This is a genomic window from Roseovarius sp. MBR-154 (genome assembly GCF_053628595.1).
In genome coordinates this window covers 111,522-333,602 of record NZ_JBRJGR010000002.1, presented here as the reverse complement: position 1 = coordinate 333,602, position 222,081 = coordinate 111,522, and the positions used below count along the sequence as shown (strand labels likewise).

Here is a 222,081-nt window from a genome sequence, read left to right as displayed (position 1 = left end):
GGTCGTCGCGGTAGATCACGCAGGACTGGATCATCTTTGCATCCGCCGGGCTGATCCGGGCGGCATCGGGCGTGGGCTTGCTGTCGGCATCCGGCAGCGGCGGGATGCGCACGCTCTGCCCCTCTTCGAGACGGGTCGCGGACTTCACGCGCCCGCCCTCGACCCGCACCTCGCCCTTGCGGCACATCTTTTCGATTTGCCCTTGCGTCAGATGCGGAAATTGCCGCCGCAGCCAGCGGTCAAGGCGCTGATCGCCGTCGCCGGGTTTGACGACCCGTGTCTGAACGCCGCTCATGTCGTCATCCCCCGCGCCAGCCAGACGCCAAGCACCAGTGCCATGAGCGAGAGCAGCACCGACAGCCCCACATAGACCCCCGCCGCCACCATCTGCCCGCGTTCATAAAGCGTGAACGCTTCAAGCGAGAAGGCCGAGAAGGTGGTGAAGCCACCCAGGATCCCCGTCATCAGGAACGGGTTGAGGTGGTCGAAGCCGCGATGAAACGAAAGCACCATGATCACCCCCATCAGGAAAGAGCCCAGGACATTGACAGTCAGCACGCCCAGCGGAACGCCGGGCCCCGCAACGCGCAGCATCGCGAGCCCCACGCCAAAGCGCAGGCAGGCCCCGATCGCACCGCCAAGGGCCACCTGAAGGAAGGTCAGCATCATGGCGGCGTCTGTCGCGCGCAAGGGGGGCATTGTCAAGCGTCCGTCGCCGTAGGGGCGGGGGTGGCCTAACCTAGGTGCCCCATTTGCCCATCACCTTGCCCGCGATGAAGGTGGTCAGCGCACGCGGGGTGAGGCGCGGAGAGGCAGTGAAGAGCTTGTTCATCGCGCCGGTCACGAGAATGCGGCGGCGCTGCATCATGGCGTGCCAGCCGGCACGCGCCACCGCATCGGCGCGTGCCGGGCGGCCCAGTTTCAAGAGCCCGATGCCGCGCATGCCCGCGGCGTCGAAAAACGCGGTCTGCGTGGCCCCGGGACAGAGCACCGTGACGCTGACCGGGCTGCCGCGCAGTTCCTCGGAGACCGCCTCGGACAATGAGAGCACATAGGCCTTGGTCGCGTGATAGACCGACATGTTGGGGCCGGGCATGAAGGCCGCCGCCGAAGCGAGGTTCAGAATGCGCCCGCCGCCCTGCGACTGCATATGCGGGATGGCCAGTTTCATCAGGTAGGTGAGCGCCGTCATGTTGACGCTGATGGTGCTCAGGTCGCGGGCCCAGCCCTCGGCGCTGCCGAAGGCACCGTGACGGCCAAGCCCTGCGTTGTTCACCAGCACGTCGATATGCCGGTCGCGGCTCGCCTCCTGCCAGAGCGTTTCTACCTGCGCCAGATCGGCCAGATCGGCGGGCAGGACGAGGATTTCCCCCGCCTCGTCGCGCAACGCATCGGCCAGCGCCGCCAGCTTGTTCTCGGAGCGGGCGGTCAGGATCAGGTTGCGGCCCTCGGCGGCGGCGATGCGCGCGAACTCCGCGCCCAGCCCCTCGGAGGCCCCGGTGATGAGGGTCCAGTTCTTCATTGCGCCAGCCTGCCCGTCGACGGGGGCAGGCGTCAAGAGCGGCTTAGCCCTCACCCTTGAGGGCCGCGACGCCGGGCAGATCCTTGCCTTCCATCCATTCGAGGAACGCGCCGCCTGCGGTGGAGATATAGGTGAAATCCTCTGCCGCGCCCGCCTTGTTCAGCGCGGCGACGGTATCTCCGCCGCCCGCGACCGAAATGAGCTGACCGGCGCGGCTGCGCTCGGCGGCATGGCGTGCGGCGGCATTGGTGGCGGCATCGAACGGCGCGATCTCGAACGCTCCGAGCGGCCCGTTCCAGATCAGCGTTTTCGCGGTGTCGATTGCCGCACCGATCCGCGCCACGGCCTGCGGTCCGGCATCGAGGATCATCGCATCCGCCGGGCAGGCATGCGCGCCCACCACCTCATGCGCGGCCCCTTCGGCAAACTCGCGCGCCACGACCACGTCGGCGGGCAGCAGGATCTCGCAACCCGCCGCCCCCGCCTTGAGCATGATCTCGCGGGCGGTCTGGGCCATGTCGTGCTCGCACAGCGACTTGCCCACGTCGAGGCCCATGGCGGCGAGAAAGGTATTGGCCATACCACCGCCGATGACGAGAGTATCAACCTTTCCCACGAGGTTGCCCAAGAGGTCGAGCTTGGTCGAGACCTTGGCTCCGCCGACCACCGCCATCACAGGCCGCGCGGGGTTTCCGAGGGCCGCCTCGAGCGCCTGCAATTCAGCCTGCATCAGGCGGCCCGCGCAGGCGGGCAGCAGATGGGCGAGCGCGGTGGTCGAGGCATGCGCGCGGTGCGCCGCCGAAAAAGCGTCGTTGCAATAGACATCGCCAAGCGCCGCGAGACGCTGCGACAGCTCAGGATCGTTGCCCTCTTCGCCGGGGTGAAAGCGGATGTTTTCCAACAGCAGAACATCGGCGGCGCGCGCCTCTTCGGTCAGGTTCTCGGCGCCCTCCAGCGTTTCGATCAGCCGCACCTTGCGGCCCAATGCCTGTTCCAGCGCGGGCACCGTGACGCGCAGCGACATGTCGGGCACCACCTTGCCCTTGGGTCGCCCGAAATGCGCGATCAGCATCGGTTTGCCGCCCTTGTCGAGGATATCGGTGATCGTGGGCACGATCCGTTCGATCCGGGTGGCATCGGTCACCACGCCCTTGTCCACCGGCACGTTGATATCGACGCGCACCAGAACGCGCTTGCCCGCAAGGTCGATGTCGTCAAGGGTTTTCCAGCTCATGGCGCGGCGGCCTCCCTGTTGATCGCAGTGTCGCGACCCTATTGGCGCGCAGGCCGGGCCACGTCAACCTGCCTGCTTGGCAAGCGCGCGCGTTCGTCTTAGGTATCGGGAAGATTTCAAACAAGGAGCGCCCGATGGCCGAGATCAAGGACCCCGAGAACACCATTCTGATAGAGCTCAAGGACGGCACCGTCGCGATCGAGTTGTTGCCCGATATCGCCCCCGATCATTGCGCCCGGATGAAAGAGTTGGCGCGCGCCGGGCAGTATGACAACGTGGCCTTTCACCGCGTGATCGACGGCTTCATGGCGCAGACCGGCGACGTGCAGCATGCGAACATGGAAAAGGACTACAACCCGCGCATGGCCGGGACCGGCGCCAGCGACCTGCCCGATCTCAAGGCCGAATTCTCCAAGATCCCGCACGATCGCGGCACATTGGGTGCGGCGCGCAGCCAGAATCCGAATTCGGCCAACAGCCAGTTCTTCATCAGCTTCAAGGACAACCATTTCCTCAACGGACAATATACGGTCTATGGCCGGGTGATTTCCGGCATGGAGCATGTCGATGCGATCACCAAGGGTGAGCCGCCCGCGAACCCCGACCGGATGATCAGCGTCAAGGTGGCCGCCGATGCATAAACTAGCCTTTGCCTTTTCCCTGCTGGCCAGCCCTGCCTTGGCGACCGGTTTGCAGATCAATATCGCTGGCGAGGCCAACGGCACCGTCACCATTGATCTTTACGAGGATATTGCGCCCAAACACGTGGAGCAGATCACCGCACTGGCCGAAGAAGGCGCCTATGATGGCGTCGTCTTTCACCGGGTGATCGAGGGCTTCATGGCGCAGACCGGTGATGTGCAGTTCGGTAAAATGGATGACGGTGACATGAGCCGCGCGGGCATGGGCGGCAGTGACCGGCCCGATCTGCCCGCCGAATTCTCCGACGAGCGGTTCCTGCGCGGGGTCGTGGGAATGGCGCGCAGCCAGAATCCGGATAGCGCAAACTCGCAGTTCTTCATCATGTTCGACGCGGGTGAGTTCCTGAACGGGCAATATACCGTCGTCGGCAAGGTCACCGATGGCATGGACGTGGTTGACGCGATCAAGCGTGGGCGCGGCAATAACGGGGCCGTGGTCGGCCAGCCGGACGTGATGCAAGAGGTCACGGTCATCGAGTAACGCGTATGGCCGGGACCGGATACGAGCCGCTCGATACCCTCAAGCCCTGGGGGGACGGGATATGGCTGATCGACGGCCCGGCCATCCGCTTTTACGGGATGCCGTTTTCCACGCGCGCTACCGTGGTGCAGCTCAAGAACGGAAATCTCTGGGTGCACTCGCCGACACGGCTGACCGAGGGGCTGCGCGCCGGATTGGACGCGCTTGGACCGGTGCGCCATCTGGTCGCCCCGAACGCGTTTCATTTCGCGCATATCGCGGACTGGCAGGCGGCCTGGCCCAAGGCGAAAAGCTGGGCCGCGCCGGGTGCGGTCGAGCGCGCCGCGAAGAACGGCCTGAGCCTCAGCTTTGACCGCGAGCTGCGCGCAGGTGAGGCCGAAGGGCCGTGGGCGGGGCAGATCGAGCAGTTGATCGTCGCGGGCAGCAAGGTGCTGCGCGAGGCGGTGTTTTTTCACAACGAGAGCCGCACGCTGATCCTCACGGATCTGATCGAGAATTTCGAAACCGCCAAGCTGCCGGTCTGGATGCGGCCGCTGATCTGGATTGCGGGTATTGATGACAGCGATGGCAAGATGCCGCCGGACATGCGGTTCAGCTTTCGCGACAAGCGGGCACTTGCCGACAGTATAGAGGCGCTGATCGCCTGGGCACCGGAGCGCATCATCCTTGCGCATGGCCGCTGTTACGAGAAGAACGGCGTGACGGAACTGGAGCGCGCCTTTCGCCGCCTGTTGCGTGACCGGATGTGGGACCGCGAACTGACTCGGGCCAAGAAGAAAAAGGCGGGCAAGGGCTGACATCCCCTCACAATCGCGTGGGGGTGGCTGGCCCGAATCCCGGGCAGGCGGCATGATCGCCGTATCGCTCACCGCTGCCCGAGGTGCCCCCCATGACCCGATTTGTTGGATTTCTGACAACCCTTCTGCTGATCGCCGGTCTGGCGCATGCCAACCCGAGTCAATGGCGGCATGAATGGCCGGAGACGAATTTCCAGAAAACCAGCATAGGCGACTGGTCCGAGATCATGTCGGGCGGGCCGCCCAAGGACGGCATTCCGGCGATTGATGACCCGAAATTCCTGCGGGCGGGCGACGAGCGCCGCATCTCCGGCACCGAGCCCGTGATCACCGTCGAAATCGACGGCCAGACCCCACGCGCCTATCCGATCCGCTATCTGACATGGCATGAGATCGTGAATGACCAGATCGGCGGCATTCCGGTGGCGGTGACCTTCTGTCCGCTGTGCAATTCCGGCATCACCTTTGACCGGCGGGTGCAGGGCAAGGTGCTGAGTTTTGGCGTCTCGGGCAAGCTGCGCCATTCCGACATGGTGATGTATGACCGCGAAACGCAGAGCTGGTGGCAGCAGGCCATCGGTGAGGGGATTGTGGGGCAGATGACCGGGGTGGAGTTGCGGCAATTGCCAAGCTGGATGGAAAGCTGGGATCAGTTCCGCGCCCGCAATCCGCAGGGGCTGGTGATGGCGGAGCCCGACTACAACCGCTCTTACGGGCGCAATCCCTATCAGGGCTATGACAGTTCCGCGCGTCCGTTCCTCTATAATGGCGAGAACCCGCCGCATGGCATCCCGCCGCTGGAACGCGTGGTGCGCGTGGGCGACCGTGCATGGCCACTGACCCGCATCCGCTACGCGGACGGCGTGCAAGAGGCCGGCGTTTCGATTTCATGGGAAAAGGGGCAGGCCTCGGCGCTCGATCACGGCACCATCGCCAAGGGCCGCGATGTGGGCACGGTGCGGGTGCGCGACGGGCTGGGGCGCGACGTGCCGCATGACGTGATGTTCGCCTTCGCCTTTCACGCCTTCTGGCCGGATGGCACGTGGATGGTGCGGTAAGCCATGTGTCAGCGTCATCCTCGGGCTTGACCCGAGGAGCTCCCGGTAGACAGGTCCTCGGGTCAAGCCGGAGCATGACTGTGGGCAAAGCGGGACGCTTCGCTTGACTTCCTCGGCCCACACCGCCATATGCCTCTCAACCGACATTTCCTGCCGCGTGAGCAGCACGGCCCCTGAACCGGGGCGCACCATATGAAATGTCGCGGATATGTTCCCAAAATCACGCGTGGGGCCAAACACCTGTCGGAAGGCGGGGGCACTCGGCCCTTTGTCTTGGCCCGTCAGGTGCAACCACGATGACCGGGCGGCAATCTTTGCCGCTTGTATCGGGCTTTGGGCAGATGTCCTGGCCCCCGAAAGGATACGATTTGAACCTCTTTGACGAAATGGGCCTGCCCCAATCGCTTACCCGCAAGCTGGCCGCGACCGGCATCACCGAACCCACCCCGATCCAGACCCATGCGATTCCCTATGCGCTCAACGGTCATGACGTGCTTGGCCTCGCGCAGACCGGCACCGGCAAGACCATGGCCTTTGGCCTGCCGCTCATTACCGCGCTGATGGAGCAGCCGGGCAAGCCCGCGCCCAAGACGATCCGCAGCCTGATCCTTGCCCCGACGCGGGAACTCGCCGGGCAGATCCGCGACGCGCTTCTGCCGCTGGTCAAGGACAGCCCGATCAAGATCAACCTCGTGGTCGGCGGCGCGTCAATCACCCCGCAGATCAAGCGGCTGGATCAGGGCACCGACATTCTGGTGGCGACACCGGGCCGGTTGCTCGATCTCATCGACCGCCGCGCCGTGCGGCTTGATACGGCGCGGTTCCTCGTGCTGGACGAGGCCGATCAGATGCTTGATCTGGGCTTTATCCACGCGCTGCGCCGGATTGCCGGATTGCTGGCCGCCGAGCGTCAGACCATGCTCTTCTCGGCGACCATGCCCAAGCAGATGGAAGAGATCGCGGGCAGCTATCTGACCCATCCCAAGCGGGTGCAGGTCAGCCCCCCGGGCAAGGCCGCCGACAAAGTCACGCAGGAGGTGCATTTTATCGCCAAGGCTGCCAAGCCCGATCTGCTGATCGAGCTTCTGGGCAAGCACAAGGACGAGCTGGCGCTGGTCTTTGGCCGCACCAAGCACGGTTCGGACAAGCTGGCGCGCAAGCTGGAGCAGGCCGGATTTTCCGTCGCCGCGATCCATGGCAACAAGAGCCAGGGCCAGCGGGAACGCGCCTTGAAGGCGTTCCGGGACGGGCAGGTCAAGGTGCTGGTGGCCACCGATGTGGCAGCGCGCGGCCTTGATATTCCGGATGTGAAGCACGTCTACAATTTCGAGTTGCCGAACGTGCCCGACAACTATGTCCACCGCATCGGGCGCACTGCGCGTGCGGGCAAGGACGGGGCGGCGATTGCGTTTTGCGCACCGGACGAGATGGGTGAGTTGAAGGATATCCAGAAGGTGCTGGGCACCACGATCCCGGTGGCCTCGGGCCGCCCGTGGGAGGTGTTGCCCGATCCCAAGGAGAAGAAACCTCAGGGCCGTGGCGGCCCGCGTCGTCGCGGTGGCGGCGGCGGCTTTGGCGGCGGCGCCAGCCAGGGCAAGCCCGGTGGCGGTCGGCGTCGCAGTGGCGGCAGTGGCCGGCCACGGTCGAACGCGGCCTGAGAGCTCTCGCGCAGCGGAACACAGACGTGATCCGCCTCACATCACCCGACAGGACGGCCCCGGCTGATACCGCGCGGGGCCGTTACGGTTTGCGCCGCTTGGGCGGGTTGCTGCCGCCAAACCCCGGCCGCGATTTCGAGGGCGCGCCCTTGGGCTTGGGTTTGCCCGGCTTGCCGGGTTTTCCCGGGGTGCCCGGCGGGGTGAACCGCTTGGAGGTATCACTGGCCGGGTTGCGCTTGGGCTTGGTGGGTGCCGCAGGGGCCTCGGGGCGCGGCGCAGGCTTGGCCTTGGGCTTGTCGAACGGCTTGCCCCCCGGCTTGCCGGGCTTCTTGTCATAGGCGGGTTTGCCCGGTTTCTTGTCGGCCCATGGCTTTTTCTCCGCCGGTTTCGGCGCATCTGACCGGGGCTTGCGCGCGGGCGTCACAGCGCCGCTTTCAACGGCCTTTTCCAGACGATCCGGCTTAGGGGCCGGTCGTGCGCGCGGTTTGGTCGCTGGTCGGGCAGCGTCCTTGTCGCGCGGGGCGCGGTCGGGGCGAAGAGCGCGAGGCGCGCGCGTGTCCCGGTCTTCGCGCGGGGCACGCGGGGCAGGGCCGAGATCGGGCGCACCGTCGATCTCGCGCGCCTTGATCCCCTCGTCGAGCGCGCCATCCGCGCCGAGGGCTGACTGAAAACCGGGCACCGCCGCGTCGCTGAGCTCGACAAAGGTTTCCTTGTCCTGCACCCGGATTGCGCCGATGGCGGATTTGTCGAGATTGCCGGCCCGGCACAGGAGCGGCAGCAGCCAGCGCGCCTCGGCCCGGTCGCCGGTCCCGACCGAGAGGGCGAACCACGTACTCGGCCCGAACGGCGTGCGCTCGCGGGCGGGCGGGGCGGCATCGGGCGCGCTGAGGTCTTCGGGCGCGGACCAGCGCGACTGATAGAGCCGCAGATAGGCGGCGGCGATCTCTTGCGGGCTGTGCAGCGTGAGGAGTTCGTCGGCAAAAGCTGTTTCGGTCTCGGACGGGGCCTCGGACCAGACCGGATCGGCCAGCAGCCGCGCGCGGTCCTGCGCCTCGATATCCTGCGCCGTGGGGGGCGTGGTCCACTCCGCGGTGATCTTGGCGAACTTGAGCAGGCGTTCGGCCTTTTTCACCGCCTTCACCGGCACGATCAGCGCCGAGACTCCCTTGCGCCCGGCGCGCCCCGTGCGGCCCGAGCGGTGCAGCAGCCCCTCGGAATTCGTCGGCAGTTCGGCATGCACGACCAGATCGAGATTGGGCAGGTCGATGCCGCGCGCGGCGACATCGGTGGCGACGCAGACCTTGGCGCGCCCGTCGCGCATCGCCTGAAGCGCATGGGTGCGCTCGGATTGGCTGAGCTCGCCCGAGAGCGACACCACGGCAAAGCCGCGATTGGCGAGGCGTGCGGTCAACCGTGCCACCATCGCGCGGGTATTGGCAAAGACGATGGCGTTCTGCGCGTCGTGATAACGCAGCAGATTGATCACCGCGCCCTCGGCATTCTGCGGCGCCACGCGCAGCGCCTGATAGGCGATGTCGCTGTGCTGCTTGCCGCCGCCCAGAGTGGTCACGCGCGTCGCATCCCGCTGGAATTTCTCCGCCAGCTTGGCGATCATCGGCGGCACGGTGGCCGAGAACATCAGCGTGCGTCGGCCCTCGGGGGCTGCGGCCAGCATGAATTCGAGATCCTCGCGAAACCCGAGGTCGAGCATTTCGTCGGCCTCGTCCAGCACGACGGCGCGCAGGCTGCCCATGTCGAGCGCGCCGCGATTGATGTGATCACAGAGCCGCCCCGGCGTGCCCACCACGATATGCGCGCCGCGCTCCAGCGCGCGGCGCTCGTCGCGGGCATCCATGCCACCTACGCAGGACACGAGCCGCGCGCCGGTCTCGGCATAGAGCCAGCTCAGCTCGCGCATGACCTGCAGCGCCAGTTCCCGTGTGGGCGCCACGATCAGCGCCAGAGGGGCGGCGGCGGGGGGCAGCCGGGGCTCATCCCCCATCAGCGTCGAAGCGATGGCGAGGCCGAAGCCCACCGTCTTGCCCGAGCCGGTCTGCGCCGAGACCAGAAGGTCGGCCTGCCCAAGGGCTGCATCGGTCACGGCCTCCTGAACGGGGGTGAGCGTGTCATAGCCGCGAGCGGCGAGTGCGGAAGAAAGTGTCTGGGGGATCATCAGAGAAATCGGCCTTGAGCATGAGTCGTGCGCCCGTGGCGCAAGCCGCGACGCATAACTGAGCCGCGCGCCAATGTATATCGCAAATCGCCCCCCTTGTAGACCCCGCGCGAATGCGCCACGGTATGCACAATCCCGAAATGCGAACAGGAGTGCAGAGCATGCCCGTCAAGAACCGTTTTGCCGAATTGCACGGTGACATCACCGAATGGCGACGCGATATCCACGCCCATCCCGAGATCCTTTACGAGACGCACCGCACCAGTGCGCTAGTGGCTGAGAAGCTGGAGGCGTTCGGCTGTGATGAGGTCGTGACCGGCATCGGGCGCACCGGCGTGGTCGGCGTGATCAAGGGCAAATCCACCGGTTCGGGCAAGGTAATCGGGCTGCGCGCCGACATGGACGCGCTGCCGATCCACGAGGCCACCGGGGTGGAGTATGCCAGCAAGACCCCCGGCGCGATGCATGCCTGCGGCCATGACGGGCACACCGCGATGCTGCTTGGTGCCGCGCGCTATCTGGCCGAGACGCGCAATTTCGACGGCACCGTCGTGGTGATCTTCCAGCCCGCCGAAGAGGGCGGGGCCGGCGGCAAGGCGATGTGCGACGAAGGGCTGATGGAGCGCTTCGGCATCCAGGAGGTTTACGGCATGCACAACTGGCCGGGTCGTCCGGTCGGCAGCTTTGCCATCCGTCCCGGCGCGTTCTTCGCCGCGACCGACCAGTTCGATATCGAGATCACCGGCAAGGGCGGTCACGCTGCCAAGCCGCAGGAGACGGTCGACCCGACGGTGATGGCCGCGCATATGGTGACGATGTTGCAGACCATTGCCAGCCGCAATGCCGACCCGGTCGATCAGGTCGTGGTCTCGGTGACTTCGTTCCAGACCTCGTCGAACGCATTTAACGTGATCCCGCAATCGGTGCATCTGCGTGGCACCGTGCGTACCATGAGCACCGAGATGCGTGATCTTGCGGAGAGCCGTCTGCGCGCGATTTCCGAGCATGTGGCGGCAGCCTTTGGCGGGCAGGCCGAGGTAACCTATCATCGCGGCTACCCGGTGATGGTCAACCACGAGGAACAGACGGAGTTTGCCGCCTCGGTCGCGGCCAAGGTGAGCGGCGACTGCGTCGAGGCGCCTCTGGTGATGGGCGGCGAGGACTTCGCCTTCATGCTGGAAGAACGCCCCGGCGCCTATATCCTTGTCGGCAATGGCGACACGGCGATGGTGCACAACCCCGACTACAACTTCAACGACGAGGCAATCCCGGCCGGATGCAGCTGGTGGGCGGGTATCGTCGAAGAGCGGATGCCGGCGTGAGCGGCGTGCCGTCGGATTTGAGTATTTGGAGAACGGTGAAAGAGGGGCGGGGGATCATCCGGAGCCATTTCCGAGTTGTAGGACACGGGCGGCAGGAAACTGTCGCCCGTTTTCCGTTTCAGCCCGTCATCGACCCTGAAGTTTCGCCCACATTGGCGTGCCGTGGAACAGCCACGGTTGGTAGAGAATTCGGGCGAGGTCGGGCAGGTGAGGACGGTCGTCCCGTCGGCGGTCTTGCTTTTTCTGCCTCGCTCCACCCGGCGCTTCCGCCTCTTTGGTGCTGCCTGCTTCCTGCTCCGAGTCCTTCGGTTTCGACAGTTGATGGACACCCATCCGCATCGCGGGGGTAGTCCGGATGACCCTATTGGTCCGCCTTTTCGGAACAAAGATCGCCTTGTCTGTCCCCGGCACCGCGAGACGCCTCAACTGCTCGCCATTCTCTGCCGCATCAGCATTCTCTTCCCCTGCGCCGGACGCTGCACCATCTGGCGATGATGCCTCCTCTTCCAGAGGCTGCCTGTAAGGCCTCCAGTCGAAGAAGTTGTAGTGCACGCGCCATATGTTCATCAGGGCGATCAGGACGCGCGGATTGTAGGCGGCGCCGTTGATGTATTTTGCGCCTACACGAGAACTGCGGCCACCCGCCCGCTGGATGATACTGACCCGCTCGCGGATGGCGTTCATAAAGGTGGAGGTTGGCTGGATCGTTGCGTGGATGACCCTTCGGGTGATGGCAGCGCCAAGTTCTGCATCGTCGATCTCGTCGTCGATGCCGAGCCGTCGATAGGCGTTGCGATAGCGCGGCGACAGGATCGGGAAGCCCACGGTCTTGTCGATCTCGTTGGCTGTCTGGATGGGGCTGTTGACCCACAAGCGCGGAAACGCGGCGGAGGCAAGATTAGGCCCCACCAACGAGCTTTTCGACTGGTCCTTCGGGTCATCCACTTGAGGCAGGCGAGGGACGCCGCTTTCGTGTAGGTATCGCGGGTCATAACCCCATCGAAGGCGTTTCGGCTGTCGCGCTCGTGCTTCACGAAGTTGAACCAGTGATCGCGCAGGTGTTCGATCTCGTTTGCCCGAGTGCTGGCGGCCTGCGTCGCCATGTGGGCCTCTGGCGAGAGTGCCTCTCCTGCAGCATCGAATGCTTTGGCGGTCCGCCACACAAAGTGGTGCAGGCGCATCTCGGCGGCGGTGAAGAGCGCCGGCTCGTCGAACCGCGCTGTCGGCCGCTGGAAGTGGAGCAGTGGCGCGGTGAAGGTGCCTTTCGAGTTCCGGTATCGCTTTCGGAGAGCCGAGTCCCGAGCGACGCCAAAATAGGCGTCCTCGATGACCTCCAGCGGGTCGATGGTCGGATCGAAATCCACATCGCAGCGGAAGACATAGCCTGACCGAATGTCGGCGCTAACCGAGCAGTTCAGCTGCGTAATCTTGCGGTCGATCTTCGTCTGCCAGTTCACGCCGACGACGATGTCGTCGTGGGCGATGCGGGTATGGGTGTATGGCTTGCCTTCCTTGATGCGCTGCCGTTCGACGCGCTTTCGCCATTCCGCGAGTTGCGCCTGTTCGTAGGCCAGGAGGGTCCGTTCAAGCCAGAATATGCGATCGTAGAGCCTCGACATTCCTGGTTCGGTTTCGCCTCTCGGCGTACGCAGGATGCGGCGTATGTCGTGAAGACCGGTCCCATTGGCCAGCAGTGACAATATCTCGATGTTCTCGTCGCGCTTCTTCTGGCGCCGATGCTCGCTCGAGACCGTGAAGCGGGCGCTAGGCAGTCCCTTGCAGGGCTTGTGGATCACTCTGACGGAGCGCGCACGGGGCACAGAACCCTTCTTGTGGCCGACCTTTCGCGACGGTTTGCCGTTTGCCCCGTTGAAGATGAACTCCTCAGGCTTTTCGAGGTAGGCAGTGCCACAGTTGCCGCAGAAGGGACCCTCCAACGCGCCGTTCTGGACCCATAGTCGATGTCGCTCTTCCTCATAGGCCTCATTCGATATCAGCCGGGTCCGAACCCCGCATTCCGAGTTGCCTCGGAGGCGCTGACAGACCAAGACTCGATCGTCATTCCACGCCCGCGGATCGCCGGCGAACTCGAACGCATCGGTCTCTCGATGCAGGTTATCGCCACTCTCGGCCTCGATCTTGTAACGACCGACGCCACGCGCGATCGCGGGATCGGCCATGGCAGCTTTCAGCCGCCTCTCGGCCGCACCACGCCCTACGAAGGCGTGCTTTGTTGGAGCCGGTTCGACCCCGTAGTTCCCGCAGTCGGGATCACCGCAGCAGTTGAAGTTTGTATCGCCCGAGACGCGGGGGTATATTTGCGCAAGCGTAAGGTTTTCTAGGCTCTTCACCTTGTTCGGTCCTTTCGTCCGTTTCTGTGTCAAGAGCTTGCACACCTCCAAGATTGGCCAGTCTGGCCAATGACGAAATCAGACGGACGCCAGAGCGCCACGCCGCGGGAAGTTCGAACTTCCCGCCATTCCGGCCCTGATGGCGGAAAAATTAGACGAATTTAAGACGAGAAAACAAAAGCCTGCCGACCTCTCGGTCGGCAGGCAAGTAGGGCGTGTGTCCTACGGTGCGGAATGGCTCCGGATCATCCCGCCCCTCTTTCCATCAGCTCGATGTGGGCACGCAGGTATTGGTCGCGCGATCCCAGGTTGAGCCCAGGGCGCAGGAAGACGCCTGTTTTTCCTTGCCGTAACTGCAGGCCGCCATGGCCAGCGACGGCATGGCGACGAGGGCGAGGGCGGCAAGTCCGAATTTCAGCTTCATGATATGTCTCCCTGTTAAACAGGGTTTAGTATATCACGATTGCCCGAAAACCCGTCCAAATATCGTGTCCACATGCTTGGTGTGATAACCCAAGTCGAATTTTTCATCAATTTCGGCGGGGCTGAGTGCTGCCGTGACCTCCGCGTCATTCAGCAACTCGGTCCTGAAATCGCAGCCCGTCTCCCAAACCTTGAGCGCGTTGCGCTGTACGAGGCGATAGGCATCCTCGCGGCTGACACCGGCCTGCGTGAGGGCCAGAAGCACCCGCTGCGACATCACGAGGCCGGGGAATTTGTTCATGTTGGCCAGCATGTTGTCGGGGTAGACGATCAGCTTGTCGATGACATTGGTCAGCCGTGCGAGGGCGAAATCGAGGGTGATCGTGGCGTCGGGGCCGATATTACGCTCGACCGAGGAATGCGAGATGTCGCGCTCATGCCAGAGGGCCACGTTTTCCATCGCGGGCACGACTGTCATGCGCACGAGGCGCGCAAGACCCGTCAGGTTTTCGGTCAGCACCGGGTTCTTCTTGTGCGGCATCGCCGAAGAGCCCTTTTGCCCCATCGAGAAGAATTCGGCCGCCTCCAGCACCTCGGTGCGCTGCATGTGGCGGATTTCGGTGGCGACGTTCTCGATGCTGCTCGCCACGACGCCAAGCGCAGCAAAGAAGGCCGCGTGCCGGTCACGCGGGATGACCTGCGTACTGATCGGCTCGGGCGCGAGGCCAAGCTGCGCGCAGACATGTTCCTCGACGCGCGGATCGACATTGGCGAAGGTGCCGACCGCGCCGGAGATGGCCCCGGTTGCGATCTCGTCGCGGGCGGTGCGCAGGCGGGTCAGGTTGCGGTCCATCTCGGCGTAGAAGCGTGCGAAGGTCAGCCCCATGGTGGTGGGCTCGGCATGGATGCCGTGGCTGCGCCCGATGCGGATCGTGTCCTTGTGCTCAAAGGCGCGGCGCTTCAATGCCGCGAGCAACCCCTCCATATCCGCGATCAGGATATCTGCGGCGCGGGTCAGCTGGATGTTGAAACAGGTGTCGAGCACATCCGAGGAGGTCATGCCCTGATGCACGAAGCGCGCCTCGTCGGCACCCACATGCTCGGCCAGATGGGTGAGAAAGGCGATCACGTCATGCTTGGTCTCGGCCTCGATCTCGTCGATGCGGGCGACGTCGAACTCCACGTCCCGCGCTTTCCAGACGGCTTGGGCATTTTCGCGCGGGATCACGCCCAGATCGGCCATGGCGTCGCAGGCATGCGCCTCGATCTCGAACCAGATGCGGAATTTGGTGGCAGGTTCCCAGATGGCGACCATATCGGGGCGGGAATAGCGGGGAATCATCGGCGGTCCTTGCAGATTGGTATGGAAAGCGGTTGAGCGCGCTTGTAGTGGCTAAGGCACAGCACGGCAAGGCGGGGTGAGGGCGGCGTATGCGGCCAAGGCGATTGCAGGATTTCGAAGGTGCGTGGCGCTTCAGGCGCGAGGTGGCCGAGGCGGATGGGCGCAGGGCCACCGTGACGGGCCGCGCGGTCTGGGTGCGCGACGGCGCGGGGCTGGCCTATACCGAGACCGGCGAGATGCGGATCGCAGGCCATGTGCCGATGCAGGTGGAGCGGCGGTATTCTTGGGACAGCGATCTGGCGGTGTCCTTTGAAGATGGTCGGTTTTTCCATCACGTGCCGCCCGAGGGCGGCGAGACCGCGCATTGGTGCGACCCGGATCAATATGACGGCACCTATGATTTTGGCAATTGGCCGGAGTTCACCGTGACATGGCGGGTGCGTGGCCCGCGCAAGGATTACCGCATGGTGACACGCTACAGACCGGCGGGAGAATGACAGAGATATTGCAACAACGCCTGCCCTATGACGTGGAGGCCAAGCGCCCGCTGCCGGGCATCGCGCCGCTCGATATGGCGGAGTGGCTCCTGGTGGACGAGGCATTCGGCGCGCAGATGGCAGAGCGCGCCCGGCTGCTGCGCGAGCGGCGCGACGATGTGCTCGCAGTGACCGAAGAGGCGAGCCCCGCGATGGCCGAGCTTTTGCAATATGTGCTGGACTGGCTGGCGGAGAACGGCGCGGGCTACGTCATTTCCGCAAAAGTGGTGCGGCGCCCCGATGGTGTGTCCGTGCCGATCGACCGCGATGATCCGATGGGCACGCTGGGGCATCTGGTGCAGGAGGATCTCTGCCTGCTGGAAAAGCGCGGCGAGGAACATGTGCTGACGGCGGCGGTGCTGTGCTTTCCGGCAAGCTGGCGGCTGGCCGAGAAGATCGGCCGACCCCTGACAGCGATCCATGTGCCGGTGCCGTCCTATGACGACAGAATTGCGCGACGGGTGCAACGGCTGTTTGACGGGGTGCGGCCGGGCCGCCCGCTGTGGCGGTTCAACGCGCTCTCCTATGCCGAGGCGACCCTGCATCAACCGCGCCGCCGGGCACAGCCGCGCGAGGCGGCGACGCTGCCCTACCTGCGCTCGGAGCGGCAATGCGTGCTGCGTCTGCCCGAGACACGCGCCTGCGTGTTCTCGATCCACAGCTACGTGATCGCGCGCTGAGGCCGGGGGCATGTGACGCGGTGCCGTTGGACAGGCCACGCGCCTAGCTGAACAGCAGCGGCTGCGCCTCGCGCAGGGTCGTGTAGGTCAGGAGCGCGGCCCCCACGGGGGGCGCATGAAGGAACAGCGTCAGGCCGAAGGTGATTATCGTCAGCCGCATGGGCACCGAGGCGGGGCGCGGAAAGGACCGCACCTCGTCAGGGTTCACGGCGCCCTCGGCCCAATTCTCCGCGTCGCGCGCGCGGCGGGTCTTGCGACGCGTGGCTTTGGGGGTCTTTGGCGCGGTCGCTGTCAACAGGTCGAAGGTGTGGTCGATCAGCGCCGAGCCGACGGGCTGCCCTGCAGGGCCGTTCAATTGCGCATCGAAGGGCAGGTATTCGCGCACCCGCTCGACCGCGCGGCGCAGCAGCGTCTCATAGGCCGCCGGGTCGAGCGCGGCGCGCGCCCTGCGCCCCGGCGGGCCGACAGCGATCACCAGATAATGCGGTCGCTGCGCCTTTTGTGCGGGCAGCCAGCCAAGCGCGATGCGCACGCTTTCGCGGTCGATGATCGCCACATCCTCGCCATCCCATGTCAGGCGGCGGACCTGGGTGGCCAGCGCATGCGAGGCGATGTCGAACTCCTCCACGATATCCGGAAAATCCATATCCGGAGGCGTGTGATATTCCAGGGCGGTGATCCCGCCGAAATTCTGTCTGCTCATGTCATGCCTCGATGGGTCTGGGTCAAGGTGAACCGCACATACTTGGCACTCGTCACTATCGCGCCACGCGAACAAGGTGCGCAGAGCGGGGCCGTCATGATCCGCTTCCGTCTATCCGCGCCGCCATCAGCGCGATCGCCTGTTGATAGACCGTGGCCGCGTTCCATTGCTCGATTACGGCGAAATTGGGCTGGCCCTCGGCATATCCCACGCCGGGACGCCAGCCTTTTTGACGCAGGAAATGGGCGGTCGAAGCCATCGCATCGGTCAGGTTGTAGAGATCGACCCGCCCGTCGCCATTGCCGTCCACACCATAGGTCAACGCGTTGCCCGGCAGGAATTGCGTATGACCCAGTTCACCATGCCGCGCACCCTTTGTCTGGCCTGTGATCGACCCGCGATCCACCAGTTTGAGCGCACCTATGGCATGCGGGCGAAAGAACTCCGAGCGGCGGCAATCATAGGTCAGCGTGACGATGGCCGAAACCACCGAGGTGTCGCCCATGAAGCCACCAAACGCGGTTTCCATGCCGTGAATCGCAATAAGGATTCCGGCAGGAACGCCATATTGCCGCTCCAATGCGTCATAGAACGCGGCGTCGCGGACGCGCCGCTTGCGGCCCTGCGCCACTATGGTGTCGGCGCCGCGCACCTGCATGAATTTCTCGAGGTTGTAGCGAAAGCTCTTCTGATTGCGATCCGCCGCGATGGTGCGGGCCGCGTAGCGCGCGCTATCCAGGGCCTGAAGCCCGTGCGCGCCCACACCCTCGGCCGCAGCCTCCTGGGCGAATGCCGCCTTCCAGCTCTCGAACCCTTGGGCGGTATCGCCGCAGGACGCGGCCAGCGCGGCCGACCCTCCCATCAGCCAGAGCCCGAGCCCCAACATCCGCGCGACGCCGCGAATCGCGACAGGTTTCCTCATCGCACCTCTCCCGACCAGAGTGCCCATTTGGGCGAGTCTATCAAGCTTGACAGACTGCTCCAAGTGCGACGCGGACAGGGCGGGTGTCATATCCCGAGGCCTCGCACCAGATCGACGGCCTGTGCCATCGCACCGCTGGCCTGCAACGACATGAACAGGCCCGTGAGCGCCGCCGTCTGCGAAGCCAGCCGTAGGTTCTCGCCGCGTAACAAGTTGAAGACCACGAGGGCCGCGGCAACCGGCAGGGCGAAGAAGCCCAGCGTGAAGGTCATCATCCAGACGCTGAGCCGCAACGGTGCGGTCTCTTCGCGGATACCCTCTGACGGGTCGGGCAGATCCTCCGGCTCGGGATCGCAGAAGGCCGCGCGCAGGCTGCGCAGACGCTCGGCATCCTCGGCACTGTGATTCCTGCCATGCGGAATACGGCCCTGAAGACCGGTATAGGCATCCTCGACATTGGGCAGACGGTCGCGTCCCCGCCGGAAGCGGGTCCGGACGCGGTCGGATTCCTGTGGCGGTGTGACGGCGGCGCGGAATTCCGCCCGGGTCAACAACGCCCCCGGTTCGATCCATTGCACGAAATCCGGGGCCAGCGGCACGTGCAGTGCCGCCAGCGCATAGGCCATGATCGCCTGATAGGGTTCCGCATCGGCCCAGGGCGGACCGAATTCGCGCAGCAGCGTTACTTCGATGTAATGATCGGCCGGCACGTCCAGCCGGTCGACAAGCCGTTTGCGCTCGATCTGGATACGCAGATCGAATTGATCCGTCCGAAGGATGGCGGCATCCTCTGACAGACATTTCTGCATTGTCACCTCTTCGCCAAGCTGGTCCAGAGTGTGGGCGATCCGCTTGCTGATCGCGACGATATCGAGTGCTCTCATACCGAGAAATACTAGCCCTGCCGTAACCTTTTGAGTCGCATGGGTCATGGGACGGGTCCATTCCTTTGTTCACAGCCTTAAGTTGACCCGAGAAAGCGGAACCAGTTTGTTTCAAATGAGGATACATTTAGGCAATGCTCACGATTTCGTGTTTTTGGTTCCGGAACGGCAACGATGGGACGGGCATGAAAAACGGCGCACCGAGCGGGGCGCCTTGCATGGCATCGCCCAGCGAAAAGCGGTCAGCTTGTCGATCAAACCTCGGGTGATCAGGGCGGAGAGGCACACGCCCGGCAGAGTATCTGGATGCAGATACACCCCAAAGCGCGGGATACCGTCACCGCTGGCACTTCGTTTGGCGTGGCCAACCAGCTTGCCATTAATGCGGGCAATCAGCGTTGCGGTGTCTTGGCTTCGGAAAGGTAGCGCCATAGGCTTTCACGAGACTTTGTGCGACCGTGCCGGTGCCCACGATCAAGAGATGACTGTTGTCCGACCTCGGGATTTTCGCCGAAGACGGTCTCGGATTTCGCCCCGTAGCCCAGCCTTTCGATAAAGGCGCCGCGGTTCGGACCGGCACCGCCGCCGGGCAGGCGGTCGACCCACGGCCCGGCCGCGTTCACGACCATCTTAGCGGATACCGATGCGCGTCCCTCAGCCTCCGGTGCGCGCTCTGCGAGCGCGATGGTCCAGTTGCCGCCCTCTTGCGTCAACCCGGTCACCGCCGTGTAGGTGCGCAGAGTGGCACCGCGTCGCTCGGCATCGAGCGCGGTATCGACGCAGATACGCTCGGGCCAGGCATACATGTATTCCTCGAACACCCCGACGCCGCGCAGGGGGCCACCAAGTCCGGCCGCCAGTGCGCTCTCGCTGGCGGCCCGGTCATGCGAGATGCGGCGATACGCCAGCGGCACCTTCCATCCGCCGAGCGCCTCCACCAGCCGAAAGCCGATATCCACCAGCCAGGGTGGATATCGGTCGCCCCGACGGAACGGGTAATGAAACCTGTGTTTGCTGAGATGGCCCGGCATCTCGCGCGCCAGTTCGGCGCGGCACCGCATGACGGAGCGGGCGTAAAGAAGGCGCTGTATCATGTCGATAGGGCGAAACGGCATCTGCCAGAGCGGATACCGCACCGCGAGATAGCCAAGCCCGGAATAGAGCATCCGACTGGAGCGGGAGGAGGTTCCCGCGCCAATGTCTGCACGGTCGATCAACAATGTCCGGAACCCGCGCCCGGCCAGTTCACGCGCCGTCGCGCATCCGACCGCCCCGGCCCCGATAACGACGACATCGAAAGATGCGCCATCCGATGCGCTGATATGTGACCGCATCACCTTGGCTCATCTCGTTCAGGGGGTCTGGTGCCGGGGCCTTGAAAGCCAAGCCGCGCGTGGAACCTTGCAAGTTCGCTCTTCGTCGGGGCATGTCCGCAAAAGGTCTTCACGTAACCCGGCACCCGCGCCATCCGCACCGCCTGGCTTTCCTGAACCTGCATCGAGATATAGCCGATCTGGGTCAGATATACGGTGCGTGCCCGGACATCGGCGTCTTCGAGCGAAAAGCCGAAGCGCTCGAACATCCTCCGGATCGCTACCAGACGCCGCTCGTCTGCCGCATTGACGCGGGCCATGACGTCACCCGACTGATGTGCCCAGCCCCGCACCGCGAAATCGAGTTGCGGCTCGAACAGACCCTCGTCGTGGAACACCACGATGAGATTGAGAACGGCCTCGGCGATCGTTTCGGCGTAGGCATCGGTCGCATTGACGAAGGCTCCGGTGTTCTGGGTGTCCCAAGCTTCGAGCAGCGCATCCAGCAGCGCGTTCCGGTCCTTGAAGAACCAGTAGAAGCTGGTGCGCGAGATGTTCAGCCTGGTCGCCAAGGGCTGGATTTTCACAGCATCGAGACCGGTTTCGAGAAAGGCCTGCTTGGCCGCCGCAAGCCAGACCTCGCGGGATCCGCGCCAGCCCGAGCTCTTCTCGGGATCATCCGTAATGGGGTGCTTCATTTTCATGCGACCGACAGTATGACTGCTCTCCCACAAGTTCAAGAAAAAATATACATCAGTGAACCCAAACTTGACAGTTATGAACATTATATGGAATCTTCCGCTCAAATCACGGAGGATTCCATGTCTACTGACCCGCTCCTGCAGCCCTATCAGCTCAAGAACCTGACGCTGAAAAACCGGCTGATGATCACCAGCCACGAGCCCGCCTATCCCGAGGACGGAATGCCGAAGGATCGCTATCGCGCCTACCACGTGGAGCGGGCGCGGGCCGGTGTGGCACTCACCATGACCGCAGGTTCGGCCTCGGTCGCGCGCGACAGCCCGCCGGTCTTCAACAACATCCTGGCGTGGAAGGACGAGGTTGTCGGCTGGATGAAACAGCTCACCGACGAATGTCACGACCACGATTGCGCGGTGATGATCCAGCTCACCCATCTTGGTCGCCGCACCCGCTGGGACAAGGCGGATTGGCTGCCGGTTGTGTCCCCGGGCCATGAACGCGAGGCATCGCATCGGGCGTTTCCAAAAAAGGCCGAGGACTGGGACATTACCCGCATCATCGAGGATTACGCCGATGCGGCTGAACGAATGAAAGCAGCGGGTCTCGACGGGATCGAATTACAGGCTTACGGCCACTTGATGGATCAGTTCTGGTCGCCTCTGACCAACGATCTGGATGGGAACTATGGCGGCAGCCTGGACAATCGGCTGCGATTCACCTTTGAGACGCTGGCGGCCATCCGCGAGCGTGTTGGTCCCGACTTCATCGTGGGCGTGCGCTACACGGGCGACGAGGATCTGCCCGGCGGGCTCACCAAGGACGATGGGCTGGAAATCTCGCACCGGCTGAAGGACTGCGGCATGGTGGATTTCCTCAACGTGGTCAAAGGGCATATCGACACCGATGCCGGATTGACCGATCTTATCCCGGTCCAGGGCATGCGCAGCGCCCCGCATCTGGACTTTGCCGGAGAGATCCGCGCGGCTACAAAGTTCCCGACGTTCCACGCGGCCAAGATCCAGGACGTGGCGACCGCGCGGCACGCCATCGCCAGCGGCAAGCTCGACATGGTGGGCATGACCCGCGCGCACATGGCCGACCCGCATATCGTCGCCAAGATCATGCGCGGCGAGGAGGAACGTATCCGCCCTTGTGTCGGCGCCAACTACTGCCTCGACCGGATCTACCAGGGCGGCATGGCGCTTTGCCTGCACAATCCGGCTACGGGCCGTGAACTGGAACAGCCGCATGTGGTGCCCGAGGCCGAAACGCGTCGGTGCATCGTCATCATCGGTGCCGGGCCTGCCGGGCTGGAGGCCGCGCGCGTAGCATCCGAACGCGGTCACGAGGTGATCGTCCACGAGGCGGCGAATGATCCGGGTGGGCAGGTGCGCCTGACGGCGCAGACCGAACGCCGGAGGGAAATGATACAGCTCATCCAGTGGCGGCTCAACGAATGCGAGCGAATGGGTGTAACCTTTCATTTCAACTCGTTTGCCGACGACGACACCGTGCTCGGGCATGATCCGGACGTGGTCATCGTCGCCACTGGCGGGCTGCCCCATACCGAAGTCCTGAGCGCGGGCGACGATCTTGTCGTGTCGGCGTGGGACATCTTGTCGGGCGACGCGCAACCGGGCGAGAACGTGCTGATCTACGACGACGCAGGTGATTACGCCGCGCTGCAAGCCGCCGAGAAGATCGCGGCCACCGGTGCGCGCGTCGAGATCATGACCCGCGACCGTAGCTTCGCCCCCGAAGTCATGGCAATGTCGCTTACCCCGTCGATGCGCGAGTTGCAGGAGCGTGATGTGACCTTCACGGTGACTTGGAAACTCGACAGCGTGCGTCGAGAGGGTAACGAACTTCTCGCCACGATCGGCAGCGATTATGGTGGGGTTACCCGCACCCGCGAGGTCGATCAGGTGGTTGTCAACCACGGCACGCGGCCTCTGGACGACATCTATTTCAATCTGCGCCCCGGATCGTCCAACCTGGGCGAGGTGGATTACGAGGCGCTTGTCGACGGCCGTCCGCAGGAAGTGGCCCGCAACGGGGGCGGCAGCTATCAGCTCTTCCGCATCGGTGACGCGGTGGCCGCCCGGAACACTCATGCGGCCATCTACGACGCGCTGCGTCTCTGCAAGGTGCTCTGACATGCGATCATCCAAGACAATCCATGTGATTTCCGCCCATGCCGAGGGTGAGGTGGGCGATGTCATCGTCGGCGGTGTCCTGCCCCCGCCCGGTGACACGATATGGGAACAAAGCCGCTGGATCGCCCGCGACCAGACCCTGCGCAACTTCGTGTTGAACGAACCGCGCGGCGGTGTGTTTCGTCACGTGAACCTTCTGGTGCCGCCCAAACACCCCGAGGCGCAAGCGGCCTGGATCATCATGGAGCCCGAGGACACGCCACCCATGTCCGGCTCGAACTCGATCTGTGTGGCTACCGTGCTGCTCGACGGCGGGCTCGTGCCGATGTCGGAGCCCGAGACGCATCTTGTGCTCGAAGCGCCTGGCGGTCTGGTCCGGGTGCGGGCGGAATGCCGCGACGGCAAAGCCGAGCGCATCTTTGTGCGCAATGTCCCGTCCTTCGCTGCGCAGTTGGACGTCAAGCTGACGGTCGAGGGCCTCGGCGAGCTGATCGTCGACACCGCCTATGGCGGCGACAGTTTCGTGATTGTCGATGCGGAAAAGCTGGGCTTCAATCTGACGCAGGACGAGGCCCATGCCATCGCCAAACTCGGCGTGCAGATCACCAACGCGGCCAATACGCAGCTTGGTTTTCACCATCCTGAGAATCCGGACTGGCGGCACATCTCCTTCTGCCTGTTCGCCGGCCCGCTCCGCGATGGGCCTGAGGGAATGGAAACCGGCGCAGCCGTGGCCATCCAGCCGGGTAAGGTCGACCGCTCGCCAACCGGCACCGCGCTTTCAGCTCGCATGGCGGTGCTGCATGCCCGTGGCGTGATGAAACAAGGCGACAGGATGACCGCCCGCTCGCTCATCGGCTCCACGTTTTCTGGACAGATTCTCGGTGAAACCACGGTCGGCGGAACGCCAGCCATCCATCCCGCGATTTCGGGCCGCGGCTGGATCACCGGGATGCATCAACACATGCTCGACCCCTCCGACCCCTGGCCCGAGGGCTATCGCCTGTCCGATACCTGGGGCGCCCGCTGATCACCAGGGACGCCCTGCGCTCCGGTACGGCCCGCTCTTCGGCTTCTGGCTCCGGCGTGCAGCAACCAAATCGTGGGCCCGATCTGGACCGGTACAGCACGAGGATGATTGGCAAAGGACACGCGAGAGAAAAATCGGATTACCGGGTCACCGAACCATCACAACTGCGGCAGCTGACAAACTGACGGTATCCGTCTGAAGCCAAGCCAACTCAGCGCGGCTCGCCGCAGGCTATCCGGCCCGCCCGGTTTTACCGGAGGCGCGGGACAAGGAGGTCAAGGGCGATGCTCGCAAGCTCCGCGCTAGCCCCCGTTGCCCAACCCGCCCAAATGGGCAAAACTCAAACCCGGAGTCTCGCTCACGCTGGATAAAAGTTGGGGGCAACGTCACGTGCTGACTGGCTAGCTGTAATTTCAAGCGATGTGCCGTAGCTGACACAGCGCTATTTATCAGAGCTTGGGCGGTGTTCTTTTACGCCGAAAAAGCGAACAGAACAAAAACAGAATGTTTAGACAAATGTTTAGACGCGCCGTGTCGCGTTTTTAAAAATCATCTAAGTTGTTGATTTTAAATGGAGGCGAGTACCGGAATCGAACCGGTGTACACGGATTTGCAATCCGCTGCGTCACCACTCCGCCAACTCGCCCTTCCAAGTGGTGAGCGTGAGGTATCCGATCCCGTTCCGCTGTGCAAGTGGGCAAAGCGGCGTTTTGACCATCGGGCGACGGCCCATAGGCGTTGCTGCCCGCCGCGTTCTGTGTCAGAACCCCTGTCACAAGCCTTAGAACGCAAGAGTTTCGCTCATGACCGACTATGCCGCCCGGCGCACCGTGATGGTGGATACGCAGGTTCGTCCCTCCGATGTGACCAAATTCCCGATCATCGACGCAATGCTCAGCGTCCCGCGCGAGGCCTTTGTGCCGCAGCGTCTGCGCGAGGCGGCCTATATGGGCGAGAACCTCGATCTGGGCGAGGGGCGCGTGATGCTTGATCCGCGCACACTGTCCAAGATGCTCGACGCGCTGGAGATCGAGGGCGATGATCTGGTGCTCGATATCGGTCCGGCCTATGGCTATTCCTCTGCCGTCATCGCGCGCATGGCCGAAGCCGTCGTCGCGGTGGAGCGCGATGCCGCGGTCGTCGAGGAGGCACAGCGCACGCTCGTCGAGCAAGGCGCCGACAATGTGATCATGCAGCAGGGAGAACTGATTGATGGCGCGCCGGATCACGGCCCCTATGACGTGATCCTCCTTCAGGGCGCCGTGGAGCATCTGCCAGAGGCGATCCTCGGGCAACTCAAGGAAGGCGGGCGCATCGCCTGTCTCTTCATGGAGGGCACGCTTGGCGTGGTGCGGATCGGTTACAAGATCGACGGCCATGTGAACTGGCGCTACGCGTTCAACGCGGCGGCCCCTGTTCTGCCGGGCTTCGAGCGACATGCGGCCTTCACGCTTTGACAGGGATTTATGCGCGGCGCAGGAAGGGCATGTTTATGATGCGAATGGGAAAGCCGGGATCTCTCGGTGTGGCGGTCGCTTTGGTGGCGATGCTCGCCGCGCCGATGAGTGCGCGGGCCGAGACGCTGGCCGATGCGCTTGAGAGCGCCTATGTGAACAGCGGACTTCTGGACCAGAATCGCGCCCTTTTGCGGTCCACCGACGAGAATGTCGCGCAGGCGATTGCCGCATTGCGCCCGATCATCGACTGGACGGCGGACATCACCCGCGACTTCAGCAGGATCCGGAGTTTTGCCCGGACCCGCAAGAGCGGCACGACTTCGGCCAATATCGGGATCACCGGGCGGTTGTTGCTCTATGATTTCGGGCGCAGCGATCTTTTGGTCGAAGCGGCGAAGGAGACGGTGCTGGCCACGCGGCAAACCCTGGTGAGCGTGGAGCAGTTGGTGCTGCTCACGGCCGTGCAGGCCTATATGAACGTGATCCGCAATCAGGAATTCGTGGCGCTGCGGCAGAACAACCTGCGGCTCCTGCGCGAGGAATTGCGCGCGGCGCAGGATCGGTTCGAGGTCGGTGAGGTGACGCGTACCGATGTGGCGCAGGCCGAATCTGCGGTGGCGCTTGCGCAAAGCGGTCTGGCGGCGGCGCAGGGCGATCTGACCCGCGCCATCGAGGAATTCCGTGAGGCGGTCGGGCGGGATCCCGGCGCCTTGCAGACACCGGGCGACCTGCCGGGACTGTCGGGCGACGTGAGCGCCGCGAAATCGGTCGCGGTGCGGAAGCATCCCGATATCCTTGAGGCCCAGCGCAATGTCGCGGCGGCGGAGTTGAACATCAGCGCAGCCAAGGCGGCGATGCGCCCGTCTGTCAATCTCACGACCCGGCTGGGCGTGGGCGAGAATCTCGACGATTCGGATTTTACGCGCAGTGGCAGTGTCGGGGTCGAGGTAACCGGGCCGATCTATCAGGGCGGGCGGCTGGCCTCCGAAGTGCGACAGGCCATGGCGCAGCGCGACGCGCAGCGCGCGCAACTGCATCTGGTGGGGCTGCAGGTCAAACAGGACGTGGGCGACGCCTATGCCAATCTGCGCGCCGCCCGCGCGAGCCGCGATGCCAGCCGCGAGGCGGTGCGCGCGGCAGAGGTGGCCTTTGAGGGCACGCGCGAGGAGGCCAAGCTGGGCGCGCGCACGACGCTGGATGTTCTGGACGCCGAACAGGATCTGCTTGACGCGCAGGCCAATCTCATCTCGGCCAATGCGGATGTGGTGATCGCGGCCTATTCGGTGCTGGCGGCGATCGGTGAGTTGACGGCGCGCGAGCTCAATCTGAGCGTGCCGACCTATGACGCGTCGGCCTATTACGATCTGGTCAAGACCGCGCCTGTGCCGATCAGCCCGCAGGGCCAGAAACTCGACAAGGTGCTGCGCGCGCTCGGAAAGAACTGAAAACTTTTCGAAGCGGTTGTGCCAGACACCTCTCGCGGGTAAACTCGACCAAGGCAAGAATGGTGGCAGAGCATGTCCGACCCCGTGAAGACTGTGGATATTGAGGACGTGCTGTCCTCGATCCGGCGCCTTGTGTCGAACGGTCCGGTTGTGTCCGGGCAGAAAGACGGGGGCAAGTCGGACAAGCTGGTCCTGACCCCATCATTGCGGGTGGACGAGGAACGCGCACCGGCTGCGTCGGCCGCGGATGAGATTGCGCCGGAGGAGGAACCCGGGGAGGACCAGGCGGTACAGCCAGACCCGGACCCGGAGCATTCAGAGCAGCATGACAGGGCAGAGCCCGAGGAATCGTCGGTACTCGAGCACGGACCGAGCGAGGCGCGGGAGAGCGTTGAGCGTGATGCCGATAAGTGGGAGTTTGAGACTGCATCGGAGATGGATCCGGCAGAGCCGGAGAACGAGCAGGCAAAGACCGACGAACGCGATCGGTCGGCAGCGGATGACGCGGAGATCGAGCGTTTTCTGGGCGAGGTGACCACGGCGCTTGGCGCGCAGGCGGCCGAGTTTGAGGCGGAGGTCGCACAGCGTGATGACCAGTGGGAGCCGGATGGCGCCTCTGACGACGCTTATGCCGGTGGACCTGTGGTTTCTGTCGAGTGGCAGGATGCGACCGATGACGACGAATCGGACGACGGGTATTCGCCGTCTGCGGACCCGGATATGGAGCCTGCCGACGAGGCGGCGTCCTATGCGTTCGCGCGAAGCTGGGAGAGCGAAGACGATGCGGGCCAACGCGCTGCTCCGGGCACGACCTTCGACTTTGACGATGCCGTGATCGACGAGGACACCTTGCGCGACATGGTGGCCGAGATCGTGCGCCAGGAATTGCAGGGCACGCTCGGGGAGCGCATTACCCGCAACGTGCGCAAGCTGGTGCGGCGAGAGATCCACCGCGCCTTGACCAGTCAGGATTTCGAATAGACATCAGGGCCTAATCCGTCTTGTGTCGGGCGGGTGCGGGCCCCGCCCGTCCCTGTTCACTCCCACTCCATCTGCTCAAAGACCCGGCCCGCGTTCTTTGTGGCTAATTCCTCGAACGTGTCGAGATGGCGGTAGGGGGACTGATCGACGTAATAGGCGTCGCTGAGATCACCGCCCGCGTCGATATGCTCGGCGATGCGCGCGCGCAGGTATTCGAGGTAGCCCTTGGTATAACGGCGCACCTGATCCATGTTGGTGGGGTGGCCGTGACCGGGGATCACATAAGTGGCGCCCAGTGCCTCGAATTCGGCATCCCATGTCTCCAGCCAGTCGCGGGTGATCGTCTCGGGGAAGATCGGCAGCATGCGTTCGTGAAAAGCCATGTCGCCGGAGATCACGAGGCTTTGCTTGGGCAGCCAGATCACGATATCGCCGGGGCTGTGGGCGGGCCCCAAATGCCGCGCCTCGATGCGGAAATCGCCCATGTCGAGCGTGAAGTCGTCCGAAAAGGTTTCGGTCGGCGGCACTACCTCGGTGCCCTCGGCGCGCTCCTTGGTGATGCGGCGCGCGGTTTCAAGATCGGTTCCGCCATATTGTTCGGTCTCGTGCAGCGCGGCCTCATGCGCGATCACCGGCACGCCTTGGTCCACCCAATAGGAATTGCCCAGCATGGCATGGCCCTGACCGTTCTCGTTGAACACATGGGTCACGGGCTGATCAGTGATCGCCTTGATCTCCGCATGCAACGCTTCGGCGAGCCCGTAGGAGGCTCCGCCATTTATCACCACGACGCCCGCGCCGGTGATGATGAAGCTGAGGTTGTTGTTATGGCCCGCGTTTTCATAGGTGGGCGGCGCGGTGGCCCCGATCGCGGACCAGACGCCGGGGATGAACTCCACCGGCTTGGAATAGAGCAACGATCCGGGATATTGATCCGCGATATCCTCGCTGGCGAGCGCGGAGGTGGCGGCGAGAAGGGCGGTTATCAGGAGGGTTCGCATCGGATCACACCTCCGCCACGAAGCGATAGGCGTCGCCGTTGCGCTCCACCCGGCCAAGCCCGCCCTCGGGCAGGTGAAAGCCCACCATCGCCATCTTGTCGTTGGCCAGCTGGTCGAGCAGGCGCAGCCGTGTGGCAATGCCCTGTTCGGCATCCTGATCAGAGCCGCTGGCCCAATCGGGGCGCGCAAGGGCAAGATGGTCGTTGGCAATCGCGTCACCCACCACCATCACGGCCTCTGACCCCTGACGTAGCTCAAACGCCATATGGCCGGGCGTGTGGCCGGGGGTGTCATGCGCCATGATGCCGGGCAGCACCTCTTGCCCGCCGACGAGGAATTCGATCCGGTCCTCTATCGCGGCCAGACGGCGTGCCGCGCCCACGGCAAAGCTCGCGCGCGCCGTGCCGATGCTGTCCACGGTGGCGGGGTCGGTCCAGTAGTCCCATTCGGCCTGTCCGATCATGTGGGCGGCGTTGGTGAAAACGGGGTCGTCGAAATCGTCGAGCACGCCCCAGAGATGGTCGGGATGGGCGTGGGTGAAAATGACATGGGTCACGTCATCCGGTGTCAGATCCACGGCGTCGAGCGCGTCGAGCAACTCCCCGGCACTTGGCATGAAGGCAGGGCCGGAGCCCGCGTCGAACAGCACCGTGTGCGTGCCGTCGCGGTAGAGGGTAAGGTTGCAGGGCGGCTCTATCGTGTCGCCGGTGATGCCGAATTCGGCCAGCACCGGCGCGGCCTTGGCCGAGTCGAGATCGCCCAGCAGGAAATCGCGCGGCAGCACGAGATGCCCGTCGCTGAGCGTGGTGATCGTGGCCTGCCCAAGGGTCGTTTCGGTCGCGGCGTAGCCCGCGCGCGGCAGGCCGAAAATCGCGCCCGCACCCATGGCCGCGAGCATCTGACGTCTGGTGAATGTCATGGCATTTTCCCTTGAAATTCTAATTTGTGAATATGATGCGACGAGCGCAGCGCAAACACAAGAGGCTATGGAGGCGCGTGGCGGTCAGCCCAACCGCAGGGACGGGGCGGGCCGGGGGATTGAGCCCAAGGTGAGGCGCATGGTCGCTGGCATGTCATCTGAATTGGCATTTACAATACGTATTACGAGATTTAGACTCCCCATTGACAGTAACATTGCCCCTTTGGGGCTTTGCCACGCAGCATAAAAGGACCCGCCCATGGCCGAGTCGCGCGCATCCAAGGCCTATGCCTCCTCGCCCTGCATGGCGCATGAGCTGGACCCGACCTATCTCGATCCACCGGAGCAGGTGGCGGACGTGATGCGCTGGCGGCGGGCCATGCGCGCGGAGTTGCGCGGCGCACGCGCCGCGATCGGCGTCGCCGCGCGGCAGGGGCTGGAGGCTGCGTTGTCCGAACATCTGCGCTTGCTGATCGAGACGCGGTTCGACGGCGCGCGCGGGCAGGTGCTGTCGGCCTATTGGCCGATCAAGGGAGAGCTCGATCTGCGGCCTTTGATGGCGTCGCTGCATCGCGCGGGCGTGACCATTGCCCTGCCGTTGGTGGAGCAGAAATCGGCCCCTCTCGCCTTTCGGCGCTGGACTCCCGAGACCAAGATGATCCGGGGCGACTGGAACATTCCCGTGCCCCCCCCCGAGGCCGACCGGCTGACGCCCGACATCATGCTGGCCCCGGTGATCGGCTGGACCGAGGAAAGGTACCGCCTCGGCTATGGCGGCGGCTATTTCGACCGGACGCTGGCGGTCTGCGATCCGCGCCCCGCGACCATCGGGATCGGGCTGACACAGGCGCGCCTTGCGACGATTCATCCACAACCGCATGACATTCCGCTCGATCTTATTGTGACCGAGGCGGGGGTGATGGCAGACAGGGGCGCGCAATGAGCAGCACCGCCGCACAGATGCGCGCCTGGCGCGGTCCCGCGATCCTGAGCTACGGATTTCGACCTTTCTTCCTTGGTGCTGGCCTATGGGCGGCTATCCTGATGGCGCTCTGGGTGCCGATGCTGGCCGGGGCGCTCAGCCTGCCCGCGGCCTTCGATCCGGTCAGCTGGCACGCGCATGAATTCCTGTTCGGCTATCTGGGTGCCGTGATCGCGGGCTTTCTGCTGACGGCGGTGCCGAACTGGACCGGGCGCCTGCCGATCCTCGGCTGGCCTCTGGGCGGGCTGATGGCGCTCTGGCTCCTGGGCCGGGTTGCGGTGACGGTCGGGGATGGCTGGCTGCCGACGGGCGCCGTGACGCTGGCCGATCTGGCGCTGCCGCTGGTTCTGGCCGGGGTCCTCGCGCGCGAAATCGTGGCCGGTCGGAACTGGCGCAACCTGATCGTGCTGGCGATGCTTGGGGTGTTTGCCCTTGGCAACGCGCTCTTTCACTGGGAGGCGGCGGCGGGCGACTATGCCGCGCAGGGATACGGCCTGCGGCTGGGGCTGGCTGCGGTCGTGCTGATGATTGCCGTGATCGGCGGGCGCATCGTGCCCTCCTTCACCCGCAACTGGCTGGTGCGGCGCGGGGCCGGACGGCTGCCGACACCGCCGATGCAGCGCTTTGACAAGCTGGCGATTCTGGCCTTGCTGGCGGGCTGCCTGTTCTGGGTGCTGGCCCCGATGGCCTGGGCCACGGGTTCGGCGCTGATCCTGGCGGGCGGACTGCACGCGGTGCGGATGGCCCGTTGGGCGGGCAATCGCACGCTGGCCGAGCCGCTGGTCTGGGTGTTGCATCTGGCCTATGCGTTTGTGCCGCTGGGGGCCGTGGCCCTCGGGCTCGAGGCGCTGCGCCCCGGTCTGCTCGGCGCGGCGGCGGCGCAGCATCTGTGGATGGCGGGGGCCACGGGGTTGATGACGCTGGCGGTGATGACACGGGCGAGCCTTGGCCATACCGGCCATGCGCTTACCGCCGGGGCGGGGACGACCGCGCTCTACCTGCTGGTGCTGGTGGCGGTGATCGCGCGGGCCACGGCGGGGCTCTGGCCGGGTCACGCAAGCGTGCTGCACATGGTCTCGGGGGGCGCGTGGATCGCGGGTTTTGCGGGCTTTGCCCTGCTTTATGGCCCGCTGCTGATGCGACAGCGTCCGGCCAGAACTAAACAAGACTGATCGGAGCGCCTCATGACCCGATCCGACACCCTCCGGCGTGGGTTGGCCTGATGGGCTGGACCGAGTTCATCGCCGCGTTCGCCGTGTTCTTCCTGAGCCATTCGGTGCCGGTGCGACCGGCCGTCAAGGCGCGGTTCGTGGCGCATGTGGGGCAACGCGGCTTCACGCTTGGCTATTCGGTTCTGTCATTGGCGGTGCTGGTCTGGGTGATCGGGGCCGCGGGGCGCGCGCCCTTCGTGCCGGTCTGGGACTGGGCCCCGTGGCAGCCGCATGTGACGCTGACGCTGATGTTGGCGGCCTGCCTGATCCTTGGCCTCGCCGTTGCCCGGCCCAATCCGTTCTCTTTCGGTGGCGCGCGCAACGATCGGTTTGACGCGGCAAGGCCGGGGCTCGTGCGTTACATGCGGCATCCGCTTCTGGTGGCGATGGCGCTCTGGGCTGTCGGTCACCTGATCCCGAACGGCGATCTGGCGCATGTGATCCTATTTGGCAGTTTCGCCGCCTTCGCCTTGGCGGGTGGCACGCTGGTCGACCGGCGCAGACGGCGCGAGATGGGCGCAGACTGGCACCGCGTGCGAGAGGCCGTGACCGCCGCGCCGCTCTGGCCGCGCCCGGCCAACTGGGTCGGCGCGCTCCTGCGGCTTGGGCTGGGGGCAGGGCTTTACGCGGCGCTCATTGTCGCGCATCCGGTGGTTCTAGGGGTCTCACCGCTCGGCTAAGCGCGCGCCCGGGCTGGACGCGCGCGCGCCGCGGCGCTAAGCCCCTGCTGACAAAGGCGGCAAGAGGATCGAGTGATGACGGCAAGCGACAAGACCGCGCAAGAGCGACTGCGCGCCACGGCCTCGCGCGTGCTGCGGCTCGAGGCGGACGCGCTCGGCGTCATGGCCGAGACCCCGCCCGAAGGCTTTGCCCGCGCGGCCGAGATGATGCTGGGCGCGGGCGGGCGTGTGGTGGTATCGGGCATGGGCAAGTCCGGGCACGTGGCCCGGAAGATTGCAGCGACGCTGGCCTCGACCGGGACGCCCGCGCTCTATCTGCATCCGGGCGAGGCGAGCCATGGCGATCTCGGCATGGTGACAGGGGGCGATGTCTGCCTGCTCTTGTCGAATTCCGGCGAGACGCGGGAATTGTCCGACCTGATCCAATATGCCCGCCGCTTCGGCCTCCCGATGGTCGCGATCACCCGGGTCGCGGGCAGCACGCTGGCACGGCAGGCCGATGTGGCGCTCATCCTGCCGGACATGCCCGAGGCCTGCGCCATCGGCATGGCCCCCACCACCTCGACGACCTGCGCGCTGGCGCTTGGCGATGCGCTCGCGGTGGCGCTGATGGAACGGCGCGGTTTTGCGGCGGATGCGTTCCACGTCTTTCACCCGGGCGGCAAGCTCGGGGCGCAGTTTCTGCGGGTGCGCGATGTCATGCATACCGGCACCGCCCTGCCGGTGGTGGAGCCCGCCACGCCGATGGGTGAGACCCTGATCGAGATGAGCGCCAAGGGCTTCGGCATCGTGGCGGTGGCCGAGAACGGGCAGTTGCGCGGAGTCATCACCGATGGCGATCTGCGGCGCAATCTTGACGGGCTGATGGGCCGTGATGCAGGCACTGTCGCCACCGCCGATCCGCGCACCGCGCAGCCCGAAATGCTGGTGTCAGAAGCCCTGGGCGTTATGAACCGGCACAAGATCGGCGCGCTGCTGGTCGTCGAGGAGGACGGGATGCTGTGCGGGCTGGTGCATATCCACGACTGCCTGCGCGCCGGGGTGGCCTGACTCGGCCAGCCCGACACCACTCGTATGCAATAAACCCACCGGGCCCCTTGCCGCGCGCCGCACCTATGCACACTTGCGACTGCGGGGCGACACACCGCCCCGGGGAGAGAAGCATTTTGGACTATCTCTATCTGCTGGCCGGGCTGGTCGGTCTGTTCATCGGCGGCGAGGCCCTTGTGCGCGGCAGCGTGGGCATCGCCCGACGCCTGTCGATCCCGCCTCTGCTGATCGGGTTGACGGTGGTGGGCTTTGGCACCTCGACGCCGGAATTGCTGGTTTCGGTGGATGCGGCGTGGCGCGGAGTGCCGGATATCGCGCTCGGAAATGTGCTGGGCTCGAACATCGCCAATATCCTGCTGATCGTCGGGGTCTCGGCACTGGTCTGGCCGATCAGGGTGACGGGCAGGGCGGTGCGACGCGACCTTGCCGTGATGCTGGCGGCGGCCTTGGCCTTGGTGCCGATCTTTGCTCTCGGGCAGGTTGGGCGGCCAGCCGGTTTCATCCTGCTCGCTGGTCTGGCGGCCTATCTGGTCTGGGCATACCGCCACCCGGGCGAGGCGGTGCCTGATTTGCCGGGCACCATGCCCTCGGGGCTGATGTCGGCGCTGACGGTTCTGGGGGGGCTGGTGGCGCTGATGCTGGGCGCGCGGTTTCTTGTGGATGGCGCGGTTTCCATCGCGCGGGGCTATGGCATCTCGGAGGCCTTCATCGGGCTGACCATCGTCGCCGTCGGCACCTCGCTGCCGGAACTCGCCACATCGCTGATTGCGGCGCTGCGGCGGCAGTCGGAGATTGCCATCGGCAATATCGTGGGGTCCAACATCTTCAATATCCTCGGGATTCTCGGGGCGACGGCGGTGTTCGCGCCGATCCCTGTGGCCGGGCGTTTTCTGGCGTTCGACCTGCCGGTGATGATCGCGGCGTCGCTGTTGCTGGCTGGCCTGTTGCTGATGCGACCGGTCATCGGACGCGCGGTCGGTGCGATGATGCTGGCGGGCTATGGCGCCTATGTGTGGCTGGCGCAGGGCTGAGTGCTCAGACCTGCCCGCCCGCGATCTCGATGGCCTGACCGTTGACGCTTTCCGAGCCCGGCCCGCAAAGCCAAAGCACGGCGCGGGCGACCTCTTCGGGGGCGATCAGGCGGTTGTGGCGGTTTGCGCTGACCATCATGGCGCGCGCCTCGTCCGCCGAGACGCCTGCGCGTTCGGAGATCGCAGCGACGTTGCGGCTGACGATCTCCGTGTCGACATAGCCCGGGCAGATCGCGTTGAAGGTCAGCGGCGTGCCCAGATAATCCTCGCTCAGCGCCCGGATCAGGCCGATCATGCCGTGTTTGCTGGCGCTGTAGGCCGCGGCGCCCTTTAGCCCCCTGAGACCGGCAATCGAGGAAATCGCGATCACCCGACCCCACTCGGTCTGGCGCATGTCGGTCAGGCAAGCGCGCACCGTGTAGAACGCCCCGTCGAGATTGGTGGCCATCATCTGCCGCCAGAACTCCGCGTCGGTCTTGTGCAACGCGCGGCCCTCGGCGATGCCCGCGTTGGGAATGCAGATCTGCACCGGCCCGCGCAGCGCCACGGCGCGCGCCACGCCGTCCACCACCTGCGCCTCGTCGGTCACGTCCATCGCCAGCGGATGGAGGCCGTCGCCTGCCACCTCCTCCAGAACCTCGGCGCGCCGCCCGGTGACCGTGACCTCGGCCCCGTCGTACGCAAGTGCGCGGGCAATCGCCAGTCCGATGCCGCTGCCGCCGCCGGTGACCAGCGCGTGTTTACCACCAAGTGCCATGTTGCCTCCCTCAGTTCTGACGCTAGTGTAACCCCGTCCCGCAAGGTGGCAACCGCAGAGGAAAGGACGTCGCACGAATGCTCAGATGGATCGATATGCCGCCGGTCTGGCTCGTGGGGTTTCTCGTTCTGGCATGGCTGCAGGCGGCGCAGTATCCCATGGGCCTGGGCTTTGGCGAAACATGGGCGGATCTGCTTGGCGGGCTTCTGGTCGGGGGCGGGCTGCTGCTCATCGTGATGGCGGCCATGGAATTCCGGCGCTACAAGACCACCATCGTGCCGCATGAGACGCCCGAGCGTCTGATCCAGTCCGGAATCTTCAAACGCTCGCGCAATCCGATCTATCTGGGCGACGTGCTGATTCTTGCAGGATTGATCCTGAGATGGGACGCGGTTTTGTCCTTGCCACTGATTCCCGTCTTCGTCTGGGTGATTGAAAAACGCTTCATCATTCCCGAAGAGAACCGGATGCGGCGAAAATTCCGCATGGATTTCGCCCGATATTGCGAAAAAACCCGGCGTTGGCTGTAAGAACCGCGACAAACTTGATAGTGCCACTCATGAAATAATGTGAAATAACGACCTTCGGGATATTGAAACCGGCGCGACGCGCAAGCGGAGCCAGAAAAACACGTGATCTGCCAAGGGGGACACAGATTTGAAGATCGGAACGCCAAAGGAAGTGCTCGAGGGCGAGAACCGGGTGGCGATGACGCCCGACTCGGCCCTGCAATTGCAAAAACTCGGCTATGACTGCGCCATCGAGGCCGGGGCCGGGGCTGCCGCAGGCTTTTCAGACGCTGCCTACAAGGAGGCCGGCGTAGAGGTGATCAAGAGTGCAGCACAGCTCTACAAGGCCGCCGATGTTGTGGCCAAGGTGCGCCCGCCCACCGAGACCGAGGCCAAGCGGCTGCGCGAGGGGCAACTGCTGATCTCCTTCTTCTGGCCCGCGCAGAATGAAGAGCAGATGAAGATGATCGCCGACAAGGGCGCGTCGGTCATCGCGATGGACATGGTGCCGCGCATCTCCCGCGCGCAGAAGATGGACGCGCTCAGTTCCATGGCCAATATCGCGGGCTATCGCGCCGTGATCGAGGCCGGTAACAACTTTGGCCGCTTCTTCACCGGGCAGATCACGGCGGCGGGCAAGGTGCCCCCTGCGAAAGTGCTGATCGTGGGCGCGGGTGTGGCCGGGCTTGCCGCCATCGGCACCTCCACTAGCCTCGGTGCGATCACCTATGCCTTCGACGTGCGCCCCGAAGTGGCCGAGCAGGTCGAATCGATGGGCGCCGAATTTGTCTATCTCGATTTCGAGGAAGAGCAGCAGGACGGTTCGGCCTCGGGTGGCTATGCGTCGGTCTCCAGCCCGGAATTCCGCGAGGCGCAGCTGGCGAAGTTCCGTGAACTGGCCCCCGAGGTGGATATCGTCATCACCACGGCCCTCATCCCCAACCGTGAAGCGCCCGAGCTCTGGACCGAGGACATGGTCAAGGCGATGAAGCCCGGCTCGGTGATCGTCGATCTGGCCGCTGAAAAGGGCGGCAACTGCAAGCTGACGGTGATGGATGAGAAAATTGTCACCGAGAACGGCGTGACTATCATCGGCTATACCGACTTTCCCAGCCGGATGGCGACGCAATCCTCGACGCTCTACGCCACCAACATCCGCCACATGATGACAGACCTCACGCCCGAGAAGGACGGTCAGGTCAATCACAACATGGAGGATGATGTGATCCGGGGCGCGACGGTGACCCATGCGGGCGAGGTGACCTTCCCGCCACCACCGCCCAAGGTCGCGGCGATTGCCGCGCAAAAGCCCAAGGAAAAGGCCAAGGAGCTGACGCCGGAAGAGCGCCGCGCGCAGGAAGTCGCGGCCTTCAAGGCGCAGACCAAGAACCAGGTCACGCTGCTCACGGTCGGGGCGGTGCTGCTGCTGGCCGTGGGTCTGGTGGCTCCTGCCAGCTTCATGCAGCATTTCATCGTCTTCGTGCTGTCGGTCTTTGTCGGCTTCCAGGTGATCTGGGGCGTCAGCCACAGCCTGCACACGCCGCTGATGGCGGTGACGAACGCGATCTCGTCGATCATCATCCTGGGCGCGCTGATGCAGATTGGATCAAGCTCGATCCTGATCACCATCCTCGCTGCCGCAGCGGTGTTCATGGCCTCGATCAACATCATCGGCGGCTTCCTCGTGACACGGCGCATGCTCGCCATGTTCCAGAAATCCTGATCGGAGGCGACAATGGATTACGGATTTACCATTGCGGCCTACGTGGTCGCGGCGATTCTCTTCATTCTCAGCCTCGGCGGTCTGAGCGGTCAGGAAAGCGCCAAGCGCGCGGTCTGGTACGGCATCACCGGCATGGCCATTGCGGTCGTCGCCACGCTGATCGGGCCGGGGCAGGGGCTGTGGCTCTTGTCGCTGATCCTGATCGCGGGTGGCGGCCTGATCGGCTATCAACTGGCCACGCGGGTGCAGATGACGCAGATGCCCGAACTGGTTGCAATCATGCACAGCCTTGTCGGCCTTGCGGCGGTCTTCGTGGGCTTTAACGCCGATATCGAGCTGACACGAGTCGCGGCGGCATTCACCGCCGAGGGCTTCCCCTTCCCGCGCCCCGAGACGGCGGTGGCGGAGGCCACGGCCTTTGCCAAGACTTTTACCGGCTTTGCGGCCATCGTAGCCAAGAAGACGGCCGTCGAGGTCAGCATCCTGCGGGTCGAGCTGGTGCTCGGCGTGTGGATCGGGGCAGTGACGTTCACCGGTTCGGTGATCGCCTATGGCAAGCTGGCGGGCAGGGTCGATTCGGCGGCCAAGAAGCTGCCGGGCGGGCATCTGCTCAACGCCACTGCGGCGGGCCTGTCGCTGCTCTTTGCCGCGATGTATCTGAACGGTGCGGGGATCTGGGCGCTGGTGGCGCTGACGATTCTGGCGCTCTTCATCGGCTATCACCTGATCATGGGGATCGGCGGTGCCGACATGCCCGTGGTGGTCTCGATGCTCAACAGCTACTCGGGCTGGGCGGCGGCGGCGATCGGCTTCAGCCTCGGCAATGACCTGTTGATCGTGGTTGGCGCTCTGGTCGGCTCCTCCGGTGCGATCCTGTCCTACATCATGTGCAAGGCGATGAACCGTCAGTTCGTCAGCGTGATCTTGGGCGGCTTTGGTGGACCGCAGGGCCCGGCGGCGGAGATGGAGGGCGAACAGGTCGCCATCGACGCCGACGGCGTGGCCAACGCGCTCAACGAGGCCGACAGTGTCATCATCGTGCCGGGCTACGGCATGGCGGTGGCGCAGGCGCAGGGCGCGGTCAGCGAACTGACCAACAAGCTGCGGGCGCGCGGCAAGACGGTGCGCTTTGCCATTCATCCGGTCGCGGGCCGTCTGCCGGGGCACATGAACGTGCTCTTGGCCGAGGCCAAGGTGCCTTATGACATCGTCATGGAAATGGACGAGATCAACGAGGATTTCCCCGACACGGATGTGGTGATCGTCATCGGCTCGAACGACATCGTGAACCCTGCGGCGCAAGACGATCCCAACTCGCCCATCGCCGGCATGCCGGTGCTGGAAGTGTGGAAGGCCAAGCAGGTTTTTGTCTCCAAGCGTGGGCAGGGCACCGGCTATTCCGGCATCGAGAACCCGCTGTTCTTCAAGGAAAACACGCGGATGTTCTATGGCGACGCCAAGGACAGTATCTCGGGCCTCTTGAGCAAGGTGGAGTGAGCCTGAGCGCAGATGCAAACGGGGGCGTGGCCGTAAGGCTGCGCCCCTTTTGCGTGGGTTTCGCCTTTGGCGGCTGGCGGATTTGGAGTATTTTCACCAAGAAGAAGCCCAAGCGATGTGCAGTATACGATTGTGTCCCGCTAAATCATTGGGGATGAAGGATAAAATACTTTCCCGAACGGCCCGGGCGCGGTAAGCAGCGGCAAGGATCAGGAGACCGGCGCATGCCCCCAATCGAAGATCACCCGCTGCGCTATGACTTGGCGAACGAGTTGCACGCGCGCCCCTTTCCGTCGCTCAAGGCGCCATGTACGGCGGTGTTTCTGGCGATCAAGCAAGCCAGCGATGCCGCCAAGCGCGACCGCGCGGCAGATCTGGCGCATCTGACGGCGCTGCTCGATCGCTACGGGGCCAAGCACCCGCAGCCCGGTGCCACGCATTACTTCGGCGAGATCGGACGGCACAGTCTGAAATGGGAAAGCCATACCGAGATGGTGACCTACACGGTCTTTACCGAAGGGGTCAGTTCGCGCCCCTTCGATCCGGCGGATTTCGAGGTATTCCCGGACGAGTGGCTCGCCAAGGCGCCGGGGCTGCGGATCACCTCGGCAATGATCCGGGTGGTACCATGGCAGAGCAAGGACGCCACCCGCGCCGATATTGACCATTGGTTCGTCGAGGAAAGCGTGGCCATGGCGCGGGTGCTTGATGATGCGGCGGTGATGGCAGGCGATTTCCGGGTCGATCCGGCGGGGCATCTGCGGTTTTCCCTGCATGTGGCGCCCGCGACCGGCGCTCGCCGGATCGGGCGGGTTGTGCAGCGGATCTGCGAGATCGAGACATACAAGGCGATGTCGATGCTGGGCTTTGCCCGGGTGCGCGAGATGGGCCGCCAGATGGGCGAGACCGACAGCCAGTTGAGCCGCCTGATCGACGACATGACCGGTGGCACGCAGCCCGCCGAAGAGACCTTGCAGAGCCTTTTGCGCGTCTCGGCAGAGCTGGAATCGCTGGTCGCGCAATCCTCGTTCCGGTTCGGCGCGACGGCAGCCTATGAGCAGATCGTCAACCAGCGGATCGCGGTGCTGCGCGAGGAGCGGTTCGAGGGTCGCCAGACCTTTGCCGAGTTCATGATGCGGCGCTATGACCCGGCGATGCGCACCGTGCGCGCCACCAAGGACCGGCTGTCGGCAATGGCGGACCGGGCGATGCGGGCGGGCGAGTTGTTGCAGACGCGCGTCGATGTGGAGCGCAGTGCGCAGAACCAGGCGCTATTGGAGAGTATGGACAAGCGCGCCGATCTGCAACTGCGCCTGCAGCGCACCGTCGAGGGGCTGTCGGTGGTGGCGATCAGCTATTACGCGGTCTCGCTTGCGGGTTATCTGCTCTATCCCGTTGCCGAGGCGACGGACGTGAGCAAGGGCATGGTGACCGCCGCAGTGACCCTGCCGGTTGTGGGCGTGGTCTGGTGGATGGTGCAGCGCATCCGCAACAAGATCCACTGAGCGCGCCGCCGCGTCACCGGGCATTCCGCTCTGGCCATTGCGCCGCGCCTGCGATATCCGGACCGGGTTGCAACACCCCCGGAGGACACGCCTATGTCCGAGACCGTCCCGTTCGAGAAACCCGGCCCCGTCGAGGCCGACCTGCGCCATGCCATCGCGCCCACCGAAGAGATCATCGCGGAGGCCCGCAAGGGCCGGATGTTCATCCTTGTCGATCACGAGGATCGCGAGAACGAGGGCGATCTGGTCATTGCCGCGGAGTTCGCCACGCCGGAGGCCGTGAACTTCATGGCCCTACATGGGCGCGGCCTCATTTGTCTGCCGATGACCGCCGAGCGGATCGACCGGCTGGGCCTGCCGATGATGGCGGTCAACAATTCCTCGCGGCACGAGACCGCCTTTACCGTCTCGATCGAGGCGCGCGAGGGGGTGAGCACCGGGATTTCCGCGCAGGACCGCGCGCTGACCATCGCCACCGCGATCAACGAGCAGAACACCATGGCGGCGATTGCCACGCCGGGCCATGTCTTTCCTTTGCGCGCGCGGCGCGGCGGGGTGCTGGTGCGCGCGGGGCATACCGAGGCTGCGGTCGATATCGCGCGGCTGGCGGGGTTGAACCCATCGGGCGTGATCTGTGAGATCATGAAAGAGGACGGGAGCATGGCGCGGCTGCCCGATCTTATCGAGTTTGCGTACAAGCATAACATGAAGATCGGCACGATTTCCGATCTCATCGCCTATCGCCACAAGCATGACAACCTGATTACCGAAATCCGCCGGGAATCCGTCACCTCCAGCCATGGCGGCGACTGGGACATGCGCATCTTCGCCGATCAGATCACCGGGACCGAGCATGTGGTACTGACCAAGGGCGACGTGACCGACGGCCGCCCGGTTCTGGCGCGCACCCATGCGCTCAACGCGCTGGAGGATGCGCTCGGTATCGGGCTTGGCAAACGCAGCGAGGGCCCCACCGGCAAGCTGCCCCGCGCGATGGAGATCATCGCGCGCGAGGGTCGCGGCGCGGTGTTTCTGTTCCGTCAGCCGCGCCCGAAGCTGGCGGGCGAGATGGAGGATGAAGACGCGCCGCGCACCATCAAGCATACCGGGCTTGGTGCGCAGATCATGTCGACCATGGGCGTTCACGAGCTGATCCTGCTGACCGACAGCCCGAGGACCCGCTATCTGGGCCTTGACGCCTACGGGATTTCGATCACCGGCACCCGTCCCCTGACCGAGGAGTGAGACCATGGCCGAGCATGACTACACCCTGCCGCGCGCGAAGTTCGACAAGCCGGTGAAGCTGCTGATCGTGGTGGCGCCGTTCTATTGCGATATCGCCGATAACCTGATCAAGGGCGCTGTGGCCGAGATCGAGGCCACGGGCGGCAGCCACGAGATCGCCGAGGTGCCGGGCGCGCTGGAACTGCCCACCGCCATCGGTATCGCCGAGCGGATGTCCAACTTTGACGGCTACGTGGCGCTTGGCTGCGTGATCCGGGGCGAGACGACGCATTACGAGACCGTCTGCAATGACAGTTCGCGCGGGCTGACCTTGCTGGGCCTTCAGGGGCTGTGCATCGGTAACGGCATCCTCACGGTTGAAACCCGCGCGCAGGCCGAGGTGCGCGCCGATCCCGAAGCCATGAACAAGGGCGCGGGGGCTGCGGCTGCGGCCTTGCATCTGGTGGCGTTGGCCCGTAAATGGGGCGGCCCGCGCAAAGGCGTGGGGTTCAAGCCCGCGACCGAGGGAATCCGCCTCGCGGGCGATGCGAAGGACACGCCCAAGGTATGAGCACCGACCCCGCCCTTTCCGGCAACCGCCGACGCCAGATGAAATCCGCCGCGCGCATGTATGCCGTGCAGGCACTCTTTCAGATGGAGCATTCGCAGCAAAGCTCGACCGTGGTGCGGCAGGAATTTCTGGAGCACCGTTTCGGAGCCGAGTTCGACGAGGGTGTCAACATGGCCGAGGGCGATGTCGATCTCTTCTGCAAGCTCATTGACGACGCGGTGAACTGGCAGGCGAAGATCGACCAGATGACCGACCGGGCGCTGGTCGCCAAATGGCCGATCGCGCGGATTGATCCAACGCTGCGCGCGCTGTTTCGCGCGGCCGGGGCCGAGATGATCCAGTCCGACACACCGCCCCGCGTGGTGATCATGGAATTCGTGGATGTGGCCAAGGCGTTCTATCCCGAGGGCAAGGAATCGAAATTCGTCAACGCCGTGCTCGACCACATGGCGCGTGAGGCCAGGCCCGAAGCGTTCTGAGCGTCAGCGCAGGCGCAGCACCGGCGCCGGGCCAATCGGGATCGGGCCAAGCAGGATGCGCCCGCCCCGAAAGCTCAGCGGAACATCCAGCGTCTCGCGATTGCCGTTCATCCGGGCCAACAGCTCCAGCCCGTTCTCCACCGTCTGCGCCAAGCTTTCGGGTAGGGCTCCCGCCGATTGCGCAAGCGCGATCATGTCGCGCCAGTTGCGCGCCTTGAGGGTGATTTCCCCTTCGGGGATACCCTCGGCTGTCACGTCGACCTCACCCGCTGCCTGAAGATGCAACTTCCCCCATTTGCCATCGACCAGCGCGACCTTGATATGGATAGGCTGTGGGCGCGCGACCTCGATCGCGGTGCGGTCCCATACCTTGTCGAAGGTGACAGTCAGATCGGCGCTGAGATTGGATATCTGCGCAGGGAGGCTGCCATCCGGGTCGAGCAGGTCACGCCAGGGTGGTGCGAGCGTCAGCCCTTCGGCGGCGAGACCAAGGCGGTAGTCGCGCTCTGCCTGACGTTCGGCGGCAAGGGTCAGCGCGGTCAGCGCGGTCGTCTCCTCGGGGCGGGCCTCGGGGGTGATTTGCAGAAATTCGGCTGTCAGCGTGGTGCTTTCCGGCGCAAGCCGCGTGCCGGGGGCGATGCGCAGGCTGGCCCGCATGTCGCGTGCCTCGACGCGGAATTTCTCTTGTGGGGTGGCGATGAACTGCGTTTGGGGCCAGACCGCAATCACGTGATTGGGCTGATAACTGAGCGCGCTCAACTGGAAATATGGGGCCTCCCAGGCCAGCCCTGTCGCGGGATCGGCCAGCATCAGGTCGGTAAAGCCGGTGTCAAACCGGTTCGGAAAGCCCTGCACGTCGAGATCGGAGGTTTCGGCGACCCAGCCGTCGGCGCGGCGGCTCTCGAACCAATGGGCAAAGCCCTGTTCCAACCCGCGCTGCCCGACAAACCAGTAGCCCGACCAGCCCAGTGCCGCGATCACGATGACGGCCAGCAGAAATCGCATGCGCACGCCCCTTTCATGCCTGTTCGGAAACGTGTTTATAGGGGGCCATGCGCGAGGAACAGGGATAATCAATATGTGGGTGTTCGGCTATGGATCGCTGGTGTGGAACCCGGGCTTTGATGTCGCGGAACGCGTGATCGCGCGGCTGCCCGAATTTCACCGCAGCTTTTGCATGCGCTCTGTCCATCACCGTGGAACGGATGACAATCCCGGCCTCGTTCTGGCGCTTGATGCCGCGCCCGGCGCGCTCTGTCACGGGGTTGCCTTGCGCGCCAAGCCAGAGGAGGCCGATACTGTGCTCGCCTATCTGCGCGAGCGGGAACTGATTTCCTCGGCCTATCTGGAAAAGCGGCTGGAGATCGGGCTTGACGACGGTCGGCAGGTCGAGGCCGTGACCTATGTGGTCGATGCCGAACACGTGCAGTATTGCGGCGGACTCGACCTTGAAGAGCAGGCACAGATCATCGCCCGCGCCGTGGGCGGTCGCGGGCCGAATACCGAGTATCTCTTCAACACCACCGCGCATCTCAAACAGCTTGGCATCCACGACAAGGAGCTGGATTGGTTGGTCCGTCGGGTGCGGCATCTGTGTGGATAAGTCCTTGGCTTGACCGGCCAAGACGCGTAGGGTTGGCCCCATAAATCAACGTGTCGGGAGCGTCCAGATGGACCAGCCGGACCGCGAGGTCGAGCCGCAATTCTCATATCCCTATCGCCAGATCGTGCTGATGGTGATCGTTCTGGTGCTGACCGGGCTCGGCTCTTTCGTGGCATTGCCGCGCGTGCTTCCGGTGTTCGAGGCCAATCCCTGGCTCAACGGGTTCATCTTCTGCGTCTTCGTGATCGGCGTGATCGCGACCTTCTGGCAGGTGTTTCAACTGATCGGCTCGGCCCGCTGGATCGAGGGATTTGCCGCGCAGACGCCGGGCCACGAGATGACGCGCGCGCCCTCGATGCTTGCCCCACTTGCGACGATGCTGCGCTCGCGCGGCAAGCGCATGCAGATCGCCTCGACCTCGGCGCGCTCGATCCTCGACTCGGTCGCGCAACGCATCGACGAGGCGCGCGAGATCACCCGCTATATCGTCAGCTTGCTGATCTTCCTCGGGCTTCTGGGTACGTTCTATGGCCTTGCCACGACCGTGCCCGCAGTTGTGGACACGATCCGCAGCCTTGCCCCGCAGGAGGGCGAGGAGGGGATCGCCGTTTTCAACCGGCTGATGACCGGGCTCGAGGCGCAACTTGGCGGCATGGGCGTTGCCTTTGCTTCGTCGCTTCTGGGGCTGGCCGGATCGCTGGTGGTGGGCCTGCTGGAGCTGTTTGCCAGCCACGGCCAGAACCGGTTCTACCGCGAGTTGGAAGAATGGATGTCGACCATCACCCGCGTCGGCTTTGCCAGCGGTGACGGTGAGGGCGGCGGCGAGCAGGACGCGGTGGCGCATGTACTTGACCACATGGCCGAGCAGATGGACGCGTTGCAGAACATGCTCAGCCAGTCGGATATGAGCCGCGCCATGGTCGATCAGAAGCTGGGCGTTCTGGCGGATTCCATCGAACGCCTCACCCACCGGATGAGCGATCAGAACCCAGTGCAGGTTGCGCTGATGCGGATGGCCGAAGGGCAGGAGCGTCTGATCGAGACGTTGGAGAGCCGCGAGGTGGCCCCCAATGAGGGGCTCGATGCCGAAAGCCGCATGCGCCTGCGTTCGATCGACGTGCAGATGCTGCGCATCCTCGAGGAAATCAGCGCCGGGCGGCAGGAGACCATGACCGAGTTGCGCACCGATCTGGCCGCGCTGACCCGGTTGCTGGGGCAGGCACGCGAGGCGACACCGCGCCGTGTGCGCCCCCTGCGCCCCGGAACGGATAGCGACGGGGAGGGCTGAGCATGGCGCTCTCGCGGCGCACAGGGGCGCGGTTCCAAGGCGCGATCTGGCCGGGGTTCGTGGATGCAATGACCGGCCTCTTGCTAGTGCTGATGTTCGTGCTGACGATCTTCATGGTCGTGCAGTTCGTGCTGAGCGAGGAAATCAGCGGGCAGGAAACCAAGCTCGATGCGCTCTCCGCCGAAGTGTCGGCGCTTTCGCGCGCGCTCGGGCTGGAGCAGGACCGCAGCGCCACGCTGCAGGACCGGGTGGGTGCGCTCACCGTGACCCTGGGTGATGCCCGGGAGCGGCAGGAACAACAGGCCGCGTTGATCCAGGGTCTGCGCGCCCAGAATGCGGAGCAGGCCGAGGCCTTGCAGACCGCGCAGGGCCGCATCGCCAGTTTCGAAGAGCAGGTGGCGGGCCTGTTATCGGACCGTGAGACAGCGCAGGACCGAATCGCCGATCTGGAGGACCGCCGCGACGAATTGCTCAGCGAAACCGAACAGCTCGATCTCGCCCTTGCCAGCCTGCGCGATGAGGTTGACGCCCAGGCCGAGGCCGCGCGCCTTGCCGCGTCGCGGCGCGAGGCGCTCGATGCACTGGTCGCGGATCTGCGTGCGCGAAATGCTGAAGCGGATGAGGCCCAAGCCGCGCTCAGTGCCGAGGTGGCAACGCTCGAGGACGAGTTGAGCGAGGAAGAACAGGCGCGCCTCGCAGAGGCCGCCGCCGCCGAGGCCCTGCGCGAGCGGCTGCAGGCGTCGCAGGCGGAACTCACGTCGATGAGCCTCGCGCTGGAGGAGCAGCGCCAGCGGGCCGAAGAAACCCTCACCCTGCTGGCCGCCGCCGAGACCGCCCGCGAGGATCTCAACAGCCAGTTGGCGCAGGCGCTCTTGCAGGCCGAACAGGGCACCGAGGCGCGCGAGGCCGAGATTACCCGGCTGGAGGCGGCGCTCGACGCTGCCCAAAGCGGCGAGGTGGAGGCAATCGGTACGCTGGAGGACACCCGTGCGTCGCTTGCCGAGGCGCAGGCGCGGATCCGCAAGCTGGAGGGGCAACTGGCGCAGGCGGTGGCCGAGAAGCAGGCCGTGGAGAGCGAGGCGCAGGCGACCGAAGAGGAGGTGCGGGCGCAGCTTGTGCAGGCACTTGCGGCACAGCGCGCCGTCGAGGCGCAGGCCCAAGAGCAGATGAGTGCCTCCGAGGAGCGTGCCGCCTTGCTGTCGGAGGCGCGCGACCGTCTGGCCGAGGCGCGCGACGCGCTCACAGAGGAGGAGGCGGCGGTGAGCGCGGCACAGCGAGAGCAGGCGCTGCTCAATCAGCAGGTGGCGGCGCTGCGCGATCAGCTGTCGCAGTTGCAGGGGCTGCTGGATGAGGCCCGCGAAAGCGAAGCCGAGGCCGAGGTGCAGTTGCAGTCGCTCGGTAATGAACTCAACACCGCACTGGCCCGCGTGGCGGCCGAGGAACGGCGTCGGCGTCAGGCCGAGGAAGAGCGCGCACGGCTTTTGGGGGCTGAGCGCGAGCGGTTGGCGGCGGAGAAGGAGGATCTGGAGAAATACCGGTCGGAATTCTTTGGTCGGCTGCGGGATGTGCTGGGCGATGAGGAGGGCGTGCAGATTGTGGGTGATCGGTTCGTGTTTTCCTCCGAGGTGCTCTTTGCGCCGGGCGAGGCCAATCTTTCGCGCGCAGGCGAACTCGAGATTGCCAAGGTCGCGGACATTTTGCGCGGCGTGATCGACGAGATTCCGGAAGGCATCGAATGGGTGCTGCAGGTGGACGGCCATACCGACGACGTGCCCATCGTGGAGGGCGCGCGCTTTGCCGACAACTGGGCGCTCAGTCAGGCGAGGGCGCTGTCGGTGGTGCGCTATCTCACCAATGTCCTGGGCTTCCCGGCAGAGCGGCTCTCGGCCAATGGTTACGGCGAGTATCAGCCGGTCAATCCGGCCGACACCCCCGAGGCGCGCGCGCAAAATAGGCGGATCGAGATGAAGCTGACCACGCGGTAGCGCGTCAGGGCGTCACAATGATATCGGCATGTCGCGCGGCGATCAGGATGTCCCCGCGCATCAACCGCGCATAGCCGCGATAGGCCCCGGCGGGCCATCCGGGTGCCGGTGGCTTGCGCCCGAAGGCGCGAAAGAGCTGCGCCTTGGGGGCGTCGAGCGAGATGTCATGGCGGAAAATCTCGCCCGCGGGGCCCTGGGCGGTCAAGATCAGCCGATCTCCCGGTTTCGCGTGGAAGACATGGCCATAGAGCACAAGCGGTTGATCGCCTGTCGTCTCCTCCACGCGCGCGGCACCGGACTGCACCGCGTCGAGACTGGGCACGGCGGTGGAGAATCCTGCGGTAAAGACGCCTGAGGGGGTGTAGTCCGGCGCGTCCTGCCAGAGGCTATCCGCGGTCTCTTGTCCGCATTGCGTGACATCATCGGGATGGAACGGATCGACGACTTCACCATCCTTCAGCACGCCGAGATGGACATGCGGGGCATTCGTCAGCCCGCTCAAGCCGACCTGTCCAAGAACATCGCCGGTCACCACATTGTCGCCCTCGCGGACACGGATCGACCCTCGCTTGAGGTGGCAATAGAGCGTCTGCCAGCCATCACCGTGATCGACGCGGACCGCATTGCCGCATTCACGACCGCGGATCGACTCGCGTGTCGCTGCGGTCACCGGAGTATCGGCCATGCCGTCGCGGGTGGCGGCAACGCTGCCGGGAGCGGCGGCCAGAACATCGACGCCGGTCTGCATAGCCTCGAAAGACGGGAGCATGAAATCGGTGCCGCGATGGTCGTCGCGGCTTTTGAGGCCACACATGTAATCGCGCTGACCGGGACCGGGATCGGTATCGACGTAATCCTCGATATAGCAGGTCTGACCAAGGACGCAGTCGATGGGCAGGGCAAGTCTGGGTGCATCGGCGGCGGCCATTGGGGCGGCCGCCAGTGTCAGTATCGCAGCATGGGCTAACGCCCGCCGCATCATTCCGCCGTGAGTAAGGGCGGCTTTTTCTTGCCGGTCAGGCGGCGTGCGGCGGGACCTTCGATCTCCAGATCGATCTTGCCGTCCTTGACGCTGACCTTGACGACGCCGCCCTTGGACAGCCGCCCAAAGAGCAACTCTTCTGCCAGTGGCTTCTTGATATGCTCCTGAATGACGCGTCCCAATGGGCGCGCGCCCATCTTGTCATCATAGCCCTTGTCGGCAAGCCATTCGGCAGCCGGTTCGGTCAGTTCGATGGTCACGTCGCGATCCATGAGTTGCGCCTCAAGCTGAAGGACGAACTTTTCGACCACCTTGAGGATCACCGATTTCGGCAGCGGGCCGAAGGAGATGACCGCATCCAGACGGTTGCGGAATTCGGGCGTGAAGGTCCGCTCGATTGCGGCTGTATCCTCGCCCTCGCGCCGGTCGCGGCCAAAGCCGATGGCGGATTTCGCCAGTTCCGTGGCGCCCGCGTTCGAGGTCATGATCAGCACCACGTTGCGGAAATCCACGCTGCGCCCGTTGTGATCGGTGAGCGTGCCGTGGTCCATCACCTGCAAAAGGATGTTGAACACGTCCGGATGCGCCTTTTCGATCTCGTCAAGGAGCAGCACGCAATGCGGATGCTGATCTACGCCATCGGTCAAGAGCCCGCCCTGATCAAAACCGACATAGCCGGGAGGCGCGCCGATCAGGCGCGAGACCGCGTGTTTCTCCATGTATTCCGACATGTCAAAGCGCAGCAGTTCCACGCCGAGGGAATCGGCGAGTTGCTTGGCCACTTCTGTCTTGCCGACACCGGTCGGCCCAGCAAAGAGATAGTTGCCGATCGGCTTTTCCGGTTCGCGCAGTCCTGCGCGGGCGAGTTTGATCGCGGAGCTGAGCGCCACGATGGCGTCGTCCTGACCGAACACCGTCCGCTTGAGCGCGCCTTCGAGATCCTTGAGCACCTCGGCGTCGTTCTTGGACACGTTCTTGGGAGGAATGCGGGCGATTTTTGCCACGACATCCTCGATCTCCTTCACGCCGATCGACTTGCGCCGCTTGGAGGCAGCGACAAGGTGCTGCGCCGCACCGGCCTCGTCGATCACGTCGATGGCCTTGTCGGGCAGCTTGCGGTCGTTGATATAGCGCGCTGAGAGGTCGACGGCGGTGCGGATCGCGTCATTGGTATACTTGACGCTGTGGTGATCCTCGAAATAAGGCTTGAGCCCCTTGAGGATCTTGACCGTATCCTCGACTGTCGGTTCCGCGACGTCGATTTTCTGGAACCGGCGCGACAGGGCGCGGTCCTTCTCGAAATGCTGACGGTATTCCTTGTAGGTGGTCGAGCCCATGCAGCGCAGCTTGCCGCCCTGAAGCGCGGGTTTGAGCAGGTTGGAGGCATCCATCGCGCCGCCGGAGGTGGCCCCCGCACCTATTACTGTGTGTATCTCGTCGATAAAGAGTATCGCGTCGGGATGTTTCTCGAGTTCCGTGACCACGGCCTTGAGCCGCTCCTCGAAGTCGCCGCGATACCGCGTGCCCGCGAGGAGCGCGCCCATGTCGAGTGAGTAGATGGTCGTCCGCGAGAGCACCTTGGGTGTGGCCCCCTTGACGATCTTGAGCGCGAGGCCCTCGGCAATGGCGGTCTTGCCCACGCCGGGATCGCCCACCAAGATCGGGTTGTTCTTGCGCCGACGGCAGAGCACCTGAATGCAACGCTCCACCTCCGAGTCGCGCCCGATGAGTGGATCAACTTCGCCGATGCGCGCCTTCTCGTTCAGGTCGACACAATACTTCGCGAGTGCCGAATCACCAGCCTCGACCGCGTCGCTTTCAGCCTGCTTGGCGCTGCCGTCATCATCGAGATCGGTCGCTCCGGTCACGGGGCGCGATTCGCCATATGCCGGGTCCTTGGCCACGCCATGGGCGATGAAATTCACCGCGTCGTAGCGCGTCATGTCCTGTTCCTGAAGGAAATAGGCCGCGTTCGATTCGCGTTCTGCAAATATAGCGACGAGCACATTCGCGCCTGTCACCTCGGTCCGGCCCGAGGATTGCACATGGATCGCGGCCCGCTGGATCACCCGCTGGAACGCGGCGGTCGGCACCGCCTCGGACCCGTCGATATCGGTCACCAGATTGGCGAGATCATCGTCGATGAATTCGACCAGGGTGGTGCGCAGCTCCTCGGTGTCGACGCTGCAGGCCTTCATCACCCGCGCGGCGTCGGGCTCGTCCACGAGGGCGAGCAGCAGATGTTCGAGCGTGGCGAATTCGTGCCGCCGTGCATTGGCCAGCGCCAAGGCCGCATGGATTGCCTGTTCGAGTGTGTTCGAGAATGAAGGCACGGTCGTGCTCCTTCTGATCTTGGCCGGGGCGGGGCGCCCACAACCTTGGCCTCATAGTCTTAAAGTTTGGTCGATACCGGCCATGCTTCAAGGATTTTTTCGTAAAACCGGATCAATTTTCGTAACCCCGGTCGCGATTTCGATCACATCCGCCTCAGAACCGGTCCTTTCTCGCGCGGATCTCTGCAAAGACATCGCCCGGTTCGTCCCCGACCATCCCCAGATGCGCCTGAATGGCCGGGTCGGACGCGCGCAGGAAGGGGTTGGTCGCCAGTTCCTCCTCCAGCGTCGAGGGAACCGTGGGTTTGCCCGCTGCGCGTGCCGCGTCGATCTCCTTGATCCTTGATTTAAGTCTTGGATTGTCCGGATCAACGGTCACGGCGAATTTTGCGTTGGTCTGCGTGTATTCATGCCCCGAGTATATCATGGTTTCGGGCGGAAGTGCGGCAAGTTTCGTAAGGCTTTCGTGCATTTGAGGCATAGTTCCCTCAAACACCCGGCCACAGCCCAGGGCCATCAGGCTGTCGGCGGTAAAGGCCGCGCGGCTCGCGGGGAAGTGAAAGGCGACATGCCCGACGGTGTGGCCCGAGACGTCGATCACGCGGCCCTCTTCTGCGCCGATGCGCACGGTATCTCCGTCGTTCAGCGCCACATCGAGCGGTGGCAGGCGGTGGGCGTCGGCTGCGGCCCCGGTCACGCGCGCGGGCGCGGCGGCGAGAAGCTCGGTCAGGCCCTGCACGTGATCCGCATGATGATGCGTCAACAGCACGTCCGAAAGCGTCCAGCCCTGTGCCTGCAACGCGGCGATAATCGGCCCCGCTTCGGGCACGTCCACGGCCGCCGTTGCACCCGTCTCGGGATCATGCGCGAGATAGGCGTAATTGTCCGACAGGCAGGGGATGGTAACGATTTGCAAAGTCATGGTATTTTCCCGGTAGCCAGTTGGTGCTAGGCTCCAGCTTGACCGATAACGGGATGCTCTGCAATGCATCTGGACGTGCAGGACCTTCGAAATTTCTATTACCGCAGCCCCTTGGGGCGTGCGGTGCAAAAGACGTTGCGCGCGCAGATCGCCACGTTCTGGCCCGAGGCGCATGGGCAGACCGTCGCGGGGTTCGGCTTTGCGGTGCCGTTTCTGCGTCCATATCTCGCGGATGCGCGGCGCGTGGTCGGCCTGATGCCTGCGCCGCAAGGGGTGATCGGCTGGCCGCAGGGCATGCCCAATATTTCGGTGTTGTGCGAAGAGACGATGTGGCCGATGGAAACCGGCCATGTCGACAAGCTTCTGGTCGTGCACGGGCTCGAAACTTCCGAACAGCCCGGCGCATTGCTCGAGGAATGCTGGCGCGTACTGGGGCCCGGAGGCTCGGCGCTTTTCCTGGTGCCGAACCGGGCCGGGCTTTGGTCGCGCTCGGATCGCACGCCGTTCGGCTTTGGGCGGCCTTATAGCCAGACGCAGCTTGAAAACCAATTGAAACTGCACGAATTTTTGCCCGAGCGGCATGCCACGACCCTCTATCAGCCGCCCTCGGACAAGCCGTTCTGGCGCAAGACGGCGGGGATGTGGGAGAAAGTGGGCATGCGGTTGTCGATGGTTGCGGCGGGCGGTGTTCTGATGGTCGAGGCGACCAAGCGTGTGCAGGCCCCGAGCGGGCCGGGGCTGCGTGACAAGGTGCGCAAGCCGCTTGGCGTCTTGTCCCCGCAACCCGAAGCCAAGCCGGTCTGATGCGGCTCAGCCCTTGCGGCGGATGCCGATCTTGCGCCCAATGCCCTCGGGGCGGAGCATCGCGGCATGCGCCTCTGCCATCGCCTCGACGCGGCTCCGGACATCTTCGGGCATGGGGGCCACGCGCGGCCCGTCGAGATCAATGTGCAGCGTCAGCCCCTCGCCGGTGGCCGCGAGCCAGCCATCCTCGTGATAAAGCTGCTGGAAGGAATGAAACCGCTTTTCGTCATGGTCGATCAGATGAAAGCTGCTGCGCACCCGGTCGCCCAGCTTGACCTCGCGCAGGTAGCGGATGTGGAACTCCGCGCTGAAGGTGGTTAGGTTGCGCGTGGCGACGTAGGACGGCCCGAATCCCAACTCGGCAAAGGCCTCGTCGGCGCAACGGTCGAACAGCACAGTGTAATAGCCCATGTTCAGATGCCCGTTGAAGTCGATCCAGCCTTCTTCGATCGCGTGATAGCTGGAGAGAAAGGGCTGGGGGTCGGGCATTGGAGAAACCTCTCAAAGCGATTACGCGGGCGTTTTTGCGGCATTCATGCCAGAATGGCAATGGCGGGGATGACGCGCACCGCGCGGTTTCGTGATTTGGATCTCCGCCAGCCGACCCCAAATCAAGCTGGAACGCATGTCAGGAGCTGAGCATGGTCAACATCACACGGCGACGCGGTGTCATCGCGGTGGCTGTTCTCGGTCTGGGGGCGCTGGCCGCTCTTGGGGTGCCGCGCCTTGTCGGAGGGTTCGAGGAACTGGCCACGGCCCCGGTCTATGCGCCCGAGGGCGTGGCGATCCGGGGCACCGATCCTGTGGCCTATTTCACCGAAGGTCGCGCGGTGCCCGGCACGCAGGCGCATAGCCTCGACTGGAACGGCGCGACATGGCATTTCGAAAGCGCCGAGAATCGCGCAGCCTTTGCCGAAGAGCCTGCACGCTATGCCCCGCAATATGGCGGGTTCTGTGCCTGGGCCGTGGCCGAGAAGGGCAAGCTATATTCGACGCAACCCGGCAACTGGAAGATCGTCGATGGCAAGCTCTACCTGAATTACAACGACGACATTCAGAGCCTCTGGCAAGAGGATATCCCGGGCTTTATCGCGCGTGGCGATCAACGCTGGCCGGAAATCCTGCGGGGCGGCGTGTGATCAAACCATCATTTCCTTGGTCGCGGTCAGGGTGATGTCGGGGTAATCCCGTTCCACCCGGTCGATATCCCATTGCATCCGCGTGAGGTAGACCACGTCACCGTCATTGTCATGGGCGATGTGCTGCTTGTTGGCGGCGGTGAACTTTTCGACCGCCTGCTTGTCGCCCTGCACCCAGCGGGCGGAGGTGAACTGGCTACCCTCGAAGCGGACGGGCAACCCGTATTCCAGCTCGATCCGGCTGCCCAGAACCTCGAATTGCAGCGCGCCCACGACGCCCACGATAAAGCCCGAGCCGAAGGCGGGCTTGAACACCTTGGCGGCGCCTTCCTCGGCGAATTGCATCAGCGCCTTTTCGAGATGCTTGGCCTTCATCGGATCGCCCGCGCGGGCCTGTTGCAGCAGTTCCGGCGCGAAGGAGGGGATGCCTGTCACTTTCAGGGTCTCGCCTTCGGTCAGGGTGTCGCCGATGCGCAACTGCCCGTGGTTGGGGATGCCGATGATGTCACCGGCCCAGGCCTCTTCGGCGAGTTCACGGTCGGAGGCGAGGAAGAGCACCGGGGCCGAGACCGTCATCGGTTTCTTGGAGCGCACATGGGTAAGTTTCATGCCGCGTTTGAAATGCCCCGAGGCGAGGCGGACGAAGGCCACGCGGTCGCGGTGCTTGGGGTCCATGTTGGCCTGCACCTTGAAGACAAAGCCGGTGACCGGTGTCTCCTCTGGCGCAATCGCGCGGGGGGTGGCCTTTTGCACCTGCGGTTCGGGGCCGTAGGTGCCGATGCCGTCCATCAACTCCTTGACCCCGAAGGAGTTGATCGCGGAGCCGAACCAAATGGGCGTCATATGCCCTTCAAGCACCGATTGCGGGTTGAGCTCTGGCAGCAGTTCGCGCGCCATCTCGACGTCTTCGCGGAGCTTGGCGACGAGATTGGCAGGCACGTGCTCGTCGAGTTGTGGATCGTCCAACCCATTGATCTTGATGGATTCCGCCACCTTGTTGCGGTCGGCGCGGTCCATCAGTTCGAGGCGATTGTTGAGCATATCGTAACAGCCGACGAAATCGCGGCCCTGGCCGATGGGCCAACTGGCCGGGGTCACGTCGATGGCGAGATTTTCCTGAATTTCATCAATGATATCAAACGTGTCGCGGCTCTCGCGGTCCATCTTGTTGCAGAAGGTCAGGATCGGCAGATCGCGCAGGCGGCAGACCTCGAAGAGCTTGCGGGTCTGGCTCTCGACGCCCTTGGCACCGTCGATCACCATCACGGCGGCATCGACCGCCGTCAGCGTCCGGTACGTGTCCTCGGAGAAATCCGAGTGCCCGGGCGTGTCCACCAGATTGAACCGGAAGGTCTTGAAATCAAACGACATTGCCGAGGCGGAGACGGAAATGCCCCGGTCCTTTTCCATCTGCATGAAATCCGAGCGGGTGCGCCGCGCCTCGCCCTTGGCGCGGACCTGTCCGGCCATCTGGATGGCCCCGCCGTAGAGCAGGAATTTCTCCGTCAGCGTGGTCTTGCCGGCATCGGGATGCGAGATGATGGCAAAGGTGCGCCGCCGGGCAATCTCGGCGGGCAGATCGGGGCGGTTTGTGCGGATGTCCAACATGGCTCGCCGTATAGAGGGGCGGCGTGAGGGGCGCAAGCGAGGGGTGGATCTGGGCGGTCTGTATCGCGTCGGTATTCTGTCGGTTTTGCGTCGGTGGCTTATCCGCGACCCGGAGCGGTCCTATGGGGCCCGCCCGACCCGCTCATTCGAGGCGGCGCGCCTCGTCGATCAGCATCACCGGAATGCCGTTGCGGATCGGAAAGGCCAGACCGGCGGCGCGGCTGATCAGTTCCTGCCGCTCGGCATCATAGTCGAGCGTGCGATGCGTCTGCGGGCAGATCAGCCCGTCAAGCATGCGCCGGTCAAAGGCGGGCCTGTTCTGGGCGTCGCTCATTGCATGATCCCCTCGTCATCGCCGCCGCGCAGCGTGTATTCGATCAGCGTCACCAGCGTCTCGCGCCGGGTGCTCAGGGACGGTGCCTCGAGAAGCGCCTGCTTGTCCTCGGGCTCGAAGCCGAGCAGCATCGACAGCGAATTGATCAGGAGTTCGTCCTCCGCCTCCTTGAGTGACTCCCAGTCGGTCTGCAACTCGCGCGCGCGGAAGTAGCGCGACAGCAGGTTCATGAACCGCTCGCGGTCAAAGCCCGGATCGCTGTCGGTCGGTCCCATGTCGCGCTCGAAGCCCGACCACGACACCTTGGCCCGCCGGTAGGGGGTGAAGCCCTCGACCTCCTCTATCATCCGGTAGCGGGAGAGCCCGGTGAGCGTGATCATGTAGCGCCCGTCCTCGGTTTCGGAGAACTGCGTCACGCGGCCCACGCAGCCGATGGTCTGCAGCCCGGTGCCACCATTTCGGCCCGGCACCTTGTTGGGCTGCACCATCCCGATCAGCCGTCCGGGTGTCTTGAGCGTGTCCTCGAGCATCGCCAGATAGCGCGGCTCGAACAAATGCAGCGGCAAGCGCGAGCGCGGCAGCAGGAGCGCGCCGGGCAGGGGGAAAATCGGAATGATCTCAGGCAGATCGACGTTATGTGTCATGCCGGATACCTAGCCCGCTGCAAGGCTCAGGCAAATATCATCGAGCTCAATTTTCGCCGCCCGCTGAGCAGCACCGGATCGTTGGGCTTGAGCGCCTCGAAAATGGTGAAAAGCTGCGCCTTGGCGGCCCCGTCATTCCACTCGCGATCGCGGCGGAACAGTTCCAGCAATTCGTCCACGGCCTCCTGCGCCTCGCCCTTGGCATAGAGCGCCTGCGCGAGGTCGAAGCGGGCCTGATGATCGTCCGGGTCGGCCTCCACGGCAGCACGCAACTCGCTGACAGGCCCGGCATTTTCGGCCTGCCGCGCGAGGGCAAGCTGGGCATGCGCGGCCTCGATCTCGGGTGTCTTGCTGATCTCGACCGGGGCACCGTTCAGGATCGCCTCGGCCTGACCCAGATCACCTGCCGCGATCTGCGCGCGCGCCATTCCGGCATAGGCGCGGGCGTTCTGCCCGTCCTCCTGCAGGATCGCGGCATAGGTCTGCGCGGCATCGGTCACTGCGCCCTGGTCCAGCATCTCGTCGGCGGCATCGAGCGCCTCATCGAGACCGCCACCCTCGGGCGCACCGCCTGCGGCTTCGATCACCCGGTTCACGAAGGCGTCGATCTCGGAAGGCGGCACGGCACCCTGAAAGCCGTCGATCGGCTGGCCCTGCCAGAACGCATAGACCGTGGGCAGCGACTGGATCCGCAATTGCCCCACGATCATCTGGTTTTCGTCGGCATTGACCTTGGCCATGGTCACCGCGCCGCCCGCGCGCGTCACCGCCGCCTCGAGCGCCGGGCCGAGCGTCTTGCAGGGGCCGCACCACGGCGCCCAGAAATCGACGATCACCGGCACGCGTTGCGACGCCTCGACCACCTGAACCATGAAATCGGCCTCGGACACGTCCTTGATCAGGTCGCCCGCGGCAGGTTTCGTTTGTCCTTGGCCCAGTTCCAGCATGTCTCACCATCCTTCTTCAGTGTGTTGGCCCCTATATGAGGGGCCAACGCGCGGAGTCAAAGGTCGAATTGCGCAAACACCGGCGCGTGATCCGACGGTTTCTCCCAGCCGCGCGCATCGCGCAGGATGCGGCTGCCATGGGCGGCGGCGCGGATGTCACCGCTGGCCCAGATATGATCCAGCCTGCGGCCCTTGTCGGCGGCATCCCAGTCGCGGGCGCGATACGACCACCAGCTGTAAAGCTGACCCTCGGGGATATCGGCGCGGGTCACGTCATGCCAGCCGCCGGCCTCCATCGCATTGCCCAGATGCTCGACCTCGACCGGCGTGTGGCTGACGATCTTCAAGAGCTGCTTGTGCGACCACACATCATCCTCGCGCGGGGCGATGTTGAGATCGCCCACCAGGATCGCCCTTTCGGGGCGGCTGTCGCGGAACCAGTCGCGCATCCCGGTCAGGTAATCGAGCTTCTGGCCGAATTTCTCGTTTGTCTCGCGGTCGGGAATGTCGCCGCCCGCAGGCACGTAGAAATTGTGGATGGTGACGCCGTTCTCCAGCCGCGCCGCCACGTGACGGGCATGGCCCAAAGACGCAAAATCCATGTCGCCCGCATCCTCGATCGGCAATTTCGACAGGATCGCCACGCCGTTATAGCCCTTCTGCCCGCGCGCGACCATGTGGCTGTAGCCCAGCGCCTGAAACTGCTCCAGCGGGATCTTGTCGACCGGGCTTTTGCATTCCTGAAGACACAGGATATCGGGGGCCTCGTCCCGCATCAGCCGCGCCACCAGCCCCTCGCGCAGGCGGACCGAATTGATGTTCCATGTGGCGAGGGTAAAGCTCATGCGGGATCTCCTGTCTGCGTTCGCGCGGAGCCTAAAGCGATGCGCGCCGCGTTTCCAGACGCGATTGTGCGGGCCGGGGTTCTTCTGGCCACAAATATCCCGGGGGACTCGCCGCGTGCGGCGAGGGGGGCGGCGCCCCCGAGTGACCGGCCATATAGAAAAAAGCCCCGGCGAGGTGCCGGGGCCAGTCCAACAGGGAGGTTCATGTATAACCATACATGAGGTCAATATTAGCAGACTAATCCTGATCCTCAGATAAGACTTTGATCGAAGTCAAGCGAGCGTGTCCTTTAGACCACAAGGCGATATCCGCCCGACTCTGTCACCAGCAGACGCGCATTGCCGGGATCGGGCTCGATCTTCTGGCGCAGCCGGTAGATGTGGGTTTCCAGCGTGTGGGTCGTCACCCCGGCATTATAGCCCCAGACCTCGTGCAGCAGGATGTCGCGCGGCACCACGCCCTCGGTCGAGCGGTAGAGGAACTTGAGGATGTTGGTTTCCTTCTCGGTGAGCCGCACCTTGCGCTCATCCTCGGTGATCAGCATCTTCATCGCCGGTTTGAACGTGTAGGGCCCAAGCTGGAATACCGCGTCCTCGGACTGTTCGTGCTGGCGCAGTTGCGCGCGGATGCGCGCCAGCAGCACCGGGAACTTGAACGGTTTGGTGATATAGTCATTGGCCCCCGCATCGAGCCCCAGGATGGTATCGGCGTCGCCGTCATGGCCGGTGAGCATCAAGATCGGCGACTTGACCCCCTGCTTGCGCATCAGCCGGCACAGCTCGCGCCCGTCGGTGTCGGGCAGGCCGACATCGAGAATGACGAGATCGTAGATCATGTCCTTGATCTTGTGCATCGCATCCGCGCCGGTGCCAGCCTCGAACACGTCGAAATCCTCGGTCATGACGAGCTGTTCGCTGAGCGCCTCGCGCAGATCGTCATCGTCGTCCACCAGCAGAATTTTCTTGACCTGTGCCATGTCGTTTTCCTCTTCCTTTGCCGGAACATGCGCCACAAGCGGGCCTGCGACAAGATGTGCAACACGCGCCTCACGCCCACGTGTTACCCTGCGAGCGTTTTCTTTCATTTCGTTACGAAACACCCTACATGACGGATGGACGCAACCGGAGAGACCCGCATGAGCCTTTCGCCCGACATTACCGAGATCATCGCCCGTGCCCGCTCCGACCTGCGGATGGGCGTGCCGGTGGTGCTCTGCGCGGCGGATGGTACAGCCGCCCTGGTGATGGCCGCCGAGACGCTTGACGCGCAGCGGCTGGCGGATCTGCGCGCGCTTGGGCAGGTGCCGGTGCTGGCGATCACCGCGCGCCGCGCCGCCACGCTCAAGGCGCGCGCCTATGACGGCGATCTGGCGCGGGTGGTGCTGCCGCCCGATGCGCGGCTGTCGTGGGTGCTGGCGGTGGCCGATCCGGCCGACGATCTCAAGACCCCGATGAAGGGCCCGCTGGAGACCCAACGCGGCGGCGATGCCGGGCTGCACCGGCTGGCGCTTGGCCTCGTGAAATCCGCGCGTCTGCTGCCTGCCGCGGTGGTGCTGACGCTGAGCGATGGCGCGGGCTTCGCCACGCGTCACGGGCTGACCCGCGTGCCGCTCGATCAGGCCACGCCGCAGCTGATGCGCACCAGCCCGCTGCATCCGGTGGTCAGCGCGCGCCTGCCGCTCGAGGTGTCCGAGGCGGGGCGGCTGCACATCTTTCGCCCCGAGGATGGCGGCGAGGAGCATTACGCCATCGAGATCGGCCAGCCCGACCGCGACGCGCCGGTTCTGGCCCGGCTGCATTCGGCCTGTTTCACCGGCGACCTGATGGGCAGTCTGAAATGCGATTGCGGCCCGCAGCTGCGCGGCGCGCTCACGCAGATGGGCGCGCAAGGCGCGGGCGTGCTGCTCTATCTCAATCAGGAGGGGCGCGGCATCGGCCTGGCCAACAAGATGCGCGCCTACAGCTTGCAGGATCAGGGCTTTGACACGGTCGAGGCCAATCACCGGCTGGGCTTTGAGGATGACGAGCGCGATTTCCGCATCGGTGCGCGCATCCTGACGCTGATGGGGTTTTCGGCGGTGCGACTGCTGACCAACAACCCGGCCAAGATCACGATGATGGAGCAGAACGACATCAAGGTCGTCGAACGGGTGCCGCTGAAGCTGGGCGAGAATGCCCATAACCATGCCTATCTGGCGACCAAGGCGTCGAAATCCGGGCATCTGCTCTGAGCCGCGGAACAGTCCGTGCTAGCCAAGCATGATCCCCACGACCACCATCATCAGCCCTAATATCGACAGGAATAGCGCCCCGGTGTTGAGCGGCATGACCCGCTGGATGGTGGCGCGCAACTCGGTGTCGGATTGACCGGCGCGGCGCGCCTTCCAGACGGTGAGGATGCACAAGATAAGCCCAACCAGACCGGCGAGCGACACGGCGGCTCCGAGCCAGATCACGATCTCCATGGCGGTCATTCTCCCTCGTCAGCGCAGGTTCGCCCCGCGCCTAAGCGAAACCGGCGCATCCTGCAAGAGGGGGGTGAGATGCCGCTTGCAAGCGCGCGCCCGCGCCGCTAGTCATGCGCCCTGTCCAGAGCGGAGGCACCCCCATGAACGACATGACGTCCGAGGCGAATTATCGCGTCACCGCCGATGAGCTGCGCCAGTTCATCGAACGGTTCGAGCGGTTGGAAGCCGAGAAGAAGGACATCGCCGACCAGCAGAAAGAGGTGATGGCCGAGGCGAAGGCGCGCGGCTATGACACCAAGGTCATGCGCAAGGTGATCGCCCTGCGCAAGCGCGACAAGGACGACATCGCCGAGGAAGAGGCGGTGCTGGAGATGTACAAGGAAGCGCTCGGGATGGCGTGACGGGGCGCTTGGCGCGGGCCGCTGAGTGCCCGCGCGAGCTAGCCCGCGCGCCGAATGCCCATGATCCGCGCCCGCGCCCGCGGATCGCTGTCGAACAGCGCGGCCAGCTGTTCGGTCATCGCGCCCGCCAGCTGATCGGCATCGGTGATCGTCACCGCGCGATCATAATAGCGGGTGACGTCATGGCCGATGCCGATGGCCAGCAGTTCCACCTGTTTGCGGCGTTCGACCATGGCGATCACGTCGCGCAGGTGTTTCTCAAGGTAATTGGCGGGGTTCACGCTCAGCGTGCTGTCATCGACCGGGGCCCCGTCGGAAATCACCATCAGGATCTTGCGCGCCTCCTTGCGGGCCACAATGCGCCGGTGTGCCCATTCCAGCGCCTCGCCGTCGATGTTTTCCTTCAAGAGGCCCTCTTTCATCATCAGGCCGAGATTGTCGCGCGTCCGGCGCATCGGCGCGTCGGCGGATTTGTAGACGATATGGCGCAGATCATTCAGGCGGCCCGGTAGCTGCGGGCGGCCCTCGGCCAGCCATTTCTCGCGGCTCTGCCCGCCTTTCCAGGCGCGGGTGGTGAAACCCAGCACTTCGACCTTGACCGAGCACCGCTCCAGCGTGCGCGCGAGAACATCGGCACAGATGGCGGCGATGGAGATCGGGCGCCCGCGCATCGAGCCGGAATTGTCGAGGAGCAGCGTCACCACGGTATCGCGGAACTCGGTGTCCTTTTCCACCTTGAAGCTGAGCGGCGTGGTGGGGTTGGCGACCACCCGGGCCAGACGCCCGGCATCGAGAATGCCCTCTTCGCGGTCGAATTCCCAACTGCGGCTCTGCTGCGCCTGAAGGCGGCGTTGCAGCTTGTTGGCGAGGCGCGACACCGCCCCTTTCAGCGGCTCAAGCTGCTGATCGAGATAGGCGCGCAGGCGTTCGAGCTCCACCGGGTCGGCCAGATCCTCGGCACGGATTTCCTCGTCATTCTCGGTGTTGTAGACGATGTAACTGGGGTCGGCGTCGGAAATCGGCTGCGGCGGGGGCGGCTCCAGCGGGGCCTCGCCCTCGGGCAGTTCGGTTTCCTCGTCCATCTCCTCGTCGGACATCTCGTCCATGCTGACCTGCGCCTGGGAGGCATCCTGCTGCTCGTCCTGGCTGCGCTCGGGGTCGGCCTCGGCCTCGTCCTCGTCGCTGTCATCCTGGCCGCTGCTGTCGGGCTCTTCCTGCTCTTCGCCGGTGTCCTTGGCGTCGTCCTCCTGATCGTCCTCGGCGCTGTCGGGATCCTCGCCCAACTGATCGCCATAGCCCAGATCCTCGATGATCCGGCGGGCGAACTTGGCGAAGGCGGTCTGATCGGCGAGCGTGTCTTGCAGGTTTTCCAGCGTGCCGCCCGCCTGCTCCTCGATAAAGCCGCGCCACAGGTCCATGACGTTCTGCGCGCCCGCTGGCATGTCGCGCCCGGTCGCGAGGTGGCGGATCAGGTAGCCTGCGGCGGCGGGCAGGGGGGCGTCGGCGGAATTGGTGATCTGCTCAAAGCCGAGGCGTGTGGCGTCCTGCGCGATCTTGGCGTCGATATTGGTGGCGGTGCCGGGCATCTCGCGGGCACCCACGGCCTCGCACCGCGCGGTTTCCATCGCCTCGTAGAGGTCGCGGGCCATGTCGCCGGGCGGGGCATAGCGGCTGTGCAGGGCGGCATCGTGGAACTTGTGCCGCAGCGCCAGCGCATCGGCGGTACCGCGCGCGAGCAGCACCTCCTCGCGGCTCATCCGGCGGCTGACCTGCGGCAGGCGCATGGCATCGCCTGAAATCCCCGCCGGATCGACCGAGTAGCTGACCGTCAGATCCGCGTCATCCGCCATCACCTTGGTAGCATTGGCGAGCGCCTTCTTGAACGGATCGGCGGGGTTGTCGGAGGGTTTGTTCATGGGGTGGCCGCGATTTTCTCGTTTAGCGATATGTTAACCGAAGATTTGCAATGATGTGCCCGACAGCTTATCTTTGACGAACAGGGAGACGACAGATGGCCGAGACGCCGGACAATCACACCATTGCACTCTTGCAGGAGATGCGCCGCGAAATGCGTGAGCGTTTCGACACAGTTGATGAGCGGTTCGACGCAGTTGATGAGCGTTTCGACGGTGTTGATGCGCGCATCGACGGGCTGACGCATATCCTGACCCTTATGGCGGGCCATTCCCACGATCTCGACCGGCGCGTCGAGGCCCTTGAAGAGGCTGCCAAGCCCGAGATTTGAAGCCTGCGCCCGCGTCACCTTACGCTCACATTCGCCGCACTTTCCGGCAGTTCCTCGTCAAAGCAGCGCTGGTAGAATTCCGCCACCGTCTGACGCTCCAGCTCGTCGCATTTGTTGAGGAAGGTCAGCCGGAACGCATAGCCCACATTGCGGAAGATGGTGGCGTTCTGCGCCCAGGCGATCACGGTGCGGGGGCTCATGACGGTCGAGAGTTCGCCATTCATGAAGGCGGTGCGCGACAGGTCGGCCACCGTCACCATGCGGCTGACGGTCTTGCGCCCCTCGGCGGTGTTGTAGAGCGGGTTCTTGGCCAGCACGATATTGGTCTCGGCGTCATGGCTCAGGTAGTTGAGCGTCGCGACCAGCGACCAGCGGTCCATCTGGCCCTGGTTGATCTGCTGGGTGCCGTGATAAAGTCCCGTGGTGTCGCCCAGGCCCACCGTGTTGGCGGTGGCGAAGAGGCGGAAGAACGGGTTGGGCGTGATCACCTCGTTCTGGTCGAGCAGCGTCAGCTTGCCGTCGGCCTCGAGCACGCGCTGGATCACGAACATCACATCGGCGCGGCCCGCGTCGTATTCGTCGAAGACAATCGCGGTCGGGTTACGCAGCGCCCAGGGCAGGATGCCCTCGTGAAACTCGGTCACCTGCACGCCGTCGCGCAGCTTGATCGCATCCTTGCCGATGAGGTCGATCCGGCTGATATGGCTGTCGAGGTTGACGCGCACGCAGGGCCAGTTGAGACGGGCGGCGACCTGCTCGATATGGGTCGATTTGCCGGTGCCGTGATAGCCCTGGATCATCACCCGGCGGTTGTGGGAAAACCCCGCGAGGATGGCCAGCGTGGTGTCGGGGTCGAACTTGTAGGTCGAATCGAATTCCGGCACCCGCTCCGTGCGCGCGGGGAAGCCCTTGACGATCATGTCGGTGTCGATGCCGAAGGTTTCGCGGACGGAGATTTCCTCGGTCGGTTTCGCATTGATGTCAATCGTGCCGTCAGCCATGTCGCCGGTCCTTCAATCGGGTCGTTTCCTGAGTTTCGTCGTGCAACATATCGCAGGTGAGGGCAAGGGGAAGGGGCAAGATTGGATTGGCCCTAAGGTGATGCGCGACTGGTCCTATGGCGCGGGCGCTGCGGGTGCGGATGCGAGCGGCACATCGGCGGTTGACGGGCAAGGCGCGCCTGCTCTGGTTCCGGGCGTTCCGGCACAATCGCCCGCAGGGCTTTTCAGGCGATAATGGTCTGAGCGGCAGTCGCCCTCAACCCCACGGGCCGCTGCCCGCGCCCACGCCTGCCATCTCGCGCAGCGCGCGGATGCGGTTCTCGGCGGCGGGATGGGTCGAGAACAGGCGATCGCGCGCATGGGCGTGGAGCGGATTGATGATGAACATATGCGCCGTGGCCGGGTTGCGCTCGGCGGTGTCGTTGTCGATCCGTGACGCGAGGCCGGAGATCTTTTCCAGCGCCGAGGCGAGCCAGAGCGGGTTGCCGCAGATCTCGGCCCCCACGCGGTCGGCCTCGTATTCGCGGCCCCGGCTGATCGCCATCTGCACCAGCGCCGCCCCGAGCGGAGCCAGGATCATCAGCGCCAGCGTGCCGATCAGACCAAGCGGGTTGTTGCGGTTGCCGCCGAAGAACAGCGCGAAATTGGCCAGCATCGAGATCGCGCCCGCGAAGGTGGCGGTGATCGTCATGATGGTGGTGTCGTGGTTGCGGATATGCGCCAGCTCATGCGCCATCACGGCGGCGATCTCGTTCTGGCTGAGGTTCTGCAAGAGACCGGTAGTGGCGGCGACGGCGGCATTCTCGGGGTTGCGCCCGGTGGCGAAGGCATTGGGCTGCGGGTTCTCGATCACGTAGACGGCGGGGCGTGGCATGTCGGCGCGGTCGGCCATCTCATGGACCATCCGCTCCAGCGCGCCGCCCGCCTGCCCGGAGGCAGGGCGCGCGCCATGCATCTTGAGCACCATCCGGTCGGAATTCCACCAGGTGAAGGCATTCATCGCCACGGCGATAACCAGCGCGATCACGGCACCGCCCATGCCGCCCAAAAGGGCGCCGATGCCCAGAAAGAGCGCGGTCATCGCCGCCATCAGGATGGCTGTTCGCAGGTATCCCATCGTTGCTTCCTCGGTTATACGCAGGGGCGATATGGGGGTTATTTCGGGCCGCGCAAGCGGTCGGGGGGCAGCATGATCATCTCTCGCGGACGCGGTTACATCTTTGTTCATATCCCCAAGACCGGCGGCACGGCGATGGCGCAGGCGCTCGAAAGCCGGGCCATGGCCGATGACATCCTGATCGGCGATACGCCCAAGGCGCGGCGCAGGCGGGGGCGGCTCAGGGGGGTGTCGGCGCGCGGGCGGCTCTGGAAACACGCGACGCTCGGCGATATCGACGGGTTGCTCACCCCGGCGGAGATTGCCGATGCGTTCACGTTCACGCTGGTGCGCAACCCCTGGGACCGGATGGTCAGCTATTACCACTGGCTGCGCGGGCAGCGCTTTGATCATCCGGCGGTGCGGCTGGCGGCATCGCGTGATTTCGGCGGGTTTCTGGAGGCCCGCGAGACGCAGGCAGCCTGGGCCGCGCACCCCGTCCGGCATTACATGACCACGGCGGACGGGGTGGAGCGCTGCTCTCTCTATATCCGGCTGGAACATGTCGCCGAGGATGCCGGGCCGCTCTGGGCACATCTGGGGTTTCGGCTCGATCTGCCACGGGTGAACATGTCGCAGCGCGGCGCGTATCGCGACTACTATTCCGACGACCACGCCGCCATCGTCGCGCGCGTCGCAGCCGAGGATATCGCGCGCTTTGGCTATGCGTTCTGATCGCCGCGCGGAATTTGATCAAATTTTGTTTCGCCTCTGGCCATTCGCCCGCCTGCGGATCAATGTCAGCCCCGTTGACCTGTTACGCCGGAGGACACATGCCACACGCTCCCATCCGCATCGCCATGAACGGTTTTGGCCGCATCGGCCGCACGTTGCTGCGTATCCTGATGCGCGACGGCAGCGATTTCGAACTGGTCTGCATCAACGACATCGAGCCGCTCGCCACCTGCGCCTATCTGTTTCAATATGATAGCGTTTTCGGGCCGTGGCCGGGGCAGGTGAGCACGCGGGACGGGGTGCTGATCGTGGATGGTCACAAGATCCCCTTTCACTCCGAACGCGACCTGCGGGCGCTTGATCTCTCGGGTGTCGATCTGGTGCTGGAATGCACCGGCATGGGCGGCAATCGGGCGATGGCCGAGCGCGGGATCGAGGCGGGCGCGCGCGCGGTGCTGGTGTCAGGCCCTTCGGCCGAGGCGGATGTGACCCTGGTGATGGGGGCCAATGACGATGACCTCAGGGATCAGCGGATCATCTCCAACGCGTCTTGCACCACCAACGCGCTTGCCCCGCTGGCGCGGCTGCTGGATGAGGCTTATGGCATCGTCAGCGGCCAGATGACCACGGTGCATTGCTATACCGGCAGCCAGCCGACGGTGGACAAGCCCCGCGATCGGCCCGAGCGCAGCCGCGCCGCCGCGCTCTCGATGGTGCCCACCACCACAAGCGCGCAGCATCAGACCGGGCTTGTGCTGCCTGCGCTGAAAGACCGGATCGAGGCGCGTGCGATCCGGGTGCCGACGGCGAGTGTTTCCTGTATCGACCTGACGGTGCAGACGCGCGAGGCGGTGACGCTGGAGGCGGTCAACGCGATGTTGCACAGTGCCGCGCAGACGCAAACCTGGTTGGGTTGGACCGAAGACCCGGTGGTGTCGTGCGATCTGCGCGGCCGTCCCGAGAGTCTGGTGGTCAGCGGGCCGCAAACCTCGGTCTCACAGGGCGGATTGCTGAGAGTGTTTGGCTGGTATGACAACGAGTGGGGGTTTTCCTGCCGGATGCTCGACATGGCCCGGCGGATCGCACGGCGGGGCTGAGCCCCCCGCGCGGATTTACTTGCGCAGCCTCACATCGGCAAAGCCAAGCCCGTGCAGCCGTGCGATGCCGCGCTCAAGCTGTGTCTGCGTAGCAAAAGGCCCGGCGAGCACCAGCGTCAGTTCGCGCCCGTCCCGGTTCAGGGTTCCGCGTCTTGCGGGCAGACCGGCGCGTGCGATCTTCTGCGCGGCGGCCTTGCCTTGATCCGCGTCGGCGAAGATCCCGGCCTGTGCATAGCGATGGCTGGCGGATTGCGGCGCGTCCGGGGTGGAGCGTGTCGAGACGGTGGCAGTTGGTTGGGCCTGCGCCTGCGCCGGGGTCGCGGCGCGTGCCGTGCGGCGCACGGTCTGCGGCTCGGGCGTGATGCGGCCCCGCGTTGCGACGTAAACGCCTGCCGCGCGTTGCTGCTCGAAGCTGGTATAGGGCGGTTGCAGGCCGGGATACCTGTGGATGACATCCGCGCCGGTCTGGCGGTCGATCAGGCGGCGCGGCACGGTGTTGGTCCACATCACCTCCATCTGCGCCATGCCCTCGAACGTCTGGTGCGCGCGCCTGGGGTTCAGGCGGTCATCCTCCCAGACCGGCTGCATCCCCTCGGGTACGCTGACGCCGACCAGGCTTTTCTGCTGCTCGGCGTAGACATGTGTCGGGGCGACGCGCGTGCCTGCGGGTGCTTTGCCACGCGCGACCGGCGTGCCGGGGCGCAGCACGGTGGCGGTGCCACGTCCGGAGGCGTTGCGCACATAGCTGACATGCGGCGTGCTTTGCGGCCCGCAGCGCACCGGGGAGCCGTTGTGCTGCACCATATAGGCGGCCGAGACGCCCGTCGAATTGGCGCAGGCGGTGCGGTTGGGGTCCGGCGGGGTGATCACGCGCGCCTGCCGGGTCTGCGCGGGTGCTGCGGCCTTTGGTGCGGGGGCCGGGGCAGGAATGGCCTTGGGCTCGGTCTTTGGCGCAGGAGGCGCGGTGCGCACCGCGACCGTCCGGGGCGCCGGGGCGGGTGCTGTCCGAGGCGCGGGCGGGGGGGCTGCGACCGGCGCGGTCGAGGCCGTCGCACGCGGTGTGGGTGTAGGGGCAGGCGCGGCGGGTTGTGGCGCGGCCTGCGCTGTCAAGCTTGGCTTGAAGCCGCAGAGCGGCTCGCGGCTGCGGGTCATGCGCGGCACCCATGTCACATTGCCCGCAACGCCTGCGCGCACGAAGACGCAGCCCTGGCTGTCGACATATTGCGCCCCGGCGTAGGAACTCGGCGGGAATTCCGCCGGAATCGGCGCGTCGCGCAATGATTGGGCCGATGCCGGACCGGCGATAAGCGCGGCACAGGCGCAGGCGGTCAGGGAAAACTTCTTCACGGACATGCACCCCCCAAGGTTCAATTTGCCGGAGGGTGCCTTATTTTTGCCGTCTAGTAAACAGTTATTAGCTTATTTTGTGCCGAACATCCGATCACCCGCATCCCCTAGTCCCGGCAGGATATATCCCTTGTCGTTCAGACGCTCGTCGAGGGCGGCGGTCGTGATTGGCACATCGGGATGCGCCTCGGCCATGCGCGCAACCCCTTCGGGCGCGGCGAGCAGGCACAGAAAGCGGATATCGCGCCCGCCTTTCGCCTTGAGCATCGACACCGCCGCCGCCGAGGAATTGCCGGTTGCAAGCATCGGGTCGACAACGATGGTGTGACGATTTTCCAGCCCGGCGGGCAGCTTGGCGTAATATTCGACCGGCTTGAGCGTCGCCTCGTCGCGATAGAGCCCGATGAAGCCGACCCGCGCCGAGGGGATCAGGTCGAGCATGCCGTCGAGCAGGCCGTTGCCCGCGCGCAGGATCGAGACCAGCGCCAGTTTCGGTCCGGCGAGCACCGGCGCGTCCATTTCGACCATCGGGGTCTCGATGCGCTCGGTCGTGAGCGCCAGATCGCGGGTGACCTCATAGGCCAGAAGCTGGCTGATCTCGCGCAGCAACTGGCGGAAATGGGCGGTCGGGGTATGCGACTTGCGCATCAGCGTGAGCTTGTGCTGCACGAGCGGGTGGGTGACGATGGACAGGTGATCGGTCATGCAGGACACTCCGGGTTGCGAGGGCATGGGCCTTGTTTTCCAGAAAATGCCGGGCAGGGCAACGCCGGGATTGCGGCAGGCCGCGCAGCGGTGCAAGCTGCCCTTGCAAGATCGAGGTTGCGTGATATGGATCACACAAGGTAGTTTAGCGTTAAACTAATTTCACCGCAGGGAGGGTGGCCATGATCGAAAATCAGAAAGATGCCCCGCGTCAGGCGGCGCTCGATTATCACGAGTTCCCCAAGCCCGGAAAGCTGGAGATCCGCGCGACCAAGCCGATGGCCAATGGCCGCGATCTGGCGCGTGCCTATTCCCCCGGTGTCGCCGAGGCCTGCCTCGAGATCAAGGCCGACCCGAAAAATGCGAGCCGCTACACCGCACGCGGTAACCTTGTGGCGGTGGTGACCAATGGCACCGCCGTGCTGGGTCTGGGCAATATCGGCGCGCTCGCGTCCAAGCCGGTGATGGAGGGCAAGGCGGTTCTGTTCAAGAAATTTGCCAATATCGACTGTTTCGATATCGAGCTGGACGAGACCGACCCCGAGAAGCTGGCCGACATCGTCTGTGCCCTTGGTCCCACCTTTGGTGCAATCAATCTGGAGGACATCAAGGCCCCGGATTGTTTTATCGTTGAACGAATTTGCCGCGAGCGGATGGATATCCCGGTCTTTCACGACGATCAGCACGGCACCGCGATTGTCGTGGGGGCGGCGGCAGTGAATGCGCTGCATGTCGCGGGCAAGCGGTTCGAGGATATCAAGGTCGCCTCGGCGGGCGGCGGGGCGGCGGGCATCGCCTGCCTGAACATGCTGGTGAAACTTGGTGTCAAGCGCGAGAATATCTGGCTGTGCGACATTCACGGGCTGGTCCATGAGGGCCGTGCCGAGGACATGAACCCCGAAAAGGCGGCTTTCGCGCAGGCAAGCGAGTTGCGCAAGCTTGATGAGGTGATCGCGGGGGCCGATCTGTTTCTCGGGCTGTCCGGTCCGGATATCGTCACGCCAGAGATGGTGCGCGGCATGGCCAAGCGGCCGATCGTCTTTGCCCTGGCCAATCCCAATCCCGAGATTATGCCGGATGCCGCGCGCGCAGCGGTGCCGGATGCGATCATCGCCACGGGACGGTCCGATTTTCCCAATCAGGTCAACAACGTGCTGTGCTTTCCGTTCATCTTCCGCGGGGCGCTCGATGTGGGCGCGACCGAGATCAACGACGCGATGCAGGTGGCCTGCGTGCAGGGCATCGCCGAACTGGCCCGCGCCTCGACCAGCGCCGAGGCGGCAGCGGCCTATCGCGGCGAGCAGATGACCTTCGGGGCCGATTACCTCATTCCCAAGCCGTTCGATCCGCGCCTGTCGGGCATCGTCTCGTCGGCGGTGGCGCGGGCCGCGATGGAGACCGGTGTGGCGGCGCGCCCGATTGCCGATCTGGAGCAGTACAAGGCAGATCTGGATGCCAGCGTGTTCAAGTCGGCGCTGCTCATGCGCCCGGTCTTCGAGGCGGCGCGCACCGCCGCGCGGCGCATCGTCTTTGCCGAGGGCGAGGATGAGCGCGTGCTGCGCGCCGCACAGGCGATCCTTGAGGAAACCACCGAGCAGCCGATCCTGATCGGCCGCCCCGAGGTGATCGCGCGGCGCTGCGAACGGGCGGGGCTGACGATCCGGCCCGAGCGCGACTTCAACATCGTGAACCCGCAGGACGACCCGCGCTATCGCGACTATTGGGAGACCTATCACAGCATCATGGCGCGGCGCGGGGTGACCCCCGATCTGGCCCGCGCGATCATGCGCACCAACACCACCGCCATCGGCGCGGTCATGGTGCATCGCGATGAGGCCGATTGCCTGATCTGCGGCACTTTCGGCGAATTCCGCTGGCACATGAACTATATCAATCAGGTTCTGGGCGATGACGCGCATCATCCGCATGGCGCGCTGAGCATGATGATCCTCGAGGATGGGCCGCTCTTCATCGCCGACACGCATGTGCGGGTGCGGCCCGATCCTGCCGATCTGGCCGAGACGGCGATTGGCGCCGCGCGCCATGTGCGCCGCTTCGGGATCACACCCAAGGTGGCGCTGTGTTCGCAATCGCAATTCGGCAACCAGCAGGACGAGGGGGCCAAGCGTCTGCGCGCGGCCCTTGCCCTGCTTGACGAGGCACCGCGCGATTTCACCTATGAGGGCGAGATGAATATCGACGCAGCCCTCGACCCGGAATTGCGCGAACGTCTCTTGCCCGGCAACCGGATGGAGGGGGCGGCGAATGTGCTGGTCTTTGCCTATGCCGACGCGGCGTCGGGCGTGCGCAACATCCTCAAGATGAAATCCGGCGGGCTGGAAGTGGGGCCGATCCTGATGGGGATGGGCAACCGGGCGCATATCGTGACGCCGTCGATCACCCCGCGCGGGCTGCTGAACATGGCGGCCATCGCGGGCACGCCGGTGGCGCATTACGGGTAGAATCGCGGATTTGCAGGAATTTGTTTGCAGATTTGCAAATCTGTGAGGTGCATCCCGTGAAATGAACATATCAGGGTGGTTTGCAAAAATTTGCAGGCTGTCTCCCTCACTTTCTGCAAAATTTCTGCGGCCTTGTGTCCCGCCGCGATCCATGACGCTTGCCCGATGAGAGGGTGAACCGTAACACATGTGCAACGGATCGGAGGAGGATACGATGGGATACAATGAGGTTTACACCCGCTCTCTGGCGGACCCCGAAGGCTTCTGGATGGAAGAGGCCGACAAGATCGACTGGGTGAAGAAACCCTCCAAGGCGCTGTTTGACGACTCCGCGCCGATTTACGAATGGTTTTCCGACGGGCTGGTGAATACCTGCTGGAACGCGGTGGATCGCCATGTCGAGGCCGGGCGCGGTGCGCAGGCGGCGATCATCCATGACAGCCCGGTGACCGGCACCAAGCACAAGATCAGCTATGCGCAGCTGCGCAGCCGGGTGGCGCGTCTGGCGGGGGCGCTGCGCGCCAAGGGCGTGGAAAAGGGCGACCGCGTCATCATCTACATGCCGATGGTGCCCGAGGCGCTGGAGGCGATGCTCGCCTGTGCGCGGATCGGCGCGGTGCATTCGGTGGTCTTTGGCGGGTTCGCTGCGCATGAATTGGCGGTGCGGATCGACGATTGCGCGCCCAAATGCATCATCGCCGCCTCCTGCGGGATCGAGCCGGGGCGGGTGGTGCATTACAAGCCGCTTCTGGACGGGGCCATCGAGCAGGCCGCGCACAAGCCCGATTTCTGCGTGATTTTCCAGCGCGAGGAGGAAGTGGCCAAGCTCATCGCGGGGCGCGACCATGACTGGCATGCGTTCCAATACGGGGTCGAGCCTGCCGAGTGTGTGCCGGTCGAGGGCAACCATCCGGCCTATATCCTGTATACCTCCGGCACTACCGGCGCGCCAAAGGGCGTGGTGCGCCCGACTGCGGGGCATCTGGTCGCGCTCAACTGGACGATGAAGAACATCTACAATGTCGATCCGGGCGAGGTGTTCTGGGCTGCGTCGGATGTGGGTTGGGTCGTGGGTCACAGCTATATCTGCTACGGGCCGCTGATTCACGGCAACACCACCATCGTGTTCGAGGGCAAGCCCGTCGGCACGCCCGATGCGGGTACCTTCTGGCGGGTGATTTCGGAGCACAAGGTCAAGAGTTTCTTTACCGCCCCCACGGCCTTGCGCGCGATCAAGCGCGATGACCCGGAGGCGAAGGAACTGGCGAACTATGACATTTCCTGCCTGCGTGCGCTTTATCTGGCGGGCGAACGCGCCGATCCCGACACGATCAACTGGGCCGCCGACAAGATGGGCGTGCCGGTCTATGACCACTGGTGGCAGACCGAGACCGGCTGGACCATCGCCGGCAACCCGACGGGGATCGAGGTGTTGCCGGTCAAGGTCGGCTCGCCCACCGTGGCGATGCCCGGCTATGACGTGCAGATCCTCGATGAGGGCGGGCACGAGGTGCCGCCCGGAACGCTTGGGGCCATCGCCGTCAAGCTGCCGCTGCCGCCGGGCACGCTGCCGACGCTGTGGAATGCCGAGGATCGCTATCGCAAGTCCTATCTCACGACCTTTCCCGGCTATTATGAGACCGGCGATGCGGGGATGAAGGACGAGGACGGCTATCTGTGGATCATGGCGCGCACCGATGACGTGATCAACGTCGCCGGTCACCGCCTGAGCACCGGCGCGATGGAGGAGGTTCTGGCGAGCCATCCGGACGTCGCCGAATGCGCGGTGATCGGGGTCAGCGACACGCTCAAGGGGCAGGCCCCGGTGGGCTTTGTCTGCCTGACCAAGGGCGTGAACCGCGCCCATTCCGAAGTGACCGCCGAATGCGTCAGGCTGGTGCGCGATCAGATCGGGCCGGTGGCGGCGTTCAAGCTGGCGGTGGTGGTGGACCGGCTGCCCAAGACCCGCTCGGGCAAGATCCTGCGCGCGATCATGGTCAGGATCGCCGACAGTCAGGACTACAAGATGCCCGCGACCATCGACGATCCGGCCATTCTGGACGAGATCAGGACCGCGTTGCAGGGCATCGGACTGGCAAAATAAGCGACGCGCGCCGGAACTGACCCGGCGCGCGCCCTGTTCTCAGGCCGCCGCGCGGTCCCTGTCGCGCAGGGCCGAGAGCATGTACTCGGCCACCCCGGCGGAGGAATCGGGGTTCTGGCCGGTCACGATCCGGTCGTCGCGCACGGCGAAGCCGCAGAAATCCTCGATCCCGCGTTCGAACTCGGCGCCTTGCTCGCGCAGGGCATCTTCGAGCAGGTAGGGCACGACATCGGCAAGGCCGGCCGAGCGCTCTTCGGAATTGGTGAAGCCGTTGATGCGACGCCCCTTGATGAGCGGCGTGCCGTCACTGCGCTTGGCCTCGATGAGCCCGGCGGGACCGTGGCACACGGCACCGACGACGCCACCGTTTTCATGAATGGTCGAGACCGCCCTGGCGACGGCGGGCGTCTGGCGCAGATCCCACATGGTGCCATGCCCGCCGGGCAGGAACACCGCGTCATAGCGCGCGGCATCGAGTTTGCTGACGGCGGCGGTGTCGCGCAGGGCCTGCATGGCATGTTTGTCCTCAATGAAGCGCGTCACGGCGTCGGGGCGCGCGGCCGGATCATCGTCCGAGGACGGGTCCGCCGGGGGCTGGCCGCCAAGCGGGCTGGCGAGATCGACCTCATAGCCAGCATCGCGGAACGTCCAGTAGGGTATCGCCATTTCTTCCCAGTAAAAGCCGGTTGGCGCGCCGTCCTGTCCCATCTTGTCACAGGAGGTGAGGATCATCAGTATGCGTGTCATTGTGAACGCTCCTTTTCATTTCAGTTCAGGTGGGTGCGATAGGCCCGGCCTAGCCTTGGGCGTGGTCTGTGTTGCGTGGATCCATCATGCCCGCCTTGATGCCTCGGCGGATCAGGATCAGGTTGACCGGATAGGCGGCGATCAGGCCGCAGGTCAGTGAGACGATCATTGAGGACCAGAACAGCACTTGCCCTGGTCCGGCACTGCCCGCGAGCGTGAGATCAACCCCGATTGCCACGATCTCCATGATCGTAATGCTCGGAGTCTCGGAATAGATCGCGTCCCGGGCCGCCTGCACAAAGCCGGTGCCCTCCTGCATGAGAGGTCCTACGGTCAGCGCAAAGCCCGCCGCATAGGCAAAGGCAAAGGTGATGAGCGCGGTCGCCGTGGTCGTGGCCGCCAGAACGCCGACCGCCAGCGTTAGCCCGATGATCTCGCCCAGGCCGCAGCCGGAATAGCAATGCGCCACCGAGCGTGCGGCACGGCGCCATTGGCCGTCGGCTGCAATCTCCTTGCGGCCCGACCACCAGTAGACGGCAAGGCCCAGAGGCCCGGAATAGACGACGGTGAGCGCCCAGACCCATTTCATCAGTGGCATGAGATGTGCGTTGCGCGCCCTCATATCCCGGATCAGTATTGCAAGGCTGGGCAGCATCAGCGCGGCCCATGCCACCAAAAACCATGGGCTTTGCAGGATCGTGACGAATGCTGTGTAACTCTGTGCCATAGCCTTTGACCTAAGCAGGCGCGCAGGTCTTTAAACCCCGGAGGCCGAGACGGGGCGGACATCCGCCGATCTGGATGACCCGGTATCGTCACGCGCGGCGGCTGTTCCATGTCGAGACCGAACGCCCCCTGCGCGGGACATCCGCGCGGGGACCGGGAACCCGGCAGGCCTGGCAGGGGAAGAGCCGTGCGATCTAGGACCGCTGCCCGCTCAGAACCATGACTTCGACGGGACTTGGAAGCAGACTTGTCAACGCGTCTGGATCGCCTTGCATCTGCGTCTCGCGATCCTCGTACACAACGAGCCCGGTGATGATAGACGCTCCGAGAAGGAGTAACCTGAGGCTGTTTGCCAACCGCATGACCGTTTTCCCTTTCGATTTGCGTGTCAGGAACCTGTGCGTGTCAGGTGAGACGAGCTTGCGTCCGGGGGCCATGGTCAGGCAATATCGCGGCGTTGATATCGGATAACACCGCCTGTATTCGCCGGGTGCGATCGGCTTGTCTGTCCCTCAGGAGGTCGTGATGCGCCTTGTTTTGAAAGCCTTTTTGGCCTGTCTGGTCTGTTTCATGCCCGATCCGTCCCGTGCCGAGCCTGCCATCGCCGACTATGCCCCGCCGCCTCTTGGCAGCTATCGTTTCATCAGCGATCAGGTGATGGGCGGGGTGTCTGAGGGCGCGGCGCGGATCGAGGAGGAGGCGGGCGCGCGCTATCTGCGGCTGACCGGCACGGTCAGCACCGCCAATCGCGGCGGCTTCCTTCAGGCGCGCGTCACTCTGGACACCGCTTTGCCCGAAGCTGCGCAGGGCATTGTCGTGCGGGTCAGGGGGGCGGGAGGACGGTATTTCGGGGCGGGAGGACGGTATTTCGTGCATCTGCGGACGCGGGGCACGGTGCTGCCCTGGCAATATTATCAGGCCGGATTCGAGACCAGTGGCGACTGGCAGGAGGTGCGCATTCCCTTTTCTGCGTTCGCCCCGTCCGGCGCGCTCTTGCGCGCCACACCGGATCCCGCCTCGGTGACCAGCCTTGCGGCGGTGGCCTATGGGCGCGATCATCAGGCGGATCTGTCGTTCCGGTGGCTCGGGCTCTATTAATCGGGTTTGTGATATTTTTCAGCCCGAAACCGCGAGAATACCGGCCACTGAGGTCGCTTTATGTAAATTGTTCGCGCAGCAGGCGCTCTTCAAGACCGTGGCCGGGATCGAACAGGATGCGATGCGCGATGCTGGTCTCCGAGCGGATTTCCACCCAGAGCACGCTTTCCACCCAACGGCTGTCGGCGTCGGCCATGACCGGGCGCTTGTCCGGGTCGATCACGTCGAAACGGACCTCGGCGGTCTTGGGGATCAGCGCCCCGCGCCAGCGCCGCGGGCGAAAGGCCGCGACGGCGGTCAGCGCCAGCACATCCGAGCCGATCGGCAGGATCGGGCCGTGTGCGCTGTAATTATAGGCGGTCGATCCGGCGGGCGTGGCAACGAGCGCCCCGTCGCAGACCAGCTCTTCCAGCCGCAGGCGTCCGTCGACGGTGATCCGCAGCTTGGCCGCTTGCGGGCCTGCGCGCAGCATTGACACTTCGTTGATGGCCAGCGCCTCGTGCAGCGTGCCGTCGCGCGATTGCGCCTTCATCCTCAGGGGGTTGATGACCTCTTCCCCGGCGGCGGCGAGCCGTTCGATCAGGTCGGTCTCGCTGTATTCGTTCATCAGAAAGCCGACCGTGCCCCGGTTCATGCCATAGACCGGCGCATCGAGGTATTGCGTGCGGTGCAGCGTGTGGAGCATGAACCCGTCGCCCCCGAGGGCCACGATCACATCGGCCTGCTCCTCGGGGACGTCGCCGAAACGATTGCTGAGCGCGGCGCGGGCGATCTGCGCGACGGGCATGTCGCTGGCGACAAAGGCGATCTTGCGGCTCATGCCGGGGTCCTGTTTCCAAAAGGCGATGCACTGGCGCGGATCGAACCACAATTCCCGTGCCAAGACCAGCCGTGCCGGTCCTGCAAGCGGATTCGTCGCTTTACATTCTTCCAAAACGGACGAGTTTCCTTTAGGAAATCGAAAATTCACCCTCTGCCGGAGTTGCTCACATGCCCCATGACGGAAATCAGCCAGTCGCGGACCAAGGCTTTTTCACGGAATCCCTCGCCTCGCGCGATCCCGATCTCTTTGGCGCGATCCGTCAGGAACTGGGCCGTCAGCGCGACGAGATCGAGCTCATTGCCAGCGAGAACATCGTCTCTGCCGCCGTCATGGAGGCGCAGGGCAGCGTGATGACCAACAAATACGCCGAAGGATATCCCGGTCGGCGCTATTACGGTGGCTGTCAATATGTTGATATCGCAGAGAATCTCGCCATCGAGCGGGCCTGCGAACTGTTTGGCTGCGGCTTTGCCAACGTGCAGCCCAATTCGGGCAGTCAGGCCAATCAGGGCGTGTTCACCGCGCTGTTGCAGCCGGGCGATACGATTCTGGGCATGAGCCTCGATGCTGGCGGCCACCTGACGCATGGTGCCGCCCCCAACCAGTCGGGCAAGTGGTTCAACGCGGTGCAATACGGGGTGCGCAAAGAGGACAATCTGATCGACTATGATCAGATCCAGGCGCTGGCGACCGAGCATCAGCCCAAGCTGATCATCGCTGGCGGCTCGGCGATCCCGCGCCGGATCGACTTTGCCAGGATGCGGGAAATCGCTGATTCCGTCGGGGCTTATCTGCATGTGGACATGGCGCACTTTGCCGGTCTGGTGGCGGCGGGCGAGCATCCCAGCCCGTTCCCGCACGCGCATGTGGCGACCACCACGACGCACAAGACGCTGCGCGGCCCGCGTGGCGGCATGATCCTGACGAATGACGAGGCGCTGGCCAAGAAATTCAACTCGGCGATCTTTCCCGGCATTCAGGGCGGGCCGCTGATGCATGTGATCGCGGCCAAGGCCGTGGCCTTTGGCGAGGCGCTGCGCCCGGAATTCAAGAGCTACATCCAACAGGTCGTCAAGAATGCGCAGGCGCTGTCGGATCAGTTGATCAAGGGCGGGCTGGATACCATCACCCACGGCACCGACACTCATGTCGTGCTGGTCGATCTGCGTCCCAAGGGCGTCACGGGCAATATCGTCGACAAGGCACTGGGCCGGGCGCATATCACCTGCAACAAGAACGGTGTGCCGTTCGATCCGGAAAAACCGACTGTCACCAGCGGCATCCGCCTCGGGTCGCCTGCCGGCACGACACGCGGCTTCGGTGAGGCGGAGTTCCGTCAGATCGCGGACTGGATCATTGAGGTGGTCGATGGGCTGGCCGCGAATGGCGCGGATGGCAATGCGGCGGTTGAGGCCAAGGTGAAGGCCGAGGTTGCGGCGATGTGCGCGCGCTTCCCGCTCTATCCGAACCTCTGAGCCGGAGGGCAGAAAGAAAACCCCGCGCAGTTCGATTTCTGCGCGGGATTTTTATTTGAAAACAGTGTCTTGCCGGTTGAACTTAGCCCGCGCCCTGCCAGCGGATCAGGGCGTATATCAGCCCGCCCAACAGCATCAGGTTGAGCGCGATACCCCCCAAGAGGCGCAGGATCGCAGTCTTGCGCGCCTCGGCCGGGTCGAGCGTGTCGAGATGGCGATGCATATCCGTGAAGGCGCTGTTTACACTCGACGAATCCAGCACCCTGGCAAGCTTGGGGTGGGCCATCCAATCCTGCGCGCCGAGGATGATCTGACCGGCGCGCCGCTGACGGCGGGGCAGACGCCGCCCGGCCCGGCGCAATTGCCGCTCGAGCGTCGCGCCGCGCAGGCGCATCCTGTCCGACAGCGCGGTTTGCAGCCGTGTCACCTTTGTCTGAAACTCTTCCGTATCAATCACTTGAACACCCCTTTGACCGCAGTGTAGCGGCCCGGTGCTGGCTGCTCAAGGGGGCTGGTCATTGAGCGGGTGGGGCGATATTCAGGGCCCATGTTGAACCGGATCGAACATGGCGCGCCGACCGACGGGCCCGGATTGGTGATCGTTCACGGGCTTTATGGCTCGGGGCGGAACTGGGGGGTGATCGCGAAACGCCTGTCGGACAGCCGTCACGTGGTCGCGGTCGATCAACGCAATCATGGGTCAAGCCCCTGGTTTGACACGCAGTCTTACGAGGACATGGCCGCCGATCTGGCCGAGGTGATCGAGGATATCGGCGCGCCCTGCGATGTGTTGGGGCATTCGATGGGCGGCAAGGCGGCGATGGTGCTGGCGCTGACGCGGCCCGATCTGGTCAACAGCCTGATCGTGGCAGATATTGCGCCTGTCGCCTATCAGCACACCCAGATACAGTATATCGAGGCGATGAAAGCGGTAGATCTGTCGCGGGTCGAGCGGCGCTCGGACGCCGCCGCGCAATTGCGCGAGACGGTGGACAACCCCGCGCTTGTGCCATTCTTCTTGCAGGCGATCGACGTGACCGGGAAACGCTGGCTTCTGAACCTCGACACGCTCGCGCGCGAGATGCCGAAGATCCTGAGCTTTCCGGATATTTCAGGCGCTTACGACGGACGCACCCTGTTCCTGAGCGGCGCGGAGTCGGACTATGTCGGGCACGCGCATCGCGACCGGATCAAGGCGCTGTTCCCGGCGGCGCAATTCGCCAAGATCCCCGGCGCGGGGCATTGGCTGCATGCCGAGAAGCCGCGCGAATTCGAGGCCGCGGTGCGTGTGTGGCTGGACGGCTGAAAGCGGTGATCAGCCGTCCTCATAGAGCATTTTCGTCACCACATACGTCACCGGAAAGGCCGCGACGAAACCGAGCGCCGCGGCGATCAGGATCGGGATCAGCGTGTCCTGTCCGACCACGAGAGCCGCGATGACGGCGGACCCAGCGAGGGTGGAGCCGATGAAAAGATGCAGGATGAAGCCAAGGCGCAGCATGGGGGTCTCAGGGGTTATGACACTGACGGATGTCTAGCGGTGAGCGCCGTGCAGCGCCTTGATCTGGGTCAGGTGCAGAACCGATTGCGCCGACGCGAGCGGGGCTGTAAGCCACACTTGCGACGCAACAGGAGGGACGCGACATGAGACTGCTATTGATCGGACTTCTGGCCTGCACGGGATTGGCCGCCTGCGAGACGGTGCAGGGCGCCGGGCGCGATATCCAGAACGCCGGACAGGCGATGGAAAACGCGGTGGAGTAAGACGGGCACGCGCCCCTCTGACCTCAGACCTCGGGTTTCGACGGGTCCGGGATGAGGCCGCTCTCCCGGGTGTGGTCGAAATTGGGGTCTTTGCGCTTGATCCGCCGGGAGATCACGTAGGCCAGCGGCCAGGCGGCGAGCGCGCCCACGACCGCAGCCCCGCCAATCGCGGGCCACGTGTAATAGCCAAGCGCCAGAACGGCAATGACGAGCCCGCCCACGGTCACGGACCCGGTAGCAAGGGTGAGATACAGGCTTAGACGGTCCATGATGGTCCTCCTTTCACTGTAAGCTCAGACATGGGGATGGGCGAGTGGGTGTGTCAAGGGGACCCGGCTCGACGCGGCTTGGGGCTTTGTGTCGTGCGGGCGTGCGGCGGCGATCGTCGCCTGACCGTCGCACGCGCCCGTGACGCCGCCCTCCGAGCCAGTCGGCCGCCGCTGCGTGACGCGGTTGCGCCCCCGGTCCCGATCATGGCCATTGCGGCCCGGTATCGCGCTTCCCTGCCACCGTCGCGCCCGCCTTCGTCGGAGGGCATTCGGTGTCACTCAAACACCGAGCGCCACCTGACTGTTAGGTGACACTCTATATTACAGTGATACCGGAAGACCCCCGAAGAAGGCGGATGTGGGCGGATGGGCCTTGTAAATAAGGGGGTTCAGAGGGTCCACGCGCGCGCATTCAAGAGCCGTGCGAAGTTTGCAGTGGAACGCTTGAAAGCGCCGTAGAGGCCCGGAATGGGGCCGGAGAGGCAATTACCGGGGGCATGCGGGCCGAAACGCTCAAACCCTATTAAATAAAGGTTTAACGGGCCGTGAGGGCGGTGTTTCAGGGGGCGCTGAGAGGGTTCGGGAGGGCAAAGATCTGGGACCCTCGCCGCCCAGTTCTTTTTCAGGGTCCCACTTCCATGGTTATGCCCGCGATATCAAACGGATAGCCAATTTGACAGCGGCCCGGACCGGGGAGAGAAGTGGGACCCTATTTTCGGGTGAACAGGCGCTCAGATGACAATCAGTCAGACAGCGCGTCGCGGAGGCCTTGCAGGTACCTGATCCGCTCCATCCTGTACTCGTGCGCGCAGTCACTGAGTGCGTAGAACAGGTCCTTTGGTCGCGCGTCGATGCCGTATTGATCATCGAGGGCGAGGAGTTTTCCGGCACCCGTGCCATTGCGGCAATCGGCTGCAGCCTCGGTGTAGAGCCGCGTCTTATTCAAATGCTCAACATACCAAAAGCCGCCCGCGATCAGGGCAGCAGCGGCGACGACCCCGCCGAATGCGAAATGCGTCGTAGAGAGGTTCAGGTTTCCCATTGGGACCTCGCGGATTTGATCTGAATGCTACCACGCATGCGCTGACCAGACAATCTCGCCAAGGATGCGGACGCGGTTCATGTCGGGACCGGTGCGGGTCTCGGCGGGGTGTGCGGGGTTGTCGGAGGTGAGGATGATCAGCTGGTCAGGGATACGGTCGAGGCGTTTGACCCGGGCCGCGCCGTCGGTGTCGATCAGGGCATAGACGTGACGGTTGCGGATCTGCGTGCGGCGTTCGTCGATCATCACCAGATCGCCGTCGTGGAGCGTGGGGGCCATGCTGTCACCGGTGACACGGAGAAGGCAGGCATCGGAGGGTGAGATGTCCCGCTCGCGCAGCCAGTCGCGGCGGAAGGCGAGTGCGCCGAGCTCTTCCACCTGGTCATTGATCGCGCCGCCGCCCGCCGCGAGGCGGGCATCGACGCGGGGGATCGGCGCGAAGTCGGCTCCGTCGAGGGCTACGGTATAGACCGGGAGATCCTTGCGCGGCGGACCGATGTAGAATTCGAGGCCGAGCGCCTCGGCGATCTCTTTGGCCCTATCAACGCTAGGCGTTCGAGGGCTCTTGTCCAGCATTCCCTTGAGGGCGTTTCGGCCCAGTCCGAGTTGCGCTTCGAGACCACGATGAGATGCTCCCGTCTCTTTGAGGCGAGCTTTTAATTCCTCAAGGAGGACATATGACGGGACCGCGTGCACAATCGTGCACTACCTAAAAAACGCCTTTTCGTCCAATCTTTTCTATTTGTCCTCAATTGTGGTTGCATCGCGTCCGCGATTGTGCACAAATAGGTGCATGTTGAGCGAGCACCAAATAAGAGACCTGATTATCGCGCTGGCGAAGGCCCGCGATTGGGAGGTCACCTATGCCTCCCGTATGGCCAGCGGCAGCGGCGATACGGTGGCGCGTCTTGACGCAGGCGTGGGGCTCACCCTCCGTCGCGCCAAGGTTATCATCAAACGCTGTTCCGACCTTTGGCCGGACGATGCCGGGCATGCCTGGCCGAAAGGCATCGAGCGGCCCTCCGGTACCAAGGAGGATGCGGCATGAGCGGTATAAGGCTGGGCCAGAAGATGCGTGAACGGCTGCGCGAAGAGCGCAGGATCATGAAGATCGGCCCGACCGCCCTAGCGCGCCGGATCGGCGTCGAGCAGCTGGTCTGGAAGCGGGTCGAGGCGGGCGAGGTTCCGGTGACGTTTGCTCTGTCCAAAAGTCTGGCGGCGGCGGGTATCGACATTCTCTACGTGATGACGGGCCATCGCAATGCAGCCGCACCCGAGCAGCGCAAGTCGTTCGCACGTCGCCGGGATATGGCCCTCATGATCTGCCCTGAACTGCGCTGGCTTATCCCGCCTTTCGTGTTTCCCGAGAAGATCGACGATCCGTTTCTGGACCCCAAGAGCCGCCGCCGATTGGCGCGATCCACCCCCACCGAGAGGAGTTATCCGGCATGAGCATTCTTAATCCCGCAAACGAGCGACCCAGCCCGGTTGCCACGGTATCCAGCCCTGACCGAGAAGATTGGCCCATGTACCGCGCGTATCGGCTGGAAATCCCAGCAGCCTTTGAGGTTCGCTGTGCTGCCTTTCTTGCAACGCGGCCCGCGCCGAGCGGATCAGCCGGTCAAGGAGCGCTTGCTGCGCTGGCGGAAGATTATTGGCGGTTATCTCCAGGTGTTCTTCTGACCCCCCGAGGAGAAGATTATCCAGAAGATAGCCGAGTTCTCGGCCAGATGGCGCTGGATGCGGGGCGGGTGTATGGGGGCGATCATCCGTGCCTGCCAGTTCCGCCAGAGCATTCAGGCGGCGCAGCGCTGCTTCTGGCGTCCGCCAGTGGAGTTCCGACGGGTCAATCTTGTGCGGGCGAATGTCTCTTCCTGATGCCATTGGTCGGCCTTTCACCTGAGGGGTTGCTTGAGTCGGGTCGAGAGTATCACAGGGTGCGGGTTTTTTGGCGTGGGCAGGAGGTGACAGGGGAGCCGATCACACTTGCCCGGCGGGAAGGTGTGGCATGAGTATCCGCTGTCGCCTTGCCCTGATGATCTGAGCGATCGAGGATGCTGAAGGGTCGCTGGTGCAGCTCGACACTGTGGACGTGACCAGCGAGAGCGCCCTCGTCCAGTCGCATCTTGGGCTGACAGGGCGGGTCGAGGATGCCGAGGATGGTCTGACCATCGCCGAGGGCGCGCTAGTTGAATTGAACACGGTGGACGTCACCAGCACGAGTGCGCTCGTTCAGTCGCATCTTGGGCTGACAGGGCCGGGTCGAGGATGCCGAGGGGGCGATCACCGATATCGTCAATCTCGATATCGACCCAGACAGCGCGCTGGCGTTCCAGCGGCGGTTGCAGGAGGTGTCGCTCGGCAACCCGATCAGCCTGATCCCCAACGGGTCGTTCAAGGCGGGCGATGCGGTCGGCTGGACGCTCGACACGGCCAAGATGAGCGTCGTGGCCCGCGATCCGGGTGCGGCCTCGGTGCTGGCACTGGCACCAACCGGGCATGTCCTGCGCATGGACCGCGACGATGCGTTCAACCGGGACGCCGTCGCGGTCACGGGCGTCGAGGTGCAACAGGGCGATATCGTTGATGCCTCGATCACGGCGGGGCGCGATGCAACAGGAGCGGGTGGCATCGTGGCCCTGCAATTTCGCTGGCGCGATGCCGCCGGGGTGATCATCACCTCAGAGCTGCTCGGCGCAACCATGGTCTCGGGCAAGTTCCAGACCTCAGAGCTGACCGCCACCGCCCCGGCCGATGCCGCAACTCTCGACATCATACTGCGCCGCCCGCCCGGCGGGGCGGGCCCGGTCTACGTCACGCAGGTGATCGCAGAGCGCCAGAGCCTTTCGGCCCGGCAGATCGCGGCCAGTGTGGACACGATCGAGAGCACGAAAGTGGACGCGGATGGCGCGGTCGCGGCGGTGCAGCAGCGCATCAGCGCCGAGTATGCCTCGTTCGAGGCACTGGCCGAAGCGACAGCCTTTGCCGAGGCGACGGCGGACGGGATCGCGGCGGGCTTTGTCTGGCGGCTCAACGGCCAGAACGTGCTTGAGGCTGTCAGCGTGGCCGATGGCACGAGCGGCCCCACCAGTACGTTCCGGATCGCGGCAGATTTCGTGCAGATCACCGGGATCACACAGATCGACACGGCAGTGATCGGGCAGCTGGCCGCCGAGAACGCCTTCGTCTCCAACCTGACCGTGGACACGCTCAACCTCGCCGGTGAGGCGGTGACCACCGACAAGATCAAGGCCAATGGCGTCACGGATTTTGCAATCGCAGGTTCCGGAAACGTCACCAATGGCAACTCCACATGGACCACGGCCGCCGAGTTCACCATCGACGCCAATGCGGCGGCGCATGCCCTTTTGGGTACCATCGTGCTGACCCTGTCACACCCGCCGGAGACATTCCCGGCCGGGTTCAAGATCCGCGCCACGATCAACGTAACGACCGAGGTCCTGTCGCTGACCCGTGACGAGATGATCCTCGCGACGGGGGGCGGCGCGCGGTTCGTGGGCTCGCTGAGCCGGGCGTTTACCGGCGCAAGCGCCACGGTGCGGTTGCAGATACGCAACGCGGGCGGGCAGGGACTGTCCTCCTCGAACATCTGGGGGATGCTGGTCAAGAAATGAAAACGGTCATTTTCCACAACGATGCGGGTGATGTGGTGCGGTGGGTTCAGACCCCGCGCAGCTCGACGGCACGCACACCCAAGGGGCTTCACCGCCTCGTGATCGACGGGGCCGTCGAGGACCCAACCGCCTGGCGTGCCGAGGAAGGCGCGCTGGTGCCACGCGGCCCGGACGTGGCGGAGGCGATGCGCCGCCTGCGTCAGACGCGCGACCGGCTGCTGGCCGCGTCCGACTGGTCGCAACTGCCCGATGCGCCTTGTGACTGCGCGGCCTGGGCCGAGTACCGCCGCGCGCTGCGCGACCTGCCGCAGACCACCGACCCCCTGAACCCTGTCTATCCTGAGCAACCGAGGAGAATGAAATGAGTGCGGTTTACGACACCGGCACGATCAGTGTCACGAACGGGAGCGCCGTCGTCACCGGCGCAGGCACGGCCTGGGTGGGCGTGCTGCGCGCAGGCTGGCTGATCAAGCTGCCCAACGGCGAAATGGGCGTGATCAACCAGGTGGTCAGCGCGACCGAGCTTCTGCTGCTGGAATTCTACACCGGCACCACGCAGTCAGCGCAGTCCTACTGGGCCATCGCCACTGGCGGGGTCGCGGCAGCTCTGGCGACGGCGGTCGAGGAGCGCAACGCCGATGTGCAGGCGATGCTCGACGGCCCTGGCTCGGGCAAGTTCGCGGATGGCACGTTGGCACAACCTGGCATCGCCTTCACGGCGGATCAAGATACCGGCCTCCGGCGCGTGTCCTCGAACAAGGTGGCGCTGACCACCGGCGGCGTCGATCGGGTGCTGTTCGGCGCAGACGGCATTACCGGCCCTGCGGTGCAATCCTCGCCCATCGACACCACGGCGGGGCGGCTCATGGCCGTGGGCGCGTTCGGGCTGGGGGCGGATACACCGTCCGAGATCACGGACTTTACCGCCGCCCTGCGACCCGGCTTCTATCGCTACGCAGAGGCGACGGCCACGGGCGCGCCGGGCACCGGCTTGGCGTTTCAGGGCATGGCGATTGTGTCCCGCGCGATTACTGGCGCAACGGCCATCATTGCCATGCGGCAGACCAGCACGGTGTCCTCTCAGCGGCTGTTCTTCGGCACGCGGACGGGTGAGACGGGCGCGATCACGTGGCGCAACACGTGGCACGATGGCAATGCAGAGATCGCGACCAACGCGAATGGCAAATACATCAAGTTTCCGAACGGCAAGCTGATCTGCCACCACGCCGTGAACGCGGGCAGCATCCTCGCTTCCGGCACAGGCACGCGCGACGACCCCTATCAGAGCGCGACGTTTAACTGGACCTATCCGGCGGCGTTCAGCGCCGCGCCGGACGTGACATTGGTGGCGGAGTCCCAGAGTAGCTCGTTCAATCTGCGCGTTCTGGGGGCCAACTATTTCACGCGCAGCGCTACGCAGCTTGCCAGCGTCCGGGCCTTTGCCGGGACCAGCATCAACGCAGCCCGCGATGTGACCGTGATGATGAGGGCCATTGGTCAGGCGGCATAAGGAGACGAGCCATGCAGATCACCCTATCCCCTTCCCGCCGCGATACCGCGCTCGAATTGAGCCGCAACGGCGATACCCTCACGATCAACGGCGAGACCTTCGATTTCTCGCCCCTGCCGGACGGGGCCAGTTTGCCCACCGAGGCCATTGGCAGCGACTGGTTCGCCGGGCCGGTCGAGCGCGTGGGCGGCGTGCTGCGCCTGACGCTGATCCTGCCCCACGGGGCCAATGCGCCCGAGGCAACCCGCTTTCCCGCACCCATCACCCTGACCGGCGACGGGCCGGTGAGCCTGCCACCCTATGAGATCGAGGAGACCGACGATGCCGCAGATTGATTTCACCCAATCGATCACCGCCGAGGACAAGGCCGCAGAGGCGGCGGCGGCGCGCGCCACTCGGATCAAGGCCGAGTGCCGCGCGGGCATCCTCGCCGTCGGTTCGGAACCCACCCAGATGAACATCGCGCAGGCCGGGATCGTCTTCACGGCAGCGGTGCTGGACGGTGCCACGCGCGCAGATGCCCTGACCGCATCCGGGCTGCAGGACGGCGATCTGGCTTTGGCACAGTCCTGGAAGGCGTGGGTCGCCGCCATGCAAGACGCCTGTCGCACCGCCATCGCGGCCGGCGACGATCCTGTCTGGCCCGCCGTGCCCGATGGCGTGGCCGAATTGGCGGCGCGGTTCTGATGTCGGGGCTCGACATCATCGTCTGGGTGCTGTTCGCGGCGGCGCAGCTGGCCGATGTGCGCAGCACAAACACGTTCCTGCCGATGCCGGAAATAGAGGAGAAGAACTGGCTCTGGCATAAGGTTCAGGTCGCTCTGTCCTCCGAGTGGTGGATCCCCCGCCTGATCTTTGTGTGGGGCGCGGCCATGCCTCTCTATCTGTACACGGGCATCCTTTCGGTTGCGGTGATCGCCGCGATCGTCGGAGCGGTCGCCGTCAGGAACTACTGGCTGATCCGGAAGCATCGGTAGCGTCATGGTTCAGCGGGGTCTAAACGCCATTTGAATGCCCGTTGAACCCGCCGCCTGCAGCCCCTTTTCTAAAAATCGGTTGCTGCAATCTTCACTGTAATTCACTGTAAACTTCAGCGTCACGCTACAGCGCCTCTGACCGGGGCTGGCGCTTGAAACAGTTCTGCAATAGTTGCTAATTAAATTAACGCGCGTTCATTTCAACGAACAGGAGCCGCCGATGGATTTCGCCCTCAGCGAGGAACAGACTGCCATTTTCGACATGGCCCATGCCTTTGGACAGGATCGCATCGCGCCGCATGCCCGCGATTGGGAGCGCGAGGGCACCATCCCCAAGGATCTGTGGCCGGAGATTGCCGCGCTTGGCTTTGGCGGGCTCTATGTGAGCGAGGAGGCGGGCGGCTCTGGCCTTACGCGCCTGGATGCGACGCTGGTCTTCGAGGCGCTGTCAATGGCCTGCCCCTCGGTCGCGGCTTTCCTGTCGATCCACAACATGTGCGCCAAGATGATCGACAAGTTCGGCTCGGACGAGATCAAGGCGCGGGTGCTGCCGAAAGCCATGACCATGGAGACGGTGCTGTCCTATTGCCTGACCGAACCGGGATCGGGATCGGATGCCGCCGCCCTCAAGACCCGCGCCGAACGCACCAATGAGGGCTACACTCTGAATGGCACCAAGGCGTTCATCTCGGGCGGCGGGTATTCCGACGCTTATGTGGTGATGGTGCGCACCGGGGGGGATGGACCCAAGGGCATCTCGACCGTCTATGTCGAGGACGGCGCGGAGGGCCTCAGCTATGGCGGGCTGGAGGATAAAATGGGCTGGCGCAGCCAGCCGACGCGCCAGGTTCAGTTTGATAATTCCAACATTCCTGCGCGTGATCTGGTCGGAGAAGAGGGCAAAGGTTTCACATATGCGATGAACGGGCTGGATGGTGGCCGTTTGAATATCGCGGCCTGTTCGTTGGGGGCGGCGCAGCAGGCGCTCAACATGACGCTGAGTTACATGGCCGAGCGAAAGGCCTTCGGCAAACCGATCGACCAGTTCCAGGGGCTGCAATTCCGCCTTGCCGACATGGAGATCGAGTTGCAGGCCGCGCGCACCTTCCTGCGGCAGGCCGCGTGGAAGCTGGACACTGAGGCGCCCGACGCCACCAAGTTCTGTGCCATGGCCAAGAAATTCGTGACCGAGGCCGGTTCGCGCGTCGTCAACCAGTGCCTGCAACTGCATGGCGGCTATGGCTATCTGGCCGACTACGGGATCGAGAAACTGGTGCGCGACCTGCGGGTGCATGAAATTCTCGAGGGCACCAACGAGATCATGCGCCTGATCGTGGCGCGGCAGATGCTGGCGGACCAATGAGCGGTGACATCCATATCCGCAAGGACGGCCGCGCCGGGCGGATCACGCTGACCCGGTCCAAGGCCTTGAATGCGTTGAGTTATGACATGGCGATGGCCATCGAGGCGGCACTGGATGACTGGCGCGACGACCCGGAGGTGGCGCTGGTGCTGATCGACGCCGAGGGGGATCGTGCCTTCTGCGCGGGCGGCGACATTCAGCAGTTGTACGACACCGGGCGTGCCGGGGATTTCGCCTATGGGCGGCGGTTCTGGGCCGATGAATACCGGCTGAATGCGAAAATCGCCGAATATCCCAAACCCTATATGGCGCTGATGCAGGGCTTTGTCATGGGCGGCGGCGTGGGCATTTCTTGCCACGGATCGCACCGCGTCACCTGTGAGAGCACGCAGATCGCCATGCCCGAATGCGGCATCGGTCTGGTGCCGGATGTGGGCGGCTCGCTCTTGCTGGCGCGCGCACCGGGGCGGATGGGGGAATATCTGGGGATCACCGGCACGCGTATGGGACCGGAGGATGCGATATATAGCGGTTTTGCAGATGTTTACGTGCCGCAGTTGAAGTGGGGTGACCTGATCGCGGCACTGGTTGAGACGGGCGATCCGGCGGTGATCGACGCCGCCACAGAGACGCCACCGACGGGCACTCTGCGCAGTATTGAGCCGCAGGTCGCCGCACATTTCGGCGGCGAGAGGCTGGGCGATATCGTCAATTCCCTGCGCGCAGAGGACAGCGACTTTACGAGCGGCGCGCTCAAGGCGTTGTCGCGCGGCTCGCCGCTGTCTATGGCCTGCACGGTCGAGATGGTGCACCGTCTGCGGACGCCCGAAACGGGTATCCGCGACGCGCTTGGCCTTGAATACCGTTTCACCTATCGTGCGATGGACGAGGGCGATTTCCTGGAGGGTATCCGCGCGGCGATCATCGACAAGGACCGCGCGCCGAACTGGCAACACGCGCTGGAGGGCCTGCCGGGAACGGCAGTCGCCGTCATGCTGAAGCCCCTCGGGGCGGACGCGCTGACATTCGAAAGGGAGGGAACGACATGAAGATCGGGTTCATCGGGCTGGGCAATATGGGCGGGCCGATGGCCGCCAATCTGGCCAAGGCCGGGCATGAGGTGACGGGCTTTGACATGGCCGACGTCAAGATCGAGGGCCTGTGCATGGCCGACAGCGCGGCAGAGGTCGCCAAGGCGGCCCGCGTGGTGATCACCATGCTGCCCAATGGCGACATCCTGCGGAAGGTGGCTGCGGAGGTGATCCCGGCCATGGACAAGGGCGCGGTGCTGCTCGACTGCTCGACCGTTGATGTGCAATCCGCGCGCGACGTGGCGCAAGAGGCGCAGGCGGCGGGGCTTTTGGCGCTTGATGCGCCGGTGTCGGGTGGCGTGGGTGGCGCGGCTGCGGGCACGCTGACCTTCATGGTAGGTGGCGACGAGGCGGGCTTTGACATCGCCCGCGAACTCTTTGACATCATGGGGCAAAAGGCGGTTCATTGTGGCCCGTCCGGGAATGGGCAAGCGGCCAAGATCTGCAACAACATGATCCTTGGGGCCACCATGATCGCCACCTGCGAGGCCTTTGCGCTGGCCGACAAGCTGGGGCTGGAGAGGCAGGCGATGTTCGACGTGGTGTCGACCTCCTCGGGCTATAGCTGGTCGATGAATGCCTATTGCCCGGCGCCGGGGATCGGCCCCAAATCGCCCGCCGATAACGGCTATCAGCCGGGGTTCGCCGCCGATCTGATGCTCAAGGACCTGCGTCTGTCGCAGCAGGCCGCCGAGGCGGTCGATGCCGATACGCCGATGGGCCGTGCGGCCTGTGACCTCTATGCGCAATTCGTCGAAAAGGAAGACGGCAAGGGTCGTGATTTCTCGGCGATGCTGCCACGATTCGAGAAACGCGGGCGCGGCTGATGGGCTGGGTGGCGCGCGCCCCCGGCCTGCCAAAGCTGGAGCCGGAGGCGGTGGCCATCCTCGACAGGCTTTCGCCGATGACTGCCCCGACCGGCCAGGTGCTGTTTCAGCCCGGCGAGACGGTCAAGGGCTTCGTGATCGTGCTCAAGGGCCGGGTCGAGGTGTTTCTGACCGGCGCCTCGGGGCGCGAGATGCTGCTTTACGCGGTGGAGCCGGGGCAAAGCTGCGTGCAATCCACCCTCGGGCTGATGGGCGGCGAGGACTATTCCGGCGAGGCGGTCGCGCGGAGCGACAGCGAACTGGTGCTGGTGCCACGCGACACGTTTCTGCATCTGATGGATCTGTCGGTCGGGTTCCGCAAATTCGTCTTCACGGCCTTTGCGCAGCGCCTTCAATCCATGATGCACCTGTTGGATCGCGTCGCCTTTCAGCGGATCGAGACGCGGCTGGCGCAATGCCTGCTGGAGCGCGCCGAAGATGACGCGCTGAAGGCGACCCATGCCGAGATCGCGGTAATGATCGGCACCGCGCGCGAGGTGGTCTCGCGCCGTCTCGATGCGCTGGCGCGGCGCGGCATCGTGGCGCTGGATCGCGGCGTGGTGCGTATTCTCGATGCCGGGACGCTGCGGGAACTGGCCGAGATCGACAACTGACATCCGGACCCGCAACAGCCCAACCATGCCGGGTCCGGGCATGGCTCAGCTATGCTCTTCCTCCGAGACCGCCGCGAGCGCGCGGTTATAGGCCTTGAGCGCATCAACGTGAAAGAGCGCGCCCTGCAGTTCGGGCGGCTGATCGCCCCCCGCCAGCATCACCACCGGCAGGAACGGTACGCTTGCGCGTTCGAACATCGGCATGGCGACCTCAAGCGTGGTGGTCACGTCCAGATAGACCCCCTGTTCGATCAGCGACCAGCATTGCGCCTCATCCGCCGCGCGCTCGTGATCGGGGGGCCGCATCAGGGCGCGGACCCGGTACATCGCCAGCAGGTAATCCTGCGGCCCCGCCGCAAGGCGGATGCCGCGCCGCATGAGCTGGGTCAGGAAGAATGAGCGCCGCACCAGCCTGGAGCCGAGGGCGGTCGACATCGACACCGCCACCATCACCGCAAGGCCGGTCTGCCAGTCGCCGGTCAGCTCGAACACGATGAGCGTGGTCGATATCGGCGCGCCGAGCACCGCCGCCGCAACCGCGCCCATGCCGGCGAGGGCATAGAGCGTGTAGGCGCCTGACACTTCGGGAAAGACCGCCGTCGCCATGTGACCAAAGGCCAGCCCGGTCAGCGCCCCCACCATCAGCGAGGGCGAAAACACCCCGCCGCCCATGCGCCCGCCGATGGTGATCGCCACTGCCGCCACCTTGAGCACCGCAAAGACCACCGCCTCGTGCCACAGAAGCTCGCCGGTCAGTGCCGCCGAGGTGGTCTCGTATCCCACGCCGATGATATGCGGGAACCAGATCGCGATGGCCCCCAGCAGGAGCCCCGCGCCGGCGGGGCGCAGCCAGCGCGGCAGGCGCAGTTTCAGCTGCACGTGGCTGGCCACGTCCTCGGCCAGGAAGATCGCCCGCATCAAGGCCGCCGCCACCACGCCGCAGACCAGTCCGAGGATCAGGAAGGCGGGCAGTTCGGCGTAGAATTCCAGCGCGCTGGCCTGCGGCAGGGTAAATTCGGTCACATCGCCGAATTCCAGCCGGTTGATCACCGTGCCCGCCACGCTCGCGATCACGATGGGGGCAAAGGCGTGGACCGCGAAATGCCGCAGCACCACCTCGAGTGCGAAGAGCGCACCGGCGATGGGCGCGTTGAACGAGGCCGAAACGGCGGCGGCCACCGCGCAGCCCAGAAGGTCGCGCCCGGTCACCCCGTTGGCGTCGATCCGGTCGCTGACCCAGCTTGAGATCACGCCCGCCAGATGCACCACCGGCCCCTCGCGCCCCGAGGACCCGCCGGTGCCGAGCGTGATCAGCGAGGCCGCCGCCGAGGCCAGCCCCTCGCGTCGCTCCACCCGGCCTTCGGCCATCGCCGCGCCCTCGATCACATCGGCGACCGAGCGTACCCGCGCGTCATCCGTGAAATGATGCAGGATCAGCCCCACCACCAGACCGCCCGCCACCGGCAGAAACAGAATCCAGTACCATGGCAACTGTTCGGCCAGGCTGTGCAGGCGGGTCACGTCCTCGGTCCCGTAGACGAAGCCCTGCAGCGCCGCGATCCCCTTGCGGAAGAAGAGCGCGGCAAAGCCCGCCGCGATACCGATCATCAGCGCGATCAGCCAGAACTGGAACTGGCTTGGCCCGCGTTTGCGCAATACAAGCCAGCCATCGCGCAGCCCCTGCGCCGCGGCGCGGCACAGCTGGCGAAAAAACGATGCGTCCTCTGCCTGCATCTTCCCCTCTTGGCCGTCCGGCCCCGGCTTTCGCATCGCGCGCACATCGCCTAGTGTGCAGACAGCTTCAAGGATGAAAGCCACGCCATGGACATCGAAAACGCAATCGCCGAACTTCATTCCTGTCTAGGCCAACGGCTGACGCGGTCCAAGTCCGATCTTGACCTGCACGGGCGCAGCGAGTCGTATTTCCCCGATGCCCCACCCGATGCGGTTGCCTATCCCGAGAGCACCGAGGAGGTCGCGCGGATCGTGGCGATTTGCGCGCGCCACCACGTGCCGGTGGTAGGCTGGGGCACCGGCACGTCGCTCGAGGGGCAGGCGCAGGCCTTTGCGGGCGGTGTCGCGGTGGATTTCAGCCGCATGAACCGGGTGCTGGAGATCGCGCAGGCGGACATGACCGCGCGCGTGCAACCCGGGGTCACGCGCGAGGCGCTGAACGAGGAGTTGCGCGCCACCGGGTTGATGTTCCCGGTCGATCCCGGGGCCAATGCCTCGATCGGAGGGATGGCCGCGACCCGTGCCAGTGGCACAACTGCGGTGCGCTATGGCACGATGCGCGACAATGTGCTGGCGCTCGAGGTTGTGACGGCGGCGGGCGAGATCCTGCGCACCGGGACGGGGGCGCGCAAATCCTCCTCCGGTTATGATCTGACGGGGCTTTTCGTCGGCTCCGAGGGCACGCTCGGGTTGATGACGGAACTGACGCTGCGGCTGCATGGCCAGCCCGAGGCGGTCTCGGCGGCGGTCTGCGCCTTCGAGAGTGTGGGCAACGCCGTTCAGACGGTGATCGACACCATCCAGTGCGGGGTGCCGATGGCGCGGATCGAGTTGATGGATACCGAGAGCGTGCGGGCGGTGAATGCCTATTCGGGCATGGATCTGCCGGAAAAGCCGCATCTGCTGCTGGAGTTTCACGGCAGTCCCGCCGGGGTGACCGAACAGGCCGAGAGTTTCGGCGCGCTGGCCGCCGATCATGGTGGATCAGGTTTTGACTGGGCGACCCGGACCGAGGCGCGCACTGCGCTCTGGACGATGCGGCACAATGCCTATTACGCGATCCTCGCTGCGCGCCCGGGTGCGCGCGCCGTCGTCACCGATATCTGCGTGCCGATCTCGAAGCTGGCGCAGGCCATCGAGGACACCCGCGCCGACCTGCAGGAGGCCGGGGTGCCGGGGCCGATCCTGGGCCATGTGGGGGATGGCAATTTTCATGCGGTGCTCTTGGTGGATGAGAGCAATCCCGACGAGCTTGCCCGCGCCAAGGCCGCCGCCGCGCGGATGGTCGAGCGCAGCCTGGCATTGGGCGGCACCGCCACCGGCGAGCACGGCATCGGTGTGGGCAAGCTCGATTACATGGCGCGCGAGCACGGGGCTGGATGGGCGATGATGGGGGCGATCAAGGCGGCGCTCGACCCTTTGGGCATCATGAATCCCGGCAAGCTGGTGCCGCCTCGCGACTGATTGAAGGTGCGGGGTCCCTGACCTTGTCCCGGTGTTCGTCCGCTGACGGAAGTTTCCCGGTCTCGCACCGGGGCGCTTCTGGTCGTTCGGACGATGCTCCGAGGGGTGGCAGTGCAGACGTTTCTGCCGATTGCCGGAATATCCACAAGGTTGATAGTGGCCTGCAGTGGACCTTCGCGGATTCAAGGATGAGCCGTGCGGTGCCCGACCGCGGGTGGGCGCGGCACCCTTTCCGGAGGGCACTTTATATCAGCCCAATACTTACGCGTTTTCAATTACTTGATACGTTGCAAAAGCGCCCGCCCGTCACGCCAAAGGCGTGCCGATGCTATCGGCGCACCTTTGGTGCGACGGGCGGTCGGGCGCTGCGCGGCGGTGCCTGCGGCACCTCGATTCCGCGCATTGGTGCTGGAGGCCAAGGAACGCAACAGGCCAAAAATGCCCACAGCCCCAACCTGCCGTCATGCCCAGGGTGAGACCGCTAGCCGCGCCCCTGCGGGTGCGCGCTGGCATAGACCTCCATCAGGCGGGCGGTGTCGACGCCGGTATAGGCCTGCGTGGTCGAGAGCGAGGCATGGCCGAGCAACTCCTGGATCGCGCGCAGGTCGCCGCCCGCGTTGAGCAGATGGGTGGCGAAGCTGTGGCGCATGGCGTGCGGTGTGGCGGTGGCGGGCAGGCCAAGCTGGGCGCGGGTGCGCTCCACCACCTTTTGCACCGCGCGGGGCCCGAGCGCGCCGCCGCGCGCGCCGAAGAAGAGCGGGCCGTCGCGGCGCATGGCATAGGGGCAGATCTGCGCGTAGCGCGCCACAGCCGCGCGGGCAGGCGCAATCACCGGCACCAGCCGCTCCTTGTTGCCCTTGCCGATGATGCGCAGCGTGTCGGACATCGGCAGTGCCGCGCCGGTGAGGCCAAGCGCCTCGGAGATGCGCAGGCCGCAGCCATAGAGCAGCGTGACTACCGCCTGATCGCGGGCGGCGATCCAGGGGGAGAGGGATTGCATCTCGAGCGTCTCGATCATCTCGCTCGCGGCCTCGGGCGAGAGCGGGCGGGGCAGCTTGCGCTGGAATTTCGGCGCACGGATCGAAAGCACGGCGGTCGGCTCGAAGCCCTCGCGTTCGGACAGCCAGCGATAGAAGCTCTTGACCGCCGAAAGCTTGCGCGCGAGCGAGCGGGGGCCGACATCCTGTCCCCTGGTAAAGGCCATCCAGGCGCGCATGTCGGCGGTTGTGATCCGGGCGAGCGCGGCCAACCCTTGTGTCTGGCCGTGATGTTCGGTCATGAAGGCCAGAAAGCCCGTGACGTCGCGCCCGTAGGCGTCGAGCGTGTTGTCGGAGGCCCCCTTGAGCGCCTTCTGCCCCGCCAGCCAGCCCTGCAGGGCGTCGCGGGCGGCGGCCGAGATCATGACAGCCAGCGGCGCATCGTTCGCTCGAACACGCCTGCGAAGAAGGCCAGAAGGTCGGTGCCCTGCTGCGGGCTGAACTGGTGCGGGTCTTCGGCCCCCATGACCAGCATGCCGGGCAGGCGGTCGGCCCCAAAATCCAATAGCAGACAGGCCTCGGAGCGCACGAACCCGGCGTCACGGCCATAGATCCGCATGTCGCCCTCTTCGATCTGGCGCAGGGTCACCTGCCGTGCCGGTACGTCGCGCCCGCCGGTCAGGTAGGATTTGATGAAGCCGGGTTCGGCCACCGAGAGCACATCGCCGAGGCGGCGCACCGCCGGATCGCTGTCGTTCTGCACCGATTCGAGCACGAGGCGCACCGAATCGACCCGCAGGATATGCGCCACCTCGCCGTCGAGATCGCGCAGGAAGGTCTCGAACTCCACCGGGTCGAGCATGCGCAGGATCGCGCGATGCACCTGATTGGTGCCCGCGAGATTCTCGTAAGCGGCGGCGATGACCGAGCGGTGGGTGTCCTCCAACCGGTCGAGCCGGGCCTCGAGCCGTTCCATCGCAATGCCGCGCAGATCGACGATGTTGCCGCCCATCGAGCGTTCGTTCGCGGCAATGAGGGCGCGCATAAGGTCTTGGTCGTCAAGGATAACATCGGGCTGCGCAATGATCTTTTCGCGCAGTTGGTCATTCATCTCGGGCTTGCTGCTCATTTCGGCCTCGACGTGTTTTTGGGTGTTATAGCAGATCACGCGGGGAATGCCGCAAGAAATTTCGAGGCTGCGCCGCGATCCTCCCCCCAAGGCGTCATCGTCCGGCGTGACCGGACGATCTCCTGTGGCATGAGATCCTCGGATCAAGTCCGAGGATGACCGGGCGCGGGGCCGAGTCAGTGGAGGGCGGCTGGCTGACCGTTGTCATCGTCCGGCTGGACCGGACGATCTGCCGGGTGAGAGATCCTCGGGTCAAGCCCGCGGATGACGGGGGCGGGACAAGTCCGAGGATGACGGGGCGGCGTCGGGTCAGAGGATCTTTTGTCCGGTCTTTGCCCAATCGGCCATGAACGCCTCGAGCCCCTTGTCGGTGAGCACGTGGCCCGCCATCGCCTTGATCACGGCGGGCGGCGCGGTCATCACGTCAGCCCCTACCATCGCCGACTGATAGGCGTGGTTCACCGTGCGGATCGACGCTGCGAGGATCTGCGTCTCGAAGCCGTAATTGTCGTAGATCTGGCGAATATCGGAGATGAGATCCATCCCGTCGAGATTGATGTCGTCGAGCCTCCCGATGAAGGGCGAGATGAAGGTGGCCCCCGCCTTGGCCGCCAAGAGCGCCTGATTGGCGGAAAAGCACAGGGTCACGTTGACCATGTTGCCCTCGCCCGAGAGTACCTTGCACGCCTTGAGCCCGTCCCATGTGAGCGGCACCTTGACGGCGATGTTGTCGGCAATCTGCGCGAGCTTGCGGCCCTCGGCGATCATCTCGTCAGCCGTCAGCGCCACGACTTCCGCGCTGACCGGGCCATCGACCATGGTGGCGATTTCCTTGGTGACTTCAAGAATGTCGCGCCCGGATTTCAGGATCAGCGACGGGTTGGTGGTGACGCCATCGACCATGCCAAGCTCATTGAGCTCGGCGATCTGATCGGTTTCTGCGGTATCGACAAAGAATTTCATGGGCTGGCCCTCTGTGGCGAGTTGGGTTGTCTTGGGGCTGCGTTTACCGCATAGATCACCGCGCCGAAACCCCCGACGAGAAGGAGCCTCGCGTGACCGCAGCCGCGCCCGATTTCCACGATGAGGGATCGCTCGTGGCGGTGTTGACGGCGCAGCCGCTGGATGGCCCGCTCGACTACCTTGCGCCCAAGGGGGGGTGCCTGCACGGGGCGTTCGTCGAGGTGCCGCTGGGGCCGCGCAAGGTTCTGGGCGTGGTCTGGGGCGCGGGGCGCGGAGGGTTTGACCTCAAGAAGGCGCGCCGTATCATCCGGGTGCTGGACGCCGCCCCGATGCGCGCCGAGATGCAGGCGTTCCTGCAGCGCGCGGCGGAGTATACGCTGACGCCCTTGCCCGCGATGTTGCGGCTGGCGACGCGCGCGCCGGGGCTGAGCGATCCGCCGTCGATGCAGAAGATCTACCGGTTGGGCGAGGACGCGCCCGCGCGGATGACAGATGCCCGCGCGCGGGTGCTGGAGGTGTTGCGCGCGCATGGCGGGCTGGGGTTCACGCTGCGCGAGTTGAGCGACATGGCTGGGGTGACGTCCTCGGTGGTCAAGGGGCTGGTGAAACAGGGCGCCGTGCGCGAGGAGGATACGCCGCGCGACCGGCCCTTTGCGCGGCTCGATCCCGACCTGCCTGCGAAAAACCTCACCGACGATCAGGCGCAGGCCGCAGGCCGACTGCGCGACGGGGTGCGGTCGCAGGGCTATGGCACCACATTGCTGCGCGGCGTCACCGGGTCGGGCAAGACCGAGGTCTATTTGGAGGCGGTGGCCGAGGCGCTGCGGCAGGGGGGCCAAGCGCTGGTGCTTTTGCCCGAAATCGCGCTGACGGCGGAGTTTCTGACAAGGGTCGAGGCGCGGTTCGGCGCGCGCCCGGCCGAGTGGCATTCTGGCGTCACCATGACCGAGCGGCGGCGCACCTGGAAAATGGTCGGGCAGGGCGCCGCGCAGATGGTGGTGGGCGCGCGCTCGGCGCTGTTCCTGCCGTTTCAGAACTTGCGGCTGATCGTGGTCGATGAGGAGCATGACAGTTCCTACAAGCAGGAGGATGGCGTGCTGTATAACGCGCGCGACATGGCGGTGCTGCGGGCATCCGTGTGCGAAGCGCGGGTGGTGCTGGCCTCGGCCACGCCGAGCCTCGAGAGCTGGGCCAATGCCGAGGCCGGGAAATACGAGCGGCTGGATCTGGCGGCGCGCTATGGCGCGGCGGTGATGCCGGAACTGGCAGCGATCGACATGCGGGCCGAGACGCTGCCGTCGAACCGGTGGGTGTCGCCGAGCCTGCAGGCCATGGTCAACGCGCGCGTGGCGGCGGGGGAACAGGCGCTCTTGTTTCTCAATCGGCGCGGCTATGCGCCGACCACGATCTGCCGGGCCTGCGGGCATCAGATCGGCTGTGAGCATTGCGATGCGCGCATGGTCGAGCATCGCTTTCAGAAGCGGCTGATCTGCCATCAATGCGGCGAGAGCGCGCCGGTGCCGAGCACCTGCCCGTCCTGCGGGGCCGAGGACCGGCTGGCCGCCGTCGGCCCCGGGGTGGAGCGGCTGGCGGAGGAGGCGGCCGCGCTCTTTCCGCAGGCGCGGATCGCGGTGCTGTCGTCGGATCTCTTCGGCTCGGCCCGCGCGCTCAAGGAGCAGATCGTGGAGATCGCCCAAGGCGCCGCCGACATCATCATCGGCACGCAACTCGTTGCAAAGGGACATAATTTTCCACTGCTGACGCTGGTGGGCGTGATCGATGCCGATCTGGGGTTGCAGGGGTCGGACCTGCGCGCCGCCGAGCGGACGTTTCAGCTGATGCGGCAGGTGGCGGGGCGCGCCGGGCGGGCCGAGCGGGCGGGGCGCGCGGTGTTGCAGACCTATCAGCCCGAGCATCCGGTGATCCGCGCGATCCTGGCGGGCGACGAGGAAGGGTTCTGGCGGGCCGAGGCCGGGGCGCGGCGGCAGGCGGGGGTGCCGCCCTATGGCCGGATGGCGGGGATCATCCTCAGCTCACCCGACATGCAGGCGGTGTTCGATCTGGGCACGGAACTGGCGCGGCGCGACGGGCCCATTCGGGCGGTGGGGGCGCAGGTCTTTGGCCCCGCGCCTGCGCCGATTGCGCGGATAAGAGGGCGGCACCGGGTGCGATTGCTCGTGAAGGCGCCCAAGGGCGTGGCGCTGCAACCCGCGCTGGCGGCATGGGTGGCGCAGCTGCGGCTGCCCGCGCAGGCGCGGCTGAGTGTGGATATCGACCCGCAGAGTTTTTACTGAGACGACCCGAAAACCGGTGTCTGTATCCTGTCGGTATCACGTCGGTATTGCGTCGGTGCGCGGTGTTGCAAATGGCCGCGTCGTGAATAGGTCTACGTCTGAGTTGAAAACAGACCGAAGGAGGGCCCCATGGCCGACCGCACGACGAGCATCGAAAACCTGCAAACCGCCCTGGCGATGGAACTGACGGCGGTGCATCAATACCTGCTGCATGCCCACACGCTGGAGGATTGGGGCATCGACAAGCTGGCCGCGAAGATGCGCGAGGAGATGCACGAGGAGTTGGGCCATGCCGGGGCCTTCATCGACCGGATCATGTTCCTCGGGGGCGTGCCGAAGCTGGAGGCCGCCAAGACGCCGCAGAAGGCCGAGAGCCTCAAGGCGCTCTTTGAGGCCGACAAGGATGAGGAAGCCGGGGCCATCGAGTTCTACACCAAGGCCGCGCGGCAGGCCTTCGAGAGCGACGATATCGGCACGCGCGCGCTCTTCGAGCGGATCGTGCAGGATGAGGAGGGCCATTGGGACTGGCTCGACCTGCAACTTGACCTGCTGCGCAAGCTGGGCGAGCCTGCCTTCATGACCAATTACATGAGCGGCACGAGCGGCGATCACGGCGCGGGCTGAGCGGGGCCGGGGCCGTCCTCCGCCCCTCCTTGTCACCCTCCGGCGTGACCCGAGGATCTCTCTCCACCCGCCCCCTGTCATCCTCGGGCCTGACCCGAGGATCTCTCTCCACCCGCGCCTTGTCCTCCTCGGGCTTGACCCGAGGATCTCTCTCCACCCGCCCCCTGTCATCCTCGGGCTTGACCCGAGGATCTCTCTCCATAATGAGATCCTCGGGTCAAGCCCGAGGATGACGAAGTTGGAGGGGTCAAGCCCGAGGAGGACGGTAGCGGGGGGCAAGCCCGAGGAGGACGAAGTTGGAGGGGGCAAGCCCGAGGATGACGGAGGTTGGGGGCGGGACGGGGAGAACCGGGGCGTGTCCCGGTGGACAGCCGCCCCCCGGTGCGCCTAAACTCGATCTTAACGAAAACCGGGTTTTACTCGGGCGAGCACGAGGGACGGGCGGTATGGGCGGCATGAACATCGGCAGTGGCAATCACCTCTATTACGGCGACAACCTGAGCGTGCTGCGCGAGAGCATCGCGGATGAGAGCGTTGATCTTGTCTATCTCGACCCGCCGTTCAATTCGAACGCCTCTTACAACGTGCTGTTTCGCGGGCCGTCGGGGAATGAGTCTGCGGCGCAGATCGAGGCGTTCGACGATACCTGGCACTGGACCGACGCGGCCGAAGAGGCGTTTGGCGAGGTGCTGCGCTCTGGCAATTCTGCGGCGGCGGAGATGCTGCGCGCGATGCGGTCGTTTCTGGGTGAGAATGACATGATGGCATATCTCGCCATGATGGCCGTGCGCCTGCTGGAACTGCACCGGGTGCTGAAGCCCACCGGCAGCCTCTATCTGCATTGCGACCCGACGGCGAGCCATTACCTGAAGATATTGCTGGATGCGATTTTCGGGGCGCGCAGCTACAAGAATGAAATTATTTGGAAACGAACAACGACGCATAGCGATTCAAAGACTTGGAGTCGCGTTGCTGACACGATTTATTTCTACGCAAAATCTCCGAATGACTTTATCTGGAACACGCCGCGCGAACCTCATTCTGAGGAATATCTGGCCTCAAAATATCGCCACGATGATGGTGATGGGCGCGGGAAATATCGGCTTGATAACATGACAAGCCCCAACCCTAGACCAAACATGATGTATGAATGGAAGGGGCACGAGAGCCCGCCGAAAGGCTGGAGATACTCTCTTGAGACTATGACGCGTTTAGATTCCGAGGGTCGTATATGGTATCCGACTGACAAACATGGGAAACGCGACACGTCAAAGCGCCCACAGCTAAAACGCTATCTGTCCGAAATGGACGGGGGCGTCATGGGCACGGTTTGGACCGATATTTCCCCAATAAACTCCCGCGCCCAAGAACGCCTCGGCTATCCCACGCAGAAACCCGTCGCCCTGCTCGAACGCATTCTCAAAGCCTCCTCCAATCCCGGTGATGCGGTGCTCGATCCGTTCTGCGGCTGCGGCACCACCGTGCATGCGGCGGAAAAACTCGGGCGCAACTGGATCGGTATCGACGTCACCCACCTTGCCATCGGGCTGATCGAGAAGCGCCTGCGCGACGCATTCCCCAAGGTCCAATTCACCACCCACGGCGTGCCGCAGGACATCGCGGGCGCGCGCGACCTCGCCAATCGGGGGCGCGAGGACAAGAATTACTATTTCGAGTTCGAGAAATGGGCGCTGTCGCTGATCGCGGCGCAGCCCGGCAACCTCGGCAAGAAGGGCGCGGACCGGGGCATCGACGGCAATGTCTATTTCGGCAAGACGCATCGCGCCATCGTCTCGGTCAAGGCGGGCGACAATGTGGGCGTCGGCATGATCCGCGACCTGCGCGGCGTGATCGAGCGCGAGCGCGCCGAGATCGGCATTTTCCTCACCCTGACCGAACCAAAGAAGACCATGATCGCCGAGGCGGCGGCGGCGGGGCAGTTCGAGATGGAGGGATTCGAGCCGGTGCCGCGCATTCAGATCGTCACCATCGAGGAGGCTTTGCAACTGCGCGACCGCGCCGTGCGCCTGCCCGCGCGCCGCGACGATGCGTTCAAACGCGCCGCCCGCGAGGAGGACAGCCGCGCGCAGGGCTCGCTTGATCTGTGAGGGGGGTGTCGGGAGATCCTCGGGTCAGGCCCGAGGATGACGGGGCAGGTGGACGGGAGATCCTCGGGTCAGGCCCGAGGATGACGGGGACAGGTGGACGGGAGATCCTCGTGTCAGGCCCGAGGATGACGGGGTCAGGTGGACGGGAGATCCTCGGGTCAAGCCCGAGGATGACGGGGACAGGTGGACGGGAGATCCTCGGGTCAGGCCCGAGGATGACGGCCGGTGAGCGGGCGGGACGGCGCGTCTGCTTGACAGGAAAGAGGTCCGAAAACTTTTGAAAATGTCGGACGGTCGAGCGCCGGGCCTCTCGCCAATCGCGCGACTTGGGCGTAAGACAAGCGCATGAGTGCGCAATTTCCCCTTGGGCGCGCGCGGGAGCTGCCGGTCTGGCGGCGTCCCGTCACGCTATTGTTCCTGATGGCCGCCGCGATGCCGGTGGCCTTTGCCACATGGTCGGCGCTGCTCAATAATTTCGTGATCGAGATGGCGGCGTTCGATGGCTCGGACATTGGCTGGCTGCACACGGTGCGCGAGATCCCCGGCTTCTTTGCCGTGGGGGTGATCGCGCTCATCATCTTCATGCATGAGCAGGTTCTGGGGCTGGTGTCGCTGTTGCTGCTGGGGGTGGCGACGGCGCTGACCGCGCAGTTCCCGACGCTGGGCGGCATCCTGACGATCACCATGCTGAGTTCCATCGGGTTTCATTATTTCGAGACGGTCAATCAGTCGCTGCAACTGCAATGGCTGGACAAGCTGCGCGCGCCGGAGATGCTGGGCTGGCTGCTGGCGGCGGGATCGGCGGCGACGCTGGTCGCCTATCTGCTGATCGTGCTGACATGGCGGGCGTTCGATATCAGCTACAACACCGTCTACATGATCTCGGGCGGGTTCACCGCCTGTGTCGCGGTATTCTGCCTGCTCGCCTATCCGAAGTTCGAGGCCCCCAATCCGCAGATCAAGACAATGGTGCTGCGGCGGCGCTACTGGCTCTATTATGCGCTGCAATTCATGTCCGGGGCACGGCGGCAGATTTTCTTCGTCTTCGCGGGCTTCATGATGGTCGAGAGGTTCGGCTTTGAGGTGCATGAGGTGACGGCGCTCTTCATGATCAACCTGGTGGTGAACATGGTGGCCGCGCCGCTGATGGGGCGGGCGGTGTTCCGTTTTGGCGAGCGCAACACGCTGGTCTTTGAATATGTCGGGCTGGCGCTGGTGTTCCTGGCCTATGGCGGCATCTATTTCTTTGGCTGGGGCGTGGTGCTGGCGGCGACGCTCTATGTGGTGGACCATGTGCTGTTCTCACTGGCGCTGGCACTCAAGACCTATTTCCAGAAGATCGCCGCCCCCGGTGACATCGCGCCGACCGCTGCCGTGGCGTTCACCATCAATCATATCGCGGCGGTGTTCCTGCCGGCCCTTCTGGGCTATCTGTGGCTGGTCTCGCCCGCGGCGGTGTTCATGGCGGCGGCGGGCATGGCCTGTGTTTCCTTAAGCCTTGCGCTGCTGATCCCGCGCCACCCGGAGCCGGGCAACGAGACGGTGTTTGCGCGGTTCATCCCCGCGCCTGCCGAATAACCCCCCAAGAATGAGGCCGACATGCCGACCTATACCGCGCTCACCACGCTATCCGACAAACGCCAAGCCGAGGCGCTGGCCGAGGCGCTGGAGGGGCTGACGCCCGAACCCACCGGCGTCGGCGCCTTCGAGATGGAGGACGGATCGGGGCTGTGGGAGATCGGCGCCTATTTCGAGGAGGCCCCGGACGAGGCGGGGCTGGCCCTTCTGGCCGTGATCCACGAGGCGCGGCCCTTTGCGGTGTCGGAACTGCCCGAGGTGGACTGGGTCGCCAAGGTGCGCCGCGATCTGAGCCCGGTCGAGGCGGGGCGTTTCTTTGTCTATGGCAGCCACGATGCCGACCGCGTACCCGAAGGCTGCGAGCCCTTGCTGATCGAGGCGTCGATGGCGTTCGGCACCGGGCATCATGGCACCACATTGGGCTGCCTGCGGGCGCTTGACCGGCTGGCCGAGGCGGGCTTTGTCGGGCGCTCGGTGCTCGATCTGGGCTGTGGCACCGCCGTGCTGGCAATGGGCGCGGCGCGGGTCTGGCCCGGCGTGAAGCTGGCCTCGGATATCGACGCGGTGGCGGTCGAAGTGGCCGAGGCCAATGTCGCGGCCAATGATCTGGGCGGCCGGGTGCGCTGTGTCGAGGCGACCGGGCTCGATCATCCGGAGTTGCAGGCAGCAAGCCCCTATGACCTGATCTTTGCCAATATCCTCAAGGGGCCGCTGATTGCGCTTGCCCCCGAGATCACGGCGCGGCTGCGCGATGACGGAAAAGTGATTCTCTCGGGGATTCTCAACGAGCAGGCCGACGAGGTGATCGGGGTTTATGCACAGGCTGGAAACAGTCTTGAGCATCGCGAGGAAATTGGTGACTGGACGACGCTGGTAATGTCTAAAAACCGCTGAAAATAAGTCGAAAATTGGCCCGGCGGAAAAGTGGTGCCTTGTTCTTGCCTTAATTGAGGCGTAGTTTCTTCTCAATCGCGGTGGGGGTCGTGATTAGGGAAATGTTGCCATGAGTGATGTGCATCAAGGGTTCCAGACCAGGCTCCGGTCCATCAGCCGCAAGCGCGCCCGTTCCGAGCGTGGATATGTCGGAAAGGTCGGGCGCGACGGCCTCATCGTCTTCAAGCCCCGGCGGCGGATGCCGACCATCCCGCTGCGCGGCCTGCTCTATCTCATTCTCGGATTTGTGTTCTTCAAGGCGGTCGTGCTGGCCCATCTCGGGGCGGTGACCTACAAGGAACGCATCGCGCAACTGGCCGAGGGCAGTCATTTCGAACAGGCGGGTGCGCTGGTGATGCAGCCCGACCCGTTGACGCTGATCATGGCGCGGTACCTGGCACCGGTCCTGCGCTGATCCGGTCAGACCACAAGAAAAAGCCCTGCTCAGGTCAGTCCTGTGCAGGGCTTTTGTCGTGTTGGCGGGGCGTGCCCGCGCGCTGTGGCATCACAGGCTGCGGGCGACGGCGTCGATATCGCCACGGGTCAGGCCGATATCGTCAAGTTCGCGGTCCGACAGTTGCGACAGCGCGTTGCGCGTGGCACGGCGTTCGTTCCATGCGGAGAGCGTGGCGACGATGCGCGAAACGAGAGCGCCGAAACCGGCGTGAGAGGCGTGGGTGCGGGTGGTGTCAAGAGCGGCCATGAGAGTGTTCCTTGGATTTGGGGATGCGGAGAATTTCCGTTTCTGCAGTGCAGCTAGTCAGACAATCCTGTTCCCGCAAGCCGGGATTGTTGCATAGTTCTTATGCGTTTTTTGCATGGGTCACGTTTGGTGTTAAATTTTTGATTTTAAATAATTTAAATTTCCGTTCCAGCAGGTTCGGAAACCCGCTTGCGGCAATTCTGCAACGCTTTGCCCGGAGGCTGGGCAGAATGCGAATACGCATTCCCCTTGGTCTTTGTTCTTGTTTCGTGCTATTGCATCGAAAAACAGGCGGGCAGGGCTGAAAAACATGCGGGTATTGGGCATAGATCCCGGGTTGCGCAACATGGGCTGGGGCGTGATCGACGTGGATGGCAGCCGTTTGAGCCATGTGGCCAATGGCATCTGTCATTCGACCGGGGCGGATCTGGGCGCGCGGCTGCTGTCGCTCTATGAGCAGCTGACCGACATCATCCATCGCTATGATCCGACCGCCGCAGCGGTGGAGCATACCTTTGTCAACAAGGACGGGGCGGGCACGCTCAAGCTGGGGCAGGCGCGGGGCATTGCCCTCTTGGTGCCTGCGCAATACGGGCTGAGCGTGGGTGAATACGCGCCCAATTCGGTCAAGAAAACGGTGGTGGGCGTGGGCCATGCCGCCAAGGAACAGGTCGCGCATATGGTCAAGGTGCAACTGCCCGGCGTGGTGCTGGCCGGGCCGGATGCAGCCGATGCGCTGGCGATTGCCATCTGCCACGCGCATCACGCGCGCTCGGGCGACATGCTGGCGCGCGCCGTGGCGAGGGCGGGCGCATGATCGGGCGGATTGCCGGGCGGATCGACTATCGCGCCAGCGATCACGTGCTCATTGACGTGCGCGGGGTGGGTTATCTGGTCTATTGCTCGGACCGGACGCTATCGTCGCTTCCGGGCGTGGGCGGCATGGCGGCGCTTTATACCGATCTGCTGGTGCGCGAGGATATCCTGCAACTCTTCGGGTTTCCGACGCTGGTGGAAAAGGAATGGCACCGGTTGCTGATGAGCGTGCAGGGGATCGGGGCCAAGGCATCGCTGGCCATTCTGGGCGCGCTTGGCCCGGACGGGGTAAGCCGGGCCATCGCAATGGGGGACTGGAACGCGGTGACGGCGGCCAAGGGGGTGGGCGCCAAGACCGCGCAGCGCGTGGTCAACGAGTTGAAGGACAAGGCGCCCACGGTGATGGCGATGGGCAGCGCGCCACCGCCCGCGCAGGATGCGGGCGAGGTGATCGAGGCCGAGAGCGTCGCTGCCCCGGTTGCGGCCCCTGTGATGCCGTCGGGCAACGGCGCGCAGGCCGAGGCGCTGTCGGCGCTGACCAATCTGGGCTACGCCCCGGGCGAGGCGGCGGGGGCTGTGGCGCAGGCGGCGAATGAGGCCCCCGGGGCCGAGACCCCCGCGCTGATCCGCGCGGCCCTGCGGCTGCTGGCACCGAAAGGTTAAGATGTGACCGATCCCGATCCCACCCTGCGCGCCGAGGAACTGCCCGAGGATCAGGACCGCAGTCTGCGGCCGCAGGCGCTGTCGGAATTCATCGGGCAAAAGGAGGCGCGGGCCAATCTGGCGGTGTTCATCCAATCGGCGCGGCAGCGTGGCGATGCGATGGATCACACGCTGTTTCACGGCCCGCCCGGTCTGGGCAAAACGACGCTGGCGCAGATCATGGCGCGCGAACTGGGGGTGGGGTTTCGGATGACCTCTGGCCCGGTGCTCGCGAAGGCGGGGGATCTGGCGGCGATCCTGACCAATCTGGAGCGCAACGATGTGCTCTTCATCGACGAAATTCACCGGCTCAACGCGGCGGTGGAAGAGGTGCTTTACCCCGCGATGGAGGATTTCGAGCTTGATCTGGTGATCGGGGAGGGGCCCGCGGCGCGCACCGTGCGGATCGAGTTGCAGCCCTTCACGCTGGTGGGCGCGACGACGCGGCTGGGGCTGCTCACCACGCCGCTGCGCGACCGGTTCGGCATTCCGACGCGGCTGCAATTCTACGAGATCGACGAGTTGCACGAGATCGTGCGGCGCAATGCGAAATTGCTGAACATTCCCACCGATACAGATGGCGCGCGCGAGATCGCCCGCCGCGCGCGCGGCACGCCGCGCATTGCCGGGCGTCTGTTGCGCCGGGTGGTGGATTTCGCGGTGGTCGAGGGCGGTGGCAAGATCAGCCGGGAATTGGCCGATGCCTCGCTCACCCGGCTGGGGGTGGATCATCTGGGGCTGGATGGCGCCGACCGGCGCTATCTGCGGCTGATTGCCGAGGCCTATCAGGGTGGGCCGGTGGGGATCGAGACCATTAGTGCCGCGCTGAGCGAGAGCCGCGACGCGCTGGAAGAGGTGATCGAGCCGTTCCTGTTGCAGCAGGGCCTGATTCAGCGCACGCCGCGCGGGCGGATGCTGGCGCAGGGCGGCTGGACGCATCTGGGGCTGCCCGCGCCGGGGACCAAGGGGCAGAACGATCTGTTCGGCAAGTGACAGCGCCCCGGTGCGGGTGTCGGATTTGAGTATTTTTGCCATAAAGAAACCGGGATTTGCGGGATCGGGGCGGGCCTGCTAGAGGGGGCCGCAACGGGAGGCTGACCGATGAGCGAGACCCTGAGCGCGGACGAGATCGAGGCGCTGTTTACCCGCACCGACGGGACGTTTCTGTTTGCCCGCTGGGGGCGACCCATCGTGCCCATCGTCTTTGGTGTCGATGACCGGACGCTCGGCATCGTCAAGGGCGCGATCGAGGCGGTGGTGGCGCTGGCAGGGCACCGGATGGCCGAGACCGACGCGGAACTGGGCGCGAACCTGATGATCTTTTTCTTTCGCGACTGGGAGGAATTGCGCGAGGTGCCGGACCTCGACCGCTTGGTGCCGGATCTGGATCCGCTGGTGGGTCGACTGGTGGCGGCGGGGGCCAATCAGTATCGCATCTTTCGGTTTGACGCGGGCGGTGCGATCCGGGCGTCGTTCGTCTTCCTGCGGATGGATGAGGAATTGAGTGCGGTGCCCGCCGAGACGCTGGCGCTGAGCCAGATCGTGCAGACCATCCTGCTCTGGTCGGACCGGGCCTTTACCGATCGGTCGCCGCTGGCGGCCTTGCCGGGGGGGCGAGTTGATGCTGCGCCCCGAGATCGGCGCGCTCATTCGGGCGGGCTATGATCCGGTGCTGCCTGCCGTCGCCGAGGACCCGAGCCACGCGCTGCGGCTGAGCGCGCGGCTGACGGCGACGTAGCGCGGCGCGGGCTTGACACGCATCAAGGCGGGCCGTGGCCGTAAAGGTTAGACTTGGCGTCATCTCACCAACAAGAGCGAGGGACAGCCACGTGACACAGACAGAGGCTTTGGACGGCACGGTTGCGGCCGATACCTCCCCCACCGCCGCCGGCCCGCAGGATACGACCGCGCTGCGGCTGGCCTTCGAAACCGGCGACTATCCCTATGCGACCCGGCTCAGCCGCCGCAGCTATGAGGCGCAGAAGGCCAGGTTGCAGGCGGAACTGCTGAAAGTGCAGCTTTGGGCGCAGGACGCGGGCGAGAAATTCGTGCTGCTTTTCGAGGGGCGCGATGCGGCGGGCAAGGGCGGCACGATCAAGCGGTTCACCGAGCATCTCAACCCCCGCACCGCGCGGGTTGTGGCGCTCAACAAGCCGACCGATCAGGAAAGGGGCCAGTGGTATTTCCAGCGTTACGTGGAGCATCTGCCCACCGCCGGTGAGATCGTGCTCTATGACCGCTCGTGGTACAATCGCGCCGGTGTCGAGCGGGTGATGGGGTTTTGCGAGCCGTGGGAGTATCTCGAATTCATGCGCCAGACGCCCGAGTTGGAGCGCATGCTGGTGCGTTCCGGCATCCGGCTTTTCAAATACTGGTTTTCGGTCAGCCAGGGCGAACAGCGCGCGCGATTTGCCAGCCGCGAGACCGATCCGCTCAAGCACTGGAAGCTGAGCCCCATAGACCGTGCCAGTCTCGACAAGTGGGAGGATTACACCGAGGCCAAGGAGGCGATGTTCTTTTACACAGACACCGCCGATGCGCCCTGGACGGTGGTCAAATCCAACGACAAGAAGCGCGCGCGGCTGAACTGCATGCTGCATTTCCTTCATTCGCTGGATTATCCGGGCAAGGATCTGAAAGTCGCCCGTGCGCCCGATCCGCTGATTGTCTCGACCGCGCAGCATGTGCTGCACAAGAGCGATCATATCCTGGGCAAGTCGCTGCATCCCGACGACCGCAAGCCGCGCTGATTTTCGCGCATTGCGGGCGCGGGCGCGGCTTGTGCGCTTGCCCGTGTGCCGCGACCTGCGTAATCATGCGCCCATGATCCGGACCCGTAGCATCGCGCTTGCCCTTTGCCTCTGCCTGCCCGTCGGCAATCTTGCCGCGCATCCGCATGTCTTTGTCGATGTCGCGCTGGAGTTTACCGGCGACGATCAGGGCAATCTCAGCCGCGTCGAGGTGACGTGGACCTATGACGATTTCTTCTCATTGCTCATTCTCAGCGACATGGGGCTCGACCCCGATGGCGACGGGGTGCTGACCGAGGATGAACTGGCACAGCTCAAGGGATTTGATCTGGTGGAGTGGCCCGAGGGGTTCGAGGGCGATCTCTACATGCATCACGGCGAGGACAAGATCGCGCTCGATCATCCGGTGCCGACCGGCATCGCGCTGGAGGAGGGCCGCATCGTCGCCACGCATGAGCGCACGTTCGGCCCGGTGCCGGGCGACGGGCTCAGGGTCGAGGCCTATGATCCGACCTATTATGTGGAGCACACGCTGACCGGCCCGATCCGCCTGCCGCAAGGATGCAGCTACACGATCCGCGAGCCGGATCTGGATGCCTCGCAACGGGCCTTTCGCGAGATGCTGGGCGAGCTTAGCGCCGAAGAGCAATATGAGGGCGTCGAGGTGGGCAATCTCTTTTCGCAGGCGATGGTTCTGTCATGCGCCGCCCCGTCCTGAGCCTTGCGGCGCTGGGCCTGCTGGCGCTGGTCGTCTGGCTTTGGGGCTTTGGCGGGGCCGGGGCGGTGTCGGCCTGGGCCAATGCCGGGCAGGCCGAGACGCAGCAGGCGATGGCGCGGCTGTTGCGCAGCCTGCGGGCGGGTGATCCGGGGGCGCTGACCGGGCTGATGGCGCTGTGCTTCGCCTATGGTTTCTTCCACGCGGCGGGGCCGGGGCATGGCAAGCTGCTGATCGGCGGCTATGGCATGGCCGCGCGGGTGAGCGCGCTGCGGTTGTCGGCGCTGGCGCTTGCCTCGAGCCTGGCGCAGGCGGGGTCGGCGGTGCTGCTGGTCTATGCCGGCGTGTTCCTCTTTGATCTGACGCGGCAGCGCATGACCGGGCTGGCCGAGGATATCATGGCCCCTGCCAGCTACGGCGCCATCGCCGCCGTGGGCGCATGGCTGGCGCTGCGCGGGCTGCGGCGGCTGCGCGCCGCGCGCGTCGTCAGCTATGACCACAGCCACGACCACGACGGCACCTGTTCCAGTTGCGGGCACACGCATGGCCCCACGGCGGAGGAGGCCGCATCGGTCACCGGCTGGCGCGATGCGCTGGCGCTGATTGCCGCCGTGGCGATCCGGCCCTGCACCGGGGCGCTGTTCCTGCTGATCCTGACCTGGCGCATGGGGCTGGAGATGGCGGGCATCCTCGGCACGTTCGCCATGGGGCTGGGCACGGCGAGCGTGACGCTCATGGTGGCGCTGGCCTCGGTCACGCTGCGCGAGGGGGCGCTGGCGCGGCTGGGTACGGGGCAGGGGGGCGGCCTTGCCCGCGCGCTGCCGCTCCTGGAGCTTGCGGCGGGTGTGGTCATTGCGGCGCTGGCGCTGCAACTGATGCTGGCGGTGCTCTGAGGGGGCTTGCGCGCGCGGACTGCCCCGGCTAACGCCAATCCCATGCAACACCGTCTTTCATATCGCCAGCACGCCCGCGCCGTGATGGGCCTTGGCCTGCCGCTGGTCGGCAGCCACGTCGCGCAGTTCGCCATCACCCTCACCGATGCGCTGATGCTCGGCTGGTATTCGGTCGAGGCGCTGGCCGCCGAGGTGCTGGGCGGTACGATGTTTTTCGTGCTCTTCATCATGGGCTCGGGCTTTGCCTGGGCGGTGATGCCGATGGTGGCCTCGGCGGAGGCGAGCGGCGAAGGTGCGCAGGTGCGCCGCGTCACGCGTATGGGGCTCTGGGCGTCGGTGCTGTTCGGTCTTGTCACATTGCCGCTGATGCTGGGCTCGGAGACGGTGTTCGGTCTCTTGGGACAGGCCCCGTCCACCTCGGCGCTGGGCGCCGATTACCTGATCATTGCCGGCTGGGGCATTCTGCCCGCGCTGATGGTGATGGTGCTGAAATCCTATCTCGCAGCATTGGAACGCACGGCGGTGGTGCTGTGGATCACGCTGGCGGCGGTGGCGATGAACATCGTGGTCAACTATCTGCTGATCTTCGGCAATCTGGGCTTTCCCGAACTGGGCGTGCGGGGCGCGGCGATTGCGTCACTCAGCGTGCATATCGGCTCGCTTCTGGCGCTGATGGTCTATGTGCGGCTGGTGGCCCCCGAACACGCGCTCTTCACCCGCCTCTGGCGGCCTGACTGGGACGCGCTGACACGCGTCTTTCGCCTCGGCTGGCCGATCGGCATGACCAATCTCGCGGAGGTCGGGCTGTTCGCCGCCGCCTCGGTGATGATGGGTTGGCTGGGGACGCTGCCGCTGGCGGCGCATGGCATCGCGCTACAGGTGACATCGGTGGTGTTCATGGTGCATGTCGGCCTGTCGAACGCGGCCACGGTGCGCGCGGGGCAGGCCTATGGCCGTGGCGACGGGCAGGGGTTGCGCGACGGGGCGCGGGTGGTGCTGGGGCTGTCGGGGGCAGTGGCGCTGGTGACGATGACGCTGTTTCTGGCGCTGCCCGACCCGATGATCGGCCTGTTTCTCGACCCGAATGACCCCGACCGCGCCGCGGTGATCGAGATCGGGCGCGGATTGCTGGCCGCGGCGGCGCTGTTTCAGCTGGTCGATGCGGCGCAGGTCATGGCGCTGGGCCTGTTGCGCGGGGTGCAGGATACCCGCGTGCCGATGGTGATCGCTGCGCTGAGTTATTGGGCGGTCGGCGTGCCGGTGAGCTATGTGCTGGGCTTCACCTTTGGTTATGGCGGGGCGGGCATCTGGCTTGGCCTCGCGGTGGGGCTGGCGCTGGCGGGGGTGTTCATGCTCTTGCGGTTCTGGGGCTGGTCGGCGCGCGGGTTGGGCCGGGCCTGAGAGGATCGCAAGCCGTTGTCGGACGGCTTGCGCGTGTTGCTGTCACCCGCCCGAATCGGCCGGGCTGGCATTGAGCAGCCCGTAGCGCTCGGCGCCGAGATCGTCGAAGAGGTCGATCTGCGTCTCCAGAAAGTCGATATGGCCTTCCTCGTCGGCGATCAGCGCCTCAAAGAGGTTCTTCGAGACGTAATCGCTGACGCTGTCGCAATGATCGCGCGCCTCGATATAGAGGGTGCGCGCGTCATGTTCGGCGGCGAGGTCCGACTCGAGCGTTTCGCGCAGGGTCTGCCCGATGCGGAGCGGGTCGAGTTTCTGCAGGTTCGGATGCCCGCCGAGAAAGATGATCCGCTCGATCAGCTTGTCGGCGTGGTGCATCTCCTCGATGCTTTCCTCGCGCGACTTGGCGGCGATGCGGCCATAGCCCCAGTCCTCTTGCAGGCGGTAATGCAGCCAGTACTGGCTGACGGCGGTCAGTTCACTCCTGAGCGCCTGATTGAGATAGTCGATGACCTTGGCGTCGCCCTTCATGTGCGTCTCCCTGTGTGGTGGCGCGGCGAAGTCCGCGCAATTGCATAGGTATACCAAGGCTATCTGTCTTGCGCATGGTGTCAACAAAGAGCGGAAGACACCCGCCGCAATCGGCGCGTTTGCCCAGCGCGCGGTAGACCTTGCCGGGGGTGATCAGCGTGTCGGGGTCCGAGGCGCGCATCCAGTCCATGGCCCTATGGATGTCGTCATCGGAGATCGCCATGCAGTGACAGATTATCATCGGGTGTCTTTCCTCTGCCTCAATGTCGTGTCGTGTTTACCGGGTCGGGGATGCTCTGCGCCCGGTTGCACAATAGCGCACGGTGCAGGGCGAGACCAAACCGACCGGCCGCATCCGCCAGCGGCATGATGCCGCGCGGCGCGACCAGCAGGCTGGCCAGCATCAGCGCATCCTCGCGCTCGCCCAGGGCTGCCTCTTCGACGAAGCGGGCAAAGGCCGCCTCGTCGAGCCCGACGCAGTGGCACTGTGGCGCGTGACAGCGCAGCGGGCGGCGGATATGCGGGCCCAGAACCTCGGTCAGGTCCTGCAACGCCTCGAAGGCGGCGCAGGCGGGGGCTTCGGCCATCTGCGTGCGCAGCAGGCCTAGGGCGGCCGAGGCGCCGCCGCGATTCCACTGGCGCAGACAGGCGATGACCGTGCCCGGCAGGCCGGTCATCTCGTCGATCTGCGCCACGGGCGCGTCGGGGGTGAAGGTGCGCGCATGTTTCATTTGGTCAAGATCAACTTGCCGGCGCGGGTGATGCGCAGGGTATAGACCTGGCCGTCGAGCACGATCAGCGCGGTATTGGCCCCGCCGGTGAGCGCGCGGGCGTCGTGACAGGCGGCCTCGGCCCTGAGGTCGGGTGCGGTTCTGGTTTGCGCGCGGATCATGTCTGTGCCCCCGCGCGGTCGGTCATCGGATATGCCATGCCGGTGATTCCCTCTCGTTTCGCGTTACGCCGGGCTCGCCTTGGATCGGACTGGCTTGGCTTCCTATTTCTTACTGTTCTAGTAGGGAATGTCAATTCTGATATTTTCAGTCGGATTTAAAGCTGTGAATTGCCGCTGGTCAGATCGGGTTCTTGCGCGTTAGTGTTGCCGTGTCCCTGACGGGATCGAGCCGCGCAACCCGACCGGATCCAGCGATGACCCTTCAGGCGATCAAGCAGAAGCCGCTCAGCCTGCCTGCGGCCCCCAAGACCGAGGTGCGCACGCAATTCGGCGGGCTGTGTTATCGGATGCGCGACGGCAAGCCCGAGATCCTGTTGGTGACCAGCCGGGGATCGGGCCGCTGGATCATTCCAAAGGGCTGGCCGATGCCGGGTCGCACCCCCGCGGACATGGTCCTGCGCGAGGCCTGGGAGGAGGCTGGCGTGCGCGGCGTGGCGCATGGCGTGGCGCTCGGGCTTTATTCCTACACCAAGGTGGTCGGGCCCGAGCGCGGCGTGCCGTGCCTGGTGATGGTCTATCCGGTTCAGGTCAAATCCATGGCGGCCAGGTTTCCCGAGGTCGGTCAGCGTCGGCATAAATGGTTGCGCCCCAAGAAAGCCGCCAAGCGGGTGGGGGAAAGCGAACTGGCGCACCTGATCCGCAGCTTCGATCCCCGCAAGCTGGGGTTATAGGCCACGCCGACCGCGCTTGATCTTGGCCGCGCAGGGCGTAAATATGCGATGATGATCAGATGGATCGAATGATGATACAGTTTTCGCTGAAATGCGAGGCGGACCACCGCTTCGACAGTTGGTTCAAGTCCGCGACCGCCTTCGACACGCTGCACGCCGCAGGCATGGTGAGTTGTGCGGTCTGCGGCTCAACCCGCGTGGAAAAGGCGTTGATGGCCCCGCGCGTGCAGTCGGGCGGCGTTGCTCTGACGGAGGCCCGCGAGACCGATCCCGCCCCGGTCGCAAAGGCGCTGGCCGCGCTGCGCCGCAAGATCGAGGAAAATTCCGATTACGTCGGCGTGGATTTCGCGCGCGAGGCGCGCGACATGCATGACGGGCTGACGCCCGAACGCAGCATCTACGGCGAGGCCAAACTGGAAGACGCGCGCAGGCTGATCGAGGATGGCGTCCCGGTCGCGCCCTTGCCGTTCCTGCCGCGGCGCAAGGCGAACTGACCGCGAGAAGAAAGGCAATCCCCATGCATATCGTCATCACCGGCGCGAATCGTGGGATCGGCCATGCGATAGCCGAACGCTACCGCGCCGCCGGACATCAGGTTACCGGCACCGCGCGGGTGCCGGTCGACGATCTGGTGGCGCTCGACGTGACCGATCCGGTGTCCTGCGGTGCGCTGGCGGAGCATTTGCAGGACCGCCCGGTCGATCTGCTGGTCTGCAATGCGGGCATCTATCCCGACAAGGGCCAGCCGCTGGAGACCGGCTATCCGGCGGCGATGTGGGCCGAGAGTTTTGCCACCAATGTCACCGGCGTGTTTCTGAGCGTCCAGAGCCTGCTGCCCAATCTGCGCGCCGCGCAGGGTGCCAAGATCGCCATCATCTCAAGCCAGATGGCCAGCCACACCCGCGCGCCCGGCGGCAGCTATATCTACCGTGCCTCCAAGGCGGCGGCGCTCAATCTGGGGCGCAACCTCGCCGCCGATCTGGCACTCGAGGGGATCGCGGTGGGCATCTATCACCCCGGCTGGGTACGCACCGAGATGGGCGGCGACGCGGCCGAGATCTCGGTGGATGAGGCGGCCGACGGGCTGCTTGCGCGGTTTGCCGCGCTGGACATGACCTCGACGGGCTGTTTCCAGACATGGGACGGGCGCGATCACCCGTATTGAGGCGGGGCGGTGAGGTGATTGGCCTGGAGTGGACCTTGCACGCCGCCAGAAGGTGCCGCAGGACGGTCCGGCTGCGGGACGGCGTCATGCCGGAGGCATGCCTCTGGCATGACGATCGCGCGGCACCTTCGGTGCGTTTCGCGCGGGTTACGGCAACGGTAGCGTCAGGCCAAGATGCCCCAACCCCAAGCCGCCGCACCCAAACACCCCCGCGACACCTGCGCTCTTGCGCGCGCGTGCGACCATGCGTACACCCCGTCCGGTGAAAAAGCCTCAGGACCGCGCACATGCCCGTTCTCGTGATGAAATTCGGCGGCACCTCGGTCGCCAATATCGACCGCATCCGGCGTGCCGCAAAGCGCGTCGGCGTCGAGGTGGCCAAGGGCTATGACGTGATCGTCATCGTCTCGGCCATGTCGGGCAAGACCAATGAGCTGGTGAACTGGGTGGGCGAGATCTCGCCGCTTTATGACGCGCGGGAATACGATGCCGTGGTCAGCTCCGGCGAGAACGTGACCGCCGGGCTGATGGCGCTGACCTTGCAGGAAATGGATGTGCCCGCGCGCAGCTGGCAGGGCTGGCAGGTGCCGCTGAAAACCAACTCGTCGCATTCTTCCGCCCGGATCGAGGAGATCCCGCCTGACAATATCAACGACCGCTTCGCGCAGGGCATGCGGGTGGCGGTGGTCGCGGGCTTTCAGGGGATCAGCCCCGAGGGCCGCATCACCACGCTGGGGCGGGGTGGGTCGGACACCACCGCCGTGGCCTTTGCCGCAGCGTTCAATGCCGAGCGCTGCGACATCTACACGGATGTCGACGGCGTCTATACCACCGATCCGCGGATCAGCTCCAAGGCGCGCAAACTGGACAAGATCGCGTTTGAGGAAATGCTGGAACTGGCGTCGCTCGGGGCCAAGGTGCTGCAAACCCGCTCGGTCGAGCTGGCGATGCGCTACAATGTGAAGCTGCGGGTGCTGAGCAGTTTCGAGGAACAAACGGATGAGGCCGGCACGCTTGTCTGCGCCGAGGAGGAAATCATGGAATCGAATGTTGTCAGCGGCATCGCCTATTCCCGGGACGAGGCAAAGATGACCCTCATCTCGGTGGCCGACCGGCCCGGCATCGCGGCGGCCATCTTTGGCCCGCTGTCCGAGGCGGGGATCAACGTCGACATGATCGTGCAGAACATCGCCGAGGAGGGCCGCACCGACATGACCTTCTCCTGCCCGACCGATCAGGTCAAACGTGCCGAAAAGGCGTTGCAGGCGGCCAAGGAGGCAGGGCAGATCAACTATCACGACCTGATCGCGGATACCGACGTGGCCAAGGTCTCGGCGGTGGGCATCGGCATGCGCAGCCAGTCGGGTGTCGCGGCGCGGATGTTCAAGACGCTGAGTGACGAAGGTGTGAACATCAAGGTCATTGCAACCTCCGAGATCAAGATTTCCGTTCTGATCGACCGGAAATACATGGAACTCGCGGTTCAAGCCCTGCATGATGCGTTCGAGTTGGACAAATCGGCCTGAGTCTGCGCGCGGGTCATCGGCGCGCCGGGCAGGCCAGCCCTGAAACGGCCCCGGGGGACCGCCACCCATGAGCGACAGCTTCAAGACCGACAGCCGCCAGATGCTGGGCCGCCTGCGCGCGGTCATGGCAGAGGATGCCGGCGGGCAGATGCGGCTCGACCAGATCACCCGGCTTATTGCCGAGGAGATGCATACCGAGGTCTGCTCGATCTACCTTTTCCGCGACGAGGACACGCTGGAGCTTTGCGCCACCGAAGGGCTCAAGGCCGAGGCCGTGCACCAGACCCGGATGAAGCTGGGCGAGGGGCTGGTGGGCCGGGTGGCACGCTCGGGCGAGGTGATCAACACCGACGATGCCCCCGCCGCCAAGGGCTTTCGCTTCATGCCCGAGACTGGGGAGGAGGCCTATTCCTCCTTTGCCGGGGTGCCGGTGCAACGACTGGGCGAGAAACTGGGCGTGCTGGTGGTGCAGTCGAAACAGGCGCGGCTGTTTTCCGAGGAAGAGATCTACGCGCTTGAAGTGGTGGCCATGGTGCTGGCCGAGATGGCCGAACTGGGCGCCTTCGTGGGCGAGGGCGCCGCGATGTCGGCGCGCCACCAGCAGGCGGTGCTGTTTCGCGGAACCTGCGGGCAGGAGGGTGCGGCGCAGGGTCATGTCTGGCTGCACGAACCGCGTGTCGTCGTCACCAATCCCATCGCCGAGGACCCGGCGCGCGAACTCGAGCGCCTGCATGAGGCGGTCGAGACACTGCGTGTGGGGGTCGACCGGATGCTCAGCTCTGCACGGGGCGGCGAGAAAGAGCATCTCGACGTGCTCGAAGCCTATCGCATGTTCGCCAATTCCAAGGGCTGGATGCGCCGGATGGAGAGCAATATCGACAGCGGTCTCTCGGCCGAGGCGGCCGTCGAAAAGGAGCAGTCCGCCGCCCGCGCCCGGATGAGCCAGGTCAGCGACGCCTATCTGCGCGAGCGGCTGCATGATCTTGATGACCTCAGCAACCGCCTGCTGCGCATCCTCACCGGACAGGGCCACGAGACCGGCGCGGAAATGCCCGCCGATCCGATTCTGGTGGCGCGCAATATCGGACCTGCCGAACTGTTGGACTATGGCCGCAGCCTCAAGGGGGTGGTGCTGGAGGAAGGCGCGGTGGGCAGCCATGCCGCCATCGTCGCCCGCGCGCTCGCGATTCCGCTGATCATTCACGCGCAGCGCATCACCACCGAGGCGCTCAACGGCGATCTGATCCTGGTGGATGGCGATCAGGGGATCGCGCATCTGCGACCGGGCGAGTCCATCGTCTCGGCGTTTCGAGACAAGATGGCGATGCAGGCACAGGCGCAGGAGCGCTATGCCTCGATCCGCGACAAGCCCGCCGTGACGCTGTGTGGCGCGCGCATCAAGCTGAAGATGAATGCCGGGCTGATGGCCGATCTGCCGAGCCTCGAAAGCTCGGGGGCAGAGGGCGTTGGCCTGTTTCGGACCGAGTTGCAATTCCTCATTCGCAACCACATGCCCAAGCGCGCCGAACTGTCGGAGCTTTACGCCCGCGTGATGGACGCCGCCAAGGAGCAGCGCGTGGTGTTTCGCACGCTCGATATCGGCTCTGACAAGGTGCTGCCCTACATGAAGGCCACCGACGAGCCCAACCCGGCGATGGGCTGGCGGGCGATTAGGGTGGGTCTGGATAAACCGGGCGTCATGCGGATGCAGCTTCAGGCGCTGATCCGCGCCGCCAAGGGCCGACCGCTGACGATCATGTTCCCCTTCGTGGCGCAGCGCGACGAATTCACCGCCGCCCGCGCCGAGATGGACAAGGCCCTGGCCCGCGAGCGCATCCTCGGTCACCCGATCCCCGAACTGATCGAGGTGGGCGCGATGCTGGAGACCCCCTCGCTCGCCTTCGCGCCGGATTCGTTCTACGCGGATGTGGATTTCCTCTCGGTGGGCGGCAACGATCTCAAGCAGTTCTTCTTTGCCGCCGACCGCGAGAACGAGCGCGTGCGCCGCCGCTACGACACGCTCAACGTGAGCTTTCTCAACTTCCTCGAAGGCATCGTCTATCGCTGCGCGACGCTCGACACGCCGCTCAGTTTCTGCGGCGAGGATGCGGGCCGCCCGGTGGAGGCTGCCTGCCTTGCCGCCATCGGGTTTCGCACGCTCTCGATGCGCCCGGCCTCGATCGGCCCGGTCAAGAGCGTGTTGCGCCGCATCGACCTTGGCGAATTGCGCGACGTGATCCATGCCGAACGCAGCGTCGGCGCGCAAAGCGTGCGCCCCGCCGTGATGGAGTATCTGCGCGGAAAGTTGTGAATGGCGGTTGGTGCGGGGTGGATCGTGATGGCCTGAAGCTGCCGTTGGCGGTTATAGAGCTAAGCCGCGCGGTGCCCGACCGCGGGTGGGCGCGGCACCCTTTCCGGAAGGCACTTTATATCAGCCCAATACTTCCGCGTTTTCAATTACTTGATACGTTGCAAAAGCGCCCGCCCGGGGGGCGGTCGGGCGCTGCGCGGCGGTGCCTGCGGCACCTCGATTCCGCGTATTGGTGCTAGAGGCCAACGGCAGTTCAAGGCCCGCCCCGGACCACATTCCCCCTGTGCACCCCTGCACGCCCCCTGCGCGGTGCTATGGCTTATCCCTGCCGTCCTGGCACCCTACCTTCACACCAAAGAAGGAGGGCATCATCATGGGCCAACTGGTCAACGGCGTCTGGCACGACACCTGGTACGACACCAAATCGACGGGCGGCAAATTTGTCCGCTCGACCGCGAAATTCCGCAACTGGATCACCCCGGATGGCAGCCCCGGCCCCTCGGGCGAGGGTGGCTTCAAGGCGCAAAGCGGGCGCTATCACCTCTATGTCGCCTATGCCTGCCCCTGGGCGCATCGCGCCCTGATCTTTCGCAGCCTCAAGGGTCTGGAGGATCACATCGGCGTGTCGGTCGTGCATCCCGACATGCTGTCCGAGGGTTGGGAGTTTCGCACCGACTTTGCCGGTGCCACCGGTGACCGGCTCTACGGGTTGCCCTATGCCCGCGACATCTATCTCAAGGCCGATCCGGAGATTTCCGGCCGCGTGACCGTGCCGATCCTGTGGGATACCGAGCGCGAGACCATCGTCTCAAATGAGTCGTCCGAGATCATCCGCATGTTCAACTCGGCGTTTGACGGGATTACCGGCAATACCGACGATTACTGGCCGCAAGACCTGCGCGATGCCATCGAGCCGGTCAACGCGCGCATCTACGACACCGTCAACAACGGCGTCTACAAATCCGGCTTTGCCACCTCACAAGAGGCCTATGAGGCCGCCGTCTATCCGCTCTTCGACAGCCTCGACTGGCTGGAAGAGCGGCTGTCGCAGAACCGCTACCTGATGGGCGAGCGGCTGACCGAGGCCGACTGGCGGCTTTTCACCACGCTCATCAGGTTCGATCCGGTCTATCACCTGCATTTCAAATGCAACCGCCACCGGATCGTCGATTACCCCAACCTCTGGGGCTATCTGCGCGAGCTTTACCAATGGCCCGGTGTGCGCGAGACGGTGGATTTCGACCATATCGTGCGGCACTACCATTACAGCCATGACACGATCAATCCGGACCGAATCATCCCGATCAACCCGCGCCCCGATTACGACGCGCCGCACGGGCGCGGCTGAGGGCGTCAGGCGTCGAGCCGGTCGAGAAACCGGCGCATCTCGGAGGCGACCTGTTGCGGGTGGGTCATTGGCCCCATGTGTCCCGCCCCGGCGATCACCGCTCGCGCGGCGCGGGGCAGGCGCGTGGCGAGCCCGTCATTGATGGCCGGAATGATCGACGGAGAGGCGCTGCCCTCGATCAGCAACACCGGCACGGCGATGCGCCCGAGCGCATTGTGGGCCAGCATGCCCCCGGCATCGTCATAGAGCGCCGGAGCGGCAGCCTCGATGAGCGGCATCTGCGCGGCAAGCCCGGCCTGAACCGGCGCGGGCAGATCGTCCCATCTGCGCCCGTCGCCCCAGACCCGCAGAAAGCCTTGCGCCGCGCGCGCCATGTCGCCCGAGGCGATGCCCGCGGCATACTCGGCCATCTCGGCCATATGTTCTGCGCGGATCTGTGGCTGATCGGCCAGTGCCACGGCGAAGAATACCGGCTCGTAGAGGATCAGCGCGCGCACCAGATCGGGATGCTCCACCGCCAGCCGCAGCGCCACCGTCGCGCCGAAGGAATGGCCGATGATCACGGTGGGACGGTCGAGAAAATCCGCCGCGATCGCCGTGCTCGCCGCCTGGATCTCGCCGGTGCCCAGCCACGGGCCGCTCTGCCCATGGCCGGGCAGATCGAAGGCGGTCAGTTGCACGTCATTGCCGAGCAGGCGCATGATCCCGGCCCAGCTGCCCGAATGCGACAACGAGCAATGCAGGCCGAGCGCCGGGCGCGGTCCGGTGCCGAAAGTCGTCCAGTGGGTCGCGTGGCCCGCGCGGCGCGCCTTGGGCATGATCTCAGAGTTTGCCTGCCAGATGCAGGTCGAGATCTTCGAGCCGGTCCTGGCCCCAGAAGCTCTGCCCGCTGTCGACCACGTAGAACGGCGCGCCGAAGACGCCCCGGTTCACCGCTTCTTCGAGATTGGCGGAATAGGTCTCGGCCCCGCTCAGCAGGCCCTTGTCGGCGAGCGCCGGATCGAAGCCCGCCTTTTGCAGGCAGTCGCGGACCACCGCATCCTCGGCGATGTCGCGCTCCTCGGCCCAGCAGGCGCGCAGGACCGATTGCACCAGCGCGCCCACATCGCCGCCGCCCGCATTCTGCGCGGTGATGATCGCATAGGACGAGGGTGCCGGGTTGGTCGGCCAATGCGCGGGCTTGAGATTGAGCGGCAGGCCGCGTTTCCTGGCCTGTCGCGGCAATTCCTGTGCGCGGTAGGCATTGCGCGACGGGTGCCGTTCGGCGGGGGCCGTACCGCCGGTGCGTGCAAAGAGGGCCATGATGTCGAGCGGCTTGTAGGTCACGCTTGCGCCATGTCTGGCCGCGATCTCTTCCAGCCCGGATCCTGCCAGATAGGCAAAGGGTGACAAGGTCGAGAAATAATAATCTATATGGGCCATTTCACCGTGCTCTCCGTTCGCATCGCTTTGCGCGACCCTAGGTGCATGCTAAGCGGTGTGCAACATCACGAATCTGTCACATGGATCATTCCGGGAACCCTCATCATGCCTTCCACACCGCAACCCAAGCTGATTTCCGGCAATGCGAACCTGCCGCTCGCCAAGGCCATCGCGCGGCGCATGTCGATGCATCGGGGGGTCGATGTGGGGCTCTGCGATGCGCGGATCGAACGGTTCAACGATCAGGAAATCTTTGTCGAGGTCTACGAGAACGTGCGCGGCGAGGACATGTTCATCATCCAGCCCACCTCGAACCCGGCCAATGACAACCTGATGGAGCTGCTGATCATGGCCGACGCGCTGCGCCGGTCCTCGGCCCAGCGGATCACCGCAGTGATCCCCTATTTCGGCTATGCACGGCAGGATCGCCGCTCCAAGGCGCGCACCCCGATTTCGGCCAAGCTGGTGGCCAACATGATCGTCGAGGCGGGGATCGAGCGGGTGCTGACCATGGACCTTCACGCGGCGCAGATCCAGGGCTTCTTCGACATTCCGGTGGACAACCTCTATGCCTCGCCGATCTTTGCGCTCGACATCATGACGCAATTCAAGGGCGTGATGGATGACGTGATGATCGTCTCGCCGGATGTGGGCGGCGTGGCACGGGCGCGCGAACTGGCCAAGCGCATCAACGCGCCCCTTTCCATTGTCGACAAACGCCGCGAAAAGGCAGGCGAAGTGGCCGAGATGACCGTGATCGGCGATGTGAGCGACAAGATCTGCATCATCGTCGATGACATGTGCGACACGGCCGGCACCATGTGCAAGGCGGCGCAACTGCTGACGGATAACGGTGCACGCGAGGTGCACGCCTATACCACCCACGGTGTCATGTCCGGCCCGGCGGTGGAGCGGATCACCAACTCGGTGCTGAAATCCATGGTCATCACCGATACGATCCAGCCCACCGAGGCGGTCAAGGCGACGCCCAATATCCGCATCATTCCGACAGCCCCGGTCTTTGCCCAGGCGATCCTCAATATCTGGAACGGCACATCGGTGTCGTCGCTCTTCGAGACCCCGACGCTGGAGCCGGTCTATGAGGGGCAGTTCAGCGGCTGATCGGGGCAGGGTGGGCGGTGCCCGCCGCGCGGGTCTCAGTAGACATCCTGCCAGTCATCTTCGTGGAAGGCCGCGCCGATGGCGAGCCATCGGACCCGAACCCGCGCCACGCGGGTGTCGGACCAGGTGCGGAACACCACCTCGAACCCCTTGCGGGTGATCTTTTCGGCGGTGACATCCGCGCGCGCGTTGGTGCCGCTGTCCATATCCCAGAGCGACATCGAAACATGCACGATTGGCTCGTCCTTGAATTCGGTCGTGAAGGTGATCTTCTTGCGGCGCTCGCGCGCGCCGCGTCCGGTCCACATCGCGCCGCCATCCTCGTAATCGGAGAACAGCACGTCGTCCCCCTGATCGACGCCAATGGCCTGATTGATGAATACCTGCATGCGCCGCGCCTTTGTTATCCTGCCTGAATTATTACGTATTTCTGGCAGAATTGAGAAACGAAAAAGGAAAAAGGGCCGCGTGGCGACCCTTTTACCCGTTGCGTGTGACGCGATGGTTCAGTGTGAGGAAAGCCCGATGTGATCCCCGATCGCCACCATGTCCGACAAGAGCTTGGCCGCCTCGTCCACCGGGCCGGGCTCGTTGACATAGGTTTCCTGCGCCTTGGCCAGACGGTCGGTCGCCTCGGCGACCATCGCCTTGTAGGCGTCCTGCGTCATGTCCTCACGCGCCACGGCGCGTTCCGCCAGGATCGAGATGCTCTCGCCGTTGATCTCGGCGAAGCCGCCGGTGACGACATATTCCTTGTCGCCCTGCGGGCCCGAGACCCGGACGATCCCGGGACGCAGCGTGGTGATTAGCGGCGAATGATCGGGCATTGCCGTCATGTCCCCCTCGGCCCCGGGGATCTGCACCTCACGGGCCGCCACCGAGGCCAGCAGGCGCTCGGGGCTCACGAGATCGAATTGCACTGTGTCAGCCATATCGGCCTCCTCTTGCGGCATGTGGTGGGGTTGACCCCCACCCTACGCCAAAGGTCGTCATGTAGGGTGGGGGCAACCCCACCCCGATCTCATGCCGCGTCTGCCGCCATCTTCTCGGCCTTGGCGATCACATCGTCGATGCCGCCGACCATGTAGAACGCGCCTTCGGGCAGGTGATCGTATTCACCCGCGACCACGGCCTTGAACGACTTGATGGTCTCTTCCAGCGGCACCTGGATGCCGTCGGAGCCGGTGAACACCTTGGCCACGTCGAAGGGCTGGCTGAGGAAGCGCTGGATCTTACGGGCGCGGGCCACGGTCAGCTTGTCCTCTTCGCTGAGTTCATCCATGCCGAGAATGGCGATGATGTCCTGAAGCGACTTGTAGCGTTGCAGGATGCCCTGCACGTCACGGGCCACCTGATAATGCTCTTCGCCGACGATCTGCGGGTCCATCAGGCGCGAGTTCGAGTCGAGCGGGTCCACGGCGGGGTAGATACCAAGCTCGGAAATCGCACGGCTGAGAACGGTCGTGGCGTCGAGGTGGGCGAAGGTCGTGGCCGGTGCCGGGTCGGTCAGGTCATCCGCAGGCACGTAAACGGCCTGAATGGACGTGATCGAGCCGGATTTGGTCGAGGTGATGCGTTCCTGCATAGCGCCCATGTCGGTCGCCAGCGTCGGCTGATAGCCCACAGCCGAAGGAATACGACCCAGAAGCGCCGACACCTCGGAGCCCGCCTGCGTGAAGCGGAAGATGTTATCGACGAAGAACAGCACGTCCGAGCCGGATTGGTCGCGGAACTGCTCGGCCAGCGTCAGGCCGGTCAGGGCGACACGCGCGCGCGCGCCTGGAGGCTCGTTCATCTGGCCGTAGACCAGCGCAACCTGGCTTTCTTCCAGATTGTCGGGCTTGATCACGTTCGATTCGATCATCTCGTGATAGAGGTCGTTGCCCTCACGCGTCCGCTCGCCCACACCGGCGAAAACCGAATAGCCCGAGTGCACCTTGGCGATGTTGTTGATCAGTTCCATGATCAGAACCGTCTTGCCCACACCGGCACCACCGAAGAGGCCGATCTTGCCGCCCTTGGCGTAGGGGGCGAGCAGGTCCACCACCTTGATGCCGGTTTCGAGGATTTCGGAGGCGGTCGACTGCTCGGAGAATTCCGGCGCCGGCTGGTGGATCGAGCGATATTCGGTCGCCTTGATCGGCGCGCCCTCGTCCACCGGCTCGCCGATGACGTTGAGGATGCGGCCGAGGGTGGCATTGCCCACCGGCACCGAGATCGGCGAGCCGGTATCGCTCACGGCCTGACCGCGCACGAGGCCTTCGGTCGCGTCCATCGCGATGGTGCGCACGGTGTTCTCGCCCAGATGCTGCGCCACTTCGAGGACCAGCTTCTTGCCGTGGTTGTCGGTTTCCAGCGCGTTCAGGATGGCTGGCAGATCGCCGTCAAAGTGAACGTCCACAACGGCGCCAATGACCTGGGTCACTTTGCCTTTTGCATTTGCCATGTTTCGTCTCCGGTTTGTCTTACAGCGCTTCCGCGCCGGAAATGATTTCAATCAGCTCGTTGGTGATCACGGCCTGACGCGAGCGGTTGTATTCGATGGTCAGCTTGTCGATCATCTCGCCCGCGTTGCGGGTGGCGTTGTCCATAGCGGACATCCGCGCGCCCTGTTCCGAGGCCCCGTTTTCCAGCAGCGCGCTGAAGATCTGCGTCGCCACACCGCGCGGCAGCAGATCGGCGAGGATCGCCGTCTCGTCCGGCTCGTACTCGTAGAACGTCTCGGTATCGGCCTCGTCCAGATCGCCCACATCGGCAGGGATGATCTGCTGCTTGGTCGGGATTTGCGTGACCACGTTCTCGAACTGCGAGTAGAAGATCTTGGCCACGTCGAACTCTCCGGCGTCGAACCGGTTGAGCACATTGGCCGCCACCGCCTGCGCATCGGCATAGCCCACGCGCTTGACCTCCGTGAGATCGACGTGATCCACGAAATACTGGCCATAGTCACGGCGCATCGCATCGCGGCCCTTCTTGCCGACGGTGAGGATCTTGACCGTCTTGCCCTTGGCCAGCAGAGCGGTGGCCTCGGCCTTGGCCAACTTGGCGATATTGGCGTTGAAGCCACCGCACAGCCCGCGTTCGGCGGTCATCACCACCAGAAGATGCACCTTGTCCTCGCCCGTCCCGGCCAGAAGCCGGGGCGCGTTCTCGGCGTCACCCACCGAGGCCGCGAGCTTTTTCATCACCGCGTTGAAACGTTCGGTGTAAGGCCGCGACATTTCCGCGGCCTCCTGAGCGCGGCGAAGCTTCGCCGCGGCGACCATCTGCATGGCCTTCGTGATCTTGCGGGTCGATTTGACCGACGAGATCCGGTTTTTCAGGTCCTTGAGATTCGGCATTGCCTTATCTCCCCCTTACGCGAAGTCAGCGGCGAATTCGTCCAGCGCGGCCTTGATCTTGTCCTCGGCCTCACCCTTGATCTTGGGATCTTCCTTGGTGATGTAATCCAGCAGATCCTGATGCTTGCCGCGCAGGTGCTTGAGCAAGCCCTGCTCGTAGCGGCCCACGTCGCCAACCTTGATCTTGTCAAGGTAGCCATGCGTGCCTGCATAGATCACACAGACGATCTCGGCGTTGGTCAGCGGCGAATACTGCGCCTGCTTCATCAACTCGGTCAGACGGGCGCCACGGTTGAGCAACTGCTGCGTTGCCGCATCGAGGTCGGAGCCGAACTGCGCGAAGGCCGCCATTTCGCGATATTGCGCAAGCTCCAGTTTCACCGGACCGGCGACCGACTTCATCGCGTTGGTCTGTGCCGAGGAGCCCACACGGCTAACCGACAGTCCGGTGTTCACGGCAGGGCGGATGCCCTGATAGAACAGTTCGGTTTCAAGGAAGATCTGACCGTCGGTGATCGAGATCACGTTGGTCGGAATGAACGCCGACACGTCGCCACCCTGGGTTTCGATGATCGGCAGCGCGGTGAGCGAGCCCGAACCATTGTCCTCGTTGAGCTTGGCCGATCGCTCCAGCAGGCGGGAGTGGAGGTAGAACACGTCGCCCGGATAGGCTTCACGACCGGGCGGACGACGCAGCAGCAGCGACATCTGGCGATAGGCCACGGCCTGTTTCGAGAGGTCATCATAAACGATCAGCGCGTGACGGCCATTGTCGCGGAAATGCTCGGCCATCGCGGTTGCCGAATAGGGCGCGAGGAACTGCATCGGCGCGGGGTCGGAGGCGGTGGCGGCCACGACGATGGAGTACTTGATCGCGCCGCTCTCTTCGAGTTTTTTCACCAGCTGCGCCACCGTCGAGCGCTTTTGGCCGATGGCGACATAGACGCAATAGAGCTTCTTGCTCTCGTCGTCGCCTGCGGCCTCGTTATAGACCTTCTGGTTCAGGATCGTGTCGAGCGCCACGGCGGTCTTGCCGGTCTGACGGTCGCCAATGATCAGCTCGCGCTGACCACGGCCAATCGGGATCATCGCGTCCACCGATTTGAGGCCGGTCGCCATCGGCTCGTGCACCGATTTGCGCGGGATGATGCCGGGGGCCTTCACATCGGCCAGACCACGGTTTTTCGTCTTGATCGGGCCCTTGCCGTCGAGCGGGTTGCCGAGACCGTCCACGACGCGGCCCAAGAGCTCGTCGCCGATCGGCACGTCCACGATGGATTTGGTGCGCTTGACGGTATCGCCTTCCTTGATGTCACGGTCGGAGCCGAAGATCACGACGCCGACATTGTCGGCCTCGAGGTTGAGCGCCATGCCCATGACCCCGCCCGGAAACTCGACAAGCTCACCGGCCTGGACATTGTCCAGCCCGTGAACCCGCGCGATACCGTCACCCACGGACAGAACCCGACCGATCTCGGCAACTTCGGCCTCCTGGCCGAAATTCTTGATCTGGTCCTTCAGGATCGCAGAAATCTCTGCTGCTTGGATACCCATTTATCCGACCTCTTTCATTGCATTCTGGAGGGAATCGAGCCGCGAGCGGATCGAGGTGTCGATCATCTTCGAGCCCACTTTTACAACAAGACCGCCGATGAGGCTTTCATCAACGGTCGCATTCAGTTTCACATCGCGGCCGATTTGGGCCTTGAGGGTTTTCGCCAGCTTGTCGGACTGTGCCTTGGTCAGCGCCTTGGCGCTGATCACTTCGGCTTTCACCTCGCCCTTGTCCTCGGCGATCATCTCTTCAAGCTGGGCGATCAGTTGCGGCAGCACGAAGAGGCGGCGCTTGGCGGCCATGACGGCCAGGCCGTTGCGCAGTTCGGGGACCAGCCCCATCTTGTCGGCAATCGCGGCAATCGCCTTGCCCTGCTCGTCACGGCTGAGCACCGGGGAGGCGATGACCGCGCGCAGGTCGGCGCTGTCGGCGAGGGCTGCGGAGAGATCGTCGAGGTTCGCCTCGAGTTTGGCCAGCGATTTGGCCTCTTTCGCAAGCTCGAAGATCGCAGTGGCATAGCGCGCGGCAATGCCGGAAGAAATCGAAGCTGGTTCGGACACGTCCACCCTTCCGATAATCTGGCCCCGGTTGAGCAGCTGTGACGGCACGTCACGTCCGGGGGCGTTGGCATACGATGAGACTTGCGAAACATCGAAATTCGGCTGGGGTGTAGCAGAGCCTTCCGTGTCGGGCAAGCCGCTTGAAATCAATTGTATACTATGGAATACTGCATGCTTTCAATGGCTTACCTCAAGTGCGACGGAATGCGCGCTTTTTATCCTTCAAAAAACATCACTTTTTCCTACGAATTTGCGATTCCCGCCCTGCGACCCCTGCCCAAACCCCTTGCAGGCGTTTGCGCTATCAGCGTCGCAGGGGCGAGAAATGCCCCGCCGTCTTGCCCTCAGGACCGCTTGAGCAGCGCCAGCAACTGCTGTGACGGCAGGCCGTCCGGCGCCGCCCCCACCGACCGCTGAAAGGCGCGGATCGCGGCCACGGTGTTGGGCCCGACGATGCCGTCGATCTTCTCGACCGCAAAGCCCTTGCGCTGGAGGCGGCGCTGCATCTCCTTGCGCTGGTCGAATGTCAGCGGGTCATAGCCGCGCGGCCAGCTGGCCTGTATTTCCGGCCCGCCCGCGATCCGGTCGGACAGGTGCCCGACGCCCAGGGCATAGGCATCGGCGTTGTTGTAGCGCTTGATCACGTCGAAATTGGCAAAGACCATGAAGGACGCGCCCGACGGCCCCGCCGGTTGCAGGATGCGCGCCGAGCCGAAATCGCGCACCGGTCGCCCGTCGATGCCGACGACACCGCGCGCCGCCCAGTCCGAGGGCATCCGGCTGGTGCTGCCGAAGGACGCGCCGCGCGGCACCAGCACCTCCATGCCCCAGGGCATGCCCTTGCGCCAGCCGAACCGCTTGAGATAGGCGGCGGTCGAGGCCAGCGCGTCGGTCGGATCGTCCGACCACACGTCGCGTTTGCCATCGCCGGTGAAATCCACCGCATAGGCCTCGTATGACGTTGGCATGAACTGCGTGTGCCCCATCGCCCCGGCCCAGGAGCCTTTCATCCGGTCAGGCGTCACATCGCCCGATTGCAGGATTTTCAGCGCCGCGATCAGTTGTTTCTCGAAGAACGCGCCGCGCCGCCCGTCATAGGCCAATGTCGCCATCGAGCCGATCAGCGGCAAGTCGCCCAGCCGCTCGCCATAGGTGCTCTCCATCCCCCAGACCGCCGTCACGACCTCTTTCTCGACGCCGTAATGCGCCTCGATCCGGTCCAGCGCGCGGCGGTGCTGGCGCAGGGCGCGCTGCCCGTTCTCGACCCGCACGGGCGAGACGGCGCTGTCGAGATAGTCCCAGATCTCGCGCTTGAATTCGGATTGGTTGCGATCCTTGGCCACCACATCGGCGTCGTAGCGCACGCCACGAAAGGCGCGGTCGAACACCTGCCCGCTGATCCCCTGCGACAGCGCCCGACCCCGGAACCCGGCGATCCAGCGGTCAAAATCCGGGCTTGCGGTGACCTGAAAGACCTCCACCTTCGCGGGCCGCATCTGCGGGCGCAGAACCTGCGACGGTAGATCGTTCAGCACAACTGCCGCCGGTGTGAACGCCGCTCCTGGGCGCGATTGCGGGCGCAGCGATTCCTCGACCGCGCCGGTTGCCCAGGACGGGCTAATTCCAAGAAACAGGCCCGAAAGCCCCAGTATGACTGCTCGCATCGCCTAGCCCCTTCTGCGTGGCACTTTAGGGCATAATAGCGCGATTGTTTCCAAATCGAAAGCAATCTCGAGGCGATGTGCGTGGTCTTGCCGATCTTGAGGCGGGGGTTCGAGGGTGGAGGGGGCGCGCGTTACTGCGTCTTGAGCGGGGCCCCTCCGGCAAAGCTGTTGCCATTGACGTAGTCGCAGGGTGCCTCCTGCATCTGCAGATGCAGCCCGTCGCCGTCGAAGGGATGCGCGCGGGCCAGCGCCTCATCCACCTCGATGCCGAGGCCCGGGGCTTCGGGCGGGATGACAAAGCCGTCCTCCACCCGGATGCCGCCCTTGATGAGCGCGTCGTGAAACGGGGTCTCGATGGTTTCGGCCATCAGCAGATTGGGGATCGAGGCGGCAAGGTGGATATTTGCGGCCCATTCCACCGGCCCGGCATAGAGATGCGGGGCCAGTTGCGCGTTATAGACCTCGGCCATGGCGGCGACCTTCTTCATCTCCCAGATGCCGCCCGCGCGGCCCAAAGCCGGTTGCAGGATCGCCGCCGCGCCCTCGCGCAGGATGGGGGCAAACTCGGCCTTGGTGGTCAGCCGCTCGCCGGTGGCCACGGGGATGCGCACGGCGCGCGCCACCTGCGCCATAGCGCCGACATTGTCGGGCGGCACGGGTTCTTCGTACCAGAGCGGGGAATAGGGTTCCAGCGCCTGTCCAAGGCGGATGGCGCCGGCGGTGGTGAACTGCCCATGCGTGCCGAAGAGCAGATCGGCGCGGTCGCCCACCGCCTCGCGGATGGCACGGCAGAACGCCACCGACATCGAGATACCGGACATCGCGGGCATATGGCCGCCGCGCATCGTGTAGGGGCCCGCCGGGTCGAACTTGACCGCTGTATAGCCACGCGCGACGCAGTCGAGCGCGCTTTCGGCGGCCATTTCGGGCGAGGTCCAGAATTCGGTGAGGTCGTGATGGGGCAGGGGGTAGAGATAGGTATAGGCGCGGATGCGCGCGTTCATCCGCCCGCCCAGAAGCGCCCAGACCGGCCGGTCGCGCGCCTTGCCCAGAATGTCCCAGCAGGCGATCTCCAGCCCCGAGAACGCGCCCATAACGGTGAGGTCGGGCCGCTGGGTGAAGCCCGAGGAATAGGCGCGGCGGAACATCAGCTCGATATTTTCGGGGTTCTCGCCCTGCATGTGGCGGGCGAACACGTCCTCGATCACGGCGCGCATCGCCTGCGGCCCGACAGAGGCCGCATAGCATTCGCCCCAGCCGGTGATGCCGTTATCGGTGGTCAGCTTCACCAGGATCCAGTAGCGCCCGCCCCAGCCCGGCGCGGGCGGCGATGTCACGAGGATGTCGAGATCGGCGAGTTTCATGTCATGCCCTTTCCGTGGCGATATCTGGCGCGCCTCACCGCACCGTGCCCTGCGCCTCGAGCGCGGAGGTCAGCGCGTCGAAGCGGGCGCGCGCGACTTCGCCGAAGAGCGGTGCCGCGTCCTCCGAGAGGCGCAGTTCGAGCAGCCTTTTCTTGGGGAACCAGCGCAATTCGCCGAGGCGCGCGTTCTTTTTCAGCCAGAGCATCGCGGCAAAGCGCATCGCCTTGCCGACGATTTCGGCATCCTTCTTGTCCGCGTCGGAAATCAGGCTGTCGAGGTCGGAAAACCGGGTGTTGCCGCGCTTGTTGGAGTAGCGGTGCAGCAGGGCAAGGCCGAGAAACACCCGCTCGGAATGCTTGAGCCCGCCGAGATTGGCGCGGGTGGCATTGTCGAAACACACTTCGGCGCGATAGTCGGGATGGGCGCGCCAGCTGACGTCATGCAGCAGGCAGGCGGCGCGGATCAGGCGGCGGCGTTCGGGGCTGGCGGATTTGAAGAGCGGCAGCAGGAAGTGATAGATCACCTTGCCGAAACCGGGCAGGCGCGCGTCCTTGTGCTCGGCGAAGCGGCAGGCCTCGATCAGCGGGTCGCGGTCGCGCAGGAGTTGCGGCATCTGCTCATAAAGCAGCCCCTCGCGGATGCCGTAGCTGGAGATTGCGATGTCGCGCGGCTTGAAGGTCTTGAGCACCTCGCGCAGCACCTCTGCGGCCAGCGGGACAAGGGCGATGCGGCTTGATGAGACGCCCGATGCGCTGCGCAATGTCTCGAGATCGGTCTTTTCGATATGCTTGATGGTGGCGCGCAGATCGGCGGGGCGCATGCGGTATTCGTGCAGCACGTGCAGGGGATAGCCGCGTCGGGCCATGTCGATCCTGGCAATCGCCCGCCACGACCCGCCGACCAGAAACAGGCGGTTGCGCTGTTCGCCCAGCTCCTTTTGCATGGCGGCGAGGGTGTCGCGGATGTGGGCCTTGCGCCCCTTCTTGCCGCCCGTGAGATCGGCCAGCTTGAACGGCCCCAGCGGCGACGAGATCCGCGCGCCGACGGTGCCGCCGTCGATCGCCGCGAGTTCCATCGACGAGCCGCCGATATCGCAGACCAGACCGTAGGAGCCGGGCCAGCCCAGAAGCACGCCCTGCGCCGAAAGCCGTGCCTCCTCGCGCCCGTCGATGACCCAGAGCTTGAGGCCGGTCTCGCGCTCGACCTCGGCGCAGAATTCCGCACCGTCCTCGGCGTCGCGCACCGCGGCGGTGGCGACGGCGACGAGCGGGCCGGTATCCATCCCCTCGCCCAGCATCTGGAAGCGGCGCAGCGCCTCGAGTGCGCGCTTGCGCCCCTCGGGGTTGAGACGCCCGGTTTCGGACATGCCGGAGCCGAGCGCACACATGATCTTTTCGTTGTAGAAATAGGCCGGGCTGCGCGCGGCACCGTCGAACACCACCAGGCGGACGGAGTTGGAGCCCACATCGACCACGCCGACCCGGCTGAGCGCGCGGGCTGTTTCGCTATCGAAAAGGGGGCGGCCAAAGGGGCCGCCATCGGGTTCCGCAGGATCGCTCGTGCCGTCCATATCCGTCCCAGTCTCGTGCGCCCCCTCTATGCGACAGGGGGGCGCGCGGGTCAATCGCCTGTATGGGTGAGTTTCGGCACATCCGACGCGCCCGCCGAGCCCCGGCCCGACAGCGACGGGTTTTCCATGAAGAAGCGGTGACAGTTGAAGGCGAACTCGCCTTCGGGCCTGACATTGCGCGAGAATGTGCCATCCGGGGCCATGACCCAGGTTTGCGCCTCATCGGCCATGTTGGCGGCCATGATCTGGCTGACGATCTGTGCCTTGACGGTCGGGTTTGTGGTCTCGACCAGCGTCTCCACCCGGCGGTTGAGGTTGCGGCCCATCCAGTCGGCCGAGGAGATGAAGACCCGCGCCTTTTTCGACGGCAGCCCGGCACCGTTGCCGAAACAGACGATGCGCGAATGCTCCAGAAACCGACCGACGATGGATTTGACGCGGATGTTCGAGGACAGACCCTTGATGCTGGGGCGCAGTCCGCAGATGCCGCGCACCACCAGGTCGATCCGCACCCCGGCCTCGGAGGCGGCATAGAGCGCGTCGATCACGTCGGGTTCGATCAGCGAATTCATCTTGGCCCAGATCGCCGCCGGCTTGCCGGCGCGGGCATGTTCGGCCTCGCGCGCGATCATCTCCAGCAGTCGCGGCTTGAGCGAGGCGGGCGAGATGGCGAGGTTTTCCAGCCCTTCGGGCTCGGCATAGCCCGACAGGTAGTTGAACACCTTGGTGGCGTCGCGCCCGAGGGCGGCATCGCAGGTGAAAAAGCTCAGATCGGTATAGATGCGCGCGGTGATCGGGTGATAGTTGCCGGTGCCGTAATGGGTATAGGTCACGAGGCTGTCGCCCTCGCGCCGGACCACGGTGGAAATCTTGGCATGCGTCTTCCAGTCGAGAAAGCCGTAGACCACATGCGCGCCCGCGCGCTCCAGCCGCCGCGACTGGCGGATATTCGCGGCCTCGTCGAAGCGCGCCTTGAGCTCCACCAGCGCGGTCACCGATTTGCCGTCCTCGGCAGCCTCGCACAGCGCCTCGACGATGGGCGAGTTGCGCGAGGTGCGGTAGAGCGTCTGCTTGATTGCGAGCACATCCGGGTCGCGCGCCGCTTGTTGCAGGAAGCGCACTACCATGTCGAAGGTCTCGTAGGGGTGATGCAGCAGCATGTCCTTTTGCCGGATCGCGGCGAACATGTCGCCGTCGTGGTCCTGCACGCGCTCGGGGACACGCGGGGTGAAGGACGGCCACAGCAGGTCGGGGCGCGCGTCGAGCACCAGTTCCTTGAGATCGGCCAGCCCGATCATGCCCTCGACCTCGACCACCTCGTCGGGGATGACGTGCAGCTCTTCCATGATCACGTGGCGCAGCGCCTCGGGCGCGCCGGCGGAGATCTTCATCCGCACCACTTCGCCCCGGCGGCGGCGTTTCAGCGCCACCTCGAATTCGCGCACCAGATCTTCGGCCTCGTCCTCGACCTCGAGATCGCTGTCGCGCAGCACCCGGAAGGCGCAATGCTCCTTGTAGCGGTAGCCGGGAAACAGGCTGTGCAGATGCAAGAGCAGCAATTCCTCGAGCGGCAGGACGCGGAACATGCCCTCGGGGGCGGGCAGGCGCACGAAACGGTCGATCTGCTGCGGGATCGGCAGCAGCGCGCGCAGCGGGCGCTTGTCGGATTTGCGCTCCAGTTGCAGGGCGAGGCTGAAGCCGAGATTGGGGATGAACGGGAACGGGTGCGCCGGGTCGATGGCCAGCGGCGAGAGCACCGGAAAGACCTTGTGCAGGAACACCTCGGCCAGCACGTCCTTGTCGGCATCGCTGAGCGAGCGGCGATCGAGAATCGCGATGTTCTCGTCCTCCATTTCGCGGCGCAGCGCCTCGTAGGTGTTCTGCTGCGCCTCGAGCAGGCCGCGCGCGTTGTCGTTGATCAGCACCAGTTGCTCGGCGGGGGTGAGACCATCGGCGGCGGGGGTGGTGTTGCCCGCCTTGGCCAGTTCGCGCAGACCCGCGACGCGCACGTTGTAGAATTCATCCAGGTTGGTCGCGGAGATCGACAGGAAACGCAGCCGTTCCAGCAGCGGCACGCGGGGGTTCTGCGCCTCTTCGAGAACGCGCCAGTTGAAGCCCAGCCAACTGAGTTCGCGGTTGAAGAACCTCCCCGGTCCGATGATGTCGAGATCGGGGAGGTCGACCGGCTCGGGCAGCGGGGATTTGAGAAAATCTGCGTTTGTCATGGCGGCCTTATGGCGTTGGCATGTAACGGTTGGGTGACACAGCGTGGCGTCAATCGCGGCGTTTGTCCAGCACCCGTGCGGCAAGGCTGCGGGTGACGGGCCGGGTTTCGGCCAGCGCGCGCGCGTCAAGCGCCGCGACGATGTCGCGGGCCGCCTCGAAGGAGCGTTCGATGCGGCGGGCAAGATAGGGGATGGTGTCGGGGCTGGGGCTGAGCTGGCGGTCGGCGAAGAGCTTCATCAGCACCGCCGAGAGCAGCGCGTCGTCGGGCGCGCGCAACTCGGTCAGCAGCGTGCCCTGCATGCGGCTGGTCAGATCGGGCAGGCTGAGTCCCCACAGATGCGGCGCGGTGCGCGCGGTGATGAGCAGCGCATGCCCTTCGGCCAAGGTGAGGTTGTGCAGGTGAAAGAGAGCATCCTCGGCGGCGCGGTCGCCCGCGATCTGCCGGGCATCCTCGACCGCGACGGGGCCTTGGGCGAGGGTGGGGATATCGGCGTCGGACAGATCCCGCGCGGCGATGATCCGCGCGCCCGAGAGTGCGGCCCAGACATGGGTGAGATGGGTCTTGCCCGCGCCTGCCGGTCCGGCGAGGATCAGCTTGCGCGACGGCCATCCCTGCCATGCCTCGATCATCGCGACGGCCTCGGCATTGGCCGGGGAGACAAAGAAATCCTCGCGCCCCAGTGCCGGGCGCACGGGCAGGTGAAAGCTCAGTTGTTCGGCCATCACTCGTCGCCTTGTATGTCCAGCCCGCGATAGAGGCGGCTGTCCTTGTATTGGTCCAGCGCGAACCGGGTGATCACCCCGAGTGCCGCCGCCACCGGCACCGCCACCAGCATGCCGACAAAGCCGAACAGCGTGCCGAAGGCCGACAGCGCGAAGATCAGCCAGACCGGGTGCAACCCGACCGAGGAGCCGACCAGCTTGGGGGTGAGCAGGTTGCCCTCGATCACCTGACCGGAGACGAATATACCCGCCACCAGCCCGATGCTGACCCAATCGCCCCAGAACTGGAAGAGTGCGAGGCCGAGCGCCAGCGCGCCGCCGAGGATCGCGCCGACGTAAGGAATGAACGTGACCAGCCCTGCCAGCGCCCCCACCACGAGGCCGAATTGCAGCCCCACCAGCATCAGCGCCACCGCGTAATAGGTGCCGAGGATCAGGCAGACCGTGCCCATGCCGCGAATGAAGCTGGCGAGCGTGTCGTCGATCTGACCGGCGAGGCGGCGGATCACCGGGGCATGGTCGCGCGGCAGCAGGTCGTCGATCTTCGCGATCATGCGGTCCCAGTCATAGAGCAGGTAGACCGCCACCACCGGGGCCACCACCAGCAGCACCACGATATTGAGCAGCGAGGCGGCAGAGCTGAGCGCGGTTTGCAACACCTCGCCGCCCTTGTCGCGCACCGTCTCGCCGAAGGACGTGAGCGTCTGATGCGCGGCCGAGCCGGGATCGAACAGCGAGGGGACATGCGTGCTCAGAAAATCCCGAAGGTCGCGGGCCAGTTGCGGCGCGATCTCGAACAGGGCAATGGCCTGATTGACCAGCGTCGGGATCACCAGCAGCAGCGCCAGCGTGAACAGCAGGATGACCGCCAGCGTGATCACAACGACCGAGGCCATGCGGCTCAGCCCCATCCGCTCCAGCCGGTCGGCGACGGGATCGAGGAAATAGGCCAGCGCCCCGCCGATCACGAAGGGCAGGATCACATTGCCGAGAAACCACAGCGCCAGCACGAATACCGCCGTGGCGAGACCCCAGTATGTCATCTGTTCCTTGACCGGCAATGCCATGCGCGCGCTCCTGCTCCGTTCCGCAGTATGTCACCCGTGCGCGGCGTGGTTTCAAGGGGAAAGGATCCGCGCCGCGCAAGGCGGGCACCCACGCAGTGCCGCCTTGCTCCGCCTTGCGTTCTCGCCTAGAACCGGCGGCAATCCGGACCCAACCCATGAAGGCCCTAACATGCGTCTCAGCCGTTATTTTCTGCCCGTCCTCAAGGAAACGCCCTCGGAGGCGCAGATCGCCAGTCACCGCCTGATGCTGCGGGCGGGGATGATCAAGCAGGCGACTGCCGGGATTTATTCCTGGCTGCCGCTGGGCTTCAAGGTGCTGCGCAAGCTGGAAAACATCGTGCATGAGGAGCAGGTGCGCGCGGGTCATATCCCGATGCTGATGCCGACGCTGCAATCGGCGGATCTGTGGCGCGAGAGCGGGCGCTATGACGATTACGGCGCCGAGATGCTGCGCATCACCGACCGGCACGGGCGCGACATGCTTTATGGCCCCACCAACGAGGAACTGATCACCGACATCTTCCGCGCCCATGTGGGCAGCTACAAGGACCTGCCGCTGACGCTCTACCATATCCAGTGGAAGTTCCGCGACGAGGTGCGGCCGCGCTTCGGGGTGATGCGGGGCCGCGAGTTCTTCATGAAGGACGGCTATAATTTCGACCTCACGAAAGAGGACGCGCTGCACGCCTATAATCGCCACATGGTGAGCTACCTGCGCACCTATGAGCGGATGGGGCTGCAGGCGATCCCGATGCGTGCTGATAGCGGCCCGATCGGCGGCGACGACACGCATGAGTTCCTGGTGCTGGCCGAAACCGGCGAGTCGGAGGTGTTCTACGACAGTGCGATCACCGATCTGAAGCTGGGCGAGCGGGTGGTGGATTACGACAGCCGCGCCGAATGCGAGGCCATCGTCACCGAATGGACGACGCCCTATGCCCGCACCGACGAGACCCATGACGAGGCGAAGTTCAACGCCATCCCCGAGGAGCGCCGCCGGTCGAGCCGGGGCATTGAGGTGGGGCAGATCTTTTACTTCGGCACCAAGTATTCAGAGCCGATGGGCGCCACGGTGCAGGGCCCCGATGGCAAGCCCGTGCCGGTCCATATGGGCAGCCACGGTATCGGGGTTTCGCGTCTTGTCGGTGCGATCATCGAGGCGAGCCATGACGACAAGGGCATCATCTGGCCCGAGGGCGTGACGCCGTTCCATGCCGGGATCGTCAATCTCAAGCAGGGCGACGCCGAGGCCGATGCCGCCTGCGAGGCGCTTTTTGCGTCGCTCACGGCGCTGGGGCTGGAGCCGCTTTACGACGACCGCGACGAGCGGGCAGGCGGCAAGTTCGCCACCATGGATCTGATCGGGCTGCCGTGGCGGATCACGGTGGGGCCGCGCGGCCTCAAGAACGGGGTGGTGGAACTGACCAGCCGTCGGACGGGCGAGAGTGAGGAATTGCCGCCCGAAGCGGCGGTGGAGAAGCTGGCGCAGATCTATGCCGGACACGTGTTGCGCCCGGCGTTCTGAGTGCGGCCACGTTACCGCTGTTTCTCGAACCAGATGATCACCTCGCCGATCTCGACGCCGTATTTGTCCATATAGGCGCGGTTGAGCACGCGGTTCTCGCTCAGTTGCCACATCCAGTCGTCGAAGCTGACCCGCAGGCTGCCATCGGGCACCGGCAGGTCGATGGTGTAGGTCCAGTTGAAGGCGTCGCCGCGCTCTTCGCCGGTGGCGGGGCCGAGCACGCCGTCGGCGCTGCCTGTCCATGTCTCCGGGCCGGTCTTGGTCAGGGTCCAGACGCGGCGTTCGGTGCTGCCATCAGCATAGGCGAAATCCTCGGTCAGGGTCAGCGTCTCGCCATCCCAGTCGCCCGCGATCTGCACCTCGAAGCGCCGCCGCACGGTGCCGAACCGGTCCTGAAACTGGCCGTGGCCCACCACGTGGCCGTCGAAAAACTCTTCCAGCTCGAAATCGCGAGAACTGAGCGGGTCATCCGCGAGGTCGGGGCGTCCGGCACAGGCGGTCAGCACCATCAGTGAGAGGATCAGAACAACAGCGCGCATGAGACAGGCCCCCGGGGGTGATTGGATACCCTCGGAGACCTATCGCGAAATCGCACGACGGCAAGGCACAGGCGCGGGCCATCTCAGAGCGTGGCGTTCACCCCGCCGCCATCGAGCAGGATGTTCTGACCGACGATGAACCCGGCATGCTGGCTGCACAGGAACGCGCAGGCCGCGCCGAATTCCTCGGGCGTGCCGTAGCGGCCTGCGGGAATCGTGGCGCAGCGCTGCGCCTTGGCCTCCTCCATCGAAAGGCCCTGCGCCTCGCTGACGCCCTTGTCGAGTGCCATGGCGCGGTCGGTGGCATGGATGCCCGGGAGCAGGTTGTTGATGTTCACGCCGCTGCCCGCCACCTGCCGCGAGGTGCCCGCGACATAGCCGGTCAGGCCCGCGCGCGCCGAATTCGACAGGCCCAGCACCGCGATCGGCGCTTTCACCGATTGCGAGGTGATGTTGACCACCCGGCCCCAGCCGCGCTCCATCATGCCCGGCACCAGCGCCTTGATCAGCGCGATGGGGGCCAGCATGTTGGCGTCGAGCGCCTTGATGAAATCGTCGCGGTCCCAGTCGGTCCATTTGCCCGGCGGCGGGCCGCCCGCATTGTTGACGAGGATGTCCACAGCGCCCGCCTCGGCCAGCACCGCGGCGCGGCCCCCTTCGGTGGTGATATCGGCGGCCACGGTGACCACTTCGACGCCGAACTCCTCGCGAATCGCCTCGGCCGATGCCTCCAGCGTCTCGGCCCCGCGCGCGTTCATCACCAGATCGACGCCCGCTGCGGCCAGCGCGCGCGCGCAGCCCAGCCCGAGGCCCTTCGACGACGCGCAAACCAGGGCGCGCTTGCCCTTGATGCCCAGATCCATCTCGCTCTCCCATCCTGTCCGTATTGCGTTGCTTTACCGCGACTTAACACTGGCCGGGGCAGGATGGCCAGTCCCTTGCAGGTGCCCCTCGGCATGCAGGACCGGGCACGCGGCCCGCAAATCTTGCGCTGATTGACCATATGCTGCCACAATCCTAAGCTAGGCCTCTTCTATAACCATATCCCCCGATCATCGTATCAGAACAACCGGCCCCCGTGATGACCCAGACCACCGCTCGCCCCGCTCAATCCATCCTGGTCTTTCCGGCCATGGATTTTCGCGTGGTGAACGGGGCCAATCTCGGCGATGCGCTGTCTTTCGCCGGCGAACTCGATCTCGACGATGTCTATGAGCTGACCGCACAGGCCCGGCCGGCGCGGCTGTCGCTGGTCATGCAGGGCAGCGGGCCGTTCACCATCGGCATCGATTCGGAGCTGGGCCGCCCCGGCGCACAGGTCCATCTCGACTGTGCGCTCACGCTGATGTCGGCGACTGGCGGCACGACCGACATGCTGGTCTTTGTCGAGGTGGATGAGGCGGGTCATGTGGCCGATATCTATGCCATGCCGCTGGCCCGGCTGATCCCGCGCACCGGCTATGCGCTGGTCGGGATCGAGCATGCGGGCGCCTTGCGCAAATTCGCGCAGGCCGCCTGCGTCTCCTTCACCCGGGGCACGCATATCACCATGGCCAGGGGCGAGCAGAAGCCGGTCGAAGATCTGCAACCCGGCGACATGGTGCTGACCCGCGACGACGGCCCGTGCCCGGTGCGCTGGGTCGGGCACTCTACCGCCCGCGCGGTGGGCGAGTTCGCGCCGGTGCGCATCAGTGCCGGTGCGCTGCACAACGAGAACGACCTGCTGGTCAGCCCCGATCACCGGCTGTTCATCTATCAGCGCTCGGATGCGTTGGGCGCCGGGCGACACGAGGTTCTGGTGCGTGCGCGGCATCTGGTCAATGGCGACACCGTGCGGATCGAGACCGGCGGTTTCGTCGATTACTATCAGATCCTCTTCGATGCGCATCAGATCATCTATGCCGAGGGCATCGCCGCCGAGACGCTGCTGGTCGATCCGCGCACCCGTGCGGCGCTTCCGGCGGAGCTGGAGGAGACGCTGATCGCGGATGAGGCGGCGCATGGCGGGCGGACGCATCTGCAATTCGAGATCGGCAAGGCCCTGCTCAACCATCCCAATGCCGCCGATATCCTGAAGCGGGCCTCGACGCGCTAACTGCCGCTGTCGCGCCGCGTGGCCGTGAGGTTGACCGTGATATCGACCGAATAGCCCAGGGACCCCTCGTCGCTGACCCCCTGACCGATGTTGAAGTCGCGCCGATCCACGGTGAGCCCGCCCGAGACGGTGGCGGTGTCGCCCTCTATGGCCAGATCGAACGGCATCTCGACCGGCACCGACTGGTCGCGGATGGTGAGCGTGCCGCGCGCGACGTGGCCGGTCTCGGCGGCCATGAGATCGGCGGTGAATGTGGCGGTGGGGTATTCGTCCACGTTGAAGAAATCCGCCCCCATCGCCTGCTGCGTGACCGAGCCGAGGGTGAGCGAGGGGATGCTGACCGTCACCTTGACCGTACCATGCTGGCCGCTTTCGTCGGGGGTTTCGGCATAGGTGATGTTGGCGGTCCAGTCGGCGAAACTGCCGGTCACCTCCGATCCCATCTGGCGGATGGCGATCTGCAACTGGCCATCCTCGACCTGCCAGTCGCTTTCGACCTGCGCGAGGGCCGGGCCGCCGGAGTGTTCGGTGGCGAACCAGCCGAGGGCCGTGGCACCGCCCATCGCCGCGCCCCAGAGCGCGAGGGCGGTGACGAGGGGCAGCAGATGACCGGGCTGGCGCGCCGTGGGTGGGGCCGAGGCGCGCCCAGGCAGCATCCGCCGCAGGGTGGCGTCACGGTCGATCAGGTGATGCTTGAGCGCGCCTGCCACATGCGCGGCGATCGCCCCCGTCAGCACCCATTGCAGGATGAAATGCGCCGTACCAGCCGCCTGTGACAGGGGTTCGGATTTGGGCACGAAGGGCAGGGTCTGCCCGAACGGCCACCAGATCGGCGCAAAGCCCGAGGTGGCGGCGTGATGCACCCAGCCCGAGAATGGCACCAGAACGAGCGAGCCGTAGAGCAGCCAGTGCACGGTTTCGGCCAGCCACGCCTCGGCGGGTTTGTCGCCGTTCAGCAGGCCCGGCTTGGTCTGGCCGAGGGCCCAGAGGATACGCGCGAGGGCGACGAAGAAGATCGTCACACCAAGCGTCTTGTGAATCGAGAACAAGAGCGAGGCGCGGGCGATCAGCGCCTCGTCTGCCCCGCCCTCGACCGCGTGGGCGGCATTTGAGGCGATCCAGCCGAGCGCGATGTTGGACAGGATCAGCAGGGCGGTGAGCCAGTGAAATGTCTTGGTCACGCGGCCATAGGTGTCGGCGGAATTGGTCAGGGGCATCGCACTCGTCCTGTTGCGGGTTTCGCGTCAACCTAGACGATGCGTCGCCAGAGACAATCGCCGCGCGCGCACACGGCCCGTGCATCGGTGCGGGAACGGGCTTTGACGTTGCCTTGCGCGGCATGGCGATGTATCGGGGGGCACTTTTTCAAAGGGAGGCAGGGGCAGATGAGCCGAGCATTCGTATTCCCCGGACAGGGCGCGCAGGTGATTGGCATGGGGGCCGATCTGGCGCAGGCCTATCCGGCTGCGCGGGCGGTTTTCGACGAGGTGGACGAGGCCTTGGGCGAAAATCTCTCGGCGCTGATCTGGGAGGGGGAGCAGGATCAGTTGACCCTGACCGCCAATGCGCAGCCCGCTTTGATGGCGACGTCGCTGGCGGCAATGCGCGCGTTGGAGGCAGAGGGCGTGCAGATCGGGCAGGCGGCGTTCGTGGCCGGGCACTCCCTGGGCGAATATTCCGCATTGGCGGCGGCGGGCGCGCTTAGCGTGGCCGATACCGCGCGGCTGTTGCGGATCCGGGGCCGCGCCATGCAAGAGGCGGTGCCGGTGGGCGTGGGCGCGATGGCGGCGCTTTTGGGCCTCGATTTCGACACCGCGCGCGCCGTGGCCCAAGAGGCCGCGCAGGGCGAGGTCTGTCAGGCGGCGAATGACAACGATCCGGGGCAGGTGGTGGTCTCGGGCCACAAGTCGGCGGTGGAACGCGCGGTCGAACTGGCCAAGGACAAGGGGGCCAAGCGCGCCGTCCTGTTGCCGGTGAGCGCACCGTTTCACTGCGCGCTGATGCAGCCTGCCGCCGAGGCGATGACGGCGGCGCTGTCGCAGGTGGAGATCACCGCCCCCGCCGTGCCGCTGGTGGCGAATGTCCGCGCATCCGCCGTGACCGAGCCTGCTCAGATCCGCCAATTGCTGATAGAGCAGGTCACGGGATCGGTGCGCTGGCGCGAGTCGGTGCTCTACATGAGCGGTGAAGGCGTGCGCGAGATCTGGGAGATCGGCGCGGGCAAGGCGCTGTCGGGGATGATCCGCAGGGTCGACCGCGAGATCGCCTGCCGGGCGGTCGGCACGGCAGGCGATGTGGCGGCGGCGGCGGCGTCGCTGGCGGATGGCTGAGCCAAGACGGACGAGAGACAAAAGGAATTGAGCATGTTCGATCTGACGGGAAAATGCGCGCTGGTCACCGGCGCGTCGGGGGGCATCGGGGCGGCAATTGCGCGCGCGCTGCATGGCGCGGGGGCGAGCGTGGGCCTGTCGGGCACGCGGGTGGAGCCGCTGGAGGCGCTGGCCGCCGAACTCGGCGAGCGCGCCCATGTCCTGCCCTGCAACCTGGGCGACAAGGATGCGGTCGAGGCGCTGCCCAAGCAGGCGATTGCGGCGATGGGCCGTCTCGATATCCTTGTGAACAACGCGGGCATCACCCGCGATCAGCTGTTCATGCGGATGTCGGATGACGACTGGCAGGATGTTCTCAACGTCAACCTGACCTCGGCGATGCGGCTGTGCCGCGCCTCGGTGCGCCCGATGATGAAGGCCCGCTGGGGGCGAATCGTCAATATCGGCTCGGTCGTGGGCACCACCGGCAATCCCGGTCAGGTGAATTACGCCACCGCCAAGGCCGGTCTGGTGGGAATGACCAAATCCATCGCGCATGAGGTGGCGAGCCGGGGCATCACCGCCAACATGGTCGCCCCCGGCTTCATCGCCACACCGATGACCGACAAGCTGACCGACGAACAGAAAGCGGCGATCAACGGGCAGATACCGACAGGTCGCATGGGTGCGCCCGAGGAGATCGCGGCTGCCGTGCTCTACCTTGCCAGCCCCGAGGCGGGGTATGTCACCGGGGCCACGCTGCATGTCAATGGCGGCATGGCGATGGTCTGACATGCCGAAAATCGTGTTCAATCGGAGAGAGTGAAAGCATTTGCCATTGGCGGTGCATATGCTATAGGCCACGCAGATTTGCCGGAGGGATATGCGGTTTCTCCCGGTGGCCTGTGCTTTCAGGCAGTCGAGAGCCGCCCGCAGGGGCACAATCCAAGCCGCTTCCCGCGCCGGGCGGGGGCAGAGAACGGGCAAACCGCCCAAGACAAGATGAGGAAGCAAGACATGAGCGATATCGCAGACCGCGTGAAAAAGATCGTTGTGGAACACCTGGGCGTGGAAGAGGACAAGGTCGTGGACAAGGCCTCGTTCATCGACGATCTGGGCGCGGACAGCCTTGACACGGTCGAACTGGTCATGGCCTTCGAAGAGGAATTCGGCATCGAGATTCCGGACGACGCGGCCGACACGATCCAGACCGTGGGCGACGCGGTGAAGTTCATTTCCGAAGCGTCCTGAGATTTTGCCAATGCATCGAATGGGCCCTGCCGGTTGGCGGGGCCTTTTTCGTTTGAGGGTGCGGAGGGAGGAACGGGCGATGTGATTGGCCTTTAGCTGCCGTTGGCCCCATCATGCCACGATTCGAACAGACAGGGGCGGTCGGGCGCTGCGCGGCGGTGCCTGCGGCACCTTGATTCCGCGCATTGGCACCAAGCTTGAATGGCAGCTTCTGGCCAGTTTCGGCCCTACTGTCGCATCCCACCATGGGCAGGACGTGTCCACCGCGCTGGTTTGATCCGGAGCGGCGCGGCATGACTGCCCTCACATTTCCCGTGCAACCGCCACCTGCGCGGCGCGAACAGGGGCCATCATGCCGATTTGAGAACAGCGCGCCGTTGCAAGTGCGTGCAGTAAGACGCTGGTCCGGCATGCCCGCCGGGGGCTTTACCTGACAAGGGGCTTGGTGATGATCGTCTATCCGACTCTGGAAATTCTCAATGGCAAATGCGTCAGCCTGACGCGCGGACGGCTTGACGAGCCGGTGATCTGGCATGTCGATCCGGTCGAGACCGCGCGCGGCTTTGCGCGGGCGGGGGCCGAATGGATGCATCTCACCGACATGAACGGACTGCGCAGCGAGACCGGCGACGAGGCGCTGATCGAGGATATCATCCGCGCCGTGGGCATCCCTGTGCAGCTTGGCGGCGGCTTCCGTTCGCGCGAGTCGGTGAGCCGCTGGATCGACAAGGGGGCGGGCCGCATCGTGCTGGGTACGATGGCGATCCAGAACCCCGAGGGCGTCAAGGAACTGGCCAAGTATCACCCCGATCAGATCGTCGTCGCGGTGGACGTGTTCCAGGGCCAGCTGATGTGCGACGGTTGGCGCACGGCGAGCGCCTTCGGGGCCGATGATTTCATCCGCGCGTTCGATGGCGTGCCGCTGGCGGGCATCATCATCACCGATATCGACGCCGATATCGAGGACAGCGACGGCAGCCTCGGGGTGATTTCGGGACTTGCGGCGCAGACCCGGCAGCAGGTCATGGCGCGCGGCACGGTGCGCAGCGTCGATGACGTGGCACGGCTGCGCTACATCCCCAATATCGCGGGCGCGCTGATCGGGCGGGCGCTGTTGTCCAAGGATGTCGACCTGGCCGAGGCGCTGGACGTGGCCCGGCCGACGCCGGAACCCACCGCCGAGTTCCAGTAGGCGACCCGCGTAGATCGGTCGACGATACCGGACCATGTATGAAAAACCGGCGCGCGCCCGCGCGCCGGATGGCACGCTCTTGCCCATCGGGGCCAAGCCGGGGTAAGAGCAGCCGGAGAATGAGCAAGGAAAGGGCAGCATCATGCGGCGTGTCGTTGTCACGGGGCTGGGTCTCGTGACCCCATTGGCCGATGGGGTCGAGGAAAGCTGGAGCCGCCTGCTGGACGGGCAATCCGCGGCCGGAACCATCACCCGGTTCGACCCCACGAATGTGGTCACGAAATATGCCTGCGAAGTGCCCTATGGCGACGGCAGCGACGGCACCTTCGATCCTGACCGCTACATGGAGCCGAAGGAACGCCGCAAGGTGGATCACTTCATCCTCTTCGGCATGGCCGCAGCACAGCAGGCGGTCGAGGATTCCGGCTGGCAGCCGCAGGATGCCGAGAGCCTAGAGCGCACCGGCGTGATGATGGGCGCGGGTATCGGCGGGCTGCGCTCGATCGAGGAGACCACGCTGATCATTCGCGACAAGGGGGTGCGGCGGGTGTCGCCGTTCTTCATCCCCGGCGCGCTGATCAACCTGATCGCCGGACAGGTCAGCATCCGCTACGGCTTCAGGGGGCCGAACCACTCGGTTGTCACCGCCTGCGCCTCGGGCGCGCATGCGATTGGCGATGCCGCGCGGCTGATCATGTTCGGAGATGCCGATGTGATGCTGGCCGGTGGAGCCGAGGCGTCGATCTGCGAGATTGGAATCGCCGGGTTCAATGCCTGCAAGGCGCTCTCGACCAAGCGTGCGGACGACCCGAAGACGGCCTCGCGCCCCTATGATGTGGATCGCGACGGTTTCGTCATGGGCGAAGGTGCGGGCGTGGTCGTGCTCGAGGAATACGAGCATGCCAAGGCGCGCGGCGCCAAGATCTATGCCGAGATCCTGGGCTATGGTCTTTCGGGCGACGCCTATCATGTCACCGCCCCATCAGAGGATGGCGACGGCGGTCTGCGCGCGATGCGCGCGGCGCTGAAAAACGCCGGCCTGGAACCTGCGGCAGTGGATTACGTCAACGCGCACGGCACCTCGACCATGGCCGACACGATCGAGTTGAAGGCGGTCGAGACGCTGCTCGGCGAGGCCGCGAGCCGCGCGACGATGAGTTCCACCAAATCCTCGATCGGGCATCTTCTGGGCGCGGCGGGGGCCGTTGAGGCGATCTTCTGCATCCTTGCAATGCGCGATCAGGTGGCGCCGCCGACGATCAACCTCGACAATCCGGCGGTCGAGACGGCGCTTGACCTCGCGCCCAATGCCAAGCGCGCGCGCAAGATTGACGTGGCGCTGTCGAACAGCTTCGGCTTTGGTGGCACAAATGCCGCGCTGGTGCTCGGGAAACCGCGCTGATGTGGCGGCATATCGCGTCGAATTTCCTGACGCTTCTGGTGGTATTGGTGTTCCTGCTGGGCGGGGTGATCCTCTGGGGCCAAAGCCAATACACCGCCGAGGGTCCGCATGGCGAGCCGGTCTGCCTGCGGGTGGAGCCGGGCAGCAACATGCGCATCGTGTCGCGCAAGCTTGAAGGCGAGGGGACGGTCACCAGCGGGGCGATCTTTCGCATCGGCGCGGATTACGCCGAAAAATCGGGGGATCTGAAGGCCGGAAGCTGGCTCATTCCAGAGCGCGCGAGCATGTCCGAGATCACCGATATCATCACCCGCGGCGGCGCCAGCAGCTGCGGCACGGAGGTTGCGTATCGCATTGGCGTGAATGCCGCCGAAGTGGTGGTGCGCGAACTCGATACCGCCACGGGCCGCTACGAGGAGCGCGCCGCCTTCGACCCCTTGGCCGAGGAGGTCAGCGTGCCCGCGATCTTCGAGACGGTGCGCGGACAGGCCGACACGCGCTATCGCGTGGCCTTTGCCGAGGGCATCACAAGCTGGCAGGTGGTCGAGGGGCTGAAAGCCGTCGATGTGCTGGAGGGCGAGATCGCAGAGGTGCCACCCGAAGGCACCCTCGCCCCCGATAGCTACGAGGTGCGGGCGGGCGACAGCCGCGAGAGCGTGATCAATCGCATGGCCGAGGCGCAGGAGGTGATTCTGCAGGCGGCCTGGGAGGGACGCGCCGAGGGGCTGCCGCTGGACAGCGCCGAGGAGGCGCTGGTCCTCGCCTCGATCATCGAGAAGGAAACCGGCGTCGCGGAGGAACGGCGTCAGGTGGCGAGCGTTTTCGTCAACCGGCTGGAGCGCGGTATGCGCCTGCAGACCGACCCGACGGTGATCTACGGCATTACCGAGGGGCAGGGCGTGCTCGGGCGTGGCTTGCGGCAGAGCGAATTGCGCCGTGCGACGCCGTGGAACACCTATGTGATCGAAGGACTGCCGCCCACCCCGATCGCCAATCCGGGCCGCGCCAGCATCGAGGCGGCGGTCAACCCGGCCAGCACGGATTACGTGTTCTTCGTGGCAGATGGCACCGGCGGGCATGCCTTTGCCGAAACGCTGGCCCAGCATAACCGGAACGTCGCGCGCTGGCGCGAGATCGAGGCCGGGCGGGCAACGGAGTAAGTGCCGGTTCCGGCCATCTAGCCGCGCTTGCGCGCGACCTTGCGCTTGGCCTTGGCGGCCTTGTGTTTGGCCGCCGCCTGCTTGCGGCGGGGCGGCTTGCCGCGTCCGCCACGCCCGCCCTTGGGCATCTGCTCGCCTTCGATGCTCACCAGATCAAGCGCGATACCGCCCGAGACCGGGGCCGCCTCGGCCAGCCGCACGGTGACGCGCTGTCCCAACCCGATGGTCAGCCCGGTATCCGAGCCCATCAGCGTGCCTGCTTCGCGGTCGAAATGGAAGAATTCCCGCCCGAGGCTGCGCACCGGGATGAGGCCATCGGCCCCGGTCTCATCGAGCCGCACGAAGACGCCGAACTTGGCCACGCCGCTGATCCGCCCGGTGAAATCCTCGCCCAGCCGTTCCGACAGGAAGGCTGCGAGATAGCGGTCATTGGTGTCGCGCTCGGCCATCATCGAGCGGCGTTCGGTCTCGGAGATATGCTGCGCAGTGTTCTCGAGTTGCTCGATTTCCGCCGGGCTCAGCCCGTCCTTGCCCCAGCCATGCGCGGTGATCAGCGCGCGATGCACGATCAGATCGGCATAGCGCCGGATCGGCGAGGTGAAATGCGCATAGGCCTGCAAGGCAAGGCCGAAATGCCCGAAATTCTGCGGCGCGTAATAGGCCTGTGTCATGGCGCGCAGGGTGGACATGTTGATGACCTCGGAATGGTCGGTGTCCTGGGCTGCGTGCAACAGCGCATTGAGATGCGCGGTGCGCAAAACCTGCCCCTTGGCCAGCACCAGCCCCGCCGCCTCGGCCACCTCGCGCAGGCTGTCGAGTTTTTCGGGGGCGGGTTCCTCATGCACGCGGAAGAGCAGCGGCGATTTGCGCGCGACCAGCGTCTCGGCGGCGGCCACATTGGCCAGCACCATGCATTCCTCGATCAGTTTGTGGGCATCCAGCCGGTCGGCGAAATTGACCGACAGCACGCGGCCCTCGTCGCTCAGCACCACCTTGCGCTCGGGCAGGTCGAGATCGAGCGGCTGCCGCTTGCGGCGCGCCTGTTGCAGCGCATCATGCGCGGCATAGAGCGGGCGGATCACCTCGTCCATCAGGGGGCCGCATGTGTCATCCGGCGCGCCATCCATCGCGGTCTGGATCTGCTGATAGCTGAGCGAGGCGGCAGAGCGCATCAGGCCGCGCACGAACCGGTGTCCGACCTTCTCACCATGGGCGTCGATCTGCATCCGCACCGCAAGGCAAGCGCGCGGCACACCTTCGTGCAGGGAGCACAGATCGCCTGACAGCCGGTCCGGCAGCATCGGCACCACGCGATCAGGGAAGTAACTGGAATTGCCGCGTTTTCTGGCCTCGGCATCGAGCGCCGAGCCGGGGCGCACGTAATGCGCCACATCGGCAATCGCGACCCAGATGACATGCCCGCCTTCGTTCTTGGGGTCGTCATCGGCATGCGCCCAGACGGCATCGTCATGGTCGCGCGCGTCCGACGGGTCGATGGTGATGAGTGGCATGTCGCGCAGGTCGTCGCGGCCCTTGAGACCGGCGGGTTTCATCGCGTCGGCCTCGGCGATCACATTGTCAGGAAACTCGTCCGGGATGCCGTGCTGATGGATGGCGATGAGCGACACCGCCTTGGGCGCCGACGGGTCGCCCAACCGCTCCAGCACCCGGGCACGGGGCAGGCCGAGGCGGGTCTTGGGGCCGGCCTGTTCGGCCTCTACCAGCTCGCCATCCTGCGCGCCGCCGGTGGCGTCGCGCGGCACCTGCCATTCCTTGCCGTCGCCCTTGTCGATGGGCACGATCCTGCCGCCCTCTTCGCTCTTGCGAAAAACTCCCAATACTTTCCGGGGGTTGGCACCTATGCGGCGGATCAGACGGGCCTCGTAATGATGCGCCTCGGCCTTGACTTCCTGCAGGCGCGCGAGGATGCGGTCGCCCACGCCCAAGGCCGGATCAGAGGCGCGGGGGATCAGCAGAACCACCGGCTCCACCCCCTCGCCCTGCCATTCGAGCGGCTTGGCCAGCAGCTCGCCATCCGGGGTCAACGCATTGATTTGCAACACGGATACCGGCGGCAGGCGGTCGGGGTCGCGGTAGGTCTTCTTGCGCTTTTCGAGATGGCCCTCGTCCTCCAGCTCCTTCAGCAGGCGCTTGAGGTCGATCCGCGCAGCCCCCTTTATACCAAAGGCCTTGGCGATATCGCGTTTCGCGGTGAGGGTCGGGTTATCCGAAATCCATTGCAGGATCTCGGCCTTGGAGGGCATCTGGCTCATGGCTCGGACGTAGCACGATGCAGGCGGCGCGTCATCCGCGAAAACGGGGGCTGTATTGCGTCGGTATCGCGTCGGTATTGCGTCAGTCCGACGGACGGCGCGTGAAATAGGGATTGATTTCTTTATGGAATCGCCGCAGCGTGAAAATTACTGACGAATTTTCACGAGACTCACCGCCCATGCATCAATCCGACATCAAACGCATGCAAAGCCTCGGGGCCGATCTGCGCGCCCTGCGCAAGGCGCGCGGGCTGACGCTGGCGGGGCTGGCGGGGCGGCTGGGGCGCTCGGTCGGCTGGCTGTCACAGGTCGAGCGCGACCTGTCGGAGCCGTCGATCAGCGATCTGCGGCAGGTAGCCGAGGTACTGGGCGTGCCGATGTCGCTGCTCTTTGGCCATGCGAGCGCGCCCGCCGAGGAACAGGGCTATGTGGTGCGCGCAGGCGCGCGGCGACCGATGGGGTCGGGCGAAGAGGGGCTGATCGAGGAATTGCTCTCGCCCGATCTGACCGACGATTTCGAGGTGATCCATTCGACCTTCCGCCCCCGGTCCAAGATGCAGCGCCCGGCGCAGCGCCCGACGCAGGAGGTGGGGTACATCCTGTCGGGCAGGCTCGACCTGAGGATCGCGGAGCGGCGCTTCACCGTCGGCGCGGGCGACAGTTTCCGGTTTCGCGGTGAGCCCTATTGCTGGGCCAACCCCTATGACACACCTTGCGTTGCGATCTGGGTGATCGCCCCGCCGGTCTATTGAGGGGGCGGGGATGAGCTATCAGGCATGGACCGTGTTCGCGCTCTTCTGGGTGGTGTTCGTCACCACGCCGGGCCCCAATCACGTCAACTGCATCACAAATGGCATGACCGTCGGCTTTCGTCGCGGCCTGTGGGGGGTGGCAGCGATTCTTGTGCAGGCCACGCTCTTCCTGACGCTCTCGGCGGCGGGGATCACCGCGCTGATCGCCGCCTCGCCGGTGGCCTTCAAGGCGGCGAAGCTGCTGGGGGCGGGGGTGTTGATCTGGCTGGGCGTGCGCGGATGGATACGGGCGCGGCGGCCTATCGAGACCGCCACGCAAAGCGGCGGATCTGTCTTTTGGCGGGCCTTCATGGTGGCCACGATCAACCCAAAGAGCGTGGCGGGCTATCTCGCGGCGTTCAGCCAATTCGTGCAACCGGATGTGCCGATCTGGGAGCAGATGTGGGTGATCTTTCCCACCGCCCTGACGATCACGGCGCTCAGCTATACCGGCTTTACCGCGCTGGGCGCGGGGCTGGGGCGGGCAGCACTCGGGGCGGTGGTCAATGTCTGGCTGCGACGCGCGATGGGTGCCGCTTTCGTGATCTATGGCGTGGCATTGGGCAGCGCCGCAACACCGGGGAGGGTGTGATGCTGACAGGATCGTGTCTGTGCGGGGATGTGACATTCAGCGTGAATGCGGCACCGCAAGGGCCGAGCGTGTGCCATTGCGGGCAATGCCGCAAACAGTCCGGCCATCTCTGGGCGTCGGCCTATGTGGCGCGGTCGGATTTGAGTATTTCGGGAACGGTGAAATGGTATGCGGCAAGTGAGACTGCGACGCGCGGCTTTTGTCCGCGCTGCGGGTCGTTCCTGTTCTGGGCGGCGCATGCAGAGGACACGATGAGCTTTGCGCTCGGCGCGTTGGAGGACCCAACGGGCCTGCGGCTGGAAAAGCACATCTTCGTCACCGACAAGGGCGATTATTACGACATCGCGGACGGCGTGCCGCAGGACGTTTGAGGGAGGTGACGGATGGCTGAGATACCGACAACCGCGCGGGTCGTGATCATTGGCGGGGGTGCTGTGGGGGCGTCGTGCCTCTATCATCTGGCACGCGCCGGGTGGACGGATTGCGTGCTGCTGGAGAAGAACGAGCTGACAGCGGGCAGCACCTGGCATGCGGCGGGCAATGTGCCGACGTTTTCGACAAGCTGGTCGGTGATGAACATGCAGCGCTATTCGACCGAGCTATATGCGCGGCTGGGGGCGGAGGTGGACTATCCGATGAACTATCACCAGACCGGCTCGATCCGTCTGGCGCATAGCCGCGAGCGGATGCAGGAATTCGAGCGCGCAAAGGGGATGGGCCGCTATCAGGGCATGGATCTGGATATCCTCGGCGTCGACGAGATCAAGGCGCGCTATCCCTTCATCGAGACGCATGACTTGCACGGCGCGCTTTACGATCCGAACGACGGCGATATCGACCCCGCGCAGTTGACGCAGGCGCTGGCCAAGGGGGCGCGCGAGATGGGGGCGCGCGTGATCCGCTTTTGCCCCGCGACTGGCGTGCGGCGTGAGAACGGCGAATGGATTGTCGAGACCGAAAAGGGCGAGATCCGCTGCGAGATCGTGGTGAACGCGGCGGGGTATTACGCGCAGCGGGTGGGGGAATGGTTCAAGCCCTATGGCGGGCGCACCGTGCCGATGATGGTGATGAGCCATCAATATCTTTTGTCCGAGGAAATCCCCGAGATCGAGGCCTGGTCGAAGGAGCAGGGCCGCAAGCTGCCGCTGTTGCGCGATGTCGATGTGTCCTATTACCTGCGGCAGGAGAAGCATGGCTTCAACCTTGGCCCTTACGAGCCGCGCTGCCGGGCGCATTGGGTGGACCCGTCCGATCCGATGCCGGACGATTTCAGCTTTCAGCTCTGGCAGGAGGATATCGACCGGATCGAGGAGATCGTGACCGATGCGATGGCGCGGGTGCCGCTCTTGGGCACGGCGGGGATCAGCAAGATCATCAATGGCCCGATCCCCTATGCGCCGGACGGGATGCCGCTTCTTGGGCCGATGCCGGGCGTGCCGAATGCGTTCGAAGCCTGTGTCTTTACCTTCGGGATCGCGCAGGGCGGTGGCGCGGGCAAGGTGCTGGCGGAATGGATCACCGAGGGCGCGACCGAATGGGACATGTGGTCCTGCGATCCGCGCCGCTACACCGATTACACCGATCCCGAGTATTGCGTGGCGAAGGGGATGGAGGTTTACGGCCACGAATACGCCATGCATTTCCCCTGGCACCGCTGGCCCGCGGCCCCCGACCGCAAGCTTTCGCCCGTGCATGACCGCGTGACGGCGCTGGGCGGGCAGATGGGGGCCTATAACGGCTGGGAGCGGGCGAACTGGTTCGCGCATCCGGGCGATGACACAAGCGAGGCGGCGACGCAGACCTGGGACCGCGCGGGGCCGTGGGAGCCGCGTATCCGCGAGGAATGCGAGGCGGTGCGCGATGCCTGCGGTATCCTCGATCTGCCCGGGTTCTCGCGGTTCAACATCGAGGGGGCAGGGGCCGCCGAGTGGCTTGCCGCGCAGATCACCGGCGTGGTGCCGCGCGTGGGGCGTATCGGGCTGGTCTACTTCGCCGATGAGCGGGGCCGTATCCTGACCGAGATGTCGGTGGTGCGGCACCGCGACGACCTGATGACGCTGATCACTGCATCCGCTGCCGAATGGCACGATTACGAGTTGCTGGCGCGGCGTCTTGAGGGGGTTGAGGGCATCACCCTCAGCAACCGAACAAGGGAGTATATGACGCAGATTCTCGCGGGGCCTGCCTCGCGTGCGCTTCTGTCGGAGGTTTGCAACGCCGATCTGAGCCAGCCCTGGCTTACCCATCAGGCGACCGAGATCGCCGGGCGCTGGGCGCGGCTGGTGCGGGTGTCTTTTGCCGGGGAACTGGGCTGGGAGATCCATACCAAGACGCCCGATACCGTCGCCGTTTTCGATGCGGTCTGGCAGGCGGGGCAGGCGCATGGGCTGCGGCCCTTCGGCATGTGGGCGCTGAATTCCCTGCGCATCGAGAAGGGATACCGCGCCTGGAAGGGGGATCTGTCCACGGATTACTCGCTGCTCGAGGGTGGGCTGGAGCGGTTCGTCAAATTCGACAAGCCGCAGGAGTTTCCGGGCAAGGCGGCACTTCTGGCCGAGAAACAGCGCGGTGTGACCAAGCGCTTTGTCACCCTCATCGTCGAGGCGGGGGCGGCGGACGCGCCCTACATGTCGACGCTCTGGCACGGCGGCGAAATCGTGGGCGAGACCACATCGGGCGCCTGGGGCTACCGCGTCGGGGTGTCGGTGGCGCTCGGGATGCTGCGCGCGGATCTCGCGGTGCCGGGCACGGAGTTGGAGGTGGAAATCTATGGCGAGCGGTGCCGCGCCACGGTGCAGCCCGATGCGCCGCTCTGGGATCCCGAGAACGAAAGGCTGCGCGCGTGACCCTGCCCGCCACCATGCGCGGCGTCTATCTGACCCGTCACGGCGGGCCCGAGGCGCTGGTCTGGCGCGAGGATTTGCCCGTCCCGCGCCCCGGTGCGGGCGAGGTGCTGGTGCGGGTGCGGGCGGCGGGGGTCAACAACACCGATATCAACACGCGCGAGGGCTGGTATGCGGCGGAGGTGACGGGGGCGACGGGCGACACCGGTGAGGGCGTCGAGGCCGGGGGCTGGTCGGGGGCGCTGCGGTTTCCGCTGATACAGGGCGGCGATCTTTGCGGCGAGGTGGTGGCGCGGGGCGCGGGCGTTACCACCCTCGCGCTCGGCGCGCGCGTCACCTGCCCGATCAACATCCCCCGCCCGACCGAGGACAACCCGGTGGGATTCGTCGCGCTCGGCTCGGAGATCGACGGGGCCTTTGCCGAATACTGCCTGATGCGCGCCGATGACCTTTACGATGTGACCGACGCGCCGCTGTCGGATATCGAGATCGCCGCCATCCCCTGCGGTTTCGGCACCGCGATGGGGCTTTTGGACCGGGCGGGCGTCGCGGCGGGGCAGGAGGTGCTCATTACCGGGGCCTCGGGCAATGTCGGCCTCGCGGCGGTGCAACTGGCCTCAGGCATGGGCGCGCGGGTGACGGGCATCGCGGCGCCGTCGAAGGCCGCGACGGTGCGTGAGGAGGGCGCGACGGAGGTCATCGCCCGCGACGCCCCGCTGCCCCAAGACCACTATCATGCGGTGATCGACCTCGTGGGCGGGCCGGGCGTGGCCGCGCTCATCGACGCGCTGCGCCCCGGCGGGCATTACGCCGTGGCGGGGGCCATCGCCGGGCCGATGATCGCGGCGGATCTGCGCCGCATCTACCTGCGCGACATTACGATCCACGGCTGCACGTATCAGCCGCCGCGCGTCTTTGCCCGGCTCATGGACATGGTCCGCGCCGGAGAGGTACGGCCAAGGATCAGCGTCACCTACCCCTTGCGCGACATCGCCCGCGCGCAGGCGGATTTCCAGACCAAGGCCCACACCGGCAAGCTCATACTCTTGCCACCGGAGACAGACACATGACAGAGATCACCCTTCTCGACGGCTCCATCGGACAGGAACTCGTGAAACGCTCCGGCGACCGGGCGACGCCGCTCTGGTCGACGCAGGTGATGATCGACCACCCGGAGATCGTGCGACAGGTGCATGACGCCTATTTCGCTGCCGGGGCGACGGTGGCCACCACCAACACCTATGCGGTGCTGCGCGACCGGCTGGTGCGGGTGGGTCTGGAGGATCAGGTGGGGCACCTCGCTGATGTGGCCGTCAGCGCCGCCATCGCCGCCCGTGACGCGCATGGCGCGGGGCGCGTGGCGGGCGCGGTGGGGCCGTTGGTGCAATCCTACCGCCCCGATCTCTGCCCCCCGGCGGAGGAGGCCGCGATGATCTATGCAGAGCCGGTGGCGGCCATCGCAGGCCGCGTCGACCTGCTGCTGTTCGAGACCATGTCTTCGGTCGATCAGGCGCGCGGCGCGTGTCTGGCGGCGCAGGCGGCGGGCCTGCCGCTCTGGCTGGCGGTCTCGGTGATGGACGAGGACGGCACGCGGCTGCGCTCGGGTGAGCCGCTCTCGGCGCTCGCGCCGCTTCTGGCCGAAATGCCGCCCGCCGCGATCCTGCTCAACTGCTCGCCGCCCGAGGCGATCACCCAAGGGCTGCCGCATGTCGCGGCGTTCGGCCTGCCCTTTGGCGCCTATGCCAACGGCTTCACCCGGATCAGCGAGGGGTTTCTGGGCGCGGCCCCCACCGTCGATGCGCTCGAACAGCGCAGCGATCTTACGCCCGCGCGCTATGCTGAGGCCGCCATGGGCTGGATTGACGCAGGGGCGACCGTCGTCGGTGGCTGCTGCGAGGTGGGGCCCGATCACATCGCGGAACTGGCGCGGCGCATCCGCGCGGCGGGGCATGAGATTGTCTGACGCGGCGTTTCTTCTTGGTAAAAATACTCAATGCGCAACGCTTACAAGAGGCGAGACATGACCGATCTTCCTACACAGGCCCGCGTGGTCATCATCGGCGGCGGCGTGGTGGGCTGCTCGGTGGCCTATCACCTGACGAAACTGGGCTGGACCGATGTGGTGCTGCTGGAGCGCAAGGCGCTCACCTCGGGCACCACGTGGCACGCCGCCGGCCTCATCGGGCAGTTGCGCGCCAGTGCCAACATGACCCGGCTGGCGCGCTACTCGGCAGAGCTTTATACCGGGCTGGAGGCGGAGACCGGCATCGCCACGGGGTTCCGGCAGGTGGGGTCGATCTCGGCGGCGTTGACGGCGGAGCGGCTGGAGGAGCTCAAGCGCAGCGCGGCGATGGCGCGGGCCTTCGGCGTGCCGGTGGAGGAGCTGTCTCCCGCCGAGATCGGCGCGCGCTATCCGCATCTCAACCTCGACGGCGTCACCGGGGGTGTCTGGCTGCCCACCGACGGGCAGGCGGATCCGGCGAATATCGCGCTGGCGCTGGCCAAGGGCGCGCGCAGCCGGGGCGCGCGGGTGCAGGAGCGGGTCAAGGTCACGGGGATCGCGCGAACGGGCCGTCGGGTCACGGGCGTGGACTGGCAGGGCGAGGATGGCAGCGCGGGCCATATCGCCTGCGAGATGATCGTCAATTGCGCGGGCATGTGGGGGCATGAGGTGGGACGCATGGCAGGCACCAACGTGCCGCTTCATGCCTGCGAACATTTCTATATCGTGTCGGAGCCGATTGCGGGGCTGAGCCAATTGCCCGTGCTGCGCGTGCCGGACGAATGTGCCTATTACAAGGAAGACGCAGGGAAAATGATGCTCGGCGCGTTCGAGCCCAATGCCAAGCCCTGGGGCATGAACGGCATTCCCGAGAGTTTCGAATTCGATCAACTGCCCGAGGATTTCGACCATTTCGAGCCGATCCTCGAGGCGGCGGTGAACCGGATGCCGATGCTGGCCGAGGCGGGGATTCACACGTTCTTTAACGGTCCCGAAAGCTTTACCCCCGATGATGCCTATCATCTGGGGCTGGCGCCCGAGATGGACAATGTCTGGGTGGCGGCGGGGTTCAACTCCATCGGGATCCAGTCGGCGGGCGGCGCGGGGCATGCGCTGTCGCAATGGATGGAGGATGGCGAGAAGCCCTTTGATCTGGGCGATGTGGATGTCTCCAGGATGCAGCCGTTTCAGGGCAACCGGCAGTATTTGTTCGAGCGGTCGAAGGAGACGCTCGGCCTGCTCTATGCCGATCACTACCCCTACCGGCAGAAGGCCACGGCGCGCGGTGTGCGGCGCACGCCGTTTCATGCGCAGTTGCTGGCGCGTGGGGCAGTCATGGGCGAGGCGGCGGGCTGGGAGCGGGCCAATTGGTATGCCGCGCCGGGGCAGGAACGGGCGTATCGGTATTCGTGGAAGCGGCAGAACTGGTTCGAGAATGCCGGGGCCGAGGTGCGGGCGATCCGGCAGCGCGTGGGGCTCTATGATATGTCGAGTTTCGGCAAGCTGCGGGTCGAGGGGCCGGAGGCGGAGGCGTTTCTCGACCATGTCTGCGGGGCGGATATGGCGGTGCCGGTGGGGCGGATCGTCTATACGCAGTTTCTGAACGCGCGCGGCGGCATCGAGGCGGATGTGACGGTGACGCGGCTGAGCGAGACCGCCTATCTGGTGGTGACCCCCGCCGCCACGCGGCTGGCGGATGAAACGTGGTTAAGGCGTCATTCGGGCGGGCGGCTGGTGGTGATCACCGATGTGACGGCGGCTGAGGGCGTGTTGGCGGTGATGGGGCCAAAGGCGCGCGACCTGATGCGCGCGGTCTCGCCCGATGACATGTCGAACGAGGCGCATCCGTTCGGCCGGGCGCGGCAGATCGAGATCGGCATGGGGCTGGCGCGGGCGCATCGCGTCTCTTATGTCGGGGAACTCGGCTGGGAGATTTACGTCAGTGCCGATATGGCCGGGCATGTGTTCGAGGTGCTGAGCGAGGCGGGGGCGGATCACGGGCTTAAACTCTGCGGGATGCACGCGATGGACTCTTGCCGGATCGAAAAGGCGTTTCGCCATTTCGGCCATGACATCACCTGCGAGGATCACGTGCTGGAGGCGGGGCTGGGATTCGCGGTCAAGACCGGCAAGCCAGAGTTCATCGGGCGCGACGCGGTGCTGAGGAAGCGCGAGGCGGGTCTCACGCGCCGCCTGCTGCAATTCCGCCTGACCGACCCTGAGCCGATGCTCTATCACAACGAGCCGCTGCTGCGCGATGGCGAGATCGTGGGCTATCTGAGTTCGGGGGCGTATGGCCATCACCTTGGTGCCGCCATCGGCATGGGCTACGTGCCCTGCACGGGCGAGAGCGCGGATGAGGTGCTCGCCTCGGGCTACGAAATCGACGTGGCGGGCAGCCGCGTGCGGGCCGAGGCGAGCCTGCGGCCGATCTACGATCCGAAATCGGAGCGGATGCGCGGCTGAGGGGGTGCCGCGCGCGGGCGGACATCGCGCGGGTGCCGGGGAGATCCTCCGGTCAAGCCGGAGGATGACGGGGTCTGGCGCGGCTGAGGGTGTGCCGCGCGCGGGTGGACATCGCGCGGGTGCCGGGGAGATCCTCCGGTCAGGCCGGAGGATGACGGGGATTGGTGCGGCTGAGGGGGTGCCGCGCACGGGCGGACATCGCGCGGATGCCGTGAGATCCTCCGGTCAGGCCGGAGGATGACGGGGTCTGGCGCGGCTGAGGGCGCGCGGGCTTTTCGGTTGGTCGCATTGATCCCGTCCCGGCTTGCGCATATAGGCAAACACGACACACGCAATTGATCCGAAGGAAACGCCCATGTCGAATGCCGCGCTTGAGACCGCCATCGAAGCCGCCTGGGAGGCGCGCGACACCATCACGCCCAAGACGGGTGGCGAAACCCGCGAGGCCATCGAGGCGACGCTGAACGCGCTCGACAGCGGCGCATTGCGGGTGGCCGAGCGGCAGGAGAACGGCGACTGGCATGTCAACCAATGGGCCAAGAAGGCGGTGCTTCTGGGCTTTCGCATCAAGGACATGGAAATCCAGCCGGGCGGCCCGCAGGCGGGCGGCTGGTGGGACAAGGTCGACAGCAAGTTCAACGGTTGGGGCGAGGCCGAATGGCGCAGCGCAGGGTTCCGCGCGGTCCCGAATTGCGTGGTCCGCAAATCCGCCTATATCGCCCCCGGCGTGGTGCTGATGCCGTCCTTCGTCAACCTTGGCGCCTATGTGGACGAGGGCACGATGGTCGATACATGGGCCACAGTGGGCAGCTGTGCGCAGATCGGCAAGGGCGTGCACCTGTCGGGCGGCGTCGGCATCGGCGGGGTGCTGGAGCCGATGCAGGCGGGCCCGACGATCATCGAGGACAACTGCTTTATCGGGGCGCGTTCCGAGGTGGTCGAGGGCTGCATCGTGCGCGAGGGCTCGGTTCTGGGCATGGGGGTCTATATCGGCAAGTCGACCAAGATCGTCGACCGCGAGACCGGCGAGGTGTTCATCGGCGAGGTGCCGCCCTATTCGGTGGTGGTCTCGGGCTCGATGCCGACCAAGAACAACCTCAACCTCTATTGCGCGGTGATCGTCAAGCGGGTGGACGCTCAGACCCGGTCCAAGACCGCGATCAACGAGTTGCTGCGCGACTGATCCGGGTGGCGGCATGATGGCCGAGATGGCGTCCGGTTTGGGGTGGTGTGTTTTGGCCTGAAGCGGACCATGCACTCCGCCAGAAGGTGCCGCGCGATCGCAGGGCCGGGGACTGGCGATGCAAAGGTCGTGGCGGGCGCTTTATGCCAGCCAAGTCATTGTAACCTCAACACGTTGCGCAACCTCTCAAATCGCCAGGCCGCGGGACGGCCCGGCGATCGCGCGGCACCTTCGGTGCGTTTCGCGCGGGGTGTGGCAACGACCGCTTCAGGGCCAATCGCGCCATGGCCAAACGCCCTTCCGGCGCGGCCGGTCCCGTCCTGTCAGGGCTTTCGCGGCTTGTCGGTCACGGCGCCCCCTGCCGCCTTCCAGCCCGAGAACCCGTCGCTGATGTGGCTCACGCCCGCCAGCCCCATCTCCTGCGCCGTGCGCGCCGCGAGGGCAGAGCGCCATCCCGAGGCGCAGTAGAACACGAAGCGGTCGCCGCTCTGGAATTGCGGTTTGGCATAGGGGCTTTGCGGGTCGATCCAGAATTCGAGCATGCCGCGCGGGCAATGGAAGGCGCCGGGGATCATGCCCTCGCGCTCAAGCTCGCGCGGATCGCGGAGGTCGACGAAGGTGACCCCCGCCCGATCGTGCAAATCCAGCATTTCAGCCGCCGGGCCGTTTTCGACAAGCGCGTTGGCCTCGGCCACCATGTCCTTGATTCGCTTCATCTCTTTCATTTCCCTCTGCTGACTGACCTTAGCCTATCGCGGGGCCTGGCCGGTTGGCAATGACCCCCGCTCGCGGCGCGGTGTGAGGATTGACCGCACCTTCCCCGATCGCCTAGGATGACGCGCATGGGACGGTACCGCACATATGATGTCGATCTGGTGATCGACGCGGCTCTGCATGCCTTCTGGGCGCGCGGCTTTGGCGCGACGTCGATTTCAGATCTTGTCGATGCGACCGGGATCAATCGGGGCAGCCTCTATGCCCTGTTCAAGGACAAGCGCGGGCTGTTCCTGGCCTGTCTCAACCGCTACGAGGAGCGTCAGCTCGAGGGTACGCTGGCGCGGCTGGCGCGCGAGATGGCGCCGCGCGAGGCGATCCTTGCCGCTTTCGAAATCGCCCGGACCCGAACCAGTGACTGTGGTGTTGCGGGCTGTTTCATGATCAATACCGCGCTTGAGCTGTCGCCGCATGATCCCGGAATCTGCGAAATCGTGCAGCAATCCTTCGGGCGCGTCGAGGCGTTCTTTCGCGAGCGGATCATTGCGGCACAGGCGGCGGGCACGATCCGCGCCGATCTCGATCCGGGACGCACCGCAGAGGCGCTTCTGGGGTTGCTGATCGGGTTGCGCGTGCTGATGCGTTCGGGCGCGCGCGGCGATGCGGCACCGGCCAGCATCGCCTTGCAGGCACGGATGCTGCTTGACCACGGTCCGGACGGTGCGTGCCGCGAGCCTCTGAAATGAATTGACAGCCGACTGCGGTTCCGTACCATCGTGGCCATACGTCGCAATCGTTTCAAGGGGTTCCGCATGTCCATTCCGGGAAAATCGTTTTTCGCCGCCGTCTCGCTTGTGCTGATGAGCACACCGGCCCTCGCGGGCGGGGTCGGGATATATGCCTATGAAAGCCGCGCCAATTTCTGCCCGGCGGGCCTGCAGCCCGTCAGTCTCAATGGTGTGATCTGCTGCGGCACGCCCAATCAGGAGCAGAGCTATCAGCAGACCATGCGCCACCCGGTCACCCACGTGACCCCTCGCGTGCGCAGCGCACGGGCGCAAATGTCCTGTCCGGCCGGGATCAAGGGCTGCAACTGAGCTGCTGCGGCCACGGCATGGCAGGGGCGGCGTTGCACGGGATGACCCGTGCAACCCTTTGGCTGTCGCTCAGCCCGTCGTTCAGAGCAGCTTGAGGTCGGCGGCCATCTGCCGCCCGTCGCGCCCATCCTGAAGCTCATAGCCGACCTTCTGATTGTCCGCGAGCCCCGTCAGCCCGGACCGCTCGACCGCAGAGATGTGCACGAACACGTCCTTGCCGCCGCCATCCGGTGCGATGAAGCCGTAACCTTTTGTCGTATTGAACCATTTCACGGTGCCAGTCGGCATGCCGCTTCTCCTTTGTCTTCGCTTCCCGGGAAAATGCCCGGCCATGCCACGCCGGACCCTCAGGGACCGGCCGCACTGCGAAGCAAAGGCTGGATCTGAAGGCCCATCGTCACGGATTTGATGATTGCACTGCCAATGTAAAAATCAAGCGAAACTCCGTGACCCGGAACGATTTGGCGGGTAAGCAGGCGGAAAACGGCAAGAGGGCGTGATGATCCTGTATGGTTTGAAATCCTGCGATACCTGTCGCAAGGCGCTGAAATCCCTTGAGAATGCAGAATTCCGGGATGTGCGGGCAGAGGGTTTGCCCAAAGATTTGGCGGAGGCGGCGCTGCGGCGGTTCGGCGATGCGCTCATCAATCGCAAGTCCACCACCTGGCGCGGCCTCTCGGAGACCGAGCGGGCGCGCGATCCGCTCGCGTTGCTGGCCGATCATCCGACGCTGATGAAGCGCCCGCTGATTGACGATGGCGGCACGCTCTATCTGGGCTGGGGCAGGGACACGCAAGCCGCCCTGCTTGGATAAGCCGGGGCAATCCCCATATCGGTCACGGTTGAAGGAGGCGACACGCATGCGCAACGCGGCACTGGTTCTGGGCATCATCGGCGGATGCCTCGCGGTTCTCGTGGGGTTTTTCAGCTACGGCTACACCGAGGCGGTCAACCGCTTTGGCGAGGTCGACGGGCTGCTTGTGCAGGTCACCGACCCCGCCTTGATCCGCACCGCGAGTTTTGTCGCCCCGCTGCTGGCGATCGCGGGCGGGGCGATGGCGCGGATTCGCGCGCTGAGCGGTGGGCTGCTTCTGCTGCTGTCGGCGGGGCTGATGTATTACGCCTTCGGGTTCAACGTCTTCACGATGTTTCCCATCGGCATGTGTGCGCTCGCCGGTCTGCTCGCGGTGAGCGCGGGCAAGCCGGACGAGCCGAAATCGCATTTCTGAGCGGCGCTGCGTCAGATCTGCTCTACCGCCACGAGGTCGCTGGAATAGAACGCGATGTGGTCCTTGATCTCGGCCACCTCGGGCTTGGGGCTCTCATAGCTCCAGGCGGCGTTTTCCAGCGTCTGGCTTTTCGTGACGATGGAATAATAGCGCGCGTCGCCCTTGTGCGGGCAATGGCTGCTCTGTTCGCTCTCGTCGAGAAAGGCCATCGCGATATCCTCGCGCGGGAAATAGATCACGAAGGGATAGTCGCCCTCGGTCAGCTCAAGCGCGTTGCGGCTCTCGCCCAGAACGGCGCCCCCGGCGCGCACGGTCCATGTTCCCTGTGCCTTGCGTATCGTGATCTTCGGCATCATCCATCCCTCTCGTTATCGTCTTTTCATTGATCTGACGCAGGAACCTAACAGGAATATGTCAGGATGTCTGCGTTACTTTTTCCAACCATAGCCGCGCGGGCGGCGAAAGCAGAGGCCCCAACTTGTCGCGGCAGGCGGCGTGGTAGGTCTCGAGCCAGTCGCGCTCGGACGCGGTGAGCAGGGCCGGGTCGATCAGGCGGCGGTCGATCGGGGCATAGGTCAGTGTCTCGAAACCCAGATGCGTGGCCCCGTCGCCATGGGGCAGGGGCGCGCGGTCCTCGACCACGACAAGGTTTTCGATGCGGATGCCAAAGGCCCCCTCGCGGTAATAGCCCGGCTCGTTCGACAGGATCATGCCCGGTTCCAGCGGCACGGTCCCGGTGCGCGACAGGCGCTGCGGGCCTTCGTGGACGCAGGAATAGACGCCGACGCCGTGCCCGGTGCCGTGGCCGTAATCGAGATCGGCGAGCCACAGGTTATAGCGCGCGATGGCGTCGAGATCGCGGCCCGCGAGGCCGCGCGGAAAGCGCAGGCGCGAGATGGCGATCATGCCTTGAAGCACGCGGGTGAAGGCGGCGCGCTCGGCCTCGCCGGGCGTGCCAACGGGCAGGGTGCGGGTGATGTCGGTGGTGCCGTCGATATATTGCCCGCCGCTGTCGAGCACGATCAGATCGCCGTCGAGGAGCTTGCGGTTGCTGGCTTCGCTGACGCGGTAATGCGGCAGCGCGCCGTTGGGGCCGGAGCCTGCGATGGTGTCAAAGCTGATATCGAGCAACTGGCCGGTAGCGGCGCGGCAGGTCTCAAGCTGGCGCACCACGTCGATCTCGGTCAGCGTGCCGGGGGGCTGGTCGTCGAACCACGCCAGAAATTCGCACATTGCGGCGCCGTCGCGCAGGTGAGCGGCGCGGGTGGCGGCGATCTCGGCGTCGGTCTTGCGGGCCTTGGGCAGGATGCAGGGATCGCTGCCCCATGCGGTCTCCACGCCCGCCGCCTCGAGCCGCTGCACCACCCAGAGGGGCACGCTCTCGCGGTCGAGCCTGACGGGGCCGGTGAGCGCGTCGAGCGCCGCACCGAAGGCATCGGGTGGGGCAAGCGTGACCTCGTTGCCGAGATGCGCGCGGGCGGTGTCATCAAGCTTGGCGGGGTTGGTGAAGAGCGTCACGCGCCCGTCGCCCTGCAGGATGGCAAAGCCCTGCGGCACCGGGTTGCGCGGGATGTCGGCACCGCGAATGTTCAGGAGCCAGGCGAGCGAATCCGCCAGCGTGATCACGGTCGCGCTCTGCCCGGCGTCGCGCAAGCCTTGTCCGAGGGCGCTGCGTTTCTCGGCGTGGCTCTGTCCGGCATAGGCGTCGGGCCAGGGCGTAATCGCCCCTTGCGGCGGGGCGGGGCGGTCGGGCCAGATGGCGTCAATGAGGTTGTCGCAGGGGACCAGCCGCACGGCGCTTTGCCCGAGGGCGGCGCGCGCGGTCTCGATCTGATCCGGTGTGTAAAGCCACGGGTCGAACCCGACATCGCCGCCTTCGGGCAGATGTGCGATCAGCCAGTCGGCGAGCCGGGTTTCGGGCCAGTCGACGGGGGTGAAATGCGCGGTATCGACCTGCGCGCGGGCCTGCACGCGGTAGCGGCTGTCGACAAACAGCCCCGCCGCATCCGTGAGCGCCACGCAGAACCCCGCCGAGCCGGTAAATCCGGTGAGCCACTCAAGCCGCGCATCGCAAGGGGCGACGTATTCGCCCTGATGCGCATCGGCGCGTGGCACCAGAAAGCCCGCAAGCCCGGCCTCGTCCATCGCGGCGCGCAGACGCGCAAGGCGCGGCGGACCCTGATCGGGGCGGGCGGTTTCGGTAAAGCTCTGGAACATGCGCGGCACTTTCGCTGTGTGGCGGATGCCTCTTTGCTAGAGAACGGGACGGGGAATGGCAATCGTCGGCGACGGCGCGGCGGGTGTGTCAGATCCGGGGCAGGGCGACATGTACCCGCGTGCCCCAGGCCACGCAATTCTCGGACAGGCGGGCGGGCAGGGGGGCGTCGGTGAACATCTGGTCGACATCGCGGAGCGAGCCGATGCGTACCGGCGCGCTGCGCTGGAACTTGGAGTGATCGGCGACCAGAAACACCTCACGCGAGCGATTGAGGAGGGTCTGGCCGACGACCACTTCCTGAATGTCGAAATCGAGCATGTCGCCGTCTTCATCCATCGCGGAACAGCCCAGAATCGCATAGTCGAACTTGAAATTCTCGATGGTGCGCGCGGTCAGGTTGCCGACCAGGCCATTGTCCGAGCGCCGCAGCGCGCCGCCCGCGACGACGATCTCGCAATCGGTGTTGGCGAGCAGGATCTGCGCCACGTTCATGTTGTTGGTCACCACCATGAGGTTGCGGTGATCCATCAATTCGCGCGCCACCGCCTCGGTCGTAGTGCCGATGTCGAGAAAGAGCGACGCGTCATCCGGGATAGCAGAGGCGCAGGCGCGGGCGATGGCCTGTTTGGCGGGCTCATTCAGGCGGCGGCGTTCCTCGTAGAGGATGTTCGAGACGCCCGAGGGGAGGATCGCGCCGCCGTGGACGCGCTCCAGCTTGCCGGCATTGGCCAGTTCCGCGAGGTCGCGGCGGATGGTCTGGACGGTGACGTCGAAGCGTTCGGCGAGACCCTCGACCGTGACCTTGCCTTCGGCGCGGGCGATCTCGAGAATGTCGGGTTGGCGGAAGGTTTGCGACATGGCTGGCCTTGATCGTGGTTCGGTTCGATTATGTTCGTTTTGGTATCACGCGCAAGCGCTGCCTCCGCCGCAGTGCGGCATAACCGCTCGAATCGGGCGTATGGCGGCGCGTTTGACGTTACGTCACGTGGGGCCGCGCGCGCGGCGGGCGGTCAGAACGCCGTGTTTCGGGAGAATTTCTTAATAAAAACAGCGTGTGCGAATGAAAAAGAAAATAAACGAACATTAATTCTTGACGATACGCGGCAAAAAGTGGTTCGTTTCCGCTCATACCGGAGGAGGGGGACAGCGTGGACAGCCGTGAGGACACTATCGTCGATTTGTTCGTCATTGGCGGCGGCATCAACGGTTGTGGCATTGCGCGGGATGCGGCGGGGCGTGGTCTTTCGGTCGAACTGGCCGAGATGAACGATCTCGCGTCGGCGACCTCCTCGGCCTCGACCAAGCTGTTTCACGGCGGGCTGCGGTATCTGGAATATTTCGAGATCCGGCTGGTGCGCGAGGCGTTGATCGAGCGTGAGACGCTGCTGCGCGCCATGCCGCATATCAGTTGGCCGATGCGCTTTGTGCTGCCCTATCACCGCGACATGCGGTTTGAGGCGGAAACGCCGACCTCGCGTATCCTGAGCCTCGTGATGCCCTGGATGAAGGGGCGGCGGCCGGCGTGGCTCATTCGGTTGGGGCTGTTTCTCTATGACCATCTGGGCGGGCGCAAGATTCTGCCCGCGACCCGCACGCTTGACCTGAGTGACGCCCCCGAGGGCAAACCGCTGAAAGACAAGTTTGCGCAGGCCTTTGAGTATTCCGATTGCTGGATCGAGGACAGCCGGCTTGTCGTGCTCAACGCCCGCGATGCCGAGGCGCGCGGCGCGCGCATCCGGGTGCGCACCAGGGTGCGGACCGCCGAGCGCAAGGGCGATCTATGGGCGGTGACGCTGGAGGATCAAGAGACCGGTGCGACGGAGGTGGTTCAGGCGCGCGCGCTGGTCAATGCGGGCGGTCCCTGGGTCAAGGACGTGATTTCCAATACGCTGCGGCTCAACTCATCGGAGGGGGTGCGGCTGGTGCGGGGCAGCCATATCGTGACCGGCAAGCTTTATGATCACGACAAGTGCTATTTCTTCCAAGGGTCGGATGGGCGGATCATCTTCGCGATTCCCTACGAGGGCGAGTTCACCCTGATCGGGACCACCGATGCCGAGCATACGGATGCGAATGTGGCCCCCGAATGCACGCCGGACGAGGCCGAGTATCTGTGCAATTTCGCGAGCCAGTATTTCAAACGCCCGGTGACGCGCGATGATATCGTCTGGAGCTATTCGGGCGTGCGGCCGCTTTATGATGACGGGGCGAAATCGGCCACGGCGGCGACGCGGGATTACGTGCTGTCGCTGAGCGAAGGGCAGGGCGCGCCGCTGCTCAATGTGTTCGGCGGCAAAATCACCACCTATCGCAAGCTGGCCGAGGCGGCGCTGGCCAAGATCACGCCGTTTTTTCCCAAGGCAGGACAGGACTGGACGGCGGGCGTGGCCCTGCCCGGCGGGGATTTCGCCGTTGACGGGTTCGACCGGCTGGTGAAGGATTTGCAGGTGGCCTATCCGTTCCTTGGTTCGGATTGGGCGCGGCGTCTGGTGCGCGCCTATGGCACCGAGGCGCGCGAGATTTTGAGTGACGCGCAATCGGCGGCGGATCTGGCCCCCGATTTCGGCGCGACGCTGACCGGGGCCGAGGTGCGCTGGCAGATGCGCCGGGAATATGCGCGCGTGGCGGCGGATGTGGTCTGGCGGCGCACGCGGCTGGGGCTGAAGATGAGCCCCGAGCAGATCGCGGCGCTGGACGAATGGATGCGGCAGGAGCGGGGGGCAAGCGATGCCGCCCCGCGCGCCGCAGAGGGATGAGCGGGGACAGGACGGAATGACGCTGACATTGGAGGGGGTGTCGAAACGGGTCAACGGGCGGGTGCATATTCACCCGACCGACCTGACGCTTGAAGCGGGCACGATGAACGTGCTGCTCGGGCCGACGCTCTCGGGCAAGACCTCGATCATGCGGCTGATGGCGGGGCTCGATGCGCCGACCACGGGCCGGATCCTGTGGCAGGGGCAGGACGTGACCGGCATGCGCGTGCAGGATCGCAAGGTCGCGATGGTCTATCAGCAGTTCATCAATTACCCGTCGATGACCGTCTATGACAACATCGCCTCGCCGATGAAGCTGATGGGGAAATCCAAGGCCGAGATCGACGCGGCGGTGCGCAAGACCGCCGATCTGATGCAGCTGTCGCCGATGCTGGATCGCAAGCCGCTGGAGCTTTCGGGCGGGCAGCAGCAGCGCTGCGCGCTGGCGCGGGCGCTGGTCAAGGATGCCGGTCTGGTGCTGCTTGACGAGCCGCTGGCCAATCTCGATTACAAGCTGCGCGAGGAGTTGCGCGCCGAGATCCCCAAGATCTTCGAGGAGGCGGGCAGCATCTTTGTCTATGCCACGACCGAGCCGGAAGAGGCGCTCTTGCTGGGTGGTAACACCGCCACGCTGTGGGAGGGGCGCGTCACGCAGTTCGGGCCCACGCCGCTGGTCTATCGTCAGCCGCAGGACGCCACCACCGCGCGGGTGTTCAGCGACCCGCCGATGAATTTCCTGCCGGTGACCAAATCCGGCGCGCGGATCAGTTTTGGCGACGGGCAGAATGCTGCTGCCGTCGGCGGCATGGCTGATCTTGCGGATGGCGACTATATCGCCGGGTTCCGGCCCAATCATCTGGAGCTGGAGGCGCAGGGCGAGGTCATGGCCTTTGATACCACGCTGAGCGTGACCGAGATCACCGGGTCGGAGACCTTTGTACATCTCGACCATCATGGCGAGCGCTGGGTCGGGCTGGTCCACGGGGTGCGCAACCTGGAGCCGGGCCGCGATTTGCGGGTCTATCTCGATCCCGCGCATGTTTATGTGTTCGAGACGGGTGGCGCGCTGGTGGCCCCGGCGCCCTATGCGCAGGCCGCCTGAGGGGGAGAGAATGGCAAAGATCACGCTCGACAATCTGGCGCATAGCTACCTGCCCAATCCCGGCGGCGAGGACGGTTATGCGCTCAAGGAACTCAATCACGTCTGGGGCGATGGCGAGGCCTATGCGCTTCTGGGCGCGTCGGGCTGCGGCAAGTCCACGCTGCTGAACATCATTTCCGGGTTGTTGCACCCGTCGCGGGGGCGCATTCTGTTCAACGATCAGGACGTGACGGGGCAGGTCACGGCAGAGCGAAATATCGCGCAGGTGTTCCAGTTTCCGGTGGTCTACGACACCATGACCGTGCGCGACAACCTGGCCTTTCCGTTGCGCAATCGCGGGGCCAAGCCCGCCTATGTGGCCGAACGGGTGCAGACCATCGCCAAGATGATCGGGATGGAGGCGGAACTGGGCCGCAAGGCACGCGGGCTGACGGCGGATGCCAAGCAGAAGATCAGCCTTGGCCGGGGCATGGTGCGCGAGGATGTGAACGCGCTGTTGTTCGATGAGCCGCTGACGGTGATCGACCCGCATATGAAATGGGAGTTGCGCACGCAGTTGAAGGCGCTGCATCACGAGTTCGGGCACACGATGATCTATGTCACCCATGACCAGACCGAGGCGCTGACCTTTGCCGACAAGGTGGTGGTGATGCATGACGGGCGCGTGGTGCAGGTGGGCACGCCCGAGGAATTGTTCGAGCGGCCCGAGCATACCTTTGTGGGGTATTTCATCGGGTCACCGGGGATGAACCTGCTCGACGCGCGGGTCGAGGGGGCAATGGCCATCGTGGGTGGGGCGGAAATACCGCTTGGCGCCGATTACGGGCGGCCCGGGGGCCGTGTGCAGATCGGGGTGCGGCCGGAATTTGTGGGCATGAGCGTGGGGCAAGAGGGGCTTGCCGTGCGCCTCAAGCGGGTCGAGGATGTCGGCCGCCACAAGATCATCCGCTGCGATTTTGAAGGGCAGGCGGTCAATGCCATCGCGCCCGAGGGCGCGGAGGTGCCCGCCGACCTGAGCCGCGTAGTGTTCGAGCCAGGGGCGGTGAATGTCTATTCCGACGAATGGCGCGTCGCGCCCCTGTCGCGCAAGGGGGTGGCGGCATGACCGGGGTGCCCGCAACCGTCATCATCCGGCCTGACCGGATGATCTGCTGGCCGGGAGATCCTCGGGTCAAGCCCGAGGATGACTTGAGACGGCCCGAGGATGACGTGAGACGGCCCGAGGATGACGGATACTTTAGTCAAAGCCAAAAAAGAGAGGCCGCGTGATGGAAAAGACGGTCAATCAGAAGGCGTGGTTCCTTGTGCTGCCGGTCCTCATTCTGGTGGCGTTCTCTGCTGTCATCCCGCTGATGACGGTGGTCAATTATTCCATTCAGGATGCCTTTGCCGGGGAGTTCTATCCGCTCGATGACAAGCTGATGTGGTTCCGTGAATTGCTCGAGGATGACCGGATGTGGAACGCTCTGCGGCGGCAGGCGATCTTTTCCGCGACCATCCTCGCCATCGAGGTTCCGCTGGGTGTCTTCGTCGCGCTGCACATGCCCAAGCGGGGCGTCTGGGCGTCGCTGTGCCTTGTGCTGATGTCGCTGCCGCTGCTGATCCCGTGGAACGTGGTGGGCACGATCTGGCAGATCTTCGGCCGTGTCGATATCGGGCTTCTGGGCTATACGCTGGCCGCGTTGGGCATCGACTACAACTACACGCAGGATGCGCTGGATGCCTGGGTGACGCTGATCGTGATGGATGTCTGGCACTGGACCTCGCTGGTCGCCCTTCTGGCCTATGCCGGGCTGCAATCCATCCCCGACGCCTATTATCAGGCCGCCAAGATCGATCAGGCGAGCCGCTGGGCGGTGTTCCGCTATATCGAACTGCCCAAGATGATGGGCGTGCTGATGATCGCCATCCTCCTGCGCTTCATGGACAGTTTCATGATCTATACCGAGCCGTTCGTGGTCACTGGCGGCGGCCCTGGCAACGCCACCACCTTCCTGTCGATTGATCTGGTGAAGATGGCGCTGGGGCAGTTCGACCTTGGCCCGGCGGCGGCCTTCTCGATCATGTATTTCCTCGTGATCCTGTTGATTTCATGGGTGTTCTACACCGTCATGGTCAATCTCGACAAACGGGAGGGCAAGTGATGTCTGGTGTCGCCAAGGCAGTCGTCATCCTCGGGCTCGACCCGAGGATCTGCGGGGCAAGAGATCCTCTGGTCAAGCCAGAGGAGGACAGGGCGAGGGAGGGCGTGAGCCGATGAGCACTGCAACCACAACGCGCGCCCGCAGACTGCCCCGGATCAACTGGGTGATGCTGCTCTACCTGCTGTTCCTGATGCTGCCGATCTACTGGCTCATCAACATGAGCCTCAAGACCAATGACGAGATCCTCGGCACGTTCTCGCTCTGGCCGCAAAACCTGACCTTCCAGAACTACGTGACGATCCTGACGGATTCGAGCTGGTACATGGGCTATGTCAATTCGATCATCTACGTGACGATGAACACGCTCTTGTCGGTCGCGGTGGCGCTGCCGGCGGCCTATGCGTTCAGCCGGTATAATTTCCTCGGCGACAAGCACCTGTTCTTCTGGCTGCTGACCAATCGCATGGCCCCGCCCGCCGTTTTCGCGCTGCCGTTCTTTCAGCTTTATTCCTCGGTCGGCCTCTTCGACACGCATATCGCGGTGGCGCTGGCGCATACGCTGTTCAACGTGCCACTGGCGGTGTGGATCCTCGAGGGCTTCATGCGCGGCGTGCCCAAGGAGATCGACGAGACCGCCTATATCGACGGCTATTCCTTTCCGCGCTTCTTCGTGAAGATCTTCATGCCGCTGATTGCAAGCGGCGTGGGCGTGGCCGCGTTCTTCTGTTTCATGTTCTCATGGGTGGAACTGCTCTTGTCGCGCACGCTGACATCCGTCGATGCCAAACCCATCGCCGCGACAATGACGCGGACGGTCTCGGCGTCGGGTCTCGATTGGGGCGTGCTCGCGGCGGCGGGGGTTCTGACCATCGTGCCGGGGGCACTCGTGATCTATTTCGTGCGCAATTACATCGCGAAGGGTTTCGCGTTGGGGAGGGTGTGATGGAGCCGGATGTGTCGCCACTTATCACGATTGTGATCGCAGTTCTGTCGAGTTCCGTAATCGCGGCAATTATTGCTAGCAGGGCAGCCTATAAAAGCATTGCCGTTGAGGCAATTACGATGGAGCGCATAGAATGGCTCGATGAACTCAGGGATATTGCTCGCCAATTCGCTACCGAGTTAGCCAAAATATGGCGCGAGCAAGGAATTCAAAGCTGCTCACCAGACTTCCACAAGTTAGACAACCTCTCAGCCCAGTTGGAACTTCACCTGAATCCCAATGGCAAAAAAGAGCAATCAATTCTGGAAAAAGCGAAGGCGCTGAGAGCGGTTTCGGAGAAAAAAGACTGTGACGAATATCGTAAGGTTGAGGCTGAATTCATGCTGGAGGTGCGTGAACTGCTCAAGCAAGAGTGGGATAAAGCAAAAGCCGAGGCGGGTGTTTGGAAAAGCAATAATTTCCCGCAACCAGAGTTTCGCCTGTTTTTGGTCGTGGCTGCATTGGCAGGTTTATTGGCAGTTCTCAGTTACAACGGAGCATTCTAATGGCATGGATGGCATGGACATGGCCCACGGCGATCTTCTTCATGGTGATCGCGGGGCTGCTGATCACCTTCACGGTGCTCGCCCTGAAATTTCCCGAGACCCCGCGGGTCGGGATACTCCGGATCGAGACGACGCGCGGCGATCGTCTCTTCATCACGCTTCTGGGCTCGGCCTTTATCAATCTGGCCTGGCTCGGACTTGTCGGCGCGAACCAACCCTATGCGCTGATCGTCTGCCTGATCTATGCTGCGGCGGTGTTCCGCTGGGTCTAGACAGGCATTACCCACTTCAAGAGTTCTGATAGGGAGGAAAATCAATGAACTTGCGAATGAAGACAACCACCGCGCTGGTGACGCTGGGCCTGATGGCCGGGCCGGCCTTCGCGGATATGGAGGCGGCACGCGCCTTCCTCGACGCGGAGATCGGCGATCTCTCGTCGCTCAGCCGCGCCGAGCAGGAAGCCGAGATGCAATGGTTCATCGACGCGGCCGAGCCGTTTCAGGGCATGGAGATCAAGGTGGTGTCGGAGACCATCGATACCCATAGCTACGAGTCCAAGGTGCTGGCCCCGGCCTTTACCGCGATCACCGGCATTCAGGTCACCCATGACCTCATTGGCGAAGGTGACGTGGTCGAGAAGCTGCAAACCCAGATGCAGTCGGGCGAGAATATCTATGACGGCTATGTCAACGACTCGGACCTCATCGGCACCCATTGGCGCTATCAGCAGGTGCGCAACCTGACCGACTGGATGGCGGGCGAGGGGGCGGATGTGACCAGCCCGACGCTCGATATCGACGACTTCATCGGGCTGTCGTTCACCACCGGTCCCGATGGCAAGGTCTATCAGTTGCCGACCCAGCAATTCGCGAACCTCTACTGGTTCCGTTACGACTGGTTCAACGACGAGAAGAACCAGGCCGATTTCAAGGAGGCCTATGGCTATGACCTTGGCGTGCCGGTCAACTGGTCGGCCTATGAGGATATCGCCGAGTTCTTCACCGGGCGCGACCTGAGCCATTTGGGTGTCGAAACCGAGGTTTTCGGCAATATGGATTACGGCAAGAAGGATCCGTCGCTTGGCTGGCGCTACACGGATGCGTGGATGTCGATGGCCGGGATGGGAGACGTGGGCGAGCCCAACGGTCTGCCGGTTGATGAATGGGGCATTCGCGTCAACGAGAATTCGCAGCCCGTGGGCTCCTGCGTGGCGCGGGGCGGGGCGACGAACAGCCCGGCCGCCGTCTATGCCGTGACCAAGGCGATTGAGTGGCTTGAGAAGTATTCGCCCCCGGCGGCGGCTGGCATGACCTTCTCCGAGGCGGGCCCGATCCCCGCGCAGGGCAATGTCGCGCAGCAGATGTTCTGGTACACCGCCTTTACCGCAGCCTCGGTCAAGCCCGACCTGCCGGTGATGAACGAGGACGGCACGCCCAAGTGGCGCATGGCCCCCTCGCCGCATGGTGTCTACTGGCAGGACGGCATGAAGGTGGGCTATCAGGATGCAGGCAGCTGGACCCTGATGAAATCCACCCCCGTCGACCGCGCCAAGGCCGCATGGCTCTATGCGCAGTTTGTCACCTCCAAGACGGTTGATGTGAAGAAGGCGCATACCGGTCTCACCTTTATCCGCGAGTCGACGATCCAGCACGACAGCTTTACCGAGCGCGCCGACAAGCTGGGCGGTCTGGTGGAGTTCTACCGCTCGCCTGCCCGCGTGCAGTGGTCGCCCACGGGCACCAACGTGCCGGATTATCCGAAGCTGGCGCAGCTGTGGTGGCAGAATATCGGTGATGCCATGTCGGGGGCCAAGACCCCGAAAGAGGCGCTCGACGGTCTGTGCCAGGATCAGGAGCGGGTGCTCGAGCGTCTGGAACGTGCGGGTATTCAGGGCGATATCGGGCCCAAGCTCAACGAAGAGCGTGACCCCGAATATTGGCTGAGCCAGCCCGGTGCCCCCAAGGCGGCGCTGGAGAACGAGGACGAAGAGCCTGTGACCATCGCCTATGATGAGTTGATCAAGTCCTGGCAGTGACGCATTTTAACCGGGCTGCAATGTCGCAGCCCGGTTAATCCTTATTTATGGTGATAATCGTGCGTTTTGCGAGGAGTTGAAAACATGCCTATGAACTCTAATGAGGTTAGAAGGCTTTTGGATGCTTTCACACGTCTACTTGACAGGGACACTGGTTTCAAAGCGCGCGCCTCGGCTTGTTCGATAGCTGCTACGCCTTTCTCAGATTCCTTGGAGTCAAGTTTTTGGCAGAAGGAGCGGGATCATCCGAACCCTGAAAGCTCTCGTTGTGCTGCATTCCTCGCTGCATACTCGGTCATAGGCAATGGAGGGTTTCCATTAGAGGGTTTGCGCTTAGACGACGGCAAGTATTTCAGACCTGATAAAGCCGTTGTTCGAAGCCTGATTGCCGAAGGGCAGATGAGCATATCCGATGATGAGCAGAGGATCGAAATCACTGTCGAAGGCTATAAACGTATTGCCGGTGATCTTGAGAGATCGGCAAACGCGGGCTCTCCAGAATGACCCATATCCTCGCCATCGACCAGGGCACCACGTCGAGCCGCGCGATCCTGTTCGACGCGAATATGCGGATCAGGGCCGTGGCGCAGGAAGAGTTCGACCAGCATTTCCCGCAATCGGGCTGGGTGGAGCACGAGGCAAGCGATCTGTGGTCGACAACGGCGGGCACCTGCCGCGCGGTGATCGAGAAGGCGGGGCTGAATATCGCCGATGTTGCCGCCATCGGGATCACCAATCAGCGCGAGACCACGGTGGTCTGGGACCGCCACACCGGCCAGGCCATTCACCGCGCCATCGTCTGGCAGGACCGGCGCACCGCCGAGTATTGCGCGCAGCTGCGCGAGGCGGGGCACGAGCCGATGGTGACCGCGCGCACGGGGCTGTTGCTCGATCCGTATTTCTCTGGCACGAAACTGCGCTGGATATTGGAGAACGTCGAGGGCGCGCGCGACAAGGCGGCGGAGGGGGATCTGCTCTTTGGCACGGTGGATTCGTTCCTCATCTGGAAGCTGACCGGCGGCCGCGTCCATGCCACCGACGCCACCAATGCCGCGCGCACGCTGCTTTACGATATCCGCAAGGGGCGGTGGAGCGAGACGATCTGCGATCTGCTCGGCATCCCCATGCAGATGCTGCCGGAGGTGCGCGACAGCGCCGATGATTACGGCCACGCGCGCGCCGATCTCTTCGGTCGCGAAATCCCCATTCGCGGCGTGGCGGGCGATCAGCAGGCGGCGACCGTGGGGCAGGCCTGTTTCCAGCCGGGCATGCTGAAATCGACCTATGGCACGGGGTGTTTCGCGCTCTTGAATACCGGGACGACGCCTGTTGTGTCCAAGAACCGCCTGCTGACGACGATTGCCTATCAGCTGGACGGCCAGCCGACCTACGCGCTGGAGGGTTCGATCTTCGTGGCGGGGGCGGTGGTGCAATGGCTGCGCGACGGGCTCAAGATGATCCGCCACGCGAGCGAGACGCAGCCCTTGGCGGAAAAGGCCGATCCCAATCAGAACGTGGTCCTCGTGCCCGCCTTCACCGGCCTTGGTGCGCCCTATTGGCGGCCGGAGTGCCGGGGCGCGATCTTTGGCCTGACGCGCAATTCGCGGCCCGAGGAATTCGCGCGTGCGGCGCTTGAAAGCGTGGGCTTCCAGACCCGTGATCTCTTGCAGGCGATGCGCGACGATTGGGCCGGGCAGGGGGCGGATGCGGTGCTTCGTGTAGACGGTGGCATGAGTGCCAGCGATTGGGCGATGCAGTTCCTGTCGGATATCATCGACGCGCCGGTGGACCGGCCCGAGGTGCTGGAGACAACGGCGCTCGGGGCGGCGTGGCTGGCGGGGATGCAGATCGGGCTTTATCCCGGGCAGGCCGAGTTCGCCGAGACCTGGGCGCTGGAGCGGCAATTCCTCCCAAAGATGGCGGCGGCGGAGCGCAAGGCCAAGACAGATGCCTGGAAACGTGCGGTCGAGGCGACGCTGGCGTTTTGATCCGGCGCCCCGTTGTGCAGCCCTGACGCTGCGCCTAAAGTCGTGGGACACCGCGCGCAGGAGTGCCCATGTCAGACCCGATTTCCGTCATCGTGCCCGCCCGCAACGAGGCGCTGACCATTGCGCGCGTGGTGCGGGTGCTGCGCGGCATGGCCGGGACCGCCGAGGTGGTGGTGATCGACAATGCCTCAAACGATGCCACCGCCGCCGAGGCTTTGGGCGCGGGTGCGCAGGTGGTGACAGAGACGCGCCCCGGCATGGGTCACGCGGTGCGCACCGGCATCGGGGCGGCACGGCATGACTGGGTGATGAAGGTCGATGCCGATCTCGACAAGTTCGACACCGCGCTGTTTTCCCGGATGGCCGAGGCGCGCGCGCCCGGCGTGGGGCTGATCAAGGGCGCGTGGAACGACCCCAAGGACAACATGCCGATGACCCGGCTGCTGGTGCGCCCGGCACTGGCGCGGATGTTTCCGGGGCTGGGGCACCTGCGCGCGCCCAATACCGGCATTTACCTCTTTGACAGATCGTGCATCGCGCACGCTGAACTGGTCGGTGACTATGCCGTGGATCTCGACGTGATGCTGCGGGTGCATGCCGCCGGGGCCGAGGTAGCCGAGGTCGATATCGGGCGGATCGTTCATGATGCGCGCGATGTGAGCCATTACAACGGCATGGCCGAGCAGATCATGGGGTTCTTCCTGTCGCGCCAGCCGCTCGATCTGCTGGGCGAGGTGGTGGTGGTGGCCGAGCGGCCCGAGACGGTCATCCGCATGGCCCTTGGCCACGCGGCACGCAAGCTGATGGCCGGGGTGCGGGTGACATGTGCTTTGGGCGAGGGGGCGAGCGTGGACATTCTGTCGGAGGTGGTGGCGCCTTATCCCACGGCGCGGATCGTGACGCTGGACGATCTGTCCGGGGTGGCCCCGGCGGCGCACACGGCGCGGCTGACGGTGATTGCCGAAGAGGGGGCGGCGCTGACGGCGGCCCGGTCACTCGCGGCGCGCCATGCCGGGGCTTTGCCGGTGGCGTTGTGGCGGATGCCGGGTGAGGGCGCGCGCCTTGGCGATGTATCCGTCGAGATCGGCGAGGGGGAGGAGATCAAGCGCGCGGCCTTGGAACGGTTGGACGGGTCGGCAGAGGTTGCGCCGCGCGAGGTGTTTTGTGTGGTGAGCGATGTAGAGTAGTGGCCGTCATCCTCGGGCTTGACCCGAGGATGACATTGTGCCCCGTCTCACGCGCCCTTGAAATTCACCTCGCCCTCATGCTCCATCGCACGCGCGCGGGCCGGGGCTACGCTCGGGCAATCCTCGCGGGCACGGCGCGAGCGCAGCCGCCCGTATTGCCCGAGCCCGATGGCCAGCAGGATGATCGCGCCGCCGGGAATGAGGCCGGGGCCGGGATCCTCGCCCAGGAGCACCATGGCGATCAGGATTGCGGCCAGCGGCGAAAACGAGGTGGCCAGCGACACATCGCCGGAGCGCGCGTATTTCAGCCCGAGCGCCCATGCAAACTGCCCGCCGATCACCACGATCAGCGCGTAGATCCAGACATATTCCCAGACCAGCGGGTGAAACACGTCCTGGAAATGCATCGGACCGAACAGGTAGATCGCGAGGAAGAAGTAAAAGATGGTGCCGACCACGGTGCGGTAGATCGCGTAGATCCCCAGGGGAATGCCACGCAGCCCGGTGCGCGCCACCAGCGTCGAGGCGACATAGGAGAGGGTTGCCAGGAGCGCGCCGATCTCGCCCTTGCCCAGCTCGAACGCGCCGCCGCCATTGAGCCACAGCATCAGGACCGCGCCGCAGAGCGCCACCAGACCGGCAACGAAGGCCCAGGGCTCGAATTCCTCGCGCAGGAACAGCCAGGTCGCGAGCAGAAAGAGCGGCGGCTCGATCCGGCCCATCAGGACGACATTGGTCACGGTGGTCTTTTCCAGCGCGTAGAAGAACAGCCCCGGTGTCAGCGCCGAGGACAGAAAGGCCGAGAGCGTCAGGATCATCCAGTGCTTGCGCGTCAGCTTGCGCAGGTTCTCGACCGTCCATTCACGCCAGAACATCGCCCCCATCGGCACCAGCGACATCAGCGAGCCGACGAAGAGCAGGTTGCAATAGGTGATGACATTGCGCCCCATCACCTGATTTTGCATGCCGATCTCTGCCAGCAGCGACACGATGGAATTGCCGGCGGCAAAGATGAAGACCGCCAGCCAGGCGAGGCCCGCCCCCATCAGGACGCGGGAGGTGTCGGGCATGGTCTGGGCGGAACTCTGGCTCATGTGAACATATCCTTGCGCAGAAGGCTGGGCTGAAAACAGGGTGCGCCGCATTGCGGGGCTGCGCAAGGCAAGGGATTACACGAAAGATCACGTTGCGGAAAGCGGCGCGAAATATTGTTACCAAAGCCGAACTGCCCGTCACGGTTGCGTGCGCCGATGTGAAAGCGCGCGTGAACGCCCTTGTAAAACGCGCGGCGCAGGGCAAGGTTGGGTCCGGCGCCGCCCGCGCCGGAGCCGGAGAGATGCCATGCCGATAGCCCCACCGAAAGAGACTCCGACCACCGATTTCGTCACGATCTTTGACGAAACCTACGATCAGCCCGATTGCCGGGCCTATTTCCGGATGATGGATGCGCTGGGGTATCGCAATCAGCATCACGCGGTGGCGGCGTTTCGCGCGGGGCTGGACGAGGTGATGCGCCTGCGCGGGCTGGACGCGCCGAGGGTGTTCGATTTCGCAAGCAGTTACGGGATCGTCAGCCTGCTGATGGGCCATGACGTGACGCTGGAGGAGGTGCTGCGCCGCTACCGCGCGCCGCGCCTCAAGGCGGCGACGCCTCAGGAGGTGATGGACCGGGACCGCGCGTGGCTGGCGGAACGGCGCAGGCGGGATGTGGCTATTCGCTTTGCCGGGCTCGACGTGATGCCCAATGCGGTGGCCTATGGCGCGCAGGTGGGTCTGTTTGATGCTGCATTCGCCGAGGATCTGGAGACAAATGATCCGTCGGACGCACTCGCGCTTGAGTTGTCGCAGGCGGACATGATCGTGGAATGCGGTTCGGTGGCGCAACTCATGCCGCGCGCGCTCGACCGGATGCTGGCGGCCTGCGGCCCGGTCAAGCCCTGGCTGATGACCTCGCCCATTCGCGGCAACGAGCGTGCGGCGGCGGCGGAGGTGCTGCACGCACATGGGATGGTGCAGGAGGTGCTGCCGCTGCCGCCTTTCGTGCATCGCCGCTTCGAGAGCGCCGAGGAACAGGCCCGCGCCATCGAGAATGCGCAGGCGGCAGGGCATGACACCGAGGGCGTCGAGACGACCGGCCATTTCCACGCGCAGGTCCTGCTGGCGCGGCCCGAGGGGGAACGCACCGATCCCGCCACATGGCGATTGCCGCTGAGCGTGGCCCCGTTGCCGGATGCGTTCTAGAGAGTTGCCGCGCCCCGGCGCTGTGGTCTATGCTCGCGGTGATGAGCCCGTCTCATTTGTATGACCCCTCCGATGAGAGAACAGGAAGCCTTTCCTATGCACGCATCCGCACGATATGTGGCACGCCCGGCGCGATGCCCTGCGACAGAGGGCTGAGCCGATGCGCGGGCAGGGGCTTGTGGTGCTGGGCGCGGCTGTGATGCTTGGCTATGGCGGCGGACAGCTGGCGCTCACGGTGCTGGGGCAGCGCGCCGCGCCGCCCGCACCGGTGCAGATCGGCGCGGCGCTTGCGGCGGTCGAGAATGCCGCCCCCGCCGCGCTGCCCGACGAGTGGCCGCCGGTGTTTGATCCTTATGTCCCCGACCCGCCCAAGGCGCAGGCGCCGCCCAGAAAAGTCGAGACCTATCGCCTGATCGGCCTGGTGGCGGATGGCGCGGCGGGCTGGGCGATCCTGCAGGCCAGCGATGGCGACCGCATCGTGCGCGAGGGGGACCGTCTGATCGGGGGCGAGACGGTGCTGGCGATCGAAGGCGAAGGCGTTCGGATCGACCGCGCGGGCGAGGCGGTGCTGATCGCCTTCGAGGAGACGCGCGAGGAGATGTTCAACCGCATGGTCGGCGGCGGCGTGGTCGAGACCGAGACAGATCTGCCGGTCAGCGCCTTTGCCGGGCGCGACATGCGCCGTGTGCTGGGACGCGCGGGCAGTATCCGGATGATCACGCCAAATGGCGGACGCGGTGATCTGGTGCCCGAGATCCTGTGGGTGCGCGAAGGGCAGCTTTATGACCTGATCGGGTTGAAACGGGGCGACGTGGTGCTGCGGGTGAATGGCTATTCGGTGTCCGATCCGGAGACGCTGGAGAACGCCACGGCGATCCTCGATGAGTCGGACGAATTCGCGGTTGAGATCCTGCGTGAGGGGCAACGGCGGACGATCACGGTGCGGATCACCGGGCGTGGCTAGGCTGCGACGCGCTGTCACAGGTCCGTGAGCTGCAACAAACCTTCCCGAGACCTGATACTTCAACTTTTTTTCAGTGTTTTTGTCTGGCCGAATTTCGAAAAAAATCTATGAATGTCAAATAGTTGGGAAATGCCAATTCCAGGCAGTCAGTGCTCAAAGCATTATCACGATCCGATCACGAGAATGTTACCATTGTTATCTCGGTGCTTTTATGGTGTCATTTCGTCACGGTCAGTGCCGGACTCTGCTAAAAGTTGAAGAGTTCGGGGGTGATCGCAACGACAAAAAACAGGAAATACCGTGCTCAAGCGCGGAACGTAGGGGGCTCATAGCTCTTATAAATTAAAAACAAATCGGCGGGCCATGGGCCCGCGCGGGCCACACATTACTCATTCTTCCGGCCTGTTCTCCAAACTGTCGAGCGTGTTGCTCGAACCATAAGGTATTCGGCCCTTTCAGGGCTGCTTTCCTTCACGGGGTCCTGGGCCCTTCTGACTCGTGGCATGCATGGCACGAGGGCGGTGGCGGCATGTGTGGCGCCATCTAATACATAGTTCATACGCTTTATCTGCTGGAGGACAAAGCATGAAACGAAGAGACGCATTGAAGCTCGGCTTCGGTGCCGCTGGTGCAACTGCCGTTGCATCGCAGGCAGGCGCGGTCGAGATCGAACAGTGGCCCGACAGTGCCGAAGATGGTCTGCCCCAGGACGGGCTGGTTTTTCCCGATACGTTCCAACCCAGTATCGTGACCGAGCCCAGCCCCTTTGTTGAGCCGTTCACGGCCCCGCTCAACATCATGCCGGTCGCGGAACCGATCGACCCCAACACCTACGATCCGCCGATCGAGCCTGCGCGCCATCAGCGGTTCGACGATTTTCCGCCGCAGAAGCATTACCAGGAAGTGATGTCGGAATTCCGATGGAAGTACCACTGGCAGCCCCCCTATGGTGACGGTACCGAAGGTGTCGTCGGTCGCGATGGAGATCCTGATGTGGGGTCGTGGCACTGGGGTTTCAATGGCATCACCCCGGGCGAGACCTATCACGCCTATTACGGCGAGCCGGTCTTTCTGCGTCGCAACAACATTCTGCCGCCGGTCGGTCAGGGCAATGTGCAGTTCGCGCTGCCGTCGCCGACGGTCCACCTGCATAACGGGCATACCGCGTCTGAATCGGACGGTATTCCGCAGGACTTCTTCAACCCCGGTGAATTCTGGGATCATCACTATGCCAACTTCCCGGCCGGATCGCCGGATGGATGGGACGCGTTCAACAGAGAGATCATGAATACCCTTTGGTATCACGATCACCGGCTCGATTTCACGGCGACCAACGTCTATGCGGGCTTCTCGGGGTTCTACCTGCTGTTCGATGAGCGGGATTCGAACAACGAAGAAGATCGCAATCCGCGCGCCTTCCGGCTGCCCTCTGGCAAATACGATATCCCGCTGATCTTGCACGATGTGCAGTTCACATCCGAAGGTCAGGCGCGTTGGGATTTCTTCCTGCCCGATGGCGATCAGCCCAATCCCGAGGCGCGCCCCGAGCCGGTCGAGGTCGGCAACTCGCAGGGCACGCCGGACACGTTCGATTCCAACCGCCTGCAATACACCACGCAGGGCATGACCGGCGACCGGGTGACGGTCAACCGGATCATCACCCCCTATCTCGATGTGGATCGGCGCAAGTATCGATTCCGCTTCCTCAACGGGGGTCCGTCACGGCTTTACAATCTGCGTCTGAAGGTTGTGCCGGCCAATGGTGACGATCCCTATTTCGACGACTGGATTGTTCTGTCGAACGACGGCAACCTGCTCGAGGCACCGCTGGTCGAGCCGAACATCAAGCTGTTCGTCGCCAACCGTCACGATGTCATCGTCGACTTCTCGCGCTACCGCGATGGTGACAAGATCCAGGTCTGGAACGACATGGAGATCCGTTCCGATGGCGCAGGTCCGACCGGCTACACGCTGGAAGGCGACGACATGATCCCGGTGATGGAGTTCCGTGCCAAGGGCCGCAGGTTGAACGATCCCTCGCGTATCCCCTCCAAAATGCGCGTATTGCCGAGGATCCGCATGTCCGAAGTGCGCCGCAAGCGTCTGTTCGTCTTCGACTATGACAACGGGCTATGGACGGTGAACGGGCGCCTGATGGATCCCAACCGTGTGGATGCCAAGATCGAGCAGGGTTCTGCCGAGATCTGGACCTTCCGCAACGAGGGGAACGCCTGGGCACACCCGGTTCACACCCATTTCGAAGAGTTCCAGATCCTCGAGATCAATGGTCGTCCGCCAAGCGCGGTCGAGCGGTCGCGCAAGGACGTGGTGGAGCTTGGACCCGGTGACGAGGTGACCTTTTTCAGCCGCTGGCGCGATTTCTTCGGCAAGCACGTGATGCACTGTCACAACGTCGTTCACGAAGACCATGCCATGATGATCCGCTGGGACATCGTCGAGCCGGGTCAGGGTGACTGAGCACGCCGTACAGGAATTCTCTGAAAGACGAGAGGAAAAGACATGACTAACAGACGTCAATTCATGGCGAGCCTGCCTGTCGCGGCGGCTGCGGGGGCAACGGCGGGGTTCTACACCACGCCCGGTAACTCGCAGGAACGTGCGGCGGCGGCAGCCTCGGAGGCCCGTGCGCGGCTGCGAGACGCAGCGGCAGGGGTCAATCCCAATGACACGCCGATCCTGTGTAACCCCATCAACAGCGGCGGGGTTATCGACCAGAACGCGCGGGATTCATTCCCCAACGTGATGATGGTCAATCAGGATGGTCTCGGGATGGCCTTTTACGAGGGCTTTATCGAGAACAAGGTCGTGATGATGCACTTCATGAGCCTGCGGGACGAGCAGCACCTGCCGATCACCCGCAACATCGCGAAGGTCGTGCAGGAACTGGGCGACAAGGTCGGGCGGGACGTGTTCGTGTATTCGATCACCCGCGACCCCGAGCATGACACGCCCAGCCGGATGGCCGCCTATGCGCGCGAATTGAACGCGCCCGAAGGCTGGCATTTCCTGACCGGGACGCCGCAACACTGTGCCGATCTTGCCTTCCGGATGTATCGCATGAGCCATGCGACACTGCCCGGCAAGCGCAAGGTTGATGTGGTCTTTTACGGCAATGGCAAGGCAGGTCTGTGGGGGACGTTCCCCTATGACATCCGCCCCGACGATGCCGCCGAGCGTGTCACCTGGGTGATGCCGAAGCCTGCACATCAGCCGGGCGAAAAGTTCCGCCGTGCCGGGCCGCGCGTCTTCGACCTGAAGGACCCGCGCAACCACAATCGCGAGGTCTGACCGGACCTCTGGCCCCGGGAAACCGGGCGTCCAGCACAGAATTTGAAACGGAGACACTGAAATGTTTCGCAAATCCATGAGACTGGCCGCGGTGATGGCATTGCCCGCCGCAGTCACACTGGGAGGGGCGCCTGCCTGGTCGCAGTCACTCGGCCTCGTTCCGGAACCGACGGGCAACCTGTCGATGATCAACCCGTTCTGTATAGATCAGTTCAACTCGGGTCAGCAGCCCCGCACGCCGTTCGAGTCCCGCCGGGACAACGGGTTGCGGGACCCGGTGACTTTCGAACTGTTGATGAACCCCGATGGCACACCGCAAGGCGCGCCCACGGTGACCGAACTCACGACGGCAAGCGGACAATCCGTATTTCCCGCGAATCCGGATTTCCCGAACGGGGACAGCTTTACGCCGAACCCGTCCAACATGCTTCCGACGGTCTATGAGAACCTCAAGACGTGCCGGGGCAACGAGATCCCGAACACCCTGCCGTCAACGCCGGAAAACCCCTACAACCTGCATGACGATCCGGTGACCCGCGCGATCAACAAGACCTCGCCGACCGACGATCTTGATTTCATCATGGACCGGATCGAGGGAATCTCCAAGCCGCACAAGGTTTGCCGCAACTTCCAAGGCTTTAACTTCTGCTATGAATTTCCGCGCCGGGTGAACCCCGGTCAGCTGAGCCGTCTGGCACGGCACGGGGTGGATATCATCGAAGGCAACAGGCTGCGCGGTCGCTTCCGCGATCGTGAATACGAGGGTTTCCCGCTTCTGCACTATCTGGGCGGGCTCAAGACCAAGGCGGTCGATCCTGAAACCAAATCGGTCACGGTTACCCAGCTTTGGTATGACACCCATATCGAATCGGACGTGGCCTACATCGACCCGACGGCTGTCAATGACGAGGAATGGACGATCAAGTATGTCGTCAAGATCCTCAACCGCGGTCACGAGGATTTCGCGCCCTACGCGATGTTCTTCGACGATCCGAACGAGATGGACCTCAGCGATGTCGGTGGGCCGGATCTGACGCAGGGCGGCGCGGTGTTCCCGCGCATTCCGAATGCGGGCATGGACCAGACATTCTTTCCGATGCAAGAGGGGCTGGAATATACGCTCAACATGAAGATGCCGCCGGCACGCTTCTGGAACCTCAGCTACCACTGGGGCTGGCGTAACCACCCGCCGCGCGTGCAGGTCACCGAGAACGTGCTTGTGCCGCTTGGTTTGGATGCGGACGGCAATCCGCGTCCGCGCAACTTTGCCGAAATCGCTGTTTTCGGTGAGAATCCGCGTGCCAGCGAAGAGGCCAAGCTCAATGCCATCGGCATGATCGGCGACACGGCCCCGGCCAAGCGCATGTGGCGGATGTTCCGCGAGATGGCCAATCTCGACCCCGGAAATGACCCCCGCCGTAACTTCTACGGTCTCAACGGGGCGACCGTTCAGGCGCAGATGGAACTGGTCCGTCAGGCGTTTTACGACTGGCAGAACCGGCGTTCGCTTCCGACCGGCTATGAGATGGCCGAGGATGCCGATATCACGGTCGCGTTCCTCAACAACACCATGTATGGCCAGATCAAGGGCCATGATGGCGACGGGGAAATCCGGATGCAGCCCGGTCTATGGGACAAGCGTGGCGATACGGTCAACGTTCAGCTTCTGAACGGCGATTACTTCCCGCATGCGTATGTTCTGGTCGATTTCGGCGGGTTGCGCGGGTGGGAGAATACCTTCCACAATACGCTGCCGGTCGGTGGTGCCGGTCCGCTCTTCACCTTCGGGCGCAACTACTTCTGGATCCACATTGCCGGCCTTGGACCGATCCCGGTGCCGCCTGCGGTGCGGCCGGACACCGCCTCGCCGACACCGTTCGGCACGCTGGGATGGGAGCCGAACAACCGCGTGGCCGGTCTTGGCAATGGCCTTGCCTGGGGCGGGATGCAGCAGGAGATCTCCGATTACGTGAACACCGATGGCATCGGCGAGCACGACGTGATCGTGAACTTCACCTACGAGCCGTCGCGACGCCTGCGGATGTATCAGTTCGATGCGCTGCACCACGACGTGGCGGTGTGGTCGGTCCACTGACGACCTGAAAAATCCGGCTCCGGCGGCGTATCGGCCGCCGGGGCCGGGCTTCATTCGAGACATTGCTCGCTCACTCGGAGATGTGACATGACCGTTTTCAATATCGTTCCGCGTTCGGCCCGCCTGAGTCTGGCGGCGGTTTCGTTTCTGGCCCTTGCCGCGCCTGGGCTGGCCGATCATTCGGGTCATGACCCTGCCGCGCATGATCACGGCGCGCAGGAAAGTGCCGGTCACGACCACGGCGATGCACAGGCCGGGCAAGACGATCATTCCGGCCATGGCGACCACGCCGGTCATGACATGCCCCAAGGCGAGACCCACGCCACGATGGATCATCGCATGCCCGATCATCTTGGCATGGATGACCAAAACACCTTCGAGGGGGCGATGAGCCCCGACGGGTTCCAGTACAAGCGCAGCGCGAATGACTACGTGATGCCCGCCGTCACCCTGCGCAATCAGAATGCGCAAAAGGTGAACTTCGCGGAATTGATGGCGTATGACGGGCCGGTGGTGCTGAATTTCATTTTCACCAGCTGCGCCACGATCTGCCCGGTGATGAGCGCCACCTTCGGCCAGACACAAGAGGATCTGGCGGCGATCGACGACAGCTATCTGATGGTGTCGATCTCGATCGACCCGGATTACGACACGCCCCGCCGTCTGCGCGCCTATGCCGACCTGCACGCTGCGCGGGACAACTGGGTCATGCTGACCGGGCCGTTCGACGACATTTTCACCGTCGTGCGCGCCTTCGATGCGGTCTACAAGGGCGAGAACAAGATGTATCACCGCCCGCTCACCTTCCTGCGCCAGGGCAAGGACACACCTTGGCTCCGGCTCGAAGGTCTGCTCGGGTCCGAGGAACTGGCTGAGGAATATGCGGCCCTGCTGCGCCCCGAGGTGAACTGATGAGCCGCATGTCGATGACACCCGCGCTGCGGGTCGCGGCGCTTGTCCTCGGGCTGGTCGCGGCCCCGGTTCTGGCCGGGGCGGGGCAGACGGGCGATGCAGAGCTTGGCCGTACCCTCTACTGGGAGGGGATCGGGGCCGACGGCCAGCCGATCACCGGCGTGACACAGGGCGATGTGGACGTGACCGGCGTTCAGTTTTCCTGTGTCAACTGCCACCGCCCGAGCGGCTTCGGCACCTCGGAGGGCGGCAATTACGTGCCGCCGATCATCGGCTCGGTGCTGTTCCAGACCAAGACGGCGAACCGCAACCGCATGTTCAAGGATCTCTACCAGGAGGTGCAGCCCGCCGGATTCTGGGCGCGCGTGCGGCAGCCGCGGATGCGGCCCGCCTATGACGACGCGCTTTTGGCGCGGGCGCTGCGCGACGGGGTGGATGCGGCCGGGCACGAGTTCGACCCGATCATGCCGCGCTATGACCTGAGTACGGCGGATGTGGCGAACCTCTCGGCCTATCTCAAGACGCTGTCCGCCGAGATCGACCCCGGCGTGACCGGGCGCGATATCCATTTCGCCACGGTCATCGGCCCGGATGCCGATCCCGCCGAGGCGGACGCCATGCTGCGCACGATGGAATTGTTCTTCGAATGGCTGAACAAGGACACCGAGGGCGACACCCATAATCCGACCTTCTCGCCCAATTACCGGTCGAACTTCATCTCCGCCTACCGCTATTGGCAGTTGCATGTCTGGCGTCTCGAAGGGCCGCCAGAAACTTGGCGCGCGCAGCTTGAGGCGAAATATGCCGAACAGCCGGTCTTCGCCACGATCAGCGGTCTGGTCGAAGGGCCCTGGGACGAGATCGGTGCATTTTGCGACGCCAAGCATCTGCCCTGTCTTTTTCCCAATGCCGAACTGCCGACGCCGGGCGAAGGGCGCTATGGCTATTCGGTCTTCTTCAATCGCGGTCTGCCGCTGGAGGCCGAGGCGCTTGGTCTTTACCTTGGCGATCAAGAGGCACCGCCGTCTCGCGTCGTGCAGATCCACGGTACCGGCCCGCAAGGCAGTCGGCCCGCCCGCGCCTTTGAAGAGACGATGGCGATGGTCCTGAAAGACACGCAAGTCGAGACGGTGTCCTATGCGGATGAGGCGGGGCTGCGCGCCGCGCTGGCCGCGCATGGCGATGCCGACACCCTGGTGATCTGGCCGCAGGACGCGGCAGAGGCGGTTGCCGTTGTGGCCAAAAGCCCGCCCGGCGCGGCACGGATTTACCTGCCGTCGGCCACGCAGGACAGTGCGGTCAAGGCGTTCTCGCCCGATCTCATCGCGCGCAGCCGGTTGGTCTGGCCCTATGACGAGCCCGACTCATACCACCCGCGCAAATTCCGGATTAGGGGCTGGATGCACTCGCGGCGGCTGGAGGTCACGCATCCGCGCATCCAGTTGCAGACCTATTATGCCCTGACGATGGCAGAGTTTGGACTTATGCATATAATCAACGACTTTTACCGCGATTACATGCTTGAAATCATCGAGCATGAGGCAGAGAATGAGCTGAATCCCGGCACCCATCCCGAGCTTGCATTGGGGCCGGGACAGCGATTTGCCTCGAAAGGCGCGTTCATTGCTGAACTGGCGCCGGATAAGCGCGACGGCTATCGTGTCGTCAGCGAGTGGATCGTACCCTAGGTTTTGAGTAATGGGCCTTGTGGTACGTAGCGGGCGGTGGGGCAACCTGCCGCCCGTGCCTTTTCAGAGCCAGAGCCAGATCACGGCCGCCGCCGCCGCGAGGTAGGCTCCGAACGGAATTTCAGTGCTGCCATCGGCACGTGCCCCGCGCAACGCCCGCGCCGCCGTCACCGTCAGGGCACCAAGCGCTGCGACGAGCGCGACCATCGGCAGCGCCGCCCAGCCCAGACCCGCCCCGATGCCAGCCATCAACTTGACATCGCCAAGCCCCAACCCCTCGCGCCGCCGCACCATCTGATAGGCAAGGCGAATGGCCAGAAACGCCCCCGCCCCGGCCCCGGCCCCGATCAGCGCATCCGGCAGGCCGCGCGCGGGGTCGCTCCACGCCATCGCGCTGCCGGTCAGGATCAGCAGACCGGTCAGCGCATCGGGCAGGCGAAAATCCGACAGATCGCACAGCACGAGACCGAAGAGGCCCCAAAGCCAGAGCGCGCCGAGGACCATTTCCAGCGGCGTTGCGGCGACCCAAATGGCGAGGATGGCAAGGCCCATACCGATGATTTCGGCGTAGAACAGGCGTCGCGGGATCGCCGCACCGCATGCCCTGCATCGCCCCGACAGAGCGAGCCACGCCACCACCGGTACCAGATCGCGCCAGCCGATCCGCATCCCGCAGCCGCGACAGCACGATGGCGCACCGACGATGCTCTCGTCGCGCGGCAGCCGGTCGGCCCATGCGGCCAGAAACGAGCCGACGGCGGCCCCGCTCAGGATCAGGAAGAAGGCGAGCGGCGCGGTGTCGGGCATTGCGGATCCGGGCTGTGAAAAATGGACAGGAGGCCAAGGCTTCGATTGTCATGGGCCTGCCCATGCTTTATGATTCTGGCTGTAGTCTACACGCTTTTACGGACAGATTTTACCATGCAAATCAATACCTCACGCCGCTCTATCCGGACGGCCCGCCGCAGTGGCGGCGAGGCCGGGTTTTCCTTGCTGGAATTGATGGTCGTGGTGGTGATCATGTCGATCCTCGCACTGGTCGTGATGCCGCGCATCATCGACCGCCCCGATCAGGCGCGGGTGGCGCGGGTGCAGTCCGATCTGTCGGTGCTGTCGGGGGCGGTGAAGCTCTACAAACTGGACAATTTCCGCTATCCGACGACCGAACAGGGGTTGCGGTCCCTGGTCGAGGCGCCGGGCACCGAGCCGGTGCCGCAGAACTACGCGCAGAACGGCTATATCGACCGGCTGCCCAAGGACCCCTGGGGCAATGAATATCAGTATCTGCAACCCGGGGTGCATGGCGAATTCGATATCTTCACGCTCGGTGCGGATGGCGTATCCGGTGGCGAGGGCGTGGATGCGGATATCGGGTCATGGGACGAATAGCGCCGGGCGGCGAGACGGGATTCACCTTGCTGGAAATGGTGGTGGTGGTCGCCGTGATCGCCACGCTCTCGATCAGCGCGACCTTTGCGGTCAGCACCCGCGACAGCGCCGAGGCGGATGTGACCCGCTTTGCCGCCGCCTATGTGCGGCTGCGCGACCGCGCCATTCTTGGGCACGCGCAGCAGGGGATTGCCATCGTGCCCGAGGGCTGGCAGACGCTTGCGCCAGCGCCGCCGGATGCGGAGGGTGAGGGGTGGCAAGCCGTTGGTACGATACAGAAATTTCGTGGCGAGGTGCGGTTTGAAACTGCGGATGGCCCGATCTTCCCGCGCGAGTTGCCGGGCGATCCGCTGCCCGATCTGCTGTTTTTGCCTGACGGGCAGGTAACCCCGTTCGAGGTCACGTTCATCGCCAATGAGCGGCTGAGCCGCTGCCGCTCCACCGGGTTTGCCGGTCTCGATTGCGAGGGGATATGAGCACGGGCGGCACTGCCACACGGGGGGTGACCCTGCTGGAACTGGTGATCGCGGTGTTCGTGCTCGCCATCGGCACCATCGCCGCACTGCGCAGCGCCGATCACGCCGGCCGCGCGCTTGGCGGCGAGGCGGCGCGGGTGATGGCGATGCAGGTCGCGCTCAACCGGGCCGAGGAATACCGCCTTCTGGGCGCGCGCGAGGCGGTGAACCTGTCGCGGCAGGTGCGCTATGGCCCGTTCGACTGGACGCTGGAGATCTCCGAAGAGGCGACGCGCGCCGGGTTTACCGAGGCCACGATTGTTGCGCGCACCGATGGGCAACCCGGCGGGCGCATCGCGGTGATCGCCAGGACCGAGGTGTTCCCATGAGGGACGCTGCGTCCGACCGGGGCCTGACGCTGCTGGAACTGGTGGCGGTGATGGCGATTTTCGCGCTTGTCGCGGTGATGGGACTGCAGGCGCTCAGCGGCATGATGCGGGCCCGCGACCGGTTGACCGTGGCCGATGAAGAGGCCGCGGCGCTGGCCCGTGGGCTGACGCTCTTGCGCGCCGATCTCAAATCCGCCTCGGGGTCCGTGTTCTGGCCGCCCGCGACACCCGACCCGCAGCCGCCGCTGCTGGATCGCAGCGCCGAGGATGGCTGGTTTGCGCTCACCACCGCGGGGCGCACGGTGCTGCCCGAGGCGCTGTTGGCCGGGCAGGAGCGGGTGATCTGGCGGCATGACCGGCAGGACGAGCGGCTGACCCGGCAGGTCTGGCCGGTGCTGCGGCCCGCCTCCGCGCAGGCGCTTGCGCCCGAGACCGAGATTTTCGACCGGATCGCCGGGTTTCAGGTCCGCTCCTATGCCGGGCCGGAGGAGGGATGGATCGACGGTTGGGGGCAGCCCAATCCCTTGGCGCGCACCGAATTGCCCAAGGCGGTGGAGGTGCGGATCGACTCGGAACGCTATGGCCCGCTGCGCGTGATGGTGGCCTGGCCATGAGGCGGGATCGCGGCATCGCGCTTCTGAATGCGCTGATTATTGTCGCCGCGATTTCGGCGGTGGCGGCGGGGCTGATGCTGCGCGCCGAGACCAGCCGCGTCCGGGTCGAGGATCTGCAGATCAGCCAGCAGGCGGCGCTGCATCTCGATGCCGCCGAGTTTCTCATTGACCCGGTGCTGCGCGCCGATTGGGAGCGCGATCAGGGCCTCGATCATCTGCAGGAAGGGTGGGCGCGCGAACGGTTTGACGCCGAGATTGACCGGGGGCTGCTGCGCGGGCAGATCCGCGACCTGCAGGGCCGGTTCAACGTCAACAGCCTGAGCGCGCCGTCGGATCTGGCGGCGGCGCAATCCTTCGAGCGGTTGTTGCGCACGCTTGGCCTGCCGGTCGATCTGGGGCCCGAGATTGCCGGTTACGTGCAGGCGCGCGGACCGGTGCGCGCGGGGGATTATGCGGCGCGCGCGGTGCCGGTGCGGCCGCGCGGGGCGGCGATCGACCGGATCGAGGAACTGCGTCTCGTGCGCGGCATGACCGAGCCGCATTATGCGCGCCTCTTGCCGCATGTCGCGGCGCTGCCGCCGGGCACGGGGCTCAACGTCAACACCGCCTCGGCGGAAGTGCTGGGCGCGGTTTTGCCCACCGCCAACCCGGCGGGGATCGCGCGGTTCATGGCCGAGCGTGCCCGGTTGCCGTTTGAGTCGCGCAGCGATTTCACCCTTCGTGCGGAAAACCTGATCCACCCGCGGGCCGTTGCGCAGGCGCAGGTGCCCGATGGCGGGTTCACCGTGTCGAGCAACCGGTTCGAGGTGAGTTTCGAGCTATGGCTTGACGGCCGCGCGCAAAGCCGCGTCCTGACGGTCGAACGCTCACGGCTCACCGGGGCCACGACAATCGAACATCGCCGGGTGGTCCAACCATGAGCGTCTTGAAACCGCGAAAATCCCGCGACGCAACCGCACCCCTGCCGGTTCATGACCTCGAGACGGGCGGGGCGTTTCCGGCTCGGCCCTTCGTTGCCGTGGTGCCGGGCGGGGCGGTGCCGCTCATTCCGCTTGATCTGCCGGGCGCGCTCAAGGGAACAGCGCGCGAACGGGTGGCGCGGCGGCAGTTGCGCGATGCCTATGGTGGGGCTGAGGCGGGGCTCGATGCGCGCCCCGCCCGGCTCGGAGAGACGCCCGAGGCGTGGCAACGCATGCTGGTGGCCGAGGCAGGGGCGCGCACCGATTGGGCCAGGGCGGTCGCCCCGGCGGGTGCGCTCTGCCGCGCGATCCTGCCCGATTATCTTGCGCTGCCCGCCGCACCGGGTCTGTGGGTGGTCGAGGCCGACGCGGCGCGTATTCGCGCGCGGCTCGGTCTGGACGACGGCTTTGCCGCCGAGCCTGATCTGGCGCTGGCGTTGTTGCAGGAGGCGGCCGAGACGGCCCCTCCGCGCGCGATCCTGTGGCAGGGGGAGGTGCCGTCCGAGATCGAGGCATGGCTTGCGGCGCGGGCGTTGCCGGTCTGTCGTGAGGCGGCCGCGCTCGCCGAACATGATGTTGAGCCGCCGCGCCGCTTTGCGCATGGTGAACTGGCGCTCGATCTGGCGCGCGATCCGGGCGCGGAACGGGCCGAGATGCATCGCAGTCTGCGGCGGTTGCGGCTGCCGGTGGTGCTGGCGGTTCTGGGCTTCGCAGGTTGGATCGGCGCGATCCTGATGGATATGGCGGCGCTGCGCGATCAGAGCCTTGCCTACCGCCAGAATGCCGAGCGCATCCTGCGCGACGTGATGATCCCGACCGGCCCGATCCTCGATATCCGCACGCAGGTCACGCAGGTGATCGACCGGGCGCGCGGCGCCGAGGCGGAGGCGGAGACCGAGGCGCGCCCGCTCGACGTGCTGCGGCAGGCGGGCATGGTGCTGGGCGACCATGACCTGACCGTCACGCGGGTGAGCTATCAGCCGGGGGCAGGCTTGGTGATGGATCTGCAGATCGCCGATTTTGCGGCGCTCGATGCGCTGGTGACCGCGCTGCGGGCAGCGGGAACCGAGGCGCGTGTCGCGCAATCGGTGACGCGCGAGGATAGCGGCGTCGAGGCGGTGCTTGCCATGGCCGTCACGCAAAGGGGACAAAGATGAGCGCGATGATGGACCGTCTGGTCGGGTTTCTTCTGGGGCTGAGCCGCCGGGAGCGGTGGCTTCTGGCCGTGCTCGCGCTGGTCGTGCTGCCCGTGGGGCTTGTCTATGGCGTTGCCCTGCCACTGACCGAGCAGCGCGCGGCGGCGCGCGAGGCGGTGGCCGAGGCGCGCGCGACCGAGCTTTGGGTGGCCGATCAGGCGGTGACCTATGCCACGCTCCGGCGGGATGCGGGGGAGGGGCGTGTAACGGCCCGCGCGACCGATCCTATCGGCATCAGCGGTATCGAGGCCAGCCTGCGCGACGCCGACCTGCGTGCGGCGGCGAGCGAGTTGGCCAACAGCGCCGATGGCGGCATTACCCTGCGCTTCGACGAGGTGCGCTTTACCGCGCTCGCCGAATGGCTGGGCGCGCAGGCCGATAGCTGGGGCTACGATCTGGCGGGCTTTACCTTCGAGCGCGGCGCGCGCGAGGATGTGGTGGCTGCCGATCTGCGGCTGGTGCCGATCCGATGAGCCGCGTTCTGCTGATCTGTCTCGGGCTGGTTCTGGGCCTTGCTCTGGCCGGGCTGAGCGAGGGGCGGATGGCGCATCTGCGGCTTGTGAGCCCGCAGATCCTGCCCGCTTGGACGGCCCCGGTGACGGGCTCCTCGACCCTCTGGCGCGGGCAGGCGGACGGGCTGCGGCCCAGTGTCCTGCCGGGTCCGGTCGATCTGCGCTGGCGCTTTGAGCGGGTCGAGGCGGAAGGGCCGGTCTGGGCCATCGCGGTCACCGGCGCGGGTGTGGAGGCGCGCGGCGAGCTGGCCCTGACATGGGCGCGCGACCGGGTCGAGATCACGGGTCTGAGCGGCGATATCCTGCTGTCCGATCTGCCCGCGCTGATTGGCGGGGTGGTGCAATCGGGGCTGTTGCGCGTTGAGGGGCTGCACGCCGAGATCGGTTGGCCGGGGCGGCAGCTGCGCGGGCTTGGCGGGGCGGTCACGCTGACCGATGGCCAACTGGGCCCGGTCGAGATTGATACCGGCGAGGCGGTGCTGGTCAGCGACCGGGCCGGGGGCTGGCGCGTGCCGCTGTCGCTTTCGGGGCCGGTGCTGCGCGCCGAGGGCACGCTGGAGGGGGTGTTGGGGGCGCCCTCGGCGCGGCTCGATCTGCGGGTCAGTGCTGAGGGCGACCTGCCCGAGGAGACACGCCGCGCCCTGACCCGGATCGCCGAGCCGGACGGCGAGGGCTGGCGGATCGGGCGCGCGGTCGAGAGCCTCGCGGACTGGCCGGTGTTCTGACGGGAGGCACGCCCCGGCGCAGCGCCTCAGCAGCGCGGGTCGAGCAGCTTGGCGAGGATGCGGTTGCGGGTGATCTGGCCGAGGAGTTTACCGTTCTCCTCCACACCCACCGGCGTGTCGTGGCCCTGTGCCTTTTCCATCACCTGCTGGATGGTCGCATCGGGCGGCACGGTCGAGGTGGGCGTACCTGAGGCCGCCTCCATCACGTCGCGGGCGCAGAGCACGCCGAGCGGGTTCATATGGGCCACGAATTCGGCCACGTAGTCGGTTGCCGGGTTGGTGAAGATTTCCTGCGGGGTGCCGCATTGCACGATGCGCCCGCCTTCCATGATGGCGATCCGGTCGCCCAGCTTGAACGCCTCGTCAAGGTCGTGACTGACGAAGATGATGGTGCGCCCCAGCTTCTTTTGCAGGTCGATGAGCTCGTCCTGCAAGTGGTTGCGGATGAGCGGATCGAGCGCCGAGAAGGGCTCGTCCATCAGCAGGATCGGCGCATCGGTGGCGAAGGCGCGGGCGAGGCCCACGCGCTGCTGCATGCCGCCCGACAACTCGCCTACCTTGCGGTCGGCCCAGTCCGAGAGATTGACGAGGGCGAGCTGATCGGTGACCCGCTGTGCGCGTTCGTCCTTTGGGATGCCCGCAAGCTCGAGGCCAAGCCCCACGTTTTCGGCCACAGTGCGCCATGGCAAGAGGCCGAATTGCTGGAACACCATGGCGATATGCCGTTGACGCAAGCGGCGCAGGGTGGCGGCGTTGGCATGGGTCACGTCGACCATCTGCGCGCCGTCATGCACCTCGACCATGCCGCGCGCCACCGGGTTGAGGCCGTTGACCGCCCGCAGCAGCGTGGACTTGCCCGAGCCCGAGAGGCCCATCAGCACGAGGATCTCGCCGGGGGCCACCGACAGGTCGCAATCATGCACGCCCAGAACCTGGCCCGTGGCCTGCTGGATATCGGAGCGCGATTGCCCCTCGTCCATCAGCGGCAGGGCGGTCTCGGGCGCGTCGCCGAAGACGATGGAGACGGATTTGAAATGAACGCTGGCCTCGGTCATTTGCGGCCCTCCATGCGCAGCATCCGGTCGAGCACGATGGCGACGACGACGATCATCAGGCCCGATTCAAAGCCCAATGCGATATTGACGGTGTTGATCGCGCGCAGCACCGGCACGCCGAGACCGTCCGCGCCCACGAGCGCGCCGATCACCACCATCGAGAGCGACAGCATGATGGTCTGATTGAGCCCCGCCATGATCTGCGGCAGGGCGTAGGGCAGTTCGACCTTCCAGAGCGTCTGGCGGTTGGTGGCGCCAAAGGCCTGCGCCGCCTCCAAGAGCGGCTGTGGCGTGTTGGAGATGCCCAGATGCGTCAGGCGGATCGGGGCGGGGACCACGAATATCACCGTGGCGATCAGCCCCGGCACCATGCCGATGCCGAAGAACACGATGGCCGGGATCAGGTAGACGAAGGGCGGCAGCGTCTGCATCAGGTCGAGCACCGGGCGCATCCCGTCATAGAGCCGGGGGCGGTGAGCGGCGGCGATGCCGATGGGCACGCCCATGGCCATGCAGAAGATGCAGGACGACAGCACCAGCGTGAGGCTTTCGGTGGTCTCCTCCCAATAGCCCTGATTCAGGATGAAGAGAAACCCGAGGGCCACGAATAGACAGGTCTTCCAGTTGCGCTGAAGCGCCCATGTGAGGCCGACGAAAACGACGATGATCACCAGCGGGTGCGGGGTTTGCAGCACCCAGAGGAACGCGTCGATCAGGGTTTCCATCAGGATCGCCAGCGCATCGAAGAAGGCTGCGGCATTGTCCTGAAGCCAGAGAAAGAAATCCTCGGCCCATTGGCCCACGGGTATCTTGTGATCGCTCAGCCAGTCCATGAGGAAGCCTTTCCTTGAGTGGATACGCTGTCTGAAAGGTCGGTCAGGAACCGCGCATCACCTTGCGCCCATCCGAGCGTCAGCGCCATCCCATTGGGCAAGACTTTGGACCCGGCCCGATCATGGCCTGCCTCGATCCCGAGTGCTGCGGCAAAGTCTTCGAAATCTCCAAGCCATCTGGCCTCGGGAGAAAAGGATTGAACAATCATTGCCGCGTCTCTCAGGCCGAAGCGTTTAGCCTCTGCGATCGCAGCCGCGGTTCGGTGGATAAGCTGGTAGCGCAGGGTTTCGGGCGGTGGAAAGGACAGATCAAGCCAGTCGCATAGGGCCATCAGCCTGTCCCTCTTGCCGTGACTGGCGTCTTTGACCCAGACACCGACCGTGTCGCCGAACGGCTCCGCGACCTTGGCCTCTACCGCGACGCTGATGGTTCTGGGCCCTTCTCTCACAAGCGCGAATACATCGCACTGGCTGTCGCGTCGTCCCCCCGGCAGCGGCACCTTGTGTTCGGGGAAAGCAAACAGAAGTTCCGGAGTACCCCCAAGCAGGCGGGCGATCTCCGGAGGAAGCGCACCACCCGCCGCCTCCCAGCTCTGGGCCGTCGCCATGGCCGAGTACCCGGCCCGCCAATGCTTGTCGGGATCGGCCAATCCGGCGCGCCAGTCGGCGAGGCCGCAAGTGGGGCGAAAGATGCGGTTCATGTTTTCTGTGCGGCTTTAGGTGAGCGACGCGCCTCCGATTGCGGGAGGCGCGCCAGTGTCATCTTCACAGACCCAACTCGCCCTTGACCGCCGCCAACGCGTCGCCGCCACCTTGGGTGGTCACGCCGTCGAGCCAGCCGTCGAGCACGCCGGGATTGGCCTGAAGCCAGGCGCTTGCCGCCTCTTCCGGGTCGGTGCCGTCATTGAGGATCGCGCCCATGATCTCGTTTTCCATGGCCAGCGTGAATTCGAGATTGGTGAGCAGCTTGCCCACGTTCGGGCATTCCTCGACATAACCCGCGCGGGTGTTGGTATAGACCGTGGCACCCCCCAGATCGGGGCCGAACCAGTCGTCGCCGCCGGTCAGGTAGGTCATGTCGTGATTGGCGTTCATCGGGTGCGGCTCCCAACCGAGGAAGACGATGGGTTCCTCGCGGCGGTCGGCGCGGCTGACCTGTGCGAGCATCCCCTGTTCGGAGCTTTCCTTGACCTCGAAGCCCTTGAGGCCAAAGGCGCCCGAGTCGATCATTTCGAGGATCAGGCGGTTGCCGTCATTGCCCGGCTCGATGCCGTAGATGGTGCTGTCGAGCGCCTCGGCATGCTCGGCGATGGTGTCGAAGGAGGTGATGCCGAGGTCGGCCCCGACGGCATTGGTGGCGAGCGTGTATTTGGCACCTTCCAGATTGGCGCGCACGGTGTCGACGGTGCCCGCCTCGCGGTAGGGGGCGATGTCGCCCTCCATCGTAGGCATCCAGTTGCCCAGGAACACGTCGATGTCACCGGCGGCCATGGAGGTGTAGGTCACCGGCACCGAGAGCACCTTGGTCTCGGTCTCGTATCCCAGAGCCTCCAGCACCACGGTGGTCGCAGCGGTGGTGGCGGTGATGTCGGTCCAGCCGACGTCCGAAAACGTGATGCTCTCGCAATTGGCAAGCGCAGGGCCCGCGGCGGTGGCGAGGGCAAGGGCGGAAAGGGTGGTCTTGAGGGTCATCATGTCTCTCCCGTTATGGATTGTCCGGGCGCGCGGCCCGCTTGGCCAAGGGCCCGGAGGATGCTACCCCCGGGCCCCGGCATATCCGTCAGGCGGTCAGGGTCAGGCCATCCACCAGCGCTCGATCCAGCGCTGGCCGTCCACATCCCAGTTCGACCCCATCACGTCGGAATGACCGATCTTGGTCGAGTTGCCGAAGACGTAGTTGGCGAACATGGGGACGACCACGCCACCCTCGTTGCTGACCAGCGCCTGCATCTCGAAATACATCTCGCGGCGCTTGTCGTCGTCGAGTTCCGAGCGCGCCTTGAGCATCAGCTCGTCGAAGCGGTCGTTGCACCAGAAGCTGTCATTCCAGGCCGCGCCGCATTTGTAGGCGGTCGAGAACATCTGATCCTCGACCGAGCGGCCCGACCAGTAGACGGCGCAGAACGGCTTTTTCATCCAGACATCGGACCAGTAGCCGTCATTCGGCTCGCGCACCGGCGTGAGGTTGATGCCCGCCTCGGAGGCCGAGCTTTGATAGAGCACGGCGGCATCCACCGCGCCGACGAAGGCCGCGTCGGCCGCCGAGAGCGAGACATCGACACTGTCGAGACCGGCCTGCTTGAGGTGGTATTTCGCCTTGTCGGGGTCGTAGGCTTTCTGCTCCAGTTCGGTGTTGTAGAACCGTTGCCCCTGACCGATCGGATGGTCGTTGCCGACCGAGCCGTAGCCGAACAGGATCTTGTCCACCAGTTCCTGCCGGTTGATGCCGTATTTCAGCGCAAGGCGCACGTGGTTGTTGCTGTAGGGCTCGGCGCGGGTGTCCATTGCGAAGGTGTAATGCTGGGTGCCCGCGACCGAGTTGATCTGGATATCGGGGCGGCGTGCGAGCAGGCCCACGGTCTTGAGGTCGAGCCGGTCGGCCACGTCCACGTCGCCCGAGACGAGCGCGGAGGTGCGGGCGTTCTGATCGACCACGGCCAGTACCTCGGCGCTGTCGAACCAGGCCACGTCATCGCGCCAGTGGCCCTCGTGACGCTCGACCGCGAAGGACACGCCCGGGCTGAAATCCTTGAGCTTGTAGCTGCCGCAGCCATCGCCCGATCGCCAGTCGATGCTGTCGCCCTCGGCCTTGCAGATCACCAGGTGATAGTCGCTGAGGATGAACGGGAAGTCCGCGTTGCCGCCGTCGAGCGTGAAGACCACGGTGTCGCTGCCCTCTGTGGCGATGTCCTGAATCGGCGCTACGATGGGCCCGGCGGCGGAGGTTGAATCCTCGCCGCGGTGGAAATTGATCGACTGCACCACGTCCTCGACGGTGACTTCCTTGCCGGAATGAAAGGTCACGCCGGGCCGGAGCTTGAAGCGCCAGACCGAGGCATCGTCGGAGGCTTCCCAGCTTTCGGCCAGTTCGGGCTTGAGCTTGCCGTCGGCGGCGACCTCGGTCAGACGGCCATGGATGGCGAAGGACATCGAGGTGGTAAAGCTGTTTTCATAGGTCGCCGGGTTCAGCGTGTCGGTGGTCTGGCCGTGGCCGATGGCGGCGCGCAGATGGCCGCCGCGCTTGGGCTCGGCGCGCGCGCGCAGCGGCAGGCCCGCGACAAGTGCCGCACCGGCGGTCGTGGCCATGAAGCCGCGACGATTCATGCGGCCGGAATTGAGGATGGTCATGTTGGTGGTCTCCCTTTGCGTTATTGATCCTGACCTTGCTCTGCGGGCGAACGGGCAGGGTGCCCCAGGTTCCGCGGCGGTCAGTTGCGATAAGAGTAGGCTAATATGACGGTGCAGTGAATTACAACGTCGATGATGTCCCGAGGGGCGGATGGTGCCGGTTTTGAACCTCCGGTTTTATTGATTGACGCGTCAATTAAACACGATTAGGCCAGACAGGCAAGCACGCAGATGGAGGGGCAAATGCCCAGGATCGGAATGGAGCCCATCAGGCGCAGTGCGCTGGTCGAGGCGACGATTCACGAGATCGGCGCGCGCGGCTCGCTCGACGTGACCGTGGCGCAGATCGCCAGGCGGGCGGGGATGTCCTCGGCGCTGGCGCATCACTATTTCGGCTCCAAGGAACAGATTTTCGTGGCCGCGATGCGCCATATCCTGACCCTCTACGGGGCCGAGGTGCGCGGCGCGCTGATCATGGCCAAAACCCCGCGCGAGCGGGTGGAGGCGATCATCCGCGCCAGTTTCACCCCGGTGCAGTTCCGCCCCGAAATGGTTTCGGCCTGGCTCAATTTCTACGTGCAGGCGCAGCGTTCGGACGACGCCCGGCGATTGCTGCACATCTACCAGCGGCGGCTGCGCTCCAACCTGCATCACGCCCTGCGGCGAATCGCCGGGTCCGAGGCGCGCACGCTGACCCGGGGCTGTGCCGCAATGATCGACGGGCTCTATATCCGCCAGGCGTTGGGCGAGGGCGGCATCGCTCCCGAGGCCGCCATCGCCGTGCTTCTGCATTACCTCGAAACCAGCCTGCCACAGGAGGAACAATGACCCGCGGCCCCAATATCCTGATCTTCATGGTCGACCAGTTGAACGGGACGCTGTTCCCGGACGGCCCGGCGGAGTGGCTGCACACGCCCAACCTGCGCAAGCTGGCGGCGCGGTCGACCCGGTTTGCCAATGCCTACACGGCAAGCCCGCTCTGCGCGCCGGGGCGGGCGAGTTTCATGTCCGGCCTCTTGCCCTCGCGCAGCCGCGTCTACGACAATGCCGCCGAGTTTTCGGCGGATATTCCCACCTATGCCCATCACCTGCGCCGCGCGGGCTATCAGACCTGCCTGAGCGGCAAGATGCATTTCGTCGGCCCCGATCAGCTGCATGGCTTCGAGCAGCGCCTGACCACCGATATCTATCCTGCCGATTTCGGCTGGACGCCGGACTACCGCAAACCCGGCGAGCGGATCGACTGGTGGTATCACAATCTGGGCTCGGTGACCGGCAGCGGCGTGGCCGAGATTTCCAACCAGATGGAATATGACGATGAGGTCGCCTACAACGCCACTCGCAAGGTCTATGATCTCGCGCGCGGCCATGACGCGCGGCCCTGGTGCCTGACGGTCAGTTTCACCCATCCGCATGATCCTTACGTGGCGCGCCGCAAATACTGGGATCTCTACGAGGCGTGCGAGCACCTGTTGCCGCAGGTTCCGGCGATGGACTACGAGGACCATGACGCCCACTCCAGGCGCATCTTTGACGCCAATGACTGGCGCTCGTTCGACATTTCGGACGAGGATATCCGCCGCTCCCGCCGCGCCTATTTTGCCAATATCTCCTATCTTGATGACAAGATCGGCGAGGTGATGGGGGCGCTGGAGGCGACGCGGCAGGAGGCGGTGATCCTGTTCGTGTCGGATCATGGCGACATGCTGGGCGAGCGCGGGCTGTGGTTCAAGATGTCGTTTTACGAAGGGTCGGCGCGGGTGCCGCTGATGATCAGCGCGCCGGACATGACACCGGGACTTGTGACCGATCCGGTGAGCACCATCGACGTCTGCCCGACGCTCTGCGATCTGGCCGGGGCTGACATGTCCGAGGTCATGCCCTGGACAGAGGGGCAATCGCTGATCCATCTCGGGCAGGGCGGGACACGCGAGGCCCCCGTGGCGATGGAATACGCCGCCGAGGCGTCCTACGCGCCGCTCGTCTCGCTGCGCTACGGGCGTTGGAAATACAATCGCTGCGCGCTCGACCCCGATCAGCTCTTCGATCTGGAGGCCGACCCGCATGAGCTGACCAACCTCGCCGATGACCCCGCCCATGCCGGGACGCTGGCGCAATTGCAGGCCAAGGCCGCGGCGCGCTGGGATCTTGATGCTTTTGATGCCCAGGTCCGCGAGAGCCAGGCCCGCCGCTGGGTGGTCTACGAGGCGCTGCGTCAGGGGGGCTATTACCCGTGGGATTACCAGCCGCTGCAGCAGGCCTCCGAGCGCTACATGCGCAACCACATGGACCTCAATGTCGTGGAAGAGAACCAGCGCTTTCCGAGAGGCGAATGATGGCTTCATCTTGCCATAAATACTCAAATCCTCACCCCGGCCACGAAGGGCACCGCTGATGGAGGCCGATTATGTCATCGTCGGCGCGGGCAGCGCGGGCTGCGCCATGGCCTACCGTCTGGCCGAGGCGGGGAAATCCGTGCTGGTGATCGAGCATGGCGGTACCGATGCGGGCCCCTTCATCCAGATGCCCGGCGCGCTCAGCTACCCGATGAATATGAAACGCTATGACTGGGGCTACCGCACCGAGCCGGAGCCGCATCTGGGCGGGCGGCGAATCGCCTGTCCGCGCGGCAAGGTGATCGGCGGGTCGTCTTCGATCAACGGCATGGTCTATGTGCGCGGACATGCGCGCGATTACGACCATTGGCGCGACGAGGGCTGCGACGGCTGGGGCTATGCCGACGTGCTGCCCTATTTCAAGCGGATGGAGAATTGGGACGCCAGCGGCCATGGCGGCGATGCCGACTGGCGCGGCACTGAAGGCCCGCTCCATGTCAGCCGCGGCAAGCGCGACAACCCGCTGGTGCGCGCCTTTGTCGAGGCGGGGGTGCAGGCGGGCTATCACCGCACGGATGATTACAACGGCGAAAAGCAGGAGGGGTTCGGTCCCTTCGAGATGACGGTCTACAAGGGCCAGCGCTGGTCGGCGGCCAAGGCCTATCTGCGCCCCGCGCTCAAGCGCGGGAATTGCGATCTGCTGCGCGGGCTGGTGCAGCGGGTGATCATCGAGGAGGGGCGCGCCACAGGCGTCGAGGTGCTGCGCGGGGGGCGGCGCGAGATCGTGCGTGCGCGCGCCGAGGTGATCCTTGCGGCCTCGTCGATCAACTCGCCGAAACTCCTGATGCTGTCCGGCATCGGGCCGGCCGCGCATCTGGCGGAGCACGGCATCGAGGTGCTGGCCGACCGCCCCGGCGTGGGACAGAATCTGCAGGATCATCTGGAGCTTTATATCCAGATGGCCGCAAGCCAGCCGGTCAGTCTCTACAAATACTGGAACCTCTTCGGCAAGGGCTGGGTGGGCTTGCGATGGCTGTTGGGCAAGAGTGGCCCGGGAGCGTCGAACCAGTTCGAAAGCTGCGGCTTCATCCGCTCAGCTGCGGGCGTCGACTACCCCGATATCCAGTTCCATTTCCTGCCCATTGCGGTGCGTTATGACGGCAAGGCTGCGGCAGAAGGGCACGGGTTTCAGGCGCATGTCGGGCCGATGCGCAGCGTGTCGCGCGGCGCGGTGACGCTGCGCAGCAATGATCCCGCCGACGACCCGGTGATCCGCTTCAACTACATGAGTGCCGAGAGCGACTGGGTGGATTTCCGGCGCTGTATCCGGCTCACGCGCGAGATATTCGAGCAGGACGCCTTTGCGCCCTACGCCAAGCATGAGATTCAACCGGGCGCGGCGGTGCAGAGCGACGATGAGTTGGATGCGTTCATCCGCGAGCATGCCGAGAGCGCCTATCATCCCTGCGGCACCTGCAAGATGGGGCGCGCCGATGATCCCATGGCAGTGGTCGACCCAAAAGGCCGGGTGATCGGTGTCGAGGGATTGCGCGTGGCCGATTCGAGCCTCTTTCCGCGCATCACCAACGGCAATCTCAACGCGCCGTCGATCATGGCGGGCGAGAAGATCGCCGATGCCGTGCTGGACCGCCGCCTGCCGCCTGACAATGCCGAGCCCTGGCTGCATCCCGATTGGCGAACCGCGCAGCGCTGAGCGCGCGTTAACCTTTTGTTCACCTTTCGTATTGAAAGGCGGCAGCACCTGCGCCCATAAGGGGGCATGTTAAGGATTTCTTTACTCATCGTTCTTAGTCTGTTCCCTGTGGCGTCCTTGGCGCAGGGCTTTGGCGGGCCCGTGCGCGTGGTGGACGGCGACACGCTCGATGTGGGCGCGACGCGGGTGCGCCTGCACGGTGTCGACGCGCCGGAACTGGGGCAGATCTGCACCAATCCCGACGGTGCGACCTGGGATTGCGGCACCTGGGTGGCGGATCAGCTGCGCGCGCGGATCGCCAACCGCGAGGCGCGTTGCAAAAGGGTGGAGACCGACCGCTATGGCCGCACCGTGGCCACCTGCACGGTGGCCGGGCAGGATGTCGGGCGGATGCTGGTGAGCGGCGGACTGGCGCTGGCCTATCGCAAGTATTCGATGGCCTATGACCTCGATGAAAAATCGGCGGTCGTGGCGGGGCGCGGGTTGCACGGGCATCTGATGGCCCGCCCCGAGGATCACCGCCGCGCAGTGCGCGAGGAGCGGGCGCAGCAGAATGCCGCGCCGAATGCCGATTGCCCGATCAAGGGCAACGTCAATTCCAAGGGGCGGCGCATCTACCACATGCCGGGGCAGGCGGATTATGCACGGACCGTGATCCGGCCCGAGACCGGCGAGCGCTGGTTCTGCGACGAGTCTGCGGCGCGCGCGGCGGGCTGGCGGCGGGCAAAACGCTAGGCTGCCGGGGCAGGGCTGCGCCGCTTGCTGCAAGGAATGACATCTCGGACGGGTTTCTTGATCCGGATCAAGGCTTGCCGCCTCCATGGCGTCTAGGCTCCGACTCGAATAACAAAGAAGGAGCGACGCGCGATGTCCCACACCCCCCATGAGCTGCACGAAGAGTTTCCCGATCTGGCCGACAAGATCAGCGAGATGAAGCAGGACGATGCGCATTTTGCCCGACTGGCGGACGAGTACCACGAGATCAACCGTCGGGTGCACCGCGCCGAAACCCTCGTGGCGCCGGTGGAGGAACTGACCGAGGTGGAAATGCGCAAACAGCGCGCGATGCTGAAGGACGAGATTTATCGCATGCTCACCGCCTGAGCCGTGCGTTTGCCTGACCGCGATCCCTGCCCGGGCCGGTCAGCGGCCCCGTCGGCAAAATGTCGCGTGCGCCGACATCGCCTCGGACGGGCGGGGATGAGCGCGAGTCCGGTGGGCATTGCGTCTTGCGACCGGTCCCGCTAGAGGATTGGCCAGAATTTGGCCCCTTTGGGTCGCCCAGAACGAGGCCCGTCGATGCGGATTGGCGTGATCCTGAACCATTTTGAACTGCATCAGGTTCCCCATGCGACCCCCTACGCCTTTGCCCTGTCGCGGCTGCGGCCGGACTGGACGGTCGATATCCTGTGTTCGACCGAGGCCGAGCGCGCCTATGCGATGCAGATCGCAGAGCGTTTTCCCGGGCACCGGGTGACCGCGCGGCGGCTGGAGGTGCCGGTGTTCTTCCGCGCGCTCGATCCGCTGCTCAGGCAATTCACCTTCGCGCGCAAGGTCGCCGTCCTGCGGCGCAACACCGACATGTTGTCCGGGTATGACGCCTTACTCATGCCCGAGATGACCTCGCTCGCGCTGCGCCGGTCGGCGCGGATGGACGGGGTCCGGCTGATCTTTACCGGCCATGGCGCGGGCGATCTCTATGACAATCCGTTCGGAATGTTCGACACCCGGGTCGACACGTTCGATCTGGTTCTCTTGCAGGGACACAGGATCGCGCGCGCCATGCGCGCCGAGGGGCGGCTGCGCGAGACCTGCCACGCGGTGATCGGCTATCCGAAATACGAGGCCGTCTCGATGGAACGCACGCGCGTCTTCAAGGATGACAAGCCGGTGGCCGTCTACAATCCGACACAGAATCCGCGCGGCACCTCCTGGCATCGGTTCGGGCCGCAGGTGCTCGAACATCTGATCGCGCGTGACGATCTCAACGTGATTTTCGCGCCGCATGCGCTGCTGTTCAAGCGCGGCTGGACGCGTGGCGCACGGTTCCCGAAGCAGTTTCGCGAGGGGCCCGGACTGCGTATCGACCTTGGCAGCCCGGCCTCGGCGGACATGACCTATCTGAACGCGGCCGATCTCTATATCGGGGATCAGTCGAGTCAGATCTACGAGTTCATCACCACGCCGCGCCCCTGCGTTTTCCTGAACCCGATGCACGCGAAATGGCGCGGCAATCCGGCCTTCCGGTCCTGGACGTTCGGGCCGGTGGTCGAGGATATGGCCGAGTTCGACGCCGCGATCGACTCGGCCCTTTCCGATTTCGAGACATGGCGGCCCGCCCAGCAGGCCGCGCTTGACGATGACGCGATCCTGCCCGATGCGCCCTTTGCCGAGGCGCCAGCCTCGGAGCGCGGTGCGCGTGCCGTGATCGAGTATCTCGAAACCGGTAGCGTCGCGGATCACTGGACATGACGGCACCGCGCGCGCTTGGGTCGAGGCCGCCTGAAGAGGCGCTGGTGATCCTGCTGCCTTGCGGCGTGGACGAGATCGTGCCCGGCGCGCTGTCGTTGATCGAGGCAATCTGTGCGAGCGACCGGCGGCTCTCGGTCGTTGTTGTGGTGCCCCGAAGGGATCAGGCCGAAGCGGCGGCGCGGCGGTTTCCGGTGGCGTTCGTGCATGTCGCGGGCTGGGGCCTGTCGCTGGCGCGGCTGCGCAGCCGCGCGCTTCTGCGGATCGAGGCGCCACGGGCCGCGCTGCCCGCGAGTCTCGGCTGGCTGCTGGCGCGCGCGCGGCGGCGCGGCATCCCGGCCTTCGGGCTGACGGTGGACCGCGCGCAGGCGCTGGAGCACGGGAACGCCGAGCGGCCGCTTGCGCCGCTGTCGCCGGTCTCTGCCGATGGATTGCCGGAGCGCGCCGACACCGAGGCTGCCGCTGCGCATCTGATCTCGGCGATGGGGTTCGAGCGCGGTGACGGCCCGGCCCTGTCGGCGGTGGCGCGGCTTGCGCAGCGTCTGGTGCGTGGGCCGCTGGCGGGGATGTGCGCGCCGATGGTGACCCGTATCGCGGATCGTGATGCGCTGAGTGCGCATCTCGGTCAGCCCGCGACGATCATGTGTCTCGGCAACGGGCCGACCTCGGCCGATCCGCGCCTGCGCTCGATGGCGCATGACGCGCTTTTCCGGGTCAATCACCAATGGATGGATGCAGGCTATATGAGTTGTCCCGACCTGCTCTTTGCCGGGGTGAAGAAGTCGATGCGCGCGGCGGGGCGGATCCCGGTCGCAGTTGCCTCGCGGCGCAAGGAAGAGGCGCTTTTGGGCACCCGTGTCCTGACCCCATGGCACGGGCCGCTGCGCTATGTGGTGATCGAGGAGATCGCCGATATCGACCCCGCCGCGCTGCATGGCCACCCCCGCCCCACGACCGGCGCGGTGATGATGGCGGCCGCGATAGCCCTACAGCCCGCGCGGCTGATCGTCGCCGGTATGGATCTGTTTTCCGATGCCGCCGGGGCCTATCCGGGCGCGCCCGCCACGGTCAACGCCTATACCGCGGCCCATGACCGCGACACCGACGCGGCCTTTATCCGCACCCATCTGGCGCGCTACGAGGGCGAGATCGTCACCCTGAGCGACGCCTTTGCCGATCTGGCGCATAGTGTCGCAGAAGGCCGCTTTACGCTTGTCTCGCCCGGGCGGGCTTGACTCTTTGAGCGCGCGCGCGGAAAGGGACGGACGGCCCGACCCGTTCATCGCAGACAGAAGGTCACGCATCATGCAGAAGTCGTACAAGATCAAAAACAATCCGTACAAGACGCATTGGTACAACCGGCGCATGTCCTACTGGATCGACAAGGATCCGGGCCGCGATTCCGGCGACATGAAGGAGATGGAAGTCATCCGTCTCGATCCCGCGCCGGGCGTGACGCCTTCGGAAAAGCCGCCGGTGCGCATTTTCCTCGGCACCGAGCCGGGGCAATATCGCGCGACCCGCGTCTTCGTGTGGTCGGTCATGCAGGTGCGCGACCCGGCGCGGTGTTACGAGATTCACCTGATGTCAAATGTCGCCGGCGTCCCGCGCGACGGCTGGAAGACCGGGTTCACCAATTACCGCTACGCGATCCCGCATTGGGCGGGCAATGCCGGGCGCGCGATCTACAACGATGTCGATCAGATTTATCTGACGGATCCAGCGAACCTCTTTGACATGGAGATGGACGGCAAGGGCGTGCTGGCGATCTCGCTCAAGGAAAACTCGGTCATGCTGATCGATTGTGACCGGATGGGGCCGCTCTGGACGTTGGACGATGTGAAGGCGGGAAAGAAACACGACCATTTCAAGGCCGCCATGGAAGAGGCCGACATGTTCGGCGAGATGCCCAACAGCTGGAATTCGCGCGATGGCGAGGTGCCGATCGAGCAGACCGATTGTCTGCATTACACCACCCTGCACACGCAGCCGTGGAAACCGTTTCCCGACCTGCTGCGCTATGAGCAAAACCCGTTGGGCGATGTCTGGTACGATCTGGAAACGGCCGCCGACGCGGCCGGATTCCTGCTGTTCACCAAGGATGCGCCCAGCAACGAATTCGCCAACCTGATCGCGCAATATCAGCAGATGCACGACACGCCCGAAACCTTTGCGGGCTATCAGGTGAAGAAGCATTTCGCGATCGTCGCCAAGCTTGCGCGCGAGACCGGCACTACCGAAATCCTCGATTACGGCTCCGGCAAGGCGATCAACTACCAGACCATCGAGGGCGAGGCCGCCGACAGCCCATGGCGGCAGTCCGAGGCGTTGCCGGGCCTGCGCATCCGTTGCTACGATCCCGGCCATGCGCCGTTCTCGGATATCGGTGAGGGGCCCTATGGCGGGGTGATTTCGACCGATGTGGTCGAGCATCTTTTGCCGCTCGACGTGCCTTGGGTCATCGACGAGATGTTCGCCAACGCGACCGGGTTCGTCTTTGTGGTCGCCGCCTGCTACCCGGCGGTCAAGACCCTGCCGGATGGGCGCAACGCGCACACGACGCAGCAACCGCCCTATTGGTGGCATACGCAGATGGCGCTTGCGTCGCGGCGCTATCCCGGTATCCGCTGGACATTGATCTGTGAGGAAAAAGGCCGCTTCGGGCGCAGGCAGGCGGTGTTCACGGAAACCTCCGCGTCTCCGCTTGACTGATGCGGGCGTTGACAGACTCGGTATGATCGGACCGTGAGTTACAAGGACATCCATCGCCGCTTCCTGCACAATGCCGGCCTCATCGTCGGCAGCCGGGTGGGGTTCGGCCTGCTGAACCTCGCCACCAACGCGATCATCCTGCGCGCGTTCGGGGTGGGCGATCTTGGCATGATCATGCTGCTCGTGGCCTATATGCGGCTGTTTGCCGAGGTGGTGAAGTTCGAATCCTGGCAGGCGGTGTTGCGCTTCGGGGTGATGCCCGAGGAAAACGGCGAGTGGGGCCAACTGCGCCGCCTCGTCGGGCTGACCCTGATGATCGATTTCATCACCATGGCGCTGGCGGTCGCGGTGTCGGTGGCACTCATTCCCTATGCGGCGGCGTGGCTGGGCTGGAACGAGCAGATCACGCAGATTGCGCCGTGGTTCATGATCCTGATCATCTTTGTCACCAATGCCACGCCCAACGGCGTGCTGCGCCTGTTTGACCGGGTTGGCGTGCTGGCCTTTCAGCACGGGGCCAACGCGGTGATCCGCATGGTGCTGGTGCTGCTCGTGGTGGTGCTTGGCGGGGGGGTGGTGCATCTGGCGATGGCGTGGTTCGTGGCCTTTGTCCTCAGCTTCTCGATTCCGATGGTGATCTGCGCGCGGGAACTGATGCGCCGCGATCTGCTGCCGGTGTTCTCGCTGAAGCTGCGCAAGACCGGGCGGCAGTTTCCGGGGATCTGGCATTTCCTGCTGATGTCGAATCTGATCAGCACCGGGCCGCTTGCGGTGACGCATCTGACGACGCTGTTCGTGGGCGCGCAACTGGGCGCGGCGCAGGCCGCGATCCTGCAACTGGCGCGGCAGATCTCGACCGGGGCCTCGGCCCCGACAAAATTCCTCGGGCCGCTGCTGTTGCCGGATTTCTCGCGCCTGTCGGGGCGGGGCGACTGGACGGGGCTGCGCTCGGTGATCGTCAAGCAGCTCAAGGTGGGGGCGCTGGTCGTTGTGGGGCTTGGCGTGGTGCTGTTTGCCGCGCTGCCGTTGATCGTCGAACTGGCCTTCGGGCCGGAGATGATGGAGCATATCTGGCTGTTCCGCCTGTTCCTCTTCGCCACGCTGATCAACGCGCTTGGGTTTTCGCTGCATCATGCGATGTTCTCGGCCAACAAGGGCGGTACGGCGCTGCTGATCCAGTGGCTGGGGATCTGCGTCTACGCCGTGATCATGCTGAGCGGGCTGTGGGTGATCGGGCTGAACGCGGTCGGCTTTGCAATGATCGGGCTTGCCGTCACCTCGCGCGGGCTGACGCTGATTGTCGGGCGCAGGCTGTTGAAGAACCGCATCCGCAAGGCGCGGCGGCGCGACGCCGGGGAGTGAGGTCGTCGGGCCGGGCCGGTCAGCGGAAGGCGCCCGCCTTGTAGAGCCGCAGGGCAATGCGGGGGGCGTAGAGGATCGGGTGTTTCCGTTCGGCCTCGCTGACTGTCACGCTGACGCCGGAATGGCCCTGCACCTTTTCGATGATGTAGTCGAGCCCGGCGTCGAATGTGGTGGCGGCCTTGAGCACGCGCAGCGCGCCCAGCGGCGTGCCGATCACCCGCCGGAGGGCCCATTTGGCGCGGCAGAGGCCGCGCGCCAAGCGGCCGGCATCGGGAAGGTCGGGCCGGCCATCCGGCCCCTGCGGCAAGAGCAGCGCCGAGAGCCGGGCATAGCGCTCCGGAAAGCGCGCGACGATCTGCGCGGCGCGCGGTCCGGGGTTTTCGGGCCGCAACTCGGTGCGGTAGCTTTCCGCGAGCCCGCGCGCCCAAAGGTCGCCGTCGGCCTGCGGGCCGCTCAGCAGGGGTTGGGTCTGGACGACGAAATGGCGGCAGGCCCGGGCCAGCGTGTCGATCAGCCGGGCGCGCAGCGCGGGATCGTCGGTGACGATGCGCGCGGGCTGCGTGAACCGCGCCCAGAACATCGATTCGAGCGTGCCGCCTGCGGCCCGGCGGATGAAGGCGGCCTCGGATATGATCGCGTATTTGCTGCGCAGCGGCCGGCCCGCCGCATCGGTGATCGCGAGGAAATGCACATTGGGCGGCAGCAGCCACGCGCCAAGGCTCTTGAGCCCCGGGCCGTAGACATCGCGGTAGCGCGAGATGAGCACGTAGAAATCGAGCATCTTACCCGCGTCGTCGCCCTCGCGCAGGGCAGAGCCGTAGAATACCAGCGCGCGCACCGCCGCGCCATGGCGGGCGCGGATTGCACGGGCCATCGCCTCGGCGGGCGGCGAGAGCGGCCCCTGATCCGCCTCGATCACCGCGCGCAGTGCGCCCGTCATCTCGGCCCCGCTCATCTCAGGAAGGCCAGCGGCGGTGTCGTGGTAATCCGCAGGTTCGCCGCTCCGGTGCTCAGTACCGCCTCGCCATCGACCACCACCGGCCCCGTATATTCGAGCTCGAGCCAGTCGCTACGATGGCTGGTCAACCCGTGTGCGGCCATGCCCGACCCGGTCAGGCCAAGCACGATCCGCGCAAGCGCCCGGCGAAAGCCACGGATCGGCCATGCGGCATGGGTGATCGCGACGCCGCCCTCGCCGCTGCCCCAGAAGGGCGCGAGCCCAAGGCTGAGCCGGGGCAGGGAACTGGTGAGGGTGAGCGCGTGGTCGCCGCTGATCTCGATGCCGTCGCCGCGCAGCGTCAGGGGCGAGGGGCGCATGACTGGGCTGCCATCGGTGTCGCGATAGCGCCCCGGCGTGATCAGGAAACGCGCGATTGCCAGCGCCACGGCGTGCCCGCCGCGCCGGCCTCTGCCGTGAAATTCCCGCTGCGTGTAGAGCATCGCGCGCGCCAGAGATCCGGTCGAGAGGACAAAGCCGATGGCCGGACGTGCGAGCCCCTCGCTTTCGATCCGCAGAGCGCGGTGGTATTCGCGCTGCGGGGCATCGACGTCGTGGGCAAGCGCCTTGATGCGGCGGGTGATCTCGCCGGGTGTGCCCCCGCGGAACCCGAAAAGCTGCGCCGCAAGATTGGTGCTGCCGCCGGGCAGCACGGCGATATCTGGCAGCGTGGCAAAGCCCGAACCGGACGCGAGACAGGCCGAGAGCACTGCAAGCAGCGTGCCGTCGCCGCCCTCGACAAAGATCGTGTCCACCTCTGCGGCTGCCATCTGCGCGATGCAGGGGTCGAGCCGGTCGAAGCTGTCGAGCCGCAGGAAATGCGCGCCCGGCAGGTCGAGCCCGGCGGCCTCGAGCATGGAGCCGCGCCGCGCCACCGCATGGCTGCGCGGGTTCACCACCAGACCAAGCCGCGCGCTCATACCGATCCCCTCCGATGCAAGCATAGCCACAGGCCGATGAGCAGCAAGGCGCCCGCCGGGATGCTGACCGCGATCTCGGCACCGAGCCCGCCGTTCTCTGACAGGGTCTTGAAGACGCCGTCCGTCACCATGAACACGAAGCCGCCGCCGATCGCGAGCCCCATCGAGACCTCGGCGCGGTCGTGGCGGCCGAAATGCTGCATGATCGACACGGTGATCATCAGAAAGCCGAGTGCGACGATGGGCAGGGACAGTCGGTTGAGGAACCACACCAGATAGGCATCCGAGGGCAGACTGCCCGAGCCGGTCATTCGTGACAGCCGCAGCAGGTCGGCCATCGCGAGGTTGCGTGGCTCCGACATCAGCAGGCGTAGCGTGTGGGGCGATTGCGCGGTCTGCCAGAGCGTGGGTGGCTCCGGCGGTTGACCGTCATAGCGGATCTGGCGGCTGTCCATAAGTTGCCAGCCGCCGGTCGTCGCGCGCGCCGTGGGCGCGTGCGAGATCGCCTCGATCTTGCCGTCCGTGCCGCGTTCGAAAAGGGTGATATCCTCGAGCATATCCCCCTCGACCCCGCCGATTTCGACCAGCAGGCGGTTATCGGCAAGCCAGAGCGTTTCGGGGGCCTGCCCGTCGTCATGCACCGCCTTGGGCCCGAGCCAGTTTTCGAGCGCCTGCGTGCTGCGCGGCGTGACCACGTCTATGAGCAGCGCCGAGCCGACCGTCGCGATGAGCACCGCCGGGATCAGTGCCCGGATCTGGCCCAGCACCGACACGCCCGCGCCGACGATGGCCACCAGTTCGGAGCGGCGGATCAGGCTCATATAGGTGAGCAGGAGCGCCAGAAGCACCGCGAAGACGAGAATGCGGTCGAACAGGATCGGCATCCTGAGGGCCATGTAGCGGAACTGGTCGATCAGCGTCGCATCAGCGGGCAGGAGATCGGCATTGCTGAGCGCATCAAGCGTGCCGAGCAGGGCCACCAGACCGAAGCTGATGATCACGAAGCGTTGCAGGAACATGACCGCGAGGTAGCGATAGAGATGTTTCATCGCGCCGCCGTCGTGTTCTTGTCGGGGTCGGCGGGGGCGCGCGACCGGCGCAGCCTCGCGATGAGCCGGGGCAGCGGCGTGCGGCCTTGCGCGGTGCGCCCGAAGGTATAGATCGCGAGGGCCAGCACCAGCGCCACAATCGGCCAAGTGCCCGCCCAGGGCGGCAGGGTGCCACGCTGCGCCAGCTCGAGCCCGTATTCCAGCAGCTTTTGCACCACCAGCAGCAGGACGATCCCGATCGCCAGCCCGCCGGAGCGGCCCATGCGGCCAAGCGTCAGCCCGAGCACGACACCGATCAAGGGCAGCGCCGTCAGCAGAATGGCGCGGCTGAGCCGGTCGTGCAGATTGGCCTCGGCGGCGGCACGGTCGATATTCTGGCCCTGCGACGGGTAGCTGCCGGTCACCAGTTCAGGCAGGGTAAGCTCGCGCTGATCGTCGCCGCGGTCGCGATAGCCGTCAAGCGGGGTGGGCAGCGTCCAGGTCACCGACTCGGTGCTCAGGCGATTGCCAGCACCATTGGTGATCGTCGCGGGGACATTTCCCAGCATGGCGTTGGCCATGATGATCTGCCAGGTCCGGTTATCCTCTTCGTTCAGGTGCCCGCTCTGCCCCGCGATGAAGCGGCGACTGCCATCCTCGGCGGTCTCGACGATGAAGGTCTCGCCCAGCTCGCGGCCCGAGAAATCCACATGCGAGGTCCAGACCACGCGATCATCGAACTGGATGAACTTGCGCTCCTTGAAGGCGGTGACGATCGAGCTCTGGCGCAGCTCGTGCACCACCTCGCGGTAATTGTAGCGCGCCAGCGGTTGCAGAAAGCCGGAATTCACGATGGAAGCAATCGCCAGGAACAGCCCCAGCAGAACCAGCGGGCGCGCGACCCGGCGCAGTGACACCCCGGTCGAGAGCAGCGCCACCATCTCGCCGGAGCGGCTGAGCCGTTCGGTCGCGATGATCGTGGCAATGAGCAGGGCCCCGGGCAGGGCCATCCCGAGGTAATGCGGCATCAGATTGGCGATCATCCGCGCGCCGGCCTCGAGCGCGTTATCGGAGCCCGCGATCAGATCGGCGATACGGATCAGACGTTCCAGCATCAGCATGCCGAGAGCCACGGCGATCAGCGCCGCGAGGACGCCGAGGATGTTGCGCAGCATATATCGGTCGAGCCGAAACCGCATGCTAGGCGCATTCCCGCGCATCAGAGGACCGTGACATGCTTGTAACCACTTGTGATAGCTGCGAACCTTGCCGCCCTGTAGCAGAGAATGGTTTGTGACACCAGATAAGGTGTCTAACCATCCCGTAATCTGACCGGAGCGTTCATGTTTAGCAACCGCAATTCCCTGGTCCCACTGCTGTTGGGCGCGTTCATGCTGACCGCACCCGGTGCGGCACCGGCCTCGGACAGGCTCGATATCCGGCCCCATGAGGCACCCGCGACCTGCGGGGCGCGCGCGCCACAAATCCGGGTCGTGGTCGAGAATGTCACCGCGCAGGGCATCCTGACGGTCGAGCTTTACCGGCCGAGCGAGACGGATTTCCTCAAGAAGGCCTCGCGTCTGCACCGTATTCGCGTGCCCGCCGAGCAGGGTCCGCAGACCGTCTGCTTCGATGTCGCGAATGCGGGCCGATACGCGATCGCCGCCTATCAGGATCTGGACGCCGACCGTGATCTCGACCAGAAATGGAACCTGATGCCGGCCGAACCCTTTGCCCTGTCGAGCAACAAAAAGCTGGCGCTTCGCATGCCGGTGTTCGATGATGCGGCATTCGAGGTGCCCGAACAGGGTGTGAAGATACGGATCCGCTTGCAGAAATGACCGCCCCCTCCCAGCCTGCCGCCGCGTCCTGCGCAGCCGCCCTGCGCGTGGTCCCGGTGGCCTCGGCTGCGGATCGTGCCGCGTTTCTCGACCTGCCTTATCGCGCCTATCGCGGTCAGCCCGGCTGGCGCGCGCCCCTGCGTATGGAGCGTGCCGCACAGCTTGATCCCGCGCAGAACAAGGGGCTGGCGCATATCGAGCATGCGCTGTTTCTGGCGCGTCGCGGCGCCGAGGTGGTGGGGCGGATCGCCGCCATCGTCAATCACGCGCATCTTGATATTCACCAGGACGGCACCGGGCATTTCGGCTTTCTCGATACGCTGGCCCCCGAGCCCGAGGTGGTCGCGGCGCTGATTGCGGCGGCGGAGAACTGGCTGCGCGCGCAGGGCATGACCCGGATCAGGGGTCCGTTCAGTTTCTCGATCAACGAGGAAACCGGCCTGCTGGTCGAGGGGTTCGCGACGCCGCCGATGATCCTGATGCCGCATGGCCGCCCCGATTACGCCCCGGCGCTGGAGGGCGCGGGGCTGGTCAAGGCGATGGACATGCACGCCTTTCATTACAAGTTCGGCGAGACCTACACGATCCCCCCCCGTGTCCGGCGTCTGGTCGAGGGGTTCCGGAGCGACCCAACGCTTACCATCCGCCCGCTCGACATGCGGAATTTCAACGCCGATATCCGGCTGATCATGGAGCTTTTCAACGATGCCTGGGCCGAGAACTGGGGCTTTGTCCCGTTCAATGCCGAGCAGATCGGGGCCATGGCCAGTGAACTCAGGCCGTTGATCCATCCGCGCTCGCTCTGGATTGCCTCGATCGACGGAGAGCCCGTCGCCTTCACGCTGTTCCTCCCGGATATCAACGAGATGGCCGATGGTCTGGACGGGCGGCTGCTGCCGTTTGGCTGGGCGCAGCTTCTCTACCGGCTCAAGATCCGCGGACCGCGCCGGTCGCGGCTGCCGCTGGCGGGGATCCGGCGCAAACATCACAAGTCGCGGCGCGGTCTGCTGGCGATGGCCGGGTGCTATGAGGCGGCGTTTCGCGCGCAGCACGAACAAGGCGTGCGCGAGGTCGAGGCGTCCTGGGTGCTGGAGGTCAATCGCGACCTGCTCAAGCTGATCACGCTCTACGACATGACCCGCTACAAGACCTACCGGGTCTACGAGAAACCGCTATGATCCAGCCAGAGGCGCAGGCGGCGGGCCGGGTCGATACGGTGCAGGTGCTTGTGCTGGCGGGCACGCGGGCAGGGGGCGACGCGCTGACCGGGGCCGAGGGCGTGTCGAGCAAGGCGCTGATCGACATTCAGGGTCAGCCGATGCTGTCGCGGGTTCTGCGGGCGCTGCGGGCCAGCCGCGCTTCGGGGCCGGTCACGGTGATGGGGCTGGAGGGCGCAGAGCTGACGGCGGCGGCGGATGGCCTTGACTGCCACGGGCTTGCTGCCAAAGGGCGCGGCCCGGCCGCGTCGCTGCTGCGCGCGCTTGAGGATGATATCGCGCCGCCGGTCCTGGTCACGACCTGCGATCATGCGCTGCTGACGCCCGAGATGGTGGATGCGTTTCTCGACGAGTCCGAGGCGAGCGGTGCCGATCTGACCGTGGGTCTGGCCGAACGTGCGGTGATCGAGGCGGGCTATCCCGAAACGCGCCGCACCTATCTGCGGCTTGGCGGGGCGGAATTGTCGGGCTGCAATCTTTTCTATCTGCGCACCCCGCGCGCGCTTGAGGTGCTGCGTTTCTGGCAGAGCGTGGAGCAGGACCGCAAGCACCCGTGGCGCATCGCGCGGCGGTTCGGCCTCTGGACGGCGCTGCGCATGCTGCTGGCGCGCTCGGGGCCGGGGCCGGTCTTTGCCATGCTCTCGCGTCGCCTTGGGGCCGAGGTGCGCCCGGTGATCCTGCCCTTTGCCGAAGCGGCGATCGACGTGGACAAGCCCGGCGATCTGGCGCTGGTGCGTGGCATTCTGGCCGCGCGCGCGGCCTAGGCGGAGCGGCCCGGCCAATCCCCGGCAAGCTCTGCGCGCACCCGCGCCGCCGCATCCGGGGCATCGGGCGCATGGCCCAGATCGGGCGGGCCGGGCCAGCCCGGATCGGCAAATTCGATGCCGTCGAAGGACACCGGCTCGGGATAGCGTGGAAGGACATGGAAATGCACATGCGGATCGACCATCATCAGCATCAGATAATTGATCTTGCGGTTGCCGAACCGCGCGACGCTGGCCTCGATATCGCCGGTGATCCGATGCAATTCGGCATGCGCCTCGGGGGGCAATTCGGCAAACGACTGCGCCGGGCCATGCGCCAGAAGGATCAGCGCGCCGAGCGTCGCCTGCTGCGGGCGGGCCTGAATGCTCCACCATCCATAGTCGGCAATCAGCGTCTCTTCGCCCCCGAAACGCAGAAAAGTGGCGTTTCGTTCTGGCATTTCCGTGCGTTCCATTGTTAACCCCTCCTGCGACTGTTGCGGGGCAGGGTGCCCCTTTGGACCGATGATAAGTGGAATGACCGGATGACAAAAGCGGCAAGCGTGCGTCTCGTGGGGGAAAGCGACGCAAGGCTCTGGGGCCTCGAGTTGCAGGAATGGCAGCGGCGCGCCTGGCAAAAGGCGGGTGCGGCATCGGTCAACGAGGCCTCGGCGCGGCTGCTGGTGGGGGTCGACTGGGTGCTCTCGCCCGCGTTGCAGCGCGCGCTTCTGGCCACGCCCGGGGCCGCGCTGATCGTCGAGGGCGAGGGGCAGGGCGCGCCGCGCCTGGCCGCGCTGCACCTGCCCGAGGGGGCCGCACCGCAGGACTGGGAGGACCGGATCGGGCGCGAGAGCCCCGACGCCTCGGCCCTGCGCGCCGCCGGGTTCACCCCCGGAGGCATGGCCGCGTTTGCCGGGGATTACGACGAGGTGCTGCGCAAGCGCGAGGCGCCCTATGCACTCTCGATGCGGACCGAGACGGCGCTGCGGGTCGAAAAACGTCTCTTCAAAGGGTCCTACAAGGGCGTGACCGATCTGGTCACCAAATACGCCTGGCCCTGGCCCGCCTTTCACGCCACCCGTGCCGCCGCGCGGCTGCATATCTCGCCCAACACGGTGACCACGCTCAGCCTGGTGATGGTCTTTGCAGCACTCTGGTGCTTCTGGGAGGGGCACTGGGCGCTCGGCATCGTGTCGGCCTGGGTGATGACCTTTCTCGACACCGTCGACGGCAAGCTGGCGCGCACCACGATGAGCTATTCGAAATGGGGCGATCTCTACGACCACCTGATCGACCTCATCCACCCGCCGTTCTGGTATTGGGCGATGTGGCACGGGTTGCACGGGCAGGCCACAGGCGTGAGCGCGCAGATGCTCGATGCGTCGCTGGCCATCCTGGTGATCGGCTATGTGCTCAACCGCGTGCAGGAAGGCGTCTTCATCGCCAAATTCGGATTTCACATCCATGTCTGGG

220 protein-coding genes, 1 tRNA gene and 1 pseudogene (2 of these 222 running past the window's edge) are annotated in these 222,081 nt (G+C 65.0%); 134 read left to right on the top strand and 88 right to left on the bottom strand.

Annotated features, from left to right (window positions below; all coding sequences use genetic code 11):
- From ACSSV4_RS04870 to ACSSV4_RS04855, 4 genes are all read right to left on the bottom strand, one after another.
- Window positions 1-295 carry the 5' end (the start) of an RluA family pseudouridine synthase gene (locus ACSSV4_RS04870; protein WP_454273854.1) on the bottom strand. It extends 749 nt beyond the left edge of the window, so only the first 295 of its 1,044 coding nucleotides appear in the window; the start codon lies at window positions 293-295; its stop codon lies off the left edge, out of view.
- The gene (gene crcB, locus ACSSV4_RS04865; RefSeq protein WP_454273852.1) at window positions 292-669 is read right to left on the bottom strand and encodes a fluoride efflux transporter CrcB; all 378 of its coding nucleotides are present in this window, start codon (window positions 667-669) and stop codon (window positions 292-294) included. The genes ACSSV4_RS04870 and crcB overlap by 4 nt, the downstream gene beginning before the upstream one ends.
- A 70-nt stretch (window positions 670-739) precedes the next feature.
- Entirely contained in the window at window positions 740-1,522 is a 783-nt protein-coding gene (locus ACSSV4_RS04860; protein ID WP_454273850.1) for an SDR family NAD(P)-dependent oxidoreductase, read from the bottom strand.
- A gap of 43 nt (window positions 1,523-1,565) precedes the next feature.
- Window positions 1,566-2,756, bottom strand: a complete 1,191-nt coding sequence (locus ACSSV4_RS04855) for a phosphoglycerate kinase (protein WP_454273848.1) — start codon at window positions 2,754-2,756, stop codon at window positions 1,566-1,568.
- Between the two features lie 134 nt (window positions 2,757-2,890).
- Between ACSSV4_RS04855 and ACSSV4_RS04850 the strand changes: the two genes are divergently transcribed.
- From ACSSV4_RS04850 to ACSSV4_RS04830, 5 genes are all read left to right on the top strand, one after another.
- Window positions 2,891-3,397 carry a peptidylprolyl isomerase gene (locus ACSSV4_RS04850; protein ID WP_454273846.1) on the top strand — a complete coding sequence of 169 codons (507 nt, stop codon included), beginning with the start codon at window positions 2,891-2,893 and terminating at the stop codon, window positions 3,395-3,397.
- Window positions 3,390-3,938: a peptidylprolyl isomerase gene (locus ACSSV4_RS04845; RefSeq protein WP_454273844.1), complete on the top strand. Its 549-nt coding sequence runs from the start codon at window positions 3,390-3,392 to the stop codon at window positions 3,936-3,938. The genes ACSSV4_RS04850 and ACSSV4_RS04845 overlap by 8 nt, the downstream gene beginning before the upstream one ends.
- Window positions 3,939-3,943: 5 nt before the next feature.
- Window positions 3,944-4,735 (top strand): DUF4336 domain-containing protein, encoded by a 792-nt coding sequence (locus ACSSV4_RS04840; protein WP_454273842.1) that lies wholly within the window; start codon window positions 3,944-3,946, stop codon window positions 4,733-4,735.
- Window positions 4,736-4,827: 92 nt separating this feature from the next.
- Window positions 4,828-5,793 carry a DUF3179 domain-containing protein gene (locus ACSSV4_RS04835; protein ID WP_454273840.1) on the top strand — a complete coding sequence of 322 codons (966 nt, stop codon included), beginning with the start codon at window positions 4,828-4,830 and terminating at the stop codon, window positions 5,791-5,793.
- A 386-nt stretch (window positions 5,794-6,179) separates the two neighbouring features.
- Entirely contained in the window at window positions 6,180-7,451 is a 1,272-nt protein-coding gene (locus tag ACSSV4_RS04830; protein WP_454273883.1) for a DEAD/DEAH box helicase, read from the top strand.
- A gap of 82 nt (window positions 7,452-7,533) precedes the next feature.
- Here ACSSV4_RS04830 and ACSSV4_RS04825 read toward each other — a convergent pair whose 3' ends face one another.
- A complete protein-coding gene (locus ACSSV4_RS04825) occupies window positions 7,534-9,624 on the bottom strand; it encodes a DEAD/DEAH box helicase (RefSeq protein ID WP_454273838.1) in 2,091 nt (696 codons plus the stop codon).
- Window positions 9,625-9,785: 161 nt separating this feature from the next.
- Between ACSSV4_RS04825 and ACSSV4_RS04820 the strand changes: the two genes are divergently transcribed.
- On the top strand, window positions 9,786-10,946 hold the full coding sequence (locus tag ACSSV4_RS04820) for a M20 aminoacylase family protein (protein ID WP_454273836.1): 1,161 nt from the start codon (window positions 9,786-9,788) through the stop codon (window positions 10,944-10,946).
- Window positions 10,947-11,072: 126 nt separating this feature from the next.
- Here ACSSV4_RS04820 and ACSSV4_RS04815 read toward each other — a convergent pair whose 3' ends face one another.
- The 4 genes from ACSSV4_RS04815 to purB form a co-directional block, all read right to left on the bottom strand.
- Window positions 11,073-11,630 carry a hypothetical protein gene (locus ACSSV4_RS04815; protein ID WP_454273834.1) on the bottom strand — a complete coding sequence of 186 codons (558 nt, stop codon included), beginning with the start codon at window positions 11,628-11,630 and terminating at the stop codon, window positions 11,073-11,075.
- A complete protein-coding gene (locus ACSSV4_RS04810; RefSeq protein WP_454273833.1) occupies window positions 11,627-13,126 on the bottom strand; it encodes a hypothetical protein in 1,500 nt (499 codons plus the stop codon). Before ACSSV4_RS04810 ends, ACSSV4_RS04815 begins: the two co-directional genes overlap by 4 nt.
- A gap of 436 nt (window positions 13,127-13,562) precedes the next feature.
- Window positions 13,563-13,721 (bottom strand): hypothetical protein, encoded by a 159-nt coding sequence (locus ACSSV4_RS04805; RefSeq protein WP_454273831.1) that lies wholly within the window; start codon window positions 13,719-13,721, stop codon window positions 13,563-13,565.
- A 33-nt stretch (window positions 13,722-13,754) separates the two neighbouring features.
- Window positions 13,755-15,062 carry an adenylosuccinate lyase gene (purB, locus tag ACSSV4_RS04800; protein WP_454273829.1) on the bottom strand — a complete coding sequence of 436 codons (1,308 nt, stop codon included), beginning with the start codon at window positions 15,060-15,062 and terminating at the stop codon, window positions 13,755-13,757.
- A gap of 104 nt (window positions 15,063-15,166) precedes the next feature.
- Between purB and ACSSV4_RS04795 the strand changes: the two genes are divergently transcribed.
- Together ACSSV4_RS04795 and ACSSV4_RS04790 are read left to right on the top strand one after the other, a co-directional pair.
- On the top strand, window positions 15,167-15,559 hold the full coding sequence (locus ACSSV4_RS04795) for a DUF6314 family protein (protein WP_454273828.1): 393 nt from the start codon (window positions 15,167-15,169) through the stop codon (window positions 15,557-15,559).
- Window positions 15,556-16,278, top strand: a complete 723-nt coding sequence (locus tag ACSSV4_RS04790) for a heme-dependent oxidative N-demethylase family protein (protein WP_454273827.1) — start codon at window positions 15,556-15,558, stop codon at window positions 16,276-16,278. The genes ACSSV4_RS04795 and ACSSV4_RS04790 overlap by 4 nt, the downstream gene beginning before the upstream one ends.
- 43 nt (window positions 16,279-16,321) lie before the next feature.
- On the opposite strand, the gene ACSSV4_RS04785 is transcribed toward ACSSV4_RS04790, so the two are convergent.
- The 5 genes from ACSSV4_RS04785 to ACSSV4_RS04765 all read right to left on the bottom strand — a co-directional run bounded on the left by ACSSV4_RS04785 (window position 16,322) and on the right by ACSSV4_RS04765 (window position 20,798).
- Window positions 16,322-16,981, bottom strand: a complete 660-nt coding sequence (locus tag ACSSV4_RS04785) for a hypothetical protein (RefSeq protein WP_454273825.1) — start codon at window positions 16,979-16,981, stop codon at window positions 16,322-16,324.
- Window positions 16,982-17,075: 94 nt separating this feature from the next.
- Window positions 17,076-17,867, bottom strand: a complete 792-nt coding sequence (locus ACSSV4_RS04780; protein WP_454273882.1) for a lytic murein transglycosylase — start codon at window positions 17,865-17,867, stop codon at window positions 17,076-17,078.
- Between the two features lie 122 nt (window positions 17,868-17,989).
- Window positions 17,990-18,835 (bottom strand): hypothetical protein, encoded by an 846-nt coding sequence (locus ACSSV4_RS04775; RefSeq protein WP_454273824.1) that lies wholly within the window; start codon window positions 18,833-18,835, stop codon window positions 17,990-17,992.
- Between the two features lie 344 nt (window positions 18,836-19,179).
- Entirely contained in the window at window positions 19,180-20,121 is a 942-nt protein-coding gene (locus ACSSV4_RS04770; RefSeq protein ID WP_454273823.1) for an FAD-dependent oxidoreductase, read from the bottom strand.
- A complete protein-coding gene (locus ACSSV4_RS04765; RefSeq protein WP_454273822.1) occupies window positions 20,121-20,798 on the bottom strand; it encodes a TetR/AcrR family transcriptional regulator in 678 nt (225 codons plus the stop codon). Before ACSSV4_RS04765 ends, ACSSV4_RS04770 begins: the two co-directional genes overlap by 1 nt.
- Before the next feature lie 123 nt (window positions 20,799-20,921).
- Between ACSSV4_RS04765 and ACSSV4_RS04760 the strand changes: the two genes are divergently transcribed.
- Together ACSSV4_RS04760 and ACSSV4_RS04755 are read left to right on the top strand one after the other, a co-directional pair.
- Entirely contained in the window at window positions 20,922-22,958 is a 2,037-nt protein-coding gene (locus ACSSV4_RS04760) for an oxidoreductase (protein ID WP_454273820.1), read from the top strand.
- A 1-nt stretch (window position 22,959) separates the two neighbouring features.
- Window positions 22,960-23,988, top strand: a complete 1,029-nt coding sequence (locus tag ACSSV4_RS04755) for a trans-3-hydroxy-L-proline dehydratase (protein WP_454273818.1) — start codon at window positions 22,960-22,962, stop codon at window positions 23,986-23,988.
- A 572-nt stretch (window positions 23,989-24,560) separates the two neighbouring features.
- On the opposite strand, the gene ACSSV4_RS04750 is transcribed toward ACSSV4_RS04755, so the two are convergent.
- Window positions 24,561-24,634: transfer RNA gene (locus ACSSV4_RS04750), tRNA-Cys, on the bottom strand.
- Window positions 24,635-24,791: 157 nt separating this feature from the next.
- On the opposite strand from ACSSV4_RS04750, the gene ACSSV4_RS04745 reads away from it, so the two are divergent.
- The 3 genes from ACSSV4_RS04745 (at window position 24,792) to ACSSV4_RS04735 (ending at window position 27,871) form a co-directional block, all read left to right on the top strand.
- Complete coding sequence (locus ACSSV4_RS04745) at window positions 24,792-25,445, top strand: protein-L-isoaspartate O-methyltransferase family protein (protein WP_454273817.1); 654 nt, start codon at window positions 24,792-24,794, stop codon at window positions 25,443-25,445.
- A gap of 44 nt (window positions 25,446-25,489) precedes the next feature.
- On the top strand, window positions 25,490-26,890 hold the full coding sequence (locus ACSSV4_RS04740; RefSeq protein ID WP_454273815.1) for a TolC family outer membrane protein: 1,401 nt from the start codon (window positions 25,490-25,492) through the stop codon (window positions 26,888-26,890).
- Between the two features lie 72 nt (window positions 26,891-26,962).
- The gene (locus ACSSV4_RS04735; protein WP_454273814.1) at window positions 26,963-27,871 is read left to right on the top strand and encodes a hypothetical protein; all 909 of its coding nucleotides are present in this window, start codon (window positions 26,963-26,965) and stop codon (window positions 27,869-27,871) included.
- Between the two features lie 56 nt (window positions 27,872-27,927).
- Here the strand turns inward: ACSSV4_RS04735 and ACSSV4_RS04730 are convergent, their stop codons facing one another.
- Both ACSSV4_RS04730 and ACSSV4_RS04725 read right to left on the bottom strand, forming a co-directional pair.
- Entirely contained in the window at window positions 27,928-28,872 is a 945-nt protein-coding gene (locus ACSSV4_RS04730) for an MBL fold metallo-hydrolase (RefSeq protein WP_454273813.1), read from the bottom strand.
- Window positions 28,873-28,876: 4 nt separating this feature from the next.
- Window positions 28,877-29,791, bottom strand: coding sequence for an MBL fold metallo-hydrolase (locus ACSSV4_RS04725; protein ID WP_454273812.1), 915 nt, complete (start codon window positions 29,789-29,791; stop codon window positions 28,877-28,879).
- A 259-nt stretch (window positions 29,792-30,050) separates the two neighbouring features.
- Between ACSSV4_RS04725 and ACSSV4_RS04720 the strand changes: the two genes are divergently transcribed.
- From ACSSV4_RS04720 to ACSSV4_RS04700, 5 genes are all read left to right on the top strand, one after another.
- Window positions 30,051-30,734, top strand: coding sequence for a 5-formyltetrahydrofolate cyclo-ligase (locus ACSSV4_RS04720; RefSeq protein WP_454273811.1), 684 nt, complete (start codon window positions 30,051-30,053; stop codon window positions 30,732-30,734).
- A complete protein-coding gene (locus tag ACSSV4_RS04715) occupies window positions 30,731-31,945 on the top strand; it encodes an NnrS family protein (protein ID WP_454273810.1) in 1,215 nt (404 codons plus the stop codon). The genes ACSSV4_RS04720 and ACSSV4_RS04715 overlap by 4 nt, the downstream gene beginning before the upstream one ends.
- A 50-nt stretch (window positions 31,946-31,995) precedes the next feature.
- Window positions 31,996-32,664 carry an NnrU family protein gene (locus tag ACSSV4_RS04710; RefSeq protein ID WP_454273809.1) on the top strand — a complete coding sequence of 223 codons (669 nt, stop codon included), beginning with the start codon at window positions 31,996-31,998 and terminating at the stop codon, window positions 32,662-32,664.
- A 75-nt stretch (window positions 32,665-32,739) separates the two neighbouring features.
- Complete coding sequence (locus ACSSV4_RS04705) at window positions 32,740-33,714, top strand: KpsF/GutQ family sugar-phosphate isomerase (protein WP_454273808.1); 975 nt, start codon at window positions 32,740-32,742, stop codon at window positions 33,712-33,714.
- Window positions 33,715-33,830: 116 nt separating this feature from the next.
- Window positions 33,831-34,745, top strand: a complete 915-nt coding sequence (locus tag ACSSV4_RS04700) for a calcium/sodium antiporter (RefSeq protein WP_454273806.1) — start codon at window positions 33,831-33,833, stop codon at window positions 34,743-34,745.
- Window positions 34,746-34,749: 4 nt separating this feature from the next.
- Here the strand turns inward: ACSSV4_RS04700 and ACSSV4_RS04695 are convergent, their stop codons facing one another.
- Window positions 34,750-35,502 (bottom strand): SDR family NAD(P)-dependent oxidoreductase, encoded by a 753-nt coding sequence (locus ACSSV4_RS04695; protein ID WP_454273804.1) that lies wholly within the window; start codon window positions 35,500-35,502, stop codon window positions 34,750-34,752.
- Between the two features lie 77 nt (window positions 35,503-35,579).
- Here ACSSV4_RS04695 and ACSSV4_RS04690 point away from each other — a divergent pair, with 77 nt between their 5' ends.
- From ACSSV4_RS04690 to nusB, 7 genes are all read left to right on the top strand, one after another.
- Complete coding sequence (locus tag ACSSV4_RS04690; protein ID WP_454273803.1) at window positions 35,580-36,032, top strand: methyltransferase family protein; 453 nt, start codon at window positions 35,580-35,582, stop codon at window positions 36,030-36,032.
- Window positions 36,033-36,159: 127 nt separating this feature from the next.
- The gene (locus ACSSV4_RS04685) at window positions 36,160-37,734 is read left to right on the top strand and encodes a Re/Si-specific NAD(P)(+) transhydrogenase subunit alpha (RefSeq protein ID WP_454273801.1); all 1,575 of its coding nucleotides are present in this window, start codon (window positions 36,160-36,162) and stop codon (window positions 37,732-37,734) included.
- A gap of 12 nt (window positions 37,735-37,746) precedes the next feature.
- Window positions 37,747-39,231 (top strand): NAD(P)(+) transhydrogenase (Re/Si-specific) subunit beta, encoded by a 1,485-nt coding sequence (locus ACSSV4_RS04680; protein WP_454273800.1) that lies wholly within the window; start codon window positions 37,747-37,749, stop codon window positions 39,229-39,231.
- Window positions 39,232-39,455: 224 nt separating this feature from the next.
- A complete protein-coding gene (locus tag ACSSV4_RS04675) occupies window positions 39,456-40,736 on the top strand; it encodes a DUF3422 family protein (RefSeq protein ID WP_454273799.1) in 1,281 nt (426 codons plus the stop codon).
- 93 nt (window positions 40,737-40,829) lie between these two features.
- Window positions 40,830-41,981 carry a 3,4-dihydroxy-2-butanone-4-phosphate synthase gene (ribB, locus tag ACSSV4_RS04670; RefSeq protein ID WP_454273798.1) on the top strand — a complete coding sequence of 384 codons (1,152 nt, stop codon included), beginning with the start codon at window positions 40,830-40,832 and terminating at the stop codon, window positions 41,979-41,981.
- A gap of 4 nt (window positions 41,982-41,985) precedes the next feature.
- Window positions 41,986-42,531: a 6,7-dimethyl-8-ribityllumazine synthase gene (locus ACSSV4_RS04665; protein WP_454273797.1), complete on the top strand. Its 546-nt coding sequence runs from the start codon at window positions 41,986-41,988 to the stop codon at window positions 42,529-42,531.
- Complete coding sequence (nusB, locus tag ACSSV4_RS04660; RefSeq protein WP_454273796.1) at window positions 42,528-43,010, top strand: transcription antitermination factor NusB; 483 nt, start codon at window positions 42,528-42,530, stop codon at window positions 43,008-43,010. Before ACSSV4_RS04665 ends, nusB begins: the two co-directional genes overlap by 4 nt.
- 3 nt (window positions 43,011-43,013) lie before the next feature.
- Here the strand turns inward: nusB and ACSSV4_RS04655 are convergent, their stop codons facing one another.
- A complete protein-coding gene (locus ACSSV4_RS04655) occupies window positions 43,014-44,015 on the bottom strand; it encodes a DUF2125 domain-containing protein (protein ID WP_454273795.1) in 1,002 nt (333 codons plus the stop codon).
- A gap of 73 nt (window positions 44,016-44,088) precedes the next feature.
- Between ACSSV4_RS04655 and ACSSV4_RS04650 the strand changes: the two genes are divergently transcribed.
- The 3 genes from ACSSV4_RS04650 (at window position 44,089) to ACSSV4_RS04640 (ending at window position 47,886) form a co-directional block, all read left to right on the top strand.
- Window positions 44,089-44,613, top strand: a complete 525-nt coding sequence (locus tag ACSSV4_RS04650) for a gamma-glutamylcyclotransferase (RefSeq protein ID WP_454273794.1) — start codon at window positions 44,089-44,091, stop codon at window positions 44,611-44,613.
- Between the two features lie 67 nt (window positions 44,614-44,680).
- A complete protein-coding gene (locus tag ACSSV4_RS04645; RefSeq protein ID WP_454273793.1) occupies window positions 44,681-45,901 on the top strand; it encodes a biopolymer transporter ExbB in 1,221 nt (406 codons plus the stop codon).
- Between the two features lie 2 nt (window positions 45,902-45,903).
- Window positions 45,904-47,886 carry a peptidoglycan -binding protein gene (locus ACSSV4_RS04640; protein ID WP_454273792.1) on the top strand — a complete coding sequence of 661 codons (1,983 nt, stop codon included), beginning with the start codon at window positions 45,904-45,906 and terminating at the stop codon, window positions 47,884-47,886.
- Window positions 47,887-47,890: 4 nt separating this feature from the next.
- Here the strand turns inward: ACSSV4_RS04640 and ACSSV4_RS04635 are convergent, their stop codons facing one another.
- The 3 genes from ACSSV4_RS04635 to gloB form a co-directional block, all read right to left on the bottom strand.
- Window positions 47,891-48,814, bottom strand: coding sequence for a M23 family metallopeptidase (locus ACSSV4_RS04635; protein WP_454273791.1), 924 nt, complete (start codon window positions 48,812-48,814; stop codon window positions 47,891-47,893).
- Window positions 48,815-48,864: 50 nt separating this feature from the next.
- The gene (gene clpA, locus ACSSV4_RS04630; protein ID WP_454273790.1) at window positions 48,865-51,201 is read right to left on the bottom strand and encodes an ATP-dependent Clp protease ATP-binding subunit ClpA; all 2,337 of its coding nucleotides are present in this window, start codon (window positions 51,199-51,201) and stop codon (window positions 48,865-48,867) included.
- 154 nt (window positions 51,202-51,355) lie between these two features.
- A complete protein-coding gene (gene gloB / locus ACSSV4_RS04625) occupies window positions 51,356-52,123 on the bottom strand; it encodes a hydroxyacylglutathione hydrolase (protein ID WP_454273788.1) in 768 nt (255 codons plus the stop codon).
- Window positions 52,124-52,186: 63 nt separating this feature from the next.
- Between gloB and ACSSV4_RS04620 the strand changes: the two genes are divergently transcribed.
- Complete coding sequence (locus ACSSV4_RS04620) at window positions 52,187-52,927, top strand: methyltransferase domain-containing protein (RefSeq protein ID WP_454273787.1); 741 nt, start codon at window positions 52,187-52,189, stop codon at window positions 52,925-52,927.
- 6 nt (window positions 52,928-52,933) lie between these two features.
- Here ACSSV4_RS04620 and ACSSV4_RS04615 read toward each other — a convergent pair whose 3' ends face one another.
- Window positions 52,934-53,416 (bottom strand): thioesterase family protein, encoded by a 483-nt coding sequence (locus tag ACSSV4_RS04615; protein ID WP_454273786.1) that lies wholly within the window; start codon window positions 53,414-53,416, stop codon window positions 52,934-52,936.
- A 152-nt stretch (window positions 53,417-53,568) separates the two neighbouring features.
- On the opposite strand from ACSSV4_RS04615, the gene ACSSV4_RS04610 reads away from it, so the two are divergent.
- Window positions 53,569-54,066, top strand: coding sequence for a YHS domain-containing (seleno)protein (locus tag ACSSV4_RS04610; RefSeq protein WP_454273784.1), 498 nt, complete (start codon window positions 53,569-53,571; stop codon window positions 54,064-54,066).
- Here the strand turns inward: ACSSV4_RS04610 and ACSSV4_RS04605 are convergent, their stop codons facing one another.
- From ACSSV4_RS04605 to ACSSV4_RS04580, 6 genes are all read right to left on the bottom strand, one after another.
- Complete coding sequence (locus ACSSV4_RS04605; protein ID WP_454273783.1) at window positions 54,067-55,674, bottom strand: peptide chain release factor 3; 1,608 nt, start codon at window positions 55,672-55,674, stop codon at window positions 54,067-54,069. It abuts the gene before it with no gap.
- Window positions 55,675-55,816: 142 nt separating this feature from the next.
- Window positions 55,817-56,008, bottom strand: coding sequence for a Trm112 family protein (locus tag ACSSV4_RS04600; protein ID WP_454273781.1), 192 nt, complete (start codon window positions 56,006-56,008; stop codon window positions 55,817-55,819).
- Complete coding sequence (locus tag ACSSV4_RS04595) at window positions 56,005-56,652, bottom strand: LON peptidase substrate-binding domain-containing protein (protein ID WP_454273780.1); 648 nt, start codon at window positions 56,650-56,652, stop codon at window positions 56,005-56,007. The genes ACSSV4_RS04600 and ACSSV4_RS04595 overlap by 4 nt, the downstream gene beginning before the upstream one ends.
- A gap of 26 nt (window positions 56,653-56,678) precedes the next feature.
- Complete coding sequence (locus ACSSV4_RS04590) at window positions 56,679-57,599, bottom strand: tetratricopeptide repeat protein (RefSeq protein WP_454273778.1); 921 nt, start codon at window positions 57,597-57,599, stop codon at window positions 56,679-56,681.
- Window positions 57,600-57,655: 56 nt separating this feature from the next.
- A complete protein-coding gene (locus tag ACSSV4_RS04585) occupies window positions 57,656-58,444 on the bottom strand; it encodes an exodeoxyribonuclease III (protein ID WP_454273777.1) in 789 nt (262 codons plus the stop codon).
- Between the two features lie 290 nt (window positions 58,445-58,734).
- On the bottom strand, window positions 58,735-59,421 hold the full coding sequence (locus ACSSV4_RS04580) for a response regulator transcription factor (protein WP_454273776.1): 687 nt from the start codon (window positions 59,419-59,421) through the stop codon (window positions 58,735-58,737).
- A 159-nt stretch (window positions 59,422-59,580) separates the two neighbouring features.
- Here ACSSV4_RS04580 and ribA point away from each other — a divergent pair, with 159 nt between their 5' ends.
- Entirely contained in the window at window positions 59,581-60,675 is a 1,095-nt protein-coding gene (ribA, locus tag ACSSV4_RS04575; RefSeq protein ID WP_454273775.1) for a GTP cyclohydrolase II, read from the top strand.
- A gap of 18 nt (window positions 60,676-60,693) precedes the next feature.
- Here the strand turns inward: ribA and ACSSV4_RS04570 are convergent, their stop codons facing one another.
- The gene (locus ACSSV4_RS04570; protein ID WP_454273881.1) at window positions 60,694-60,909 is read right to left on the bottom strand and encodes a hypothetical protein; all 216 of its coding nucleotides are present in this window, start codon (window positions 60,907-60,909) and stop codon (window positions 60,694-60,696) included.
- Window positions 60,910-61,052: 143 nt separating this feature from the next.
- Between ACSSV4_RS04570 and ACSSV4_RS04565 the strand changes: the two genes are divergently transcribed.
- Window positions 61,053-61,313, top strand: a complete 261-nt coding sequence (locus tag ACSSV4_RS04565) for a DUF2312 domain-containing protein (protein ID WP_454273773.1) — start codon at window positions 61,053-61,055, stop codon at window positions 61,311-61,313.
- Between the two features lie 38 nt (window positions 61,314-61,351).
- Here ACSSV4_RS04565 and cobT read toward each other — a convergent pair whose 3' ends face one another.
- Window positions 61,352-63,229 carry a cobaltochelatase subunit CobT gene (gene cobT / locus ACSSV4_RS04560; RefSeq protein WP_454273772.1) on the bottom strand — a complete coding sequence of 626 codons (1,878 nt, stop codon included), beginning with the start codon at window positions 63,227-63,229 and terminating at the stop codon, window positions 61,352-61,354.
- 95 nt (window positions 63,230-63,324) lie between these two features.
- Between cobT and ACSSV4_RS04555 the strand changes: the two genes are divergently transcribed.
- Window positions 63,325-63,558: a hypothetical protein gene (locus ACSSV4_RS04555; RefSeq protein ID WP_454273770.1), complete on the top strand. Its 234-nt coding sequence runs from the start codon at window positions 63,325-63,327 to the stop codon at window positions 63,556-63,558.
- Window positions 63,559-63,572: 14 nt separating this feature from the next.
- Here ACSSV4_RS04555 and cobS read toward each other — a convergent pair whose 3' ends face one another.
- Window positions 63,573-64,559, bottom strand: a complete 987-nt coding sequence (gene cobS / locus ACSSV4_RS04550; RefSeq protein ID WP_454273768.1) for a cobaltochelatase subunit CobS — start codon at window positions 64,557-64,559, stop codon at window positions 63,573-63,575.
- A 256-nt stretch (window positions 64,560-64,815) separates the two neighbouring features.
- A complete protein-coding gene (gene htpX, locus ACSSV4_RS04545; RefSeq protein ID WP_454273766.1) occupies window positions 64,816-65,676 on the bottom strand; it encodes a zinc metalloprotease HtpX in 861 nt (286 codons plus the stop codon).
- 72 nt (window positions 65,677-65,748) lie between these two features.
- Here htpX and ACSSV4_RS04540 point away from each other — a divergent pair, with 72 nt between their 5' ends.
- Together ACSSV4_RS04540 and ACSSV4_RS04535 are read left to right on the top strand one after the other, a co-directional pair.
- Entirely contained in the window at window positions 65,749-66,390 is a 642-nt protein-coding gene (locus ACSSV4_RS04540; protein WP_454273765.1) for a sulfotransferase family 2 domain-containing protein, read from the top strand.
- 98 nt (window positions 66,391-66,488) lie between these two features.
- The gene (locus ACSSV4_RS04535) at window positions 66,489-67,487 is read left to right on the top strand and encodes a type I glyceraldehyde-3-phosphate dehydrogenase (RefSeq protein ID WP_454273763.1); all 999 of its coding nucleotides are present in this window, start codon (window positions 66,489-66,491) and stop codon (window positions 67,485-67,487) included.
- A gap of 15 nt (window positions 67,488-67,502) precedes the next feature.
- On the opposite strand, the gene ACSSV4_RS04530 is transcribed toward ACSSV4_RS04535, so the two are convergent.
- A complete protein-coding gene (locus ACSSV4_RS04530) occupies window positions 67,503-68,834 on the bottom strand; it encodes an SPOR domain-containing protein (protein WP_454273762.1) in 1,332 nt (443 codons plus the stop codon).
- Between the two features lie 72 nt (window positions 68,835-68,906).
- On the bottom strand, window positions 68,907-69,539 hold the full coding sequence (gene upp / locus ACSSV4_RS04525; protein ID WP_454273761.1) for a uracil phosphoribosyltransferase: 633 nt from the start codon (window positions 69,537-69,539) through the stop codon (window positions 68,907-68,909).
- Between the two features lie 182 nt (window positions 69,540-69,721).
- Between upp and ACSSV4_RS04520 the strand changes: the two genes are divergently transcribed.
- Window positions 69,722-72,001 (top strand): NADP-dependent malic enzyme, encoded by a 2,280-nt coding sequence (locus ACSSV4_RS04520; RefSeq protein ID WP_454273760.1) that lies wholly within the window; start codon window positions 69,722-69,724, stop codon window positions 71,999-72,001.
- 214 nt (window positions 72,002-72,215) lie between these two features.
- A complete protein-coding gene (gene prpE, locus ACSSV4_RS04515; RefSeq protein ID WP_454273758.1) occupies window positions 72,216-74,105 on the top strand; it encodes a propionate-CoA ligase PrpE in 1,890 nt (629 codons plus the stop codon).
- Window positions 74,106-74,144: 39 nt separating this feature from the next.
- Here prpE and ACSSV4_RS04510 read toward each other — a convergent pair whose 3' ends face one another.
- Together ACSSV4_RS04510 and ACSSV4_RS04505 are read right to left on the bottom strand one after the other, a co-directional pair.
- Complete coding sequence (locus ACSSV4_RS04510) at window positions 74,145-74,852, bottom strand: type 1 glutamine amidotransferase domain-containing protein (RefSeq protein WP_454273757.1); 708 nt, start codon at window positions 74,850-74,852, stop codon at window positions 74,145-74,147.
- A gap of 49 nt (window positions 74,853-74,901) precedes the next feature.
- Window positions 74,902-75,579, bottom strand: coding sequence for a DUF4396 domain-containing protein (locus tag ACSSV4_RS04505; protein ID WP_454273756.1), 678 nt, complete (start codon window positions 75,577-75,579; stop codon window positions 74,902-74,904).
- Between the two features lie 524 nt (window positions 75,580-76,103).
- On the opposite strand from ACSSV4_RS04505, the gene ACSSV4_RS04500 reads away from it, so the two are divergent.
- Complete coding sequence (locus ACSSV4_RS04500; protein ID WP_454273754.1) at window positions 76,104-76,676, top strand: CIA30 family protein; 573 nt, start codon at window positions 76,104-76,106, stop codon at window positions 76,674-76,676.
- 58 nt (window positions 76,677-76,734) lie between these two features.
- On the opposite strand, the gene ACSSV4_RS04495 is transcribed toward ACSSV4_RS04500, so the two are convergent.
- Window positions 76,735-77,496, bottom strand: a complete 762-nt coding sequence (locus ACSSV4_RS04495; protein WP_454273752.1) for an NAD kinase — start codon at window positions 77,494-77,496, stop codon at window positions 76,735-76,737.
- Between the two features lie 170 nt (window positions 77,497-77,666).
- On the opposite strand from ACSSV4_RS04495, the gene glyA reads away from it, so the two are divergent.
- A complete protein-coding gene (gene glyA / locus ACSSV4_RS04490; RefSeq protein WP_454273751.1) occupies window positions 77,667-78,974 on the top strand; it encodes a serine hydroxymethyltransferase in 1,308 nt (435 codons plus the stop codon).
- Window positions 78,975-79,056: 82 nt separating this feature from the next.
- On the opposite strand, the gene ACSSV4_RS04485 is transcribed toward glyA, so the two are convergent.
- Complete coding sequence (locus ACSSV4_RS04485) at window positions 79,057-79,431, bottom strand: hypothetical protein (RefSeq protein ID WP_454273750.1); 375 nt, start codon at window positions 79,429-79,431, stop codon at window positions 79,057-79,059.
- Between the two features lie 90 nt (window positions 79,432-79,521).
- Here ACSSV4_RS04485 and ACSSV4_RS04480 point away from each other — a divergent pair, with 90 nt between their 5' ends.
- Window positions 79,522-80,280 (top strand): alpha/beta fold hydrolase, encoded by a 759-nt coding sequence (locus ACSSV4_RS04480; protein ID WP_454273749.1) that lies wholly within the window; start codon window positions 79,522-79,524, stop codon window positions 80,278-80,280.
- 9 nt (window positions 80,281-80,289) lie between these two features.
- On the opposite strand, the gene ACSSV4_RS04475 is transcribed toward ACSSV4_RS04480, so the two are convergent.
- On the bottom strand, window positions 80,290-80,475 hold the full coding sequence (locus tag ACSSV4_RS04475) for a CTP synthetase (RefSeq protein WP_454273747.1): 186 nt from the start codon (window positions 80,473-80,475) through the stop codon (window positions 80,290-80,292).
- A 143-nt stretch (window positions 80,476-80,618) separates the two neighbouring features.
- On the opposite strand from ACSSV4_RS04475, the gene ACSSV4_RS04470 reads away from it, so the two are divergent.
- Window positions 80,619-80,738: an entericidin A/B family lipoprotein gene (locus tag ACSSV4_RS04470; RefSeq protein ID WP_454273745.1), complete on the top strand. Its 120-nt coding sequence runs from the start codon at window positions 80,619-80,621 to the stop codon at window positions 80,736-80,738.
- Between the two features lie 23 nt (window positions 80,739-80,761).
- On the opposite strand, the gene ACSSV4_RS04465 is transcribed toward ACSSV4_RS04470, so the two are convergent.
- The 3 genes from ACSSV4_RS04465 to ACSSV4_RS04455 form a co-directional block, all read right to left on the bottom strand.
- Window positions 80,762-81,007 (bottom strand): hypothetical protein, encoded by a 246-nt coding sequence (locus tag ACSSV4_RS04465; RefSeq protein ID WP_454273744.1) that lies wholly within the window; start codon window positions 81,005-81,007, stop codon window positions 80,762-80,764.
- 742 nt (window positions 81,008-81,749) lie between these two features.
- Window positions 81,750-82,049: a hypothetical protein gene (locus tag ACSSV4_RS04460; protein WP_454273742.1), complete on the bottom strand. Its 300-nt coding sequence runs from the start codon at window positions 82,047-82,049 to the stop codon at window positions 81,750-81,752.
- Window positions 82,050-82,076: 27 nt separating this feature from the next.
- Window positions 82,077-82,625 carry a S24 family peptidase gene (locus ACSSV4_RS04455; RefSeq protein ID WP_454273740.1) on the bottom strand — a complete coding sequence of 183 codons (549 nt, stop codon included), beginning with the start codon at window positions 82,623-82,625 and terminating at the stop codon, window positions 82,077-82,079.
- Between the two features lie 220 nt (window positions 82,626-82,845).
- On the opposite strand from ACSSV4_RS04455, the gene ACSSV4_RS04450 reads away from it, so the two are divergent.
- Window positions 82,846-83,097, top strand: coding sequence for a hypothetical protein (locus ACSSV4_RS04450; protein WP_454273739.1), 252 nt, complete (start codon window positions 82,846-82,848; stop codon window positions 83,095-83,097).
- Window positions 83,094-83,501, top strand: a complete 408-nt coding sequence (locus tag ACSSV4_RS04445; RefSeq protein WP_454273738.1) for a hypothetical protein — start codon at window positions 83,094-83,096, stop codon at window positions 83,499-83,501. The genes ACSSV4_RS04450 and ACSSV4_RS04445 overlap by 4 nt, the downstream gene beginning before the upstream one ends.
- Window positions 83,502-83,507: 6 nt before the next feature.
- Here ACSSV4_RS04445 and ACSSV4_RS04440 read toward each other — a convergent pair whose 3' ends face one another.
- Window positions 83,508-83,933 (bottom strand): hypothetical protein, encoded by a 426-nt coding sequence (locus ACSSV4_RS04440; protein ID WP_454273736.1) that lies wholly within the window; start codon window positions 83,931-83,933, stop codon window positions 83,508-83,510.
- A 458-nt stretch (window positions 83,934-84,391) separates the two neighbouring features.
- Here ACSSV4_RS04440 and ACSSV4_RS04435 point away from each other — a divergent pair, with 458 nt between their 5' ends.
- The 10 genes from ACSSV4_RS04435 to ACSSV4_RS04390 all read left to right on the top strand — a co-directional run bounded on the left by ACSSV4_RS04435 (window position 84,392) and on the right by ACSSV4_RS04390 (window position 92,105).
- The gene (locus ACSSV4_RS04435; RefSeq protein ID WP_454273735.1) at window positions 84,392-85,684 is read left to right on the top strand and encodes a hypothetical protein; all 1,293 of its coding nucleotides are present in this window, start codon (window positions 84,392-84,394) and stop codon (window positions 85,682-85,684) included.
- Window positions 85,681-86,049 carry a phage tail assembly chaperone gene (locus tag ACSSV4_RS04430; protein ID WP_454273733.1) on the top strand — a complete coding sequence of 123 codons (369 nt, stop codon included), beginning with the start codon at window positions 85,681-85,683 and terminating at the stop codon, window positions 86,047-86,049. The genes ACSSV4_RS04435 and ACSSV4_RS04430 overlap by 4 nt, the downstream gene beginning before the upstream one ends.
- On the top strand, window positions 86,046-87,194 hold the full coding sequence (locus tag ACSSV4_RS04425) for a hypothetical protein (RefSeq protein ID WP_454273731.1): 1,149 nt from the start codon (window positions 86,046-86,048) through the stop codon (window positions 87,192-87,194). Before ACSSV4_RS04430 ends, ACSSV4_RS04425 begins: the two co-directional genes overlap by 4 nt.
- Before the next feature lie 11 nt (window positions 87,195-87,205).
- Complete coding sequence (locus ACSSV4_RS04420; protein WP_454273729.1) at window positions 87,206-87,529, top strand: hypothetical protein; 324 nt, start codon at window positions 87,206-87,208, stop codon at window positions 87,527-87,529.
- Window positions 87,516-87,881 carry a hypothetical protein gene (locus ACSSV4_RS04415; protein ID WP_454273728.1) on the top strand — a complete coding sequence of 122 codons (366 nt, stop codon included), beginning with the start codon at window positions 87,516-87,518 and terminating at the stop codon, window positions 87,879-87,881. Before ACSSV4_RS04420 ends, ACSSV4_RS04415 begins: the two co-directional genes overlap by 14 nt.
- The gene (locus ACSSV4_RS04410) at window positions 87,881-88,171 is read left to right on the top strand and encodes a hypothetical protein (RefSeq protein WP_454273726.1); all 291 of its coding nucleotides are present in this window, start codon (window positions 87,881-87,883) and stop codon (window positions 88,169-88,171) included. Before ACSSV4_RS04415 ends, ACSSV4_RS04410 begins: the two co-directional genes overlap by 1 nt.
- A gap of 220 nt (window positions 88,172-88,391) precedes the next feature.
- Window positions 88,392-89,534: an acyl-CoA dehydrogenase family protein gene (locus ACSSV4_RS04405; protein WP_454273724.1), complete on the top strand. Its 1,143-nt coding sequence runs from the start codon at window positions 88,392-88,394 to the stop codon at window positions 89,532-89,534.
- Window positions 89,531-90,583: an enoyl-CoA hydratase/isomerase family protein gene (locus tag ACSSV4_RS04400; protein WP_454273723.1), complete on the top strand. Its 1,053-nt coding sequence runs from the start codon at window positions 89,531-89,533 to the stop codon at window positions 90,581-90,583. Before ACSSV4_RS04405 ends, ACSSV4_RS04400 begins: the two co-directional genes overlap by 4 nt.
- The gene (mmsB, locus tag ACSSV4_RS04395) at window positions 90,580-91,452 is read left to right on the top strand and encodes a 3-hydroxyisobutyrate dehydrogenase (protein WP_454273721.1); all 873 of its coding nucleotides are present in this window, start codon (window positions 90,580-90,582) and stop codon (window positions 91,450-91,452) included. The genes ACSSV4_RS04400 and mmsB overlap by 4 nt, the downstream gene beginning before the upstream one ends.
- Window positions 91,452-92,105, top strand: coding sequence for a Crp/Fnr family transcriptional regulator (locus ACSSV4_RS04390; protein ID WP_454273720.1), 654 nt, complete (start codon window positions 91,452-91,454; stop codon window positions 92,103-92,105). The genes mmsB and ACSSV4_RS04390 overlap by 1 nt, the downstream gene beginning before the upstream one ends.
- 45 nt (window positions 92,106-92,150) lie before the next feature.
- Here ACSSV4_RS04390 and ACSSV4_RS04385 read toward each other — a convergent pair whose 3' ends face one another.
- Window positions 92,151-93,839, bottom strand: a complete 1,689-nt coding sequence (locus ACSSV4_RS04385) for a chloride channel protein (protein ID WP_454273718.1) — start codon at window positions 93,837-93,839, stop codon at window positions 92,151-92,153.
- Window positions 93,840-93,926: 87 nt separating this feature from the next.
- On the opposite strand from ACSSV4_RS04385, the gene ACSSV4_RS04380 reads away from it, so the two are divergent.
- A complete protein-coding gene (locus ACSSV4_RS04380) occupies window positions 93,927-95,303 on the top strand; it encodes an FAD-binding oxidoreductase (protein ID WP_454273717.1) in 1,377 nt (458 codons plus the stop codon).
- Between the two features lie 481 nt (window positions 95,304-95,784).
- On the opposite strand, the gene ACSSV4_RS04375 is transcribed toward ACSSV4_RS04380, so the two are convergent.
- From ACSSV4_RS04375 to fsa, 3 genes are all read right to left on the bottom strand, one after another.
- Window positions 95,785-96,705 carry a tyrosine recombinase XerC gene (locus ACSSV4_RS04375; RefSeq protein WP_454273716.1) on the bottom strand — a complete coding sequence of 307 codons (921 nt, stop codon included), beginning with the start codon at window positions 96,703-96,705 and terminating at the stop codon, window positions 95,785-95,787.
- On the bottom strand, window positions 96,702-97,409 hold the full coding sequence (locus tag ACSSV4_RS04370) for a DUF484 family protein (protein WP_454273880.1): 708 nt from the start codon (window positions 97,407-97,409) through the stop codon (window positions 96,702-96,704). Before ACSSV4_RS04370 ends, ACSSV4_RS04375 begins: the two co-directional genes overlap by 4 nt.
- 309 nt (window positions 97,410-97,718) lie before the next feature.
- Window positions 97,719-98,372, bottom strand: coding sequence for a fructose-6-phosphate aldolase (gene fsa, locus ACSSV4_RS04365; RefSeq protein WP_454273715.1), 654 nt, complete (start codon window positions 98,370-98,372; stop codon window positions 97,719-97,721).
- Window positions 98,373-98,464: 92 nt separating this feature from the next.
- Here fsa and ACSSV4_RS04360 point away from each other — a divergent pair, with 92 nt between their 5' ends.
- The 6 genes from ACSSV4_RS04360 to ACSSV4_RS04335 all read left to right on the top strand — a co-directional run bounded on the left by ACSSV4_RS04360 (window position 98,465) and on the right by ACSSV4_RS04335 (window position 106,324).
- The gene (locus tag ACSSV4_RS04360; protein WP_454273714.1) at window positions 98,465-100,666 is read left to right on the top strand and encodes a primosomal protein N'; all 2,202 of its coding nucleotides are present in this window, start codon (window positions 98,465-98,467) and stop codon (window positions 100,664-100,666) included.
- A 129-nt stretch (window positions 100,667-100,795) separates the two neighbouring features.
- Window positions 100,796-101,290: a bacterioferritin gene (locus ACSSV4_RS04355; RefSeq protein ID WP_454273712.1), complete on the top strand. Its 495-nt coding sequence runs from the start codon at window positions 100,796-100,798 to the stop codon at window positions 101,288-101,290.
- A 446-nt stretch (window positions 101,291-101,736) separates the two neighbouring features.
- Window positions 101,737-103,398 (top strand): site-specific DNA-methyltransferase, encoded by a 1,662-nt coding sequence (locus ACSSV4_RS04350; protein ID WP_454273711.1) that lies wholly within the window; start codon window positions 101,737-101,739, stop codon window positions 103,396-103,398.
- Window positions 103,399-103,743: 345 nt separating this feature from the next.
- Window positions 103,744-104,976 carry an MFS transporter gene (locus ACSSV4_RS04345; protein ID WP_454273710.1) on the top strand — a complete coding sequence of 411 codons (1,233 nt, stop codon included), beginning with the start codon at window positions 103,744-103,746 and terminating at the stop codon, window positions 104,974-104,976.
- Between the two features lie 21 nt (window positions 104,977-104,997).
- The gene (locus ACSSV4_RS04340) at window positions 104,998-105,870 is read left to right on the top strand and encodes a 50S ribosomal protein L11 methyltransferase (protein WP_454273709.1); all 873 of its coding nucleotides are present in this window, start codon (window positions 104,998-105,000) and stop codon (window positions 105,868-105,870) included.
- A gap of 109 nt (window positions 105,871-105,979) precedes the next feature.
- The gene (locus tag ACSSV4_RS04335; RefSeq protein WP_454273707.1) at window positions 105,980-106,324 is read left to right on the top strand and encodes a hypothetical protein; all 345 of its coding nucleotides are present in this window, start codon (window positions 105,980-105,982) and stop codon (window positions 106,322-106,324) included.
- A 90-nt stretch (window positions 106,325-106,414) separates the two neighbouring features.
- On the opposite strand, the gene ACSSV4_RS04330 is transcribed toward ACSSV4_RS04335, so the two are convergent.
- Window positions 106,415-106,612: a DUF1127 domain-containing protein gene (locus ACSSV4_RS04330; RefSeq protein WP_454273706.1), complete on the bottom strand. Its 198-nt coding sequence runs from the start codon at window positions 106,610-106,612 to the stop codon at window positions 106,415-106,417.
- Between the two features lie 310 nt (window positions 106,613-106,922).
- On the opposite strand from ACSSV4_RS04330, the gene ruvC reads away from it, so the two are divergent.
- From ruvC to ACSSV4_RS04290, 8 genes and pseudogenes are all read left to right on the top strand, one after another.
- Window positions 106,923-107,429 carry a crossover junction endodeoxyribonuclease RuvC gene (ruvC, locus tag ACSSV4_RS04325; RefSeq protein ID WP_454273704.1) on the top strand — a complete coding sequence of 169 codons (507 nt, stop codon included), beginning with the start codon at window positions 106,923-106,925 and terminating at the stop codon, window positions 107,427-107,429.
- A complete protein-coding gene (ruvA, locus tag ACSSV4_RS04320) occupies window positions 107,426-108,091 on the top strand; it encodes a Holliday junction branch migration protein RuvA (protein ID WP_454273703.1) in 666 nt (221 codons plus the stop codon). The genes ruvC and ruvA overlap by 4 nt, the downstream gene beginning before the upstream one ends.
- Window positions 108,092-108,094: 3 nt before the next feature.
- Entirely contained in the window at window positions 108,095-109,123 is a 1,029-nt protein-coding gene (ruvB, locus tag ACSSV4_RS04315; protein ID WP_454273702.1) for a Holliday junction branch migration DNA helicase RuvB, read from the top strand.
- Between the two features lie 108 nt (window positions 109,124-109,231).
- Window positions 109,232-109,868: pseudogene (locus ACSSV4_RS04310) on the top strand (hypothetical protein).
- Between the two features lie 109 nt (window positions 109,869-109,977).
- Entirely contained in the window at window positions 109,978-110,880 is a 903-nt protein-coding gene (gene ppk2 / locus ACSSV4_RS04305) for a polyphosphate kinase 2 (RefSeq protein WP_454273879.1), read from the top strand.
- A gap of 73 nt (window positions 110,881-110,953) precedes the next feature.
- Complete coding sequence (locus ACSSV4_RS04300; protein WP_454273701.1) at window positions 110,954-111,598, top strand: DUF1007 family protein; 645 nt, start codon at window positions 110,954-110,956, stop codon at window positions 111,596-111,598.
- Complete coding sequence (locus tag ACSSV4_RS04295) at window positions 111,580-112,488, top strand: nickel/cobalt transporter (RefSeq protein WP_454273700.1); 909 nt, start codon at window positions 111,580-111,582, stop codon at window positions 112,486-112,488. Before ACSSV4_RS04300 ends, ACSSV4_RS04295 begins: the two co-directional genes overlap by 19 nt.
- Before the next feature lie 42 nt (window positions 112,489-112,530).
- Complete coding sequence (locus tag ACSSV4_RS04290) at window positions 112,531-113,889, top strand: MATE family efflux transporter (protein WP_454273699.1); 1,359 nt, start codon at window positions 112,531-112,533, stop codon at window positions 113,887-113,889.
- A gap of 42 nt (window positions 113,890-113,931) precedes the next feature.
- On the opposite strand, the gene bfr is transcribed toward ACSSV4_RS04290, so the two are convergent.
- Genes bfr through hemP form a run of 4 tightly spaced genes read right to left on the bottom strand, consistent with a single transcriptional unit; the run spans window position 113,932 to window position 115,309 of the window.
- Window positions 113,932-114,417, bottom strand: a complete 486-nt coding sequence (bfr, locus tag ACSSV4_RS04285; RefSeq protein WP_454273698.1) for a bacterioferritin — start codon at window positions 114,415-114,417, stop codon at window positions 113,932-113,934.
- Window positions 114,365-114,658, bottom strand: a complete 294-nt coding sequence (locus ACSSV4_RS04280; protein ID WP_454273697.1) for a (2Fe-2S)-binding protein — start codon at window positions 114,656-114,658, stop codon at window positions 114,365-114,367. The genes bfr and ACSSV4_RS04280 overlap by 53 nt, the downstream gene beginning before the upstream one ends.
- Before the next feature lie 19 nt (window positions 114,659-114,677).
- Window positions 114,678-115,148 (bottom strand): hypothetical protein, encoded by a 471-nt coding sequence (locus tag ACSSV4_RS04275; protein ID WP_454273696.1) that lies wholly within the window; start codon window positions 115,146-115,148, stop codon window positions 114,678-114,680.
- Complete coding sequence (gene hemP / locus ACSSV4_RS04270) at window positions 115,145-115,309, bottom strand: hemin uptake protein HemP (protein ID WP_454273694.1); 165 nt, start codon at window positions 115,307-115,309, stop codon at window positions 115,145-115,147. The genes ACSSV4_RS04275 and hemP overlap by 4 nt, the downstream gene beginning before the upstream one ends.
- 254 nt (window positions 115,310-115,563) lie before the next feature.
- On the opposite strand from hemP, the gene ACSSV4_RS04265 reads away from it, so the two are divergent.
- From ACSSV4_RS04265 to ACSSV4_RS04240, 6 genes are all read left to right on the top strand, one after another.
- Window positions 115,564-116,040, top strand: a complete 477-nt coding sequence (locus ACSSV4_RS04265) for an NUDIX hydrolase (protein ID WP_454273692.1) — start codon at window positions 115,564-115,566, stop codon at window positions 116,038-116,040.
- A 71-nt stretch (window positions 116,041-116,111) separates the two neighbouring features.
- Window positions 116,112-116,534: a DUF1178 family protein gene (locus tag ACSSV4_RS04260; RefSeq protein WP_454273691.1), complete on the top strand. Its 423-nt coding sequence runs from the start codon at window positions 116,112-116,114 to the stop codon at window positions 116,532-116,534.
- A gap of 23 nt (window positions 116,535-116,557) precedes the next feature.
- Window positions 116,558-117,205, top strand: coding sequence for an SDR family NAD(P)-dependent oxidoreductase (locus tag ACSSV4_RS04255; RefSeq protein ID WP_454273690.1), 648 nt, complete (start codon window positions 116,558-116,560; stop codon window positions 117,203-117,205).
- Window positions 117,206-117,492: 287 nt separating this feature from the next.
- Window positions 117,493-118,731, top strand: a complete 1,239-nt coding sequence (locus ACSSV4_RS04250; protein WP_454273689.1) for an aspartate kinase — start codon at window positions 117,493-117,495, stop codon at window positions 118,729-118,731.
- A gap of 67 nt (window positions 118,732-118,798) precedes the next feature.
- On the top strand, window positions 118,799-121,042 hold the full coding sequence (ptsP, locus tag ACSSV4_RS04245; protein ID WP_454273687.1) for a phosphoenolpyruvate--protein phosphotransferase: 2,244 nt from the start codon (window positions 118,799-118,801) through the stop codon (window positions 121,040-121,042).
- A gap of 373 nt (window positions 121,043-121,415) precedes the next feature.
- Window positions 121,416-122,390, top strand: a complete 975-nt coding sequence (locus ACSSV4_RS04240; RefSeq protein WP_454273686.1) for a glutathione S-transferase family protein — start codon at window positions 121,416-121,418, stop codon at window positions 122,388-122,390.
- 5 nt (window positions 122,391-122,395) lie between these two features.
- On the opposite strand, the gene ACSSV4_RS04235 is transcribed toward ACSSV4_RS04240, so the two are convergent.
- Window positions 122,396-123,208, bottom strand: coding sequence for an alpha/beta fold hydrolase (locus ACSSV4_RS04235; protein WP_454273685.1), 813 nt, complete (start codon window positions 123,206-123,208; stop codon window positions 122,396-122,398).
- 4 nt (window positions 123,209-123,212) lie between these two features.
- A complete protein-coding gene (locus tag ACSSV4_RS04230; RefSeq protein WP_454273683.1) occupies window positions 123,213-123,812 on the bottom strand; it encodes a DsbA family protein in 600 nt (199 codons plus the stop codon).
- Between the two features lie 105 nt (window positions 123,813-123,917).
- Between ACSSV4_RS04230 and ACSSV4_RS04225 the strand changes: the two genes are divergently transcribed.
- Complete coding sequence (locus ACSSV4_RS04225; protein WP_454273682.1) at window positions 123,918-124,934, top strand: ribose-phosphate pyrophosphokinase; 1,017 nt, start codon at window positions 123,918-123,920, stop codon at window positions 124,932-124,934.
- 35 nt (window positions 124,935-124,969) lie between these two features.
- On the opposite strand, the gene ACSSV4_RS04220 is transcribed toward ACSSV4_RS04225, so the two are convergent.
- The 12 genes from ACSSV4_RS04220 to ACSSV4_RS04165 all read right to left on the bottom strand — a co-directional run bounded on the left by ACSSV4_RS04220 (window position 124,970) and on the right by ACSSV4_RS04165 (window position 139,004).
- Complete coding sequence (locus ACSSV4_RS04220) at window positions 124,970-125,323, bottom strand: H-type lectin domain-containing protein (protein WP_454273681.1); 354 nt, start codon at window positions 125,321-125,323, stop codon at window positions 124,970-124,972.
- Between the two features lie 117 nt (window positions 125,324-125,440).
- Entirely contained in the window at window positions 125,441-125,866 is a 426-nt protein-coding gene (locus tag ACSSV4_RS04215) for a F0F1 ATP synthase subunit epsilon (protein ID WP_454273680.1), read from the bottom strand.
- Window positions 125,867-125,955: 89 nt separating this feature from the next.
- Window positions 125,956-127,380 carry a F0F1 ATP synthase subunit beta gene (gene atpD, locus ACSSV4_RS04210; protein ID WP_454273679.1) on the bottom strand — a complete coding sequence of 475 codons (1,425 nt, stop codon included), beginning with the start codon at window positions 127,378-127,380 and terminating at the stop codon, window positions 125,956-125,958.
- A gap of 19 nt (window positions 127,381-127,399) precedes the next feature.
- Entirely contained in the window at window positions 127,400-128,275 is an 876-nt protein-coding gene (locus ACSSV4_RS04205) for a F0F1 ATP synthase subunit gamma (RefSeq protein ID WP_454273678.1), read from the bottom strand.
- Between the two features lie 15 nt (window positions 128,276-128,290).
- Entirely contained in the window at window positions 128,291-129,829 is a 1,539-nt protein-coding gene (atpA, locus tag ACSSV4_RS04200) for a F0F1 ATP synthase subunit alpha (RefSeq protein ID WP_454273677.1), read from the bottom strand.
- On the bottom strand, window positions 129,830-130,396 hold the full coding sequence (locus tag ACSSV4_RS04195; RefSeq protein WP_454273878.1) for a F0F1 ATP synthase subunit delta: 567 nt from the start codon (window positions 130,394-130,396) through the stop codon (window positions 129,830-129,832). It abuts the gene before it with no gap.
- A 338-nt stretch (window positions 130,397-130,734) separates the two neighbouring features.
- Window positions 130,735-132,054 carry a lytic murein transglycosylase gene (locus ACSSV4_RS04190; RefSeq protein WP_454273676.1) on the bottom strand — a complete coding sequence of 440 codons (1,320 nt, stop codon included), beginning with the start codon at window positions 132,052-132,054 and terminating at the stop codon, window positions 130,735-130,737.
- Window positions 132,055-132,185: 131 nt separating this feature from the next.
- On the bottom strand, window positions 132,186-133,418 hold the full coding sequence (locus tag ACSSV4_RS04185; protein ID WP_454273674.1) for a mandelate racemase/muconate lactonizing enzyme family protein: 1,233 nt from the start codon (window positions 133,416-133,418) through the stop codon (window positions 132,186-132,188).
- 34 nt (window positions 133,419-133,452) lie between these two features.
- On the bottom strand, window positions 133,453-134,988 hold the full coding sequence (locus ACSSV4_RS04180) for a Ppx/GppA family phosphatase (protein ID WP_454273672.1): 1,536 nt from the start codon (window positions 134,986-134,988) through the stop codon (window positions 133,453-133,455).
- A gap of 50 nt (window positions 134,989-135,038) precedes the next feature.
- Window positions 135,039-137,213 carry an RNA degradosome polyphosphate kinase gene (locus tag ACSSV4_RS04175; protein WP_454273671.1) on the bottom strand — a complete coding sequence of 725 codons (2,175 nt, stop codon included), beginning with the start codon at window positions 137,211-137,213 and terminating at the stop codon, window positions 135,039-135,041.
- Window positions 137,214-137,262: 49 nt separating this feature from the next.
- A complete protein-coding gene (locus tag ACSSV4_RS04170; protein ID WP_454273669.1) occupies window positions 137,263-137,937 on the bottom strand; it encodes a chromosomal replication initiator DnaA in 675 nt (224 codons plus the stop codon).
- The gene (locus tag ACSSV4_RS04165; protein ID WP_454273667.1) at window positions 137,937-139,004 is read right to left on the bottom strand and encodes an AI-2E family transporter; all 1,068 of its coding nucleotides are present in this window, start codon (window positions 139,002-139,004) and stop codon (window positions 137,937-137,939) included. Before ACSSV4_RS04165 ends, ACSSV4_RS04170 begins: the two co-directional genes overlap by 1 nt.
- Before the next feature lie 169 nt (window positions 139,005-139,173).
- On the opposite strand from ACSSV4_RS04165, the gene proS reads away from it, so the two are divergent.
- On the top strand, window positions 139,174-140,529 hold the full coding sequence (proS, locus tag ACSSV4_RS04160) for a proline--tRNA ligase (protein ID WP_454273666.1): 1,356 nt from the start codon (window positions 139,174-139,176) through the stop codon (window positions 140,527-140,529).
- Window positions 140,530-140,540: 11 nt separating this feature from the next.
- Here proS and ACSSV4_RS04155 read toward each other — a convergent pair whose 3' ends face one another.
- Both ACSSV4_RS04155 and ACSSV4_RS04150 read right to left on the bottom strand, forming a co-directional pair.
- Entirely contained in the window at window positions 140,541-141,068 is a 528-nt protein-coding gene (locus ACSSV4_RS04155; protein WP_454273664.1) for a DUF3833 domain-containing protein, read from the bottom strand.
- An 83-nt stretch (window positions 141,069-141,151) separates the two neighbouring features.
- Entirely contained in the window at window positions 141,152-141,931 is a 780-nt protein-coding gene (locus ACSSV4_RS04150) for an SDR family oxidoreductase (RefSeq protein WP_454273663.1), read from the bottom strand.
- A gap of 218 nt (window positions 141,932-142,149) precedes the next feature.
- Here ACSSV4_RS04150 and ACSSV4_RS04145 point away from each other — a divergent pair, with 218 nt between their 5' ends.
- The gene (locus tag ACSSV4_RS04145; RefSeq protein ID WP_454273662.1) at window positions 142,150-143,163 is read left to right on the top strand and encodes a Hint domain-containing protein; all 1,014 of its coding nucleotides are present in this window, start codon (window positions 142,150-142,152) and stop codon (window positions 143,161-143,163) included.
- Here ACSSV4_RS04145 and ACSSV4_RS04140 read toward each other — a convergent pair.
- Complete coding sequence (locus tag ACSSV4_RS04140; protein ID WP_454273660.1) at window positions 143,160-144,380, bottom strand: cytochrome b/b6 domain-containing protein; 1,221 nt, start codon at window positions 144,378-144,380, stop codon at window positions 143,160-143,162. The genes ACSSV4_RS04145 and ACSSV4_RS04140 overlap by 4 nt on opposite strands.
- A gap of 168 nt (window positions 144,381-144,548) precedes the next feature.
- On the opposite strand from ACSSV4_RS04140, the gene fabD reads away from it, so the two are divergent.
- From fabD to mltG, 6 genes are all read left to right on the top strand, one after another.
- Window positions 144,549-145,493 carry an ACP S-malonyltransferase gene (gene fabD, locus ACSSV4_RS04135; protein ID WP_454273658.1) on the top strand — a complete coding sequence of 315 codons (945 nt, stop codon included), beginning with the start codon at window positions 144,549-144,551 and terminating at the stop codon, window positions 145,491-145,493.
- A gap of 33 nt (window positions 145,494-145,526) precedes the next feature.
- On the top strand, window positions 145,527-146,264 hold the full coding sequence (gene fabG, locus ACSSV4_RS04130) for a 3-oxoacyl-[acyl-carrier-protein] reductase (RefSeq protein WP_454273656.1): 738 nt from the start codon (window positions 145,527-145,529) through the stop codon (window positions 146,262-146,264).
- A gap of 225 nt (window positions 146,265-146,489) precedes the next feature.
- Window positions 146,490-146,723: an acyl carrier protein gene (locus ACSSV4_RS04125; RefSeq protein ID WP_050663737.1), complete on the top strand. Its 234-nt coding sequence runs from the start codon at window positions 146,490-146,492 to the stop codon at window positions 146,721-146,723.
- Window positions 146,724-147,171: 448 nt separating this feature from the next.
- Window positions 147,172-147,915 (top strand): 1-(5-phosphoribosyl)-5-[(5-phosphoribosylamino)methylideneamino] imidazole-4-carboxamide isomerase, encoded by a 744-nt coding sequence (locus ACSSV4_RS04120; RefSeq protein ID WP_454273654.1) that lies wholly within the window; start codon window positions 147,172-147,174, stop codon window positions 147,913-147,915.
- Window positions 147,916-148,057: 142 nt separating this feature from the next.
- Window positions 148,058-149,317, top strand: a complete 1,260-nt coding sequence (fabF, locus tag ACSSV4_RS04115; RefSeq protein ID WP_454273653.1) for a beta-ketoacyl-ACP synthase II — start codon at window positions 148,058-148,060, stop codon at window positions 149,315-149,317.
- Window positions 149,317-150,477, top strand: coding sequence for an endolytic transglycosylase MltG (gene mltG / locus ACSSV4_RS04110; protein ID WP_454273652.1), 1,161 nt, complete (start codon window positions 149,317-149,319; stop codon window positions 150,475-150,477). Before fabF ends, mltG begins: the two co-directional genes overlap by 1 nt.
- 17 nt (window positions 150,478-150,494) lie before the next feature.
- Here the strand turns inward: mltG and rnr are convergent, their stop codons facing one another.
- A complete protein-coding gene (gene rnr / locus ACSSV4_RS04105) occupies window positions 150,495-152,750 on the bottom strand; it encodes a ribonuclease R (RefSeq protein WP_454273651.1) in 2,256 nt (751 codons plus the stop codon).
- 179 nt (window positions 152,751-152,929) lie between these two features.
- Here rnr and ACSSV4_RS04100 point away from each other — a divergent pair, with 179 nt between their 5' ends.
- From ACSSV4_RS04100 to dapD, 8 genes are all read left to right on the top strand, one after another.
- A complete protein-coding gene (locus ACSSV4_RS04100) occupies window positions 152,930-153,502 on the top strand; it encodes a helix-turn-helix domain-containing protein (RefSeq protein WP_454273649.1) in 573 nt (190 codons plus the stop codon).
- 10 nt (window positions 153,503-153,512) lie between these two features.
- Window positions 153,513-154,133, top strand: a complete 621-nt coding sequence (locus ACSSV4_RS04095) for a LysE family translocator (protein ID WP_454273648.1) — start codon at window positions 153,513-153,515, stop codon at window positions 154,131-154,133.
- Complete coding sequence (locus ACSSV4_RS04090) at window positions 154,133-154,504, top strand: GFA family protein (protein WP_454273647.1); 372 nt, start codon at window positions 154,133-154,135, stop codon at window positions 154,502-154,504. The genes ACSSV4_RS04095 and ACSSV4_RS04090 overlap by 1 nt, the downstream gene beginning before the upstream one ends.
- A 12-nt stretch (window positions 154,505-154,516) precedes the next feature.
- Entirely contained in the window at window positions 154,517-156,979 is a 2,463-nt protein-coding gene (locus ACSSV4_RS04085) for a GcvT family protein (protein WP_454273646.1), read from the top strand.
- Window positions 156,980-156,981: 2 nt separating this feature from the next.
- The gene (locus ACSSV4_RS04080) at window positions 156,982-158,046 is read left to right on the top strand and encodes an alcohol dehydrogenase catalytic domain-containing protein (protein ID WP_454273877.1); all 1,065 of its coding nucleotides are present in this window, start codon (window positions 156,982-156,984) and stop codon (window positions 158,044-158,046) included.
- A complete protein-coding gene (locus ACSSV4_RS04075; RefSeq protein WP_454273644.1) occupies window positions 158,043-158,939 on the top strand; it encodes a homocysteine S-methyltransferase family protein in 897 nt (298 codons plus the stop codon). Before ACSSV4_RS04080 ends, ACSSV4_RS04075 begins: the two co-directional genes overlap by 4 nt.
- A gap of 57 nt (window positions 158,940-158,996) precedes the next feature.
- Complete coding sequence (locus ACSSV4_RS04070) at window positions 158,997-161,444, top strand: GcvT family protein (RefSeq protein WP_454273643.1); 2,448 nt, start codon at window positions 158,997-158,999, stop codon at window positions 161,442-161,444.
- 355 nt (window positions 161,445-161,799) lie between these two features.
- Window positions 161,800-162,627 carry a 2,3,4,5-tetrahydropyridine-2,6-dicarboxylate N-succinyltransferase gene (gene dapD, locus ACSSV4_RS04065; RefSeq protein ID WP_454273642.1) on the top strand — a complete coding sequence of 276 codons (828 nt, stop codon included), beginning with the start codon at window positions 161,800-161,802 and terminating at the stop codon, window positions 162,625-162,627.
- A 323-nt stretch (window positions 162,628-162,950) separates the two neighbouring features.
- Here the strand turns inward: dapD and ACSSV4_RS04060 are convergent, their stop codons facing one another.
- On the bottom strand, window positions 162,951-163,343 hold the full coding sequence (locus ACSSV4_RS04060; RefSeq protein WP_454273640.1) for a rhodanese-like domain-containing protein: 393 nt from the start codon (window positions 163,341-163,343) through the stop codon (window positions 162,951-162,953).
- 126 nt (window positions 163,344-163,469) lie between these two features.
- On the opposite strand from ACSSV4_RS04060, the gene ACSSV4_RS04055 reads away from it, so the two are divergent.
- A complete protein-coding gene (locus tag ACSSV4_RS04055) occupies window positions 163,470-164,087 on the top strand; it encodes a TetR/AcrR family transcriptional regulator (protein WP_454273639.1) in 618 nt (205 codons plus the stop codon).
- 66 nt (window positions 164,088-164,153) lie between these two features.
- Window positions 164,154-164,438, top strand: a complete 285-nt coding sequence (locus ACSSV4_RS04050) for a hypothetical protein (RefSeq protein WP_454273638.1) — start codon at window positions 164,154-164,156, stop codon at window positions 164,436-164,438.
- Window positions 164,439-164,519: 81 nt separating this feature from the next.
- Here the strand turns inward: ACSSV4_RS04050 and ACSSV4_RS04045 are convergent, their stop codons facing one another.
- Window positions 164,520-164,726 (bottom strand): cold-shock protein, encoded by a 207-nt coding sequence (locus ACSSV4_RS04045; protein WP_454273636.1) that lies wholly within the window; start codon window positions 164,724-164,726, stop codon window positions 164,520-164,522.
- A gap of 211 nt (window positions 164,727-164,937) precedes the next feature.
- Here ACSSV4_RS04045 and ACSSV4_RS04040 point away from each other — a divergent pair, with 211 nt between their 5' ends.
- Together ACSSV4_RS04040 and ACSSV4_RS04035 are read left to right on the top strand one after the other, a co-directional pair.
- Window positions 164,938-165,252, top strand: a complete 315-nt coding sequence (locus ACSSV4_RS04040; RefSeq protein WP_454273635.1) for an arsenate reductase family protein — start codon at window positions 164,938-164,940, stop codon at window positions 165,250-165,252.
- Window positions 165,253-165,298: 46 nt separating this feature from the next.
- The gene (locus tag ACSSV4_RS04035) at window positions 165,299-165,667 is read left to right on the top strand and encodes a hypothetical protein (RefSeq protein WP_454273634.1); all 369 of its coding nucleotides are present in this window, start codon (window positions 165,299-165,301) and stop codon (window positions 165,665-165,667) included.
- A gap of 11 nt (window positions 165,668-165,678) precedes the next feature.
- Here ACSSV4_RS04035 and ACSSV4_RS04030 read toward each other — a convergent pair whose 3' ends face one another.
- The 3 genes from ACSSV4_RS04030 to ACSSV4_RS04020 all read right to left on the bottom strand — a co-directional run bounded on the left by ACSSV4_RS04030 (window position 165,679) and on the right by ACSSV4_RS04020 (window position 168,743).
- On the bottom strand, window positions 165,679-166,020 hold the full coding sequence (locus ACSSV4_RS04030; RefSeq protein ID WP_454273632.1) for a DUF427 domain-containing protein: 342 nt from the start codon (window positions 166,018-166,020) through the stop codon (window positions 165,679-165,681).
- Window positions 166,021-166,081: 61 nt separating this feature from the next.
- Window positions 166,082-167,884, bottom strand: coding sequence for an aminopeptidase P family protein (locus tag ACSSV4_RS04025; protein ID WP_454273631.1), 1,803 nt, complete (start codon window positions 167,882-167,884; stop codon window positions 166,082-166,084).
- A gap of 88 nt (window positions 167,885-167,972) precedes the next feature.
- Complete coding sequence (locus tag ACSSV4_RS04020; protein WP_454273629.1) at window positions 167,973-168,743, bottom strand: DeoR/GlpR family DNA-binding transcription regulator; 771 nt, start codon at window positions 168,741-168,743, stop codon at window positions 167,973-167,975.
- 290 nt (window positions 168,744-169,033) lie between these two features.
- On the opposite strand from ACSSV4_RS04020, the gene glpD reads away from it, so the two are divergent.
- The 11 genes from glpD to ACSSV4_RS03965 all read left to right on the top strand — a co-directional run bounded on the left by glpD (window position 169,034) and on the right by ACSSV4_RS03965 (window position 180,585).
- Window positions 169,034-170,641 (top strand): glycerol-3-phosphate dehydrogenase, encoded by a 1,608-nt coding sequence (gene glpD, locus ACSSV4_RS04015; RefSeq protein ID WP_454273628.1) that lies wholly within the window; start codon window positions 169,034-169,036, stop codon window positions 170,639-170,641.
- Window positions 170,642-170,657: 16 nt separating this feature from the next.
- Window positions 170,658-171,743: an ABC transporter ATP-binding protein gene (locus ACSSV4_RS04010; protein WP_454273627.1), complete on the top strand. Its 1,086-nt coding sequence runs from the start codon at window positions 170,658-170,660 to the stop codon at window positions 171,741-171,743.
- Between the two features lie 10 nt (window positions 171,744-171,753).
- On the top strand, window positions 171,754-172,848 hold the full coding sequence (locus ACSSV4_RS04005) for an ABC transporter ATP-binding protein (protein WP_454273626.1): 1,095 nt from the start codon (window positions 171,754-171,756) through the stop codon (window positions 172,846-172,848).
- A gap of 163 nt (window positions 172,849-173,011) precedes the next feature.
- The gene (locus ACSSV4_RS04000) at window positions 173,012-173,887 is read left to right on the top strand and encodes a carbohydrate ABC transporter permease (RefSeq protein ID WP_454273624.1); all 876 of its coding nucleotides are present in this window, start codon (window positions 173,012-173,014) and stop codon (window positions 173,885-173,887) included.
- 112 nt (window positions 173,888-173,999) lie between these two features.
- Complete coding sequence (locus ACSSV4_RS03995) at window positions 174,000-174,830, top strand: carbohydrate ABC transporter permease (RefSeq protein WP_454273622.1); 831 nt, start codon at window positions 174,000-174,002, stop codon at window positions 174,828-174,830.
- On the top strand, window positions 174,830-175,375 hold the full coding sequence (locus ACSSV4_RS03990) for a hypothetical protein (RefSeq protein ID WP_454273621.1): 546 nt from the start codon (window positions 174,830-174,832) through the stop codon (window positions 175,373-175,375). The genes ACSSV4_RS03995 and ACSSV4_RS03990 overlap by 1 nt, the downstream gene beginning before the upstream one ends.
- Entirely contained in the window at window positions 175,375-175,647 is a 273-nt protein-coding gene (locus ACSSV4_RS03985) for a DUF2160 domain-containing protein (RefSeq protein WP_454273620.1), read from the top strand. Before ACSSV4_RS03990 ends, ACSSV4_RS03985 begins: the two co-directional genes overlap by 1 nt.
- Before the next feature lie 44 nt (window positions 175,648-175,691).
- Complete coding sequence (locus tag ACSSV4_RS03980) at window positions 175,692-177,410, top strand: ABC transporter substrate-binding protein (RefSeq protein WP_454273619.1); 1,719 nt, start codon at window positions 175,692-175,694, stop codon at window positions 177,408-177,410.
- Window positions 177,411-177,494: 84 nt separating this feature from the next.
- Window positions 177,495-177,914 carry a hypothetical protein gene (locus tag ACSSV4_RS03975; RefSeq protein ID WP_454273617.1) on the top strand — a complete coding sequence of 140 codons (420 nt, stop codon included), beginning with the start codon at window positions 177,495-177,497 and terminating at the stop codon, window positions 177,912-177,914.
- On the top strand, window positions 177,911-179,398 hold the full coding sequence (gene glpK / locus ACSSV4_RS03970; protein ID WP_454273616.1) for a glycerol kinase GlpK: 1,488 nt from the start codon (window positions 177,911-177,913) through the stop codon (window positions 179,396-179,398). The genes ACSSV4_RS03975 and glpK overlap by 4 nt, the downstream gene beginning before the upstream one ends.
- Window positions 179,399-179,466: 68 nt before the next feature.
- Window positions 179,467-180,585, top strand: coding sequence for a glycosyltransferase (locus tag ACSSV4_RS03965; RefSeq protein ID WP_454273614.1), 1,119 nt, complete (start codon window positions 179,467-179,469; stop codon window positions 180,583-180,585).
- A 47-nt stretch (window positions 180,586-180,632) separates the two neighbouring features.
- On the opposite strand, the gene ACSSV4_RS03960 is transcribed toward ACSSV4_RS03965, so the two are convergent.
- Window positions 180,633-181,679 (bottom strand): DMT family transporter, encoded by a 1,047-nt coding sequence (locus ACSSV4_RS03960; protein WP_454273612.1) that lies wholly within the window; start codon window positions 181,677-181,679, stop codon window positions 180,633-180,635.
- A 247-nt stretch (window positions 181,680-181,926) separates the two neighbouring features.
- Between ACSSV4_RS03960 and ACSSV4_RS03955 the strand changes: the two genes are divergently transcribed.
- The 7 genes from ACSSV4_RS03955 (at window position 181,927) to ACSSV4_RS03925 (ending at window position 191,794) form a co-directional block, all read left to right on the top strand.
- On the top strand, window positions 181,927-182,826 hold the full coding sequence (locus ACSSV4_RS03955) for a hypothetical protein (RefSeq protein ID WP_454273611.1): 900 nt from the start codon (window positions 181,927-181,929) through the stop codon (window positions 182,824-182,826).
- 115 nt (window positions 182,827-182,941) lie between these two features.
- Window positions 182,942-183,790 (top strand): hypothetical protein, encoded by an 849-nt coding sequence (locus tag ACSSV4_RS03950; protein ID WP_454273609.1) that lies wholly within the window; start codon window positions 182,942-182,944, stop codon window positions 183,788-183,790.
- A 585-nt stretch (window positions 183,791-184,375) separates the two neighbouring features.
- Complete coding sequence (locus ACSSV4_RS03945) at window positions 184,376-186,268, top strand: multicopper oxidase family protein (RefSeq protein ID WP_454273608.1); 1,893 nt, start codon at window positions 184,376-184,378, stop codon at window positions 186,266-186,268.
- A 42-nt stretch (window positions 186,269-186,310) separates the two neighbouring features.
- Window positions 186,311-187,099, top strand: coding sequence for an SCO family protein (locus ACSSV4_RS03940; RefSeq protein WP_454273606.1), 789 nt, complete (start codon window positions 186,311-186,313; stop codon window positions 187,097-187,099).
- Between the two features lie 76 nt (window positions 187,100-187,175).
- Window positions 187,176-189,194 carry a hypothetical protein gene (locus ACSSV4_RS03935; protein ID WP_454273604.1) on the top strand — a complete coding sequence of 673 codons (2,019 nt, stop codon included), beginning with the start codon at window positions 187,176-187,178 and terminating at the stop codon, window positions 189,192-189,194.
- Between the two features lie 87 nt (window positions 189,195-189,281).
- Window positions 189,282-190,106 carry an SCO family protein gene (locus ACSSV4_RS03930; RefSeq protein ID WP_454273603.1) on the top strand — a complete coding sequence of 275 codons (825 nt, stop codon included), beginning with the start codon at window positions 189,282-189,284 and terminating at the stop codon, window positions 190,104-190,106.
- Entirely contained in the window at window positions 190,106-191,794 is a 1,689-nt protein-coding gene (locus tag ACSSV4_RS03925; RefSeq protein ID WP_454273602.1) for a hypothetical protein, read from the top strand. Before ACSSV4_RS03930 ends, ACSSV4_RS03925 begins: the two co-directional genes overlap by 1 nt.
- Before the next feature lie 63 nt (window positions 191,795-191,857).
- On the opposite strand, the gene ACSSV4_RS03920 is transcribed toward ACSSV4_RS03925, so the two are convergent.
- The gene (locus tag ACSSV4_RS03920; RefSeq protein ID WP_454273601.1) at window positions 191,858-192,601 is read right to left on the bottom strand and encodes a prepilin peptidase; all 744 of its coding nucleotides are present in this window, start codon (window positions 192,599-192,601) and stop codon (window positions 191,858-191,860) included.
- A gap of 114 nt (window positions 192,602-192,715) precedes the next feature.
- On the opposite strand from ACSSV4_RS03920, the gene gspG reads away from it, so the two are divergent.
- Genes gspG through gspN form a run of 8 tightly spaced genes read left to right on the top strand, consistent with a single transcriptional unit; the run spans window position 192,716 to window position 198,033 of the window.
- Window positions 192,716-193,183, top strand: coding sequence for a type II secretion system major pseudopilin GspG (gene gspG, locus ACSSV4_RS03915; protein WP_454273599.1), 468 nt, complete (start codon window positions 192,716-192,718; stop codon window positions 193,181-193,183).
- Window positions 193,171-193,659 carry a type II secretion system protein gene (locus ACSSV4_RS03910; RefSeq protein WP_454273598.1) on the top strand — a complete coding sequence of 163 codons (489 nt, stop codon included), beginning with the start codon at window positions 193,171-193,173 and terminating at the stop codon, window positions 193,657-193,659. The genes gspG and ACSSV4_RS03910 overlap by 13 nt, the downstream gene beginning before the upstream one ends.
- Window positions 193,656-194,027: a type IV pilus modification PilV family protein gene (locus tag ACSSV4_RS03905; RefSeq protein ID WP_454273596.1), complete on the top strand. Its 372-nt coding sequence runs from the start codon at window positions 193,656-193,658 to the stop codon at window positions 194,025-194,027. Before ACSSV4_RS03910 ends, ACSSV4_RS03905 begins: the two co-directional genes overlap by 4 nt.
- Window positions 194,024-194,641, top strand: coding sequence for a type II secretion system protein GspJ (locus ACSSV4_RS03900; RefSeq protein WP_454273595.1), 618 nt, complete (start codon window positions 194,024-194,026; stop codon window positions 194,639-194,641). Before ACSSV4_RS03905 ends, ACSSV4_RS03900 begins: the two co-directional genes overlap by 4 nt.
- Window positions 194,638-195,561, top strand: coding sequence for a type II secretion system minor pseudopilin GspK (gene gspK, locus ACSSV4_RS03895; protein WP_454273593.1), 924 nt, complete (start codon window positions 194,638-194,640; stop codon window positions 195,559-195,561). The genes ACSSV4_RS03900 and gspK overlap by 4 nt, the downstream gene beginning before the upstream one ends.
- Window positions 195,558-196,757, top strand: a complete 1,200-nt coding sequence (gene gspL, locus ACSSV4_RS03890) for a type II secretion system protein GspL (protein ID WP_454273592.1) — start codon at window positions 195,558-195,560, stop codon at window positions 196,755-196,757. The genes gspK and gspL overlap by 4 nt, the downstream gene beginning before the upstream one ends.
- Window positions 196,754-197,269, top strand: coding sequence for a type II secretion system protein GspM (gene gspM, locus ACSSV4_RS03885; protein ID WP_454273591.1), 516 nt, complete (start codon window positions 196,754-196,756; stop codon window positions 197,267-197,269). The genes gspL and gspM overlap by 4 nt, the downstream gene beginning before the upstream one ends.
- Window positions 197,266-198,033 (top strand): type II secretion system protein N, encoded by a 768-nt coding sequence (gene gspN, locus ACSSV4_RS03880; protein ID WP_454273590.1) that lies wholly within the window; start codon window positions 197,266-197,268, stop codon window positions 198,031-198,033. Before gspM ends, gspN begins: the two co-directional genes overlap by 4 nt.
- A gap of 26 nt (window positions 198,034-198,059) precedes the next feature.
- On the opposite strand, the gene choV is transcribed toward gspN, so the two are convergent.
- The 5 genes from choV to ACSSV4_RS03855 all read right to left on the bottom strand — a co-directional run bounded on the left by choV (window position 198,060) and on the right by ACSSV4_RS03855 (window position 203,269).
- Complete coding sequence (choV, locus tag ACSSV4_RS03875; RefSeq protein WP_454273589.1) at window positions 198,060-199,088, bottom strand: choline ABC transporter ATP-binding protein; 1,029 nt, start codon at window positions 199,086-199,088, stop codon at window positions 198,060-198,062.
- A complete protein-coding gene (gene choW, locus ACSSV4_RS03870; protein ID WP_454273588.1) occupies window positions 199,085-199,921 on the bottom strand; it encodes a choline ABC transporter permease subunit in 837 nt (278 codons plus the stop codon). The genes choV and choW overlap by 4 nt, the downstream gene beginning before the upstream one ends.
- Window positions 199,909-200,622, bottom strand: a complete 714-nt coding sequence (locus tag ACSSV4_RS03865) for a DUF6946 family protein (RefSeq protein WP_454273587.1) — start codon at window positions 200,620-200,622, stop codon at window positions 199,909-199,911. The genes choW and ACSSV4_RS03865 overlap by 13 nt, the downstream gene beginning before the upstream one ends.
- A 64-nt stretch (window positions 200,623-200,686) precedes the next feature.
- Window positions 200,687-201,613: a choline ABC transporter substrate-binding protein gene (locus ACSSV4_RS03860; RefSeq protein ID WP_454273586.1), complete on the bottom strand. Its 927-nt coding sequence runs from the start codon at window positions 201,611-201,613 to the stop codon at window positions 200,687-200,689.
- Window positions 201,614-201,715: 102 nt separating this feature from the next.
- Complete coding sequence (locus tag ACSSV4_RS03855; protein WP_454273585.1) at window positions 201,716-203,269, bottom strand: ABC transporter substrate-binding protein; 1,554 nt, start codon at window positions 203,267-203,269, stop codon at window positions 201,716-201,718.
- A gap of 243 nt (window positions 203,270-203,512) precedes the next feature.
- On the opposite strand from ACSSV4_RS03855, the gene betI reads away from it, so the two are divergent.
- The 9 genes from betI (at window position 203,513) to ACSSV4_RS03810 (ending at window position 213,862) form a co-directional block, all read left to right on the top strand.
- Window positions 203,513-204,097, top strand: coding sequence for a transcriptional regulator BetI (betI, locus tag ACSSV4_RS03850; RefSeq protein ID WP_454273584.1), 585 nt, complete (start codon window positions 203,513-203,515; stop codon window positions 204,095-204,097).
- A complete protein-coding gene (betC, locus tag ACSSV4_RS03845) occupies window positions 204,094-205,605 on the top strand; it encodes a choline-sulfatase (RefSeq protein ID WP_454273583.1) in 1,512 nt (503 codons plus the stop codon). The genes betI and betC overlap by 4 nt, the downstream gene beginning before the upstream one ends.
- Before the next feature lie 58 nt (window positions 205,606-205,663).
- Window positions 205,664-207,319 carry a choline dehydrogenase gene (betA, locus tag ACSSV4_RS03840; protein WP_454273581.1) on the top strand — a complete coding sequence of 552 codons (1,656 nt, stop codon included), beginning with the start codon at window positions 205,664-205,666 and terminating at the stop codon, window positions 207,317-207,319.
- A 66-nt stretch (window positions 207,320-207,385) separates the two neighbouring features.
- Complete coding sequence (locus ACSSV4_RS03835; RefSeq protein WP_454273580.1) at window positions 207,386-208,054, top strand: thermonuclease family protein; 669 nt, start codon at window positions 207,386-207,388, stop codon at window positions 208,052-208,054.
- 132 nt (window positions 208,055-208,186) lie between these two features.
- On the top strand, window positions 208,187-208,423 hold the full coding sequence (locus ACSSV4_RS03830) for a YdcH family protein (RefSeq protein WP_454273578.1): 237 nt from the start codon (window positions 208,187-208,189) through the stop codon (window positions 208,421-208,423).
- 195 nt (window positions 208,424-208,618) lie between these two features.
- Window positions 208,619-209,791 carry a hypothetical protein gene (locus ACSSV4_RS03825; protein WP_454273576.1) on the top strand — a complete coding sequence of 391 codons (1,173 nt, stop codon included), beginning with the start codon at window positions 208,619-208,621 and terminating at the stop codon, window positions 209,789-209,791.
- Complete coding sequence (locus ACSSV4_RS03820) at window positions 209,788-211,023, top strand: hypothetical protein (RefSeq protein WP_454273574.1); 1,236 nt, start codon at window positions 209,788-209,790, stop codon at window positions 211,021-211,023. The genes ACSSV4_RS03825 and ACSSV4_RS03820 overlap by 4 nt, the downstream gene beginning before the upstream one ends.
- Window positions 211,024-211,093: 70 nt before the next feature.
- Window positions 211,094-212,500, top strand: coding sequence for a hypothetical protein (locus tag ACSSV4_RS03815; protein WP_454273573.1), 1,407 nt, complete (start codon window positions 211,094-211,096; stop codon window positions 212,498-212,500).
- Between the two features lie 33 nt (window positions 212,501-212,533).
- Window positions 212,534-213,862, top strand: a complete 1,329-nt coding sequence (locus tag ACSSV4_RS03810; protein ID WP_454273572.1) for a lipopolysaccharide biosynthesis protein — start codon at window positions 212,534-212,536, stop codon at window positions 213,860-213,862.
- Window positions 213,863-213,881: 19 nt separating this feature from the next.
- On the opposite strand, the gene ACSSV4_RS03805 is transcribed toward ACSSV4_RS03810, so the two are convergent.
- The 4 genes from ACSSV4_RS03805 to ACSSV4_RS03790 are packed head-to-tail and all read right to left on the bottom strand — an operon-like array spanning window position 213,882 to window position 218,006.
- On the bottom strand, window positions 213,882-214,817 hold the full coding sequence (locus tag ACSSV4_RS03805) for a hypothetical protein (protein ID WP_454273571.1): 936 nt from the start codon (window positions 214,815-214,817) through the stop codon (window positions 213,882-213,884).
- Complete coding sequence (locus tag ACSSV4_RS03800; protein WP_454273570.1) at window positions 214,814-215,779, bottom strand: diacylglycerol/lipid kinase family protein; 966 nt, start codon at window positions 215,777-215,779, stop codon at window positions 214,814-214,816. The genes ACSSV4_RS03805 and ACSSV4_RS03800 overlap by 4 nt, the downstream gene beginning before the upstream one ends.
- Entirely contained in the window at window positions 215,776-216,828 is a 1,053-nt protein-coding gene (locus ACSSV4_RS03795; RefSeq protein ID WP_454273568.1) for an LptF/LptG family permease, read from the bottom strand. Before ACSSV4_RS03795 ends, ACSSV4_RS03800 begins: the two co-directional genes overlap by 4 nt.
- Window positions 216,825-218,006, bottom strand: coding sequence for an LptF/LptG family permease (locus tag ACSSV4_RS03790; RefSeq protein ID WP_454273566.1), 1,182 nt, complete (start codon window positions 218,004-218,006; stop codon window positions 216,825-216,827). The genes ACSSV4_RS03795 and ACSSV4_RS03790 overlap by 4 nt, the downstream gene beginning before the upstream one ends.
- 144 nt (window positions 218,007-218,150) lie before the next feature.
- Here ACSSV4_RS03790 and ACSSV4_RS03785 point away from each other — a divergent pair, with 144 nt between their 5' ends.
- The 3 genes from ACSSV4_RS03785 to ACSSV4_RS03775 are packed head-to-tail and all read left to right on the top strand — an operon-like array spanning window position 218,151 to window position 220,629.
- Entirely contained in the window at window positions 218,151-218,648 is a 498-nt protein-coding gene (locus tag ACSSV4_RS03785; protein WP_454273564.1) for a DUF2141 domain-containing protein, read from the top strand.
- Window positions 218,645-219,826: a hypothetical protein gene (locus tag ACSSV4_RS03780; RefSeq protein WP_454273562.1), complete on the top strand. Its 1,182-nt coding sequence runs from the start codon at window positions 218,645-218,647 to the stop codon at window positions 219,824-219,826. The genes ACSSV4_RS03785 and ACSSV4_RS03780 overlap by 4 nt, the downstream gene beginning before the upstream one ends.
- Window positions 219,823-220,629: a nucleotidyltransferase family protein gene (locus ACSSV4_RS03775; protein ID WP_454273560.1), complete on the top strand. Its 807-nt coding sequence runs from the start codon at window positions 219,823-219,825 to the stop codon at window positions 220,627-220,629. The genes ACSSV4_RS03780 and ACSSV4_RS03775 overlap by 4 nt, the downstream gene beginning before the upstream one ends.
- On the opposite strand, the gene ACSSV4_RS03770 is transcribed toward ACSSV4_RS03775, so the two are convergent.
- Window positions 220,626-221,084 carry a hypothetical protein gene (locus tag ACSSV4_RS03770; protein ID WP_454273559.1) on the bottom strand — a complete coding sequence of 153 codons (459 nt, stop codon included), beginning with the start codon at window positions 221,082-221,084 and terminating at the stop codon, window positions 220,626-220,628. The two genes, ACSSV4_RS03775 and ACSSV4_RS03770, sit on opposite strands and share 4 nt — an antisense overlap.
- Window positions 221,085-221,153: 69 nt before the next feature.
- On the opposite strand from ACSSV4_RS03770, the gene ACSSV4_RS03765 reads away from it, so the two are divergent.
- Window positions 221,154-222,081 carry the 5' portion of a CDP-alcohol phosphatidyltransferase family protein gene (locus ACSSV4_RS03765; protein WP_454273557.1) on the top strand. It continues 206 nt past the right edge of the window, so the window shows 928 of its 1,134 coding nt (coding positions 1-928); its start codon is at window positions 221,154-221,156; its stop codon lies off the right edge, out of view.

Excerpts from the sequence above, each read along its gene's own strand:
- crcB (WP_454273852.1), bottom strand. The coding sequence starts at position 669 with ATGATGCTGACCTTCCTTCAGGTGGCCCTTGGCGGTGCGATCGGGGCC.
- ACSSV4_RS04860 (WP_454273850.1), bottom strand. The coding sequence starts at position 1,522 with ATGAAGAACTGGACCCTCATCACCGGGGCCTCCGAGGGGCTGGGCGCG.
- ACSSV4_RS04855 (WP_454273848.1), bottom strand. The coding sequence starts at position 2,756 with ATGAGCTGGAAAACCCTTGACGACATCGACCTTGCGGGCAAGCGCGTT.
- ACSSV4_RS04850 (WP_454273846.1), top strand. The coding sequence starts at position 2,891 with ATGGCCGAGATCAAGGACCCCGAGAACACCATTCTGATAGAGCTCAAG.
- ACSSV4_RS04845 (WP_454273844.1), top strand. The coding sequence starts at position 3,390 with ATGCATAAACTAGCCTTTGCCTTTTCCCTGCTGGCCAGCCCTGCCTTG.
- ACSSV4_RS04840 (WP_454273842.1), top strand. The coding sequence starts at position 3,944 with ATGGCCGGGACCGGATACGAGCCGCTCGATACCCTCAAGCCCTGGGGG.
- ACSSV4_RS04835 (WP_454273840.1), top strand. The coding sequence starts at position 4,828 with ATGACCCGATTTGTTGGATTTCTGACAACCCTTCTGCTGATCGCCGGT.
- ACSSV4_RS04830 (WP_454273883.1), top strand. The coding sequence starts at position 6,180 with ATGGGCCTGCCCCAATCGCTTACCCGCAAGCTGGCCGCGACCGGCATC.
- ACSSV4_RS04825 (WP_454273838.1), bottom strand. The coding sequence starts at position 9,624 with ATGATCCCCCAGACACTTTCTTCCGCACTCGCCGCTCGCGGCTATGAC.
- ACSSV4_RS04820 (WP_454273836.1), top strand. The coding sequence starts at position 9,786 with ATGCCCGTCAAGAACCGTTTTGCCGAATTGCACGGTGACATCACCGAA.
- ACSSV4_RS04815 (WP_454273834.1), bottom strand. The coding sequence starts at position 11,630 with ATGAACGCCATCCGCGAGCGGGTCAGTATCATCCAGCGGGCGGGTGGC.
- ACSSV4_RS04810 (WP_454273833.1), bottom strand. The coding sequence starts at position 13,126 with ATGGCCGATCCCGCGATCGCGCGTGGCGTCGGTCGTTACAAGATCGAG.
- ACSSV4_RS04805 (WP_454273831.1), bottom strand. The coding sequence starts at position 13,721 with ATGAAGCTGAAATTCGGACTTGCCGCCCTCGCCCTCGTCGCCATGCCG.
- purB (WP_454273829.1), bottom strand. The coding sequence starts at position 15,062 with ATGATTCCCCGCTATTCCCGCCCCGATATGGTCGCCATCTGGGAACCT.
- ACSSV4_RS04790 (WP_454273827.1), top strand. The coding sequence starts at position 15,556 with ATGACAGAGATATTGCAACAACGCCTGCCCTATGACGTGGAGGCCAAG.
- ACSSV4_RS04785 (WP_454273825.1), bottom strand. The coding sequence starts at position 16,981 with ATGAGCAGACAGAATTTCGGCGGGATCACCGCCCTGGAATATCACACG.
- ACSSV4_RS04780 (WP_454273882.1), bottom strand. The coding sequence starts at position 17,867 with ATGTTGGGGCTCGGGCTCTGGCTGATGGGAGGGTCGGCCGCGCTGGCC.
- ACSSV4_RS04775 (WP_454273824.1), bottom strand. The coding sequence starts at position 18,835 with ATGACCCATGCGACTCAAAAGGTTACGGCAGGGCTAGTATTTCTCGGT.
- ACSSV4_RS04770 (WP_454273823.1), bottom strand. The coding sequence starts at position 20,121 with ATGCGGTCACATATCAGCGCATCGGATGGCGCATCTTTCGATGTCGTC.
- ACSSV4_RS04765 (WP_454273822.1), bottom strand. The coding sequence starts at position 20,798 with ATGAAGCACCCCATTACGGATGATCCCGAGAAGAGCTCGGGCTGGCGC.
- ACSSV4_RS04760 (WP_454273820.1), top strand. The coding sequence starts at position 20,922 with ATGTCTACTGACCCGCTCCTGCAGCCCTATCAGCTCAAGAACCTGACG.
- ACSSV4_RS04755 (WP_454273818.1), top strand. The coding sequence starts at position 22,960 with ATGCGATCATCCAAGACAATCCATGTGATTTCCGCCCATGCCGAGGGT.
- ACSSV4_RS04745 (WP_454273817.1), top strand. The coding sequence starts at position 24,792 with ATGACCGACTATGCCGCCCGGCGCACCGTGATGGTGGATACGCAGGTT.
- ACSSV4_RS04740 (WP_454273815.1), top strand. The coding sequence starts at position 25,490 with ATGGGAAAGCCGGGATCTCTCGGTGTGGCGGTCGCTTTGGTGGCGATG.
- ACSSV4_RS04735 (WP_454273814.1), top strand. The coding sequence starts at position 26,963 with ATGTCCGACCCCGTGAAGACTGTGGATATTGAGGACGTGCTGTCCTCG.
- ACSSV4_RS04730 (WP_454273813.1), bottom strand. The coding sequence starts at position 28,872 with ATGCGAACCCTCCTGATAACCGCCCTTCTCGCCGCCACCTCCGCGCTC.
- ACSSV4_RS04725 (WP_454273812.1), bottom strand. The coding sequence starts at position 29,791 with ATGACATTCACCAGACGTCAGATGCTCGCGGCCATGGGTGCGGGCGCG.
- ACSSV4_RS04720 (WP_454273811.1), top strand. The coding sequence starts at position 30,051 with ATGGCCGAGTCGCGCGCATCCAAGGCCTATGCCTCCTCGCCCTGCATG.
- ACSSV4_RS04715 (WP_454273810.1), top strand. The coding sequence starts at position 30,731 with ATGAGCAGCACCGCCGCACAGATGCGCGCCTGGCGCGGTCCCGCGATC.
- ACSSV4_RS04710 (WP_454273809.1), top strand. The coding sequence starts at position 31,996 with ATGGGCTGGACCGAGTTCATCGCCGCGTTCGCCGTGTTCTTCCTGAGC.
- ACSSV4_RS04705 (WP_454273808.1), top strand. The coding sequence starts at position 32,740 with ATGACGGCAAGCGACAAGACCGCGCAAGAGCGACTGCGCGCCACGGCC.
- ACSSV4_RS04695 (WP_454273804.1), bottom strand. The coding sequence starts at position 35,502 with ATGGCACTTGGTGGTAAACACGCGCTGGTCACCGGCGGCGGCAGCGGC.
- ACSSV4_RS04690 (WP_454273803.1), top strand. The coding sequence starts at position 35,580 with ATGCTCAGATGGATCGATATGCCGCCGGTCTGGCTCGTGGGGTTTCTC.
- ACSSV4_RS04680 (WP_454273800.1), top strand. The coding sequence starts at position 37,747 with ATGGATTACGGATTTACCATTGCGGCCTACGTGGTCGCGGCGATTCTC.
- ACSSV4_RS04675 (WP_454273799.1), top strand. The coding sequence starts at position 39,456 with ATGCCCCCAATCGAAGATCACCCGCTGCGCTATGACTTGGCGAACGAG.
- ribB (WP_454273798.1), top strand. The coding sequence starts at position 40,830 with ATGTCCGAGACCGTCCCGTTCGAGAAACCCGGCCCCGTCGAGGCCGAC.
- ACSSV4_RS04665 (WP_454273797.1), top strand. The coding sequence starts at position 41,986 with ATGGCCGAGCATGACTACACCCTGCCGCGCGCGAAGTTCGACAAGCCG.
- nusB (WP_454273796.1), top strand. The coding sequence starts at position 42,528 with ATGAGCACCGACCCCGCCCTTTCCGGCAACCGCCGACGCCAGATGAAA.
- ACSSV4_RS04655 (WP_454273795.1), bottom strand. The coding sequence starts at position 44,015 with ATGCGATTTCTGCTGGCCGTCATCGTGATCGCGGCACTGGGCTGGTCG.
- ACSSV4_RS04650 (WP_454273794.1), top strand. The coding sequence starts at position 44,089 with ATGTGGGTGTTCGGCTATGGATCGCTGGTGTGGAACCCGGGCTTTGAT.
- ACSSV4_RS04645 (WP_454273793.1), top strand. The coding sequence starts at position 44,681 with ATGGACCAGCCGGACCGCGAGGTCGAGCCGCAATTCTCATATCCCTAT.
- ACSSV4_RS04640 (WP_454273792.1), top strand. The coding sequence starts at position 45,904 with ATGGCGCTCTCGCGGCGCACAGGGGCGCGGTTCCAAGGCGCGATCTGG.
- ACSSV4_RS04635 (WP_454273791.1), bottom strand. The coding sequence starts at position 48,814 with ATGGCCGCCGCCGATGCACCCAGACTTGCCCTGCCCATCGACTGCGTC.
- gloB (WP_454273788.1), bottom strand. The coding sequence starts at position 52,123 with ATGACTTTGCAAATCGTTACCATCCCCTGCCTGTCGGACAATTACGCC.
- ACSSV4_RS04620 (WP_454273787.1), top strand. The coding sequence starts at position 52,187 with ATGCATCTGGACGTGCAGGACCTTCGAAATTTCTATTACCGCAGCCCC.
- ACSSV4_RS04615 (WP_454273786.1), bottom strand. The coding sequence starts at position 53,416 with ATGCCCGACCCCCAGCCCTTTCTCTCCAGCTATCACGCGATCGAAGAA.
- ACSSV4_RS04610 (WP_454273784.1), top strand. The coding sequence starts at position 53,569 with ATGGTCAACATCACACGGCGACGCGGTGTCATCGCGGTGGCTGTTCTC.
- ACSSV4_RS04605 (WP_454273783.1), bottom strand. The coding sequence starts at position 55,674 with ATGTTGGACATCCGCACAAACCGCCCCGATCTGCCCGCCGAGATTGCC.
- ACSSV4_RS04600 (WP_454273781.1), bottom strand. The coding sequence starts at position 56,008 with ATGAGCGACGCCCAGAACAGGCCCGCCTTTGACCGGCGCATGCTTGAC.
- ACSSV4_RS04595 (WP_454273780.1), bottom strand. The coding sequence starts at position 56,652 with ATGACACATAACGTCGATCTGCCTGAGATCATTCCGATTTTCCCCCTG.
- ACSSV4_RS04590 (WP_454273778.1), bottom strand. The coding sequence starts at position 57,599 with ATGCTGGAACTGGGCCAAGGACAAACGAAACCTGCCGCGGGCGACCTG.
- ACSSV4_RS04585 (WP_454273777.1), bottom strand. The coding sequence starts at position 58,444 with ATGAGCTTTACCCTCGCCACATGGAACATCAATTCGGTCCGCCTGCGC.
- ACSSV4_RS04580 (WP_454273776.1), bottom strand. The coding sequence starts at position 59,421 with ATGGCACAGGTCAAGAAAATTCTGCTGGTGGACGACGATGACGATCTG.
- ribA (WP_454273775.1), top strand. The coding sequence starts at position 59,581 with ATGAGCCTTTCGCCCGACATTACCGAGATCATCGCCCGTGCCCGCTCC.
- ACSSV4_RS04570 (WP_454273881.1), bottom strand. The coding sequence starts at position 60,909 with ATGGAGATCGTGATCTGGCTCGGAGCCGCCGTGTCGCTCGCCGGTCTG.
- ACSSV4_RS04565 (WP_454273773.1), top strand. The coding sequence starts at position 61,053 with ATGAACGACATGACGTCCGAGGCGAATTATCGCGTCACCGCCGATGAG.
- cobT (WP_454273772.1), bottom strand. The coding sequence starts at position 63,229 with ATGAACAAACCCTCCGACAACCCCGCCGATCCGTTCAAGAAGGCGCTC.
- ACSSV4_RS04555 (WP_454273770.1), top strand. The coding sequence starts at position 63,325 with ATGGCCGAGACGCCGGACAATCACACCATTGCACTCTTGCAGGAGATG.
- cobS (WP_454273768.1), bottom strand. The coding sequence starts at position 64,559 with ATGGCTGACGGCACGATTGACATCAATGCGAAACCGACCGAGGAAATC.
- htpX (WP_454273766.1), bottom strand. The coding sequence starts at position 65,676 with ATGGGATACCTGCGAACAGCCATCCTGATGGCGGCGATGACCGCGCTC.
- ACSSV4_RS04540 (WP_454273765.1), top strand. The coding sequence starts at position 65,749 with ATGATCATCTCTCGCGGACGCGGTTACATCTTTGTTCATATCCCCAAG.
- ACSSV4_RS04535 (WP_454273763.1), top strand. The coding sequence starts at position 66,489 with ATGCCACACGCTCCCATCCGCATCGCCATGAACGGTTTTGGCCGCATC.
- upp (WP_454273761.1), bottom strand. The coding sequence starts at position 69,539 with ATGACCGATCACCTGTCCATCGTCACCCACCCGCTCGTGCAGCACAAG.
- ACSSV4_RS04520 (WP_454273760.1), top strand. The coding sequence starts at position 69,722 with ATGATCGAAAATCAGAAAGATGCCCCGCGTCAGGCGGCGCTCGATTAT.
- prpE (WP_454273758.1), top strand. The coding sequence starts at position 72,216 with ATGGGATACAATGAGGTTTACACCCGCTCTCTGGCGGACCCCGAAGGC.
- ACSSV4_RS04510 (WP_454273757.1), bottom strand. The coding sequence starts at position 74,852 with ATGACACGCATACTGATGATCCTCACCTCCTGTGACAAGATGGGACAG.
- ACSSV4_RS04505 (WP_454273756.1), bottom strand. The coding sequence starts at position 75,579 with ATGGCACAGAGTTACACAGCATTCGTCACGATCCTGCAAAGCCCATGG.
- ACSSV4_RS04500 (WP_454273754.1), top strand. The coding sequence starts at position 76,104 with ATGCGCCTTGTTTTGAAAGCCTTTTTGGCCTGTCTGGTCTGTTTCATG.
- ACSSV4_RS04495 (WP_454273752.1), bottom strand. The coding sequence starts at position 77,496 with ATGAGCCGCAAGATCGCCTTTGTCGCCAGCGACATGCCCGTCGCGCAG.
- glyA (WP_454273751.1), top strand. The coding sequence starts at position 77,667 with ATGCCCCATGACGGAAATCAGCCAGTCGCGGACCAAGGCTTTTTCACG.
- ACSSV4_RS04480 (WP_454273749.1), top strand. The coding sequence starts at position 79,522 with ATGTTGAACCGGATCGAACATGGCGCGCCGACCGACGGGCCCGGATTG.
- ACSSV4_RS04475 (WP_454273747.1), bottom strand. The coding sequence starts at position 80,475 with ATGCTGCGCCTTGGCTTCATCCTGCATCTTTTCATCGGCTCCACCCTC.
- ACSSV4_RS04470 (WP_454273745.1), top strand. The coding sequence starts at position 80,619 with ATGAGACTGCTATTGATCGGACTTCTGGCCTGCACGGGATTGGCCGCC.
- ACSSV4_RS04465 (WP_454273744.1), bottom strand. The coding sequence starts at position 81,007 with ATGGACCGTCTAAGCCTGTATCTCACCCTTGCTACCGGGTCCGTGACC.
- ACSSV4_RS04460 (WP_454273742.1), bottom strand. The coding sequence starts at position 82,049 with ATGGGAAACCTGAACCTCTCTACGACGCATTTCGCATTCGGCGGGGTC.
- ACSSV4_RS04455 (WP_454273740.1), bottom strand. The coding sequence starts at position 82,625 with ATGCTGGACAAGAGCCCTCGAACGCCTAGCGTTGATAGGGCCAAAGAG.
- ACSSV4_RS04445 (WP_454273738.1), top strand. The coding sequence starts at position 83,094 with ATGAGCGGTATAAGGCTGGGCCAGAAGATGCGTGAACGGCTGCGCGAA.
- ACSSV4_RS04440 (WP_454273736.1), bottom strand. The coding sequence starts at position 83,933 with ATGGCATCAGGAAGAGACATTCGCCCGCACAAGATTGACCCGTCGGAA.
- ACSSV4_RS04430 (WP_454273733.1), top strand. The coding sequence starts at position 85,681 with ATGAAAACGGTCATTTTCCACAACGATGCGGGTGATGTGGTGCGGTGG.
- ACSSV4_RS04425 (WP_454273731.1), top strand. The coding sequence starts at position 86,046 with ATGAGTGCGGTTTACGACACCGGCACGATCAGTGTCACGAACGGGAGC.
- ACSSV4_RS04420 (WP_454273729.1), top strand. The coding sequence starts at position 87,206 with ATGCAGATCACCCTATCCCCTTCCCGCCGCGATACCGCGCTCGAATTG.
- ACSSV4_RS04415 (WP_454273728.1), top strand. The coding sequence starts at position 87,516 with ATGCCGCAGATTGATTTCACCCAATCGATCACCGCCGAGGACAAGGCC.
- ACSSV4_RS04410 (WP_454273726.1), top strand. The coding sequence starts at position 87,881 with ATGTCGGGGCTCGACATCATCGTCTGGGTGCTGTTCGCGGCGGCGCAG.
- ACSSV4_RS04405 (WP_454273724.1), top strand. The coding sequence starts at position 88,392 with ATGGATTTCGCCCTCAGCGAGGAACAGACTGCCATTTTCGACATGGCC.
- ACSSV4_RS04400 (WP_454273723.1), top strand. The coding sequence starts at position 89,531 with ATGAGCGGTGACATCCATATCCGCAAGGACGGCCGCGCCGGGCGGATC.
- mmsB (WP_454273721.1), top strand. The coding sequence starts at position 90,580 with ATGAAGATCGGGTTCATCGGGCTGGGCAATATGGGCGGGCCGATGGCC.
- ACSSV4_RS04390 (WP_454273720.1), top strand. The coding sequence starts at position 91,452 with ATGGGCTGGGTGGCGCGCGCCCCCGGCCTGCCAAAGCTGGAGCCGGAG.
- ACSSV4_RS04385 (WP_454273718.1), bottom strand. The coding sequence starts at position 93,839 with ATGCAGGCAGAGGACGCATCGTTTTTTCGCCAGCTGTGCCGCGCCGCG.
- ACSSV4_RS04380 (WP_454273717.1), top strand. The coding sequence starts at position 93,927 with ATGGACATCGAAAACGCAATCGCCGAACTTCATTCCTGTCTAGGCCAA.
- ACSSV4_RS04375 (WP_454273716.1), bottom strand. The coding sequence starts at position 96,705 with ATGATCTCGGCCGCCGCCCGCGACGCCCTGCAGGGCTGGCTGGCGGGG.
- ACSSV4_RS04370 (WP_454273880.1), bottom strand. The coding sequence starts at position 97,409 with ATGAGCAGCAAGCCCGAGATGAATGACCAACTGCGCGAAAAGATCATT.
- fsa (WP_454273715.1), bottom strand. The coding sequence starts at position 98,372 with ATGAAATTCTTTGTCGATACCGCAGAAACCGATCAGATCGCCGAGCTC.
- ACSSV4_RS04355 (WP_454273712.1), top strand. The coding sequence starts at position 100,796 with ATGGCCGACCGCACGACGAGCATCGAAAACCTGCAAACCGCCCTGGCG.
- ACSSV4_RS04350 (WP_454273711.1), top strand. The coding sequence starts at position 101,737 with ATGGGCGGCATGAACATCGGCAGTGGCAATCACCTCTATTACGGCGAC.
- ACSSV4_RS04345 (WP_454273710.1), top strand. The coding sequence starts at position 103,744 with ATGAGTGCGCAATTTCCCCTTGGGCGCGCGCGGGAGCTGCCGGTCTGG.
- ACSSV4_RS04340 (WP_454273709.1), top strand. The coding sequence starts at position 104,998 with ATGCCGACCTATACCGCGCTCACCACGCTATCCGACAAACGCCAAGCC.
- ACSSV4_RS04335 (WP_454273707.1), top strand. The coding sequence starts at position 105,980 with ATGAGTGATGTGCATCAAGGGTTCCAGACCAGGCTCCGGTCCATCAGC.
- ACSSV4_RS04330 (WP_454273706.1), bottom strand. The coding sequence starts at position 106,612 with ATGGCCGCTCTTGACACCACCCGCACCCACGCCTCTCACGCCGGTTTC.
- ruvC (WP_454273704.1), top strand. The coding sequence starts at position 106,923 with ATGCGGGTATTGGGCATAGATCCCGGGTTGCGCAACATGGGCTGGGGC.
- ruvA (WP_454273703.1), top strand. The coding sequence starts at position 107,426 with ATGATCGGGCGGATTGCCGGGCGGATCGACTATCGCGCCAGCGATCAC.
- ACSSV4_RS04300 (WP_454273701.1), top strand. The coding sequence starts at position 110,954 with ATGATCCGGACCCGTAGCATCGCGCTTGCCCTTTGCCTCTGCCTGCCC.
- ACSSV4_RS04295 (WP_454273700.1), top strand. The coding sequence starts at position 111,580 with ATGCGCCGCCCCGTCCTGAGCCTTGCGGCGCTGGGCCTGCTGGCGCTG.
- ACSSV4_RS04290 (WP_454273699.1), top strand. The coding sequence starts at position 112,531 with ATGCAACACCGTCTTTCATATCGCCAGCACGCCCGCGCCGTGATGGGC.
- bfr (WP_454273698.1), bottom strand. The coding sequence starts at position 114,417 with ATGAAGGGCGACGCCAAGGTCATCGACTATCTCAATCAGGCGCTCAGG.
- ACSSV4_RS04280 (WP_454273697.1), bottom strand. The coding sequence starts at position 114,658 with ATGATAATCTGTCACTGCATGGCGATCTCCGATGACGACATCCATAGG.
- ACSSV4_RS04275 (WP_454273696.1), bottom strand. The coding sequence starts at position 115,148 with ATGAAACATGCGCGCACCTTCACCCCCGACGCGCCCGTGGCGCAGATC.
- hemP (WP_454273694.1), bottom strand. The coding sequence starts at position 115,309 with ATGATCCGCGCGCAAACCAGAACCGCACCCGACCTCAGGGCCGAGGCC.
- ACSSV4_RS04265 (WP_454273692.1), top strand. The coding sequence starts at position 115,564 with ATGACCCTTCAGGCGATCAAGCAGAAGCCGCTCAGCCTGCCTGCGGCC.
- ACSSV4_RS04260 (WP_454273691.1), top strand. The coding sequence starts at position 116,112 with ATGATACAGTTTTCGCTGAAATGCGAGGCGGACCACCGCTTCGACAGT.
- ACSSV4_RS04255 (WP_454273690.1), top strand. The coding sequence starts at position 116,558 with ATGCATATCGTCATCACCGGCGCGAATCGTGGGATCGGCCATGCGATA.
- ACSSV4_RS04250 (WP_454273689.1), top strand. The coding sequence starts at position 117,493 with ATGCCCGTTCTCGTGATGAAATTCGGCGGCACCTCGGTCGCCAATATC.
- ptsP (WP_454273687.1), top strand. The coding sequence starts at position 118,799 with ATGAGCGACAGCTTCAAGACCGACAGCCGCCAGATGCTGGGCCGCCTG.
- ACSSV4_RS04240 (WP_454273686.1), top strand. The coding sequence starts at position 121,416 with ATGGGCCAACTGGTCAACGGCGTCTGGCACGACACCTGGTACGACACC.
- ACSSV4_RS04235 (WP_454273685.1), bottom strand. The coding sequence starts at position 123,208 with ATGCCCAAGGCGCGCCGCGCGGGCCACGCGACCCACTGGACGACTTTC.
- ACSSV4_RS04230 (WP_454273683.1), bottom strand. The coding sequence starts at position 123,812 with ATGGCCCATATAGATTATTATTTCTCGACCTTGTCACCCTTTGCCTAT.
- ACSSV4_RS04225 (WP_454273682.1), top strand. The coding sequence starts at position 123,918 with ATGCCTTCCACACCGCAACCCAAGCTGATTTCCGGCAATGCGAACCTG.
- ACSSV4_RS04220 (WP_454273681.1), bottom strand. The coding sequence starts at position 125,323 with ATGCAGGTATTCATCAATCAGGCCATTGGCGTCGATCAGGGGGACGAC.
- ACSSV4_RS04215 (WP_454273680.1), bottom strand. The coding sequence starts at position 125,866 with ATGGCTGACACAGTGCAATTCGATCTCGTGAGCCCCGAGCGCCTGCTG.
- atpD (WP_454273679.1), bottom strand. The coding sequence starts at position 127,380 with ATGGCAAATGCAAAAGGCAAAGTGACCCAGGTCATTGGCGCCGTTGTG.
- ACSSV4_RS04205 (WP_454273678.1), bottom strand. The coding sequence starts at position 128,275 with ATGCCGAATCTCAAGGACCTGAAAAACCGGATCTCGTCGGTCAAATCG.
- atpA (WP_454273677.1), bottom strand. The coding sequence starts at position 129,829 with ATGGGTATCCAAGCAGCAGAGATTTCTGCGATCCTGAAGGACCAGATC.
- ACSSV4_RS04190 (WP_454273676.1), bottom strand. The coding sequence starts at position 132,054 with ATGCGAGCAGTCATACTGGGGCTTTCGGGCCTGTTTCTTGGAATTAGC.
- ACSSV4_RS04185 (WP_454273674.1), bottom strand. The coding sequence starts at position 133,418 with ATGAAACTCGCCGATCTCGACATCCTCGTGACATCGCCGCCCGCGCCG.
- ACSSV4_RS04180 (WP_454273672.1), bottom strand. The coding sequence starts at position 134,988 with ATGGACGGCACGAGCGATCCTGCGGAACCCGATGGCGGCCCCTTTGGC.
- ACSSV4_RS04175 (WP_454273671.1), bottom strand. The coding sequence starts at position 137,213 with ATGACAAACGCAGATTTTCTCAAATCCCCGCTGCCCGAGCCGGTCGAC.
- ACSSV4_RS04170 (WP_454273669.1), bottom strand. The coding sequence starts at position 137,937 with ATGGCCGAACAACTGAGCTTTCACCTGCCCGTGCGCCCGGCACTGGGG.
- ACSSV4_RS04165 (WP_454273667.1), bottom strand. The coding sequence starts at position 139,004 with ATGGCATTGCCGGTCAAGGAACAGATGACATACTGGGGTCTCGCCACG.
- proS (WP_454273666.1), top strand. The coding sequence starts at position 139,174 with ATGCGTCTCAGCCGTTATTTTCTGCCCGTCCTCAAGGAAACGCCCTCG.
- ACSSV4_RS04155 (WP_454273664.1), bottom strand. The coding sequence starts at position 141,068 with ATGCGCGCTGTTGTTCTGATCCTCTCACTGATGGTGCTGACCGCCTGT.
- ACSSV4_RS04150 (WP_454273663.1), bottom strand. The coding sequence starts at position 141,931 with ATGGATCTGGGCATCAAGGGCAAGCGCGCCCTGGTTTGCGCGTCGTCG.
- ACSSV4_RS04145 (WP_454273662.1), top strand. The coding sequence starts at position 142,150 with ATGACCCAGACCACCGCTCGCCCCGCTCAATCCATCCTGGTCTTTCCG.
- ACSSV4_RS04140 (WP_454273660.1), bottom strand. The coding sequence starts at position 144,380 with ATGCCCCTGACCAATTCCGCCGACACCTATGGCCGCGTGACCAAGACA.
- fabD (WP_454273658.1), top strand. The coding sequence starts at position 144,549 with ATGAGCCGAGCATTCGTATTCCCCGGACAGGGCGCGCAGGTGATTGGC.
- fabG (WP_454273656.1), top strand. The coding sequence starts at position 145,527 with ATGTTCGATCTGACGGGAAAATGCGCGCTGGTCACCGGCGCGTCGGGG.
- ACSSV4_RS04125 (WP_050663737.1), top strand. The coding sequence starts at position 146,490 with ATGAGCGATATCGCAGACCGCGTGAAAAAGATCGTTGTGGAACACCTG.
- ACSSV4_RS04120 (WP_454273654.1), top strand. The coding sequence starts at position 147,172 with ATGATCGTCTATCCGACTCTGGAAATTCTCAATGGCAAATGCGTCAGC.
- fabF (WP_454273653.1), top strand. The coding sequence starts at position 148,058 with ATGCGGCGTGTCGTTGTCACGGGGCTGGGTCTCGTGACCCCATTGGCC.
- mltG (WP_454273652.1), top strand. The coding sequence starts at position 149,317 with ATGTGGCGGCATATCGCGTCGAATTTCCTGACGCTTCTGGTGGTATTG.
- rnr (WP_454273651.1), bottom strand. The coding sequence starts at position 152,750 with ATGAGCCAGATGCCCTCCAAGGCCGAGATCCTGCAATGGATTTCGGAT.
- ACSSV4_RS04100 (WP_454273649.1), top strand. The coding sequence starts at position 152,930 with ATGCATCAATCCGACATCAAACGCATGCAAAGCCTCGGGGCCGATCTG.
- ACSSV4_RS04095 (WP_454273648.1), top strand. The coding sequence starts at position 153,513 with ATGAGCTATCAGGCATGGACCGTGTTCGCGCTCTTCTGGGTGGTGTTC.
- ACSSV4_RS04090 (WP_454273647.1), top strand. The coding sequence starts at position 154,133 with ATGCTGACAGGATCGTGTCTGTGCGGGGATGTGACATTCAGCGTGAAT.
- ACSSV4_RS04085 (WP_454273646.1), top strand. The coding sequence starts at position 154,517 with ATGGCTGAGATACCGACAACCGCGCGGGTCGTGATCATTGGCGGGGGT.
- ACSSV4_RS04075 (WP_454273644.1), top strand. The coding sequence starts at position 158,043 with ATGACAGAGATCACCCTTCTCGACGGCTCCATCGGACAGGAACTCGTG.
- ACSSV4_RS04070 (WP_454273643.1), top strand. The coding sequence starts at position 158,997 with ATGACCGATCTTCCTACACAGGCCCGCGTGGTCATCATCGGCGGCGGC.
- dapD (WP_454273642.1), top strand. The coding sequence starts at position 161,800 with ATGTCGAATGCCGCGCTTGAGACCGCCATCGAAGCCGCCTGGGAGGCG.
- ACSSV4_RS04060 (WP_454273640.1), bottom strand. The coding sequence starts at position 163,343 with ATGAAGCGAATCAAGGACATGGTGGCCGAGGCCAACGCGCTTGTCGAA.
- ACSSV4_RS04055 (WP_454273639.1), top strand. The coding sequence starts at position 163,470 with ATGGGACGGTACCGCACATATGATGTCGATCTGGTGATCGACGCGGCT.
- ACSSV4_RS04050 (WP_454273638.1), top strand. The coding sequence starts at position 164,154 with ATGTCCATTCCGGGAAAATCGTTTTTCGCCGCCGTCTCGCTTGTGCTG.
- ACSSV4_RS04045 (WP_454273636.1), bottom strand. The coding sequence starts at position 164,726 with ATGCCGACTGGCACCGTGAAATGGTTCAATACGACAAAAGGTTACGGC.
- ACSSV4_RS04040 (WP_454273635.1), top strand. The coding sequence starts at position 164,938 with ATGATCCTGTATGGTTTGAAATCCTGCGATACCTGTCGCAAGGCGCTG.
- ACSSV4_RS04035 (WP_454273634.1), top strand. The coding sequence starts at position 165,299 with ATGCGCAACGCGGCACTGGTTCTGGGCATCATCGGCGGATGCCTCGCG.
- ACSSV4_RS04030 (WP_454273632.1), bottom strand. The coding sequence starts at position 166,020 with ATGCCGAAGATCACGATACGCAAGGCACAGGGAACATGGACCGTGCGC.
- ACSSV4_RS04025 (WP_454273631.1), bottom strand. The coding sequence starts at position 167,884 with ATGTTCCAGAGCTTTACCGAAACCGCCCGCCCCGATCAGGGTCCGCCG.
- ACSSV4_RS04020 (WP_454273629.1), bottom strand. The coding sequence starts at position 168,743 with ATGTCGCAAACCTTCCGCCAACCCGACATTCTCGAGATCGCCCGCGCC.
- ACSSV4_RS04010 (WP_454273627.1), top strand. The coding sequence starts at position 170,658 with ATGACGCTGACATTGGAGGGGGTGTCGAAACGGGTCAACGGGCGGGTG.
- ACSSV4_RS04005 (WP_454273626.1), top strand. The coding sequence starts at position 171,754 with ATGGCAAAGATCACGCTCGACAATCTGGCGCATAGCTACCTGCCCAAT.
- ACSSV4_RS04000 (WP_454273624.1), top strand. The coding sequence starts at position 173,012 with ATGGAAAAGACGGTCAATCAGAAGGCGTGGTTCCTTGTGCTGCCGGTC.
- ACSSV4_RS03995 (WP_454273622.1), top strand. The coding sequence starts at position 174,000 with ATGAGCACTGCAACCACAACGCGCGCCCGCAGACTGCCCCGGATCAAC.
- ACSSV4_RS03990 (WP_454273621.1), top strand. The coding sequence starts at position 174,830 with ATGGAGCCGGATGTGTCGCCACTTATCACGATTGTGATCGCAGTTCTG.
- ACSSV4_RS03985 (WP_454273620.1), top strand. The coding sequence starts at position 175,375 with ATGGCATGGATGGCATGGACATGGCCCACGGCGATCTTCTTCATGGTG.
- ACSSV4_RS03980 (WP_454273619.1), top strand. The coding sequence starts at position 175,692 with ATGAACTTGCGAATGAAGACAACCACCGCGCTGGTGACGCTGGGCCTG.
- ACSSV4_RS03975 (WP_454273617.1), top strand. The coding sequence starts at position 177,495 with ATGCCTATGAACTCTAATGAGGTTAGAAGGCTTTTGGATGCTTTCACA.
- glpK (WP_454273616.1), top strand. The coding sequence starts at position 177,911 with ATGACCCATATCCTCGCCATCGACCAGGGCACCACGTCGAGCCGCGCG.
- ACSSV4_RS03965 (WP_454273614.1), top strand. The coding sequence starts at position 179,467 with ATGTCAGACCCGATTTCCGTCATCGTGCCCGCCCGCAACGAGGCGCTG.
- ACSSV4_RS03960 (WP_454273612.1), bottom strand. The coding sequence starts at position 181,679 with ATGAGCCAGAGTTCCGCCCAGACCATGCCCGACACCTCCCGCGTCCTG.
- ACSSV4_RS03955 (WP_454273611.1), top strand. The coding sequence starts at position 181,927 with ATGCCGATAGCCCCACCGAAAGAGACTCCGACCACCGATTTCGTCACG.
- ACSSV4_RS03950 (WP_454273609.1), top strand. The coding sequence starts at position 182,942 with ATGTGGCACGCCCGGCGCGATGCCCTGCGACAGAGGGCTGAGCCGATG.
- ACSSV4_RS03945 (WP_454273608.1), top strand. The coding sequence starts at position 184,376 with ATGAAACGAAGAGACGCATTGAAGCTCGGCTTCGGTGCCGCTGGTGCA.
- ACSSV4_RS03940 (WP_454273606.1), top strand. The coding sequence starts at position 186,311 with ATGACTAACAGACGTCAATTCATGGCGAGCCTGCCTGTCGCGGCGGCT.
- ACSSV4_RS03935 (WP_454273604.1), top strand. The coding sequence starts at position 187,176 with ATGAGACTGGCCGCGGTGATGGCATTGCCCGCCGCAGTCACACTGGGA.
- ACSSV4_RS03930 (WP_454273603.1), top strand. The coding sequence starts at position 189,282 with ATGACCGTTTTCAATATCGTTCCGCGTTCGGCCCGCCTGAGTCTGGCG.
- ACSSV4_RS03925 (WP_454273602.1), top strand. The coding sequence starts at position 190,106 with ATGAGCCGCATGTCGATGACACCCGCGCTGCGGGTCGCGGCGCTTGTC.
- ACSSV4_RS03920 (WP_454273601.1), bottom strand. The coding sequence starts at position 192,601 with ATGCCCGACACCGCGCCGCTCGCCTTCTTCCTGATCCTGAGCGGGGCC.
- gspG (WP_454273599.1), top strand. The coding sequence starts at position 192,716 with ATGCAAATCAATACCTCACGCCGCTCTATCCGGACGGCCCGCCGCAGT.
- ACSSV4_RS03910 (WP_454273598.1), top strand. The coding sequence starts at position 193,171 with ATGGGACGAATAGCGCCGGGCGGCGAGACGGGATTCACCTTGCTGGAA.
- ACSSV4_RS03905 (WP_454273596.1), top strand. The coding sequence starts at position 193,656 with ATGAGCACGGGCGGCACTGCCACACGGGGGGTGACCCTGCTGGAACTG.
- ACSSV4_RS03900 (WP_454273595.1), top strand. The coding sequence starts at position 194,024 with ATGAGGGACGCTGCGTCCGACCGGGGCCTGACGCTGCTGGAACTGGTG.
- gspK (WP_454273593.1), top strand. The coding sequence starts at position 194,638 with ATGAGGCGGGATCGCGGCATCGCGCTTCTGAATGCGCTGATTATTGTC.
- gspL (WP_454273592.1), top strand. The coding sequence starts at position 195,558 with ATGAGCGTCTTGAAACCGCGAAAATCCCGCGACGCAACCGCACCCCTG.
- gspM (WP_454273591.1), top strand. The coding sequence starts at position 196,754 with ATGAGCGCGATGATGGACCGTCTGGTCGGGTTTCTTCTGGGGCTGAGC.
- gspN (WP_454273590.1), top strand. The coding sequence starts at position 197,266 with ATGAGCCGCGTTCTGCTGATCTGTCTCGGGCTGGTTCTGGGCCTTGCT.
- choV (WP_454273589.1), bottom strand. The coding sequence starts at position 199,088 with ATGACCGAGGCCAGCGTTCATTTCAAATCCGTCTCCATCGTCTTCGGC.
- choW (WP_454273588.1), bottom strand. The coding sequence starts at position 199,921 with ATGGACTGGCTGAGCGATCACAAGATACCCGTGGGCCAATGGGCCGAG.
- ACSSV4_RS03865 (WP_454273587.1), bottom strand. The coding sequence starts at position 200,622 with ATGAACCGCATCTTTCGCCCCACTTGCGGCCTCGCCGACTGGCGCGCC.
- ACSSV4_RS03860 (WP_454273586.1), bottom strand. The coding sequence starts at position 201,613 with ATGACCCTCAAGACCACCCTTTCCGCCCTTGCCCTCGCCACCGCCGCG.
- ACSSV4_RS03855 (WP_454273585.1), bottom strand. The coding sequence starts at position 203,269 with ATGACCATCCTCAATTCCGGCCGCATGAATCGTCGCGGCTTCATGGCC.
- betI (WP_454273584.1), top strand. The coding sequence starts at position 203,513 with ATGCCCAGGATCGGAATGGAGCCCATCAGGCGCAGTGCGCTGGTCGAG.
- betC (WP_454273583.1), top strand. The coding sequence starts at position 204,094 with ATGACCCGCGGCCCCAATATCCTGATCTTCATGGTCGACCAGTTGAAC.
- betA (WP_454273581.1), top strand. The coding sequence starts at position 205,664 with ATGGAGGCCGATTATGTCATCGTCGGCGCGGGCAGCGCGGGCTGCGCC.
- ACSSV4_RS03835 (WP_454273580.1), top strand. The coding sequence starts at position 207,386 with ATGTTAAGGATTTCTTTACTCATCGTTCTTAGTCTGTTCCCTGTGGCG.
- ACSSV4_RS03830 (WP_454273578.1), top strand. The coding sequence starts at position 208,187 with ATGTCCCACACCCCCCATGAGCTGCACGAAGAGTTTCCCGATCTGGCC.
- ACSSV4_RS03825 (WP_454273576.1), top strand. The coding sequence starts at position 208,619 with ATGCGGATTGGCGTGATCCTGAACCATTTTGAACTGCATCAGGTTCCC.
- ACSSV4_RS03820 (WP_454273574.1), top strand. The coding sequence starts at position 209,788 with ATGACGGCACCGCGCGCGCTTGGGTCGAGGCCGCCTGAAGAGGCGCTG.
- ACSSV4_RS03815 (WP_454273573.1), top strand. The coding sequence starts at position 211,094 with ATGCAGAAGTCGTACAAGATCAAAAACAATCCGTACAAGACGCATTGG.
- ACSSV4_RS03805 (WP_454273571.1), bottom strand. The coding sequence starts at position 214,817 with ATGAGCGGGGCCGAGATGACGGGCGCACTGCGCGCGGTGATCGAGGCG.
- ACSSV4_RS03800 (WP_454273570.1), bottom strand. The coding sequence starts at position 215,779 with ATGAGCGCGCGGCTTGGTCTGGTGGTGAACCCGCGCAGCCATGCGGTG.
- ACSSV4_RS03795 (WP_454273568.1), bottom strand. The coding sequence starts at position 216,828 with ATGAAACATCTCTATCGCTACCTCGCGGTCATGTTCCTGCAACGCTTC.
- ACSSV4_RS03790 (WP_454273566.1), bottom strand. The coding sequence starts at position 218,006 with ATGCGGTTTCGGCTCGACCGATATATGCTGCGCAACATCCTCGGCGTC.
- ACSSV4_RS03785 (WP_454273564.1), top strand. The coding sequence starts at position 218,151 with ATGTTTAGCAACCGCAATTCCCTGGTCCCACTGCTGTTGGGCGCGTTC.
- ACSSV4_RS03780 (WP_454273562.1), top strand. The coding sequence starts at position 218,645 with ATGACCGCCCCCTCCCAGCCTGCCGCCGCGTCCTGCGCAGCCGCCCTG.
- ACSSV4_RS03775 (WP_454273560.1), top strand. The coding sequence starts at position 219,823 with ATGATCCAGCCAGAGGCGCAGGCGGCGGGCCGGGTCGATACGGTGCAG.
- ACSSV4_RS03770 (WP_454273559.1), bottom strand. The coding sequence starts at position 221,084 with ATGGAACGCACGGAAATGCCAGAACGAAACGCCACTTTTCTGCGTTTC.